Below are 227,435 nucleotides of genomic sequence, written 5' to 3'. Positions count from 1 at the left end.
GTCGGCGGGGGCGACGAGGTTCATCTTGTACTCGACGGTGAGCACGCTGGCATCGGCGGGCGTGAGGGTGTTGGCCGCGTAGCCGGCCGCCGAGTCGGCGATCATGCCCACCACCCCGCCGTGGATGAAGCCGTGTTGCTGGGTGATCTCGGGCTTGTGCGGCAGATGGATCTCGACGTAGCCGGGCTCGAGCAACGCGAGCTCCGCGCCGATGAGGCTCATCGCCTGCTGCAGGCCAAAACTCGCCCGCACGCGTTCGGCGTAGCCCGGGTCGCGGGGCTGGAACTGCGGCATCTCGGATCGCATCGTCGGACCTCCTCGTGGCACGGCTGGTGTTGATTTAACGTTTACGTCAACGTAAACTGAGCCCCGAAAAAAGGCAAGCCTCGCCGCGTCACCCCACGCTGGCGCGGTCGATGCGGCGGGCGAGTTCGGCCCGGGCTTCGGCGGCGCCTTCGGCGTTGTCGCCGAGCAGGGCCTGGCACTGGCGCTCGAGCATGTCGATCTCCTCGAGCACGGCCTGGATGTCGCGGCGTTGCTGCTCCATGGCAGCGCGCCGCACGGCGAGCACGTTGAGGAAGCGCTGCAGCTGCGGTGCGGAGTTGCGCACGCCGCCGTACATGTCGAGCAGCTCGCGGATCTCGGCGAGCGAGAGGCCCAGGCGCTTGCCGCGCAGCGTGAGCTTGAGTCGGGTGCGGTCGGCCTTGGTGTAGACGCGAGCGCGCCCGGCGCGAGCGGGGGTCAGCAAGCCCTGATCCTCGTAGAAGCGGATGGCGCGCGGGGTGATGTCGAATTCGCGAGCGAGTTCGGTAATGGTGTAGGTTTCTTCGTTGGACATGCTCGGTCGCCGCCCCCGGCCGCCGGCACAATGCCGTATCACCGGACGCAATTCATTGTTTTATTTACTGATAACTCGAAAATCGGACGGAAGTTAAGCAGATTCCCGGGTTTTGGGCAATGCGATCCTCGCCCCGCCCGCTCCGCCCCCGACTCAGGACAACACATGAGCGCACCCCCCAGCCCCTCGCACCCTGCCCTTCACTACCCCATCGAGGCCCTGCCCGAGCACGCGCACACCGTCGAGGTCGCGCCCGGCGTGCGCTGGGTGCGCATGCGCCTGCCCTTCGCGCTCGACCACATCAACCTCTGGCTGCTGGACGACGGCGACCGCGTCGTGGTCATCGACTGCGGCTACGCCACCGCCGACACGCGCGCCGCCTGGGAGGCCGTGCTCGCCGCCGACGGCCGCCCGCTGTCGCGCATCATCGTCACCCACCACCATCCCGACCACATCGGCCTCGCCACCTGGCTGGCCGCCCGCGACGGCGCCCCGATCCACATGACGCAGGGCGAATTCTTCGCCGCGCAGGCGGTGTGGAATCAGCTTCCGGGCTACTGCATCCCCGACATGCTCGACCAGTTCCGCCGCCACGGCCTGGACGACAGCCGCCACGACGCCCTCGCCACCCGCGGCAACGCCTACCGCCTCGGCGCCCCCGAGGTACCCGCGCGCTACCACCGCCTGTTCGCCGGCGACGAGGTGCGCATCGGCACCCACGACTGGCGCATCATCGTCGGCTTCGGCCACGCGCCCGAGCACGCCAGCCTGTACTGCGCCGCGCTCGGCGTGCTCATCTCGGGCGACATGCTGCTGCCGCGCATCTCGACCAACGTCAGCGTTTACGCCGCAACGCCCAATGATGATCCACTGGGATGGTTTCTGCGCTCCTTGCGGGATTTGTGCAACATTCCCGACGACACGCTCGTGCTACCATCCCACGGCAAACCTTTCAAGGGTATTCGATCAAGAGTGGATCAATTGGTCGAGCATCATCGCGAGCGCTGCGAGGTGCTGCTGGCTGCCTGCCACACGCCGAGCACTGCGTCCGAGTTGTTGCCGACGCTTTTTCCACGCGCGCTCGATACCCACCAGGTCATGTTCGCAATGGGGGAGGCCATCGCCCACCTCAACCACCTCGAGAGTCAGGGAGCACTGTCGAGGCAGGTCGACGCGAACGGCCTGATCCGCTTCACCCCTTGCCGATAAGCCCGCCCCGATCCAAACAACAGGAGCCCTACCCACATGGCTGCACCCAGCAACGAAACGCCCAAGTGCGATCTGCCCGACCCGCAGGAAGTCGCCAAGACCTACGCCGAAGTCGCCCGCCGCGCCTCGCACCTGATCAGCGACCACGTCCATCGCCAGCTCAAGAAGGGCGTTTCCACCCCCGCCGACGAGCTCGGCATCGCCCAGGCTTTCATGGACATGATGGCCAAGCTGCTGGCCAACCCGTACAAGCTCGCCCAGGCGCAGATGAACCTGGTGTGGGACTACTTCTCGCTGTGGCAGCACTCGATGATGCGCGTCGCCGGCCTCAGCGCCGCCCCGGTCGCCGCTCCCGAGAAGACCGACAAGCGCTTCAAGGACGAGGAATGGGAAGAGCACTTCCTGTTCGACTTCATCAAGCAGTCCTACCTCATCGCCGCCCGTCACATCCATGACACCGTCAGCGGCGTCGACGGTCTCGACGAGCAGACGCAGAAGAAGGTCACCTTCTACACCCGCCAGTACATCGACGCCCTGTCGCCGTCCAACTTCGCGATCACCAACCCCGAAGTCTTCCGCGAGACGGTCAAGAGCCACGGCCAGAACCTGCTCAAGGGCCTCAACAACCTGCTGCGCGACGTCGAGGAAGGCGGCGGCAACCTGCGCGTCAAGATGACCGACACCACGGCCTTCGAGCTGGGCAAGAACGTCGCCACCACGCCGGGCAAGGTCGTGTTCCAGACCGAGATGATGCAGCTTCTGCAATACACCCCCAGCACCGACAAGGTGCTGAAGAAGCCGCTGCTGATCGTGCCGCCCTGGATCAACAAGTTCTACATCCTCGACCTGCGCGAGAAGAACTCGTACATCAAGTGGTGCGTGGACCAGGGCCACACCGTGTTCGTGATCTCCTGGGTCAACCCGGACGAGCACCTGGCTGCCAAGAGCTTCGACGCCTACGTCAAGGAAGGCGTGATCGCCGCGCTCGACGCCATCGAACAGCAGACCGGCGAGAAGGAAGTCAACGCCGCCGGCTACTGCCTGGGCGGCACGCTGCTCGCCACCACGCTCGCCTACCTCGCCGCCAAGCGCCAGAAGCGCATCGCCTCGGCCACCTTCTTCACCACCATGACCGACTTCACCGAACCCGGCGAGCTCGGCGTGTTCATCGACGAAGGCCAGGTCTCCAGCCTCGAGAAGAAGATGTTCGAGCGCGGTTACCTGGAAGGCTCGGAAATGGCCGGCACCTTCAGCATGCTGCGCTCGAACGACCTGATCTGGTCGTTCGTGGTCAGCAACTACCTGATGGGCAAGGACCCGTTCCCGTTCGACCTGCTGTACTGGAACTCGGACTCCACCCGCATGCCGGCCGCGATGCACAGCTTCTACCTGCGCAGCATGTACATGGAAAACCGCCTGGTCGAGCCGGGCGGCATCGAGATCGACGGCACCCCGATCGACCTCACCAAGATCAAGGTGCCGTGCTACTTCATCTCGGCCATCGAAGACCACATCGCGCCGTGGAAGAGCACCTACATGGGCGCCCGCCGCTTCACCGCCCCGGTGCGCTTCGTGCTGGGTGGTTCCGGCCACATCGCCGGCATCGTCAACCCGCCGGCGGCCAACAAGTACGGCTACTGGGTCAACCCGGCCGCCAAGCTGCCCGAAACCGGCGAAGCCTGGCTCGAGGGCGCCCAGCAGAACCCGGGCTCGTGGTGGACCGACTGGCAGGCCTGGGTCACCGGGCACGACGCCGCGCAGGTCGACCCGCGCGACCCCGCCAAGGGCAAGCTGAAGGCGCTGGAAGACGCGCCGGGCAGCTTCGTCAAGGCGCGTGTTGACGTCAAGGCTGCGGCTTAAGCGTTGATGGGTAGGAGCGGGGAGGGGTGACCCTCCCCGTTTTTTGCGTTAACGGGGTACTCAATGGATTGAACGGTGGGATAGTGTCGGAAATTCTTACGCCCCAGAACGGGGATGACTCAAGGGACGACCGCCCTCGCCTCGTGCTCGACACCAATACGGTGCTGGCGCTGTGGATGTTTCGCGATCCGAAGCTGGAGGCGTTGCGGGAGTGGATCGAGGCGGGAAACTGCCGGCTTTGCAGCCGCCCCGACGCCCTGGATGAGCTGCGAAGCGTGCTTGCCTACCGGCAATTCGCTCTGAATGAAGCGTCGCAACAACACATACATGCACACTTCGAGTCCCTACTGCCCCGACCGGACGACCGTCTTGAGTGGATCGCGTCAGAAAAGCTCATCTCGCTACCTCGTTGTCAGGACGCAGATGACCAGAAGTTTCTCGAGATCGCACTTTTGGACCAAGCCACCCATCTGCTAACACGCGACAAGGCCCTGCTGAAACTGGCACGTCACCGCGCGATACGAGACCGCTTCATGATCCTGACACCCGAGCGTTTCGTGTCACCACCGCCATGGAGCCGGTCGTAGCGCCTGCGCCCAAGCTGACCGGAATGCAGGGTGCAGCCACCCTCCCCATCTCGACGGTCAGACCTCCCCCCCTATCTCGAGGCTAGCGTTCAGCAAGCTGCATGACTTTCCGGCGCGCTTGTTCTCGGCACTGCGCACACGTCGATGCCGCGAGCCGAGCTTACTGCACGCGAATGACCCGGCTCCAACCCAATGTCGGATTTCTTTACACTCAATTAAGAAACGAGCGAAGTCACAAAATTTACTAACGATAAATCAGTTACTTAAAGAAATGGCACGGGAAGTGCTTGGTTGAAATCAAGCTTGGCCCGTTTCGACCAGGCCACTACACTCTCGCGGGAGACGCCATCATGAAAACTTCGTATTTGACACTCGCTGCAGCGGTCAGCCTTGCCTTCTCAACTGCAGCGCACGCCGTCCCGCAGCTGCAGCTAGATATTTTTAACGGTGAGTACAACACTACGACCGAGACGGTTGTAGCGACCACCAATCCATTCACTCTCTACACATATCTGCAAGAAAGTACCCAGAATGCCGCAGGGGACACATACGCCCTCTCCATGGCCATTACCCCGAAAACCACGATCGGCGGCGACTTTGGTTTCTTCACCTTCAAATATAACGGTGGCGCTGCAGTCACTGTTGATGTGACCGACGATATGGTGTTTGGCGTGCCGCCTCTCGAATCAGCAGCGACGCAACTCGCTGATCCGGGTGATTTACCCGATCACGACATCTTTGACACATACTTTTTTGAGTACGCCTTTAACTTCACGGGCGCAGCAACCTCCGGCGAGTACGACACGGCCGATGTCGATGACACTGGTCAGGGGCCAATTTCTCCAGCGGCCAAGAACATGCTCTACCGGGCGTTCGAGATCGACATTTCGGGACTTGATGAAACCTTGGCTCTGCACTTCGATCTCTACAACAGAAAGATCTGCACTGAGGATGATAAAGGACAATGCAAAATAGTGGACGACGTTGATGTGGCCTGGTCCGCGCCCTTCTCCCACGACGCAGAAAGCGGCGGTGATGGCGACGGTGACGATGAGACCGTTCCGGAACCGGGTAGCCTGCTGCTCATTGGCGGCGGTCTTCTTGGACTGTGGGCCTCGCGCCGCAAGTGGAACGCCGCCTGAAGGCTTTCGTCAGACGAGTCCAAATCTGATTCGAGGTTCAAACAAGCCCCCGAGATGGGGCTTGTTTCTTTTGTCGAACCATCAATCACATCGAAGTGCGCTGCAAAGCCTTGCCACCAGCCGAGCAGGGACTAAGCGGAACGCAATACGAGCAACAAATCCGTATCAACGCACGCTGACGCGACCAAGAAGTTACGCTTATCTCATCGCGCCACCGAGACCATCTTCGTACCCTTCAGCCCTGCGGAATCAAGGGCTTCGGCACGGATTTCGTGGGTACCCGCCGCAAGCTTGCGGATATTCCAGCTGTAGCTCAGAACACCGCCTGTTGCCGTGCTGACCAGTTTCCCGTCGATATAGAGTGAAAGCGTCTTGACGGAAATGTTGTCGATCGCATCGACTTTTACAGACACGCTTGTCAGCCCGGACAGCGAGGTGCCGTCAACGGGGTTTGCAATCGTCACGGACGGGGGAAGCGTGTCAGCCGTGTTCGCCACAGTGACGCTCAGCGACTTGGTCGTGAAATTGCCAGCCGCGTCGTAGGCGCGCGCCGTGAGCGTTGCAGTTCCGTCCGGCGTCTTGGTGGAGTCCCAACTGAATCCGTAGGGCGAGGAAATATCGGTCGCGAGCAGGCTGCCGTTGACCAGGAGCTCGACTCGACTCACGCCGACGTTGTCGGTGGCGCTGACGCCGACGGCCACTAGACCCGATACCGTCGCCCCGGCAGCCAGCCCGCTCACGCTGACCGTGGGCGCACTCGTATCAGAGACGGTGGCCGTTGCGGCCGCTTGTACTGCAGCGGCCGCGTTGACCCGTCCGTGACCAAAGTACTTGTCGTACCCAGCCGTTCCCAGATCGACCGCGGTCGAGAACAGCAGCTTCGTCAGATCATCGGGCCCCAGCTTCGGGTTCGCTTCCATCATCAGCGCCAGAACACCCGCGGTCGCAGGACTGGCGATGGAAGTTCCGGAAATGGACCCGTAGCCGCCCCCCCTGTTCGTCGTCCAGATCCCCGCACCCGGTGCCGCCACATCAATGTAGCTGCCGAAGCTGGACCAGCTCGCCTTCGCATCGGTGCTCGTCGTACCAGAAACCGCAATCAGCGCATCGCTGGCCGCAATGATTTCCTCCGCGCCGCTGTTACCGCCCGACACCACCAGCAGCCCACCCTTGCTCTTGAGATACTGCCCGGCGCTTTGCACCGTCGACGAACTCCGCGCACCGCCGTAGCTAATGTTCGCCAGGCGCGCGCCCTGATCGGCTGCCCAGGTCACCCCTTTCGCCATCGTGCTGAACGATGCGCTACCGGTCGTGCTCGCAATGCGACCGGGAAGAATCATCGCCCCCCCGGCAATCGACGCGACACCGGTTGCGTTATTGCTTGCCGCGGCCGCCGTACCCGCTACCTGCGTGCCGTGGCCGGTCACGTCGGTCAGATCCGAGTTCCCATCATAGAAATTCCAGCCCGGAAGGACCTTCCCGGCCAAGTCGGGATGCTTGCTGTCAATCCCCGAATCGAGGATCGCAATCGTGACACCGGCACCGGTTCCCGTAGCCCAGGCTGTCGGCGCTCCAATCTTCGGAAGATGCCACGCGTTGCCAAAGTACGGGTCGTTCGTCGTGTCCTGCGGCACGATCATGTCCCGCTCGGCAAACTTCAGATGCTTGTTGTTCTTCAGCAGCGCCTCCACCGCCTTCTCCGAGGCCTGCGGCGGGAGTTGGATCACACGCACGTTGATCCCTTCGATCTTCCCGACCTGTTTGCCGCCGTGCGGCTTGATGATCTTGTCGAACTCCGCTTCCGACAGGCCCGCACGCGGTTGCACCAGCAAGCGGCCGGGGACCCATTGCGCTTCTTCAGCGGCAACGGCTTGAGCAGGAACGAGGGCCGCACCGAGGGCGACAACCAGGGAAGCAAGTACAGGCTTGCGAAGGGAAGCGGACGTGTTCATCTGTGACTCCATGCGTTTTCCGGTTCCCGGCCCTTGGGCTCGACCTCGAGATCGCGTGGAGACACAGCAGCGCTTGTCCCTGACAGGGCAGCGTCACTTTCCTGGCAATCCCGCTGTCATGAGGCGCTAGCCTTGTAGACCGGTGATTTTGCGTCCCCGTCTTTCGACGGGTTTGCCTTTTTCAGGCCGCGGCGACTCGCACCTTGGTGACGGGCGTCGACGCGAATACTGCTTATTGGAAGACATCAAGCCAGCACGATCTGACCGATGCCTTCGCCATTCAGGATCTCAGCGTTTTCTGCGGACGACTGTTCTACCGCATTGGAGACTTGCTAGTGCACAGCCCTGAGTTGCGATAGAGACCTTTGCCCAACTGAAGATGGAAGCCCTTGCCGCATGGTGCAGGATGACCGCCTAATTTACCGTGTGACCGTGATGCTGCGCGTACCTCGATTCCCTGCCGCATCGAACGCATCGAGCGTAATCGTATGCGTTCCCGCCGCAACCTTCTTGGTGTTCCAGCGGTAGCTGAGGCTATTCCCAGTGACCGTGCTCACCAATTTGGCATCGATGTACAGGCGCATCTGAGTTACACGGACATCATCACTGGCAGACCCATTCACGCTCACCGTGCCATTTACCCGACCTCCGCCGACCGGATTGGTAATCGCGGCCACTGGTGCAACCGTATCCGCAGCCGTAGTCTTGGCACTGCTGTTGGCGACTGTGACGCTCAGCGACTTCGCCGTGAAGTTTCCAGCCGCGTCGTAGGCGCGCGCCGTGAGCGTTGCAGTTCCGTCCGGCGTCTTGGTGGAGTCCCAACTGAATCCGTAGGGCGAGGAAATATCGGTCGCGAGCAGGCTGCCGTTGACCAGGAGCTCGACTCGACTCACGCCGACGTTGTCGGTGGCGCTGACGCCGACGGCCACTAGACCCGATACCGTCGCCCCGGCAGCCAGCCCGCTCACGCTGACCGTGGGCGCACTCGTATCAGAGACGGTGGCCGTTGCGGCCGCTTGTACTGCAGCGGCCGCGTTGACCCGTCCGTGACCAAAGTACTTGTCGTACCCAGCCGTTCCCAGATCGACCGCGGTCGAGAACAGCAGCTTCGTCAGATCATCGGGCCCCAGCTTCGGGTTCGCTTCCATCATCAGCGCCAGAACACCCGCGGTCGCAGGACTGGCGATGGAAGTTCCGGAAATGGACCCGTAGCCGCCCCCCCTGTTCGTCGTCCAGATCCCCGCACCCGGTGCCGCCACATCAATGTAGCTGCCGAAGCTGGACCAGCTCGCCTTCGCATCGGTGCTCGTCGTACCAGAAACCGCAATCAGCGCATCGCTGGCCGCAATGATTTCCTCCGCGCCGCTGTTACCGCCCGACACCACCAGCAGCCCACCCTTGCTCTTGAGATACTGCCCGGCGCTTTGCACCGTCGACGAACTCCGCGCACCGCCGTAACTGATGTTCGCCAAGCGTGCCCCCTGGTCGGCCGCCCAAGTCACCCCTTTCGCCATCGTGCTGAACGATGCGCTACCGGTCGTGCTCGCAATGCGACCGGGAAGAATCATTGCCCCCCCGGCAATCGAAGCGACACCGGTTGCGTTATTGCTCGCCGCAGCCGCCGTACCGGCGACCTGTGTGCCGTGACCGGTCACGTCGGTCAGATCCGAGTTCCCATCGTAGAAATTCCAGCCCGGAAGGACCTTCCCGGCCAAGTCGGGATGCTTGCTGTCAATCCCCGAATCGAGGATCGCAATCGTGACACCGGCACCGGTACCCGTAGCCCAGGCTGTCGGCGCTCCAATCTTCGGAAGATGCCACGCGTTGCCAAAGTACGGGTCGTTGGTCGTGTCCTGCGGCACGATCCTGTCCCGTTCGGCAAACTTCAGATGCTTGTTGTTCTTCAGCAGCGCCTCCACCGCCTTCTCCGAGGCCTGCGGCGGGAGTTGGATCACACGCACGTTGATCCCTTCGATCTTCCCGACCTGCTTGCCGCCGTGCGGCTTGATGATCTTGTCGAACTCCGCTTCCGACAGGCCCGCACGCGGTTGCACCAGCAGGCGACCAGGGACCCATTGCGCTTCTTCAGCAGCAACGGCTTGAGCAGGAATGAAGGCCGCACCGAGGGCGACAACCAGGGAAGCAAGTACAGGCTTGCGAAGGGAAGCGGACGTGTTCATCTGTGACTCCATGCGTTTTCCGGTTCCCGGCCCTTGGGCTCGACCTCGAGATCGCGTGGAGACACAGCAGCGCTTGTCCCTGACAGGGCAGCGTCACTTTCCTGGCAATCCCGCTGTCATGAGGCGCTAGCCTTGTAGACCGGTGATTTTGCGTCCCCGACTTTCGACGGGTTTGCCTTTTTCAGGCCGCGGCGGTGATTCAAATCCGGCGCGGATGGTACTTGTTCAGTGCAGCAAATTTGGCGGCTGTTAATGGCTGTTACGATTCCATAGCCGCTTGGTGGGGTCAACGGCCGGCCCCCGTAAACCTTTAGGGGTTTCGTGATCTTTTTCTCGTTGCAACAGTGATTTACGCGCAAACGACGGCATGGCGCGGGTTTCAGGCGGTGCGCCAGAACAGCGTCATCGGCGCATCCTGCCGGCCGGGCCGGGAGGCGTGCCGGGCATCGACGGGACGGCTTGAACTGCGCCAAATCGCGCATCAGGATTGGCGCAATTTTCAGAACTGCGCCAGAATTGCGCCACAATGATTTCGAACCGCGCCAGCATCATGACGTCCTCCACCTCGACCCTGCTGAACAGCATCCAGTCTTCCGACGAAGGACTGACACTGGCAGAACTGCTCACGCGACACCCCGACATTGCGCGACGCACGGCACAGCGCCTGACCGCGAAGCTGATCGACGAGGGCAAGGTCAGCGCTCAAGGCGAAGGCAGGGCCCGCCGCTATTTCGTGGGCGACCGCTACCACGGGCGCACAGGCGACCAGCCCGGCGGCGCAGTCGGAGCCGACACTTTTCCGCGCTTCATCCCGCTGTCGGCGGACAGCCAGGACATCCTCGACTACATCAACCAGCCCCCGGAGGCGCGCAGGCCCGTGGGCTATCAGCGAGACTTCCTGGACGCCTACCGCCCGAACGAGACCTGGTATCTGCCCGAGTCGCTGCGTCGCCAGTTGCACAGCATGGGGCGGACTGCAGCGCTCGATGCGCCTGCAGGCACCTACAGCCGCGGCATCCTCAACCGGCTGCTGATCGATCTGTCCTGGGCGTCGAGCCGCCTCGAAGGCAACACCTACTCGCGCCTCGACACGCGCGAGCTCATCGAGCACGGCAAGGCCGCACGCGGCAAGGCGGCGATCGAAACGCAGATGATCCTGAACCACAAGGCGGCGATCGAGCTGCTGGTCGAGAACGTCGACAGCGCCGAATTCAACCGCTACCTGCTGATGAACCTGCATGGCGTGCTGGCCGAGAACCTGCTGCCCAACCCTGCCGATGAAGGTCGGATTCGTCAGCACGCGGTGGATATCGGCCAGAGCGTGTACCGGCCGCTGACGACGCCGAAGCAGATCGAGGACGCGCTGGACACGCTGCTCGCCAAGGCCAACAGCATCATCGACCCCTTCGAGCAGTCCTTCTTCATGATGGTGCACCTGCCGTATCTGCAGCCCTTTGCCGACATCAACAAGCGCAGCTCCCGGCTCGCAGCGAACCTGCCGCTGTTCCGCGCCAACCTGTGTCCGCTGACCTTTCTGGACGTGCCGGAGCAGGCGTACAGCCGCGCAACGCTTGGCGTGTATGAAATGACGCGCGTCGAGCTGCTGCGCGATCTTTACGTGTGGGCCTATGAGCGCTCGACGCAGGAATACCTGGCCATCAAGCAGGACCTGGCAGAGCCCGACCCCCTGCGCCTGGCGTGGCGCGACGTCATCAAGGTGACCCTGCGTGAGGTCGTCACGCATCCGGAACTTGACCCGCTCGACACCATCCGGCAAGCCGTGGCGCGGCAGGTTCCGGCGCACGCGCAGCCCGAGGTTCAGGCACTGATCATCGAAGAGCTGCGGCGGCTACACGAAGGCGTGCTGGCACGCTACGGCCTGCGTCCGTCCGAGTTCGAAGCGTGGAAGGCGGCTCACCGCCAGTGAGTCAGAGGCTGCGCCGCAACGCGCACAGCCAGCGCAGCCCCATCGCCGCCCGGCTGCCGTACCACGACACCATCTCGCCATCGACCAGCAGCGCCGGACGCGCGGCGAGGCCCTCGACCTCGTCCACATGGGACGCGCGGAAGCGGTAGGGTTCGGTCGACAGCAGCACGCGCTCGACGCTTCCGATCCACGGCGCATCCCAGTCGAATGCGGGATAGCGCGCCGCGCCGGTCTCGCCGCCCTCCACCGCAGGCAGGGTGTGCCAGCCGACGGCGGCGAGCGTGGCGGCGATGTAGGTGTCGCGGGCGATGGTCATCCACGGCTCGCGCCAGATGAGGTAGAGCACGCGCTCGTCGGGCAGCGTCTTGCGCAGCGTGGCGGCCTCGGCGAGGGCTGCGCGCAGGTCTTCGGCCAGCCGGGCCGCGGCAGCCTCGGCGCCGAAGATGCCGCCGAGCAGCGCGAACAGGCCGAGGTTGTCCTGCGGCGTGTTGGGGTGGGTGACGACGATGTGCGGCACGAAGGCGGCGAGTTCATCCACCGTCTCGCGCCGGTTCTCGTCCATGTTGACCAGCACGTGGGTGGGCGCGAGCTCGCGCACCCGCTCGAGCTTCACGTCCTTGGTGCCGCCGACCTTGGGCACGGTGCGCAGGGCTTCGCGCGGATGCACGCAAAAGCCGGTGCGCCCGACCACGTGCTCACCCAAGCCGAGGTCGAAGAGGAGTTCGGTGAGGGACGGCACCAGCGAGACGATGCGCGCCTCATTGCCTGCGCGCCGGTGCCGCTGTCCTGCGGCATCGACCAGCGGGTCGGCTGCACCCTGCGGTTCGTGCGATTCCATATGCTTGAGGTCGGTGAGGAAGCTTGCGATTGTAGCGCGCCCCTGCACCGCACTCGCGGCTCGCCTGCCCCACCCAGCACAAGCACGCAGTGGCGCGCCCTCGGGGAAATCCCGGGTGCCGCCATGCCGAATTTTGTGCAAAGCTCTGCCACTGGTTTGAACGAGGTCCGCGCAGGGATGGTCATCGCCCCCTTCGTGCTGCAACGCGCACTGCGCGAGCATTCACGCCACCCTCACTCGTGTCGATTCACTCACAGGAGAACTCCATGAAGAAACTGACCGCTCTGGCCGCTGCATTCGCACTCGTCGGCACCCTGGGCGCTGCGCCCGCGCAGGCCCAGCAGAAGTTCGTCACCATCGGCACCGGCGGCGTGACCGGCGTCTACTACGCGGCCGGCGGCGCGATCTGCCGCCTGATCAACAAGGACCGCGCCCAGCATGGCCTGCGCTGCTCGGTCGAGAGCACCGGCGGCTCGGTGTACAACGTGAACACGATCAAGGCGGGCGAGCTCGACTTCGGCGTGGCGCAGTCCGATGTCCAGTACAACGCGATCAAGGGCGAGGCCCAGTTCAAGGACGGCGGACCGGTGACCGACCTGCGCGCGGTGTTCGCGCTGCATCCCGAGCCGCTGACCGTGCTGTCGCGCAAGGAAGCCAACATCACCAAGATGGAGGACTTCAAGGGCAAGCGCTTCAACGTCGGCAACCCGGGTTCGGGCCAGCGCGCGACGATGGCGATGCTGCTGCCGGCGATGGGCATGGCGGAGAGCGACTTCTCGCTGGTGTCCGAGCTCAAGCCCGACGAGCACAGCGCCGCGCTGTGCGACAACAAGATCGACGGCTTCGCCTACGTCGTCGGCCACCCGGCTGCCAACATCCAGGACCCGACCACGACCTGCGGCGCCAAGCTGGTGCCGATCACCGGCGCGGCGGTCGACAAGCTGGTCGCCGAGCACCCCTACTTCGCCAAGGTGCAGATCCCGGGCGGCCTTTACGCCAACAACCCGGACGCGACCGACACCTTCGGCGTGGTGGCGAGCTTCGTGACCTCCTCCAAGGTGCCGGCCGACACCGTCTATACGCTGGTGAAGGCGGTGTTCGAGAACTTCGAGGACTTCAAGAAGCTGCACCCGGCCTTCGCCAACCTCGATCCCAAGCACATGATCAAGGACGGCCTGTCGGCGCCGCTGCATGAGGGCGCGGTCAAGTACTACAAGGAAAAGGGCTGGATGTAATCCCGCCGCCCGGCGTCTGTCCGCGGACGCCGGTTACTGCTGCACAGACGGCGGCGACCCCTGGTCCCCGCCGTTTTTTGTCTCCGTCACGAACCTGAGAGGGGCTGCTCATGACCCGCCCGGACGAAAACAAGGACAAGGCCAGCTTCGAGCTGTCCGACGAAGAGCTCAAGAAGATCGTCGCCGAGGCCGACACCGGCGGCCGCAAGCCCACCGGACTGACCGCGCAGCTGCTGCTCGTGGTGGCGCTGGCGTGGTCGCTGTTCCAGCTCTGGATCGCCTCGCCCCTGCCCTTCTCGCTGGGCGTGTTCGTGTTCAACGACACCGAGTCGCGCGCCATCCATCTGGGCTTCGCGATCTTCCTCGCCTTTGCCGCGTACCCGGCGCTCAAGCGCTCGCCACGCGACTACGTGCCGATCCAGGACTGGGTGTTCGCCGCCGTGGGCGCCTTCTGTGCGGCCTATCTGTTCCTGTTCTACAAGGAGCTTGCCGAACGTCCCGGCACGCCGACCGACATGGACCTGGTGGCGGCGGTGATCGGCATGATCCTGCTGCTCGAGGCGGCGCGCCGCGCGCTCGGCCTGCCGATGGTGATCCTGGCCGCGGTGTTCCTCGTCTACATCTTCTTCGGCCCCTACATGCCCGACGTGATTGCCCACCGCGGCGCGTCCTTGTCAAAGGGCATGAGCCACATGTGGCTGACCACCGAGGGCGTGTTCGGCGTGGCGGTCGGGGTGTCGACCAGCTTCATCTTCCTCTTCGTGCTGTTCGGCGCGCTGCTCGAGACCGCCGGCGCCGGCGCCTACTTCATCAAGTCGGCGATCGCGCTGCTCGGCCACATGCGCGGCGGCCCGGCGAAGGCGGCGGTGGTGGCCTCGGCCAGCACCGGTCTCATCTCGGGCTCGTCGATCGCCAACGTGGTCACCACCGGCACCTTCACCATCCCGCTCATGAAGAGTGTCGGCTACCGCGCCGACAAGGCGGCCTCGGTCGAGGTGGCGTCGTCGGTCAACGGCCAGCTCATGCCGCCGGTGATGGGCGCCGCGGCCTTCCTGATGGTCGAGTACGTCGGCATCAGCTACGTGCAGGTGATGAAGCACGCCATCCTGCCGGCGCTGATCTCCTACATCGCGCTCTACTACATCGTGCACCTCGAGGCGCTGAAGATGGACCTTCAGGGCCTGCCGCGGCGCGAGCCGCTGCCCTGGCAGCGCACGCTGATCACCACGCTGATGACGGTGTCCGGGCTGGTGATCCTGTCGGCGATCATCTACTGGGGCTTCGGCTGGATGAAGACCGCCTTCGGCGAGGGCGCCTTCATCGTCGTCGGCCTGCTCATGCTCGGCGCCTATGTCGCGCTCGTCCGTTTCGCGGCGCAGTACCCCGAGCTGCACATGGAGAAGCCCGACGAGAAGATGGAATACCTGCCCGAGATCGGCCCCACGCTCAAGTCCGGCCTGCACTTCCTGCTGCCGGTGGCGGCGCTGATCTGGAACCTGATGGTCGAGCAGCTCTCGCCGGCGCTGTCGGCATTCTGGGCAACCCTCTTCCTGATGTTCATCCTCGTCACCCAGCGTCCGCTGTTCGCCCTCTTCCGCCGCACGGGCAACCTGGGCGAGGCGGCCCGGCAAGGCTTCTCCGACCTCTTCACCGGCCTGATCACCGGTGCACGCAACATGATCGGCATCGCGATCGCGACCGCGACCGCGGGCGTGATCGTCGGCACCGTGACGCTGACCGGCATCGGCCTGGCGATGACCGAGCTGGTCGAGCTACTCTCGGGCGGCAACCTGATGATCATGCTGATCCTGGTCGCGGTGATCTGCCTGATCCTGGGCATGGGTCTGCCGACCACCGCGAACTACATCGTGGTGTCGACGCTGATGGCGCCGGTGATCGTCGAACTGGGCGCGCAGTCCGGCCTGCTGGTGCCGCTGATCGCGGTGCACCTGTTCGTGTTCTATTTCGGCCTGATGGCCGACGTGACGCCGCCGGTCGGCCTGGCCTCGTATGCGGCGGCGGGCATCGCCAAGAGCGAGCCGATGCGCACCGGCCTCACCGCCTTCGGCTACAGCGCGCGGACGGCGATCCTGCCCTTCATGTTCATTTTCAACACGCAGATCCTGCTGATCGGCATCAGCGACACCTTCCACCTGGTGATGACCATCGTCAGCGCGACGGTGGCAAGCATGATGTTCGCCGCCGCCACGCAGGGCTTCTTCATTGCGAAGAACCGCATCCACGAGACCCTGATCCTGCTGCTGGTGACCTTCACGCTGTTCCGACCGGGCTTCTGGATGGACATGCTCTACCCGCCCTTCGAGGAGGTGCCGCCGACCGAGCTCACCCGCCTGGTCGAGGAGGCACCGCGCAACGGCAACCTGCGCGTGTGGGTGGAGGGCATGAGCCTGGAAGGCGAGGACATCGCCAAGGGCGTGCTGCTGCCCTTGGGCGAGAAGGCCGCGAGCGCGCGCGAACGCCTGGGCGCGATGGGCCTCACCGTGATGGCGCTCGGCGACCAGGTGCAGGTGGCGGCGGTGCGCTTCGGCAGCCCGGCGGAAAAGCTCGGCCTCGAGCAGGGCTTCAACATCGTCAATATCGAGCTGCCCTCGGGCGAGCGTCCCGACAAGGAGTGGATGTATCTCCCCGCCTTCGCCCTGCTGGCGCTGGTGTGGGCAATGCAGAAGCCGCGGCAGCGGCGCAGGGAAGCGGAGCGCGTCCGGAGCTGATCCGGGCCGCGCGGCACGCCGGCGCGGGGGCGGGCTGCGCCCCTGCGCCGGGATGGACGATCAGATCAGCGAGGGACCGGCGACGATCGCCGCCGCGTCCTTCTCGCTGATGCGCACGCTGGCGTTCATGATCACGAGCGCAATCAGCCAGTCGCGCAGGCGCTCGGCACCATCACCCTCGAGCGTCAGGAAGCGGCAACCCGCCTGCGCGGACGCCGCGATGAAGTTCACCGACTGCGCGCGGCCACGGATCTGGTCGGGCACGCCCTCGCGCTGGAGCACGAAGTCGAAGGGCTCGCCCGCCGCCGGCGGAGCCTCGGCGGTGATCGCGAATCCATCGACCGACACGTCGCGCAGCGGGATGCGTTCGCCGTCGATGACGACCCAGAACCAGGGCTCGCCGCGACGCAGCGCCAGGAAGCGCTGGATGCGCCGGCGCTCGGCGCTGTCCGCCGCTGCCTCCTCCGACGCTGCGTGGCGGGCGTCCTGCGGGCTCATTTGACCGCGCGCTCCTTGCGCGCGCGCTCGATCAGCTCTTCGGCCACCTTGAGGGTGTTCTCGTGACTGCCGCTCATCGACGCCGAGGTCAGGTACTTGCCATCGACGACCACGGAGGGCACGCCCTGGATCTTCATCGCGCGCGCGAGCTGGTCGGCGCGCTGCACCAGCGAGCCGACGCCGAAGGATTTGTAGGTCTCGATGAACTTGGCCGGATCGGCGACCTTGCCGGTCACCCACTCGCGCACCTGCTCCTCGTTGAACAGCGGGCGCTTCTCGTCCTGCACGGCGGCGAAGATCGCCGACTGCAGCTTGTCGCGCTCGCCGGAGATCTCGGCCGCGTAGTAGAGGCGCGCCAGCCCGGCGAGCTGGGGGTTGTTCCACACCGCCGGCACCGGGCGGAAAACGACGTCGGCCGGCAGCAGCTTCTTCCATGCGCTGACCAGCGGGTCGAAGTCGCGGCAATGTGGGCAGCCATAGTGGAAGAACTCGATCACCTCGATCTTCGAGGGATCGTCGCCCTTGTGCGCGGGGTTGAGCACCTGGTAGGTGCCGCTGTTCGCCCACGCGGCGCCGGAAGCCGGCAGGACGAGGGCCAGGCCGGCCAGCTTGAGGGCATCACGACGGTTCATGCAGTACTCCGTTGGCTAGGTGTTGCGATGTTACGGGCTTGCTGTGACGCGGCCGGCGCGCCGGCGTTCCCATCCAGAACGGCACGGGCCATCAGGCTCAGGGGTTGCGGCTCACCGAGGCGGCAAAGCCTGCCTCCGCCAGCCGCGAGCGCATCGGGTTCATGTCCTCGGGCTTGGCGAAGGGCCCCACGCGCACGCGGTGCACCACCCGCCCGTCCGGCAGCTGCGTGCGTTGCGCGCTCGCCTGGATGCCGGAGAGCGCCAGACGCGCCTTCAAGTTGTCGGCCTCGCTCGGGTTCTCGAACGAGCCCACCTGCAGGTAGAGCCGCTCGGAGCCGCGCTGCACCGGCTGCGGCGACACCTCGGCCACTGGCGCGGGCGGCTGCTGCTGCGGAACCTGCGCGGACGGGGCCGCCGATGCGCCCTGTTGCGCCGCCGGAGAGGGCACGTTGTCGCCCTGCGGCAGAATCTTGTAGAACTCGAAGTCCTGCTTGACCACCGGCCGATCGCCCGGCTTGCCCGGCAGGGCCGCGGGGCCCTGGTCGGCCGGAGCCTGCACGCGCGGCGCGACCGGCGCCGGCTGGAAGGGGTTGGCGCGGGTGAAATACCACGCCGCACCGGCCGCGATCAGCGCACCGAACACGAGACCGATGAAGATGCCGATGAGCGTGCCGCCGGCGCTTTTCGCGGGCGCGCGCGCAGGCTTGCGGGCGGGCTTGCGGTCTCGACTCACGATTGCACTCCCTGCATCACATCGACTCGGGCGCGGACACGCCCAGCATCTTCAGGCCGGTGACCAGCACCTGGCGCACCGCCGCAGCGAGCGCGAGACGGGCGAGCTTGACCGCCTCGTCCTCGACCAGCATGCGCTCGGCGTTGTACCAGCTGTGGAAATCGGCGGCGAGGTCCTTCAGGTAGAAGGCGATCTGGTGCGGCGCATAGTCGGCGGCGGCGTTCTGCACCAGCTCGGGGAAGGTGGCGAGGCGCGCGCACAACGCGAGTTCGCGCTCGTTCTGCAGCAGGCCGAGATCGGCCCCCGCCAGCTCGGCCGCCTCGCCGCCCCACTGGTTGAGCACCGAACACACGCGGGCATGGGCGTACTGCACGTAATACACCGGGTTCTCGTTGCTCTGGCTCTTGGCGAGGTCGAGGTCGAAGTCGAGGTGCTGGTCGGACTTGCGCAGCACATAGAAGAAGCGGCAGGCGTCGTTGCCGACCTCGCGGCGCAGCTCGCGCAGGGTGACGAACTCGCCCGAGCGGGTGGACATCGAGGTCTTCTGGCCATCGCGATAGAGCACCGCGAACTGCACCAGCGCGACCTCGAGCTTTTCCGGCGCCAGGCCGAGCGCGGCGATGGCGCCCTTCACGCGCGGGATGTAGCCGTGGTGGTCGGCACCCCAGATGTCGATGATGCGGTCGAAGCCGCGCTCGTACTTGTTGAGGTGGTAGGCGATGTCGGAGGCGAAGTAGGTGTACAGCCCGTTCTCGCGCTGCACGACGCGGTCCTTCTCGTCGCCGAAGGCGGTGGAGCGGAACCACTTCGCGCCGTCCTGAACGTAGATGTGGCCGGCCTTCTCGAGCTGGGTCACCGCACGCTCGACGAGGCCGGTGTCGAACAGGCTCTGCTCCGAGAACCACTTGTCGAAGCGCACGCCGAACTCCTGCAGATCCTCGCGGCCATCGCCGAGCTGTTCGTTGAGCGCGAAGCCATGCACCCACGGGTAGTCCTCGCCGAGCAGGCGCTTGGCGTTGGCGATCAGCGCGTCGAGGTGCAGCTCGCGCTGCTGCTTGGCCTCGTCGTCCTTGCGCTCGGCAGGCGGCAGGCCGGGGGTGCCGGCGAGGATCTGCTCGACCGTGACCTGGGCGAAGCGGTCCTGGTGGGCGTCGCGCATCCCGCGCCCCATGTCGATCACGTAGTCGCCCTGGTAGGCGTTGGGCGGGAAGGGGATCTCGATGCCGAAGAACGCGAGGTAGCGCAGCCAGGTCGACAGCGCCAGGATGTCCATCTGGCGTCCGGCGTCATTGACGTAGTACTCGCGCGTCACATCGTAGCCGGCGAAGGCGAGCACGTCCGCCAGCGAAGCGCCGTAGGCCGCACCGCGACCGTGGCCGACGTGCAGCGGGCCGGTCGGGTTGGCCGACACGAACTCCACCTGGACCTTTACACCCTTGGCCGCGCCGCGGCCGAAGTCCGCGCCCTTGGCCATCACCTCGCCCACCACCGCGGTCTTGGCGTCGGCGGCGAGGGTGAAGTTGATGAAGCCCGCGCCGGCGACTTCGGCCTTGGCGACCAGCTTCGAGGCTGGCAGCTCGGCGAGCAGCAGGTTGGCGAGGTCGCGCGGGTTGCGCTTGAGCGGCTTGGCCAGCTGCAGCGCGAGGTTGGTGGCGAAATCGCCGTGGCTCGCCTGCTTCGGGCGCTCCAGCAGGATCGGAGTGTCGGCCAGGTCAGGCGCCACGCTCTTCAGGGCGGACTTCAGCAGGTCGGACAACAGGACTTTGGGATCGGCGCTCATGGCACTCGGAATGAATTCGAAACGCGCGATTATAGCGGAACGCACGGTCGCGCCCCGGCGAGGATGTGAGCGCGCTTTTCGCGGCAAGCCCGTGCGCGCAAGGAGCCTGGCCCCGCCGCGAGCGCCAGCCCCGTGGGAGCGGGCTTGCCCGCGAATGCTGCGCATGAGACGCCCCGTTCGCGGGCAAGCCCGCTCCCCCATCGACACCAGCCGCACGGGCGCGCGTTCCATCGGCGCCGCTTTCGGGCTAAAGTCCGCGCTTTGCTTCATCCGGCCGTCCACCGTGCGCCTCTTCCGCCTCGCCAAGATCGTCTCCGTCAGCCTGCGCTTCGGCCTCGACCGCATGGTGCTCGACGCCGACAGCAGCGGCCGGCTGGCGCACATCTGGCACAAGGTCTTCTTCTGGCGCACCTTCTCCGAGTCGCGCGGCGCGCGCCTGCGCCAGGCGCTCGAGTCGCTCGGGCCGATCTTCGTCAAGTTCGGCCAGATGCTGTCGACCCGGCGCGACCTGCTGCCGCCCGACCTCGCCGACGAGCTCGCCCTGCTCCAGGACCGCGTGCCGCCCTTCCCCACCGAGCAGGCGCTGGCGGTGCTGGAAGGCTTCTACGGCAAGCCGATCGACACGGTGTTCGACGATTTCGAGCGCACCCCGGTGGCTTCGGCCTCGGTGGCGCAGGTGCATTTCGCCCGCCTGCCCGATGGCACCGAGGTCGCCGTCAAGGTGCTGCGCCCGGGCATCGAGCGCGTGATCGAGCACGACCTCGCGCTGCTCGAGGTCGCCGCGGTGCTGCTGGAGAAGATCTGGCCGGAAGGCCGGCGGCTCAAGCCGCGCGAGGTGGTGGCCGAGTTCAGCAAGTACCTGCACGACGAGCTCGACCTCATGCGCGAAGCCGCCAACTGCTCGCAGCTGCGGCGCAATTTCAAGGACTCGTCGCTCTTGATCGTGCCCGAGGTTTACTGGGACTGGTGCGGCAGCAAGGTCATGGTGATGGAGCGCATGCGCGGCGTGCCGATCTCGCAGACGCCGGCGCTGCTCGCTCAGGGCACCGACCTCTCGGCGCTGTCGCGCGCCGGCGTGGAGATCTTCTTCACCCAGGTGTTCCGCGACGGCTTCTTCCACGCCGACATGCACCCGGGCAACATCTTCGTGCACCAGGACGGGCGCTACATCGCGCTCGACTTCGGCATCATGGGCACGCTCAACGAGGTGGACAAGAACTACCTCGCGCAGAACTTCCTCGCCTTCTTCAAGCGCGACTACCGCCGCGTGGCGCTCGCCCACATCGAGGCCGGCTGGGTGCCGGCGAAGACGCGCGTCGACGAGTTCGAGGCCGCCATCCGCACCGTGTGCGAGCCGATCTTCGACAAGCCGCTCAAGGACATCTCCTTCGGCAAGACCCTGCTGCGCCTGTTCCAGACCGCGCGCCGCTTCGAGATGGAAGTGCAGCCCCAGCTCGTGCTGCTGCAGAAGACCCTGCTCAACATCGAGGGCCTGGGCCGCCAGCTCGACCCCGAGCTCGACCTGTGGAAGACCGCCAAGCCCTTCCTCGAGCGCTGGATGGACGAGCGCATGGGCGTGCGCGCGCTGGTGCGCGGCGTCAAGGAAGAAGCCCCGGCCTGGGCCGGCACGCTGCCGCAGCTGCCGCGCCTGGTGCATCACGCGCTGACCGAGTCCACCCGTCACCAGAGCGCGCAGCAGCAGCGCCTTGACGAGCTCGCCGCCAGCCAGCGCACGCAGGGACGCCTGCTGCTGCTGATCGGCGCGGTGGCGATGACGCTGCTCGGGCTGGAACTCTACCGCCTGCTCGGCTGACCCTCGCCCGGCCGGCGCGCTCCGGCAGCGCCACCGCGGCGGCCGCCGCCGTCGACGTCTGAACGATTCAACCGTCGCCCCGTCGAACCCTTCACCAGCGGCGGCACGACGAGAGCCGCGGACGGGAGGTGTGCGATGACGACGACACTCGGCGCCCTGCGGGCACCCCACACACAGATTCGGATCATCGGCGCCGCATCGGCACTCGGCGCGCCGCACGCGGGTTCGGCCGCTGCGCCGGCCGCCCTGCAGCGCGGCGGCCTCGTCCACCGCCTGGCGGCGATCGGCCCGACGGTGGAATGGACGGCAACGTTGCAGCCGAGCGCGGCCGAGCGCGCCACCGGCCCCGCCGCGGGCACGGCCGGCGCAGCGCCCCCCGCGGGCGACATGCGCGTGCGGATGACCGCCAACGCCGACTTCGCCCACCGGCTCGCCGACCAGGTCGCGGCGCTGCCAGGCGACAGCTTCCCGCTCGTCATCGGCGGCGACCATGCGATCGCCGCCGGCACCTGGCGCGGCATCGGCCGCCGACGCGGGCGCGCGCCCGGGCTGATCTGGATAGACGCCCACCTCGACAGCCACACCGACGCCACCACCCATTCGGGCAACATCCACGGCATGCCGCTCGCAGCGCTGCTCGGCCTGGGTCACGCCGCACTGACCGGGATCCCCGGCCCTCAGCTCGATCCGGCGCGCACCTGCATCATCGGCGCACGCGCCTGGGAGCCCGAGGAGCAGGCCCTGGTCGAACGCCTCGGGCTGCGGGTGTTCACGATGGACGAGGTGCGCGCACGCGGTCTGCCGGCGGTGTTCTGCGACGCGATGACGATCGCGCGCGCCGACCCCGATGCCGGTTTCGGCCTCAGCCTCGACCTCGACGCGCTCGACCCCCAGGCCTTGCCGGCCGTCACCTGCCCGGAGCCCGGCGGTCTCGACCCGCGCGTGCTGGCGGACACGCTGCTGAGCCTGCGCGCCTGCGCGGACTTCATCGCGCTCGAGATCGTCGAGTACCGCCCCGATCTCGACCCCGACCAGCGCAGCGCGGACTGGATCGCCGAGTTCGCCTGCGCCGCGCTCGGCCCCGGCACCGCCTGGCTGCGCGCGAAGGAGCATCGCTTCGGCGCCGCGAACTACGCGCCGCTGCCTGCGGTGTTCCAGCGCGGTGAGGGCGTGTGGCTGTGGGACACCGACGGCCGGCGCTACCTCGACATGATGAGCGCCTACTCGGCGGTGAGCTTCGGCCACAGCCATCCGCGCCTGGTCGACGCGCTGGTGACGCAGGCGCAGCGCTTGGCGCTGACCTCGCGCGCCTTCTCCAGCGACCGCCTGCCGATCTTCCTCGAGCGCCTGTGCGCCACCTTCGGCTACGAGCGCGCGCTGCCGGTCAACACCGGACTGGAGGCCGTCGAGACCGCGCTCAAGGCCGCGCGCAAGTGGGGCTACAAGGTCAAGGGCATCGCCCCCGAGCGCGCGCGCATCCTCGCCTGCGACGGCAACTTCCACGGTCGCTCGATCGCGATCGTCGGGCTGTCGGCCAACGACCACTACCGCGACGGCTTCGGCCCCTTCCCGCCCGGGCTCGAGCGCGTGCCCTTCGGTGACGCCGACGCCCTCGAGGCCGCGATCACCCCCGACACCGCCGCCTTCCTGGTCGAGCCGATCCAGGGCGAGGGCGGCATCGTCGTCCCGCCGCCCGGCTACCTGTCGCGCTGCGCCGAGCTCTGCCGCCGCCACGACGTGCTGCTGATTGCCGACGAGGTGCAGACCGGGCTCGGCCGCAGCGGCCGGCTGCTCGCCTGCGACCATGAGGGCGTGCGCCCGGACGGGCTGATCCTGGGCAAGGCGCTCGGCGGCGGCCTGCTGCCGGTGTCGGCCTTCCTCGCCGACCGCCGGGTGATGGACGTGTTCGGCCCCGGCGACCACGGTTCGACCTTCGGTGGCAACCCGCTCGCCGCCGCGGTGGGCACCGAGGTGCTCGCGCTGCTCACCGAGACCCGCCCCTGGGAGCGCGCCGAGCGCCTCGGCGAGCGCCTGATCGCACGCCTGCGCACCGCCGCCCTGCCCTGCGTGCGCGAGGTGCGCGGCCGCGGCCTGCTCATCGGCCTGGCCCTCGACCCCGCGCTGGCCGACGCCGGCGAGGTCGCCGAACGCCTGCTGGCACGCGGCATCGCCACCCGCGACACCAACGACAACGTCATCCGCCTGGCGCCGCCGCTGGTGATCGACGAGGCCACGCTCGACGAGGCGGCGAGCCGCATCGTCGACACGCTGCGCGCGCTCGTGCCCGCCGACGCCGCCGCGACCGTTGCGCACATGCAATAAATCGCGAGCGATCAAGCCCTTGGCGTGCGATTCGCGCCCCCGGCGACGCCCTTCTGTTGTTAAACTCGCGCCCTCTTTTTTCGCTCACCGCGCGCGGATGCGCCATCACGAAGGGCCTAATCATGCTGCTCTGGCTTGTCGTCGCCTATCTCGTCGTCTCCATCGGCATCGGCCTGTATGCCGCCACCCGGGTGCACAACGCGCGTGACTACATCACCGCCGGCCGCAACCTGCCGATGATCATCGTGCTGGCCATGGTGTTCGCCACCTGGTTCGGCGCCGAGACCGTGCTCGGGATCTCCGCCACCTTCATCGAGGAAGGCTTCCGCGGCCTGATCTCCGACCCGCTCGGGGCCTCGGCCTGCCTGATCCTCTTCGGCCTCATCTTCGCCCGCCCGCTGTACCGCATGAACCTGCTCACGCTGGGCGACTTCTTCCGCATGCGCTACAACCGCACGACCGAGCTGGTGCTGTCGATCTGCATCGTGCTGTCCTACCTCGGCTGGGTGGCGGCGCAGGTGACCGCGCTCGGCCTGGTGTTCAACGTGCTGTCGGGCGACCTGGTGAGCATGAACCAGGGCATGCTGATCGGCGCCGGCGTGGTGCTGGTCTACACCCTGTTCGGCGGCATGTGGTCGGTGGCGATGACCACCTTCGTGCAGATGATCGTGATCGTGATCGGCCTGGTCTGGGTGAGCTGGATCGCCGGCGACATGGCGGGCGGCTTCGAGAACGTGATCAGCAAGGCCGCCGCGGAAGGCAAGTTCGAGTTCCTGCCCACGCTCGACCTGGTGGACATGGTCGCCTGGTTCGCCGCCTTCGCCACCATGGCGCTCGGCTCGATCCCGCAGCAGGACGTGTTCCAGCGCGTCAATTCGTCGAAGAACGAGACGGTCGCGGTGTGGGGCACCACGCTCGGCGGCGTGAGCTACTTCTTCTTCGCCGCGGTGCCGCTGTTCCTCGCCTACACCGCCAACATCATCGACCCCGCCATGGTCGCGCGCCTGATGGAGCAGGACTCGCAGCTCATCCTGCCCACCCTGATCCTGCAGTACATGCCCTTCTATGCCCAGGTGATCTTCTTCGGCGCGCTGCTGTCGGTGATCATGTCTACCGCGTCGGGCACGCTGCTGGCGCCCTCGGTGACCTTCTCCGAGAACGTGCTGCGCGGCTTCATTCCCGGGATGAGCGACCGCGCCTTCCTGCTCAGCACGCGCGTGACCGTGGTGATCTTCACGATCTTCGTCACCTGGTACGCCACCACCACCGAGGCCAGCATCCACCACATGGTCGAGAACGCCTACCGCGTGACGCTCGCCGGTGCCTTCGTACCGCTCGCCGCCGGACTGTTCTGGAAGCGCGCCAACAACCTGGGCGCGGCGCTCGCGATCATCCTTGGCCTCTCCACCTGGATCCTGTTCGAGCTCTTCGTCCCCGAAGGCGACATCGAACCCCAGCTCTACGGCCTGGCGGCAAGCACGCTCGGCATGCTGGTCGGCGGCCTGCTCGGCCCGAAGCCGCACCATCGCCCGCATATGGGCGGGCACCACGCCGCGGCGGGCACCTACCACACGCATCGCTGACCCCGAGCCCTGTGGGAGGCCCCGGGCTCTGTGGGAGCGGGCTTGCCCGCGAATAAGGGCGTCGAGCGCACTGTTCGCGGGCAAGCCCGCTCCCACGAAAACCAGCGGCACCTTGAAGTGGGCGCCTGCGTTTGATGACGATCAACGCGGGCGCCGCCGGCCTCGTTTATGGTTGCGGCGTTTTTTGCCCCGGATTCCGTCCGCCATGACCGTGCCTCACCCGATCGAGCTCGTCTGCCCCGCCGGCAGCCTGCCGGCCCTCAAGACCGCCGTCGATCACGGCGCCGACTGCGTCTACCTCGGCTTCAAGGACGCCACCAACGCGCGCAACTTCACCGGCCTCAACTTCGATCCGCCGCAGATGCGCGAGGGCATCGCCTACGCCCACACCCGCGGCAGGAAGGTGCTGCTCGCGCTCAACACCTACCCACAGACCGCCAACTGGTCGAGCTGGACGCAGGCCATCGACCGCGCCGCCGAGTTCGGCGTCGACGCGCTGATCCTCGCCGACCCCGGCCTCATGGCCTACGCCGCGAAGACGCACCCGCAGCTGCGCCTGCACCTTTCGGTGCAGGGCTCCGCCACCAGCTACGAAGCGATCAACTACTACCATGAGCGTTTCGGCATCCAGCGCGCGGTGCTGCCGCGCGTGCTGTCGATGGCACAGGTCGAGAGCGTGATCGCCCACACCCCGGTCGAGATCGAGGTCTTCGGCTTCGGCGGCCTGTGCGTGATGGTGGAAGGCCGCTGCGCACTGTCGGCCTACGCCACCGGCGCATCGCCCAACTGCAACGGCGCCTGCTCGCCAGGCAAGCACGTGCGCTGGGAAGACACCCCGCGCGGCATGGAGACGCGGCTGAACGGCATCCTCATCGACCGCTTCGCCGACGGCGAGCGCGCTGGCTACCCGACGCTGTGCAAGGGCCGCTTCGAGGTCAACGACGAGACCTACTACGCGCTCGAGGAACCCACCAGCCTCAACACCCTCGAGCTGCTCCCCGAGCTCGCCCGCATCGGCATCCGCGCGATCAAGATCGAGGGCCGCCAGCGCAGCCCGGCCTACGTCGCCCAGGTCACCAAGGTGTGGCGCGCCGCGCTCGACAAGCTCAAGGCCGGCGGCGCCGAAGGCTTTGCCGTGCTGCCGGCGTGGATGGCCGAGCTCAACAAGGTCTCCGAAGGCCAGAGCCACACGCTGGGCGCCTACTACCGGCCGTGGAAGTGAGCGACTGCTCGATCACGCCCCAGCCTGCCGTGCACAACCCGATCGCCGCGCCCGCTCGACGCGCCCCCGATGCGCGCAGCGGCACCGTGGCGACATGCCATTGAGATGAGAACCGCCCCCATGAAAATCGCCCTCGGCCCCCTGCTCTACTACTGGCCCCACCAGAGCGTGCTCGACTTCTACGCCGACATGGCCGACGCGCCGCTCGACACCGTCTATCTCGGCGAGACGGTGTGCTCGCGCCGCCACGAACTGCGCCTCGAGGACTGGCTCGAGGTCGGCGAGGTGCTCGCCGCCGCCGGCAAGGAAGTGGTGATCAGCACCCAGGGCCTGATCGAATCCGAATCCGACCTCAAGGTGATGCGCCGCATCGTGCGCCAGAGCGCCGAGGGCGAGCCCGGCTTCCGCGTCGAGGCCAACGACATGGGTGCCGTGCGCCTGCTCGCCGAGGCCGGCGTCAGGAACTGGGTCGCCGGCCCGACGCTGAACCTCTTCAACCCGAGCACGCTGCAGCTGATGATCGACGCTGGCGCCACGCGCTGGGCGGTCGCCCCCGAGCTCGCGGGCGCGGCACTGGCCGAGGTGCGCGCCGCGCTGCCGGCGCCGGTCGAGACCGAGGTCTTCGCCTACGGCCGCCTGCCGCTGGCGCACTCGGCGCGCTGCTTCACCGCCCGCCATTTCAACCTGCAGAAGGACACCTGCGAGTTCCGCTGCCTGTCGATCATGGACGGCATCACGCTGCGCACCCGCGAGGGCGAGCCCTTCCTGACCCTGAACGGCGTGCAGACCCAGTCGGCGCGGGTGCACAACCTGCTCGGCGACCTGCCCGCGGTACAGAAGAGCGCGGAGGTGCTGCGCATCAGCCCGCAGGGCGCGCACACCCGCGCCATCATCGAGCTCTTCCGCGCTGCGCTCGACGGCCATCAGGCACCGGCTGCCGCACTCGCCGCCAGCCGCCCGCTGATGGTCGAGGCGCCGTGCAACGGCTTCTGGCACGGTCGTGCCGGCGTCGAGCAGTACATCGCCGCCTGAACCGTGGGAGCGGACCTGGCCGCGAATGGCGCGCGGGGTCGTCGCCAGTTCGCGGGCAAGCCCGCTCCCACACCGGCATCGCGCCACCCCGCCGCGTGGGAGCGGCCTTGGCCGCGAAAGCGGCGCTTGATCTTGCGACATTCGCCGGCAAGCCCGCTCCCGCAGAGAGTTGCTCCCACATAAGGGATCTCGCTGCCCTCCCTGCCCCGCTTTCGGAGACCGAACATGCCCGCCCTGCCCTCGCTCCCCCGTCCGCCCCTGCCCGCCGCGCTGCTCCCCGGCAGCCTGCGCCAGCGCATCGGCGAACGCCTGGAGGCCTTCCGCGTTCCCGACTTCACCGTGCCCGCGGCGCTGGCCAGGCTCGTCGCCCGCCTGCCGCAGCAGCCGCCCACCCATGCCCTGACGCTCGCGCTCAACCTCGCGCTGGGCCGCATCCTGCCGCGCGACACCCTCGAGCCGCTGAGCGGACGCCACCTGCAGATGCGCGTGCTCGATGCCGGACTGACGCTCGACTTCAGCCTCACCGAGACGGGCTTCCGCCGCGCCAGCCCGCCCACGGGCACGAAGCCCGACCTCGTCATCTCCGCCACCACCCGCGACTTCATCGCGCTGGCGCTGCGCGAGGAGGACCCCGACACACTGTTCTTCAGCCGCCGCCTGCGCATGGAAGGCGACACCGAGCTCGGACTGCTGGTGAAGAACACGCTCGACGCGGTCGACTGGGACGCGCTCAAGAACAGGCTCGCCGGGCGGCGCTGAGCCGCGTCTGCGCAAGAGCTGCCTACGGATGACGTGGGCGGACCTGCTCGCGCATGGAGCCCCCTGAACCGCTTCAGGCAGGCTTTGCAGGAGGGGCCTGCCCGCGAATGGTGCATCCTGAACCGCTGCGGGCAGGTTCCTTGTGGGAGCGGGCTTGTCCGCGAATGCAGACCGGAGCCAGCACTTTCGCGGGCCAGCCCGCTGCCATGCGGTGCGGCGCCGCTCGCCGCGATCGCCCCGCTACGCGTGCATGGACGATCCGTGCGCTGCCGCGTGTGCGGTAAGCTAGGCGCCCGTCCCCACTCCGGCCCCCGCTCCCGGCGCCGCACCTCGCAATGCCCTCCGAGTTCGACCTGATCCGGCGCCACTTCACCCGCGCCCCCCGCCACACCGACCTCGCCGTCGGCGACGACGCCGCGCTGCTGCGCGCCCAGCCCGGCTCGCAGCTCGCGGTGACGACCGACATGCTGGTGGCCGGCACCCATTTCTTCGCCGACACCGACCCCGAGGACCTCGGCTGGAAGACGCTCGCCGTCAACGTCTCCGACCTCGCTGCGATGGGCGCACGTCCGCGCTGGGCCTTCCTCGCGCTCGCGCTCCCGGTCGCGGACGAAGCCTGGATCGCCGCCTTCGCGCGCGGCTTCTTCGCCTGCGCCGGCGCGCACGACATCGACCTCGCCGGCGGTGACACCACGCGCGGGCCGCTCACGCTGTCGGTGACCCTGCTCGGCGAAGTTCCGCAGGGCGCAGCGATCACGCGTGCGGGCGGGCGCCCCGGCGACGACCTGTGGGTATCGGGGCAACCCGGCCGGGCCGCGCTCGGCCTCGCCGCGCTCCGGGGCGAGACCGCCTTGTCGCCAGCGGGTCACGCGACCTGCATCGCCGCGCTGCAGCGCCCGCAGCCGCGTGTCGCGCTGGGCCTGGCGCTGCGCGGGCTGGCCTCCGCGATGCTGGACGTCTCCGACGGCCTGCTCGGCGATCTCGGCCACATCCTGGAGGCCTCGGGCACGGGCGCCCGCATCGACGTGGCCGCGCTACCACTGCCTGCGCTGGTCGCCACCGGAGCCGACCCTGCGCTCGCCCGGCGCAGCCTGCTCGGCGGCGGTGACGACTACGAACTGCTGTTCACCGCGCCGGCCGCATGCCGCGCCGAGGTGGAGGCGCTCGCCCTGCGCCTCGGGCTGGCACTGCACCGCATCGGCGAGCTGACCGCCGAGGCGGGTGAGCTCCGGCTGCACGAGGCCGACGGCACGCTCGTACGCAGCGCCCGCACGGGCTACGATCACTTCTGCTGACACGCACACGCTCGGCACCCCGCCTGGGCGGCGACCGCCTCCCGCATACGACCCCCGATACCACCATGCGCCCCACCCTCCGCCTGATGATGAGTCACCCCGCCCACTTCATCTCGCTCGGCTTCGGGTCCGGGCTGTCGCCATGGGCGCCGGGCACGATGGGCACGCTGCTGGCATGGGCGCTGTACCCGCTGATCCGCACGCCGCTGTCGGAGTTCGTGTTCCTCGCCCTGCTCGTCAGCCTCTTCGTCGCCGGTGTGCTCGCCGCCGAGCGCACCGGCCGCGCGCTCGGCGTGCCCGACCATGGCGGCATCGTCTGGGACGAGATGGTCGCAACCTGGCTGGTGCTCCTGTTCGCCCCCAAGACCGTGCTCTGGCAGGCGACGGCAGTGGCGCTGTTCCGCTTCTTCGACATCGTCAAGCCGCCGCCGGTGCGCTGGGCCGACCGCAGCTTCAAGGGCGGCTTCGGCGTGATGTTCGACGACCTCGTCGCGGCCGGCTATACCCTGCTCGCGCTCGCCATCCTGGTCAGTCTGATCGGAGTCTGAACCGATGACCGACACCGAACTCGACATCCTCGCCGCCCGGGTCGGCACCGCCCTGGCAACACGTGGCTGGCGGCTCGCCACCGCCGAGTCGTGCACCGGCGGCTGGATCGCCGAAGCGATCACCGCGGTAAGCGGCAGCTCGGCCTGGTTCGACCGCGGCTTCGTCACCTACTCCAACGAGGCCAAGGCGGACATGCTCGGGGTGGCGACCGCGACGCTCGCCACCCATGGCGCGGTCAGCGAGGCGACCGTGCGCGAGATGGCCGAGGGCGCCCTGGCCCGCAGCCTCGCGCAGTGCGCCGTGGCGGTCTCGGGCGTCGCCGGCCCGAGCGGCGGCACCGCGACCAAGCCGGTCGGCATGGTCTGCATCGGCTGGGCCGTCCACGGCCAGCCTACCCGGACCATCACCGCACGGTTTCCCGGCGACCGCGCCGCGGTGCGTCGGCAGACGGTCATCCGCGCGCTCGACGGCATCCTCCAGCTGGCCGCGCAGCAGCGCTGACGGCGCTCCCGCGCTTGCGCGGCAGCTATTCTTTTGGCATAACCACGCGGCACTGGCGCGCGCCCGCGGAAGCGCGGCGCGAAAAATCTTTGCCTGTTCTTTCATACAGGCCTTAGACTGGCGCCATGCACGAGGCAGGCCCGCACGCCTGCAATCTTTGTGCCATAATCGGCTCAACTTACAGGACGCATTTCCATGGACGACAACAAGGCCAAGGCCCTCGCCGCTGCGCTCTCGCAGATCGAAAAGCAGTTCGGCAAGGGTTCGATCATGCGCATGGGCGACGGCAACGTCGAGCGCGACATCCAGACCGTCTCCACCGGCTCGCTCGGGCTCGACATCGCGCTCGGCCTCGGCGGCCTGCCGCGCGGTCGCGTGGTCGAGATCTACGGCCCGGAATCCTCCGGCAAGACCACGCTCACCCTGCAGGTCATCGCCGAGATGCAGAAGATGGGCGGCACCGCGGCCTTCATCGACGCCGAGCACGCGCTCGACGTCGGCTACGCCGAAAAGCTCGGGGTGGACATCGAGGACCTGCTGATCTCGCAGCCCGACACCGGCGAACAGGCGCTCGAGATCGCCGACATGCTGGTGCGCTCGGGCGGGGTGGACATCGTGGTGGTCGACTCGGTCGCCGCGCTCACGCCCAAGGCCGAAATCGAAGGCGAGATGGGCGACCAGCTCCCCGGCCTGCAGGCGCGCCTGATGTCGCAGGCACTGCGCAAGCTCACCGCGAACATCAAGCGCACCAACACGCTGGTCATCTTCATCAACCAGATCCGCATGAAGATCGGCGTGATGTTCGGCAGCCCCGAGACGACCACCGGCGGCAACGCGCTCAAGTTCTACGCCTCGGTGCGCATGGACATCCGCCGCACCGGCACGATCAAGAAGGGCGACGAGGTGGTCGGCTCCGAGACCCGCGTCAAGGTGGTCAAGAACAAGGTGTCGCCGCCGTTCAAGGAGGCGCACTTCGACATCCTCTACGGCGAGGGCATCTCGCGCGAGGGCGAGATCATCGACCTCGGCGTCGAGCACAAGATCGTCGACAAGTCCGGAGCCTGGTACGCCTACCAGGGCGACAAGATCGGCCAGGGCAAGGACAACTCGCGCGAGTTCCTGCGCAACAATCCGGCACTGGCGCGCGAGATCGAGAACAAGGTCCGCGTTGCCGTCGGCCTGCCCGAAATGCCCCCGGCCACGCCGGCTGCGCCGGCGCCGGCCGAGGCCTGACTGCCGCGCGTCGAGCATGGGCGAGCCCAGCCTGCGCGAACGCGCCCTCCGCCACCTCGCCCGGCGTGACCACTCGCGGGCCGAGCTGGCGAGGAAGCTCGCCGCCCATGGCGACGCCGACGAGATAGAGGCGGTCATCGAACGCATGGGCGAACTCGGCCTGCAGTCCGACAGCCGCTATGCCGAGGCCTTCGTGCGCGGCAAGGCGGCGCGCTTCGGCACCAGCCGGCTGCGCAGCGAGCTCGCCCGGCGCGGCATCGAGCGTGACCTGATCGACGCGGCGCTCGCTGGCGAGTGCGTAGAATCGGAAGCGGAGCGTGCCCGCACCGTGTTGCGCAGCCGCTTCACCGAACCGCCCGCCGACGCCCGCGAATGGGCTCGCCAGGCGCGCTTCCTGCAAACCCGCGGCTTCGCGCCCGACCTGATCCGCAAGCTGCTGAAAGAGCCCTACGATGAGTCTGCTTAAGGTCGCCGGCCTGCAAAAGCGCTACAAGGCGCGCACCGTCGTGCACGACGTCGGCTTCGAGGTCGGCTCCGGCGAGGTGGTCGGCCTGCTCGGTCCCAACGGTGCCGGCAAGACCACCTGCTTCTACATGATCGTCGGCCTGGTGCGCGCCGACGGCGGCCAGATCACCCTCGACGGCAAGGACCTCACCCACCTGCCGATCCACGCTCGCGCGCGACTCGGCCTGTCCTACCTGCCGCAGGAAATGAGCGTGTTCCGCAAGCTGACGGTGGCCGAGAACATCCAGGCCGTGCTCGAGCTGCAGAACCTGGAGAAGCGCCAGGTGGGCGAGCGCCTCGACGAACTGCTGCACGAACTCGGCATCCACCACCTGCGCAACAACACCGCGATCTCGCTCTCCGGCGGTGAACGCCGGCGCTGCGAGATCGCGCGCGCGCTGGCCACCGACCCGCGCCTGATCCTGCTCGACGAGCCCTTCGCCGGCGTGGATCCGATCGCGGTGATCGACATCCAGAAGATCATCCGCTTCCTCAAGGAGCGCGGCATCGGCGTGCTGATCACCGACCACAACGTGCGCGAGACGCTCGGCATCTGCGATCGCGCCTACATCATCAGCGAAGGCCGCGTGCTCGCCAGCGGCCAGCCCACCGAGATCATCGACAACGAGCGCGTGCGCCAGGTCTATCTCGGCGAGCACTTCCGCCTGTGAGCGCACGCAGCGGACCGACGCGATGAAGCCCAGTCTCCAGCTCAAGCTCTCCCAGCACCTCACGCTGACCCCGCAGCTGCAGCAGTCGATCAAGCTGCTGCAGCTGTCGACGATCGAGCTCAACCAGGAGATCGAGCGCATCCTGCTCGAGAACCCGATGCTCGAACGCGAGGACGGCGACGGCGCGGACTTCGCTCCGAGCCCGCCCCCCACACCCTCGTCCGAACGCGAGTCGAGCAGCGAGAGCGCCGCCGAATCGCCCCCGGCCGACAGCGCGTCGCGCGAGGGCGGCGAGGGCAGCAGCGAGGACGAAGGCATCGACTGGTCCAACGTCGGCACCGGCGCATCCAGCCGCAGCGAGAGCGACGACGACGATGTCGACTACCAGGATCTGCAGGCCGCGAGCACATCCCTGCGCGAACACCTCGACCAGCAGGTGGCGCTGTCGCCGCTCAGCGACCGCGACCGCGCCCTGGTGCGCTTCCTGATCGAGGCACTCGATGACGACGGCTACCTGCACCAGCCGCTCGAGGACCTGCTCCAACTGCTGCCGCCCGAGTCCGAGGTCGATCTCGACGAGCTCACCATCGCCCTCCACCACGTGCACAACCTCGAGCCCGCCGGCATCGGCGCCCGCAGCCCGCAGGAATGCCTGGCGCTGCAGCTGCGCACGCTGCCCGACTCGCCGATCCGCGCGCTCGCCCTCGACATCGCCACGCGGCACCTCGAGCTTCTCGCCGACCGCAACTTCGCCCGCATCAAGAAGCTCACCGGCTGCGACGACGACGCCCTGCGTGCCGCGCAGGCGCTGATCTGCAGCCTCGACCCCCACCCCGGCTCGCGCTACTCGAACACCGAGACGCGCTACGTGCTGCCCGACGTCGTCGTGCGCAAGCTGCGCGGGCGGTGGACGGTCACGCTCAACCACGACGCCATGCCGCGCCTGCGCATCAACCGCCTGTACGCCAGCCTGCTGCAGCAGAACCGCGGCCAGGGCGGCGGACTCGGCGGCCAGCTGCAGGAGGCACGCTGGCTGATCAAGAACGTGCAGCAGCGTTTCGACACCATCCTGCGCGTATCCCAGGCCATCGTTGACCAGCAACGGCAGTTCTTCGATCATGGGGACGTGGCGATGCGGCCACTCACCCTCCGGGAGATCGCGGACCAGCTCGAGCTGCATGAATCCACCGTCTCGCGCGTCACCACGCAGAAGTACATGGCGACCCCGCGTGGCGTGTTCGAACTCAAGTATTTCTTCGGCAGTCATGTCGCCACCGACACCGGTGGAGCTGCATCCTCGACGGCGATTCGGGCGCTGATCCGCCAGCTGGTGGATGCCGAAGACAGCAAGAAGCCGCTGTCCGACGCCAAGATTGCGGAAGTTTTGGGCCAGCAGGGTATCGTGGTCGCGCGGCGGACGATCGCCAAATACCGCGAGTCCCTCAATATCCCGCCGGTCAGTCTGCGCAAATCCATCTGACAACAACAGGAGTTACCATGAATCTCAACATCACCGGGCGCCACGTGGAAGTCACCCCCGCCATCCGCGACTACGTGACCACCAAGCTCGACCGCGTCATTCGTCACTTCGACAACGTCACCAGCGTCTCCGTGATCCTCTCGGTCGAGAAGCTCAAGCAGAAGGCCGAAGTCACCCTCCACGTGCGCGGCAAGGACCTCTTCGTCGAGAGCGACGACGCCGATCTCTATGCCGCCATCGACGCGATGACGGACAAGCTCGACCGCCAGGTGCAGAAGTACAAGCAGAAGCAGTCCGACCACAACCACGAGACGCTGAAGCACCAGACCCCCGAAGCCTGACGCCTGCGTTGCAGCCCCACGTCCGGGGTGTGGTTATAATGCGCGCGTTTTCACGACGCGATCTCCACTCGCCCCGGACCGTCTGCCCGCCCTGCGCGGCAGTCCCGAAATCCCGGGCGTTGCGCGAGCCAACCTGCGAATGAGCCTCATATCCCAACTCCTGCCACTGTCCAATGTGGTGGTCGATCTCGACGCGAGCAGCAAGAAGCGCGTCTTCGAGCAGGCTGGCCTGCTGTTCGAGAACAACCAGGGCATCGCCCGCAGCACCGTGTTCGACAGCCTGTTCACCCGCGAGCGGCTTGGCTCGACCGGTCTGGGCCAGGGCATCGCGATCCCGCACGGGCGGATCAAGGGCCTGAAGGAGGCCGCCGGTGCGTTCCTGCGCCTGGCGACCCCGGTGCAGTTCGACGCCCCCGACGGGCGGCCGGTGAGCATGCTCTTCGTACTCCTCGTCCCCGAGCAGGCCAACGAGACGCATCTGCAGCTCCTGTCGGAGCTGGCACAGATGTTCAGTGATCGCGAGTTCCGCGAAGCCCTGCAGAGCGCACCCGACAGCGCCCACATCCACCAGATGTTCCTCAAGTGGGACGCCGATGCGGCAAACCAGCGTAGCGCGGCTGTATGAGGCGCACCGCGACAGCCTGAGCCTCAGCCACGTCAGCGGCCGCCTCGACGCGCGGCTGTCGGTCGGCGAGGAGCGCATCTGGCCGGCCGACCTCGTCGGCCACCTCAACCTGATTCACCCCACCCGCCTGCAGGTGCTCGGCACCGCAGAGCTGGCGTGGGCGCAACGTCAGTCCAACGAGAAGGTGGCACGCCACCTCAACGAGATCCTCTCCGCCCGCCCGCCCGCGATCATCGTCGCCGATGGCTGCGAGGTGCCAAACATCATCCACGGCATCTGCGAGGCGCACGACGTGGCGCTGTTCACCGCCCGCCACCCTTCGGCCAGCGTCATCGACCAGCTGCGCCTGTACGTGTCGCGCGAACTCGCCGAGAAGGTGTCCCTGCACGGCGTGTTCATGGACGTGCTCGGCGTCGGCGTGCTGATAACCGGTGACTCGGGTGCAGGCAAGTCCGAGCTCGGCCTGGAGCTCATCTCGCGCGGCCATGGACTGGTCGCCGACGACGTCGTGGAGTTTTCGCGCGTCGCCCCCACCGTGCTCGAAGGGCGCTGCCCCGAGATGCTGCAGGACTTCATCGAGGTGCGCGGCCTCGGCCTGCTCAACATCCGCACCATCTTCGGCGAGACCGCATGCAGGAGGAAGATGCGCCTGCGCCTGATCTGCCATCTGGACCGCCGCCAGCCCGGCCCGGACGATCCCTGCCGGCTGCCACTGCAGCAGGAGACGCAGGACATCCTCGGCGTGAGCATCGCGCGCGTGGTGCTGCCGGTCGCCGCCGGACGCAACCTGGCGGTCCTGCTCGAGGCCGCGGTACGGTCGACCATCCTGCAACTGCGCGGCATCGACTCCACGCAGGAGTTCATCGAGCGCCAGATGCGCGCGCTGCGCAAGGCCGAGGACGACAGCGCCGCCTGAACGCGCCGCGTCCGCGGGGCTGTTACCGAGCGGCAGCGCACTTGCGGCTCGCCGGCCGCGGCTGTTACCGTCGACCGCTTTACAGCAGCGCACTGGCCGGCCATGATCTCCCCCACGGATTACCTGGAACGCATCCTCAACGCACAGGTGTACGACGTCGCGATCGAGACGCCGCTCGACTTCGCGGCCAATCTCTCGGCCCGTGCCCACAACCGCATCTTCCTCAAGCGCGAGGACATGCAGCCGGTGTTCAGCTTCAAGATCCGCGGCGCCTACAACAAGATGGCCAAGCTCTCGCCCCAGGCGCTCAAGCGCGGCGTGATCTGCGCCTCGGCCGGCAATCACGCCCAGGGTGTGGCGCTGTCGGCGGCCAAGCTGGGCGTGCGTGCGGTGATCGTGATGCCGAGCACCACGCCGGCAATCAAGATCGACGCCGTGAAGGCGCGCGGCGGCGAGGTCGTGCTCGCCGGCGAGTCCTATTCGGACGCCTACGCCCACGCGCTCGAGCTGGAGAAGGCCGAGAAGCTCACCTTCGTCCACCCCTTCGACGACCCCGACGTGATCGCCGGCCAGGGCACCGTGGGCATGGAGATCCTGCGCGCGCATCCCAAGCCGATCCATGCCGTGTTCTGCTGCGTCGGCGGCGGCGGGCTGATCGCGGGCGTGGCGGCCTACATCAAGCGCCTGCGACCGGAGACGAAGATCATCGGCGTCGAGGCGGTCGACGCCGACGCCATGACCCAGTCGCTCGCCCAGGGCCGGCGGGTCAGCCTGGATCAGGTGGGAATCTTCGCCGACGGCGCGGCGGTGAAGGAGGTCGGCGCCGAAACCTTCCGCCTCTGCCAGCAGTATGTCGACGAGATGATCGTGGTCGACAACGACGCCATCTGTGCGGCGATCAAGGACGTGTTCGAGGACACGCGCTCCATCCTCGAGCCCGCCGGCGCGCTCGCCGTGGCCGGCGCCAAGGAGTACGTGCGCCGCAACAAGCTGCGCGACAAGAACCTGGTGGCGGTGGCCTCGGGCGCGAACATGAACTTCGACCGCCTGCGCTTCGTCGCCGAGCGCGCCGAGCTCGGCGAGCAGCGCGAGGCCGTGCTGGCGGTCACCATCCCGGAGAAGCCGGGCTCGTTCAAGAAGTTCATCAGCGTACTCGGCAACCGCAACATCACCGAGTTCAATTACCGCTACGCCGACCCGCATCAGGCCCACATCTTCGTCGGCGTGACCGTCCACAACCGCAACGAGGTCGCCCGCCTGGTCGAGATGCTCGAGCGCCACGAACTGCCCGCCCTCGACCTCACCGACGACGAGCTCGCCAAGACCCACGTGCGCTACATGGTGGGCGGGCGCGCGCCGCAGGCGGAGAACGAGGTGGTGTATCGCTTCGTGTTCCCGGAGCGCCCCGGCGCGCTGATGAATTTCCTCTCCAACCTGCGCTCGGACTGGAACATCTCGCTGTTCCATTACCGCAACCACGGTTCGGACTTCGGCCGCGTGCTGGTGGGCATGCAGGTACCGCCCGCTGACAAGGTGGCATTCGACGATTTCCTGCAGCGCCTCGGCTACGAATACGTCGCCGAGGGCGACAACCCCGCCTATCGCCTGTTCCTGTCCGGCAGCTGATTCACGCGTGGCGCGCAGTCACGCGCGCGGCTGCATCACGCCGGCTTCCGTGACCACCCACTGCATCGGGCGGTCGTACCGCTGCGGGTGGGTGTCCGGCACCCGCCCGATCTCGAAGCCCACCCCCACCGCGATCGTCTGCATGCACGCCAGCGTGCGGTCGAAGTAGCCACCGCCATAGCCGATGCGATAGCCGCGCGGATCGAAGGCGTTGAGCGGGATCAGCAGCACCTCGGGACTGACCGGCTCGCCTTCGGCCGGATGCGGGATGCCGTGGCGGTCGAGCGGCATCGGCACGCCGGGCCGCCAGCGCCGGAACACCATCGGCGCGTGTCGCTCCAAGACGACCGGCAGGGCAGCCACGCGCCCGCCGTCGGCAGCGAGCCAGTCCGCCACCCATGCGCGCAGGTCCGGCTCGGCGCGATAGGGCCAGCAGAACCCGATCGAGCGCGGTGCGAGCGTCTCGACGAGACCGTCGAGATGCGCGACGAGGCGCTCGGTCAGCGCCTCGCGACGCTGGGCAGGGACGGCCTGGCGAAGCTTGAGGGCGTGCTCGCGGAGTTGTTTGCGCTTTGCAGCATAGTCGGGCTCGGGTGGGGAAAATGCGGTCATGGCTTGTGGTATGGTAGGCCCGCAATGGAGGCGTCATCAGGCATGAGAAAGGCATTCGGGGCAGCATTGTTCGCTGCAACATTACTGCTTCCCGCGGGCGTATCCGCACAGCTCGGCAGCGAAACCGGCGCCGACCGTATCGTCACCGCCCGCGAGGCCCTGCGCAAGGGCGACCGCGCCACGCTCGAGCGCCTCGCCGCGGTGCGCGAGGACCACGTTCTCGATCCGTATCCGCGCTACTGGCTGCTCGTCAACCTGCTCGCCCGCCCCGAGCCCGTTCCGGTCGCCGCGCTCGAAGCCTTTCTTGCCGAGGAAGCCGGCAGCAATCTCGCCGAGCGCCTGCGCGCCGACTGGCTGCGCCGCATGGCCGAGGATGGCGACTGGCCCGGTTTCCTGCGCCTCTACCCCGCCCTGCGGAACCCCGACGGCGAGCTGCGCTGCTCCGCGTGGACGGCGCGCATCCTCAGCGGCGACCGCAGCGCGCTCGACGAGGTCGCCCAACAGTGGGCCGGCCTCACCGAGGCCCACGCCGCCTGCGACCTCGCACTGCGCAGCGCGGTGAGCAGCGGGCAGGTCAGCGAGGACCAGGTGTGGCAGCGCATCCGCCGTCAGGTCGATACGCGCAGCCCCGCCGCCGCGCTCGCCAGCCTGTCCATGCTCCCGGCGGGGAGCGCGCCCAGCCAGGCCGATCTCGATCAGGCGATCCGCTCCCCGGCCCCCTGGCTCGACCGCCTGCCGCCCAATTTCGCCGTGACCCGCGCCGGCCGCGAGCTCGCCCTCGTCGCCCTGGCCCGCCTCGCACGCGAGGACATCCCGGCTGCGCGCCTGCGCCTGCTGCGCATCCAGGACCGCCTGACTGCCGACGAGCGCAGCTACGCCAATCTGGTGATGGCGATGCATGCGGCCATCGACCGCCTGCCCGAGGCGGGCGCCCTCTATGCGGCCGCCGGCGACATCGAGATGACCGCGCAGCAGCGCGCCTGGCGGGTGCGCGCGGCACTGCGCGCACGGGACTGGCGCGAGGTGCGCAACGCGATCGCGGCCCTGCCCGCCGACGAGCGCGAGCAGCCGGAGTGGATCTACTGGCTTGGCCGCGCCGATGCCGCCGCCGGCAATCGCGACGCCGCCGATTCCCTGTTCGTGCGCATCGCCGGCGAGGCGCATTTCTACGGCATGCTCGCCGCCGAGGAGCTCGGCCAGCCCTTCATGCCGCCGCCGGCCACCCCGCCGCTGCCGCGCGCCAAGCTCGACGAAGCCGAGCGCGATCCCAGCCTGCGCCGTGCGCTCGCGCTCTACCAGCTCGACCTGCGCACCGAGGCGCTGCGCGAATGGGTGTGGGGCGTACGCGAGCGCGACGAACAGTTCCGCATCGGTGCCGCCCACCTCGCGCTGCGCCACGAGCTCTACGACCGCGCCATCAATACGGCCGAGCTCGCCAACCCGCGCAGCAACTTCGAGCTGCGCTTCCTGACCCCCTACCGCGATCGCATCGAACCCCAGGTGCGCGCGCAAGGGCTGGACCTGGGCTGGGTGTATGGCCTGATGCGTCAGGAGAGCCGCTTCGTGATCCCCGCGCGTTCGAGCGTGGGCGCGCGCGGCCTGATGCAGGTGATGCCGGCCACCGGCAAGTGGGTGGCCAACAGGATCGGCCTGTCCGGCTACCACGACGGCCTGCTGAACGACCCCGATACCAACGTGCTGCTCGGCACCAGCTACATGCGCATCATTATGGAAGACCTCGACGCGCACCCGGTGCTGGCAAGCGCCGGCTACAACGCCGGACCCGGACGCGCCAAGCGCTGGCGCGACCTGCAGCCGCTCGAAGGGGCGATCTACACCGAGACCATCCCTTTCGACGAAACCCGCGACTACGTCAAGAAGGTGCTCGCCAACGCGGTCATCTACTCGGCGATGCTGGAAAAGCGGCCGCAGTCGCTCAAGGCGCGGCTCGGCACGATCGCGCCGACGCCTGCCAGCGAGTAAGCTCACGGGCTGGACGCTTCACAAAACCATCAATCACCCGCCAAGAGTCCATACATGAATCCGAAACGCGTCGTCATCGTCGGCGGCTCCGGCTTTATCGGCAGCGCCATCGCCAACCGCCTGTGCGAAGCAGGCGTCAAGGTGCTCATCCCGACCCGCCGCCGCAGCCGCGCCGGCCACGTGCTGCTGCTCCCGAACGTCGACGTCGTGGAGACCGACGTGCATGATCCGTCGGCGCTCACCCGGCTGTTCGAGGACGCGGACGCGGTCATCAACACCGTCGGCGTGCTGCACTCGCGCCCGGGTTCGCCCTTCGGTCCGGACTTCGCCCGCGCCCACGTCGAGCTGCCGCAGAAGATCGTCGCCGCCTGCCGGACGGCCGGCGTGGCGCGCCTGGTGCACATCAGCGCCCTCGGCGCCGGTGCCGACGCCCCCTCCGAATATCAGCGCTCCAAGGCCGCCGGCGAGGTCGCGATCCGCGCCGCCGGCCCGGAGATCGACTGGACCATCCTGCGCCCCTCGGTCGTCTTCGGTCGCGGGGACAGCTTCCTGAATCTGTTCGCCGACCTCGCGCGCCTGTTCCCGGTGCTGCCGCTCGCCGGCGCCAGCTGCCGTTTTCAGCCGGTGTATGTGGAAGACGTCGCCGAGGCGGCGTGGCAGAGCCTGATCCGCAGCGAGGCGGCCGGTCAGACCTTCGAGCTTGCCGGCCCCACGGTCTACACGCTGCGCCAGCTCGTGGAGTACGTCTCGTCCCTGGTCGGCAAGCCGCGCCCGGTGATCGCCCTGCCCGAGGGCATCGGCATGCTGCAGGCCCGCCTGATGGAGCTTGCCCCGCAGCCCCTGATGAGCCGTGACAACGTGCGCTCGATGCGCGTGGACAATGTCGCCAGCGGCACGCCCCTGCCCTTCGGCATGCCCCCCACCGCGCTCGAGGCGGTCGCCCCCGCCTGGCTCGGCGAGGCCGGCCCGCGCGCCTTCTACTACCCCTTCCGCCGCCAGGCGCGGCGCTGAACCTCCCAACCACGTGACCCGGAGCACACGATGAAGCTCATCATCGGCAACAAGAACTACTCGTCCTGGTCCCTGCGCGCCTGGCTGGCTGCGCGCGAGGGCGGCTTCCACTTCGAGGAAATCCGCATTCCGCTGTTCATCCCCGGCAGCCGCGAGCGCATCCTGTCGCACTCGCCCTCGGGCAAGGTGCCCTGCCTCATCGACCACGGCCTCGCGGTATGGGATTCGCTCGCCATCGGCGAGTACCTCGCCGAGAAGAACCCCGCCCTGCTGCCCGCCGACGCCGCGGCCCGCGCCGTCGCCCGCGCGGTGACCGCCGAGATGCACTCGGGCTTCCAGAACCTGCGCAGCCGCATGCCGATGAACATCCGCAAGGACTACACCGGCTTCGGCCACAGCCCCGAGGTGGATGCCGACATCGCGCGCGTCGTGGCGATCTGGGAAGACTGCCGCACCCGCTTCGCCAAGGAAGGCCCCTACCTGTTCGGGCGCTTCAGCCTCGCCGATGCCGCCTTCGCCCCGGTCGCCTTCCGCTTCCAGACCTATGGTGTCAAGCCCGCGGGCGCTGCCGGCGAATACCTCGCCACGCTGCTCGCGAATCCGCACATGCAGGACTGGACCGCCGCGGCGCGCGCCGAGACCGAATCGATCCCGGAAGAGGACCTCTACGGCTGATGCAGGCCTACATCGTCGGCGGGGCGGTGCGCGACGCCCTGCTCGGGCTGCCGGTCAAGGACCGCGACTGGGTCGTCGTCGGCAGCACCCCGGAAGAGATGCGCGCGCGCGGCTTCCGCCCGGTCGGGCGCGACTTCCCGGTGTTCCTGCATCCGGACAGCAACGAGGAGTACGCGCTCGCGCGCACCGAGCGCAAGTCCGGCCACGGCTACACCGGCTTCGTCTGCCACGCCGCGCCCGAGGTGACGCTGGAAGAGGATCTGCTGCGCCGCGACCTCACCATCAACGCGATCGCGCGCGCCGAGGACGGCACGCTGATCGATCCCTACGGTGGCCAGCGCGACCTCGCCGCGCGCGTGTTCCGCCATGTGTCGCCGGCCTTCGCCGAGGACCCGCTGCGCGTCCTGCGCGTGGCCCGCTTCGCTGCCCGCTTCACGGATTTCACCGTGGCGCCCGAGACCCTGGCGCTGATGCGACAGATGGTCGCCGCCGGCGAGATCGACCACCTGGTCGCCGAGCGCGTGTGGCAGGAGCTGGCGCGCGGACTGATGGAGGCGCGCCCCTCGCGCATGATCCGCGCGCTGCGAGACTGTGGCGCGCTCGCTCGCCTGCTGCCCGAACTCGACCGCCTGTTCGGCGTGCCCCAGCCGGAGAAACACCACCCCGAGATCGACACCGGTGAGCACGTGCTGCAGGTGATTGACGCCGCGGCCGCCAGCGCACAACCGCTCGCGGTACGCTGGGCCTGCCTGCTGCACGATCTCGGCAAGGCCGACACCCCCGCGCACCTGCTGCCCCACCACTACGGCCACGAGGCGGCCAGCGCACGGCGTGCGCGCGAGGTGTCGGAGCGCCTCAAGGCGCCCACCGACTGCCGCGACCTCGCCGAGATGGTGGCGCGCGAGCACGGCATCCTCGCCCGCGCCGCGGAGCTGCGCCCGGAGACCATGGTCAGGCTGATCGAGCGCTGCGACGGCCTGCGCCGCCCGGAACGCTTCCTGCTCATGCTCGAGGCCGCCGCCTGCGACCAGGCGGGGCGCATCGGCGCGATCGCCGCGGCGACGAGACCTTTGACACGCTGGCCGGCCGCGCTGGCGGCAGTGCGTGCGGTCGATGCGGGTACAATTGCACGCAACTGCACGGAAAAATCGCAGATCCCGCAGGCTTTGCACGCCGCCCGCGTGGCCGCGGTCAAGGCCCTGGACAAGGACATCAAATGAATGCAACCCGCTTCGGCGAGCTCGAGGTGCTGTGTCACGCCCCCGAGCACGCCGCCCATGAACGTCCGCTGCTCTTCATCCATGGGGCCTACGTCTCGGCGTGGTGCTGGGAAGAGCACTTCCTGCCCTGGTTCGCGCGTCGCGGCTGGGCCGCCTACGCGGTGTCGCTCTCAGGTCACGGCAGGAGCCGGCGGCGCGAGCTGCTCGACGCCTATTCGCTCGACGACTACGTGCGCGACGTCGCCGAGGTCGCCGCCAAGCTCCCCGCACCACCGGTGCTGATCGGCCACTCGATGGGCGGCATGGTGGTGCAGAAATATCTCGAGCAGTACGACGCCCCGGCCACCGTGCTGATGTCGGCGGTGCCGCCGCAGGGGCTGATGGGCTCGGCCTTCGGCCTCATGCTCAAGCGCCCGAACCTGCTCGCCGACCTCAACAACATCATGTCGGGCAACGATGTGAACATCGACAGCCTGCGCGAGGCGCTCTTCCACCAGCCGGTGTCGCCGAGCGACCTGCTGCGCTACTACCGCCTCAGCCAGCCCGAGTCGCACCGTGCGATCTGGGACATGTCGCTGTTCAACCTGCCGCAGCCCGCGCGCATGCATCGCTCGCCGATGCTGATCCTCGGCGCGGAACACGACGCCCTCATCCCGCCCGACCAGGTGCACATGACCGCGCTCACCTATGGCCGCCAGGCCGAGATCTTCCCCGGCCTGGGCCACGGCATGATGCTCGAGCGCGACTGGGAAAAGGTGGCGATCCGCATCGCCGACTGGCTCGGCGAGCGCAACCTCTGAGCGGAGGGCGGGCGCGCCTCAGAGCGCGTGCAGGCGGTCGCCGCGCACGAAACCGAGCAGCGGCGCGTCGAGGCCGCGCGTGAGCGCCAGCACCTTGAACAGCTCGCCCATCTCCTGCGGCGCGGTGAGCCTTTGCACCGCGCGCGCCGCGCGGATGTAGTCCGCGCTCTCCTGCGGGCCCCGCCGGGCCAGGCAGTCGAGGACGCCGCAGTTGAACAGGAACTGCGCCTGCGTGGTGTAGCCCGCCACCGTCAGCCCCGCCTCATGGCCGGCTTCGGCTACCGTGGTGAAGTCGACGAAGGCGGTGATGTCGTTGAGCCCCGGCCACAGGAAGGGGTCGCCGTGGGCATGGTGGCGGTAGTAGCACAGCAGGGTGCCGCCCGAACGCGAGGGCAGATAGTACTCGGCACGCGGATACCCGTAATCGATCAGCAGCAGGGCGCCCGCCTGCAGCCGATCTGCCCAGGCCGCCACCCAGGCGGCGCCGGCAAGGTTGAGCTCGGTCACGTACTCGCCGCCGGCGGGGGCGGGCAGATTCAGCGCCAACCCGGCCTCGCGCACCGCGCCCGCCGCCGGCACATCGGCCCAGCACAGCCGGCGCACGCCCGCCGTGTCAGCTTCGAAGGCCACGCCGCGCTCGGCCAGGCCGTCGGCGGTCGACACCAGCAGGTGCACCGGCATCACGTCGAGCACCTCGTTGGCCACCACCGCACCGGAAAAGCGCTCGGGCAGGGCGTCGAGCCAGCGCACCCGTCCCGCCAGGTGCGGCACCTTCTCCGCCAGCGTGTCGAACTGGCGTGCGCGCAGCTCACCGGAGACCTCGAGGATCCCGTAGCTGTCCGGCACGCAGCCGCGACGTTCAAGCTCGAGCAGCAGATCCGCGGCCAGCAGGCCGGTGCCGGCGCCGACCTCGATCAGCGCCGGCGCGCTGGCGTGCATGACCTGCTCGACCTGGACGGCCAGCGCCTGACCGAAAAGCGGGGTAAGCTCGGGCGCGGTGATGAAATCGCCGCCCGGACCGAACTTTCGGGCGCCGCCGCTGTAATAGCCTAGTCCCGGCGCATAGAGCGCGAGCTCCATGTAGCGGGCAAACGAAATCCAGCCGCCCGCGGCCGCGATCTCCGTCTCGATGCGTTCGAGCAGGCGTGCGCTCTGGGCGAGCGCTTCGGCGGACGGCTGAGGCAATGAAGACATGAACGTTCAACCCGACATGGAGAAGAGTTCGCGATTGTAACGGCAGGCTCGGCCCAACACCCGATCGAGCGCCGGAGCGTCGTGGAGAAACCGATGCCCCCTCCCCTTCCCGCCACGCTTGCCGACGAAGCCCCCCTGATCCTCGTCACCGGTGCCGCACGCCGCGTCGGCGCAGAGATTGCGCGCCAGCTGCACGCCCGCGGCGCGCGCATCGCGCTGCATTACCGCCACAGCGCCGACGCCGCGCTGACGCTGGCGGCCGCGCTCGACGCCGAACGTCCAGGCTCGGCCTTCACCGTCGGCGGCGACCTCGCGCGCTTCGGCGCCGCCGACGAGATCGCCGCCCAGGTCCTCGAGCGCAGCGGTGGCCGGCTCGACGGCCTGGTCAACAACGCCTCGAGTTTCTTCCCCACACCGGTGGGGCGGATCGACCGCGCAGCGTGGGACGAGCTCATCGGCTCGAACCTGATGGGGCCGCTGTTCCTGTCGCAGGCGCTCGCCCCCGCGCTCGGGTCGAGCGGCCGCGGCGCGATCGTCAATATCGTCGACATCCACGCCGAACGGCCGCTCGAACGCTATCCGGTTTACAGCGCCGCCAAGGGCGGACTCGCCGCGCTCACGCGCGCGCTGGCGATCGAGCTCGCACCCGCGGTGCGGGTGAACGGCGTCTCCCCGGGTCCGATCGACTGGCCGGAGGACGGGCAATTCCCGCCCGCCGAGCGCGAGCGCATCATCGCCCACACCCTGCTCAAGCGCGTCGGCAGCGCCGCCGACATCGCGCGCACGGTGAGCTTCCTCATGTTCGATGCGCCCTACATAACCGGCCAGATCATCGCCGTGGACGGCGGGCGCAGCGCGCACCTGTGACCTGCGGGCGCCCCGGCACACCCGGACAACGCACAACGCGCCTGCACGCCCGGCGCGCGCAAACCGATCGCGTGCCAATCGAGACGCTCGTTTCTGGGATAATCCGCGCGTGATCCTTGCCGACGAGCCCCGACCGTGACTGCCGTGCCCGCCCCCGCCGAAACCCTTGCGCCCGCCGCGGCCGGCGCCGACGCCCGCTTTTCCAACACCTTCCTGCGCCTGAAGAAGAAGCTCGAGCGCGGCGTCGGCGAGGCCATCGGCGACTACAACATGATCGGCGACGGCGACACCGTGATGGTGTGCGTCTCCGGCGGCAAGGACTCCTACACCCTGCTGTCCTGCCTGCTCGCGCTGCGCGAGCGCGCGCCGGTGGACTTCCGGATCGTGGCGATGAACCTCGACCAGAAGCAGCCCGGCTTCCCCGACCACGTGCTGCCGGCCTACTTCGAATCCATCGGCGTCGAGTACCGCATCGTCACCGAGGACACCTACTCGATCGTCAAGGACAAGATCCCCGAGGGCAAGACCACCTGCTCGCTGTGCTCGCGCCTGCGCCGCGGCATCATCTACCGCACCGCGAAGGAGATCGGCGCCACCCGCATCGCGCTCGGTCACCACCGCGACGACATGCTCGAGACGCTGTTCCTGAACATGTTCTTCGGCGGCAAGATCAAGGCCATGCCGCCAAAGCTGGTCAGCGACGACGGCAACCACGTGGTGATCCGCCCGCTCGCCTACTGTACCGAGGCCGACATCGCCCGCTTCGCGCGCACGATGGATTTCCCGATCATCCCGTGCAACCTGTGCGGCTCGCAGGAGAACGCCCAGCGCAAGCAGATCAAGGCCATGCTGCAGGGCTGGGCGCGCGACTACCCCGGGCGCATCGAGTCGCTCGCCACCTCCCTGAAGAACGTCGTGCCCTCGCACCTGGCCGATGCGCGCCTGTTCGACTTCGTCGGCCTCACGCAGCAGACCGTGGTGGAGGAAGGCGACACCGCCTTCGATCCGATCGAGTTGCCGACCGCCGCGCGCGCCGAGACGGTGCGCCTGTTCCGCCCCGGCGAAGCAGCGGACTGATTCGACGCCCCCAGGGCGCGAGCGCAGGTACGCGCTGCGGATGAACGTCCTTGCGGCACGCGCATCGCCTGACCATCATTGAACAAGCGCACCATTCGCTGCGACCAACCGGAACCGTCATCGATGTCCGAGCGAAAGAACCTCTGTGTCCTCGTCGCCCTGCACCACTGGGACGGCGCCCTTGCCGACCGGCTGGGCGAGGAGGAAGCGCGCCATGCCGCCGAACGTTGCGCGAACCGCATCGAGCGCGCGATCGCGGCGCAAGGCGGACGGATCCTGACATCGGAGCCTGCGCAGACGGTGGCGGTCTTCGACCGCAGCGACGCCGGCATCCAGGCCGCCAGCGACGCGCAGCAGCGCATCCGCAACCTGCCTCCGCTGCGCGGCGCCCACCAACCGGTGCGCCTCGGCCTGCACTACGGGATCGTCGAGGGCGAGGCGAACGGCGTGGGTGCCGAGCGCGTCGAGCCCGGAGGCGACGGCGTGCAACGCGCGCGCCAGCTCGCCGGCCTGTGCGAACCGGAGCAGGGCCTGGTTTCGGGGACGGCGGTGATGGTGGCGAGCAGCGCCACGCGCGCGCTGGTCGGCGCGCAGCCGCTGAGCGGCCCGCAATGGGCCAGCCTGGAGTGGCCGGTCTATGCGCTCGGCCATCGCAGCGGCCTGGTGACCTCGATTCCCGGCGCTGCCCGCTTGAGCACCCGGCTTCGCCTGCGCCACCAGGCGGACGTGCTGTTCGTGGAGGAGTTGCGCCCGGTGCTGCTGCTCGGCCGCGAGCTCGCCAACGACGTGAGCATCATGGACCCGCGCGCGTCGCGCCAGCATGCGCGCATCGAACGCCGTCGAGAAGGGTTCGTGCTGTTCGATCACAGCACCAACGGCACCTACGTCGCGATCGAAGGCCAGCCCGAACGCCACATCAAACAGGACCACATCGTGCTCAATCGCCCCGGCCGCCTCGGCTGCGGCTTTTCTGCGGACGAGGTCGAGCGCGACCTGGTGTTCTTCGACATCGTGTGAGCGTGCGCGCTCGGCGCACGCGACAGCCGAGCGGCACCGCGGCGAGGCCGCGACGCGCGCTCGATCTCGACCCGGCGGCTGCTCAGCCCTTGAGGCATTCGGCGATGAAGGCCTTGCGCTTGGCGCCGCGCAGCGACTGCTCGGTCGCCGACTGGTTGCAGGCCTTGGTGCGCGCCGTGTCATCGACGGAAGGCGCATCCGCGGCGGCAAGCGCGGGCGCTGCGGCGCCGCCAACGCCAGCCGAAGCCGCGAGCGGGGACGCCGCAGCCGAGACGGCCGCCGCGGACGCCTCCGGACCGGCGCCCGTGGCCGGCGCTAGCGCGGGCTGGGCTGCAGCCGGCGCTGCGGGTGCCGCTGCGTCGTGCTTCCCGCGCAGGCAGGTGCTCATGAACGCCTTGCGCGCGTCCCCCTTCAGTACCTGTTCCCGCGCCTCGGCGTTGCAGCGCTTCATGCGCTCGTGCTGCGGATTGGCCCAGGCTTGCGAGGGGGTCAGCGCCAGCACGGCAAGGGTGGCGCACACGGCGCCGACGATGCTCTTCATCGATTCTCTCCCTGATCACGTTTTACGCGGAATGCGTATCCGGATTTTGCATATGGCATTATTTCCCGTCAATCCATTCGTCATTTCGCGAAAGACCCCTGCACCCCGAGTCCGATCCGAGCAGGCCGCATCATGGTGAGCAGCGACCTGGCGACGCTCGGCGGCCTCGCGCTCTCCGCCTTTCTCGCCGCGACCCTGCTCCCCGGCGGCTCCGAGGCGGTGTTCGCCGGCGTGGTCGTGCTGCGTCCCGAGCTTTCGCTCGCGGCCCTCGTCACTGCCACCACCGCCAACACGGCCGGCGGCATGAGCACCTACCTGCTCGGCCGGCTGGTGCCGCGCAAGGAGCTCACGCCACGGCTTGCGATCGTGAAGCGCTGGGGCAGCCTCGCGCTCGTGCTGTCATGGGTACCGCTGATCGGCGACGCGTTGTGCGCCGCTGCCGGCGTGCTGCGCCTGAACTGGTTCGCCTGCCTGGCGTGGATGGCGCTCGGCAAGGGCTTGCGCTACGCCGCGCTCGCCTGGGCGCTGAGCTGACCGCCTCCGCGCTGGCCTATACTCGCGCGCTTCCAGAACCCTCACCGGAGCCCCCTCATGTCAGACATCGAACGTCACGGCGTCACCGCCCGCTACGCCGACGCCGTCATCCACGCCGGCGTCATCCACCTCGTCGAGGTCCCCGCGACCAGCGCCACCGACATCGCCACCCAGACGCGCGAGGTGCTCGACAGCATCGACCGCCAGCTCCAGCGGCTGGGGAGCGACCGCTCGCGCATCCTGATGGCCACGATCTACCTGACCGACCTGGCCGACTGCGCGGCAATGAACGCGGTGTGGGACGCCTGGATCCCGCCGGGGAGCGCGCCCTCGCGCGCGTGCGTGCAGGTCGCCGGCCTGGTCGACCCGGGCTGGCGCATAGAGATCGCCCTCACGGCCGCGCGCTGAGCCCGCGCCCCGCGACCGCGGCGCAGCCCGGCCCTCACGTGTCGGAAGCGGCGCGCCGCGCACTGCGGCGCGCCGTGCATGAGCCCGCGAAAAGCGCGCCAGGCCTTAATCCACGCCCTTGTTAAGGTCTTGATTTTTGCTGCATGGTGCACTGCGGTTCGCTAGAATGGTCCATTCCCCAGCAGCCGCTTACCGGTAGTCCCATGAGCCAACGCCTGCGCGAAATCCCGTACAACTACACCTCGTTCTCCGACCGCGAGATCATCATCCGCCTGCTCGGCACGGAAGCCTGGTCGGTGCTCGACGAGTTGCGCACCGAACGCGTGACCGGCCGCTCGGCGCGGATGCTGTACGAGGTGCTCGGCGACATCTGGGTCGTGCGCCGCAACCCCTACCTCGAGGACGACCTGCTCACCAGCCGGGAACGCCGCGAGGCCCTGATCGGTGCGCTCGATCACCGCCTCAACGAGGTCGACAAGCGCCGCCAGGGCAACGACCGCGTGGCGCTGCTGATCGCCCGCGCGCGCGAGGCGGTGTCCAACTTCGAGCGCTGGTTCGACGACACCGCGCGCCGCCGCAAGGCGGTACTCAAGGCGCTGACGAAGCACACCCGCCGCGACAACATCTGCTTCGACGGCCACGCCCGCGTCTCGCACGTCACCGACGCCACCGACTGGCGCGTCGAGTACCCCTTCGTGGTGCTCTACCCCGACACCGAGGAAGAGATGGCGCCGCTGGTGCGCGAGTGCATCGCGCTCGGCCTGACCATCATCCCGCGCGGCGGCGGCACCGGCTACACCGGCGGCGCGGTGCCGCTCGACGCCAGCTCGGTGGTGATCAACACCGAGAAGCTGCTCGCCATGAGCGCGGTGGAGCCCACCGTGCTGCCGGGCATCGACGGCCCGATGGCCGACCCCTACCCCACGATCCGCACCGGCGCCGGCGTGGTCACCGAGCGCGTGTCGGAAGCCGCCGCGCTCGCCGGGCGCGTGTTCGCGGTCGACCCGACCTCGGCGAGCGCGTCCTGCATCGGCGGCAACATCGCCATGAACGCCGGTGGCAAGAAGGCCGTGCTGTGGGGCACGGCGCTCGACAACCTGGCGTGGTGGAAGATGGTCACGCCCGACGGCAACTGGCTGGAGGTCGAACGCCTCGATCACAACTTCGGCAAGATCCACGAGCAGGAGACCGTACGCTTCCGCCTGCGCCGCTCCGACGGCCTCACCAACGCCCCGCTCGGCGAGGAGATCCTCGCCATGCCCGGCGCAGCCTGCCGCAAGGTCGGCCTGGGCAAGGACGTCACCGACAAGTTCCTCGGCGGCGTGCCGGGCGTGCAGAAGGAAGGCACCGACGGCCTCATCGTCGCCGCGCGCTGGGTGCTGCACAAGATGCCGCCGGTGACGCGCACGGTGTGCCTGGAGTTCTTCGGCCAGGTGCGCGAGGCGGTACCGGCGATCGTCGAGATCACCGATTTCTTCAAGCCCGGCGGCGGCGGGCACGCCGCGGGCGTGCAGCTCGCCGGCCTCGAGCACCTGGACGAGCGCTACGTGAAGGCGGTGGGCTACGCCACCAAGGCCAAACGCCACGGCCGCCCGAAGATGGTGCTGATCGGCGACGTCGTCGGCCATGACGAGGACGCGGTGATGCGGGCCGCCTCCGAGGTGGTGCGCATGACCAACGCGCGCGGCTCGGAAGGCTTCATCGCCGTGAGCCCCGAGCAACGCAAGCGCTTCTGGCTCGAGCGCAGCCGCACCGCGGCGATCTCGCGCCACACCAACGCGTTCAAGATCAACGAGGACGTGGTCATCCCGCTGCCGCGCATGGGCGAATACTGCGACGGCATCGAGCGCATCAACATCGAGCTGTCGACGCAGAACAAGATCGCGCTCTGCGATGCGCTCACCGAGTTCCTGCAGGGCGAACTGCCGCTCAACGCGGGCGACGCCGATGTTGCCAGCGAGGAGCTGCTCGGCGACCGCCGCCAGGCCGCGCTCGACCAGATCGCCGCCGTGCGCGGGCGCTGGCAGTGGCTGCTCGACAACCTCGACCTGCCGCTCGCCGAAGCCGAAGCGCAGTTCGGCGAATACGGCATCGTGGCGGGCGAGCTGTCCAACCGCGCCGACGCCCCCCGCCTCTTCCACCGCCTGCAGGACTACTCGATCCGCGTGTCCTGGAAGCAGGAGCTGCGCCCGCAGCTGCGCAACATCTTCGACGGCAACGTGTTCGCGCCGGTGCTCGCGCGCATTCAGGAGATCCACAAGGAGATCCTGCGCGGCCGCGTCTTCGTCGCCCTGCACATGCACGCCGGCGACGGCAACGTGCACACCAACCTGCCGGTCAACTCCGACCACTACGAGATGCTGCAGACCGCCAACCGCGCGGTCGACCGCATCATGGCGCTGGCGCGCAGCCTCGATGGCGTGATCTCCGGCGAGCACGGCATCGGCATCACCAAGATCGACTATCTCACCGACGAGGAGATGGCGAACTTCTGGGCGTACAAGGAGAAGGTCGACCCGGAGGGCCGCTTCAACCGCGGCAAGCTGATGCGCAAGGGGCCGATCCGCGGCAACCTCGACAACGCCTACACCCCCAGCTTCAACCTCATGGGCCATGAGTCCATCATCATGGAGCAGACCGACGTCGGCGACATCGCCCACGACATCAAGGACTGCCTGCGCTGCGGCAAGTGCAAGCCGGTGTGCTCCACCCACGTGCCGCGCGCCAACCTGCTCTATTCGCCGCGCAACAAGATCCTGTCCACCTCGCTGCTGATCGAGGCCTTCCTGTACGAGGAGCAGACCCGTCGCGGCGTGTCGCTGGCGCACTGGGCCGAGTTCGAGGACGTGGCCGACCACTGCACGATCTGCCACAAGTGCGAGAAGCCCTGTCCGGTGGACATCGACTTCGGCGACGTGTCGATCAAGATGCGCAACCTGCTCAGGAAGCAGGGCAAGAAGTCGTTCAACCCGGGCAAGGCAGCGGCCATGGCCTTCCTGACCATCAAGGATCCGACCACGATCAAGGCGATGCGCGTCGGCATGATGGACTGGGGCTACAAGGCGCAGCGCTGGGCGCACGACCTCGGCAAGCGGTTCGGCCTCGTCCAGCCGCAGGTGAAGACGCCGCCGGCCACGCTCGGCAAGGCGCCGATCAAGGCGCAGGTGATCCACTTCATCAACAAGCCGATGCCCGGCAACCTGCCCAAGAAGACCAGCCGTGCGCTGCTCGACATCGAGGACGACAAGGTCATCCCGGTGATCCGCGACCCGCAGAAGGCCAACGGCGACTCCGAGGCGGTGTTCTACTTCCCGGGCTGCGGCTCGGAGCGCCTGTTCAGCCAGGTCGGCCTGGCCACCCAGGCCATGCTCTATCACGTCGGCACGCAGACCGTTCTGCCGCCGGGCTACCTGTGCTGCGGCTATCCGCAGACCGCTGCCGGCGAGGAAGACAAGGGCCAGAAGATCACCACCGACAACCGCGTGCTCTTCCACCGCGTCGCCAACACGCTGAACTACCTCGACATCAAGACCGTGATCGTGTCCTGCGGCACCTGCATGGACCAGCTGCAGAAGTACGAATTCGAGAAGATCTTCCCCGGCTGCCGCCTGCTCGACATCCACGAGTACCTGATGGAGAAGGGCGTCCGGCTCGAGGGCGTCAGCGGCGTGAAGTACATGTACCACGAGCCCTGCCACACGCCGATGAAGGTCCATTCGGGCATCAAGGTGGCCAACGAGCTGATGGGAACGCGCGTCGATCTCTCGGACCGCTGCTGCGGCGAGTCGGGCACGCTCGCGGTCGCGCGCCCCGACATCTCGACCCAGGCGCGCTTCCGCAAGCAGGAAGAGATCGAGAAAGGCGCAGCCGCCCTGCGCGAGGGCGACCCGAACGCAAAGGTCAAGATGCTCACCTCCTGCCCGAGCTGCCTGCAGGGCATGCACCGCTACGCCAACGACGCCGGCGGCATCGAGCCCGACTACATCGTGGTCGAACTGGCCAAGCACTTGCTGGGCGACAACTGGCTGCCGGACTACGTCGCCAAGGCCAACAACGGCGGCATCGAGCGCGTGCTGCTGTAGCGGCGGCGCCGCCGTTCGCAAACGGGCCGGTGGACGTGAGTCCCCGGCCCGTTCTTCGTCAACCCGCAGCCCACGCCGTCGGGCATGGCGTCCGGCCGCCCGGGCTCAATCCTCGGCCGGGTCGCACGGATGCATGCGCCGCCACAGTTCCGGCAAGGCCTCGGCGGCACGCATGCGCAGGCGGTGGTCGACGATCCTGCTCACCGCGGTATCGCCCGGATTGATCTCGATCGTGGGGACGCCGCGGCGCGCCGCCCACACCACCGGCCCGGCGATGTAGGGAAACACGCTGGTGGTGCCGATCGACACCACGGCGTCCACGCCATCCGCGAGCACATGCTCGAGGCGATCGATCGCCGCGTCCGGCAGCGCCTCGCCGAAGAGCACCACCCCGGGGCGCATGAGCCCCCCGCAATGCGGGCACTCGGGCGGAATCTGCAGTCCGGCGTAGTCGGGCACCCTGCGCCCGTGGTGACAATCCATGCAGTGCAGGCGATGCACCGTGCCGTGGATCTCGATGAGCGTGCGCGTGCCGGCCGCGCGATGCAGGCCGTCGACGTTCTGCGTGAGCACGCACACCATGTCGCGCTCCTCCTCGAGGGCGGCGATCAGGCGGTGGGCAGCGTTGGGGCGAGCGCCCCGGCAGCTTTCCTCGATCTGCGCGATGTAGCGCCAGGCGATGTCCGGCCGGGTCGCCATCATCTCGCCGGAGAGCGCCTCCTCGATGGTCAGACCTTCCGCAGTGAGACGGTCGTGGTAAAGCCCGCCGATGCCGCGATAGGTGGGCAACCCGGAGTCGGCGGAGATGCCCGCCCCGGTGACGAACAGGATGCGGCGCGCCCCCCCGAGGATGGCGGCAGCGGCGTCGAGGGCTGCAGCCGGCGTCGTCATGCACCGACCTCGACCAGACAGTCGTAGAAGACCGGTCCGTCGCCCATGTCGGTGCGAGCCGACGAGGTCACCGCATTGGCGTTTGTACCGCCCGGAGACAGCTTGGGCCACCACACCGAAGGCGCACATACGACGCCCGGCCGCACGTCGGTGCTGAGCACGGCGCGCGCCCGGAAGGCGCCGCGGTCGTTGTGGATGCGCACGTTCTGGCCATCGACGATGGCACGCACCACCGCGTCGTCGGGGTGGATGAGCACCCTCGGCTCGCCTTCGCTGTCGAGAAAGCGCGGCAGGTTGGCGAAGCTGGAGTTGAGGAAGTTACGCGCCGGCGGCGTGATCAGCGCCAGCGGGTAGCGCGCGGCAAGGCCCGGGTTGCTGACCACCGACTCCGCCGGCGGATGCCAGGCGGGCAAGGGATCGAGCCCCTCGCCGGCGAGCGCGGCGGAGAAGAACTCGCACTTGCCCGAGGGCGTGCGGAAACCGCCGTCGGCGAAGGGCGCGAAGGGCTGCGGCAGGGCGAGGCGTGCCCAGCCCTTCGCCTGCATGCCTTCGGCCAGCCCGGCCGCGCGCGCGTCGCCCGCGCGGAAGGCCGCGGCGGCGATCGTCTCGTCGGACTCGTACAGCGCCGCATGCCCGAAGCCGAGCCGGCGCGCGAGCGCGCGGAAGACCTCGGTGTTGGAGCGCGCATCGCCGAGCGGCGCGATCGCCGGCCGGTTGTCCACCGCGTAGACATGGCCGTAGGTCGAATGCACGTCACGATGCTCGAGCTGGGTGGTCGCCGGCAGCAGGATATCGGCGTAGTCTGCGGTATCGGTCTGGAACTGCTCGTGCACGACGCAGAACAGGTCCTCGCGCGCAAAGCCGGCGCGCACGCGGTTGCTGTCGGGCGCCACCGCCACCGGGTTCGAGTTATAGACGTGGATCGCCCGCACCGGCGGATCGCGTGTCTCGAGCAGCACCTCGCCGATGAAGGACATGTTGAGCGTGCGCGGCGGATAACGCCCGGCGTCCGGGTAGAGATCAGGCCGCTGCAGCGCCGCGTGATCCACCGGGAAGTTGCCCGATGTCGACAGCAGCGCGCCGCAGCCGGCGTGGCGCCAGGCGCCGGTCAGCGCGGGCAGGCAGGCGACGTTGCGCACCGCCATGCCGCCGCCCGCACAGCGGTTGAGGCCGTAGTTCAGGCGGATGAGGCTGCGCGGGGTCGCACCATACTCGAGCGCCAGAGTGCGGATCTGCGCCGCATCCAGGCCGGTGAGCGGCGCCGCCCACTCGGGCGTGAAGGCGCGCACGCGGTCGGCGAGGGCGTCGAAACCCAGGGTGTGACGGGCAACGTAGTCATGGTCGAGCAGGCCGCGCTCGATCAGCACCTGCATCATCGCCAGCGCCAGCGCGCCGTCGGTGCCGGGCAGCGGCGCGAGATGCTGATCGCACTTCGCCGCGGTCTCGGAGCGCCGCGGGTCGATGCACACCAGCTTCGCGCCGCGCCGCCTGGCTTCCTGCAGGTAGCGCCAGCCGTGCACGTTTGACACCACGGGGTTGCCGCCCCAGATCAGGATCAGCCGGGCCTCGGCGACCGCCTCCGGATCGGCGCCGATCATCGCCCCCACCGTCGCCTTCCAGCCGTGCGCCCCGGCCGCGGCGCAGATCGTTCGATCGAGCAAGGACGCGCCCAGCCGGTGGAAGAAGCGCCGGTCCAGGCTCTCGCCCTGCACCAGGCCCATGGTGCCGGCGTAGCTGTAGGGCAGGATCGCGCGCGGGTCGTCGGCGGCGATCTCCCGGTACCTGGCGGCGATGATGTCGAGCGCCTCGTCCCACGAGATGCGCGCGAAACGGCCCTCGCCCTTGCGGCCGACGCGCTTCATCGGGTGCAGCAGGCGCTGGTCGGAATACACGCGCTCGAGGTAGTGCGCGACCTTGGTGCACAGCGCGCCGTTGGTGAAGGGCATGTCGGCGGCGCCGCGGATCTTCACCGCGCGTCCGTCGGCGACGGTGACCTCCATGGCGCAGGTGTCGGGGCAGTCGTGCGGGCAGGCCGCACGCACCTTCACCCCCGTGCGCTCCCTGTCCGTCAGGCGGTCCGGATTCGGCATCCTCGGCAGCCGTGCAGAGCCCGGGCAGCCCGGCTCAGCGACGCTCCAGCACCGCGCGGCGGGCTTCGGGGTTATCGCCGGCGGTGAGCTCGAGGTAGCGCCCGCGATCCTCCTCGAAGCGCTCGACCACGGCGTTGCGCTCGCGCAGCTTGGCCGAGATGATCGAGGACTGGGTGACGATCTCGCTGTCGAGCACGCGGATGTCGGCCTCGAGGCTGGCGGCGACCTCGCTCTTCTCGGTGTGCGTGGCCTCGGAGATCAGCGCGCGCTGGCGCTCGATGAGCTCGCTCTCGCGCGCGCGCAGCTGGCTGATGCTGCGGTCCAGGTCGCGCAGCTCGCGGTCACGGCGGCGATCGAGGTCCTCGAGGTTGCGGTAGGTCTCGAGCAGGGCCTGGTCGAGGCGCAGCCGGCGCAGACGATCGGCCTCCTCGGCTCGGCGTTCGCGCTCGAGCGCTGCCCGCGCGGCGATCTCGTCGGCGGTCAGCGGCGCGGCCACATGCCGCCGGACGACGCCGGAGGGGCTCATCTCGCGATAGGCCCGCCCATAGCAGGCGGCCGGCAGGATATCGCCGCACACGGGCTGGCCCCCGACATCGCAGCAGTAGATGGTCTTCTGCCTGGCCTGCTGGGCGGCCACCGGCATGGCCTGAACGGCCAGCAGCAGGCAGGCGGCGAAGCCGAGCAACCCAAGGTCAGCGCGCGGAAATCCCATACTGCTCCCGATAGGCCCTGACCGCGTCGAGATTGGCGGCGAGCTCGGGGCTGTCCGCCAGGTAGGCGATCAGGTCCTCGAGCGTGGCCACCGCCACCACCGGGATGCCGAAGGTCTCCCTCACCTCCTGCACCGCCGACAGCGCGCTCTTGCCGCGCTCCATGCGATCGAGCGCGATCACCACACCGGCCGGCGTCGCGCCCGCGGCCCGGATCAGCTCGACCGACTCGCGCACCGAGGTACCGGCAGAAATGACGTCATCCAGGATCAGCACGCGGCCCTTGAGCGGCGCCCCGATCAGCGTGCCGCCCTCGCCGTGGTCCTTGGCCTCCTTGCGATTGAAGGCGAAGGGCAGGTCAAGGCCGTCCTCGGCGAGGCGGATCGCGGTGCCGGCAACGAGCGGGATGCCCTTGTAGGCCGGCCCGAACAGCATGTCGCAGGCCACGCCCGAGGCGCGGATCGTGCGCGCGTAGTAGCCGCACAGCTCACGGAACGAGGCGCCGTCGTCGAACAGCCCGGCGTTGAAGAAGTACGGCGAGTTGCGTCCCGCCTTGGTCACGAAAGCGCCGAAGCGCAGCACACCCTTGCGACAGGCGAGGGCGATGAAATCCCGGCTAAAATCCACGGCTTTTTGGGCTGCCAAGCAGCTGATACTGGAGGCCGTCCATGTTACGCATCATCTCCCTCAACCTCAACGGCATCCGCTCGGCCTGCCGCAAGGGTCTGCTCGACTGGCTGCCCGCACAGAACGCCGATTTCGTCTGCGTGCAGGAGCTCAAGGCGCAGGCCGGCGACCTCGACGATGCGATGCGCGCGCCCGCCGGGCTGCGGGGCTGGTTCCACCATGCCGAGAAGAAGGGCTACAGCGGGGTCGGCATCTACAGCCGACACGCACCCGACCGCGTGGTCGAAGGCCTGGGCATCGCCGACATCGACGCCGAGGGCCGCTTCCTGCAGCTGGATTTCGGCAAGCTGTCGGTGGTGTCGCTGTACCTGCCCTCCGGCTCCAGTTCGGAAGAGCGTCAGCAGGTGAAGTTCGACTTCATGGACCGCTTCCTGCCGCACATGGACCAGCTCTTCCAGAGCGGCCAGGAGGTCGTGGTGTGCGGCGACTGGAACATCGCCCACCGCGAGGCCGACCTCAGGAACTGGAAGTCGAACCAGAAGAACTCGGGCTTCCTGCCCGAGGAGCGTGCCTGGCTGAGCCGGCTCTTCGACGAGCAGGGCTGGATCGACGTCTATCGCCGCCTGCACCCGGAGGCCACCGACGCCTGCTACACGTGGTGGTCGAACCGAGGCCAGGCGTGGGCGAAGAACGTCGGATGGCGGCTGGATTACCAGGTCGCCACCCCGGGGCTCGCGGCGAGCGCGCGCAGCGCGGCGGTCTACAAGGCGGAGCGCTTCTCAGACCACGCCCCGCTGACGGTGGATTACGACTGGACGATCTGAGCGCGGACGAAGCGTGCGGCGCGCGGCCACGGCGGCCCGTAGCCACACGCACCGACGCTCAGCGTGCGAGCAGGCGCTGCGCCGCAGCCTCGAGTTCGGCACGGCGCAGGAGCCCGAGCTTGCTGCCCGCGGGCTTGCCGTCGCGCCCGATGTAGACCGTGAACGGGAGTCCCGCCTGGGGATTGCCGAGCGCCTTCATCAGGGACATCCCCTCCCGCCCGGCGAGCACGACCGGGTAGTTGATCGCGTAGGTCGCGGCGAACGCCTTCACGGCCTCGCGCTTGCCGACCTCCTCGATCGCCACGCCGATCACCTCGATACCGTCCGCCGCCTGCTCGGCACGCAGCTTCGCAAGCTCCGGGATCTCCTCGCGGCACGGCGCGCACCAGCGCGCCCAGAAATTGACCACCAGCGGTCGCCCACGGAACTGCTCCATCGCCACCTTCTCTCCGTCGAGGCCGGTGAAGCCCGCCGCGAAGAAGGCCTCGGTGTCGATACCCTCGGCGGCATGGGCAGTGGCGGCGGCGAAACCGAGGCAGAGGATCGAGGCGAGTGTGCGGATCATGAGGCAACCTTTTCGGCAAGCGTGGTGTCCGTCAACGGTCCGCGCCGCAACCTCGACCGAGGCAGCAGGCGCAACCGCATGCGAGGCCCCGATTCTGCCAAGCCTTGGCGCCCCGCGCACCCCCTGTGCCGACGCGCGAGGAGAACAGCATCCCCTTACGCATCGTTCATTGCGATCGCCGACGACGAGGATTAGGCTTGAAGCAGGCCTGGATACAGTCCCCCCTTTGAACCACCGACAGGAGAACCACCATGGCAACGACCCAGCACCCCTCCAAGGACAAGCTCGTGGACGACCTCAAGTCGCTGATCTCGGACGCCGAGGAACTCCTCAAGCTCACCGCCGACCAGCAAGGCGGCAAGCTCGACGACCTGCGCGCGCGCATCAACAGCCGCGTGGCGATCGCCAAGGACCGACTCGCCGACGCCGAAGCCGCGATCGTCGCTTCCGGCCAGAAGGCGGCGCGCGCCACCGACGACTACGTGCACGACCACCCCTGGCAGTCGGTCGGCGTCGCCGCGGGCGTCGCCTTCCTGCTCGGCCTCCTGGTCAGCCGCCGCTGAGTCGATGAGCGCCGACCCCAGGGCGCCCAGACCGCGTCTGGCCGAAAGCCTGCACGGCATCGTCGATGCCGGCCTGCAGACGGTGCAGACGCGGCTCGAACTGCTCGCAGTCGAGCTTCAGGAGGAGAAGCTCCGCCTCGCCGGCCTCGCGCTCAACACCGTGCTGGCCGGGCTGCTGCTCGGCTTCGGGCTGGTGTTCCTGATGATCTTCCTGACCGTGCTGTTCTGGGAAGAGCACCGCCTGCTCGCGCTCGGTCTCGCGACCGCGATCTGCCTGGGCGGCGGGCTGCTCGCCGCGCGCAACGCGGCGCGCGCCTTCCGCAGCGGCACGAAGCTGTTCTCGGCCAGCCTCGCCGAGCTCGCGCGCGATCGCGACGCCCTGAAAAAGCCCGACTGAAGGCACCCCGCGCATGGACGCCCGCCACGTCGAACTCGCATTGCGCAAGCAGAGGCTGCAACTTCGGGCAGAGACCCAGCGCGCCGACATCGGCCGCCGGCTGGCGGGTATAGACGGCGCACTCGATCGCGTCGACTCCCTGCGCGATCAGCTCGCCTGGGCGAAGGACAAGGTGCCGGTGCTGTCGGTCGCGCTGCTCGTCGTGCTCGCCGCAAAACCGCGGCTGACGCTGCGCCTCGCCAAGCGTGCCTGGGTGGGCTGGCTGGTCGTGCGCCAGATGCGCGGCGGCAAGCTTTCGGCGCTGCTCCCCACCGCGGTGCCGCTGCTGCGGGGACTGCTCGCGCTGCTCAGGCGCCGCCTCGAGGCTTCGGAAGGATCAGGTTCAGCAGCACCGCGACGACGCCGCACAGGCTGACGCCCTGCAGGGTGAGGCCGTCGAAGTTCAGCGCCAGCCCGCCGATCCCCATCACGAGCACCGCGGACACGATGACGAGGTTGCGCGGTTCCTCGAGGTCGACCCGCGCCTTGATCAGGGTGTTGAGGCCCACTGCCGCCACCGAGCCGAACATCAGCATCATGATGCCGCCCATCACCGGCACCGGGATCGAGGCCAGCAGCGCATTGAACTTGCCGAAGAAGGCGAGGATCACCGCCAGCACCGCCGCCCACGTCATGATCGCCGGGTTGTAGTTCTTGGTCAGCGTGACCGCGCCGGTGACCTCGGAATAGGTGGTGATCGGCGGCCCGCCGATCAGGCCGGCGAACAGCACGCCGGCGCCGTCGCCGGCCAGGGTGCGGTGCAGGCCGGGCTTCTCGGTGTAGTCCTTGCCGGTCACGCCGCCGATCGCGAGCACGTCGCCGACGTGCTCGATCGCAGGCGCCAGCGCCACCGGCAGCATGAAGAGGATGGCCGCGAGTTCGAAGCTCGGGGTGACGAACTGCGGCAGCACGAACCAGGGCGCCGCACCCACCGCGGCGAAATCCACCAGCCCGAACAGGATCGCCGCCAAGTAGCCCGCGCCCACCCCGCACAGGATGGGCACCAGCTTCAGGAAGCCACGCGCGAACACCGCCACCAGCACCGTCGTACCGAAGGAAATCCCCGCCACGGTGAGCGCGGTCGCATAGGGCACGAGCTCGATCTTGCCGTCGCCGCTGCGCCCCATCGCCATGTTGACGCCCACCGCGGCGAGCGACAGGCCGATGATCATGATGATCGGCCCCACCACCACCGGCGGCATGTAGCGGTGCACGATCTCGGCGCCATGCTTCCACACCAGGCCGGCGAAGACGAAATACATCAGCGACACGCAGGCGAGCGCCCCCATGGTCGCCGGAATGCCCCAGGTCTGGATGCTGAAGATGATCGGCGCGATGAAGGCGAAGCTCGAGCCGAGGAAAATCGGCACCTGGCGCCCGGTGATGAGCTGGAACAGCAGCGTGCCGACCCCGGCGCCGAGCAGCGCGAGAGAGGGATTCAGCCCGGTGAGCAATGGCACCAGCACCAGCGCGCCGAAGGCGACGAAGAGGATCTGGGCGCCCGAGATCGCCTGCCGCCACACCGGCTCGGACGACTGGATGGGGATTTCACGCATGGGTCGTTCTCCGCCAGGCTGTGCCGCGGGAGTGCGGCGACACCCGGCATGGTTGTCGTTATGGATGAAACGCGGATGAAGGGCGGCCGCAGCCGGCCGCGGAGATCAGTTGTGCCGGGTGCCGAAGATCTTGTCTCCGGCATCGCCCAGGCCTGGGATGATGTAGCCGTGCTCGTTGAGGTGGCTGTCGACGCTCGCGGTGTAGATGTCGACGTCGGGGTGCTTCTCGCCCATCAGCGCGATGCCCTCGGGCGCCGCCACCAGCACCAGCGCGCGCACTTGGCTGCAGCCCTTGCGCTTGAGCATGTCGACGGTGGCGACCATCGAGCCGCCGGTGGCCAGCATCGGATCGATGATCAGCGCCATGCGTTCGTTCAGCTGGCCGACGAACTTCTCGAAATAGGGCACCGGCTGCAGCGTCTCCTCGTCGCGCGCGATGCCGACCACGCTGACCTTGGCGCTCGGCACCATGTCGAGCACGCCGTCGAGCATGCCCAGGCCGGCGCGCAGGATCGGTACGACGGTGACCTTCTTGCCCTTGATCTGCTCGATCTCGACCGGCCCCGCCCAGCCCTGGATCTCGACCGTCTCGAGCGGGAAGTCCTTGCACGCCTCGTAGGCGAGCAGGCGCGCGATCTCGGCGGTGAGCTCGCGGAACTTCTTGGTGCTGATGTCGCCCTCGCGCATCAGGCCGATCTTGTGGCGCACGAGCGGGTGGCGGATTTCGTGGATGGGCATGGCGGATTCCGGGCGGCAGGAGGAAGACCCGCACCTTTTACCGCGCCGCCCGTCCGCGCACAAGCGCACAAACCACAGCGCGCGCGCCGCGCCATCCGTCAGCCCGGCGCACGCCCCCGGAGCCGCCGCCGGCGCGGGATCGGCGCTAGAATGACGCGTCCGAAAACGCCCCGGGCAAGCGCCCGCAGTCCATCGACATGTCCCTCAATATGGAAGAAGTCCGCCGCGCCCGCGAGGAGGCCGACTGCCTCGCCGACGCCGCCACCGTGGAAGCGGCCCTGGACCGCATGGCGGCCGAGATCACCGCCCGCCTCGCCGACGCCAACCCGCTCGTCTATGCGGTGATGAACGGCGGCCTGATCCTCGCCGGCCGCATCCTGCCGCGCCTGCCCTTCCCGCTCGAGGTCGCCTACCTGCACGCCAGCCGCTACGGCCACGCGATCCAGGGCACCCTGCTCGACTGGCGCGTGCGTCCGACCCAGGACCTGCGCGGACGCACGGTGCTGGTGCTGGACGACATCCTCGACGAGGGCCACACGCTCAAGGCGATCATCGAGCACCTCAAGGAAGAGGGCGCTGCCGAGGTGCTGTCCGCAGTGCTGGTGCACAAGCTGCACGATCGCAAGGCCACGCCGGGCATGCGCGCCGACTTCTCCGGCCTCGACATCCCCGACCGCTTCCTGTTCGGCTGCGGGATGGACTACAAGGGCTACTGGCGCAACGCGCCCGGCATCTACGCCGTCAAGGGTCTGTAACCAGGAGGCCAGGAAATGCTCGTCACCTTCAAGTCCCACGCCAGTGCCGACGTCATCATGCTCGGCGATTCCGCGAAGAAGCTGATCGCCATCCTCGGCAAGGATCCGCACAACGCGCAGGGCATCATCACCGCCCAGCAACTCCCCGAAGCGATCGCCCGCCTCAAGGCCGCGATCGAGGAAGACCGCGCCCGCCAGGCCGAGCTCGAGCGCCAGCGCACCGAAGCCGACGAGGCTGCCGACAAGGAAGCCGGCCGCACCGGCATGGCGGCGCCGGTCGGCCTCGCCCAGCGCGCCTGGCCGCTGCTGAGCATGATGGAAGAGTCGCTGCGCGAGGAAACGCCGGTCGTCTGGGGCGTCTGAACCCGCCGTACGCTCAGCTGCGCAGGCGGCGCGCGCTGTCGACCAGCGCGGCGGCAAGCTTGTCGAGCATGTCCTGCTGCGCGGCGTCGCGCAGGCGCGCATCGTCCCCCACCGCCTCGCCCGCCTTCGCCACCGCGAGCTGCTGCGGGATGACCTGCATGCCCAGGTAGCCGAGAATGTCGCGCACATGGAACAGCACCCGCATGCCGCCGAGCGCGCCCGGCGAGCTTCCCACCACCGCCGCGGCGCGCCCGGCATACACCTTGCCGCCGGAGCGCTCGGGGTCGGCGGGGTTGGGCCGCGAGCACCAGTCGAGCGTGTTCTTGAGCAGGGGCGTGATCGAGCCGTTGTACTCGGGATTGACCACCAGCAGGCCGTCGCTCGCATGCAGCAGGCGCTGCAGGCGCACGACGGGCTCGGGCAGGCCGGAGTCGGCCTCGAGGTCGCCGTCGTAGAGCGGTGCCGGGTAGTCGTCGAGGTCGATCGATTCCACCTCCGCACCGGCATTGCGCACGGCCAGCGCACAGGCCTGCGCCACCCGTCTGGACAAGGCCTCGCGCCGGCGGCTGCCGGCCACCACCACGATTCGGGGCTGGTTCATTGACGCTGCTCCTTTGGTCTGGAAACCCCGCCATTATCCGCCCGACCGCGCGATGTCGCAGGCCATCGTGACGCAGCAGTCCCGATACCGGCGCCGATCCCGACCATGCGGGCACGCCACGCAGGACCGCATGGAGGCCTTGAAACCCTCGTCCGCGCCGCAATATCAGGAAAATCCGAAATTACCGGAGCCTGCCATGCCCGACGCCCTGCACCTGGTCTGCCCGCACTGCAACGCGGTCAATCGCGTCCCCACCGCCCGCCTCGCCGACGCACCGAATTGCGGTCAGTGCGGCCAGGCGCTGTTCACCGCCCACCCGGTCGAGCTCGACGCCGCGAGCTTCGAGCGCCACATCGGCCGTAGCGACATCCCGGTGCTGGTCGACTTCTGGGCGCCCTGGTGCGGCCCCTGCCGGATGATGGCGCCCGCCTTCGCCCAGGCTGCCGGCATGCTCGAGCCGCAGGTACGGCTCGCCAAGCTCGACACCGAGGCCCACCCGGCGCTGGCCGGGCGCTTCGGCATCCGCAGCATCCCGACCCTGGCGCTGTTCCGCGGCGGCCGCGAGCTCGCGCGCCAGGCCGGCGCGATGGGCGCGGCAGACATCGTGCGCTGGGTGCGCACCCAGCTCGGCTGAGCGGCGGAGGCTGCGTCGTTCAAGCGCTGGCAGCCGGCCTTCCAGGGCTCGTGCTCATGCGCCAGCCGGCGGCCGCGCCAGCTTGCGCTGCAAGGTGCGTCGGTGCATCTGCAGCGCGCGCGCGGTCGCCGAGATGTTGCCGTCGTGCTCGGCGAGCACGCGCTGGATGTGCTCCCACTCGAGCCGGTCCACCGACATCGGCGCATCGGGCACGCGGTCCTCGAGCACGACCTCATCGGCACGCAGCGCGCGCACGATGCTGTCGACGTCGGCCGGCTTGGCGAGGTACTGGATCGCGCCGAGCTTCACCGCATCGACTGCGGTGGCGATGCTGGCGTAGCCGGTCAGCACCAGGATGCGCGCACCGGGACTGGCGTCGAGCAGCGGCCGTATCAGCTTCAGTCCCGACTCGCCGCCGATGTTGAGGTCGAGCACGACGAACTCGGGTTCGTGGTCGCGCGCCAGCTCCAGCGCAGCTTCGCCGTCGGTGGCGCCGTAGGTGTCGAAGCCGCGCTGGCCGAGCGCGCGCGCCAGCACCTTGTTGAACGCCGGGTCGTCATCGACGACCAGCAGGCAGGGGGCGTTGTCGACGGTCATCGGGCGTCCTGTCGGGGAATCAGCATGCGCGCAATCGTGCCACCGCCGGACCGGGAACGGAACTCCAGGCGGCCGCCGTGGTGCTCGATCGCGGCGTGCGCCAGCATCAGCCCTACCCCCATGCCCTGGGCGTGGGCGCCGAGGGGCGCGTGGCGGGCAGCCTCGGCGCGCGCAGGCTCGAGCCCCGGCCCCCGATCGCTCACCGCGATCACGATCATCCCTGCCTCCGCGCCGGCCCCCGCTTCCACATCCAGCTCGACCGCAGCGTCCTGCCGCCCGCTGCGCGCGTTGGCATTGGCGGCGTTGTCGATCAGGTTGTGCAGGGCCTCGCCGAGCGAGGCATCGGCGACGATGACCGCGCCGAGGGCGGCCGCCGCGTCCGGAATCTCCAACCTCGCCCCCGGCCGCAGGCGCCGCCAGCGCTCGGCGACCGCGCGCGCCCACGCCGGCGCATCGACCGCCCCGCCACCCTCGGCCCGCTGCTGGCCAGCCTCGCGCGCGAGACCGTTGAGGATGTCGCGGCACTGCTCGACCTGCGCACGCATCAGGGCCAGGTCCTCGTGGACGTCGGCAGGCAGTTCGGCGCGGGAGGCGAGCTCGTCCGTCAGGATGCGCAGGGTGCCGAGCGGGGTGCCGAGGCGGTGCGCGGCCCCGGCGGCGAGCTTGCCCAAGCCCACCACGTAGGCGTCCCGCGCACGCGCGGCATTGAGCGCAGCCAGCTCTTCGTCGCGGCGCGCCAGTTCGCTGTTGAGCCGCACGATGAACCACACCACCGTCGTCGCCGCAAAGGCGAAACTGATCCACATGCCCGCAAGGTGCCAGTAGTTGGCCTGCTCGCCGTCGGCCAGATGCACCGGCAGATGGAAGCGCCACAGCAGCGAATAGGCGATCACGGCAAGCCCCGCCAGCAGCCAGGCCTGCGCCGCCGGAAGGATCGACGCCCCCACCGCGACCACCGGCAGCAGCAGCGAGATCGCCGGGTTGGTGACGCCGCCGGCGAAGTAGAGGAAGGCGGCCCATGCCGTCAGGTCGACCACGAGCTGCAGGAAGGCGCCCCAGCGCCCGACCAGCCAGCGCGCCACGCCGCCGAGCAGGGCCAGGTTCACCGCGAGCAGGCACAGCGTCACCCCGGCGAGCGGCGCCACCGGCTGCGATGGCGCCAGCCACGGGAACACCACCAGGCTCATCAGCGCCATGGCGCCGAGCGAAACCCAGCGCAGCTGCAACAGCCGGCTGCGATCGGTACGCACCGCGCTCAGTGCGGCCGTGGGCATCGCCGCCGCCGGCGGGCTGTCGGAAAGGGATGCCTCGGCATCCGCTGCGCGCTGCTTGGAGTTCATGACGGACCGGAGTGGGGGTGATTCGGCAAGCTTGCAACTTTGCCTTATGTCAAGGTTTTGCGGACGCCCGCTTCCTAGAATCCAGGTGCGACAAAACGTCACAGGACACATTGTCACAGGTCGCCGGCACGCATCGACAGCCAGCGCGAGGGGCGCCCAGGCGCGCAGCCGGTCCTGTGGGAATCGATCACACCAGCCTACGGGAGCAAGCACCATGAATGACGCAAAAATGAATCCGGTCGACGCCATGCCCGACCCGAGCCGCCGCAAGTTCTTCAATACCGCGGCGCTGGCCGGCCTGGCTGGTGCCGGCCTGTCCGTCGGCCTGTCGGCGTGCAACAAGGAAACCCCCGCGCCCGCCGCCGCGCCTGCGGCGGCCCCCGCGCCCGCCGTGGCGGCGAGCGCAGAGCACAGCTCGGTGCACCTGAAGCCGGGCGAACTCGACACCTACTATGGCTTCTGGAGCGGCGGCCACACCGGCGACTTCCGCGTCCTCGGCCTGCCCTCCGGCCGCGAGCTGCACCGCGTGCCCTGCTTCGTCCCCGACGCGCTGGTCGGCTGGGGCGTCACCAATGAGTCGAAGGCGGTCATGGGCACCAAGCCCGACGGCAGCCTGCGCTATACGGTGGGCGACACCCACCACACCCATGCCTCCTACAAGGATGGCAACTACGACGGCCGCTACGCCTGGATCAACGACAAGATCAACAGCCGCATCGCCCGCATCCGCCTCGACTACCTGGTGTGCGACAAGATCACCGAGCTGCCCAACGTGCAGGGCTTTCACGGCATCTTCCCGGACAAGCGCGACCCGGTCGATCCCGCGATCAACTACACCACCCGCGTGTTCTGCGGCGCCGAGTTCCACACCCCGCTGCCCAACGACGGCCGCGACATCGACTCGCCGGAGAAATACCGCGCGCTCTTCAGCTGCGTCGACGCCGAGACCATGGAAGTGCGCTGGCAGGTGCTGATCGACGGCAACTGCGACCTCGTCGCCACCTCGTACGATGGCAAGCTCGCGGCTTCGAACCAGTACAACACCGAGGGCGGCTACCACTACGAAGGCATGATGTCGGCCGAACGCGACGCCTGCATCTTCTTCAACATCGCCCGCATCGAGCAGGCGGTGAAGGACGGCAAGTTCACCACCTTCGGCGCCTCCAAGGTGCCGGTGGTCGATGGCACCAAGGCCTCGAACGCCGACCCGAAGACCGCGCTGGTGGCCTACGTGACCGTGCCGAAGAACCCGCATGGCGTGAACGCCAGCCCCGACGGCAAGTACTTCATCTGCGCCGGCAAGCTGTCGCCCACCGCCACCGTGATCGAGCTCGCGAAGGTGCTCGAATGGTTCGACGGCAAGCTCGACGACCTCGACAAGGCCATCGTCGCCGAGGTCGAGATCGGCCTCGGCCCGCTGCACACCGCCTTCGACGGTCGCGGCAACGCCTACACCACGCTGTTCCTCGACAGCCAGATCGTTAAATGGAATGTGGACGCCGCAATCAAGTTCCACGCCGGCGACAAGAACGCGCAATACGTGGTCGACCGCCTCGACGTGCATTACCAGCCGGGCCACATCAACGCCTCGCAGTCGGAGACCATGTTCGCCGACGGCAAGTGGCTGTGCGTGGGCTGCAAGTTCTCGAAGGACCGCTTCCTGCCGGTCGGCCCGCTGCACGCCGAAACCGAGCAGTTCGTCGACATCTCGGGCGAGAAGATGGTGCTGGTCGCGGATCACCCGGTTCGCCCCGAGCCGCACGACTTCATCATCTTCAAGCGCGAGCTGCTGCAGCCCAAGCAGGTGTACAACATCGACGAATTCCCGCTCGCGGTGAAGGACTCGAAGGAAGCCGGCGTGTTCCGCGACGGCAACAAGGTCACCGTGAAGATCACCTCGCTGGCGCCCGCCTTCGAGCCGCGCGAGTTCAAGCTCAAGCTCGGCGACGAGGTCACCATCATTCTGACCAACCTCGACAAGATCGAGGACCTGACGCACGGCTTCGCCATTCCGAAGTACAACGTCAACTTCATCTGCAACCCGCAGGAGACCAAGTCGGTCACCTTCAAGGCCGACAAGCCGGGGGTGTTCTGGTGCTACTGCACCCACTTCTGCCATGCGCTGCACCTCGAGATGCGCAGCCGCATGATCGTCGAAGCATGACCTCGACATAGCATGAGGAACGACAGGGGGCTGCGGCCCCCTGTCGCTTTTACGGGCTCGTCATTCAGCGTCCGCCAGCAACAATTGATACGAAACAAATACATCGCTGCCGGGCCCTTCTAGACTCCATCACAATCCCCTTATGGAGTGCGCCATGAAGTTGTCGTCCGCATTGCGCGGCGCCCTGTCCTCGCTGATTCTCGTCGCCGCCGCCGTCCTCGCCACGACGGCCGCTCCGGCCCGCGCCCAGTCCGCCTACGAGGCCGCACTGCCGGCGGAGCTGAGCACCTCGCCCGCCCTCTGCGCCTACGTACCCTGCGCCGAGGTGCTGCCGGGCGCGACCAGCTTCTCCGAACGCAAGGGCCAGCCCCCGTACGTCGAGGCCTATGCCGAAGAGAACGGCCAACGCAAGCTGGTGGGCTACGTCATGCTGTCCACGGACATCACCGACACCCCGGCCTACTCCGGTAAGCCGGTGGTCACGCTGATCGGCATGGACACCGCGGGCCGCTTCGTCGGCGTCAAGATCCTCAAGCACTCCGAGCCCATCCTGCTGCTGGGCATTCCGGAAAGCGCACTGATCGGCTTCAACAAGCAGTACCTGGGCAAATTCGTTGGCGACAACATCGAGATCGGCCGCTCCCGCCCCGACGAGGACATCATCGGCCTCGACGCCATCTCCGGCGCCACGGTGACGGTGATCGCGCAGAATCAGGTCATGATGACCTCGGGCGCCGCGGTCGCGCGCCAGGTCGGCATCCTCGAGCCGACGATCCGGCCTCAGGCACGCTTCGCCGATGGCGGGCGCACCCTCGACTGGGCGACGCTGGTCGCCGAGGGCGCGGTCCGCAACCTGAAGGTGATGCCCGAGCAGGTCGGTCTGCAGCGCGGCGCGACGCCCTTCATCGATCTCTGGTTCGGCTACCTGAACCACCCGGAGATCGGCCGCTCGGTCCTCGGCGAAGCCGGCTGGCGTTCGCTGATGGCCCGGCTGCGCGAGGGCGAGCACGCCCTGTTCGTGATCCGCACCGGCGGCAACGAGTCGTTCAAGGGCTCGGGCTTCGTGCGCGGCGGCATCTACGATCGCGTACAGATCCGCCAGGGCCAGGATGCCTTCACCTTCCGCGACCTCGACTACCTGAACCTCTACGGCGTCAGCGCCGCCGGCGCGCCCGCGTTCAACGAGTCGGCGATCTTCATCGTGCGCTCGCCCGCGTTCTCGGGCGCCTTCCCGTGGAAGTTCATCTTCCTCGGCAACCGGGTCGACCGCGAGACCGGCGCCCGGACCTTCGCGAACTTCGACACCGAGTACTGGCTGGCGGACCGCCACCTCGAGGGCGGCCGGCCGGAGGTGATCAAGCCCGATGCACCGTGGGTGAAGGTGTGGAAGTCGCGCGCGCTCGAGATCGGCCTGTTCGCCGCCCTGCTGGTGGCCGTGACGATCGTCTACGCCAGGCGCGACGTCCTCACCCGGCGCTCGACGCGCAAGAACAAGTGGCCGGTCAATGCCTTCAAGTACGCCTTCTGGGTGATCAGCATCGGCTTCGTCGGCTTCGGCCTGCTCGCCCAGCCCTCGATCACCCAGGTGCTGACCTGGTTCCACTCGCTGCTGTTCAAGTGGGAGTGGGAGCTCTTCCTCACCGACCCCTTCATCTTCCTGTTCTGGATCTTCATCATCCTCACCACCTTCGTGTGGGGGCGCGGCCTGTTCTGCGGCTGGATGTGCCCGTTCGGCTCGCTCTCCGAGCTGATCTACAAGGTCGCGGGCGCGATCGGCCTCAAGCGTTTCCAGTTCGCCCTGCCGATGAAGTGGCACAACCGCCTGAAGTGGATCAAGTACTTCGTGTTCTTCGCCCTGCTCGCGGTGTCGGTGTTCTCGATGGGGCTGGCGGAGATGCTCGCCGAGGTGGAGCCGTTCAAGACCACCTTCCTCGTCGGCGTGTTCAACCGCGCCTGGCCCTACACCCTGTTCGTGGCGGTCCTGCTCGGCCTGTCCATCTTCATGGAGCGGCCGTTCTGCAAGTATCTGTGCCCGCTCGGCGCCTCGCTCGCGATGCCCTCGACCTTCCGCTGGTTCGGGCTCAAGCGCAAGCAGGAGTGCAACAGCTGCAAGGCCTGCGCGGTGGGTTGCGGTTCGCTCGCGATCGACGAGCACGGCCGCATCGACCATCGCGAGTGCATGCACTGCCTCGACTGCATGATCCTGTACACCGACGAGCATGCCTGCCCGCCGCTGGCGCAGGAGCGCAAGCGCCGCACCAAGGCCGGCCTGCCGCTGACGCCGATCGGCAGCGACGGCTACTACATCCCGATCAAGCCGGTGCCGGCCGCCAAGGCCTGAGCGCCGCCCATCGACGAGGACCGCATCATGATCGACCCCCGCAGCATGACCGAACCGGTGACCCCGCCCTACAGCGGCGGCAGCGCCCTGGCGCGCATCGGCGCCGAGATCTGGGACCACCTGTGGCCCTGGAGCCGAAACGGCTTTCAGCGCCAGCGCGCGATCCAGGCCGCGGGCCTGGCGCTCGCGCTTGCCGCCACCCTGGTCTGGGTGCTGGCCGCGATGGGCAACAATCTCGCACCTGGCGTGATCATCGGCTGGTGGTTCGGCTGGAGCGTATTCGAGGTTGTGGTGCGCCTCGGCGCCAAGCCCTACGTGAAGGAGGGCCCGTGGTGGGGCCGGCGCTACCGCAAGGCGAGCGTGATGGACATGACCTGCTATGTCGGCTTCAAGAACCTGCTGATCGGCGCCGCCCTGTTCCTGACCCTGAAGAGCCTGGGGCTGATCCAGATCTGAGCACGCGCCGCCCCCGCTCACCCGCGCCGCCCCCGGGCGGCGCCGTTCTTTGCGCACCCCGCGCCGCAGCCGGGACCGCTTCACCTAGATCAAGTACCGCTGCGACATTGGGCCGCATACTCTGACCCAACCTGGATCGTCTGCCGAGCAATGCCCCATCTCCTTCACCTCCTTCGCGCCCTCGTCGTCGCAAGCCTGTTTGCCGCGCTGGCCGCTCCGGCCGCAGCGGAGGTGTGGCGGGTCAAGGCGGGGGAATCGATCCAGGCCGCGATCGACCGCGCCGCGCCGGGCGACACCATCGAGGTCGAACGCGCGCGCTACGTCGAGAACCTGCTCATCACCAAGGCGCTGACCCTGCGCGGCATCGACCGCCCCACCCTCTCCGGCGGCCTGCGCGGCGACACCATCCGCATCAAGGCCGAACGGGTCACGATCGAAGGCCTGATCATCGCCGACTCGGGCGCCAGCCTGCGCGACCAGAACGCGGGGATCTACGTGTGGCCGGGCTCGCACCACACCGTGGTGCGCAACTGCGACTTCTCCTACACCCTCTTCGGGCTGTGGATCGAGCAGTCGAACGACGTCCTGATCGAGGGCAACCTGATCACCGGCAAGCGCGAGCTGCAGTCCTCGCAGCGCGGCAACGGCATCCAGCTCTACAACACCCGGCGCGCGCAGATCATCGGCAACAGAATCAGCTTCGTGCGCGACGCGCTCTACGTCGATGTCTCGCACGATGCCGTGTTCCGCGACAACCGCCTGCACCACAGCCGCTACGGCACGCACTACATGAACGCCTACGACAACCTGTGGGAAGGCAACCACAGCTGGCTGAACCGCGGCGGGCTGGCGCTGATGGAGGTGCGCCGGCTCACCGTGCGCAACAACCGCGCGTGGGCCAACTCCGACCACGGCATCATGCTGCGCACCATCCAGGATTCGGTGATCGAGAACAACGTGGTCGCGGGCAACCAGCGCGGCTTCTTCATCTACGACGCCGAATACAACGTGCTGCGCGGCAACCAGGTCATCGACAACGTGGTCGGCGTGCATCTGTGGGCGGGCTCGAAGAACAACGAGGTCGAGGGCAACGACTTCATCGCCAACCGCGAGCAGGTGCGCTACGTCGGCGCCCGCGACCTGCCCTGGGGCGTCAAGGAAGGCAACTACTGGAGCAACTATCTCGGCTGGGACCGCAACGGCGACGGCGCCGGCGACGTGCAGTACGAGGCCAACGACATGGTGGACCGCCTGACCTGGCGCCACCCGATGATGAAGCTGCTGCTGGCGAGCCCGGCGGTGCAGACCTTGCGGCTGGTGGGGCAGCAGTTCCCGCTGCTGCGCGCACCGAGCATCGTCGACCCCAAGCCGCGCATGCAGCCGCACAACCCCGACTGGAGCCAATGGCGTGGCCGACATTTCCCCCGCCCCAACTGAGCCGTCGCAGCCCGGCGCCCTGCCGGTGATCGTCGCCCGCGGCGTGCGCAAGCACTATGGCAGCATCCACGCGGTCGACGGCGTCGACCTCGACGTGCACGAAGGCGAGCTGTTCGGCCTCATCGGCCACAACGGCGCCGGCAAGAGCACGATGTTCAAGATGATGCTCGGCCTCATCCCGGCGAGCGCCGGCGAGATCCGCATCGACGGCGCACGGGTCGAAGGCGGCGACTTCCGCGCCGTGCGGCGCAAGATCGGCTACCTGCCCGAGAACGTCGTGCTCTACGACAACCTCACCGGCGCCGAGACCCTGGACTTCTTCGCTCGCCTCAAGGGCGTGTCGCCGGCCGGCAACGGCGCCCTGCTCGAGCGCGTGGGCCTCATGCATGCCGCCCGGCGGCGCGTGCGCGAGTACTCCAAGGGCATGCGCCAGCGCCTCGGCTTCGCCCAGGCATTGCTCGGCAAGCCGCGCATCCTGTTCCTCGACGAGCCCACCACCGGCCTCGACCCGGAGGCGATCCGCGGCTTCTACGCCATCCTGCGGCAGCTGAAGAGCGAAGGCGTGACCACGGTGATCACCTCCCACATCCTGGCCGAGATCCAGGAGCGGGTGGACCGGCTGGCCATCATGGCCGCCGGCGCGGTGCAGGCCACCGGCACGGTGCAGGCGCTGCGCGAGCAGATGGACCTGCCGCTGTGGTTCAAGGTGCGTGTCGCCGCAGAAGACTTCGAGGCCGTGCGTGCCGCGCTCGGCCACCTGCCGGTGGGGGCGATCGAGGCCCGCGACGACCACGTCGCCGTGCAGTGCAGGCGCGACACCAAGATGGCGGTGATCGCCGCCCTCGCCGCGCTCGACGGCAAGGTTCGCGACCTGACGGTGCGCGAACCCTCGCTCGAAGACGTGTTCTTCGGCTTTTCGGACTGAGGGGCGGACCATGGAGTTTTCGCAGATCGCCACGATCGCCGGCAAGGAGTTCTGGGACCGCATCCGCAACCGCTGGGTGCTCGCGGTGGCCCTGGTGTTCACCGTGTTCGCGCTGTCGATCGCCTATTTCGGCGCGGCACAGCAGGGCGCAGTGGGGTTCCGTTCGATCGAGGTCACCATCGCCAGCCTGGTCAGCCTGGTCATCTACCTGATCCCGCTGATCGCCCTCGTGCTGGGCTTCGACGCCATCGTCGGCGAGCGCGAACGCGGCTCGCTCGACCTGCTGCTGTCGATGCCGATCACCCGCCTCGAACTGCTGCTCGGCAAGTACCTGGGCCTGGCCGGCGCGCTCGCCTTCTCGACCATCGCCGGTTTCGGCCTGGTGGGGGTGGTGCTGGCGTCCCAGCTCGACCTCAACGCACTGTTCCACTACTTCGGCTTCATGCTCAGCTCGGTGCTGCTCGGCTGCGCCTTCCTGAGCCTGGCGGTGATGCTGTCGGTGTTCGCCGCCGACCGCACGCGCGCCTCCGGCCTGGCAATCGCGATGTGGTTCTTCTTCGTGCTGATCTTCGACCTGCTGGTGCTCGGCGTGCTCGTGGTCACCGCCGGCCAGTGGGGCGGCGAGGCCCTGCCCTACGCGCTGCTGCTCAATCCGGCCGACGTCTTCCGCATCCTCAACATCTTCTCGATGGACGATGTCCGCACCCTGTACGGCCTGTCGACCGTGTTCCCGCCCGCACTCGCCCAGCCCTGGCTGCTCGGTCTCGTGATGGCGGCCTGGATCGCCGGCCCGCTGGCGATCGCGGCGTGGCGCTTCCGCCGCTGATCGCACCTCAACCCGAACCGGATGGAGTGAATTCCCCATGTGCACACATCACGCCTGCCAGAGCCGGCGGCGCTTCCTGATCGCCACTGCCGCCGCCGGCCTGCTCGCCGCCTGCGGTGGCGGTGAAGGCGGCGGCCGCGGCGCCGTCGCCCCGGTCGAGATCGATGGCAGCAGCAGCTGCGCGCTCGACGGCATGCTGCTCGCCGACTACCCCGGCCCGAAGGTGCAGATGCACTACGCCGGGGTGGCGCAGCCCGACTGGTTCTGCGACACCATCGAGATGTTCAACGTCTATCTGAACCCGGAGCAGGCGCGCGCGGTCAGTGCGCTCTACGTCCAGGACATGGCCAAGGCCGAGTGGAACGCACCGCGCGGCCACTGGATCGACGCCAAGTCGGCCTTCTACGTGTTCGGCTCGAAGCGCCTGGGCTCCATGGGGCCGACCGCCGCCTCCTTCGCCCGCGAGCAGGATGCGAAGGCCTTCGCCGCCGAGCACGGCGGCCAGGTGCTGCGCTTCGACGAGGTCAAGCCCGACATGGTCGCGCTCGACGGCGGCGCCCTCCACGACCAATCGATGTGATCCGAACGAGAACCGCGATGGACCCGATTTTCGATGCCCTGCCTCCCGACGACGCCCTCGACCTGCAGCGCGTCACCCGTCTGATCTACGAAGCACGCGAGAACCGGCGCGCGGTGCTCGCCGCGATGGGCGCGACCGACGAGGCCGAGCTCCTCGCCCGCATCGCCGCCGGCAGCATCGACGCGCATCCGGCCTACGAGCATTACCTCGCCGCCCGCATCCTGGCCGACACCCACGCCAGCGCGCGCGAGCTGGTCGCCACCCGCCTCCAGGAGATCAACCGCTGATGAGCCTGCACACCCGACTGCTCGACCACGTCGCGCGCGAACACGCCGGTGCGCTGCGCGCGCCGGCGCAACTGACCCAGGACGCGCTGACCCTGACGCTGAACAACGGCGTCGTCCTCACCGTGCGCTACGCCGCCGCCGATGCATACTCCCTGCGCTGGCGCACCGGCAGCGAGGCAGACGCCAGCGAGCTCGGCATCGACACCGCGCCCACCCATCCGCAGCTCGACACCGCACCCAACCACCTGCACCGCGCCGACGGGCGTGTCGTGGCCGATCCGCTCACGCGCACCGACAACAGCCCGGAACAGAACCTCGCCCGTGTCATCGACGCGCTCGGCAGGGACCCCCTGCTGGCCGACTGCGCATGATGAAGGGGGCGGCGCTGCGCCGGGGCTTGCTGCTTGCCGGCGCGGCCGGGGCGCTGGCCACCGCCAGCGGGCTGTTCATCGACTACGGCCTGCGCGCGGGCACGAGCTTCGTGCCGCCCGCCGAGGACGTCTGCGTCGTCGCACCCAGCCGCGTCGTTGCGCCCCACCCCTACGATCCGGCCAGCGGCCTGGGCGTCCACGACCCCCGCCCGATCCCCGCCGATGCGCGCTGCCCGGTGTGCGGCATGTATCCCGCGCGTTTTCCGCGCTGGGCCGCCCAGGTCATCTTCAACGACGGCGCCGCACACTTCTTCGACTCGCCGGTGGACCTCTTCATGTTCCTGGATGCGCCGGAGCGCTTCGGCACGACACGCGCCGCCGCCGATGCGGTTGCACTCTACGTCGCCGACTTCGACAGCGGCGACTGGCTGTCCGCGCGCGAGGCGGTCTTCGTGCGCGGCTCGGCCGCGCGCGGACCGATGCGCGGCCCCGATCTGCCCGCCTTCGCCGACGCGACCGCCGCCCAGGCCCATATCGCGCAGCAAGGCGGCCAGGCACTGCGCTTCGGGCAGATCGACCGCGGCGTGGTAGCGGGCTTGCGCGATGCGACCCACGCCCAGCACCTGCACTGACCCGAGCTCGCCTCATGCGCGCGCGGCGCACATGCAAACGGGGCCCGCAGGCCCCGTCCTCGCTTGCTGCCCCCGCCGCAGCGGGGTTGCCGCACTTACTTTGACTTGGCGACCATGTAGTCGACCGCCGCCTTGACCTCGTCGTCGGTCAGCGAGGCACCACCCCCGCGCGGCGGCATCATGCCCTTGGCACCGGTGAAGCCCTCGATCGCGTGCTTGTACAGGGTCTCGTTGCCCTGCGCGATGCGCGGCTCCCACTCGGCCTTGTCGCCCGGCTTCGGCGCACCCGCCACGCCCGCTGCATGGCACAGCGCGCAGGTCTTCTTGTAGACGCTCTCGCCCGCTGCATTCGCGGGCGCCGCGGCGGGGGCAGGCGCGGGCGCTGCGGCGGGCGCGGCCGCAGGCGCGGCGGCGACAGGCGCCGGGGCCGGGGCGGCCGCAGGCGCGGCCGGCGTGCCGCTGTCGGAGCCGCCACAGGCCGCCAGCAGGACGGATGCCGCAGCGGCGATCAGGAAGGGGAACTTGTTCATGTGAAATCTCCGTTAGGTCGTGGTCCGTCGCAGGAGGGCTCTGCGAATGCCTCGCACACTAACGGCAAAATCTCACGTCGTGATTGATAGCCATCAATTCCGCGGACGGCGGCCGAACAATGCGACCGCCCCGACCCGCGCGCCGCGCCCGGTCAGCCCGGAGCGATCTGCCGCTTGGCGCGAAACTCATCGACCGCCACGTAGGTCAGCTTGGCCTCGGTCACCTTCACCACCACCGGGTTCTCGGGATTGCGCTCGGCGAACACCTCGACGTCCACGGTCACCGAGGTCTTGCCGACGTGCACGATCTCGGCGTGGAAGCTGACGATGTCGCCGACCGATACCGGCTGCTTGAAGACGAAGGAGTCCACCGCCACCGTGGCCACCCGGGAGCGCGCGACGCGCACCGCCGGAACCGCCCCGGCGACGTCGACCATCGCCATGATCCAGCCGCCGAAGACGTCGCCGGCCGGGTTGAGGTCGGCCGGCATCGGCACCACCCGCAACACCAGCTCCTTGCTCGAGGGCGGCTCGGCGCGCGGCGGCACGACCGCTCCGAGCAGGCGCTTCTCGCCCTGCGCGCTCATCGCGACATAGGTCAGGCGCGCCTCGGTGACCTTCACCACCACCGGGCTGGCCGGGTTGCGCTCGGCGAACACATGCACATCGACCGTGATCGACGACCGCCCCGTCGCCACCACGTCCGCATGAAAGCTGACGATGTCGCCGACCGACACCGGCTGCTTGAAGGTGAAGGAATTCACCGCCACCGTCACCACGCGCGAGCGCGCGCGGCGGATCGCCGGCAGCGCGCCGGCGACGTCCACCATCGCCATGATCCAGCCGCCGAAGACGTCGCCGGCCGGGTTGAGATCAGCCGGCATCGGCATCACGCGCAATGCGGGCAGCGCTTGGGGGGCAACATCTACGGCAGGACCTGTAGCTCCGACCATGAGCATCTCCAGCGGACGGGGCCGCGCGCAGCGGCGGAAAGGAAGGCCCGATCATGCCAAGAAACGCGCGCGCCGGGTTGGGCGCCGAGGTTCCGCCGCCTGCACGCCCCCCCGGACACATTCATGCGGCTGCTACGCAGGGCGCGTGATACTCTCCATTGTGCAATGCAACATTCCATCCGGCGTACTTACTGACTGCGAGGCATACCGATGGTCTCCCTGCGATGGCCGCGCCGCCGGCCCGACGCCCAACCGCCGCTGCTGAGCCTGGCCCTGCAGGGCGGCGGCGCCCACGGCGCCTACACCTGGGGCGTGCTCGACCGCCTGCTCGAGGCTGGCATCCGCATCGAGGGCATCAGCGGCACCAGCGCCGGCGCGATGAACGCGGTGGCGCTCGCGCACGGCTGGACCTCCGGCGGCGCCGAGGGCGCGCGCGCCGCGCTTGCCGGGTTCTGGCAGGCGGTGGGCGACAGCGTGCCCTTTCACATGGAGCTGCTGCACAGCCTGAACCCCGCTGCCGACGGTGCGCTGCCGACGCCGATGAGCGTGATGATGGGCTTCATGCGGCTGTTCTCGCCCTACCAGCTCAACCCCTTCGAGCTCAACCCGCTGCGCGACGTGGTGCGCGCCCAGTTCGACTTCGAGCGCCTGCGCCGCGAGTGCCCGCTCAAGCTCTTCATCGCCGCGACGACGGTGCGCACCGGCAAGGTGCGGCTGTTCCACACCGCAGAACTGAGCGAGGCCGCCCTGCTCGCCTCGGCCTGCCTGCCGACCCTGCACCATGCGGTGGAGATCGACGGCGAGCACTACTGGGACGGCGGCTTCACGGCCAACCCGGCGATCTACCCGCTGCTGTACGAGTGCGGTACGCCCGACATCCTGATGGTGCTGCTCAACCCGCTGCAACGCGACGACGCGCCGCGCAGCGCCGAGGACATCTCGGCGCGCAGCATGGAGCTGGGCTTTTCCACCACCTTCCTGCGCGAGATGCGGATGATCGCCCACGCGCGCCAGCACATCGCCGAAACCGCAGGCTGGATGCCGCTGGGGCGGCTGGAGCGCAAGCTCGTCGGTCAGCGTTTCCACCTGATCGAGGCGCGCGAACTGGCCGAGGCCGGCAGTGCCAGCAAGCTCAACGCGGCCAGCAGCTTCCTGACCGAACTCCACCGGCTTGGCCGCGCGCGCGCGGATGACTGGCTCCGCACGCATCACCGCCAGGTGGGCCGCAAGGAGACGGCGGACGTAGCCGGGCTATTCCTGTAGTCGCACAGCCTCGCCCGCTGCCCGCTCAGTCGGGCATCGCGTCGAGGCGGACGAGCCAGGGCGCACGCAGCGACTCGGGCACGAAGCTCGCCTCCAGGCTGTTGCGCGCCACGCGCTTGAGCTCGGCGCGGGTGAGGCCGAGCGCCTGCGCGGTCTGCAGGTAGTTGTGCGCGACGTAGCCACCGAAATACGCCGGGTCGTCGGAGTTGATCGTGAGCTTGAGCCCGGCGGCGAGCAGACGCCTGAAGTTGTGCTGCGCCAGCGTCGGAAACACGCACAGCTTCACGTTCGACAGCGGGCACACGGTGAGCGCGACCTGCTCGCGCGCCAGGCGCTCGACCAGCGCCGGGTCTTCCTCGCAGCGCACGCCGTGGTCGATGCGCTCGACCTTCAGCACCTCGAGCGCCTCGACGATGTAGGCCGGCGGTCCCTCCTCGCCGGCGTGGGCGACGACGTGCAGACCGAGTTCGCGGCAGCGCGCGAACAGGCGGGCGAACTTGCCGGGCGGGTGGCCCTTCTCGGACGAATCCAGCCCCACGCCGTGGATGCGCGCCAGGTGCGGCAGCGCCTCGTGCAGGGTGGCGAAGCCCTCGTCTTCGCTCAGGTGGCGCAGGAAGCACAGGATCAGCCGCGAGCTGATGCCCCAGCGCGCTTGGGCCTCGGCGCAGGCGCGCTCCAGCCCGTCGAGCACGGTCTCGAAGGCGATGCCGCGCGCGGTGTGGGTCTGCGGGTCGAAGAAGAGCTCGGCATGCACGACGCCGTCGGCGTGCGCGCGCTCGAAATAGGCGACGGCGAGATCGAAGAAGTCCTGCTCGTGGATCAGCGCCGCCGCCCCGGCGTAATAGAGGTCGAGAAAGCTCTGCAGGTCGGTGAAGGCGTAGGCGGCGCGGGTCGCCTCCACGCTGTCCCAGGGCAGCGCCACGCCATTGCGGCGCGCGAGCGCGAACATCATCTCGGGCTCCAGCGTGCCCTCGATGTGCAGGTGCAGCTCGGCTTTGGGCAGGGTGCGGACGTAGGTCTCGAGGTCCATCGCGATCTCCTTGGGGACGGTCGGCACGACTGGCATGCGCGCAGTGTACGCCGACGGAGGAGGACATGGGCAGGCCGCCGCGGCCCATCCGCGCGCGCTGCGGGCCAGCCCTTCCTTGTCGCGGATCCACGGCCGGCGCTAGCATGGCCGCCCCCGCCCCCTCGCCGGATGCTGCCGATGCCCCACCCCGTCCCGCTGCTGTCCGCCGGACAGACCGCCGCCGCCCTGCCCTATCCCGCACTCGCCGACGAGATCGCCGCCCTGCTCGCCGAGCCCGGGGTCGAGGTCCCGCCGCGCATGGTGATGCCGCTCGCCGGCCAGGGCTCGCTGTTCGTGATGCCATCGACCGACGGCAGGCTGGCGGTGACCAAGCTGATCACCTTCACGCCGGCCAACGTCGGCAGCGCGCGTCCGACCATCCAGGGCGACGTGGTGGTGTTCGAGGTCGCCAGCGGCGAGCGCCGGCTGATCATCGACGGTCCCACGGTCACCGCGCGCCGCACCGCGGCGGTGTCCCTGCTCGCCGCCCGCAGGCTGGCGCCGAAACCGGACGGCCCGCTGCTGATCATCGGCGCCGGCGTGCAGGGTCGTGCCCACCTCGACGCCTTCGTCGACGGCCTCGGCACCGGACAGGTCCGCATTGCCTCGCGCAGCCCGGCGAGCGCGCGCGCGCTGATCGACCATGCGCGCAGCCGCGGCCTGGATGCCCAGCCCGCGTTCGACCTGCGCCGCGCGCTCGACGAGTGCCCGCTGGTGGTCACCGCGACGCCGGCGAGCGGCGTGGTGCTCGACGGCACGCCGCGCGCGGACGCCTTCATCGCCGCGGTGGGCGCGTTCACGCCGCAGATGGTGGAGCTGTCGCCGGCGCTCTGCCACGACATCGCCGCGCGCGGCGCCATCGTGGTCGACACCCGCGACGCCGACCACGAGGCCGGCGACCTGCTGCAGGCCGGCATGGACGTGAAGGCGATTCCCGAACTCGCGCGGGTGATCCGCGAGGACTGGCCGCGTCCGCAGGGGCCAGTGCTGTTCAAGAGCTGCGGCTGGGCCGGCTGGGATCTGGCCGCAGCCCGCCTCGCGCTGCACGCCGCGGGCTGAGTTTCACCCGCGCAAGGAGCGGGCGCTGCGCCGACTATTCCGGACGCCGCAGCGCCCGCCACGCCAGATACGCTCCGACCGCGATCAGCGGCAGCACCACGCCGGGCTCGGTGAAGGCGTGGATGAGGGCGTTGAGGAATCCGTCGGTGCCATGGGTGTGGCCGGGATGGGCGAGGGCGGTGCCGGAGGCGGCCAGCGCCAGCGCGGAGGCGGTCAGCGTGCGGAGCGTGTTCATGGTCGATGTCCCTGTGGTCTGGATGATGCGGTGATCTGCGCGCTCAGGCCGCCGCGGCGACGAGCAGGCCCTGGCGCTCGATGAAGTCGATGATCTCGGCAAGCCCCTGACCCGTCTTCTGGTTGGAGAACACGAAGGGCCGCGTGCCGCGCATCTTGCGCGCGTCGCGGTCCATGACCTCGAGTGAGGCGCCGACCAGCGGCGCGAGGTCGATCTTGTTGATCACCAGCAGGTCGCTGCGGGTGATGCCGGGGCCGCCCTTGCGCGGGATCTTGTCGCCGGCCGAGACGTCGATGACGTAGAGCGTGAGGTCGGAGAGCTCGGGCGAGAAGGTGGCCGCCAGGTTGTCGCCGCCGGACTCGACGAAGACGATGTCCAGCCCCGGAAAGCGCGCGTTCAGGCGGTCGACCGCCTCGAGGTTGATCGAGGCGTCCTCGCGGATCGCGGTGTGCGGGCAGCCGCCGGTCTCGACGCCGATGATGCGCTCGGGGGCGAGCGCCTGGTTGCGCACCAGGAACTGGGCGTCCTCGGCGGTGTAGATGTCGTTGGTGACTACCGCGATGTTGTAGCGGTCGCGCAGCGCCAGACACAGCGCCAGGGTGAGCGCGGTCTTGCCCGAGCCGACCGGACCGCCGATGCCCACGCGCAGCGGGCCGCGCGCCGAGGCGGGGAGCGCGCCGGCCGGGGCGCCAGAGGGGGCGGAATGCGTCGTCATGATCTGAACAACCTCGTGTATTGGGTTTCGTGCCGGCTGCTGGCGATTGCCAGGCCAGGGGTGTAGTTGCTCCAGCGCGCCTCGGGCAGCTGCAGCGCGGACTCGACCAGCGCCGGGATGCGCGCGCCGAGCCCGGCGAGCAGGCGCTGCCCGGCGCTCTGACCGAGCGGCACCGCCTTCACCGCCGCCATCACCTGGTTCTCGGCCCAGGCCCACAGGTAGGCGGCCAGCGCCTGCTCGGCGGCCACCTGCCAGGCTGCGGCGGCGGCCGACCAGGCGGTGGGAAAGCACGGCGTGTCGATCGCCAGCAGGCGGGGGCGCCAGCCGGGCAAGGCGGCGAAGGCCTCGAGCTCGGCGAGCAGCTTCACCAGCGACCAGCCCATCTGCACCGTCTCGGCGCGCAGCTCGGCGGTCTCGCGGCTGGCGAGGAAGTCCGCGTTGAGGCGCGCGACCTCGCCGTCGTCGCCTGCACGCCAGGCCGCGAGCTGGCGCGCCAGCAGCGGCGCCTCGAAGCGCGCCAGGCTCCACGTCAGCACGTCGCCGATCCACGCCGCGGCGTCGGCTTCGCCCCGCACCGCGCCGCTCTCCACCACCCACTCCAGGCCCTGCGAGTAGGTGTAGGCGCCCACCGGCAGCGCCGGACTGGCCAGCTGCAGCAGGCGCAGCAGAGGAAGCAGGCCGGAGACCGTGGGCGCGGGCCCCGTGGGAGCGGGCTTGCCCGCGAATGCGGCGCGCGAGCACGCAACGTTCGCGGGCAAGCCCGCTCCCACAGCGCGGCGCTCGATGACAGTCGCCTCGCTCGCTCCGGCGCTGCCTGGTGCCGGCGGCGACCAGGAGATGGCGGCGGCGCTCACTGCCCGGCCATCAGGTGAATGCGCGCGCCGCTGCCGTCGCCCGGGTGCTGGTGGCCGGGCGCGTAGGCGCCGGCCTCGGGCTCGAAGGGCGCGCGCAGCGAACTCACCAGCGCGCCCAGGCCCACCAGCATGCCTTCCAGCACGTGGTCGGCCTGCAGGCGCAGCCAGTCGCCGCCGGCATCGCGCCCGACCTGCACGGCGACGTGACGGTTGCCGAGATGGAAGGCGGCGCGCGCAAGCTCGGTGGCCGTCGCGCAGCGCGCCTCGAGCAGATCCTCGGCGGCGGCGCGTACGACGACGATGCGGCCGTCGCTCGCGCGCAGCTTCTGCCCGCCGCGCAGGATGGTGCCGCGCGGCAGGAACAGGCCGATCTCCACGCCCGACGCGAGCCGGGTGCGCAGGCGGCTCTTGGTACGGGCGTTGAAGTCGAGTTCGAGCGTGTCGGCTGGCGGCAGCTCGCCGTGGTAGAGGGCTTCGATCAGCAGCACCGCGGGCGCCGGCGCGGACGTCGGGGTGGGCGTCGACATCACGAGGTCGGCGCGGCTGTCATGGGTCATCTGCATGGTCGGGGAACTCCGGTGGGTCGGGTGCGGGGCGTGTCGCGCAGGCGGTGGCCGCGCCCTAGAACAGGAAATAGCGCTGCGCCATCGGCAGCAGCTCGGCAGGCTCGCAGGTCAGGTGCTCGCCGTCGGCGCGCACGATGTAGGTCTCGGCATCGACCTCGATCTGCGGCGTGGCGTCGTTGAGCACCATGTCGGCCTTGCTCACCTTGCGGCAGCCCTGCACCGCCACCAGCGGCTTGTGCAGCCCGAGCGCGGCGACCTCGGCGTTGTGCAGCGCGGCCTGCGACACGAAGGTCACCGCGGTCTTCACCGCCTTGCCAAAGCTGCCGAACATCGGCCGGTAATGCACCGGCTGCGGCGTGGGGATGGACGCGTTGGGGTCACCCATCGCCGCCGCGGCGATCATGCCGCCCTTGACGATCAGGCTCGGCTTGACGCCGAAGAAGGCCGGCCGCCACAGCACCAGGTCGGCGAGCTTGCCGGGCTCGATCGAGCCCACCTCGTGCGCGATGCCGTGGGTGATCGCCGGGTTGATCGTGTACTTGGCGATGTAGCGCTTGACGCGGAAGTTGTCGTTGGCGGTGCTGCCCTCGATCACCGCGACCGCATCGGGCACCGCCGCCGCGGCGCTGCGTTTCGGCGCCAGCCAGCCGCGCTGCAGCTTCATCTTGTGCGCGGTCTGCCAGGTGCGGATCACCACCTCGCCCACCCGGCCCATCGCCTGCGAGTCCGACGACATCATCGAGAACGCGCCGGTGTCGTGCAGGATGTCCTCGGCGGCGATGGTCTCGCGCCGGATGCGCGACTCGGCGAAGGCCACGTCCTCGGCGATCGCGGGGTCGAGGTGGTGGCACACCATCAGCATGTCGAGGTGCTCGTCGATGGTGTTGATGGTGTAGGGCCGCGTCGGGTTGGTCGAGGACGGCAGCACGTTGGGCCGGCTGATCGCCTTGATGATGTCCGGCGCGTGACCGCCGCCCGCGCCCTCGGTGTGGAAGGTGTGGATGGTGCGGCCCTTGAACGCCGCCAGCGTGGTCTCGACGAAGCCGGACTCGTTGAGCGTGTCGGTGTGGATCGCGACCTGGATGTCCATCTCGTCGGCCACCGTCAGGCAGTTGTCGATCGCCGCCGGCGTCGTGCCCCAGTCCTCATGCAGCTTGAGCCCGATCACCCCGGCCTGCACCTGCTCCTTCAGCGGCGCGGGCAGGCTCGCGTTGCCCTTGCCGAAGAAGCCGAGGTTCATCGGAAAGGCCTCGGCCGCCTCCAGCATGCGGTGGATGTGCCACGGCCCCGGCGTGCAGGTGGTGGCGAAGGTGCCGGTCGCCGGCCCGGTGCCGCCGCCGAGCATGGTGGTGACGCCCGACATCAGCGCCTCCTCGATCTGCTGCGGGCAGATCCAGTGGATGTGGCTGTCGATGCCGCCGGCGGTCAGGATCATCCCTTCGCCGGCGATCACCTCGGTGCCGGCGCCGACCGGGATGGTGACGCCGGGCTGGATGTCCGGGTTGCCGCCCTTGCCGATGCGCCAGATGCGGCCGTCCTTCAAGCCGACGTCGGCCTTCACGATGCCCGTCACCGCGTCGACGATCAGCGCGTTGGTGATGAGGGTGTCGGCCACATCGGCCGACACGCACTGGCTCTGGCCCATGCCGTCGCGGATCACCTTGCCGCCGCCGAACTTCACCTCCTCGCCGTAGATCGTGAAGTCGTGCTCGACCTCGATCACCAGCTCGGTGTCGGCCAGCCGCAGCCGATCGCCCACCGTGGGGCCGAACATCTCCGCATAGGCGCGGCGCGAAATTTCCGCCATCACAGTGCTCCCATCACGAGTCCGTTGAAGCCATAGACCTCGCGCTCGCCGTCGAGCGCCACCAGCTCGACGGTGCGCGACTGCCCGGGCTCGAAGCGCACCGCGGTGCCCGCGGCGATGTTGAGCCGGAAGCCGCGCGCCGCGGCGCGGTCGAAGTCCAGCGCGGTGTTGGTCTCGGCAAAGTGGTAGTGCGAGCCGACCTGGATCGGGCGGTCGCCGGTGTTGGTCACCACCACCGTCAGCGTGGCGCGGCCGACGTTGAGCTCGATGTCGCCATCGGCGACGAAATATTCTCCTGGGATCATCTGTTCCTTCCCTCAGCGTCATGACGCCTGAATCAGGCGCGACAAGGTAGCGATCGTCATGTCGGGTGTTTGCGGCGCAGGCGAGGACTGTCCGAGCCCGCAGGGCGAGTTCCGCAGCCTGCAGAGCAAATGCCCGGCGTGGCGGTCGCGGGCAGCACGCACGAACTCAGCCCGCCCCGAACTCAAACGATCGGGTTGTGCACCGTGACCAGCTTCGTCCCGTCCGGAAACGTCGCCTCCACCTGGATGTCCGGGATCATCTCCGCCACCCCCTCCATCACCTCCTCGCGCGTCAGCAGCGTCGCGCCGTAGCTCATCAGCTCGGCCACCGTGCGCCCGTCGCGCGCGCCCTCGAGGATCGCGCAGGTGATCAGCGCCACCGCCTCCGGGTAGTTCAGCTTCAGCCCGCGCGCGCGCCGGCGCTCGGCCAGCAGGCCGGCGGTGAAGATCAGCAGCTTGTCCTTCTCGCGTGGTGTCAGTTCCATCTCCGTCCCTTGTCAAGCGCAGCGCCCGGCGCTGCGGCACAGCTCATGCAGCCCCTCAGGTACTCCAGATGCGCGGCCGCTGCATCGACCGCCCCGCCACCACCGGCCGCGCCGCAGCCCACAGCTGCGTCAGCCACGCCCGCCCGGGCTCGCAGGCCGGTCCCAGCCAGCGCGCTACCAGCAGGCCGGGCAGCAAGGTCACCGCGCCGCTGCCGGCCGGCGGCGCAATCGCGCGCCAGGCCTCGAGCAGCGCAGCATCGCAGGCCGGCGCCGCAACCAGCAGGCTCGCGCTCACCGGCTGGCCCTGCAGGCCCGGCGCGGCCTCGAGCAGCGCACTGCCGCCGCCCAGCACGCCACGCTCCAGCCACAGCGGGCGGCCATCGCGCGTGATCCGCGTGCGCAGGGCGAGCTCTCCGCGCGCGAAACGCTCGCCCGCGCCGGTGCGGCCGAGACAGATCATCTCGGCACCGACGAAGACCGCCGATCCGGCGAGCGCGACCTCGGTGTCGAGTTCGCCGAGCGCGGCGTCATGGACGATGCTCTCCTGCGGCAGGAACTCGCACACCGCCCCATCTGCCAGCCGCAGTTGCTGAGTGAGGCGGCCATGCGCGCCTGCGCTGCGGTACCACTTTCCCGCACCCGGGGTGGTGAGCAGCACGTGGGCGCACGGGCCGAGCTCGAGCGTCAGCGCCAGGCGGTCGCCACCGGCGATCCCCGCAGGCGGATGCACCAGGATCACGTGGCAGACCGCGTCACCCTCGGGATACAGCGGCTTCTGCACCACCAGCGGACCGCGGTGCGCACGCTCGACGAGCACGCTGCGTCCGCCGCGGCGCTCGAAGCGCAGGCGCAGCTCGGCCGGCCAGCCGGTGCGGGCGGCGGAATCAAGATCGGGGATGAGGGGCTCGGTGACCGCGTTCATGCGACAGCGCAAAGCAAGGCTCGGGCCAGCCCTTGCGCCGGCGAACTCATCCGGCTGATTCGCCGACGCTTTCCAGTGGCGCGGGCGCGCCCGCGGCACGCTGCGGCAGGCGCGCGGCGCGCGGAAGCGATCGCACGCGCGCACGCGCCGCACCATCGCGGTGCGCACGCGCAGGCCCGCACCAGGGCGGTGCATGTACCCTCGGACGCCCTGCATGATCAGCGCGCGCGCAAGCGCTGATCGTGGCCCGCCGCGGGCGCCGGCGCGTCAGCGCAACAGTGCGGGCGGCGGGGCCGCGGGCGCGTCGGGCGGGGTGCCGACACGCAAGGCCGCAGCGCCCTCGGCGGGCGGCGCCGGCATGGGCTCCCACAGCGCGCGATAGGTGGCGCTGTAGTCGAGCAGCTTCTCGGCCATGCGGTCCACGTGGTCGGGCGCCCGTGGCGCGCGCACCGGGCCGATCGCCGAATAGCCCAGCCCCGCCCGCCCGTCCTTCACGTGCAGGCCGATGAGGTCGAGGAGGGTGGGCAGCATGTCGAAGTGCGTGATCTCGCGCGTGTTGGCCTTGAGCTTGGGATCGTCGTTGATGAGCAGGTTGAACACCCGGCGCTCGGGGTTGGTCACCAGCTTGTCGTAGGAGGTGTTGCCCATGGCGAGGTGATCGCCCTGCACCACGATCGCGACGCGGTCGAGCCAGCCGCGGGCGATGATGTACTCGACGAACTCGGCCACCAAGTCGGCCGTGCACTCGACGATGCCCTCGAAATCCTGATGACCGCGGCGCGCGCACTCGGGCGAGAGATGCCCGTAAGGGTGATGGGTGTCGACGGTGAGCACGGTGAGGTTGAAGGGCTTGCGCGTCTTCATGAGCTGATCGAGCTCGACGCGCGCGCGGCGGAACAGGTCGTCGTCGCGCAGGCCCCAACCGCTCATGCCTGCCGGCGGCTCGCCCGCGGCGATCCACTCCTCGCGCCCCATCACCCGGCTGTAGCGATGGTCGCGGAAGAACTTGCCGACACCGGCGAAGGCGAGACTCGAGCCGTTGAGGAAGACGTTGCGATAGCCGTGGTCGGCGAGGATGTCGCCGAGGCAGCGCGCGCCCGGCAGGTAGCGTTCGACCTTCTCGCCGACGTCGTTGCCACTGAACATCGCCACCGACTTCAGCGGCAGCCCGCACTGGGTGGACACCAGGCTGGCAATGGTGAAGTGCGCCCCCATGAGCTCACGATAGCTGTCGAAGGACACCACGCCCGGCAAGGCCTTGAACGCGTTGAGCCGCTGAAGCAGGTCGCGACCGAAGAGTGCCGGATCGGAATAGGTGTTCTCCAGGCTCTCGACGTAGATCAGCACCAGGTTCTTCGGCGGCTTGCGTCCCCGCTCGAGGGTGATGCCCGCAGGGTCCACATAGGCGTCGGCGAAGTAGTCCTCGCCGAAATAGCCGCGCACATAGCGCGCAACCGAAAAGCTATCGACGAAGAAGGCGACGCCGGCGCCCAGAACCACCAGCGGTACGATGCGCGGCAGGGTGTGGTGTGCGGCGTGGCGCAGCATCGACAGCAAGCGCTGCCAGGCGAGACGCAGCCATGGCCGCGGCCAGGCCTCGGGGTGGCCGCGCAGGTAGCGCACCCAGGCGTCCAGCCCCCACAGGCACAGCGCCAGCACGAGCGGCAACGCCAGCCCGCGCCAGAGGAAGCGGTCGATGATCTCGGGGTCGCTGGTCAGCACCCCTTCGGCGCCGAAGCGCAGGTGGTAGAGCACCTGGTCGATGCTGACCCGGCCGAACTCTTCGTGCAGCCAGCGGGGAATCGCGTACAGCAGACAGCCGGCCAGGATGGCCAGGAATCTGAGCAGTTTTCCGACGCCCATGCAGTCCCCGCAGAAACAAACCCCGGAGCGATCCACGACCGGACGCTCTCACGGGGTGCGCAATGGTACTGCAACGCCTCTGCAACAAAAGCGGCATTTGTCACCACGTGTAGCGAAACGCTGCCGCCGGCGCGCCTGCCGCAAGGAACCCGTCCGAACCGTGACGATCGGGACGGGCGTCGTGAAGCGCGCGCTTATTGCTGCGTCGAGCGCGCGATCAGCACGGCCATCTTCGGGTTCTGCCGCGCCACCTCCTGCGCGAGCTCGGCCTTGGCACGCTGACCGCCCTCCTCGGTATTGAGGATGATCAGATCGCAGCGCAGCTGCTCGGCGAGATCGACCACCGCCCGGCCGCGGCCGAACAGCGTCGCGGTCAGGATCTGACCCTCGGCCGGGACGCCCTGCGCGTTGACCTCGTTTACGTACTCTTGCAGGTTCGCCACGTGCTTCGGATCGATCGCCTTGTCGGTCTGGCCGACTTCGGCGGACAGGACGTGCTCCGGCGCCAGATACACCAGATGGACCTTGGAGCCGGTCAGCGACACGAACTCGGACACGCGGGCGCGGGTCAGCGTGTTTCCGGTGTGATCGACCACCGCCATGATGGTGCCGTAGAGGCGGGACTTGCCTGCGGCCACGGCAGCGGCCGGCGCGGTGGTCGGCGCCACCGCCTGGGCGACCGTCGCGGCCTTGCTCTTCGGAATGATCAGGGTGAGGACCAGGCCGATGAGGCTGATGCCACCCAGCACGTAGAAGATGCTGTGCAGTTCGCCGGCGAACTTGACCGCCAGGAAGGCGCCGAAGATCGGGCCGAAGATGCCGCCGATGCGGCCGAAGGCAGCCGTCCAGGCGACCCCCGCGCCACGAACGTTGGTGCGGTAGTAGTTGGCGGCGAGGCCGTAGATCAGGGTCTGCGTGCCCGAGGTGCCCAGGCCGGTGATCGCGATCGTGAGCAGCAGCAGGGCCACGACGACCCCGCTGACCTCTGCGAGCTGCTGCACTTCGCCGGCCTTGGCGACCGCCGGCACGTCGATGGTGGCGGCGAGCAGGCCGATGGCACCCATGGCGAGCGCGCCGACCAGGAAGCCGAGCGCGACGATGCGCTGCGGGCTGTGCTTGTCGGCGAGGGTTGAGCCGTACAGGGTACCCACCATCGCGCCGGCGTTGAGCACCAGCAGCAGTGCCAGCGAGCCGTTCTGGCCCATGATCGGCAGCATGATCTTCGGCAGCCAGGTGTTCAGCGAATAGACCAGCAGCAGGCAGAAGGCCGAGACGAAGCCGATGACGATGGCCGGCACGAGATACACGGTGAACAGACCGGCCCAGCCCGCACGCGCATCCGAGGCATGGGCGGCCGCGCTCTGCTGCGGCTTGATCTCGGCCTCGGGAATGGGCACGCCGGTGCGCTCGGACACCTTGCGGGCTTCGTCCAGGCGGCCGCGCGCGGCCAGCCAGGCCACCGACTCGGGCAGCTTCCAGATCGCCAGCGGCAGCAGGGTCACCAGCGGCAGCGCGCCGAGCAGGAACATGCCGCGCCAGCCGATGATCGGCAGCAGGAAGATCGCCAGCAGGGCCGACAGCAGCGAACCCAGCGGAATGCCCGCATAGGTGAAGGCGGTGGCCAGGTTCTTCTTGCCCGGGGGGGCGAACTCGGCCGCCATCGCACCCGTGGTGCCGGCCAGCGCGCCGACACCCAGGCCAGTGATGAAGCGCCAGATGCCGAAGGCGGTGACCGTCTCGGTCATGGCCGACACCGCCATGCCGATCGAGAACCAGGCGATGGAGGCGATCATCACCTTGCGGCGGCCGATGAGGTCGCCCAGGGTACCGGCGACGAGCGCGCCGAGCATCATGCCGATCATCGCGTAGGAGCCCAGCATCCCGGCCTCCTGCGGCGTCAGCGCGCGGTCGCCGATCCACTTGGCGGCGTCCGGCCCCATGAAGCCGGGGAGGACGGCGCCGTAGACGACGAGGTCGTAGCCATCGAAAACCAGGCCGACAAAGGCCAGGGCGATCACCCAGAAAACGGTGCTGCGCCGCTTGCGCGTCATTTCCGGGCTTTCCATCGGAATGTTCGAACTCAAGGTTGTGCCTCTCTACTGGAAGAGTTGGTGAATGAAGGGATCTGGGAGACTGAAAGGGAAATTCGAGATTTCCCTCTTCAGCGGAAGACGGGCCTGGAGGTTCGCGGTCAGTCCGCGGGCATGCAACAGGGCTTGCAGTGATGCGCTGCGGGAACGACAAGGCGCGCCGGCGCGACGTGGTCGGCGCGACCGCCCAGCTCAGGACGTCCGCGTATCCGTGAGGGGCATGAGTGGCGCACTGCGGCCCGCGCCGCTACGACGGACCGCAGGTTATGGCGCGATCAGCGGCGCCAATATCCAGCTACTGCACCATCGATATCCGTTTTCTGCACACCCCGTTTTGAAGCCGGAAATCTCGGCTAACCTGAATCTGGGGCAATGCTCCGGGACTGCGCTCGATCGGGCTCCAGGCATGCCGGGTCGTCACCGACAGGTCACGTTTCCCGCCAGGCGAGCGCAGTGAAGAATCTTGAAAAATAAATCTCGAGATTCTTTACAAATCTCATCCTTGAAGCCAAGATTGCGTCAGATGCGAGAAAGGCAGCAGCAGGCATCGGCACGATACGGCGGCACACGTACCGCACCCGGCATCCAGATCCACCACCTGAGGACACATCGAGCATGAAAGAGATCAAGAACTTCATTAACGGCGAGTACGTCACCAACGTCAGCGGCAAGACCTACGAGAACCGCAACCCGGTCGACAACTCCCTGATCGGCATGGTGTACGAAGCCGGCAAGCCCGAAGTCGACGCCGCCGTCGCCGCCGCCAAGGCCGCGCTCAAGGGCCCCTGGGGCAAGCTCTCGGTGGTCGAGCGCTGCAACATGCTCGACGCCGTGGTCGATGAGATCAACCGCCGCTTCGACGACTTCCTGCAGGCCGAGATCGCCGACACCGGCAAGCCGGCCCACCTCGCCTCGCACATCGACATCCCGCGCGGCGCGGCCAACTTCAAGATCTTCACCGACACCATCAAGAACGTGTCGACCGAGTCCTTCGAGATGCGCACCCCCGACGGCAAGACCGCGCGCAGCTACGGCGTGCGCACCCCGCGTGGCGTGATCGCGATCGTCTGCCCATGGAACCTGCCGCTGCTGCTGATGACCTGGAAGGCCGGCCCGGCGCTCGCCTGCGGCAACACCGTGGTCGTGAAGCCCTCCGAAGCCACGCCGCTCACCGCCACCCTGCTCGGCGAGGTGATGAACAAGGTCGGCCTGCCCAAGGGCGTGTACAACGTGGTGAACGGCTTCGGCGTCGATTCGGCCGGCGCCTTCCTGACCGCCCACCCGGATGTCAACGGCATCACCTTCACCGGCGAAACCAAGACCGGCACCGCGATCATGAAGGCCGGCGCCGACGGCATCCGCCCGGTGTCGCTGGAGCTCGGTGGCAAGAACGCCGCCGTGGTGTTCGCCGACTGCGACTTCGACAACACCATCGCCACCCTCACCCGCTCGTGTTTCGAGAACGCCGGCCAGGTCTGCCTGGGCACCGAGCGCGTGTATGTCGAGCGCCCGATCTTCGACAAGGTCGTCGCCGCAATGAAGGAACAGGCCGAGAAGATGAAGCCGGGCCGCCCCTTCGACCCCGACACCAAGATCGGCCCGCTGGTGAGCAAGATTCACCAGAAGAAGGTGCTCGGCATGTACGCCAAGGCCAAGGAAGAAGGCGCCAACATCGTCTTCGGCGGCGGCATCCCCGACATGCCGGACGAGCTGAAGGACGGCTGCTGGGTGCAGCCCACGATCTGGACCGGTCTCCCCGAGACCGCGACCGTGGTGACCGAGGAAATCTTCGGGCCCTGCTGCCACATCCAGCCCTTCGACAGCGAAGAGGAAGTGCTGAACATGGTCAACGCCAACCGCTACGGCCTGGCGACCTCGGTGCACACTCAGGACATCAGCCGCGCCATGCGCATGGCCAACGCGATCGAAGTCGGCCTGTGCTGGATCAACAGCTGGTTCCTGCGCGACCTGCGCACCCCGTTCGGCGGCTCCAAGCAGTCGGGCATCGGCCGTGAGGGCGGTGTGCACTCGCTCGAGTTCTACACCGAGCTGCGCAACGTGATGATCAAGTACTGATACCGGACACGGCCGCGGCGGACGGGGTGCAGCAACGCCCTCCCCCGCGGCGCCGGCAGGCTCCCATCCATCGAACACATCATCGAGAACACGATATGGACCAGAACAAGATCAACCACTACGGCGACGAGCTCTACACCGCGCTCAAGACCCTGACCCCGGTCGCGCCGCTCACCGACCGCGAGAGCGACATCACCATCGAGGATGCCTACGCCATCCAGCTGCGCATGATCCAGCGCCAGCTCGACGACGGCCACACCGTGGTCGGCAAGAAGATCGGCGTGACCAGCAAGGTCGTCATGGACATGCTGAAGGTGAACCAGCCCGACTTCGGTCAGCTGCTGTCGAACATGGTCTACAACGAAGGCGAGCCGATCGTCGCCTCGTCGATGATCGCCCCCAAGGCCGAGGCCGAAGTGGCCTTCATCCTCAAGAACGACCTCATGGGCCCGGGCGTGACCGCGGCCGACGTGCTGCGCGCCACCGACTGCGTGGTGCCCTGCTTCGAGATCGTCGATTCGCGCATCAAGGACTGGAAGATCAAGATCCAGGACACCGTGGCCGACAACGCCTCCTGCGGCGTGCTCGTGCTCGGCGGCGTGCGCAAGAGCCCGCGCCAGCTCGACCTCGCGCTCGCCGGCATGGTGCTCGCCAAGAACGGCGACATCATCAGCACCTCCACCGGCGCCGCCGTGCAGGGCTCGCCGGTCAACGCCATCGCCTGGCTGGCCAACACCCTGGGGCGCCTCGGCATCGGCCTCAAGGCCGGCGAGATCATCCTCTCCGGTTCGCAATCCCCGCTCGTCCCGGTCGTCGCCGGCGACAGCCTCACCTGCAACGTCGGCGGCCTCGGTGGCACGTCGGTCCGCTTCATCTGACAAGGAAACCGCACACATGGCACTCACCCTCGACCAGGCCACCATCGCCAAGCTCGCCGAGCATCTCGAAAACGCCGAGCTGCAGGCCTTTGATGTCACCAAGATCACCGACGACTACCCAAACATGGACTGGGATGACGCCTACGCCATCCAGGACGAGATCAAGCGCCGCAAGCTCGCCCGCGGCAACAAGGTCGCCGGCCTCAAGGCGGGCCTGACCTCGCGCGCCAAGATGAAGCAGATGGGCGTCGAGACCCCGGTGTTCGGCTTCATCGCCGACTACATGTCGGTGCCGGACGGCGGCGAAATCAAGTTCGACGAACTCATCCACCCCAAGGTCGAAGCCGAGATCTGCGTCGTCACCAAGGCCCCGCTGCGCGGCCCCGGCTGCCACATCGGCAACGTCATGGCGGCGATCGATTTCGTGCTGCCGGCGGTTGAAGTGATCGACTCGCGCTATCGCGACTTCAAGTTCGACCTCAAGAGCGTGATCGCCGACAACACCTCGTCGGCCCGCTTCGTGATCGGCGGCAACATGCGTGACCTCGGCGAGCTCGACCTGCCGACGCTGGGCGTGGTCCTCGAGATCAACGGCGAGGTCGTGTCGATGGCCGCCGGCGCTGCCGTGCTCGGCAACCCGCTGGTCGCGATCGCGATGATGGCGAACGAGCTCGGCAAGCGCGGCCAGGAAATCCCGGCCGGCACCTTCATCATGACCGGCGGCGTCACCGAGGCAATCCCGGTCAAGAAGGGCGACAACGTCAACGTCCGCTTCCAGGATCTGGGCAGCGTTTCGTTCCGCTTCGTCTGAGCGAAACTCGCGCCACAGCCGCGCCCCGACGCCCGCAGCCCCGCGGGCGCCGGGGCGTTCTTCATTGGCGGCTCGACGCCCCGGGACCGCAGCCCGGCGAGAGGAAGACGCCTCACTCCGCCGGCTCGTTCAGCGCCGCTTCCAGCTGGCGCCCGGCCTCGACCAGCGCCGGCAGGTAGCGGGTGGCCGCCTCCGCATGCGAGACCGCGCGCACGAGGTAGATCACGTTGATGCTCGCGATCACCTTGCCGCCCTGGAACACGGGCACCGCGATCGCGCCGATCTTGCGCTCCGCGCTCCAGTCGCCCTCGTTCGAGCTGTAGCCCCGGCTGCGCGTCTGCTCGAGCAGGTTGGTGATGAACTTTTCGTCATTGGCCAGCGCCGCCTGCACCGGGTCGCGGCGCAGCAGCACCAGGAGCGCCTCGCGCTCGGCATCGGCGCAGTAGCAGAAATAGGCGCGCCCGGCCGCAGTCATCAGCATCGGCAGGCGCTCCCCCACCATCGCACGGTTGAAGGACAGCGAGCTGAAGCGGTGCGTCGACTCGCGGATCAGCATCGAGCCGCCATCAGGCGTGCACAGGTCGGACGGCCAGCGCGCCTGCTGCAGCAACTGGGCGAGCACCGGCCCGGACACCATCGAGATACGCTCCTCGTCCTTGAAGCCCTCCGACAGCGCGCGGACGTTCAAGGTCAGCACATAGCGGTCGTCCGAAACGCTGCGCTTCACATAGCCCTCTTCGATCAGCGTCTCCAGCAGCCGGCGCACCGTCGTCCTGTGCAGCCTCGTGCCGGCGGCGATCTGCGCAAGCGAGGCGCGCCCCTTGTCGTGCCGGTTCAGCACGCGCAGGAGTTCGAGCCCGCGGGCAAGGCTGCGTACCGTGCCGTAGTCGGCACCCGAATCAGGCCTCATTAAAAAACTCCTTTCTAAACATAGTTGTGCGCTATGTGGACAGGGGTTGAAGTGTTTTTGTTGAGTCGCTCGTGAATTCCTAGACTCCGTCCAACTGATCGCGACATAAACAACGCTTCTTCAACGAATTGTCCGCACCGCCTCCCTCCGCCACAAGGCGATCCGGCGCCGCCCCACAACAAGGAGTCCGCAAGATGAAAGAACAAAACCGCTTCGATGCCGACGTCGTCGTCGTGGGCGCCGGCCCGGTCGGCCTCGCCCTCACCAGCATGCTCGGTCTGCACGGCATCAAGGCCATCCTGCTCGAGCGCGGCGACGAGCTGATCGACTACCCGCGCGCCGTCGGCATGGACGACGAATGCCTGCGCACGCTGCAGGGCATCGGCATGGCCGAGGCGGTGTTGCCGCACCTGACGCCTTACCACTGGATGCGCTTCGTCACCAGGAGCGGGCGCTGCTTCGCATCGATCGAGCCGCGCACCGACGAGTTCGGCTGGTCGCGCCGCAACGCCTTCAACCAGCCGCTGGTCGACCGCGTGCTGCTCGACGGCCTCGCGCGCTTCGACAACGTCGATGTGCGCCTGGGCAGCGACGTGCTGCGCTTCGATCAGGATGCCGAGGGCGTCAGCCTCGACGTCAAGCGCAGCGACGGCACGGTCTACACCCTGCGCACGCGCTGGCTGGTGGGCAGCGATGGCGGTCGCAGCCCGATCCGCACCGCGCTCAACGTCGGCTTCGGCGGCTTCACCGACACCTCCAAGTGGCTGGTGGTGGACGTGCGCAACGACCCGCTCGGCGTGCCCAACATCTACATGCACTGCGATCCCTCGCGTCCCTACGTGTCGGTCGCGCTGCCCGACTCGATCCGTCGCTTCGAGTTCATGATCTTCGAGAACGAGAGCGAGGAAGAGATGACCCAGCCGCACAACATGGCCATGCTGATGGCCAAGGTGCTGCCCCCGGGCGTCGATGCCACCAGCCTGGACTACATCCGCAAGCGCGTCTATACCCACAACGCGCGCATCGCCGACCGCTGGAAGGTGGGCCGCGTGATGCTCGCCGGCGACGCGGCGCACATCATGCCGGTGTGGCAGGGCCAGGGCTACAACACCGGCATGCGCGACGCTGCCAACCTGGGCTGGAAGCTCGCCTACGTGGTCAAGGGCATCGCCTCCGAGAAGCTGCTCGACACCTACCAGCTCGAGCGTCCACCGCACGCCAAGGCGATGATCGACCTGTCGGTGACCGCCGGCCGCATCTTCTCGCCGCGCAACCCGGCGGTGGTCGCTGCCCGCGACTTCGCCACCTGGGCGCTCAACCTGGTGCCGCCGGCCAAGCGCTACTTCACCGAGATGCGCTTCAAGCCCATGCCCAGGTACGAGACCGGCCTGGTCGTGTCCGAGGCCGAGGTCAACACCGAACCCGGCTTCAAGCAGCTGCTCTGCCAGCTCGCACGCAAGACCCCGCTGCTCGGCCGGGTGATGCCGACCAGGCGCGTGGGCAAGAACTCGCCGGTCGGCAAGCTCTTCATCCAGCCCAGGGTGCGCACCCGCGACGGCGAGGTCAAGCTGCTCGACGACGTCATGGGGAGCGGCTTCGCGCTGGTGTGCTGGGGCGTCGATCCCAGTTTCTGGCTCAACCAGAAGAGCCGCGACATCCTCGCCGCCCTCGGCGGGCGCATCATCACGGTGAAGCCGGTGGTGCAGATCCAGCGCGACCGCGACATCGGCCCCGACGCCATCGTCGTCGGCGACGAGCAGATGCGCCTCAAGGAGTGGTTCGGCAGCTACCCCGGCGCGGTCGCGGTGATCCGGCCCGACCGCTTCGTCGCCGGCCTCGCCTACCCGGTCAAGATCAACGAACTGCTGTCGCAGCTCGCCGACAAGATGGGCCTGAACCTGGGCAAGGGGGCCGCCTGATGCACGCTCGGCTCCAATGCCTGTCGCACACGCCGCTGAAGGGCTACTTCGACCCCGAGGCTGCCGTCGTCAGGGAGGTGGCCGGGTTGGTCGCCACTCTGCGCGCCGAGGTCGAGGCCTTCGATCCGGAGGTGATCTACCTGTTCTGGCCGGATCACCTCAACGGCTTCTTCCTCGAGCTGATGCCGCAGTTCTGCATCGGCATGGCGGCCGAGTCGGTGGGTGACTATCAGACCTCGGCCGGGCCGCTGAACGTGCCGCGCACGCTGGCCGAAGCCTGCGCCCAGGCGGTGGTCGATGCCGGCATCGACCTCGGCTTCTCGTATCGCATGCAGGTCGACCACGGCTGCGCCCAGCCGCTCGAAGAGCTCACCGGCGCGCTCGACCGCTACCCGGTGGTGCCGATCTTCATCAACTCGGTGGCCCCGCCGGTGGTGAGCTGCCAGCGCGCCCGCCTGCTCGGCGAGGCCGTCGGCCGCTTCGCCCGCGCGCAGGGCCAGCGCGCGCTGTTCATCGGCTCCGGCGGCCTGTCGCACAACCCGCCGGTGCCGCAACTGGCGACCGCGACCGACCCGGAGGTCATCGCCCGCCTGATCGACAACCGCAACCCCTCGCCGGAAGCCCGCGCCGCTCGCCAGGCGCGCACGATCGCCGCCGCCGAGGCCTTCACCGCCGGCACCAGCACGCTGCATCCGCTCAACGCCGAGTGGGACCGCAGGCTGATGGAGCAGCTCGCCGCGCGCGACTGGGCCTCGATCGACGCCTACCGCAACGCCGACATCACCGCCGACGCCGGCGGCTCGGCGCACGAGGCCAAGACCTGGGTCGCGGCCGTGGCGGCGATGGACGCCGCCTGCGCGGGCGCCTGGCAGGCGGAGCAACGCTACTACCGCGAGATCCCGGAGTGGATCGCCGGCTTCGGTGCCCTCAGCGGCAGCGCAAACTGACCTGCAACACCGCATCACCCCGACGTAGCACCGACTCACGACGCACCATCCTGAACACCAGAGAGACCAGGAGATGAACATGAAGCTTCGCATCAAGACGCAACTCGCCGCCCTCGCCCTCGCCCTGTCCGCCGGTCCCGCGCTGGCCGACATCAACGTCGGCGTCGTGTTCTCGCTCACCGGCCCGGCCGCCTCGCTCGGCGCGGAGACGAAGAAGGCGATCGAGTTCCTGCCCGCCAGCCTCGGCGGCGAGAAGATCAACTACATCGTGCTGGACGACGCCACCGATCCGACCAACGCGGTCAAGAACGCCCGCAAGCTGGTCGGCGAGGACAAGGTCGACGCCATCATCGGCCCCAACCTGATCACCAACGGCATGGCGATGGTCGACGTCGCCAACGAGGCCAAGGTGCCGATGCTGTCGATCGCCCCGATCGACCCCGCCGCCGACAAGCGCGCCTGGGCCTTCCGCATCGAGCCCACCGCCGACATCATGGTCGGCCGCGTGGTCGAGGACATGAAGGCCAAGGGCGTCAAGACCGTCGGCTTCATCGGCTTCTCCGACTCCTGGGGCGAGCTGCTGCTGAAGGCGCTGATCCAGACCACCCAGGCCGCCGGCATCAAGATCGTCGCCACCGAGCGCTACGCCCGCACCGACACGTCGGTGACCGGCCAGTCGCTGAAGGTGCTGTCGGCGCGTCCGGACGCGGTCTTCGTCGGCGGCTCGGGCACGCCGGCCGCCCTGCCGCAGACCACGCTGCGCGAGCGCGGCTACAAGGGCCCGATCTACCAGTCGCACGCGGTCGCCAACAAGGAGTTCCTGCGTCTGGGCGGCAAGAACGTCGAAGGCGCGCGCCTGCCGGTCGCACCGGTGCTGGTCGCCGAGCAGTTGCCCGACGGCCACCCCAACAAGACCGCCGGCGTGGCCTTCCTGCAGCAGCTCGAAGGCAAGCTCGGCGCCGATTCGCGCTCGACCTTCGCCGGCGCGGCCTACGACGCCGGCCTGCTGCTCGAGAACGCCATGAAGGAAGCCATCAAGACGGCCAAGCCCGGCACCCCGGAGTTCCGCGAAGGCATCCGCAAGGCGCTCGAGAGCACCAAGGGTCTGGTCGGCGTCAACGGCACCTACACCCTGAGCGCCGAGGATCACGGCGGCTACGACCCGAAGGCGGTCGTGCTGATCGAGGTCGTCAACGGCAAGTGGTCGCTCGTCAAGTAAGCACGCCAACGCATGCGCGCTGCCTGCCGGCGGAGGCAGGGGCGCGCATTTCCCATGCACTCCCCCTGCACACGCCGCAGACCGCTCCCGTCACGGGTGCGCTTGCGGGGCAGCCTCACGCTGCGTGCGGGGTGGAGCGAAGGAGGACGAGATGGATTCAACTGTTGCACTGATCCTGGGCCAGGACGGCATCACCAACGGTGCGATCTACGCGCTCTTGGCGCTGGCGCTGGTGCTGGTGTTCGCGGTCACGCGGGTGATCTTCATCCAGCAGGGCGAGTTCGTGGCCTACGGGGCGCTGACGCTGGCGATGATGCAGTCGGGCACGGTACCGGCCACGGTGTGGCTGCTGGTGGTGATGGGGGTGCTGGTGAGCGCGCTCGACGGCGCCAAGGCCCTCAAGGCCGGGCAGCTGCAGCGTGCCGCGGGCGTGGCGGGCTGGAACCTGGCCTACCCGCTGGCGCTCGCCGGGCTGCTCTGGGCGCTGCCGGCCAACGAGCTGCCGCTGGCGCTGCAGGTGATCCTGACGCTGGCGATCGTGGTGCCGATGGGGCCGATGATGTATCGCCTGATGTACCAGCCGATCGCCTCCGCCCCGGTGCTGATCCTGTTGATCGTCTCGGTGGCGGTGCATATCGCCATGGTCGGCCTCGGGCTGCTCTTCTTCGGGGCCGAAGGCCAGAGGACGCCGTCCTTCAGCGACGCCAGCCTCGAGCTCGGTCCGCTGATGGTCTCCGGGCAGACGATCTGGGTGCTGGTGGTGTCGGTGCTGCTGATCGTGGCGCTCTACCAGTTCTTCGAGCGCACGCTCTACGGCAAGGCGCTGCGCGCGACCGCGATCAACCGCGTCGGCGCGCAGCTGATGGGGATCTCGCCCGCGCTCGCCGGCAAGCTCACGTTCTTCCTGGCCGCCTTCATCGGCGCGCTCTCGGGCGTGCTGATCGCCCCGATCACCACGATCTACTACGACACCGGCTTTCTGATCGGCCTGAAGGGCTTCGTCGCCGCGATCATCGGCGGCCTGGCGAGCTACCCGCTGGCCGCGGCCGGCGCGCTCGTGGTCGGGCTGCTCGAGGCCTTCGCCTCGTTCTGGGCCAGCGCCTACAAGGAAGTCATCGTGTTCACCCTGATCATTCCCGTGCTGCTGTGGCGCTCGCTGCGTAGCCACCACGTGGAGGAAGAAGAATGAGAACCGACCGTCTGGTGCTCGGCGCCTTCCTCGCGCTGCTGCTGGCGGTGCCGGCGATCCTGTCGCCGTACTACGTCACCCTGTTGAACTACATCGGCCTGTATGCGATGGTCGCCCTGGGCCTGGTGCTGCTGACCGGCGTGGGGGGCCTCACCAGCTTCGGCCAGGCCGCCTTCGTGGGCCTGGGGGCGTACACCACCGCCGCGCTCACCACCGCCACCGATCTGCCGGCGTGGATCGCCTGGGTGGGGGCCTCGCCCTGGCTCACGCTGGTGGCGGGGCTGATCCTCACCGCGGTGGTCGCGGTGCTGATCGGCTCGCTCACACTCAAGCTCTCGGGCCACTTCCTGCCGCTGGGCACGATCGCCTGGGGCATCAGCCTGTATTTCCTCTTCGGCACCATGGCGAGCCTGGGCGGGCACACCGGCATCACCGGCATCCCGGCGATCAGCCTCTTCGGCTGGACGCTGGACGACGGCGGCGAGATCTACTACCTGATCTGGGCCTTCCTGCTCGTGGCCATGCTCACCACCCACAACCTGCTCGACTCGCGCGAGGGTCGTGCGATCCGCGCCTTGAAGGGCGGCCGGGTGATGGCCGAGGCGATGGGCGTCGATACCGGCCGCGCGCGCATGATCATCTTCGTGATCGCGGCGCTGCTCGCCTGTGCCTCGGGCTGGCTGTACGCGCACATGCAGCGCTTCGTGAACCCGACCCCGTTCGGCGTGCATATCGGCATCGAGTACCTCTTCATGGCGGTGGTCGGCGGGGCCGGCTACGTGTGGGGGGCGATCGTCGGCGCCGGCGTCATCACCGTGCTCAAGCAGTGGCTGCAGGACTGGCTGCCCACCTTGCTGGGGGCGAGCGGCAACTTCGAGATGATCGTGTTCGGCTTCCTGATGGTGCTGGTGCTGCACCGGGCGCGCGAGGGCCTGTGGCCGATCCTCAAGAAACTGGTGCCGATGCGCGCCATCCACAAGACGATCGATGCGAACGCCGAGACCCTGCCGCGGCGCACGCTGCCCAAGGCGGGCGAGCTGATCCTCGAGGCGAAGAACGTCACCCGCAAGTTCGGCGGTCTGGTCGCCAACAACGACATGAGCCTGGAGGTGCGCGCGGGCGAGATCCTCGCGCTCATCGGCCCCAACGGCGCGGGCAAGAGCACGATGTTCAACCAGATCTCGGGCGTGGACACCCCGACCTCGGGCGAGGTGCTGTTCCTGGGCAAGCCGGTGGCGGGCCACGACTCGCGCGAGATCGCCCGCATGGGCATGAGCCGCACCTTCCAGCACGTGAAGCTCTTGCCCACGATGACCGTGCTCGAGAACGTGGCCATCGGCGCGCACCTCAGAAGCGGCAAGGGCGTACTGAGCTCGGCCTGGCGCCTGGACCGCGCGGAAGAGGCGCGCATCCTGAAGGAAGCCGCGTACCAGATCGAGCGCGTGGGCCTGAAGGAGCACATGTATGAGGAAGCCGGCAGCCTGGCGCTGGGCCAGCAGCGCATCCTCGAGATCGCGCGCGCGCTGTGCGCCGACCCGTGCCTCTTGCTGCTCGACGAGCCGGCGGCCGGCCTGCGCTTCAAGGAGAAGCAGGCGCTGGGCGATCTGCTCAGGAAGCTGCGTGCCGAGGGCATGGCCACGCTGATCGTCGAGCACGACATGGACTTCGTGATGAACCTCGTGGATCGGGTGGTGGTGATGGAGTTCGGCCAGAAGATCGCCGAGGGGCTGCCCGACGAGATCCAGAAGAACCCGGCGGTGCTCGAGGCCTATCTGGGCGGCGTGGAGTGAGCGAGGAGAACGCGATGACACAGCAGCAAACGCAAGCCAGCGCCGCGGCCTCGAATGCGGCCGCAAAGAACCCGGTGCTCGAGGTCAAGGACCTGTGCGTGTCCTACGGCAAGGTCGAGGCGCTCACCAACGCCAGCCTCACCGTGGGCGAGGGCCAGATCGTGACCGTGATCGGCCCCAACGGCGCGGGCAAGACGACGATGCTCTCGGCGATCATGGGCGTGCTCGGCTCCAAGGGGCGGGTCGCCTTTGACGGCACGCTCGAAGTGGTGCCCGAGGTCGAGCGCATGGTGGCGCGCGGCATGAACCTGGTGCCCGAGAAGCGCGAGCTCTTCGGCGAGATGAGCGTCGAGGACAACCTGATCCTGGGCGCCTTCCAGCGCTACCGCTCGGGCAAGCGCGACCACGGCCAGACGCTCGAAGAGGTCTATGCGCTGTTCCCGCGCCTGAAGGAGCGCCGCGACCAGCAGGCGGGCACGATGTCCGGCGGCGAGCGCCAGATGCTGGCCGTGGGCCGCGCGCTGATGGCCAAGCCGAAGCTCCTGATGCTGGACGAGCCCAGCCTGGGCCTGGCGCCGCTGATCGTGCGCGAGATCTTCCGCATCATCAGCGAGCTGCGCCGGCGTGGCGTCTCCATCCTGCTCGTCGAGCAGAACGCGCGCGCCGCGCTGCAGGTGGCCGACTACGCCTACGTGCTCGAGACCGGCCAGATCGCGATGCAGGGCCCGGCGCACGAACTGGCCGACGATCCGCGCGTGATCGAGGCCTATCTGGGCTTTGGCGGCAAGCACCAGGCGATGCTGTCGACCTGAGCCCGACCCAACAGAAAAGGACACCCCCATGGACGCGATGCGCATCCTGATGGACGAACACCAGTCGCTGGCGGCGATCATCCACGCCATCCGCCACATGATCGGCGAGATCGGCGCGGGCCGCCTGCAGCCGGACCACAAGCTGCTCGAGGCGATGGTGCACTACCTGGACGCCTACCCCGAGAAGCGCCACCACCCCAAGGAGGATGAATTCCTCTTCGGCCCGCTGCGCGCGCGCACCCACGACGCCGACGCCGCGCTCGACCGCCTCGAAGCCGAGCACGCGCAAGCCGACGCCCGCATCGCGGTGCTCGCGGCCGCGGTCAAGGGCTACGCCCAGGACCCGGCCCACTTCGAGGCCTTCAAGGCCGCCTTCAACGACTACGCCGCCTTCTACCGCACCCACATGATGACCGAGGAGCGCGAGGTGCTGCCGCTCATCCGCAAGCACTTCACCGCCGAGGACTGGGCGCGCGCCAACGCCGGCTTCATCGCCGACGACCCGCTCTCCGGCACCCGCGCCTCCGCGCGCGCCGGCGAGGAAGACTTCGCGCACATCTTCTCCAGGCTCGTGGCCGCCGCTCCGGCACCGATCGGGCTCGGCGCAGGACCGTACAAGGGCTGAGCGCCCACCATCCACGGCAGACACATGCCGCTCCTCCAACACCAACAGGACCTACAACGATGAGCACTCAGACCGCCCCCCTGACCGAAGCCGCCACCAGCCACCTCGTCCGCCTCAAGGTGAATGAGCTCGACGTGCAGGTGCACTACAACGACTGCGGCAGCGGCGCCGAAACCGTCGTCATGCTGCACGGCTCCGGCCCCGGCGCCACCGGCTGGGCCAACTTCCACCGCAACGTCGACGCCTTCGTCGGTGCCGGCTACCGCGTGGTGCTGATGGACTGCCTGGGCTGGGGCAAGAGCGACCCGATCGTGTGCACCGGCTCGCGCTCGGACCTCAATGCCCAGACCCTCAAGGCCCTGCTCGATGCCCTGCAACTCGACACGGTGCACATCGTCGGCAACTCGATGGGCGGCCATAGCGCGGTCGCCTTCGCGCTGTCGAATCCGACCCGCGTCGGCAGGCTGATCCTGATGGGCGGCGGCACCGGCGGCCCGAGCCAGTTCGTGCCCATGCCCACCGAAGGCATCAAGCTGCTGCAGGGCCTGTACCGCGAGCCGACGATCGAGAACCTGAAGAAGATGATGAACGTCTTCGTCTTCGACCCGAGCAGCATGACCGAGGAGCTGTTCCAGGCACGACTGGACAACATGCTGGCGCGCAAGGACCACCTCGAGAACTTCGTCAAGAGCCTGGCCGCCAACCCGAAGCAGTTCCCCGACCAGGGCCCGCGCCTGGGCGAGATCGCTGCGCCGACGCTGGTGATCTGGGGCCGCGACGACCGCTTCGTGCCGATGGACGTCGGCCTGCGCCTGATCTGGGGCATGCCCAATGCCGAGTTGCACATCTTCAACCGCTGCGGCCACTGGGCGCAGTGGGAGCATGCGGACAAGTTCAACCGCATGGTGCTCGACTTCCTGGCGCACTGAGCCAGCCTGGCCGAACTCCGAGAAACCGTCCGACGAGAGCCCTACATGGACGAAAGCACGATCCAGCGCTGCGGCGACGAACTCTACGCGGCACTGCAGGACCGCAGCCCGATTGCGCCGCTCACCGACCGCCATCCCGGAATCGGCATCGACGATGCCTATCGCATTCAGCAGCGCATGATCGCCCGTCGCATCGAGGCGGGCGAGCGCATCGTCGGCAAGAAGATCGGCGTCACCAGCAGGGCGGTGATGAACATGCTCAGCGTCGACCAGCCCGACTTCGGCATGCTCACCGACGCGATGGTCTACGGCGCAGGCGAGCCGATCCCGACCTCGTCGCTGATTCAACCCAAGGCCGAGGGCGAGATCGCCTTCGTGCTCAAGCACGACCTGACCGGGCCGGGCGTGACCGCGGCCGATGTGTTGCGGGCGACCGAGGGCGTGATGGCCTGCATCGAGATCGTCGATTCACGTATCCGCGACTGGAAGATCCGCATCCAGGACACCGTGGCCGACAATGCGTCCTGCGGTGCCCTCGTACTCGGCTCCAGACTGATCGACGTGCGCGACCTCGATCTCGTCACCTGTGGCATGGTGCTGGAGAAGAACGGCGAGGTCGTCGTCACGGGTGCCGGTGCGGCGACGATGAATTCGCCCGTCAATGCCGTCGTGTGGCTGGCGAACACCCTCGGCCGCCTGAAGATCGGCCTCAAGGCCGGCGAGATCGTGCTGTCGGGCGCGCTCGGCGCCATGGTACCGATCAGCGCCGGTGACAACCTCCACATGAGCGTCGCCGGCATCGGCGACTGCTCGGTACGCTTCGTCTGAACACGAGGACAGGTTGCAGAACCGGGCCGGCGGCGCACGAGGACGTCACCGCCGGCCCATGCCCCAAGACCGGCGCCACGCCGACAGAGACACAGAGGAACCCACGATGTCGTCCAAACAGGACCTGACCCGGCAATTCACCGCGGAAGAGGGCATCATCCACATCGGCGGCATCGAGGCGCTGGTGCGCCTGACGATGGACCAGATCCGCCTCGACCGTCGTCGCGGCCTCAACAACGCGATGTTCGTCTCCGGCTACCGCGGCTCGCCCCTGGGCATGCTGGACGCCAACTTCATCAAGCAGCAGAAGCTGCTGATGCAGCACAACATCCAGTTCGTCGATGGCCTCAATGAGGACCTCGCCGCCACCGCCGTCTGGGGCACCCAGATGATGCACACGGTGGGCAAGCAGAAGTTCGATGGCGTCGTCGGCACCTGGTACGGCAAGGCACCCGGCGTGGACCGCTCGGGCGACGTGCTCAAGCACGCCAACTACACCGGCACCCTGCGCAACGGCGGCGTGCTCGCCATCTTCGGCGACGACCCGAGCTGCAAGTCGTCCTCGCTGCCCAGCCAGTCGGAGGCCATGTTCTACCACGTCGGCATCCCCTCGCTGTACCCGGCCAACGTGCAGGACATCCTCGACTTCGGCCTGCACGGCTACTACCTGTCGCGCATCTCCGGCCTATGGGCGGGCCTCAAGATCGTCACCAACGTCGCCGACGGCAGCGGCAGCGCGATCGTCGATGCGGACCGCCTGAAGTTCGTCACTCCGGTGGTCGAGCTCGACGGCCGCCCCTACACCCCCGAGGTCAACCTCGGCATGAACGTGCGCAAGGACGCGCTCGACATGGAGCGCACGCTGTACTACGCGCGCCAGGAGCTCGCCCGCCAGTACGCACGCGAGAACGGCCTCAACAAGCTCACGCTCCCCAACGCCGACGCCTGGCTGGGCATCATCACCGCCGGCAAGACCTACCACGACCTGCGCCAGGCCTTCATGGAGATGGGCCTGGACGACGAGGCCCTGCGTCGCGCCGGCGTGCGCATCCTCAAGATCGGCATGCTCAACCCGCTGCAGCCGGACGACATCCGCGACTTCGCGCGCGGCCTCGAGGAGATCCTCGTCGTCGAGGAGAAGCGCCCCTTCATCGAGCTGTTCGCCAAGGAGATCCTCTACGGCACGGCCAACGCACCGCGCATCGTCGGCAAGCGCGACGAGGAAGGCCGCGACCTGCTGCCCTTCCATGGCGAGTTCGAGTCGGACGTCATCGCCCGCGCGGTGCACGCCCGCCTTTCGCGCAAGACCAGGCTCGAGTCGGCCGAGGCCTGGATCCGCCGCCTGGACGAGATCCACAGCCGCCACGCGCTGACCACGCTCACGCGCAGCGCCTGGTACTGCTCGGGCTGTCCGCACAGCACCTCGACCAAGGCCCCGGACGGCAGCATCGTGTCGGCGGGCATCGGCTGCCACACGATGGCGATGTGGATGAACCGCGGCGTGGTGATGGGCACCCACATGGGCGCCGAGGGTGCGCAGTGGATCGGCATGCAGCCCTTCACCGACACGCAGCACATCTTCCAGAACATGGGGGACGGCACCTACGCCCACTCGGGCAGCCTGGCGGTGCGCTACTGTGCGGCGACCAACACCAACATCACCTTCAAGATCCTGGTCAACAGCCACACCTCGATGACCGGCGGCCAGGAGATCATGGGCGCCGAGCCGGTGCGTGCGATGGTGGCCGAGCTGGTCGCCAACGGCGTCAAGCGCATCATCGTCACCACCGAGGACCTGTCGCGCTACAACGCGGTCAATCTCGAGGGCAACACCGAGGTCTGGCACCGCGACCGCATCATGGAAGCGCAGAAGCTGCTCGCCGAGACCGAGGGCACCACCGTACTGATCCACGACCAGGAGTGCGCCGCCGAGCTGCGCCGTCAGCGTGGCCGCGGCAAGGCCTGGGAGCCCGAGGCGGTGATGGTGATCAACGAGCGCGTATGCGAAGGCTGCGGCGACTGCGGCGAGAAGTCCAACTGCATGTCGGTCGAGCCGGTGCAGACCGAGTTCGGTCGCAAGACGCGCATCCACCAGCCGTCCTGCAACAAGGACTACTCGTGCGTGAAGGGCTTCTGCCCCTCCTTCCTCACCATCACGCCCAAGGCCGACCCCAAGGCCGGCGAGGCGAAGAAAAAGAAGAAGGGCCGCCTGCCCGCGCTCGAGCGCGCGCTGCCGGATCCGGTGTTCAAGGTCGATCCGGACAACTTCGGCGCCCACGTCATGGGCATCGGCGGCACCGGCTCGGTGACCGTGGCGGCGACAATCGCCAACGCCGCGCGCATCGACGGCAAGTGGGCGGTGGGTCTGGACCAGACCGGCCTGGCGCAGAAGGGCGGCGCGGTGATCTCGGACATCAAGATCACCGCCACCCCGTTCGACGGCGCGAACAAGATCTCGGACGGCAGCACCGACCTCTACCTGGGCTTCGACATCCTCAACGCCACCGACAACAAGAACCTGGACAAGTGTCACCCCGAGCGCACGATCGCGATCGTGTCGACCGGCCAGGCGCCCACCGGCTACATGGTGTCGGACAAGTCGGTGCAGTTCCCCAATGTCGACCGTCTGATCCAGGGCATCGACCGCGTCACCCGGCGCAACGACAACGTCTATCTCGACGCGCAGACGCTGGCCGAGGGCCTGTTCGCCGACAGCATGGCGACCAACATGTTCATGGTCGGCGTGGCCTACCAGGCCGGCGCGCTGCCGATCAGCGCCGCCGCCTTCGAGACCGCGATCAAGCAGGCCGGCGTCGGGGTGGACATGAGCCTGCTCGCCTTCAAGTGGGGCCGCATGGCGGTGATCGATCTCGACTACGTCCTCGCCGAGATCCACAAGTACGAAGCCAAGGCGCCCAAGCTGCCCGCGCTGACCGCCGAAGCGCGCCAGATCGTGGACTCGGTCGGCGCCACGGGTGAGCTCAAGCGCCTGCTCGAGATCCGCGTGCCCGACCTGATCGGCTACCAGGACGCCGCCTACGCCCGCCGCTACGCGGCCAAGGTGAAGCGCGTGATGGAAGCCGAGAAGCGCGTCGCGCCGGAGAGCTCGGCGCTGGCCGAAGCCACCGCCCGCCACTTCTACAAGTTGATGGCGTACAAGGACGAGTACGAGGTCGCCCGCCTGCACGCCGACCCGGCCGTCCTGGCCGAACTCGATGCGCAGTTCCCGCACGGCTACACCGTCGAGTACAACCTCGCCCCGCCCCTGCTCACCAAGCGCGACCCGGAGACCGGCGAGCCGATCAAGCAGAAGTACGGCCCCTGGGTACTGAAGGCCTTCCGGCACCTGGCGAAGATGAAGCACCTGCGCGGCGGCAAATGGGACATCTTCGGCAAGACCGAAGAGCGCCGCATGGAGCGCCAGGCGATCGAGGACTACGACCGCCTGCTCGACCAGCTGTGCGCCAAGCTCGATCGCGACAGGCTCGCGATCGCGGTCAAGCTTGCCAGCCTGCCGGACGAGGTCCGCGGCTACGGCCACGTCAAGGAGCGCCACGTCGCGCTCGCCAAGGCGAAGCAGGCCCAGCTGCTGGCCGAGTTCGAGAACCCGCAGGCCGCCAAGGCCCGCGGCGCGGCGCAGGTCGTGCAGTTCGTCTGATCGGTAACGGCGCCTGCGGGTGCCGAATTCCGGGGCCCGGGACCCCGGCCCCCGCCTCACGGCGGGCGCCGGGGTCTTTCGCGTGCTCGCTGACGCGATCGGGCCACCGCGCGATCGCCCCGCGGCTACCCAATCCGGGATCTCGGATGACAGGTGCACAGCATCGACTGCTATGCTTTCGCCGCCCTGCCCATCCACCCCTTCGCCGAGGCGGAACCTCTCCCGAAGCGCCGCATGCATCCGCCCACGCCCCGCCCGCCGCAGCACCTGCAGATCGCGAACGCGGTCCTGCTGTTCGCGTGCTACTGGATCGCCTGGCAGGTCTCGGCGCTCTTCGAGGTCCAGGCTCACGTGAGCGCCCTCTACCTGTCCGCCGGGCTGAGCACCGCGGCGGGAATGATCTGCGGCTGGCGCATCCTGCCCTGGGCCTTCCTCGCCATCCTGACGGTACGTCAACTCGGTGTGGGCGGCGGGCTCTCCCTGGCGCTGGACTGGGGCGGCGCGCTGCGCCAGGTGGTGTGCTACGGCGGCGCCGGCCTGCTGCTGCGCTCGCACTGGCTCGCCCATCCGACCCGGCTCACGCTGCCGACCGCGCTGCACTTCGTCACCATCAGCCTCGGCGCGGTGACGCTTTCCGCCGCGACCACCCTGTTCATCCCGCCCTTCCGTCACTTGCCGACCGACACGTTCGGCGAAGTCTTCCTCGCCTTCTGGGGTGGCGACTTCGCCGGAGTCCTGTTCGGTGTGCCGGCCTTCACGCTGGCCTGGAACCTGCGCCATGGCCGCCGCTACGCCGCCTCGCCGGACACGGGCGAAGTGCAGCTGCGCAACCAGGGCCTGCCGGCGCTGCCGGGCCTGCTCGGGCTCGCCGTACTGGTATCGCTCTTGGTCCTGAACCTGCCGCAGCTGCTCGGCGTCGCGCCCGAACTGTCGATCCTGGTGCTCTTCCCGGTGCTGCTGGCCGGACTGACCCGCGGCGTACTGTTCGCGTACCTCACCGCCGTCATCGTATGCGCGGTGCAGGTCGTCGGCGGCCGGCTGCTCGAGGTGCAGGCCGGCAGCGTCACCGAACTGCAGCTGCTGCTCGCGATGAGCGCGGCCACCGCGCTGCTCGCCGGTGCGGCACACGACGATCGTCACTTCGCCTGGCGGCTGGCGAGCCGCGATCCGCTCACCGGTCTCGCCAACCGTCACCGCTTCCAGGAGCAGCTCGACCATGAACTGCTGCGCGCCCCACGCACCGGCGGCGCGGTCGGGCTGATGTACATCGACCTCGACGGCTTCAAGGCGGTCAACGATCGCCTCGGCCACCACGCCGGCGACGCGCTGCTGCAGCAGGTCGCCAGCCGCCTGCGCGCATGCGTCCGCGCTACCGACACCGTGGCGCGGCTCGGCGGCGACGAGTTCGCGATCATCCTGCCCGTCCTGCACCAGGCCGAGGACGCAGCGCACATCGGGGAAAAGCTGCTCGCCCGCCTCGCGGAGCCCTACCAGCTCGACGCGGAAACGGCGCACATCTCGGCCAGCATCGGTTTCGCCCTGCACCCGCGCGACGGGCGCAGCGCCACCGAGCTGATCCACAGCGCCGACCGCGCGATGTACGAAGCCAAGCGCCTCGGCCGCAATCGCATCGTGCGCCACGGGACCGGCGGCGGCTGAGCGGGCTGCCCCGCCGCCGCCCCTGCCGCCTCAGCTGCTGGCCACCGCGCGGTTGGTGATGATGCGCGCATCCACCACGGCATACCCGTCCGGGTAGGCGATCACCGGATTGAGGTCGAGCTCGGAGAGCTGCGGGTAGGCGCTGACGATGCTCGACACCTTCAGCAGCAGGTCGACCAGCGCCGCCTTGTCCACCGGCAACTCGCCGCGCACGCCGGCGAGGATCTTGCGCCCCTTGAGCTGGCCGACCATGGCCTCGGCGTCGTGGCGGGACAGCGGGATGGCGCGGAAGGCGACGTCCTCCAGGATCTCGACGAAGATGCCGCCGAGGCCGAACATCAGCACCGGCCCGAAGATCGGATCGCGCACCACGCCGATGATGACCTCGGTGCCCTTCCGCGCCATCGGCGTCACCAGCACGCCGCGGATGTCGGCGTTGGCGTCGTAGGCACGGCAGCTCGTCATGATCTGATCGAACGCCGTGCGCAGCGCCGCCTCGCCCACCAGGTTGAGCTTGACCCCGCCGGCGTCCGACTTGTGCAGGATGTCCTTCGACACCACCTTCATCGCCAGCGGCTGCTCGCCGAACTTGGCCACCGCGGCGGCGAGCTCGTCGGCGCCGTGGGCGACGACCTCCTCGGCCACCGCGATGCCGTGCTCGCGCAGCAGGGTCTTGGCCTCGAACTCGTAGAGGTCGCGGCCCTCGTTCTGCGCGCGCGCGAACATGGCCTGCATGGTCTCGAGCGGGGTCACGCCCGACTGCAGCGGCTGGCCGTGCTGGTGCTGCAGGTAGATGCCGCGCTCGGCGAGCGCCTGCAGCACCTTCACCGCGTGCTCGATCGACGCATACACCGGCAGCCCGGCCTCGTGCAGGCGGCGCAGCGCGGGCGGCTTGACCGGCGCATACAGGCTGTAGATGACCAGCGGCTTGCCGCAGCGGCGAGCGAGCTCGATCATCGATTCGGCCGCGCGCATCTCGCCGCCGAGCAGCGATTCGGCGAAGCGGGTGTGATAGCCGCCGAACATGCCGACCAGGAACACCGCGTCCACGTTGTCGTCGTCGGCGACGATCTCCATGCAGCGCGCGAGCACTTCGGGGTCGGCGTCGGACGTGCCGGCGACGTCGATCGGGTTGGCGAGCGAGGCCTGGGCGAACAGGATGTCGGCCAGGCGCTTGCGCGTGGCCGCCGACAGTTCGGCGAGCTCCAGCCCGGCGTCCGACAGGCGGTCGGAGGTGATCGTGGCCTGGCCGCCGCCGTCGGCGATCACCGCCACCCGCCGCCCGCGCGCCTGCTGCATCAGCGCCAGGCCCTCGGCCACCGGCAGGATCTGGTCGGAGTGGCGCACCACGCTCACGCCCACCTGCTTGAGCAGGTCGACCGTCATCTCGTAGCTGCCGGCGAGCGCGCCGGTGTGCGAGCTGGCAGCCTTCTTGCCGAGCTCGGTGGCGCCGGACTTGTACACCACCACCGGCTTCACCGGCGTGATCTCGCGCGCCGCCTGCAGGAAGCGCTGGCCGTCGCGGAAGCCCTCGACGTACAGCGTGGCGACGCGGGTGTTCTCTTCCTCGCCGAGGTAGCGCAGGTAGTCGTTGAAGCCGATGTCGGTCTGGTTGCCCGGGCCGACATAGGTCGAGAAACCGACGTGGCCGTTGTTTTCCGCCTCCAGCACCAGCGCGAGCAGCATGTTGCCCGACTGCGAGATGAAGCCGATGTCGCCCGCCTTCACGTTGCGCAGGTCGAGCAGGTTCACGTTCTTGTGCAGGTTGAACATGCCCGAGGTGTTGGGGCCGATGATGCGCACGCCGCCCGCGCGCGCGGCGTCGAGCACCTGCTGCTCGAGCTTCGCGCCTTCGGGCCCGGTCTCGCGGAAACCGCTGGCGAGGATCACCGCGCCCTTGACGCCCTTGCGCCCGCATTCGGCCATCAGCCCGGGGAGGGTCGCGGCCGGGGTGCAGATCAGCGCCAGGTCGACCGGACCGGGGATGTCGTCGAGCGAGGCGTAGGTGGGCACGCCGAGGATCTCGGGCACCTTGGGGTTGAGCGGGTAGATCCTGCCGCGGTAGTTGCCCTTGATGAGGCCGACCATGGCCTTGTAGCCGCGCTTGGTGGGGTCGGCCGAGGCGCCGACGATGGCGATCGCATCGGGCGCGAGGAAGTCGTGCAGCGGGCTCTTGTGGGCGGGCGTGGAGGCGGACTGGGTCGGTGCCTGGGTCGCAATCTCGGTCATCGTGTCATTCCCCCTTGAAGACGGGTGCGCGTTTCTCGGCGAAGGCATCGACGCCTTCCTGCCAGTCCTTCGTCGTGCCGACGAACATCATGCCCTCGAGCTCGGCAGTGAGGCAGGCATCCAGCGTACGCTCGGCCGACAGGTTCAGCTGCTCCTTGGCGAGCTGCATCGAGAACGGCGCCTTGCTCGCCACCTTGAGCGCGAATTCGCGCGCCGCGGCGAGGAAGCCCTCGTCCGCGAACACGCGGTTGGCCAGGCCGATGCGCACCGCCTCCGCGCCACCGATGCGCTCGCCGAGGAACACCAGCTCGCGCGCCTTGGCCAGCCCCACCAGGCGCGGCAGCAGCCAGGTCACGCCGCCGCCGAGGAAGTTGCCGATCGAGATCTCGGGCAGACCGATCTGCGCGCTCTCGGCCATCAGCATGAAGTCGGAGGCGATCGCGATCTCGGCGCCGGCGCCGAGCGCATAGCCATTGACCGCGGCGATCACCGGCGTCTTCATGTGCAGCAGGCGGTGGCAGGCGTCCTGCTCGCCCTTGAGGTACTGGCGGCGGTCGAAGGCGGTGCGCCCGACCTTGTGTGCCTTGAGGTCGGCGCCGACGCAGAAGGCGCGGCCCTCGCCGGTGATCAGCACGACACGGGCGTCGCGGTCGGCTTCGGCGCGGGTGAGCGCGTCGTTGAGTTCGTCGTAGAGCTGCTGGGTGACGGCGTTGAGGCGCTGCGGGCGGTTGAGACGGATCTCGGCGATGCCGTCGGTGAGGTCGTAGAGAATGGTTTCGTAGCGCATGGGAGGCTCTCCGTTGCGGGGTGGGGGGAGAAGGCGATCTCGTGGCGGCCGGCGAAAGCGGCCGCAGGGCGCGGCTGGATCACGGACCGCGCGGCCGGCAGTCATGCGCATTGACGGGCTTGCGCATCAGCACCACGTCCTTGCGCGGCACCTCGCACAGCCAGCCAAAGCGCCGCGCGATGCAGCGAAAGGTGGCCTCGCGATAGAACACCACGTGCGTGGGGTCGCGCCGGTAGTGCCAGCTGGCAAAGCGCGCGTCGTCGGTCTGGAAGCAGGTCATCACCGCCAGCCAGCCGCCGGGGCGCAGCAGGCGGTCGAAGCGGGCGAACTCGGCGGCGGGGTCGTGGAAGTGCTCGGCGACCTCGGTGCAGGTGATGAAGTCGTAGGTCTGTGCCAGCGCGGCGGGGTCGGGCGCGAAGAAGGGGTCCCAGACGCACATCGTGTGGCCGGCGGCCTCGAGCATCATCGCCAGCGCAGGCGCCGGACCGCAGCCGTGGTCAAGGCCGGCGCTGCGCGGCGTCAGGCGCTGCAGCAGCGGCTCGGCGAGGCGCGACAGGAAGGCGCGGTAGGCGGGGTCGCCGGCCTCATTCCGGTGCAGCAGGTATTCCGCGCGCTCCTCGGCCACCTCCGGCCGCTGCGCAGGCGGCACGAAAGTGGCTTCACAGGCATCGCAACGCCAGTAGTCCCGTCCATCGACATGCATGAAGGGGCGCGGCGCGGCCTCGAGGCAGACCGGACAGGCGGCCGCCGATCCGGGAGCATGCATACTCATGCCCGCCATTATGCCGCGCTCGCCGCATCCTGCCGCCCCGGCTGCGAGTTTCCCGTCGCCGGACGTCCTCCGAGCCCAGCGCGACACCGCAGGCGCGCAGAGGAATTTTTATTCCCGCCTGTAAGAATCGGCGCGCGCCCGGCGACGAAGCGGTGTGGGACATCCCCACCAACCACCTCAGGAGACCGCAATGAAAAGCCTCAATTCCGCCGCCGCCCTCGCCCTCGCACTCGGTGTCGCGCTCGTTACGGCGACCGCGCCGGCCGCTGCCCAGGACATGGAGAAGGAGAAGTGCTTCGGTGTCGCCATGAAGGGCAAGAACGACTGCGCCGCCGGACCGGGCACCACCTGCGCCGGCACCGCCAAGAAGGACCACCAGGGCAACGCCTGGAAGTACGTGCCCAAGGGCACCTGCGAGAAGATGGCGTCACCGACCTCGCCCACCGGCATGGGGCAGCTGCAGGCCTTCATGGAGAAGAAGTCCTGATCGGCTGAAGCGGAATCGGAGCGCTCGCGATGACCACCGCCACTTCTCTCGGACACCCCGCCGGGTTGCATCTGGATGGCGGCCATCGTGACGCACCAACGCGGGCGGCGCAGGGCAGCCTGCCGCCGCGTGCCGGCATCGGCCTGAAACCGCAACATTTCGAGGACATCGTCACCACGCGTCCCGCGCTCGGCTTCTTCGAGATCCATGCCGAGAACTACATGGTCGCCGGCGGGCCGATGCACCACTGGCTGGAGCGCATCCGCGCGCACCATGCGCTGTCGGTTCATGGCGTCGGCCTCTCGATCGGTTCGGAGGGCCCGCTCGACGGCGCCCACCTCGACCGTCTCGCCGCCTTGCTGGCGCGCTACCAGCCGCAAGCGTTCTCCGAGCATCTGGCGTGGTCATCTCACGGCGGCGCCTTCCTAGACGATCTGTTGCCCCTGCCCTACGACCGCGCGACGCTGGCGCGGGTGTGCGACCACATCGACCAGGTGCAGACGCGCCTCGGGCGCCGCATGCTGCTCGAGAACCCGGCCACCTACGTCGAATTCGACCGGTCGACGATGACGGAGGCGGACTTCATCACCGAGGTCGTACGCCGCACCGGCTGCGGTCTGCTGCTGGACGTGAATAACGCCTACGTGTCGGCGATCAACCACGCCCGCGACGTCGAGGCCTACGTCGACGCACTGCCACTGCAGGCGGTCGGCGAGATTCATCTGGCCGGCTTCGCGGTCGATCGCGATGCGATCGGCGCAGCGTTGCTGATCGACAGCCATGGCTCGCCCGTCGCCGAGGCGGTGTGGAATCTGTATGAATTCGCGCTGGCGCGGGTGGGCGCAGTGGCCACGCTGATCGAGCGCGACAACGACGTCCCCGGACTCTCCGAGCTGATGTCCGAGGCGGCACGCGCCGATGCGCTGTTGCGCAGGTCGGCCGGCGCAGCCCAGGAGGTCGGCGCATGACGACCCACGCGGACTTTGCCGCGGCATTGCTGGATCCCGAGGCCGCGCTTCCCGCGGGCCTGGTGGTCTGGAACGGCTCCGATCCCGCGCACCGCTTTGCCGTGTATCGCAACAACGTCACCAGCGCACTGAGCGACGTGCTCGCCGACAGCTTCCCGGTCACGCAGCAACTGGTGGGCGAGGAATTCTTCCGCGCCATGGCGCGCGTTTTCCTGCGCCGCTCGCCGCCGTCCTCACCGATGCTGAGCGCTTACGGCGAGGGCTTCCCGGCCTTCGTCGAGGATTTCGCGCCGGCGCGCGCGGTGCCCTATCTCGCCGACGTGGCCCGGCTGGAATGGCTGCGTCTGCGGGCGCTGCATGCGGCCGATGCGGCACCGCCGAAGCCGGACGAGATCGCGCGCGCGCTCGCCGACCCCGACCGGCTGCCGGGGCTGCGCCTTCGTCTCCACCCGGCTGCCGGCGTGATCCGCTCGCCCCATGCGGTGATGTCGCTGTGGGCCGCGCATCACGGTGTGGGCGCGCTGGACGACATCGATCCGTTCCGCCCCGAAGCCGCGCTCGTCGTGCGGCCGGCGATGGAGGTCGAGGTCGTCGGCCTGCCACCGTCCGGAGGGCGTTTCGTCGCCGCGCTCGCCGACGGGCGTGCGCTCGGCGAGGCCGCCGATGCCGCCGGCGCCGACCCCGCCTTCGATCTCGCCGCGACGCTGGCCGTGCTCATTCGACATGGCGCGCTGGGCGCACTGCAATTCGCCGACAGGAGCTGGCCATGAACACGGACCTGCATACGACACGCGAGGCCGGACGCCGCCCCGGCATCGCACTCGACGACGCATCGACCGTCGACCGGATCCGGCGCGCGATCGCCCTGTGCGGCCGCATCCCGCACACCTTCATCGCGCTCCTCGCACGCTTCTCGATTGCCGCGGTGTTCTGGAAGTCGGGGCAGACGAAGGTGGAGGGGCTCGCGATCGACCTCATCGACGGCAGCTTCGCGCTCGGTATCCCGCGCCTGTCGGACTCCGTCGTCGCGCTCTTCGCCGACGAGTATCGCCTGCCGCTCATCCCGCCCGAGATCGCCGCACCGATGGCCGCATTCGCCGAGCACCTGTTCCCCATCCTGCTGCTGGTGGGCCTCGCCACGCGCTTTTCGGCGCTGGCGCTGCTCGGGATGACGCTGGTGATCCAGGTCTTCGTCTATCCAGGCGCCTATCCGACGCATGGCGTATGGGCGGCGGTGCTGCTGTACCTGATCGCGCAGGGACCGGGTGCGCTGTCGCTCGACCGCTGGATCGCGACCCGATGCGCTCGCGGCGCGCGATAGCCGTGCCCCTTCACTGCGCTCCCTGATTGACCGAGAATGCGCGCCGGACAAAGCGTCGATCCTCTGCATCGGCCGTCCTTCGTGCGCGGCCCTGCCCGCACCGGCGCCCGCGCCGTCACCGGCCGGCGACACCCTTAAGCCCCGGCGGCACCCCGCACCGGGGCGGCTCAACTCGATCGGGAGATCCCACGTGAATCGCCGCAACTTCCTCCGCACCGGCACGCTCGCCGCCGGCCTCGCACTGCCCGCGCTCGCGCGCGCCACGGCCGCCTCTGCCACGCCCGCCGCCGGCGCCGCCTTCGCCCCCACGCCGGAAACCGGCTGGCGCCGCTTCGAGCTGACGACGCGCATCGAGCCGCTCGCCGCGGACGGCGCCACCCGCGTCTGGGTGCCGCTGCCGGCGATGAACGAGGCCGACTGGCAGCGCCCGATGGGCAGCCTGTGGCAGGGCAACGCCGACTACATGACCCTGGTGCGCGACGCCTCGGGCACGGAGATGCTCTACGCCGAATGGGCGCCGGGCAGCGCCGTTCCCCAGCTCGAGGTGGTGAGCCGCTTCGCCACCCGCGACCGCGCCGTCGACTTCTCGCACCCGCATGCCGAGCCCCTGCGCCTGCCGCCCGCCCAGCACGCGCACTACACCCGCGCCACTGCCCTGCTGCCCACCGACGGCATCGTCGGCGACACCGCGCGCGACATCGTGCGCGGCGCGAAGACCGACGAGGACAAGGCGCGCGCGATATACGACTGGATCGTGGACAACACCTTCCGCGATCCCAAGGTGCGCGGCTGCGGCACCGGCGACATCCGCACCATGCTCGAGACCGGCGACCTCGCCGGCAAGTGCGCCGATCTCAACGCGCTCTTCGTCGGCCTGGCGCGCGCCGCCGGCCTGCCGGCGCGCGACGTGTATGGGCTGCGCGTCGCCGATTCGCGCTTCGGCTACAAGAGCCTGGGCAAGAGCGGCAACGTGTCGAAGGGCCAGCATTGCCGCGCCGAGGTCTTCCTCGAGCGCTTCGGCTGGGTGCCGGTCGACCCGGCGGACGTGCGCAAGGTGGTGCTCGAGGAGCCGCCCGGCCAGCTGTCGATCGTCGATCCCAAGGTGATCGTCGTGCGCAAGCGCCTGTTCGGCGCGTGGGAGATGAACTGGCTCGCCTACAACGACGCCCATGACCTCAAACTGCCCCACAGCACCGGAGACGAGGTCCCCTTCCTGATGTACCCGCAGGGCGAGGCGAACGGCGAGCGCTTCGACAGCCTCGACCCCGACGCCTTCCGCTACACGCTGACCGCGACCGAGCTCGGCTGAACGCCCCTCCGCTGCGGGCAGGCCGGGCGCGGCGCGCAGCCGCGCCCGGCGAGGATCGTCGGCGCGCGGTGGACATCGTGCGCCCGGATGGCCAAGAATCGGGGCCCCTCCCCTTTTCCCCGCCCCGAGCTGGAGACGACAAGATGAGCTACCCCGACACCCAGTTGCTGATCGACGGCCAGTGGCGCGACGCCCTCGACGGCCGCACGCTGCCTGTTCTCAATCCCGCCACCGACGCCGAGATCGGCCGCGTCGCCCACGCCGGCATCGCCGACCTCGACCTCGCGCTCGCCGCCGCGCAGAAGGGCTTCGAGACCTGGCGCAAGACCTCCGCGATCGAGCGCGCCAAGGTCATGCGCCGCGCCGCCGCGCTGATGCGCGAGCGCGCCGCCGACATCGCGCCGCTGCTCACCCAGGAGCAGGGCAAGCCGCTGGCCGAGGCGAAGGTCGAGACCCTGGCCGCCGCCGACATCATCGAGTGGTTCGCCGACGAGGGCCTGCGCGTGTATGGCCGCATCGTGCCCGGGCGCAACCTCGCCGCCACGCAGATGGTGCTGAAGGACCCGGTGGGCCCGGTGGCGGCGTTCACGCCGTGGAACTTCCCGATCAACCAGGTGGTGCGCAAGGCCGCGGCGGCGCTCGCCACCGGCTGCTCGATCCTGATCAAGGCCGCGGAAGAAACGCCGGCTGCGCCCGCCGCGCTGGTGCGCGCCTTCGTGGACGCCGGCGTGCCGGCGGGCGTGATCGGCCTGGTGTATGGCACCCCGGCCGAGATCTCGAGCTACCTGATCGCGCACCCGGTGATCCGCAAGATCACCTTCACCGGCTCCACCCCGGTGGGCAAGCAGCTCGCCGCGCTCGCCGGCCAGCACATGAAGCGGGTGACGATGGAGCTCGGCGGCCACGCCCCGGTGATCGTGTGCGAAGACGCCGACCTCGACCTCGCGGTCAAGGTGTCGGCCGCCTCCAAGTTCCGCAACGCCGGCCAGGTCTGCATCTCGCCCACCCGCTTCCTGGTGCACGAGAGCGTGCGCGCCGAGTTCGCGGCGGCCATGGCGCGCCACGCCGCCGGCATGAAGGTCGGCGACGGCCTCGCCCAGGGCACGCAGATGGGTCCGCTCGCCAACCCGCGCCGGGTGGCGGCGATGAGCGACTTCCTCGCCGACGCCGTCGCGCGCGGCGCCACGGTGGCGGCCGGTGGCGAACGCATCGGCGGCAGCGGCAACTTCTTCGCCCCCACCGTGCTCACCGACGTGCCGCTCGACGCCAAGGTGTTCAACGAGGAGCCCTTCGGCCCGGTGGCGGCGATCCGCGGCTTCGACACCCTGGACGAGGCGATCGCCGAGGCCAACCGCCTGTCCTTCGGTCTCGCCGGCTACGCCTTCACGCGCTCGTTGAAGCACGCCCACCTGCTCGCCCACGAGCTCCAGGTCGGCATGCTGTACATCAACCAGCCGGCGACGCCGAGCGCCGAGGTGCCCTTCGGCGGCATCAAGGATTCGGGCTACGGATCCGAGGGCGGACCCGAGGCGCTCGAGGCCTATCTCAACACGCGCGCGGTGACGGTACTGAACGTGTGAGCCCGAAGCCACGCTGAAAAAGCAGCGGGCGGATGCGCATCTCGCGCATCCGCCCGCTTCGCTTCAGCTCAGCCGCAGACGCGGCCTTCGCTCAGCAGTGGCTCAGAAGTGCCATTCCATCTGGAAGGTCGGGGCGCTGGTGTCGATGCCCGGCTTCTCGACGCCATTGGCGAAGGCGTGGTTGCCGAACTTGTTGCGCCAGTACTCGTAGCCCACGCCCATCAGGAAGGTGTTCTTCTTGCCCCAGGCCATCTGGCCCACGTCGACCATCAGCGAGGTGCGCATCAGGGTCTCGGTGTGGGTCTTCACCCCTGCGTAGTCCTTGCCCTTCTCGCCGTTGATGTTGATGAAGCCCTGGAACTTCAGCGGCACCGAGCCGGCATTGAAGGGGATGCCCCAGGCCGCGCTGAGGATCCACTGCGGATCGAAGCTGACCTCGGTCTTCGGACACGGGTCGAAGCCCCCCGGAGTGGAGGGATTCAGGCCGCAGCGGTTCCACTCCTTGCCGAGCAGCAGGCTCACGTCGAGAAAGCCGGGCACGTCGAACTTGAAGGTCGGACCGAGCACCACCAGGCGCTTGCGCGGGGCGAACGCGGTGTTCTTGGTGTTGAGGTCGAAGCCGGCGGTGACGGCCACCTCCTTGACCGGTCCGAAGGCCAGGCTCTTGTCGAACACCTTGCCCAGATGGACCTGGTGACGATAGGTCAGGTAGAACTCGGTCGCCCCGCTCTCCCCACCGCTGGCCGGATCGGCCTTGTCCGACTGCAGCACGTCCAGATTCACGAAGTTCTGACCGACCGAGTAGCCGCTGGCGTGGGTGAACTGCAGGACGTGCTTCTGGACGTCCTTGGTGTTGGTCGGCTCGCGGAAGTCGGTGCCGTAGCGGTAGCCGACGAAGGTGTCGCTCCAGGTCGCGGCCTGGCTCACTGCGGGTACGGCCAACAACGCGCCTGCGAGGGCAAGCGGCTTGATGCGGGTGCTGAGTCTTGTCATTTTGTGTCTCCGGAGGGTCCCAAGGTGTCAGGAAGAAGGCGCACACGCCATTCCGGTGGGCAAATTACCTGCATCGCCCCGATCCGATGACTGCGAAACGCTTATAGTCCCCATAAGGAATCCGGATAATCCACAGACTGCCCCGGCGCGTGTGCACGTCGCTCACCCAGTCCGCGTTTTGGCGTGTATGGTGACCGGACAGACCCTTCCGGCGGCACCCGCCCTCCGGATCTCGGTACGCAGCCTCACGCTGAGGAGAGCAGCATGAATGACACGCTCATTGCCCAGGCCCCACTTCCCACCGAAGCCGAGATGCTGGCCGCGCCATCCGACCAGTACATGTCCGCGCGCCAGCTGGCCTTCTTTCGTGCGCGGCTGATCGCCGAGCGCGACGCGCTGCTCGACTCCGCGCACCGCACCACCCTGCACCTGCAGGAGTTCGAGAGCACCCCCGACCCTTCGGACCGTGCCTCGCTCGAGGAGGACCATACGCTCGAGCTGCGCGTGCGCGACCGCGAACGCAAGATGCTGCACAAGATCGACGAGGCCCTGGCGCGCATCGACAACGGCACGTACGGCTGGTGCGAGTCGAGCGGCGAGCCCATCGGCATTGCCCGCCTGCTCGCGCGACCGACGGCCACGCTCAGCGTGGAGGCGCAGGAGATCCACGAGGCCCGGCGCCGGATGCGGGGCGGCTGAGTGGCCGCGCCCGGCCGCCGCGCGGCTGCCCCCCCGCCGGCCCCGATCGAGTCCATCCTGCTGACCGCCGCGCGCGTGCGCACCTTCGAGGGCCAGCGCGGGCTGACGAATGCGAGCGGCTTCTTCTTCGCGCGCGATGGCCGCCTGTATCTGGTGACCAGTCGCCACGTGCTGCACGACGAGGCGAGCAAGCACTTCCCGGACCGCATCGAGATCGAGCTCCACGACGATGCGCTCAACCTCGCCCACTCCACCGGCTTCTCGATTCCGCTCTATCGTGACGGACTCAGCATCTGGCGCCAGGGCGAGGATTCGGCCGGCGACATCGACGTCGCCGTGATCGAACTCGAACGCGCCGCCTTACCGGCGCAGACCGACCTGCGCGCGTTCACGCCGGACCACCTCCCCGGTCCGGCCGACCGCATCGAGGTCGGCACCTCGCTGCTGGTGGTGGGTTTTCCGCTCGGTTTCCACGACACCCTGCACCACATGCCGGTGGTGCGCCAGGCGGCCATCGCCTCGTCCTTCGGGCTGCGCTTCCAGGGCGAGGGCTACTTCCTGACCGACGCCCGCACCCACCGCGGCACCAGCGGCGCCCCGGTGGTGATGCGCTGCACCCGTACCGAGCCGCCCGCGGGCGATCTGCCGTGGCTGCTGCTGGGCGTGCATTCGGCAAGGCTCGACGTCGGCACCCGCGACCTGAAGCTGGACGAGGCGCTCGGCCTGAACTGCGCATGGTATGCGGACATCCTGATGACGCTGACGGCGGACTGAAGAACACCCTCGGGCGGCCGCTCAGGGGCGGGCGAGCCGTCCGAACTGGGCCACCGCCGCGGTGCGCGTCTCCACGCCGAGCTTCTCGTAGATGTGCTCGAGGTGCTTGTTCACCGTGCGCGGGCTCATGCCGAGGATCTCGGCCACGTCGCGGTTGGTCTTGCCCCGCGCGACCCACTCCAGCACGTCCATCTCGCGCTGCGTCAGCGGATTGGGCAGCTGCGCCACGGCGGGCTCTGCCTCCTCGCCGCGCGCGCGCATCGCCGCGTTCATGTCTCGCGCCACCCGCAGGTGCGCCCGCAGCCGCGCCACCAGCTCGTCGGGGACGACCGGCTTGACCAGGTAGTCGATGCCCCCAGCGGACAGGCCCTCGACCAGGCGCTCGGTCTCCGCCAGCCCGGTCATGAAGATCACCGGCACGGTGTGCATGCCCGGCGCCTGCTTGAGCCGGCGGCAGGTCTCGAAGCCATCCATGCCCGGCATGCAGGCGTCGAGCAGCACGGCGTCCGGGGTGATGCGCTCCAGACGCTTGAGCGCGGTGGCGCCGTCGGTGGCGACCAGCACGGTGTAGCCGGCCGCGTCGAGGGCCTCGGCGATCATGCGCACCGTGTCCGGCGCGTCGTCGATCAGCAGGATGACTTCGCGCTCACGAGGCGACGGTGTGTGGACAGTCATCGGCGACTCCATCGAGCGTGTGGATGAGGGTGTCGAAGCGCAGCTCCAGGGTCAGCGCGCGCAGGGTTTCCAGCACGGCGCGGCGTTCGGGGTGGAGGGCTTCGAGTTCGTCGAGACGACGCAACAGGCCCTGCAGGTGACCGAGATCGGCGAACTCGCGCAGCTCGGCGCGGATGGTTGCGGGCAGGGCGGAAAGCGCCGCCGGCGCGGGCGACATGAGGCTGGGCGGCATGGGGCGGGGCGACGAAGGGTCGTCGGCGCCCCGGGTCTGCGGCAACGCGGTCGGTGCAAGCTCGCGCACGCCCCTCGCCTCACCCACTGGCGCGTCGGCGGGCGCCGCTTCGTCGTTCTCCGCATAGATCCACGCCAGCCCCAGCCAGGTGCTGAGGCGCGCGAAGAGCTCGGTCTCCAGCACCGGCTTGACGATGAAGTCGTTGCAGCCGGCCGCCTTGCGCCGGCCCGGCAGGTTCTCGTAGGCGTTGGCCGAGACCATGACGATCGGTCCGCCATAGCCGGCGTCGCGCAGCTGGCGGCTCAGCGTCCAGCCGTCGGTCACCGGCATCGACACGTCGAGGAACACGATGTCGGGCGCAAACGCCTCGACCTGCCGCAGCGCCTCGTCCGGACGCTCGCACTCCTCGACCAGGAAGCCGCGCGGACGCAGCATGTCGGCGATCAGGTGGCTCTGCGCCGGCTGGTCGTCGACGACCAGCAGCTTGCGGCGTGGGCCGAAGTAGCCGCGGATCTCGCGTTCCGGCCGCGTCGCCACCCGCGGATGCGCCACCCGCGGCAGATGCAGCTTGACGCGGAACACGCTGCCGCGCCCCGGCGTGCTGTTGACGGTGAGCTGGCCGCCGGCAAGCTGGATCAGCAGGCGCGTGATGGTGAGCCCCAGTCCGGTGCCGGGCGCGCTCGGCGGCTGGTTGCCGGTGCCGCGCTCGAAGGGCTCGAAGATGCGCTCCAGGTCGGCCTCCGGGATGCCGCAGCCGGTGTCGCGGATCTCGAACACCGCGATCTCGCTCTGGTAGGTGATCTTCAGCACCACCTCGCCGCGCTCGGTGTAGCGCACCGCGTTGGCGAGCAGGTTGATCAGGATCTGGCGCAGCCGGCTGGTGTCGCCCTGCACCACCTCGGGCATGCGCCCGGCGAACTCGGTGCGGAAATCGAGCCCCTTCCGCCCGGCCTCGAGCCGGATCATCTTCTCGACGTGGGCGAGGAATTCGCCGAAGCGGAACTCCTGGCGGTTGAACTGCAGGCGCCCGGCCTCGATGCTGGCGATGTCGAGCAGGCCGTCGATGAGCGCCAGCAGGTGTTCGCCGCTGCGCTGGATGGTGGAGATCGCCTCGCGCCGGCGCCGCGGCAGGTCGGTGTCGCGCAGCATGATCTGCGAATAGCCGAGGATGGTGTTGAGCGGCGTGCGCAGCTCGTGGCTGATGCCGCGCACGTAGCGGCTCTTGGCTGCGTTGGCGGCCTCGGCGTCCTCCTTGGCCTGCTGCAGCTTGGCGTCGGTGTCGCGGTGGGCCTCGATCTCGCGCAGCAGCAGCTGGTTCTGGCGCTCGGACTCCTCCTGCGCCACCCGCCGGCTCTCGTTGGCGAGCACCAGCCACCACACCCCCACCGCCGCCAGCAGCGCGAGCACGGCGAAGATGCGCAGGAAGGCCAGCCCCAGATTCGTCTCGCCCGCCTGCGCCGCCAGCAGTTCCTGCTGGTACACCAGGCCCACGACCGAGGCGATCACCACGCTGCTCACCAGGAACACGGTGACGAACTGGCTGACGCGGCGCGCCACCCGCGCCGACATCGATGACGGCATCCAGCCCGCCAGCAGGGGGGCGAGGCGGGCGAGCAGACCGGCGTCGGGCTTGCAGCGGTCGCGGCAGCGCGCCTCCAGCGTGCAGCACAGCGAGCAGATCGCACCGCCGTAGGCCGGACACTGCGCCATGTCCTCGGCCTCGAAGTGGTTCTCGCACACCACGCAGCGCAGCGGCTCGGCCACGCGCCACTGCGTCTCGCGCGGCCGCGCCAGATAGAAGCGGCCACGCGTGCCCCACGCGATCAGCGGCGCCAGCGCAAAGGCGGTGAGCAGCGAGATGAAGGGCGCGAAGGCCTGCGCCGCCGGCCCGAGGTGGCCGCCGAAGGCGACGATGCCCAGCACCGAGCCCGCCAGCATCGCCCCCACCCCCACCGGATTGACGTCGTAGAGGTAGGCGCGCTTGAACTCGATGTGGCGCGGCGACAGGCCGAGCGGCTTGTTCACCACCAGGTCGGCCACCACCGCGCCGATCCACGCCACCGCCACGTTGGCATACACGCTGAGCACGTGCTCCAGCGCCTCGAACACGCCGAGCAGCATCAGCATGAGCGCGATGAGCACATTGAAGATCAACCACACCACCCGCCCCGGATGGCTGTGGGTGAGGCGCGAGAAGAAGTTGGACCACGCCAGCGAGCCGGCGTAGGCGTTGGTCACGTTGATCTTCACCTGGCAGATGATGACGAAGATGCAGGCCAGCGCGATCGCCGCGCGCGGATCGTCGACCACGTGCTGGAAGCCGGCGAGGTACATCTGCGTGGGCTGCAAGGCCTTCTCCGGCGGCACCATCGCCTGCAGCGCGAGGAAGGCGAGGAAGGCGCCGCCCACCATCTTGAGCGCGCCGGGGATGATCCACCCCGGCCCCGCCGCCACCACCGAGGCCCACCAGCGCCCGCGGTTGCGCTTGCCCGCCGGCGGCAGGAAGCGCAGGAAGTCCACCTGCTCGCCGATCTGCGCGATCAGCGCGAAGGCCACCGTGCACCCCGCCCCCACCGCCAGCCAGTCGAACTCGTTGCCGTGGCGGCCACCGAACTCGGTGAAGGCGGCGTAGAGCTCCGGCTCGCGCAGCAGCACGACGAGGAAGGGCGTCAGCAGCAGCACCACGAACACCGGCTGGGTCCACGCCTGCAGGCGGCTGATCCAGGTGATGCCGTGGGTCACCAGCGGGATCACCGCAAGCGAACTGAGCAGGTAGCCCCACTGCAGCGGCAGCCCGAACCAGAGCTCGAGCGCGAGCGCCATGATCGCCGCCTCGATGGCGAAGAAGATGAAGGTGAAGGAGGCGTAGATCAGCGAAGTGATGGTCGAACCGATATAGCCGAAGCCGGCGCCGCGCGTGAGCAGGTCCATGTCCACCGCCTCGCGCGCGGCGTAGTAGCTGATCGGCAGGCCGGTGAGGAAGATCACCAGCGCGACCAGGCCGATCGCCCACACCGCGTTGGTGAAGCCCCAGTTCAGCGCGATGGTGCCGCCGATCGCCTCCATCGCCAGGAAGGACACCGCGCCGAGCGCGGTGTGGGCGATGCGCGAGAACGACCACTTGCGGAAGCTGCGCGGCGCGTAGCGCAGCGCGTAGTCCTCCAGCGTCTCGTCGGCGACCCAGCTGTTGTACTCGCGGCGGATGTGAATGATGCGCTGGGTGGCGGGGGCGGTCACGGCAGGGGGCGTTGAAGGACGGTCAGGATCGATCCTGGTGCTTCAGCAAGAAGCGTTCCCACCCATCGCGGTGCATTCGCGGCCCGTGCCTGCCCCATCCGCGCGCCGCCCGCTGCCGAGTGCGCACCGTTTCGGGGCGCGCGCGCGCCCTCATGCACCACGGCCGACAACGGGCGTGCCTTTCCACGGCGCATCTTGTGCGCCGCACAAGACGATAAGCAAACCCCCTGCGCATCCCCATACGTCGTTTGACGTATTCGCGGTTTCGCCGCTGATGGATAGCTTGTGCACCGCAACGAGACGACAGCGAATTCAGCCCGACCGGCCCGCCGCCTCGCCAGATCCGTGTTGCAGCCCACTCATCAAGGAGCGATCCATGTCCGACAAGCACCTGCCTTCGTCCTCGCGCCGCACGTTCATGCTCGGCGCCGCCGCCCTCCCGCTCGCGCTGGCGATGTCCCGCATGGGCCACGCCGCCGCGCTGCCCACCGCCCAGGTCAACACCACCGGCCTCGCCGTCACCGACACCGAGGTCGTGGTCGGCCAGCTGCACTCGGCCACCGGCACCATGGCCATCTCCGAGACCGGCTCGATCCAGGCCGAACAGCTCGCCATCGACCAGATCAACGCCATGGGCGGCATCCTCGGCCGCAAGATCCGCGTCATCAAGGAAGACGGCGCCTCCGACTGGCCGACCTTCGCCGAGAAGTCGCGCAAGCTGCTGGTCAATGACAAGGTCGCCACCGTGTTCGGCTGCTGGACCTCGGCCTCGCGCAAGGCGGTGCTGCCGATCTTCGAGAAGGAAAACGGCCTGCTCTACTACCCGACCTTCTACGAAGGCCTGGAGCAGTCGAAGAACGTCATCTACACCGGCCAGGAAGCCACCCAGCAGATCCTCTACGGCCTGGACTGGGCGAAGAAGGAGAAGGGCGCGCAGAAGGTCTTCCTGGTGGGCTCGGACTACATCTGGCCGCGCACCTCGATGAAGATCGCGCGCAAGCACATCGAGAACTTCCAGGGCGGCAAGGTCGTCGGCGAGGAGTACTACCCGCTCGGCAACACCAACTTCAACTCGCTGATCAACAAGATCAAGATCGCCAAGCCCGACTGCATCTTCGCGGCCGTGGTCGGCGGCTCGAACGTGGCCTTCTACAAGCAGTTGAAGGCCGCCGGCATCACCGGCGCCAAGCAGTTCCTGCTCACGCTGTCGGTGACCGAGGACGAGATGCTGGGCATCGGCGGCGAGAACTTCGAGGGCTTCTACTCCTCGATGAAGTACTTCCAGACCCTCGACAACCCCAACAACAAGGCCTTCGTCGAAGCCTTCAAGGCGGCCTACGGACCCAAGTCGGTCATCGGCGACGTCACCCAGGCGGCCTACCTCGGCCCCTGGCTGTGGAAGGCGGCGGTCGAGAAGGCGGGCAGCTTCGATGTGGACAAGGTGGTCGCCGCCTCGCCGGGCATCGAGCTGCCGACCGCGCCCGAGGGCTACGTGAAGATCCACGCGAACCACCACCTCTACAGCAAGGCCCGCATCGCCCAGGGCCAGGCCGACGGCACCTTCAAGGTGGTGGCCGAGTCGCCCGAGCTGATCGAGCCGGATCCCTTCCCCAAGGGCTACCAGTAAGCCAAGCGGCCGCCGCGGCGCAGGCCGCGGCGGTTTCCGGCTGTTCACAGCCGCCTTCCGCCCACCCCTCCGGAGGTCCGTCATGTCGTTCGAGGAAATCTACAACATCACCCTGATGCAGGGTTTTGCCGGCCTGAGCCTGTTCGCGGTGCTGCTGCTGATGGGGCTCGGCCTGGCGATCATCTTCGGCCAGATGGGCGTCATCAACATGGCGCATGGCGAGTTCATGACCATCGGCGCCTACACCATCTTCCTGCTCTCGAGCCTAACCGAGAGCTACGCCCCGGGCCTGCTCCAGGCCTACTTCCCGTTCGCCATCGTGTGCGCCTTCCTCGTCGCCTTCGCCTTCGGCTGGCTGGCGGAATGGGCGCTGATCCGGCACCTGTACAAGCGCCCGCTCGACACCCTGCTCGCCACCTGGGGGCTGTCGCTGGCCATGCAGCAGGCCTTCCGCACCATCATCGGGCCGAAGGAAGTCAGCCCCACCCTGCCCGACTGGCTGATGGGCTCGTGGTCGCCGGCCGAGGGCCTCGACATCCCGATCAACGGCATGTTCGTGCTCGGGCTGACCATCGTCGTCACCGGCGGCGTGCTGCTCGCGCTCTACAAGTCGCGCTGGGGCCTGCGCGTTCGCGCCACGGTCGCCAACCGCAGCATGGCCAACGCCATCGGCATCAACACCACGCGCACCGACCGCGTCACCTTCGCCATCGGCTGCGGCATCGCCGGCGTGGCCGGGGCGGCCTTCACCACCATCGGCTCGACCGGCCCGACCAGCGGCTCGCTCTACATCGTCGACGCCTTCCTGGTGGTGACCTTCGGCGGCGCGGCCAGCCTGTGGGGCACGGTGGTCTCGGCCTTCGGCATCGCGCAGACGCAGTCGATCTCCGAGTTCTTCCTGTCCGGCTCGATGGCCAAGGTGCTCACCCTGCTGCTGATCGTGACCATCCTGATGCTGCGCCCGCAAGGCCTGTTCGCCTCCAAGGTGCGTCGCTGAACGCCGCCCGATGGTAGGCCCACACCCGACCGAACCCCGAATCCAAGACCGGAGATTGATCATGGATGCACTCAAATCCTGGCTGGGACGCAGCGGCCTCGCCAGCGTCGCGATCCTCGCCGTCCTGCTGCTGGTGGTGTTCCCGCTGGCGATGGACACCTTCCGCCTGAACCTGGTGGGCAAGTACCTCACCTACGGATTCGTCGCCATCGGCCTCGTCATGCTGTGGGGCTACGGCGGCGTGCTGAGCCTGGGCCAGGGCGTGTTCTTCGGCCTCGGCGGCTACGCCATGGCCATGTTCCTGAAGCTCGAGGCCTCCGACCCCGAGAGCACGAAGATCCAATCCACCCCGGGCATCCCCGACTTCATGGACTGGAACCAGCTCACCGCGCTGCCGTGGTGGTGGGAGCCGTTCAACTCCTTCGGCTTCACGCTGTTCGCGGTGGTCGCGGTGCCGGTGCTGCTGGCCTTCGTCATCAGCTACGCGATGTTCAAGCGCCGCGTCGGCGGGGTGTATTTCGCCATCATCACCCAGGCGGTGGCGCTGATCCTGACCGTGCTCATCATCGGCCAGCAGGGCTACACCGGCGGCGTCAACGGCATGACCGATCTCAAGACGCTGATGGGCTGGGACATCCGCACCGACGAAGCCAAGACGCTGCTGTACTTCCTCACCGCCGCCCTGCTGCTCGGCGCCATCCTGCTGTGCCGCTGGATCCAGCTCAGCAAGCTCGGCACCCTGCTGCTGGCCATGCGCGACAAGGAAGACCGCGTGCGCTTCTCGGGCTACGACGTGTCGATGTTCAAGGTCTTCGCCTTCTGCCTGGCGGCCGCGCTGTCGGCCATCGGCGGCGCGATGTTCACGCTGCAGGTCGGCTTCATGTCGCCGTCCTTCGTCGGCATCGTGCCCTCGATCGAGATGGTGATCTTCGCCGCGGTGGGCGGGCGCATGAGCCTGGTGGGCGCGGTGTATGGCGCGCTGCTGGTCAATTTCGGCAAGACCTACTTCTCCGAGACCTTCCCCGACCTGTGGCTGTTCCTGATGGCGGCGCTCTTCATCGGCGTGGTCATGGCCTTCCCCAACGGCCTGGCCGGCCTCTACGAGAGCCACGTCAAGCCCTGGCTGGCGCGCCGCAAGCAGGCGCCCGCGCCGGCCGGCACCGGCGGCGAGCCGCCGGCCCCGACGGCCGAACCCGCGCCCGCCCACAAGCCGGCCGCGGTCGCCACCGCCACGCCCGCCGCCCCGGCCAGCGGTCCCGGCCTCGGCGCCAAGGTCAGCAGCCAGTCGGCCTGACGGAACAGGGAGACCCACATCATGAGCAACACCGACTTCGTCCTCGCCGTGGAAGACCTGACGGTCTCCTTCGACGGCTTCAAGGCCATCGACAGCCTCAACCTCTACGTCGATCGCGGCGAGTTGCGCGTGGTCATCGGCCCCAACGGCGCCGGCAAGACCACCCTGCTCGACCTCATCTGCGGCAAGACCAAGGCCTCGGCCGGCAGCATCAAGTTCAAGAACCAGGAGATGACCCGGCTGCCCGAGCACATGATCGTGCGCGCCGGCATCGGGCGGAAGTTCCAGACCCCGTCCATCTACGAAAACCTCAGCGTGTTCAAGAACCTGGAGGTGTCCTTCCCGCGCGGTCGCGGCGTCTTCGGCGCGCTCGGCTTCAAGTGCGACGACGCCGTGCAGGGCAAGGTCGATGAGGTCGCCGGAATGATCGGCCTCGCCGACCGCCTCGACCTCGAGGCCGGCCTGCTGTCGCACGGCCAGAAGCAGTGGCTGGAGATCGGCATGCTGCTGATGCAGGACCCCGAGCTGCTGATGCTCGACGAGCCCATCGCCGGCATGAGCGCACGCGAGCGCGAACTGACCGCCGACCTGCTCAAGCGCATCTGCCAGAACCGGTCGGTGATCGTCATCGAGCACGACATGGATTTCGTCGCCCGCATCGCCCACAAGGTCACGGTGATGCACCAGGGAAAGATCCTCGCCGAAGGCTCGATGGACAAGGTCCAGTCCGATCCCAAGGTCATCGACGTCTATCTAGGCCACTGAGCCCAGGCAACTGAACCTCCTCGGAGAACACCATGCTCAAGGTATCCAACCTCGTCGTGAACTACGGCCAGAGCGAGGCGCTGCACGGCATCTCGTTCGCCGCCGAACGCAATGAAGCCGTCGCCATCATGGGCCGCAACGGCATGGGCAAGACCACGCTGTTCAAGTCGCTGATGGGCGTGCTGCCGCTCAAGTCCGGCAGCGTCGAGGTCGACGGCCAGGAAGTCGGCAAGGACGAGAGCTTTCGCCGCGTGGCAAAGGGCATCGCCTACGTGCCGCAGGGGCGGATGATCTTCCCCACCCTCACCGTCGAGGAGAACATCCACACCGGCCTGGAGAACGCCAAGGTCAAGAAGGTGCCCGACGAGATCTATGCGCTGTTCCCGGTGCTGTGGGACATGCGCCGGCGCAAGGGCGGCAACCTCTCCGGCGGCCAGCAGCAGCAGCTGGCGATCGCCCGCGCGCTCGTCACCGACCCCAAGGTGCTGCTGCTCGACGAACCCACCGAGGGCATCCAGCCCTCGATCATCAAGGACATCGCGAAGGCGCTCAACGAGATCCGCAAGATCCGCAAGATCACCATCGTCGTGTCCGAACAGGTCCTTTCCTTCGCGATGGACGTGGCCGACCGCCTGTTCGTCATCGAAGGCGGACGCCTCGTCCATGAAAGCGCGCGCGCCGACACCGACGAAGCCCACATCAAGCAGTTCCTCTCCGTGTAACCCACCAAAAAGAGGTGTGCCATGCCTGAAACGCTGATCAAGGTCGACCTGAAGCAGTCCCCGTACGAGAACGAGATGGTGCACAACCGCTGGCACCCGGACATCCCGATGGCGTGCTGGGTGAAGCCCGGCGACGACTTCGTCCTCGAGACCTACGACTGGACCGGCGGCGCCATCAAGAACGACGACGACGCCTCCGACGTGCGCGACGTGGACCTGTCCACCGTGCACTTCCTGTCCGGCCCGGTCGGCGTCGAAGGCGCCGAGCCCGGCGACCTGCTGGTGGTCGACCTGCTCGACATCGGCGCCAAGGACGACAGCCTGTGGGGCTTCAACGGCTTCTTCTCGAAGAACAACGGCGGCGGCTTCCTCACCGAGCACTTCCCGCATGCGCAGAAGTCGATCTGGGACTTCGAGGGCATGTTCACCAAGAGCCGCCACATCCCCGGCGTGCGCTTCCCCGGCCTCATCCACCCCGGCCTGATCGGCTGCCTGCCCGACCAGAAGATGCTCGACATGTGGAACGAGCGCGAGGTGGACTTCATCGCCACCCAGCCCGACCGCGTACCGCCGCTGGCCAACCCGCCCTGCGCCCCCACCGCCCACCTCGGCAAGCTGCAGGGCGAAGCGCGCGACAAGGCCGCCGCCGAAGGCGCCCGCACCGTGCCGCCGCGCGAACACGGCGGCAACTGCGACATCAAGGACTTGTCGCGCGGCTCGCGCGTGTTCTTCCCGGTGTATGTGAAGGGCGCCGGCCTGTCCGTGGGCGACCTGCACTTCTCCCAGGGCGACGGCGAAATCACCTTCTGCGGCGCCATCGAGATGGCCGGCTGGGTGCACATGAAGGTCAGCCTGATCAAGGGCGGCATGGCCAAGTACGGCATCAAGAACCCGATCTTCAAGCCCAGCCCGATCACCCCGCAGTTCAAGGACTACGTGATCTTCGAAGGCATCTCGGTCGACGAGCAGGGCAAGCAGCACTACCTGGACGTGCACGTCGCCTACCGCCAGGCCTGCCTCAACGCCATCGAGTACCTGAAGAAGTTCGGCTACTCCGGCGCCCAGGCCTACTCCATCCTCGGCACCGCGCCGGTGCAGGGTCATATCAGCGGCGTGGTCGACATCCCCAACGCCTGCGCCACGCTGTGGCTGCCCACCGAGATCTTCGACTTCGACATCAACCCCACCGCCGAAGGGCCGACCAAGTTCATCACCGGCGCGGTCGATATGCCGATCGCCTACGACAAGACCTGAGCCCGTTTCACCCCAGCCCCGCCCGCCGCCGCAGCCCGCGCGGCGGGCACCGCCACCGGGAGCCCACCATGCCGACCTACGAATACTTCTGCGAAGACTGCGGCGACTTCTCCGCCCTGCGCCCCATGAGCGCGCGCAACGAACCCTGCGCCTGCCCCCACTGCGGCGCGGAGGCCTACCGCGTCATGCTCAGCGCGCCGACGCTGGCCACGATGGACGGCGCCACCCGCAGCGCGCATGCCACCAACGAACGCGCGGCCCATGCGCCGATGACCAGCGCGGAATATGCGACGCGGCACAAGCATGGACCGGGGTGCGGGTGTTGTAGTGGGAAGCCGTCGACGTCGACGGTGAGGGCGGCGGATGGGTCGAAGGCGTTTCCGACGAAAAGGCCGTGGATGATTAGTCATTGAGGGGGACGCAAGGGCGGAATCTAAGCCGAGTTGCCTCGCGCACCAGCTCGCCAGACTAGTAGATGTTTTTCAGGTGTTCATCGACGGTGCGGACATCCAGGGCACATAGCTCGGCCATCAGCTTCTGCGGCAACCAAACGCTTTCATCCTCAGGCCGAGCCTCGACGCCCTGCCCGCTGGCCTGACCGGTGAAGATCAGGAACTCAGCGGCGGTGTTTCGGATGAGTTTCTTCCCGTCCCCAGCCATCAGCCCCTCCTCGGCCTGAACGGTCGCCTAGGGCGACCTCCGCCTGATCGCCAACGACAGCTCTGGGGCACTCAGCCCGACCTCACACATTCGGCCATCACCGGCCGTTGGAGATCCGCCCAGGATTTCCCTCGCTGGATCGTCTTGGGTGACCGGTTTGCGGCGGCCAACTTGAACCCCGCCTTGGCTCGACCCGGCCAGTTGCTGTCCTTCGCGGCGGGCTCCAAACTCTTGCCCGATCGCGGCGGCGAGCGGCAGCTTTATGGCGACGAATCGGAGTGCCTCGTCGTCGCGCCTCGGCCATAAGGCGTCCTCCCCGACACGGGCGAAGATCTTGGCTCAGGGCGCCGATGAACGGCGGGTTTGCGGCAGCGAGATCGTGACAAGTCCGGCTCGACACACGATCAATCCCGCTGCCTGATTGGCAGCTTTGCCTGAACCAGCTTCACTGCCTCACTCAAGCGGCGCACCTCCGCGTCGATCTGCGAGATCGTCAAGCTGGCGTAGCCCAAGACCAGGCCTGCGCCATCACGAGCCGCTCGCGGCTGAGCAGGGGCTGTTGAAGCTTTACCGTCGAGTTCAGGCTCGGCGCGTGGACGGCGCAACGGCCTCTGCCAGATGCTGCACAAAAGCACGCACCCGGGCCGACAGGTGCCGGTTCTGCGGGTAGAGCACATGAAACGGCCGGGATCGGCCACCGTGGCCCTGCATCACCTCGACCAGATGACCGGCCTTCACAGCCTCGCGGGCGACGAAGTGGTAGATCTGGAACAGCCCGCCGCCTGCGGCCGCCCAGCCCACGCCGGCCAGCACGTCTTCGTGCACCCGCTGGCGGCTCTTGAAGCTGAAGTCGAGCTCCTCGCCCTCGGGAGTGCGCAGGATCCAGGGCATCGGCCGGCCCGTGCTGGGCACCACGAACTGGATCAAGTCGTGCTGGCGCAACTCGTCCAGAGTCTTGGGTTTGCCCCGCCGGCGCAGGTAGGCCGGTGAGCCGAAGATGCCGACGGTGGCCTCCTCCAACTTGCGAGACACCAGCCGCGAGTCCTTGGGCTCGCCCAGGCGGATGGCCAGGTCGTACCCGTCCTCGACGAAGTCGACGTTGCGGTTGGAGACGTTGAGCTCGACTTCCACACCCGGGTAGGCCGACATGAAACCGGGCAGCACCGGCACCACGCGGTGGTGACCGTACACGGTGCCCACGCTCACGCGCACCAGTCCCTTGGGCTCTGCCTGCTGTCCGGTCAGCGCGCGTTCGGCCTCGGCGATCTGCTCCAGCGCTTGCTGGCACTGGGCGTGGTAGAGCTCGCCACCCGGCGTGAGCCGCACGCTGCGCGTGGTTCGGTTGAACAGACGCACCCCCAGGCGCGTTTCCAGGCGGCTGATGGAGCGGCTCACCGACGCTGGCGTCAGGCCCAGCGACTCGGCCGCACCGGTGAAGCTGCCCAGCTCGGCGGCCTTGCAGAACAACTCGATGCTGCCCAGTTGCACGGGCTCGAAGGTGCGCGTCATTTGTTCAAGACTGTAATGAATGAAGTTCTACTGGTTCAGTTTATGAGATGCGACCGAATCAATACAGTCCTTCCCATCGCGCCACGGTGGCGCGGCAACTCCCAAAGGAAACCCCATGACTTCGCGCATCCTGATGATCGTCACCTCCAACGCCCGCATGGGCGACACCGGCAAGCCCACGGGCCTGTGGGCTGAAGAGTTGGCGGTGCCGTACTACGCGCTGGCCGATGCCGGCGTCGAGGTGACGCTGGCTTCGCCGGCCGGCGGCCCCGCACCCATTGACCCGGGCAGCGTCAAGCCGGTTGGCCAGAACGACCCGGTGGTCGAGCGCTTCCTGGCCGATACCGCCCTGCAGGCGCGCATTGCCGCGACGCCCAAGGCTTCGGCCTTCGACGGCGCCGAGTTCGATGCCCTGTTCTTCCCGGGTGGCCATGGCACGATGTGGGACCTGCCCGTCGACGCTGGCGTGACCCGTGCCGTCGAGCGCGCCTTTGCGGCCAAGAAGCTGATCGCTTCGGTCTGCCATGGTGCGGCGGGCCTTGTCACGGCCAAGCGTCCCGATGGGCAATCCATCGTGAAGGACCTGCGCGTCAACTCGTTCACCGACGCCGAGGAAGTGGCCGTGGGCCTGGAGAAGGTGGTGCCCTTCATGCTGGAGACGCGCCTCCGCGAACTGGGTGGGCGCTTCGAGGGCACGGGCAACTGGCAAGCCTTTGCGATCCGCGACGGCCAGTTGATCACCGGGCAGAACCCGCAGTCGTCGCACCTGGTGGCGCAAGAGCTGCTGGTGGCGCTGTCGGGCCGCTGAAGCCTGCCGATCTCAACCGCACCTGGAGAGCAACCGTGGCAGCCCTGTTCCAACAGCTGAAGCTCAAGGGGTTGACCTTGCGCAACCGCATCGGCGTGCCGCCCATGTGCCAGTACATGGCCCAGGACGGCCTGGCCAACGACTGGCACCACACGCACTACGCCACGCTGGCGCGTGGCGGCGCCGGGCTGGTGACCGTCGAGGCAACCGCCGTGTCACCCGAGGGTCGGATCACACCGGCCTGCCTGGGCCTGTGGAACGACACCCAAGCCGAGCCCCTGGCTGCCATCGCGCAGTCGATCCGGCGCGCCGGTGCGGTTCCCGGCATCCAGATCGGACACGCTGGGCGCAAGGCCAGCGCCCATCGCCCATGGGAGGGCGACGACCACATCCCAGAGGGTGATGCCACCGCCTGGCAGCCGATCTCGCCGTCGGCGATTGCATTCGGTGGCCATCTGGACCGCGTACCGCGCGCCATGGATCTCGATGACATCCAGCGTGTGCAGTTGGACTTCGTGGCCGCCGCACGCCGTGCGCGCGATGCTGGCTTCGAGTGGCTGGAGTTGCACTTCGCCCATGGCTACCTGGGACAGAGCTTCTTTTCCACCCATGCCAACGCGCGTGACGATGCCTACGGCGGCAGCCTCGAGAACCGCAGCCGCTTCCTGCTCGACACGCTGCGTGCGGTGCGCGGCATCTGGCCTGAGCGGCTGCCGTTGACGGCAAGGCTTGGCGTCATCGAGTACGACGGTGACGACGAGCGCACCTTGGCTGAGTCGATCTCGCTGTCGCGCCAGTTCAAGGCGGGAGGTCTGGACCTGCTCAGTGTCAGCGTTGGCTTCTCCACGCCAAAGGCGCAGGTGCCCTGGGGTCCCGGCTTCCTGGGGCCGGTCGCGGCACGGGTCCGCCGCGAGGCGGGCCTGCCGGTTTCCTCGGCCTGGGGCTTCGAGGACCCGGCGGTGGCGGAAGCCGCCATCGCGCAAGGCCAACTCGATCTCGCCCTCATGGGGCGGGCGCACCTCGCCAATCCGCATTGGCCCTATGCCGCCGCGCAGGCGCTGGGTCAGGCCCAGGCGGCCTGGGTGCTGCCGCCGCCCTACGCCCATTGGCTGGATCGCTACCGGGCCAGCCACGCGCGCTGAATCTTCATCACGGACGCCGCCATCCACGGATCGCGGTGATTGGAATCGACATGAACCTGAAACAACTCATCTCGTCGGCCGCCGCCTCGTTGGCGTGGACGACCGTCAGTGCTTTGTCTTTGCTGAGCGCATCCGCCCAAGTGCTGGCGGCGCCTGCCGGGGCAGCGCAATCCGGCGTGGAAGTGCGCCATGCCTGGGCCCGCACGAAGTGGGACTTCCCCACGTCGGCGCAGCGGGAGGCCTTTGAGGCCGAGCGGCTTTACACCAAAGCGCCGCTCTACGGCATCAAGGTCGATCGTCAGGGCCGCGTGTTCGCGAGCGTGGCCCGCATCCTGGATCCCCGTGTGCCGGCCACACTCAATCTCGTGGTGTCGAAGAACGGCCAATCGGTGCTGCAGCCTTACCCGACCTGGGAGGCCAACGACGCCACACGGCCCGAAGGCTTGCGCAGCGTGCTCGGCTTCACCATCGACAGCCACAACCGCCTGTGGGCGCTGGACATGGGCTACACCGGTGGCGAGACTCGTGCCGCGGCAGGGGGCCAAAAGCTGGTGGTCTTCGACCTCGACAGCGGCCGCGAACTGCGGCGCATCGCCTTGCCCGATGCCGTGGCTGATCCCGCCACGAGCTTCCTGAACGACATTGCCCTGGATGAGCGCCGGCAGGTGGCTTACATCAGCGACAGCGGCAGCCGCGCCGAAGGCGGCGCCGCTGGAGGCATCATCGTGCTGGATCTGAAGACCGGCACGGCCCGCCGCGTGCTCGACCGCTCGCCACTTACCGGTGACGACCCAGATCGCCCACTGCAGGTCAATGGCGAACCGGCGCTTCCCGGCGTGGCGCTCAAGGTCGGCATCAATGGCATCGCGCTCAGCCCGGACGGCCAACACCTGTACTGGTCGATCACCACGGGTGATGCGGTCTACCGTGTCGAGACTCGGCACTTGCGCGATGGCGCACTGCGCGACGCAGACATCGCGCGGCAGGTCACGGGTCCGATCCGGATCGGCGGTGGTTCAGATGGCATCGCAGTGGGCCGTGACGGCGCCGTTTACGCCACCAACGTCACCCTCAACCGCGTGCAGCGGATCGACCCCCGCAGCCTGACCGTGACGACCGTGGCCGAAGGCCCCGAATGGATCTGGCCCGATACGATGGCGTTTGACCATGAAGGCAGTCTGTGGGTCTCGACCAACCACCTCAACCATGCCTTCTCGGGCCGCATGGACTTCGACAAGGCCGAGCCCAACTTCCGCATCATGCGCATCCGCCTGGGCAGCCCACCGGCCGCCGGTGGCCGGTCGCACCCTGCTGTGAACTGACTGAACGCCATGCTCCAGCTGCGCCGGATCCACCACGTCGCCATCATCTGCTCGGATTTCGCGCGGTCGAAGGACTTCTACGTGAACCTGCTGGGCTTGCGCGTGGTGGCGGAGCACTTTCGCGTGGAACGCCAATCACACAAGCTCGATCTGGCCCTGCCCGATGGCAGCCAGATCGAACTGTTCTCGTTCCCGTCGCCACCGCCGCGCCCATCGCGACCCGAGGCACAGGGGCTCCGGCACCTGGCGTTTGCCGTCGATGACGTGGCGCAGGCCAAGGCTTGGCTCGAGTCGCGAGGCGTTGCGGTGGAACCCGTGCGGGTCGATGAGTACACCGGCCGGTGCTTCACGTTCTTTGCCGATCCTGATGGACTGCCGCTCGAACTCTACGAGTCGCACGTCCGGTCAGAACAAGCCTCCACACCTTGACGCCCGTGCGCTGGACGGCTTGTTCAGCGTCGGCCAACACCCGGTCATTCAAGCGGGATGCACGCCCCGCCGTTCATGGCCGCGTCCCGGGGGCCACGAACGTCTGCTTCCCGGAAGCTAAGCGAGTGACATCGAGATCCGCGCGTCCGACGGCTTCCGGGAGCATCGAACGGCAGCAGTGGGTCGACAACACTCGATGGCGAGCGACCGCTTATCGGACGTGAAATCTCACTGACCGCTTTACGGCAGCAAACATGAAGAGTCGTCGGCCGCGTCGCGACCCAATCCGGCCGTTCGCGGCAACCAGGGGTACTGGCTGCTTCGCGTTGATAACGGACCGCCCTTGGTTTCTATCGCACCTCCATCGCAGCCAACATCGACGGACAAACCTGCTCAGCCCTTAATCCGTCAATGACGCCCTGGCGGTCGGCAGGCAAACGGTTCTGACTCACCTTCCACTTCCCCTCGATTGAACTGATGGGAATCTCGATTCCCACAATGGCTTTGAGTTGTGCCGCGATAAAGTCTTGCGGGGCATCGGAGACCTTCCAGGGATGTTCGCGTTGACGCTCATGGTTGTTGGTCATTTCGTCGATTTGCGCCCGAACCCAGGTCGCATCATCAAAGACCACCGGTTTGCCGCGAACCTGGACCATCGCAAAGTTCCAAGTTGGCACGACTTTGCCGTTTTCAGCTTTGGACGGATACCACGAGGGTGTCACATAGCATTCGGGGCCTTGGAAAACCACCAATGCCTCGGCTCCCTCACGAAGAGCGTCCAGTTGCTTGTTTCCCCGCGCCAGATGTGCACGCAGTATCCCGTGTTCCCCTCCGACGTGAAGCGTGAAGGGAATCAGGTTTGCCATCAGGCCATTGCTCCCGGCGGTAATCAGCGTAGCTAAGGGGTGTGCGGAAACCAGGTCATGGAGAACATCAAGACGCTCTTCTCTAAACATAGATGGGCAGTGCATTTCGGTTCCTTTCATCAGTCAATTCGTGGGTGCATTTTTCCGGCAAACCGGACTATTATTAAGAGCCAGTTACCCATGAATTAAATGGTCCAGTTTTCTGCACAAGGGGAGCCTGCTTATGCCGCGTCGTCAGTTGTTGATAGAGATTCCTGCCCTTGGAGCGATTGACCGCACCCGAGGCGGAATTGGCCGGCAACTGGCCGAAGCGCTGCGCAACGCTATCTCCAGAGGGGAGTTGGCTGCTGGCGAGCGGCTGCCATCCACCAGGGCTTTGGCCGAGTCCTTGGGCGTTTCACGGGGTACCGTGACGGAAGCCTACGAGCAGTTGATGGCCGAAGGGTGTCTGGATGCACAGCCCGGTGCCAGCACACGGGTAGCGGCTACGCTTCATGAGCCGAATGCAGCCGTTCATCGCAGTTCAGTGGAACATACGGATTCCATACCGTCTCCGCCCAAGGCCGCAGCACGCTATGCAGCCATTGTCGAGCGCTTGGCGCCACTGCCCTCAATACCATTTTCCGTTGCCGTGCCAGAGGGGGCCGTGGCGATGGATGACCATTGGCGGCGGCTCAGTAACCGAGTGCGGGCATCGCAAGTCGCGGCGCCGTCAGGTTACAGTGACCCCAGTGGCCTGCTGACCTTGCGAGAAGCGATTGCGGACTATCTCCGGAAAGCACGCGCTGTTCGCTGTGGCCCAAAGAACATCATCATCACCGAAGGTACGCAGCAGGGACTCTATCTGGCTGCCCGGGTGTTGCTGTCACCGGGAGATGCTGCTTGGGCTGAGGACCCCGCCTACCCGGGACTGACTTCGGTACTCGAAGAGCGCGGCATCGAAGTGCAGCGAATCGCGGTAGATAGCCAAGGTTTCGATGTGGCCCGAGCCCTGGAGATGTGCCCCGCGGCCAAGGCTGCCTTTGTAACCCCTTCGCACCAGTACCCGATGGGAATGCCACTGAGCATGCCTAGACGCCTGGCACTCATCGAATGGGCAAGAAAGTCTGGTGGATGGATAGTCGAAGACGACTACGACAGTGAGTTGCGCTATGCCGGCCAACCGTTTCCTGCCATGCAAGGCTTGGATAACAACCGGGTCATCTATCTGGGGACATTCAGCAAGGTCTTGGCGCCGTCGCTTCGGCTAGGGTACGTCGTGGTGCCTGATTACTTGGCGAATGCCTTTGTCGGGGCGCGAGCTTTGATGGGTCGAGGTTCGCCATTGACAGAACAACATGTCATCGCGGCCTATATGAAAGAAGGCTACTTCGAGACTCATATCCGGCGGATTCGCGCCATCTACGGCGAGCGACGCCGGGCGCTGATTGATGCATTGCAAGTTGAACTGCCCGAGCTGTGTATCCAGCCGGCTGACCAAGGAATGCATATCGTTGCCTGGCTTCCCAATGGGCTAGACGATGTGGCCGTAGCGAAGGCTGCCAACAAAGCAGGGGTTGCGTTACGAGCCTTGTCGGCGATGTGCTCCAGCAATCTACCGCTATCCGGTTTGATGCTTGGCTTTGGTGGCTTCTCGAATGAGCAGCTGAGGGATGCGGCACGAAGCCTACGCCGAGTGCTTGAAGACGCGTTCCAAGAGACTCCCCCCGGCTGCTCGCTAATTGCCGAATAGCGTCTTTGCCAACTGACTGCTCAGCGATTCATAAGCAGGCGTTGCATGCCCAATTGACCAAGGTCAGCTCCTGGCCGGGTTGAGCCAAGGCGGGGTTCAAGTTGGCCGCCGTAAACCGGTCACCCAAGACGATCCAGCGAGGGAAATCCTGGCCGGATCTCCAACGGCAGGTGATGGCCGATTGGGTGAGGTCACCAACGGCCGCTTTGTAGAGTTCCAGTTCGCAGAGACGGGATTTGGCCGAGCGGCCGCTCAGGAGCGAGCTGACTGGCCGGATTGGGTCGCTCACGGAAGTCGGGGAACCGCGGAAACGGTCATTCCATATCGGTAATGGTGCTGCGGGCCGGATGACCGCACCGGCCGACAACCCGCCGCCTGCGCCCCAGAGCATCACTCTACAAACGACGCCGCCGCAGACAGCGCCCCGACGGCGGGCGATTCAACGACCCGGACACCATCTGCAAGGGTCCGGAGGCACTCACCTCCTAGATCGTGGGCACGCTTGAGGAAGATGCTGGAGCCGCTCTACTGGGGCCATGCCGGGAAAGCGCCTGCGTCGCGACTTGAGTGTTGACCGGACCGCCACTAAAATCTGACCATACTAGTCAGAAAAAGGAGAAACACAATGCAGACTTGGCAGATGCAGGAAGCTAAGGCGCGCATGTCGGAGTTGGTCAAGCGCGCCCAGACCCAGCCCCAGGACATCACCCTGCACGGCAAGTCAGTCGCAGTGGTGATCTCGCGCGAAACTTTTGATCGGTTGTCACAGGCGCAGGACTCGCTGGTGGACTTCATGCGACGCTCACCCTTGTTCGGAACAGACGACATAGCCCTCGAACGCGAGCAGAGCCTGACGCGCGAGGTCTTGTTTTGAGCTACCTGATCGACACCAACGTGTTGTCCGAACTGCGGCGCAAGTCTCCAGACCCCGGCGTGGTCGCCTGGTTTTCGCAGCGGCCGCCCACCACCCTGCATCTCTCTGTGCTGACGCTCGGCGAGATCCGCAAGAGCATTGAAGGCGTGGGTGACGAAGTTCGAAAGCAGACGCTGATCGATTGGCTCGAAACGGATCTCCCCACCTTCTTCACCGGGCGCATCCTCGACATCAATGGCGCAGTGGCCGATCGCTGGGGGCGTCTGGTCGCTGCAGCCGGACGACCGCTGCCCACGATCGACAGCCTGCTCGCAGCGACCGCCCTGGAACACGATCTGGTACTGGTGACACGCAACACCAAGGATTTCGCCGGTCTGCCCGTCGAGGTCTTCAACCCCTGGAATCAGTGACGCTCAACAGGGGGCTACGCTCGACCCCGCGCTCAAGGCTCAGCCTTGGCTGATCGCAGAGATGAGCGGAAACTTCTCAGGACACCGGATCGACTCGACGGACAGATCGACATCCAGCATCGGCCAATACAGATGATCCGCGCTTGGCCATTCGATCGTGGTCAGCTGCTCGATCGTGGCCTGCCGAAACCACGGAAAGTCGGAAAACGGCAACAGAAGCTCCTCGTCATCGAGCAGAAGCCAGAATCCGTTCTTCGAGATGTGGGTGACCTCAGCCACCGAAGTGTTCGCGCCAGGCATCGATGACCTCCTGAAGGTGACGAGCGACGATTCGCTCAGCTTCGACAAGTTCGCGCTCTGAAAGTCCGGTATGCGTCGCAAGCATCAGTGTCGGAGACAGCCAGAACTTGGCTTCGCCATGCGGATGAGCGACATGGACATGCATCCTCGACTCTTCCCTCGAGAAAAAGAAAAGCCGAAAAGGGCCATCACGGACAACGGTCGGCGCCACGGACTCTCCCAATAGCGGTTAAGCATCTGAAGCTTAGCGCACTCCCCACCCCGATACGTCAAACAACGTATTTGTGCAGCGCACCACCCTCCCGACAATGAGGCCACACCCTTTGCAACCCGCCTCACCGGGAGACCTAATCCATGAGACACGGAGATATTTCGAGCAGCGCCGATTGCGTGGGCGTTGCGGTGGTCAACTACAAGATGCCGCGCCTGCACACCAAGGCCGAGGTGCTGGACAACGCGCGCAAGATTGCCGACATGGTGGTGGGTATGAAGCAGGGCCTGCCGGGCATGGATCTGGTGATCTTTCCCGAGTATTCGACCCACGGGATCATGTACGACCCCGAGGAGATGTACGACACCGCCGCCACCGTGCCGGGCGAGGAGACCGAGATCTTCGCCGCCGCCTGCCGCAAGGCCAGGGTGTGGGGCGTGTTCTCGCTGACCGGCGAGCGCCATGAGCAGCACCCCAACAAGGCGCCCTACAACACGCTGATCCTGATGAACGACCAGGGCGAGATCGTGCAGAAGTACCGCAAGATCATGCCCTGGGTGCCGATCGAGGGCTGGTATCCGGGCGACTGCACCTACGTGTCCGACGGCCCGAAGGGCATGAAGATCAGCCTCATCATCTGCGACGACGGCAACTACCCCGAGATCTGGCGCGACTGCGCGATGAAGGGCGCCGAGCTGATCGTGCGCTGCCAGGGCTACATGTACCCGGCCAAGGACCAGCAGGTGATGGTGGCCAAGGCGATGGCGTGGATGAACAACTGCTACGTCGCCGTGGCCAACGCCACCGGCTTCGACGGCGTGTATTCCTACTTCGGCCATTCGGCCATCGTCGGCTTCGACGGCCGCACGCTGGGCGAATGCGGCGAGGAGGAGATGGGCATCCAGTACGCCGAGCTCTCCACCAGCCTGATCCGCGATTTCCGCAAGAACGCACAGTCGCAGAACCACCTCTTCAAGCTGCTGCACCGCGGCTACACCGGCAAGATCAACTCCGGCGAGGAACCCACCGGCGTCGCCGCCTGCCCCTACAGCTTCTACGGCGAGTGGATCAACGACCCGGAAGGCACGCGCAAGAAGGTGGAGGCGATCACCCGCTCCACCGTGGGCACGCCGGAATGCCCAATCGAGGGCATCCCCAACCAGCCGCCAGCCCATCGCTGATTGCCGCTTCGGCCGCCCGATGCCCTGCGGGGTGTCGGGCGCGCCCACCCGGACGAACGCCATGGACCTCACCCCCTACCGCCTCACCGCCGAGCCCTACTACCATCCCACCGGCCACGAGATCGCCCTCTACGAGCACGCCTACGCCCACCGCCTGCCGCTGGTGCTCAAGGGCCCGACCGGCTGCGGCAAGACGCGCTTCGTCGAATACATGGCCTGGCGCCTCGGCAAGCCGCTGATCACCCTGGCCTGCAACGAGGACATGAGCGCCGCCGATCTCGTCGGCCGCTACCTGCTCGACGCCGACGGCACGCGCTGGCACGACGGCCCGCTCACCACCGCCGTGCGCCACGGCGCCATCTGCTATCTGGACGAAGTGGTCGAGGCGCGCCAGGACACCACCGTGGTGATCCACCCGCTCACCGACAGCCGCCGCATCCTGCCGCTGGACAAGAAGGGCGAGATCGTCGCCGCGCATCCCGACTTCCAGCTCGTCGTGTCCTACAACCCCGGCTACCAGAGCCACAGCAAGAGCCTCAAGCAATCCACCCGCCAGCGCTTTGCCGCGCTCGAGTTCGACTACCCGGCAGCGGAGGCCGAGGCCGACATCGTCGCCCACGAGGCCGGCATCGACCGCGCGCTGGCCGCAAGGCTGGTCGACATCGCCCGCCAGTCGCGCCGCCTGCGCGAGCGCGGGCTGGACGAGGGCATCTCCACCCGCATGCTGATCTACGCCGGGGTGCTGATCCGCGACGGCCTGCCGCCGGTCGACAGCTGCCGCATGGCGATGACCGCCCCGATCACCGACGACCCCGACATGCAGCGTGCGCTGGGGGCGATCCTTGAATCGGCCTTCTGAGCTGCCCGCGACCTGGTGGCCGGTGACGGGCATCGACCGCCTCACCCCGCGCCTGGCCGCGCTCGGCCACGTGATACACGCCTTCGGCATCGACGACGGCGACGTGCAGGCGCTGGACCGCCCGCCGCAGGACGGCCCCGCGCCGCGCCCGGTGCTGCACGGCGCCACCCTGCTGCTGCCCGAGGCGCCGACGGCGTGGGCCGCGAGTGGGGCCACGCATGGGGCGGCCCCCGGGGAAACGCTGCTGCACGACCTCCACCTCGCCGCCACGCTGCACGCCATCGGCCACCTGCGCCATTCGCCACGCCGCCAACCGGCCGGGAAGCGAAAGCCGATGAGCCTGGCGCTGGCCGGCGCCATCGAGGACGTGCGCGTCGACCGCCTGCTGATGCAGCGCCACCCCGGCCTCGGTCGCCTGTTCCACCGCCTGCTGCGCAGCCAGCCCGAGCCGCCGCAACTGGGCTTCGAGGCCCTGGTCGCCCGCCTGCAACGCATGCTGCTGGACCCGCAGGCCGACGACGACAACGCCTGGGTGCGCAAGGGCCGCGCACTGTTCGAGGCGCAGGCCGGGCGGCTGGAGGATGCCGAGTCCTTCCGCGACGTGGTGTCGGTGCTTGCCAACGACCTCGGCCAGCTGCGCGTGCGCATGAACCTGCAGACCTACGCCCCGCCCCTGCCCTGGCACGACGACAACAGCCACCTGTGGGCGCACGGCGCCGACGCCGAGCAGGCCGAAGCCACGCTGCGCCGCCCGCCACCGCAGGGCGAACTGCAGTCCGCGCCGCCGCAGGCACCCGAAGCAGCCTCGGACCCGACGCCCCTGCCCGAACTCGCCCGCCACGACTACCCGGAATGGCACTACCGCCTGGAGCGCGCCCGCGACAACTGGTGCACCGTGATCGAGCACGCCGTGCCGCCCGCCCCGGCCTCGGCTCCGACGTCCCCCGCCCGCGCGCCGCTGCGGCTGGCGCGCAGCCGCCGCCCCGACCGCAACCAGCGCATCCGCCGCCAGTGGGAAGGCGACGAGCTGGACCTGGACGCCGCCACCGAGGTCTTCATCGACCGCCGGCTGGGGCTGGCGCCGGACCCGCGCCTGTTTCGCCGCAACGGCCGCACGGCGCTGCGCACCAGCCTGCTGCTGTTGCTCGACCTGTCCGCCTCCACGGCGGACCTGCAGCCCTGCGGGCGCAGCGTGCTGGATCTGGAACGCGAGGCCGCCGCGCTGCTGATGAATGCGCTGCGCGAGCGCGAGGACCGGCTGGAAGTCGCCGGCTTCGATTCGGATGGAAGGCAGGCGGTAAATTACCTGCGCCTGCTCGATTTCGGCCAGCCCGTGCCAGCGGACCCGGCGACGGTGCTGGGCGCCGCCCGGCCGGGCCTGTCCACCCGCCTGGGCGCGGCCTTGCGCCACGCCACGGCGCGGCTGGCGAAGGAGCGCAGCGCGCAGCGCACGCTGCTGGTGCTGTCCGATGGCGCACCGTCCGACATCGACGTATTCGACGCCCGCCATCTGGTCGAGGACGCCGCGCGCGCGGTGGTCGAGGCGCGGCGCAAGGGCGTGCGCTGCTTCTGCCTCAGCATGGAACGCGCCTCCGAAGCCGAGGTGCGCCGCATCTTCGGACACCGCGGCTACCGCATCGTCGACGACCCCGCCCGGCTCGCCGCCGCGCTGGCACGCAGCTACGCCGAGCTGTCCGGCCAGGACTAGGCCGGCCGCGGCGACCGCCGGGCCATCCGCCCGCGGCCACGGCAAAAGTGGCGCCGCACCCGCGCCAATGCGCGCCCTGCGTGGCAAATGACCTTGTCCACGTGTGGTCTTCCCGATTCAATGGCACTCGAGATCCGGCTTCCGACCGCCCCCAAAAGCCCTGGAGGGCCCGGATCCGGTTGAGGCCGCTGGCCCTGCGCACGCGTGCGGGGCGGCAAGACGGACGATGACGATGAGCGAGACGACGAGCACCCCAGCACAGGACGAGGACAGCACGTTCGAAGCACCGAGCGAGCATCGCGGCTTCAGCTTCGCAGACATGCAACTGGCCGTCGGCGACCGCCTGCAGATCGAATGCCCCTCCGGCACCGGGGCGGGGCGCGCATTCTCGCGCGTGGTCGGCTACCTGGAGAACCGCAGCCTGCTGATCACGGCCCCGGTCGCCGGCCGCCAACGCATCGACCTGGTCGACAACGACATGGTGGTGGTGCGCGTGTTCTCCCGCCAGAACGCCTTCGCCTTTCGCGCCTCGGTGCTGCGCGCGTGCAGGCTGCCCTTCCATTACGTCCACCTCAGCTTTCCCCAGACCATCCAGGGCAGCGTGATCCGCAAGGCAACGCGGGTGCGCACCGAGCTCGCGGCCACTGCGACGGTGGTGGGCGACGACGGCCGCAGCGCGCCCGGTACCGTGCTCAACATCAGCGCCACCGGCGTGCTGCTGCGCACGCGCGCCGCGCTCGGCGAGCGTGACGGCCAGCTGCGGCTCAGATTCGAGCTGCCGCTGCACGAGGTCGACACGCCGCTCGACGTCGAAGCCGACATCCGCAACGTGCGCGAGGATGTCGACGACGAGGGTATCGAATACCACTACGGGCTGGACTTCCGCGACCTCGAGGCAAACGACCGCATGCTGGTGAAGAGCTTCGTCTACCAGACCATCATCGAGCAGCCGCGCCAGGTGCTCTGACGCGCTGCGGCAGGTGCCGCCCCGGAGCGCGCGCGCTAAGCTTCGCGCTCGCTCATCCCGGAGGCGCCTGCCATGCCCAGACCCCGCATCCTCGTCACCCGCCGCTGGCCCGACGCCGTCGAGCGCCGGCTATGCGCGTTGTTCGACACCACGCTCAACGCCGACGACCACCGCCTGTCCGCGGACGAACTGCGCGCCGCGCTGCGCGCCCACGACGCCGTGCTGCCGACCGTGTCCGACCGCCTCGACGCCGGCGTGCTCGCGGTCGAGGCGCCGCGCGCGCGCATCCTCGCCAACTACGGCGTCGGCTACAGCCACATCGACGTGGACGCGGCGCGCGAACGCGGCCTGGTCGTCACCAACACCCCGGGCGTGCTCACCGACTGCACCGCCGACCTCGCGCTGACCCTGATGCTGATGGTGGCGCGCCGCGCCGGCGAGGGCGAGCGCGAGCTGCGCGCCGGGCGCTGGACCGGCTGGCGGCCGACCCACCTCGTCGGCACCCGGCTGAGCGGCAAGACGCTGGGCATCATCGGCATGGGCCGCATCGGCATCGCGGTGGCGCGCCGCGCGCAGCACGGCTTCGGCATGCAGGTCGTGTTCTTCAACCGCAGCCCGGTCGCCGCGGAGGCCCTCGCCGGGCTGCAGGCGACGCAGCTCGAGCACATCGAGGACGTGCTGGCGCAGGCCGATTTCGTCTCGCTGCACTGCCCGGGCGGCGGCGCCAACCGCCACCTGATCGACGCCGCGCGCCTGGCGGCGATGAAGCCGCACGCCTTCCTGATCAATACCGCGCGCGGCGACGTGGTGGACGAGGCGGCGCTCGCCGCGGCCCTGCAGCACGGGCGCCTGGCCGGCGCCGGCCTGGACGTGTTCGAGGCCGAGCCGCAGGTGCACCCCGGCCTGCTCGCGCTGGAGAACGTCGTGCTGCTGCCCCACCTCGGCAGCGCCACGCGCGAGACACGCGAGGCGATGGGCATGCGCGTGGTGGACAACCTGGTCGCCTTCTTCGACGGCCGGCGGCCGCCCGACCAGGTCAGCTGATCACAGCATCTTGCCCGGGTTGAGGATGCCGCGCGGGTCGAGCGACTGCTTGAGCGTGCGCATCAGCGCGAGCTCGGCCGCGCTGCGCGAGTAGTGCAGCCAGTCGCGCTTGAGCAGGCCGATGCCGTGCTCGGCCGAGATCGAGCCGCCCTCGTCGCGCACCACGCTGTACACCGCGTCCTCGATCGCATGCACGCTGGCGGCGTCCTCGGGCACCTTGCATACGACCACGTGCAGGTTGCCGTCGCCGACGTGGCCGAAGAACAGCGCCTTCAGCTGCGGCCAGTCGCGCTCGAGCTTGGCGCGCACGCGCGCCGCGCACTCGCCGATCTTCGCCACCGGCACCGAGACGTCGAAGTTCAGCGTCGGCGCGTACTCGCGCAGCACCTCGGCGACGCCGTCGCGGATCGCCCACAGCGCCTCGGCGTCGGCCACCGACTGCGCCACCGCCGCATCCAGGATCCAGCCCGCCTCGATCGCCGCCTCCAGCATGGCCTCGAAGCGCTGCGCGTCGGTCTCCGGCTGGCCGCAGTGCATGTCGGTGAGCACATACACCGGATAGTCGGTGGCGAAGGGCTTGCGCAGGCGGTTGGCGGCGATCGCGGTGTCGAGGTAGTCGCGCCACATGATCTCGAAGGCGCTCACCTGGCCCGACAGGCTCTGCTGCGCATGGCGCAGGAAGCGCAGCGCGCAGCCGAAGTCCGCCACCGCGACCAGCGCGGTGCTGGTGCCCTGCGGCAGCGGCTGCAGCTTGAGCACCACGCGGCTGACGATGCCGAGCACACCCTCGCTGCCGATGAACAGATGCTTGAGGTCCATGCCGGCGTTGTTCTTGACCATGCGGTTCATCATCGGCAGCACGGTGCCGTCGGCCAGCACCACCTCCAGGCCGAGCACCGAGTCGCGCGTATTGCCGTAGCGGATCACGCGGTTGCCGCCGGCGTTGGTCGATACGTTGCCGCCGACCTGGCACGAGCCGCGGGCGCCGAGGTCGACCGCGAGCAGCGCGCCGGCGTCGCGGCAGGCCTCCTGCACCGTCTGCAGGATCGCGCCCGCCTGCACGGTGACGGTGCCGGAGTCGAGGTCGATGTCCTCGATCGCGTTCATGCGCTCGAGCGACACCAGCACCTCGCCGCCCACGGGCACCGCGCCGCCGACCAGGCCCGACAACCCGCCCTGCGGCACCACCGCCTGGCCGTGGGCATGGCAGATCGCCAGCATGCGCGACAGCTCGTCGGTACTGCGCGGGCGCAGGATGGCGAGCGGCACGCCGCCGCTCGCGGTGCTCCAGTCCTTGAGGTGGCGCGGGCTGGCATCGCCGGCGAGGACCTCGTCGGTGCCAAAGGCGGTGCGCAGCGCGGCAAGGACGGCGCGGGAGTCGGGGGTGCGGGACATGGTGCGGATCCTTCGGACAGGGATGCGGCGCGCGGCGACCGCAGGCTCAGACGAAAACCGGCTCGGGCTCCAGGCGCACGCCGAAGCGCGCCTCGACCTCGGCCACGATGGCCGCGGCGATGCGCTGCACGTCGGCGCCGGTGGCGCCGCCGCGATTGACCAGCACCAGCGCCTGGTGCTCGTAGCAGCCGACCGGCCCCAGGTCACGCCCCTTCCAGCCGGCCTGCTCGATCAGCCAGCCGGCGGCGAGCTTCTCGCGGCCGTCGGGCTGCGGGTAGTGCGGCAGCGCCGGGTGCGCGGCGAGCAGGCGGGCGCAGGCCGCAGCCTCGACCACGGGGTTCTTGAAGAAGCTGCCGGCGTTGCCGATCTCCGCCGGGTCGGGCAGCTTGCGGCGGCGGATCGCGATCACCGCGTCGGAGATGTCGAGTGCGCTGGGCGCCTCGATGCCGCGCGCCTCGAGTTCGCGCGCCACGTCGGCATAGCGTGTGACCGGCTGCCACGGCCGCGGCAGGCGGAAACGCACCGCGGTGATCAGCCAGCGGCCCGGGCTGCGCTTGAACACGCTGTCGCGGTAGCCGAAATCGCAGTCCGCCAGGCCGAAGCTGCGGACGGCGCCGCTGTCGAGGTCGACCGCATCGAGCGAGTCGAAGCGCTCGGCGAGCTCCAGCCCGTAGGCGCCGATGTTCTGGATCGGCGCCGCGCCCACCGTGCCGGGGATCAGCGACAGGTTCTCCAGCCCGGGCCAGCCCTGCGCCAGGGTCCAGCGCACGAAGTCGTGCCAGTTCTCGCCGGCGCCGGCCTCGACGATCCACGCTGTCGGCTCGGCGCGCAGCAGGCGCCGCCCGCCGATCTCGACCTTGAGCACGGTGCCGGGGAAGTCGCCGGTCAGCACCAGGTTGCTGCCACCGCCGAGCACCAGCCGCGGCCCTTGCTGCGGCGCGGTCGCGAGCGCAGCCGCCAGCGCCTCGGCCGAGCGCAGGCGCAGCAGGCGGGCGGCGCGCGCGCGCAGGCCGAAGGTGTTGAGCGTGCTCAGGTCGGCGTCACGCTCGCCCGCCACACCCGTATCGACCGCCATCCGCGCCTGCCCGTCAGCCTGCATCTCAGCGCTCCGTGGCGAGCGGGCCGGCGTCCGTGGTCGCGGGCGCTGCGGCCGGCGCGATCGGGAACAGGCGGTCGTAGCCCAGGTTGAAGAGAAAGGCGTAGATCGTGTACGTGATCGCCAGGCCGATGTCGGCGATCAGCGCCTCGATCCAGCCCAGGTCGGTCCACCACACGATGACCGGCAGCGTCATCAGCAGCAGGCCGCTCTCGAAGCCGACCGCGTGCAGGGCGCGCAGCCGGAACGGACGACGGTCGGCGGTGCGCCCGGTGAGACGGCCTTCGACCCAGTCGAAGCAGGTGTTGTAGCAGCCGTTCCAGATCGCGGCGATGAGCGCGAGCAGGGCGAGCAGGCCGATCGATTCGGTGATCGGCACGCCGCTCGCCCATGCGAACGGCGGCGTGATCAGCAGCAGACCGCCGACCTCGAACAGCGCGATCTGGCGCAGGCGGTCGGGGAAGGAACGCAGTTTGGGGGCGGACACGGAGAACTCCTCGGGGCGACGATGCCGGCCACGCGACCTGGCATCAGTGTCACGCGGGTCGTCCCGCTGAAAAACCGACGGTCGCTGCGCCCGGGGCGCATGGCGGGCGGGGTCGTCCCCGCGTCGGCGTGAAGAAGGCATCGATCGACGCCCGGACGGTTTTTAGCAAGTCGGGCGAGGCTTGGCAAGCCGCCGGGGCTGATAGGGCGCATCGGGTTTCGTCCGCCGCGGCCCATGCCCGGCCGGCAGCCTGAGGGGGCGGCAAGCAGGCGGCAGCGAGAAACGGGTAAAATGTTTGCACAAAAATTCAACGCGCCACCGGTCCGCAGCCTACCCGGCCGCGGGCGACGGTCGCGAACTGCCCATGCTACCCACCCTCCTCCCCATCGGCGCCCTCCTCTCCGGCATCGCCCTGCTCCTGCTCGGCTCCGGCCTGCTCAACACCGTGGTCTCGCTGCGCGGCAGCCTCGAGGGCTTCTCCGACACCACGCTCGGCCTCATCGGCTCGACCTACTTCCTCGGCTTCTTCCTCGGCACCTTCGTCGCTCCGCCGCTGATCCGGCGCATGGGCCACATCCGCGCCTTCGCCTTCTTCGGCGCCATCGTGGCCGCCTGCATCCTGCTCCATGCGGTGGTGGTGAATGCCTGGTTCTGGATGGGCTTGCGGGTGCTCACCGGCATGGGCCTGGTGGGCTTCTACGCGGTGATCGAGAGCTGGCTCAACGACCAGACCGCGCCCGAGCGCCGCGGCCAGGTGTTCGCCGTCTACATGGTGGTGAACCTCGCCGCGCTCGCCGGGGCGCAGCAACTGCTGCGCCTGGACACGCCGATGAACTTCACCCTGTTCGCGGTGGCGGCGATCTTCGTCTGCGTGTCGCTGCTGCCGGTGACGATGACGCGCTTTCCGCAGCCGCAGATCGCCACCCGCGCACGGCCGCGGCTGGGCATGATCTGGCGCGCGGCGCCGGCGGCCTTCGTCGGCGCGCTGTCATCGGGGCTGTCGATGGGTGCGTTCTGGAGCCTGACCCCGGTCTATGGCGAGCGCATCGGCCTCGACGCCGCGGGCATCGGCCTGCTGATGACGGCGGCCATCGTCGGCGGCGCCCTGCTGCAATGGCCGATGGGGCGCTTCTCGGATGCGGGCGACCGCCGCCTGGCCCTGGGCGTGGCCGCGGGCGGCGCGGCAGTCGCCGGGGTCGTCGTCGCCCTCCTCGGCCACCTGCCCCATGTGCCGCTCGCGGGACTCTTCCTCTACGGCGGCATGGCGTTCGCGATCTATCCGATCGTGGTCGCCCACCTGGTGGATCACCTGCACCACGACCAGATCCTGTCGGGCAACACCGGCGTGCTGTTCCTGCATGGCCTGGGTGCCGCCGCCGGTCCGTCGATCGCCGGCGCGCTGATGGGCTGGATCGGCGCCCTCGCGCTGCCGCTGCACCTCGGGCTCGCCTTCGTGCCGCTCGCGCTGTTCTGCATCCTGCTCTTCCGCCGCACCCAGGACGAGATCGTCGATGAACCGGCGCATTTCACACCGATGATGCGCACCTCGGCCACGGTGCTGGAGATGGTGTCGCCGGACGTCACGGACGCGGACGCCTCGCCCAAGCCTGGATCACCCGCCGACGCTGGCGAGGCGCCGCCCGAGGCTGCTTCCGCCAGCGAACCGCAAGACGAAGCGGCCGACGAGTCGTCGGCCGCCATCACCGAGCCGACCCCGCCTCGCGACGCGGCCGACCCCGGCGTCCTGCTCAGACCCCCGCCATCGTCCTCGCCCACCACAGGTACAGCGGAATCCCGAGCAGCAGGTTGAAGGGGAAGGTCACCGCCAGCGCCGCCGCCACCCCGAGCGCCGGGTTGGCCTCGGGCACCGCGATCCGCATCGCGGTCGGCGCGGCGATGTAGGAGGCGCTGCCGGCGAGCGTCATCATCAGCACCGTGCCGCCCACGCCCAGCCCCATCAGCTGCGCCACGCCCCAGCCGGCGAGCGCCAGCACCGGCGGCAGGGCGAGCGCGCTGGCGACCAGGAACACCCCGGCCTTCTTGAGGTCGGGCAGGCGGTCGGCGGCGATCAGGCCCATCTCGAGCAGGAACAGGCACAGCGCGCCCTTGAACAGATCGACGAACAGCGGCGACAGCGGCTCCAGGCCCTGCGGCCCGGCGACCCAGCCGATCAGGATGCCGCCGCCGAGCAGCACCACGCTCTTGTTCGCGAACACCTCGTGCACCAGCGCGCCGGCGGTGGAGCTGCCGTCGGCCGACTTCACGCCCCAGCGCGCGATCAGCGTGGCGACGATCAGCGCCGGCGCCTCCATCAGCGCGGCGAGCAGGGCGAGGTGGCCCTCGACCTCGATGCCGCGCCCGGCCAGCACCGCCGCGCCCACCGCGAAGGTGACGATGGAGACCGAGCCGTAGTGCGCCGACAGCGAGGCCGCGTCGGGGCGCGAGAAGCGCAGGCGGAAGAGCGGGAACACCAGCAGCGGGATGAGCGCGCCCAGGCCGATCGCCAGCAGCGCATCGACCCACAGCGTGGCGCTCTCGGAGCGCGCGATCTCCACCCCGCCCTTGAGGCCGATGGCCAGCAGCAGGTAGATCGACAGGGTCTCGAACACGGCTGCGGGCAGGCGCAGCCCGGAGCGGGCGAGCGAGGCCACCGCGCCGAGGGCGAAGAAGAAGGGAACGGCATCGATCATGTGTTGTTTTCCTGTGAGTGCTTGACGGCCGCGAGGCCCGGACGAAGGGCATTTTGCCGCAGTGCACACATGCAAAAAAATCATTTGTTATTTCAGTTAACATAGACTTTCATCTATATATTGACCCCATCCCCGAGCACAGCCAGAGGCCATCGCGCAAACGCCATCGCGCGCAAGGCCCCGTGGGAGCGGGCTTGCCCGCGAATTGAGTTTCGAAAGCGCAGCATTCGCGGGCAAGCCCGCTCCCACGGAATACGTCACCACTTCAGCCACTTGCCGCGGACCACCGATGCGCCTCACCTTCCACCAGCTCCGCCTGCTGCTCGCCGTCTCGCGCCTGGGCAGCGTCACCCGCGCCGCCCAGCGCCTGCACCTGACCCAGCCCACGCTGTCGGCGCAGCTGCGCCAGCTCGCCGAACAGGTCGGGCTGCCGCTGTTCGAACGCGTCGGCCGCAAGCTGCACCTCACCGCCGCCGGCCATGCGGTGCTCGACACCGCGCAGCGCGTGGAGCAGGAGCTCGAGAGCCTGGACGAGACGCTCGCCGAGCTGCGCGGCGACGTCGTCGGCCGCCTGCAGCTGGCGGTGGTGAGCACCGCCGAGACCTTCATCCCGCGCCTGCTCGGCGACTTCCGCCGCGAGCGTCCGGCGGTCGAGGTGTCGCTGGTGGTGCTCAACCGCGACGCGGTGATCCGGCGGCTGGCCGACAACCGCGACGACCTCTACATCATGAGCCGGCCGCCGCAGGCGCCGCCGGTGGTCGCGACGCCCTTCCTGTCCAACCCGCTGGTGGTGGTGGCCGCCGCCGACCATCCGCTCGCCGGCCACGAGAGCCTGCCGATCGAGGCCCTCGCCGACGAGGAGTTCGTGCTGCGCGAACCGGGCTCCGGCACCCGCCAGGCCGCCGAGCAGTTCTTCGCCGCCCACGGCCTCGCCCTGCGCCCGCGCCTGGAGCTCGGCAGCAACGAGGCGGTGAAGCAGGCGGTGGCGGGCGGCCTGGGGCTGTCGTTGCTGTCGGCACATGCGCTCGCCCACGCGGTGGACGAAGGCATCGCCGTGCTGCGGGTGGAAGGGACGCCGCTGCCGAACCAGTGGCAGGTGGTGTATCCGGCGGGCAAGCGCCTCAGCCCGCTCGCCGGCGCCTTCCTGGCGTTCCTGCGCGAGCGCGCGGCCGAGCTCGACCGCGCGGCGCAGGCGCGGCTGGACGCCGCACGGCGCTGAACATCGGCACACTCACGCGGCCTCAGCCAATGAACCAGGAGGAATAAGCTCGGCGCCATTCGGTCTTTGCGATGCATAAGGCGGGCGATAAGCTGCGCCGTCCCTCAATCTCGCCGCCTCGTGATGCCGCTCCCCGAGCTCCACGCCCCGCTCCTCGTCGGCCTCGTGCTGATCGCCCTGTTCGCCACCTTCGTGCGCGAATGGCTCAAGCCCGACGTCGCGGTGATGGTGGCGGTGGGCGTGCTGCTGGCGACCGGCATGCTGAGCGCCAAGGAAGTGCTCGGCGTGTTCGGCAACAGCGCGCCGATCACCATCGCCTGCCTGTTCATCATCAGCGCCGCGCTGTCGCGCACCGGCTGCGTGGACCAGCTCGGCGAGTGGCTCGCCGCCGCGGCCGGCGCCGGCGAGCGCCGCCTGCTGCTGGCGCTGATCGCCGCCTGCGTGCTGGTGTCGCCCTTCATCAACAACACCCCGGTGGTGATGGTGATGATCCCGGCGGTGATCGCGGTAGCGGCCCGCCAAGGCCTGGCGCCCTCGCGCCTGCTGATCCCGCTCTCCTACGCCACGATCCTCGGCGGGCTGATCACCATGGTCGGCACCTCGACCAACATCCTGGTCGACGGCGTCGCGCGCGAGCAGGGGCTGGCGCCGTTCACGATGTTCGAGATCAGCCTGCCGGCGATCCTGATCGCGATCGTCGGCAGCACCTTCATGCTGGTGTTCGCGCCCCGCCTGCTGCCGGTGCGCGAGACCCTGAGCCAGCAGTTCGGCGCCAGCGAGCGCTGGTTCATGACCGAACTCTTCGTGCCCGAGGGCTCCCACCTCGCCGGCAAGACGCTGCGCGAGGCACGCCTGTCGAACGGCATCGTCAAGGTGCTCAACCTGGTGCGCGGCGACAGCGCGCTCGCCGACCCGGCGCCCGAAACCCGGCTGGAAGTGGGCGACCGCGTGGTGGTGCACAGCCGCAGCGACGCCATGATCGCGCTGCGCGGCACCGACGGCGTCGGCCTGCAGGCCCCGGCGGGCAACGGCGCGCACGACCTCGAGACCCTGCGCCGGCGCGACCTGGTGATGGTGGAGGCGATCGTCGGCCAGACCTCGCGCTACATCCTGCGCCCGATCCGCGACCTCGACCTGCTTGCGCGCTACGGCATCCACCTCGTCGCGGTGCACCGGCGCAACGCCTCGTTCGCGCAGATCGGCGAGGACTTCGAGCTGCAGGCGGGCGATGTGCTGCTGGTCGAGGGCACGCCGGCGCAGATCCAGCGCTTCTGCGACAACGGCGACCTGTTCGCGCTCACCGAAGCCCGCCACATGACGAGCCGCCGCCACAAGGCGCCGATCGCGCTCGCGACCATCGTCGGCGTGATGCTGCTCGCCGCTCTCGACGTGATGCCGATCGAGGGCCTGGCGCTGATCGGTGCGGCGGTGGTGATCGCCACCGGCTGCGTCACCCGCGACGAGGCCTACAAGGCGATCGAGTGGCCGATCCTGGTGCTGATCTTCGGGATGCTCGCGATCAGCATCGCGATGCGCAACTCCGGTCTCGACCAGATGCTCGCCGCCCAGCTCGCCGCGCTCGGCGACGGCATGTCGCCGTGGCTGATGCTGTCGCTGGTGATCCTGATCACCTCGGTCGCCACCGAGGCGCTGAGCAACAACGCGATCGCGGTGCTGTTCACCCCGGTCGCGATCGGGCTGGCGCAGCAGATGGGGGTGGATCCGCGCCCCTTCGTGGTCGGCGTGATGTTCGCCGCCAGCTGCAGCTTCGCCACCCCGATCGGCTACCAGACCAACACGCTGGTCTATAGCGCCGGCAACTACCGCTTCGCCGACTTCGCCCGCCTCGGCATCCCGATGAACATCCTCACCTGGCTGCTGTGCAGCGCGCTGATTCCGCTGTTCTGGCCCTTCCAGCCCTGAGCCGAACCGCCCGGCCCGCTTACTCGGCCACCGCCCCGGTGATCCTGCCCTCGCGCAGCCGGCTCGGCGCGACCTCGCCTTCGGGAACACCGCCTTCCTCGCCCGCCCCCACAGCCGCGGGGGCGCCCGACAGCGGCGGCGGCAGGCAGGCGTCCGCGCTCGCCGGTTCCAGGTGCGGGATCAGCAAGGGGCCCATCGACTTCAGGATCTGCACCGGCAGGCCCGAGGTGAAGCGGTAGCTCGCCGCCTCGGGGCCGATCACGTAGGCGGTGAGCGTGCCGAAGTGGCGCGGCCCGAGGTAGAAGACGAAGGTGGCGGTGCGGTTGAGCGCGAGGCCGGCGCGGCCCTTGACCACGATGCGGTTGTCGCCGGTGCCGGTCTTGCCGCCGAGCGCGAGCTCGCTGCCGTCGGCCAGCCTGAAGGCGCCCGCCAGCCGGCGCGCGGTGCCGCCCTCGACCACGTCCGACAGCGCCCCGCGCAGCGCGCGCGCGACCTCGGGCGCCATCACCGGGTCGCCGTCCACCGGGCGGATGGCGAAGGCGGTCTCGTAGGGCGTATCGCGCGCGAAGCGCACCGTGTCGATGCGCTGCGTGGGCAGGCGCAGGCCGTCGTTGACGATGATGCCCATCAGCTCGGCGAGCGCCGCCGGACGGTCGCCCGAGCTGCCGAGCGCGGTCGCGAGCGAAGGCACGAGGTGACCGAAGGGATAGCCCAGTCGTGCCCAGCGGCGGTGGATCTCGAGGAAGGCCTCGACCTCGAGCAGGGTGAAGATGCGCGAGTCCTGGGCGCCCTTGGCGCGGGTGCGGAACAGCCAGCGATACACCTGCTGGCGCTCGTCCGCGCTCGCCGCCACGGCGTCGGCCAGCGTGGCCTCGGGATGCTGCAGGCGGAAGGCGACCAGCCACAGCTCGAGCGGATGCACGCGCGCGACGTAGCCGCGGTCGGGCAGGTCGAAGGCCTCGGGCGCGTGGCGGGCGTAGAGCTGGGCGACGCGCGCCGGGCCGAGCTGCGCCTCGGCGAGGCGGCGGGCGAGGAAGTCGGCGAGCGCCGCCGGCGGCGCCTCGGGTTCGAGGTAGCGGAACACCGCGGCCAGGCGGTCGGCGGTCGGGCGCAGGCCGTCGAGCAGCGTGGAGCGGATCTCCTCCGGCGTGCTGTCCTGGTACTTGCGCCAGAAGCGGCGCAGGAAAAGCTGGCCCTCACGGTCGGCGAAGCGGGCGAGGTACGCGACGCGGCGCGGGTCGTCGTTGTCCTCGAGCAGGCGCGCGGTGCTGCCCGGCACCTGGTACATGGCGTGGCGCACGAGCTCGCGCATCAGACGCACGAAGGGCAGGTTGATCGAGGCCTGCAGCGCCTCGCGCAGCGTGGGCTCGCGCTCGTTGTCGCTGGCGTTGAAGTTACCGAAGGTGTGGCGCCCGCCGCCGGTGAAGAAGCCCTCGCCCGGATGGGCCGAGAAGCGGCGCTCGAGGGCGGCCTCGAGCATCGCCGGCAGGCCGCGGTCGGCGGCGGTGGCCAGATGGTCGATGGCCCAGCGCGTGAGGCGGTCCTCGGCGTCCACCTCGACCCGGCGCAGCGCCGGCGGGTCGAGCTCGGCCAGCCGGTGGTGGAGTTCGGCGACCAGCTCGAGATAGGTGGCGAGTACGCGCAGCTTGGCGGTGGAGCCGAGCTCGAGCTTGCTGCCCTCGTTGATGTCGAGCGGCTGGTCGGTGGTGTCGGTCTGCACGCGGACGCGGTTGCCGCCCGCGGTGCGCTCGACCAGGGTGAAGCTGTAGCGCACCGCGCCGAGCGTGGCCGGGTTGAGCATGCGGTCGCCGATCAGCCCCTGGCTGCGCGCGAACGCGGGGTCGGAGAGCTGGCCAAGGTAGTCGCTCACCGCCTGCTGCAGACCGCCGTGCAGCGTGGTGCCGAGCTCGGCATCCAGGCGGTCGAGGCTGTACAGCGAGGTGCCGAGCAGGCCGGCGAGACGGGTGCGCACCGCGGTCGTGCCCTTGCCCGGATTGGCGGGCAGCCAGGCCGGATCGGTGGCGAGGTTGCGGTAGGCGAGCGGCTGGCCGAGCGCGGCGTCGCGCAGCGTGGGGCTGATCAGCCCGGCCTCCGCGAGCAGGCGCAGGTAGGCGTCGGTGGTGCGCGTGAGCTCGGCGCGTCCGCCGGCCAGATACCAGGACGGCCGGCGGTGGGCGATCATCAGCGCCACCACCTGGCGCAGGGCCTGGCCCTGGGCGATGCGTTCCGCGCCCTCGCCCTCGGGCGCGCCGAGCAGCGCATTGACGCGCTCGAAGTCGGCACCGAACCACACCCACAGCCCGTCGCCGAGGCCGTTGACCTCGCCATGGCCGGGCGCAGCCGAAAGCGGCACGGTGTTGAGGTAGTCGAGCACCAGGCGGCGGCGCACCGGCAGCGTCTGCTCGCCTTCGCGGTAGGCGCGCACCGAGGCCGACACCATCTGGCGCAGCTTCTCGCGCGCATCGAGGGTGATGCCGTCGGGCGAGTGGCGGTACTTCTCGATCTGGGTGGCGAGCGTGCTGCCGCCCGGGGCGTCGAGGTCGGCGTTCACCATGCGGCCGAGCTGGCCGAGCGCCGCACGCGTGAAGCGCACCCAGTCCACCGCCGGGTTCAGCGTCGGACGCGCCTCGTCGAGCAGGTCGCGGTTCTCGATGAAGAGCAGCGCCTGGGCGACGATCGCCGGCACGTCCTCGAAGCGCGCATAGCCGCGATAGGGGTAGCGGAATGCGTACAGCGGCTGGGCGCGGCAGTCGAACACGTCGAGCCCGGCGCGCGCCTTCTCGGCATAGGGCGGAAACAGGCCGCGGTCGACGTGTTCGATCAGCGCGGCGTTGAAGCGTACCTGCTCGGTGAGCGCGAATCCGCGCGCCTGCAGGCGCTCGGCAAAGCGCGGCAGCTCGGTGTAGCCGAGGCGCTGGTCGAAGGGACCATGCGGCGGAAAGCGGATCGCCTCGCTCGGGCCGGCGATGCGCGTGTAGTCGAGCCCGGCGGCGTAGCGCGCGATCTCGCGCGCCTGCAGGCGCGAGGTCCTCACCTCGTCCCACGCCAGCAACCCGCCGGCCACGGCGGCCACCAGCAGTGCGAGGACGATCAGGGCGGCGAGCAGGCGCCAGGGACGCAAGGGCCGGCGCGCGGGCGGCGGCGGGGGATTTTCTGCGGCGCGATTCACGGACATGAGGGAGATATTGCGGTGCGGCAATTATCCCCATAATGCAGCGTGGAAATGACGCTGTTACATGCCCGCCACAGTGGAGTCGGCGCGGCGCGACCGTGATCGCCCGCCGCACATCGGCGCCCGCACCGCCGGCGCCGCCGGAAGCGACGCGCCGGCGGTGGTCCTGCTCAGCGGTTGTAGCTGCCCGCCCGACCAGCAGGCCGTCGACGACGCGGAAGAAGGTGTGCTTGCTCTCGAACTTCAGCGTCATCGGATTGCGCCACAGATAGTCGAGCTCGCCCTTGCCCGCGCGCAGGCCGACGTCGGCCATCTCGCGCACGATCAGGCGGCCACGCGGATCCTTGAGCGTGAAGGCGTCCGTGCCCACCAGGGACGGCGTGGCGCCGTGCGCGAGGAAGCGTCCCGACCCGAGTTCGACGACGAAGACGTAGAGGTCGTTGCGGATGAAGCTGTCGTTCAGGTCCTGGAAGCGCCGCAGGCTCGCCTGGCGATCCTTGTCGAGCGCCTTGACCGCCTCTTCGAGCAGCGCGCGGGCCTGGGTGCTGGTGGCGCGCGGCGGGTAATAGCCGACGGCCACGATGACCTCTCCAACCTTGCGGAAGAAGGTCAACTTGGGGTCGCCGCGGCTGTCTGCGGGGTTGAACCAGTGGTACTCGACCGCGCCTTCGCCGTCACGCTTGGCGATCTCGATCATCTCGCGGAAGAAGGCCCTGCCCTCGCTGTCGCGATAGTCGAGCACGTTGTCCCCGACCAGCGCGGCCGACGCCCCCCCGCTGGCGAGGAAGCGGCCGTCGGTGCGCACCGCATAGGCGTAGAGGTCGCGATCGACGAAGGTGGACTGGCGCGCGAAATCCTCTACCCCGGCCTCGCCGCGCTCCTCGATGTGTCGCACCGCGATCGCGAGCAGGTCCTTGGCACGCATCTCCAGCACGTTCTTGACGACGATCTCGCCGCCCTGCGCCGCAGCGGAGTGAGGGCTGAGCGCAGCGCCCAGCGCCAGGACGGCGGCGAGCGAACATACGAGGGTTCTCATTGGATGGCTCCCGAATCAGTGTGGTCGGAGTGCAGCGGATCGGAACGGACGGCGCGCATGCTCAATACCCCAGCAGCCGCGGCAGCCACAGGCTCAGCACCGGGAAGAAGGCGATCACGAACAGCGCGGTGAGCTGGGCGAGCACGAAGGGATGGACGCGGGCGACGATTTCCTCGACGGTCGAACCACCGATGCCCGAGGCGACGAACAGGTTCTCGCCGAGCGGCGGGGTCATGAAACCGATCGACAGCGCGCAGATCAGGACGATGCCGACGTGGGTGGGATCGGCGCCGAGCATGTACATCACCGGCAGCAGCACCGGCACCAGGATCATGATCGCCGCCAGCGTCTCCATGAACATGCCGACGAAGAGCAGGAACACGATCATGATCGTCCAGATCAGGTACATGTTGTCCGTGATGCTGAGCAGCGAGGCCGCCACCGAGGCCGGAATCTGCTGCTCGACCAGCAGGCGCCCGAACACGGTCGCTGCGAACAGGATCAGCAGCACGCGCCCGGTGATCCAGGTCGTCGTGCGCAGCGAGTTCAGCAGCGCGGCGAACTTGAGCTCGCGGTGCAGGAAGATGCCCACGAACAAGGTGTAGAAGATCGCCACGATCGCCGACTCGGTCGGGGTGAACAGGCCGGTGTAGATGCCGCCGAGGATGATCACCGGCGCCAGCAGCGACCACACGCCGCGACGCAGGGCCGTGCCGATGTCGCCGAAGGACCAGTTCTCGGTGAGGCCGCGGTAGCCGCGCTTCTTCGAGATCACGTAGTTCATCGTCATCAGGCTGACGGCCATGATCAGGCCCGGCACCACGCCGGCGACGAAGAGCTTGGGGATCGACAGCGACTCGAACTCGCCGAACTTGGCGATCGCCTCGGCCGGCGGCTGCAGGCCCAGCGCGGAGATGCCGAAGATCACCATCGGGATCGAGGGCGGGATGATGATGCCCAGGCCGCCCGCCGAAGCGGTGACCGCGGAGGCGTAGCTCTTCTCGTAGTTGCGCTTGGTCATGGCCGGGATCATCAGCATGCCGACCGCAGCCGTGGTGGCGGGGCCGGAGCCCGAGATGGCGCCGAAGAACAGGCAGGCCAGCACGGTGGCGGCGCCCAGGCCGCCGGTGATCGGGCCGGCCATGGTTTCGGCGACGTCCACCAGGCGTTTAGAGATCCCCGCCGCCTCCATCAGCGCACCGGCCAGCACGAAGGCCGGCAAGGCCATGAGCGGGAAGCTGCCCACCGAGGTGAAGGCGATCTGCACGAAGGCGATCGGGTTCTTGTCCAGGGCGATGAACGCCAGCATCGCCGAGCCCGCCAGCGACACCGTGATCGGCGCCCCCAACAGCAGCAGCGCGAAGAAGCTGCCGAACAATATTGCTACCAGGTACTCTTCCATCGTTGTCTCTCCTGTGCGCGGCGGCGGTCAGCTCTTTGCCGCGGAGGCGGCAGCGCGCTTGATGTTTTCGATTTCTTCCGCCTCGGGATCGAGGATCTCGACGCCCTTGAACAGGGTGAGGTAGTTGTTCCACAGGATGCGGATCGACATCAGCAGGAAGGCGACCGGCAGGATCATGTAGAAGTACTTCATCGGGATCCCGGTGGTCTGCGACTTCCAGAACAGGTTCATGCGGTTGAACACGAAGTCGTAGCTCAGCCACACGAAATAGAGGTTGAAGCCGACCCAAAGCAGGTCGGCGAGCGCCTCGCTGACCTTCTTGACGATGGGCGGGAAGAAGCGGAACTGGAAGGCGACCCGGTTGTGCGCGGACATCTTGGCCGCCACCACCGCGCCGAGATAGGCGAACCACACGAACATGTAGGTCGCCACCTCCTCGCCCCAGGGGATCGAGTACTGGAAGAACTGGCGCAGCAGGATCTGGGCAAAGAGCAGCACGACGAACAACGCCAGCAGCGCTTCGCAGAAATACTCCTCTGCGTTGGAGATGAACTTGAGGATGGCGCGTTTGGCCGACATGGCGATCTCTCCCGGACGGAGCTGCGCGGCCCCGGGGCCTGAGCCGCGCTACGCCGGAGCGGCGTGGCGGGCGGGGCGGACCCGCGCATGTTGGGGTTTTGAAGGAGAACTCTGGGCCTGGCAGGCCGGGCCGCGCTCCGGGACGGGAGCGCGGCCCTCCGGGGCTCAGCGGCCGAGCGACTTGAGCGCGGCGTCGAGCTTGTCCTTGCCGCCGATGCTCTTGTAGAACTTCGGCCACACGGTCGTGGTCGCCTTCTCGATCCACTCCTTCTCGCCGTTGGCCGGGTCGGAGATCTCCATGCCCTTGGCCGTCAGCTCGGCGCGGATCTTCTCCTCGGTCTCGAGCAGGTACTTGTAGCTATGCTCGGAGGCCTCGCGACCGGCCTCGAGGATCGCCTTCTGCACATCGGGCTTCTGCGCCTGGAACACCTGCTCGCTGATGATCAGCGGCTCGAGCGAGAAGATGTAGCGGATGTTGGTGATGTACTTCTGCACCTCGTTGAACTTCATCGCCGACACCGTGATGTACGGGTTGTCCTGGCCATCGACGACGCGCTGCTGCAGGGCGGTGAAGGTCTCGGCCCACGACATCGGGGTCGGGTTGACGCCCCAGGCCTGGTAGGTCGCGATCATGATCTCGTTCTTGGGCACACGGATCACCAGGCCCTTGAGGTCGTCCAGCGTCGTCACCGGCTTCTTGGAGTTGGTCAGCACGCGGAAGCCCGAGTACGCCCAGCCCACGATGCGCACGCCGGCGTCGCGGATGGTGTTCTCGGTGAGCTCCTTGCCGATCTCGCCCTGAGTCAGCTTCTTCGCATCCTCGGCGCTCTGGATCACGTAGGGCAGGGTCAGTACGCCCACCGTCGGCGAGAACGGGGTGACGTTGTTGATGGCGAGGATGGAGAAGTCCAGCAGGCCCATCGAGGCGTTGTTGACGGTGTCCTGCTCGTCGCCGAGCTGGCCGTTCGGGAACAGGTCGACCTTGTGCTTGCCGCCGGTCTTCTCGCTGAAGGCCTTGGCGAAGCTGGTACCGAGCTCCCACTGCGTGCCGCCGGCGGCATCGCCGATCGCCATCTTGAAGGTGTCGGCCAGCGCCGCCGGGGCGGTGAACGCCAGGCTGGCTGCGGCGAACATCGATACGAGTACGTTCTTCCTGAATTTCATGGTCGTCTCCTCTATCGCTCGAAAGCTATTGGGATTGTGCTTCGGGTGGGATCGGCTGGTGTGCAAGCGGCACCCCGGGCGCCGAACCGGGATGCCGTCGAAGAATCAGAGCACCTCGTCCTTGAGGTTGTACCAGCGGTAGAGCCACCACTGGCCGAAGCGACGGAAGGGCGCGAAAGCCTGCGACTCCACCATCTCGCGGACGTTGGGGAACGGCAGCTTGGACTTGAAGATCGGCAGATCGAGCTCCTTGCCCTTGCCGGCGATCCATTGCGCCAGCCGGCGACCGGCCTGCGCGGAATACATGACGCCGTTGCCGCCGTAGCCGAGGGCGTAGTAGATCGTCTGCGCGGGGTCCGGCTGGAAGATGCGCGGCATCATGTCGTGGCTCACGTCCACCCAACCCCACCACGAGTAGTCGATCTTGATGCCTTCGAGCGCCGGGAACTTGCGGTGCAGGTCGCGGATGAGGAAGTCCTCGTACTTCTTCTGCGGCGCATCCTGACCGGTGATCGCGCTGCGGCTGCCGATCTGGACACGGTTGTCCGGCATCAGGCGGTAGTAGTGGCGCAGGATCCGGGTGTCGGTGATGACCTGGGTCGTGCGGAAGTTGCAGGCATCGATCTCCGCCTGGGTCAGCGGCCGGGTGACGATCGAGTTCGAGAGGATCGGCAGCAGGCGGTTCTTCAGCTCGGGATGCAGGCTGTTGGAAGTGTAGCCACCGGTGGCCACGCCGACCGCACGCGCGCGCACGATGCCGCCGGGCGTGCGCAGGTAATGCACGCCGTTGCGCGTCTCCCAGCCCTGCACCGGGCTGGCCGGGTGCACCTTGGCGCCGAGCGCGCGCGCCTTCTTCAGGTAGCCGAAGGCGAGCTTGCCGGCGTGGATGCCGATACCCTCGGGCTCGTGCATCGCGCCGCAGGCTTCCTTGTCGTCGACGTACTCGCGACGTACGGTCGCGGCGTCGAGGATGCGGGCGTTGTACTTGAAGGTCTCGCGCAGCAGCTTGGCTTCCTTCTCGAGCGCCGGCATGACCTTGTCGCGGTGCGCGATGTAGAGGTGACCGCCGGGCTGCGGATCGCAGTCGATGTCCTTGATCAGCTCCTTGAAGTTCTCCATGCCGTCGATGCATTCCTGATGCATCTTCAGGGCGGTGTCCAGGCCCCAGCGCTCGATCCACTGCGAGCGCTTGAGCCGGCCGGAGGCGCACTGCGCCTGCCCGCCGTTGCGCACGCTGCAGCCCCAGGCGGTGCGGTTGGCCTCGAGCACGGTGGCCTTGATGCCGTACTCCTGCGCCAGGAAGATCGCCGTGGTCAGCCCGGTGAAGCCCGAACCGATGATGGCCACATCCACGTCGATGTCGTGGGTGATCGGGCCGTCGTCCTCGGGCGGCTCGCCGGCGGTGCCGATCCAGTAGGTCGGCGCGTACTGACGACCGTGGCCGGGCGTGGCCGATACCAGCGGATCGTAGGCCGGATCGTAGGGCGCGGTGGGCTCGGTGGCCCCACCGCCGGCAAAGGACTGCTTCAAGGTTGCGGCTTCCATGGTCAGGCTCCTCGACGTGCGTGCGCGGGATCAGGCGCCGGAAACCGGCGGACGATCCTTGCGGAAGGCGTTCTTGATGGCGATCTTGCCGTTGCGGAAGGTGAAGACATCCACCATGCGCGCCTCGATGCGGGTACCGTCGGCCTTGGTGCCGCAGAAGGTGGTCTCGGAGACGCCACGGTCGCCGACGACGAAATGATCGCCATCCAGCCAGGCGGCGTCAGGGAAGGTCTTCCAGGCAAGTTCGAAACCGGCGCGAACCTCGTCGCGACCGACGAAGCTCTTGCCCATCAGGTCGGGACCGGCAACCGCATGGAAGACGCAGTCGTCGTCCATCATGCTCATCAGGGCCTCGATATCGTGACGGTTCCAGGCGTCGCCAAAGGCCTGCAGGAACGCTACTGTGGGTTGACTCATGCGGGTCTCCTCAAAGGGTTGGAGGTCGGTGCTCGCCGCCAGCCGGCGAACCTCGCTAATTCATGATCCTTATCATAGACATCGCTGGATTAATGGCTTAGATCCACTTGGCTAGAATCGTTTGGTCCAGCGGGAACGGGGCTGGTCCAGACCGCGCGGCCGTGCCGGCGATGCCTGCGGACTCGTTGCAGGGCGCTCTCCGTGGGACTGCCGCACTTGCGGCGGCAAGCGCGTAGCAATCGGCCCGACGCCGACCCTCAGCCCCGGGGCGCGAGCTCGCGCAAGGCGGCAGCCAGGCGCTCGACCCCCTCGCCGATGCGCTCGGTGGCAATTGCGGAAAAGCCCAGACGCAGGCAGTTCCGGGTCGGGGTGGAGGCGCTGAAGAAGACGCTGCCAGGCTCGATCAGTACGCCATGGGACTCGGCCGCCAGCGCGAGCGCCTCGGCGTCGAGCCAGGCCGGCCCTTCGACCCAGCACGACGAGCCGCCCGAAATCGGCACCGGGCGCAGCTCCGGCAGGCGTGCCTCGAGTTCCGCGGCCAGGACCCGCGCGCGCTCCTGATGGGCGTGGGAGAGCCGGCGCAGGAGCGCGTCGTAGTGCCCAAGCGAGAGAAAGAGCGCGAACACGCGCTGCATGTAGGCGGTGGGATGGCGCAGGTTGAGGCGACGGACGCCACGCAGCTCGCGGATGACCTCCGCGGGGCCAACCACGTAGCCCAGCCGCACCCCCGGCGCCAGCGTCTTCGACAGGCTGCCGATGTAGATCACGCGGCCGCTGCGGTCCAGGCTCTTGAGCGCGGGGATCGCCTCGCCCTCGGCCCGGTTCTCGCTCTCGTAGTCGTCCTCGATGAGGATGAAGTCGGCCTCGTCGGCCATGCGCAGCAGGGCTTCCCGCCGCTCGAGCGGCATCGTCACGGTGGTGGGGCACTGGTGACTGGGCGTCACATACACGTAGTCGCAACCGCCCAGCGCGGCGTCGACGACGAGGCCGCCTTCATCGACCTTGAGGTCGACGATGCGCTCGCTGCGGCTGCTGAAGATGTTGCGCGCGTCCGGGTAGCCGGGGTTCTCCATGCCCACCGGGGTGTCGGCGCTGACCAGCAGGTCGGCCAGCAGGTAGAGCGCCTGCTGGGTGCCGACCGTGATCACGATCTCGTCGTCGTTGGCCCACACGCCGCGCCGCGGCAGCACCCGCGTGCGGATCTGCTGCACCAGCGAGTCGTCGTCGCGCAGGATCATGTCCTGGGCCCACTCGCTGATCTCGAGCACGCTCAGGGTCTTCATGCAGCACTCGCGCCAGTCCGCGGTCGGAAACAGGCCGGCATCGAACTGCCCGTACACGAACGGATAGGGAAAGCGCTGCCAGTCCGCGCGCTTGCGGATGTTGCGCTGGAGCGTCGGCCGGAAGCGGAATCGGCGCGACCACTCCGGAGAATGCCCGACCGCCTCCGCCTGCGTCTCGGGGGGCGCCACCCGGCCGGCGAGGATGTTCGGATTGACGAAGTAGCCCTTGCGCTCGCGCGATACGAGGTAGCCCTCGTCCACCAGTTGCTGGTAGGCGATCACCACGGTGTTGCGCGCGACGTCGAGCTGCGTCGCCATCTCCCGGCTCGACGGGATCGGGAGCTCGAGCGGCAACTGGCCGTCGAGGATGGCCGACACCAGCATCTGGCGGATCTGCCCCTGCAGGCTGAGGCCGTTCCCGGCCCAGCGCTGAAAGAACTGTTTCCACATCGTCCCGCTCATCTTGCTGCTCATGATCGTCCTTTGCCAGCCGACGCCGCCGCGGCCCGGCCGCGAACCCTCACGCGGCAAGCGCCGTCAGCAAGCCCTCGGTCGGAGAGGAAGGTTCGGCCATGTATAGCTTGCGCGGCATGCGCCCGGCAAGATGGGCCTCGCGCCCGGCCTGCACGGCCTTCTTCATCGCGCTGGCCATCAACACCGGATTGCGCGCATGGGAGATCGCCGAGTTCATCAGCACCGCGTCGCAGCCGAGCTCCATCGCGATCGCCGCATCCGAGGCGGTGCCGACGCCGGCATCGACCAGCACCGGCACCCGTGCCTTGTCGATGATCAGCCTCAGGTTCCACGGGTTGAGGATGCCCATGCCCGAGCCGATGATCGAGGCCAGCGGCATCACCGCGACGCAGCCGATGTCCTCGAGCATGCGCGCCTGGATCGGGTCGTCCGAGCAATACACCATGACCTCGAAGCCTTCGCGCACCAGGGTCTCGGCCGCCTTCAAGGTCTCGGGCATGTTGGGGTACAGGTTCTGCGGGTCGCCCAGCACCTCGAGCTTGACCAGCGCGTGCCCATCCAGCAGCTCGCGCGCCAGCCGCAGGGTGCGCACCGCGTCCTCGGCCGTGTAGCAGCCCGCCGTGTTGGGCAGGTAGGTGTAGCGCGAGGGCGGAAGGTAGTCGAGCAGGCTGGGCTCGCCGGCGTGCTGGCCGATGTTCGTGCGGCGGATGGCCACGGTGACGATCTCGGCCCCGCTTTCCTCGACCGCGGCGCGCGTTTCCTCGAAGTCCCGGTACTTGCCGGTGCCCACGAGCAGGCGCGAGGCATAGCGCTTCCCGGCGATTATCAATGGATCGTTCATTGCTGTCTCCTGGTTGGTCTCAAGCTTTCGCGCCCGCGCCTCAGCCGCCGCCGACCGCGGCGATCACTTCCAGCCGATCGCCGTCGAACAGCAGGATGTCGCCGTGCTCGGCGCGCGGCACCACGCGGCCGTTGCGCTCCACCGCCACGCGCTTGCCGGCGAGCCCCATGCGCTCGAGCATGTCGCGCACCGTCATGCGGTGCTGCAGGGTCTGGGTTTCCCCGTTGAACGTCACTGTCGTCGTCATCGTCGTCACACCGTCCGGTAAAGATCCGCGCCACTCTTGACGAATTCCACCGCCTTCACCTCCATGCCCTTCTTGAGCGCGTCGGCTTCGTCGATGCCCTGGCTCGCGGCGAAGTCGCGCACGTCCTGGGTGATCTTCATCGAGCAGAAGTGCGGGCCGCACATCGAGCAGAAGTGCGCCACCTTGGCGGAATCCTTGGGCAGGGTCTCGTCGTGGAATTCCTTCGCCTTGTCCGGGTCGAGGCCGAGGTTGAACTGGTCTTCCCAGCGAAACTCGAAGCGCGCCTTCGAGAGCGCGTTGTCGCGGATCTGCGCGCCCGGGTGACCCTTGGCGAGGTCGGCGGCGTGGGCGGCGAGCTTGTAGGTGATGATGCCTTCCTTGACGTCCTGCTTGTTGGGCAGGCCCAGGTGCTCCTTGGGCGTCACGTAGCACAGCATCGCGGTGCCGTACCAGCCGATGGTGGCCGCGCCGATGCCGCTGGTGATGTGGTCGTAGCCCGGGGCGATGTCGGTGGTGAGCGGGCCCAGGGTGTAGAAGGGCGCTTCCTTGCACCACTCGAGCTGCAGGTCCATGTTCTCCTTGATCAGGTGCAGCGGCACGTGGCCGGGGCCCTCGATCATGACCTGCACGTCGTGGCGCCAGGCGATGTCGGTGAGCTCGCCCAGGGTTTTCAATTCACCCAGCTGCGCCTCGTCGTTGGCGTCGTAGATCGAGCCCGGGCGCAGGCCGTCACCGAGGCTGAAGGCCACGTCGTAGGCCTTCATGATTTCGCAGATGTCCTCGAAATGGGTGTAGAGGAAGCTCTCCTTGTGGTGCGCCAGGCACCACTTGGCCATGATCGAGCCGCCGCGCGAGACGATGCCGGTCATGCGGTTGGCGGTCAGCGGCACGTAGCGCAGCAGCACGCCGGCGTGGATGGTGAAGTAGTCCACGCCCTGCTCGGCCTGCTCGATCAGGGTGTCGCGGAAGATCTCCCAGGTGAGGTCCTCGGCCTTGCCATTGACCTTTTCCAGAGCCTGGTAGATCGGCACCGTGCCGATCGGCACCGGCGAGTTGCGGATGATCCACTCGCGGGTCTCGTGGATGTTCTTGCCGGTGGACAGATCCATCACCGTGTCGCCGCCCCAGCGGATCGCCCAGGTCATCTTGTCGACTTCCTCGGCGATGCTGGAGGTGACGGCCGAGTTGCCGATGTTGGCGTTGATCTTGGTGAGGAAGTTGCGGCCGATGATCATCGGCTCGCTCTCGGGGTGGTTGATGTTGTTGGGGATGATGGCGCGGCCACGGGCGATCTCGTCACGCACGAACTCGGGCGTGATCGTCGCCGGCAGGCTGGCGCCGAAGCTCTGGCCCGGGTGCTGGCGCAGCATCATGTCGGCCATCTTCTGGCCCTTGGGGCCGGTGGCACGCAGCGATTCGATGTAGCGCTCGCGGTTCAGGTTCTCGCGGATGGCGATGTATTCCATCTCGGGGGTGATGATGCCGCGCCGGGCGTAGTGCATCTGCGTGACATTGGCGCCCGCCTTGGCGCGGCGCGGGGCGCGGTGCAGGCCAGGGAAGCGCAGCTCGTCGAGCGCTGTGTCGGCGGCGCGGGCGCGGCCGTACTCGGAGGACAGGCCGGGCAGCACCTCGGTGTCGCCGCGCGCCTCGATCCATTGCTGGCGCAGCGCGGGGAGGCCCGAGCGGATGTCGATCTTCGCCGCCGGGTCGGTGTAGGGGCCGGAGCAGTCGTAGACGAAGATCGGCGGGTTGGGCTCGGCGCCGAAGGAGGCCGGGGTGTCGGCCTGGGTGATCTCGCGCATCGGCACGCGGATGTCCGGGCGCGAGCCCTCGACGTAGATCTTGCGCGAGTTGGGCAGCGGGGCGATCGCGGCCGCGTCCACATGGGCCGTGGCGGCGATGAATTTTTCGTTGGCGTTCATGGGCTCTCCTTGGAGCGAAGGTCAGGCGGACAGCAGGCGCGTCAGGAACACGATCGCAAGCATGTAGAAGGCGATGAACAGCGTCTCGCTCGACAGCAGCACGATCGGCTTCCAGCCCAGCGCAGCCAGCTTTTCGAACGAGGTCTTCACCCCGAGCGCTGCAATCGAGATCACCAGGCACCAGCGCGACACGTCCGAGCTCACCTCGACCACCTGCGCCGGAATCCAGCCCAGGCTGTTGATCACCACCAGCCCGGCGAAGGCGACCAGGAAGAAGGGCAGCAGCGGCGCCTTCTTGCCGCCGGCGCCGCCGACCTTCGCGGCCTCGGCGCGGAAGCTCAGCGCGAGCACCATCACCACCGGCACCAGCATGGCGACGCGGAACATCTTGGCCAGCGTGGCCGCATCGCCGACCGCGGGCGAGATCATGAAGGCGGCGCCCACCACCTGGGCGACGTCATGGATCGAGCCGCCGAGGAACATCCCGGCCTCGCCCACCGATAGCCCGCCGGCGGTCACCACCAGCGGGTAGAGGATCATGGCCGCGGTCGAGAAGGTCGCCACACCGATCGCGGTGAGCAGGGTGTAGTGCTCGTTCTCCTTGGTCTGCGGCAGCGTGGCCGAGATCGCCATCGCCGCGGAGATGCCGCAGATCCCGGTGGCGCCGCCCGAGAGCAGGCCGAGCATGGACGGCAGGCCGAGGATGCGCGCCATCAGCAGGCCGAAGCCGATCGTCAGCACCACGGCACCGGCCAGCGCGCCGACACCGGCCAGGCCGAGGTCGGACACGTCGCTGAAGGCGATCCGCGCCCCCAGCAGGGCGACACCGAGGCGGACGAGCTTCTTCGCCGAGAACTCGATGCCCGGAATGCACTTGTCGTTGTCGGAGAGAAAATGGAAGGCGATGCCGATCAGCAGCGCATAGAGGAATTTGGGGCCGCCGTAGTGCTCGGACACGAAGGCGGCGGTGATGCCGATCACGCTGCACAGCATGAATCCGGGCAGCAGCCTGCGGACTTCGGCAAGCATCGGCACGGGCAGGGATTTGGTCTGGGCGTTCATGGGCGGCGCGATCCGGTTCTGGTTGTCAGGGACTGCAGGTACGAGGAAGAAACCCGCCGCGCCCGGGCCGAAGCCGGGCGCGGCGGGGGTTCGGAACCCCGGAGCGCTCAGACGTAGTCCTTGTACTTCTCCAGGAAGCGCACCGGCTTGGAGAGCGCGTCACGACGGAACGGGTCGCCCAGCTCGCGCGTGCACATGATCTCGATGATCGTCGTCTTGCCGTGGTTCATCTGCAGGTCGATCGCCTTCTTCAGCGCCGGACCCACGTCCTCCAGACGATCCACCGTGATGCCCTCGGCGCCCATCGCACGCGCGATCTCGGCAAAGCTCTGGTTGTCCAGCTCACCGGCCACGAAGCGGCGGTTGTAGAAGTCCACCTGGTTCTTCTTCTCCGCGCCCCACTGACGGTTGTGGAACACCACCGCGGTCACCGGAATGTTGTGGCGCACGCAGGTCATCGTCTCCATCAGGCTCATGCCCCACGCGCCGTCACCGGCGTACGACACCGCCGGACGGTGCGGCGCGGCCACCTTGGCGCCGATGATGGTCGGGAACGCGTAGCCGCAGTTGCCGAAGCTCATCGCCGCGAAGAAGCTGCGCGGCTTCTCGAAGCGCAGGTAGCTGTTGGCCACCGAGTTGATGTTGCCGATGTCGGTCGACACCATCACGTCTTCGGGCATCGCCTTCTCGAGCTCGCGCAGCACCTGGCGCGGGTGCAGGTACTCGCCGCCCGAGAACGGCTTCTCCTTGGCGTTCTCCTCGATCATGTCCAGGCTGAACGGGTCGCGCTCGTGCGTCCACTCGTCGAGCTCCTTCTCCCACGCGGCCTTCTCGGCGGCGATCTTCGCCGCACGCTCGCCCTTGGTCGCGTCGCAGTCGAGCGCACGATTGGCCAGACGCGCCGTCAGCGCCACCGCCGCCGCCTTGGCGTCGCCGCAGATGCCCACCGAGATCTTCTTCACCAGACCCAGCATCTTGTTGTCCGCGTCGATCTGGATGATCTTCGCGGTCTTCGGCCAGTAGTCCATGCCGTGCTGCGGCAGCGTGCCGAAGGGCCCCAGGCGCGAACCCAGCGCCACCACCACGTCGGCCTGGCTGATCAGCTTCATCGCCGCCTTCGAGCCCTGGTAGCCCAGCGGGCCGCACCACAGCGGGTGGCTCGCCGGGAACGAGTCGTTGTGCAGGTAGCTGTTGACCACCGGCGCGCCCAGGCGCTCGGCCAGCGCCTTGCACTCCTCGACCGCGTCGGCCATCACCACGCCGCCGCCCGAGATGATCACCGGGAACTTGGCCTTGGCCAGCAGCTCGGCCGCTTCATTGAGGCTTTGCTCGCCGCCCGCGCCGCGCTCCAGGCGCTGGGGCTTGGGGATCTCGCAGGTGATCTCGCCGTAGAAGTAGTCGCGCGGAATGTTCAGCTGCGTCGGGCCCATCTCGCTCAGCGCGCGGTCGAAGCAGCGGCCGGTGTACTCGGCCATGCGCGCCGGGTGGGTGACGTGGCCCTGGTACTTGGTGAACTCCTGGAACATCGGCAGCTGGTTGCATTCCTGGAAGCCGCCCAGGCCCATGCCCATCGTGCCCGTCTCCGGGGTGATGATCACCACCGGGCTGTGCGCCCAGTACGCCGCCGCGATCGAGGTCACGCAGTTCGAGATGCCCGGGCCGTTCTGCCCGATCACCACGCCGTGGCGACCCGACACCCGCGAGTAGCCGTCGGCCATGTGGCCCGCGCCCTGCTCGTGCACCACCGGAATCAGCCGGATGCCGGCCGGCGCGAAGATGTCCATCGCGTCCATGAAGGCCGAGCCCATGATGCCGAACATGTCGGTGACACCATTGGACACCAGGGTTTCGACGAAGGCTTCGGAGGGGGTCATCTTGGTCGGGCCGCTCGGAATCGTGCGGCCGTCGGTCAGCGTCTGGGTCTGGCTCATGGAATGTCTCCAGGTTGTGATCGTTCTAATCGGGACGAAATGTTCCGATATCCGAGATACTCGAACGAACTCTAGGCGCCAACGTCCAAAAGGTCAAGCTCAAATTTTAAAAAACGGTACGTATTGAATGTTTTTTTGAAACTCGTCTATGATGCAGCACCGGTTGCAATCGGCACCCGGCGATACCGCAGCTGCGCACAACGCGAGCGCGTATCAGGCAAGGGAATGACGAGGAGACTGGCATGACGGAAAGTGTGTCGAGCCGCCCCGACCGGATGGTGTCGGTGCGCGAAGTGTTCGGGATCGACAGCGATCTCAAGGTGCCGGCCTTCGCCGAGCGCGACGACCACGTGCCGGACGTCGATGATGCCTACCGCTTCAACCCGGACGTCACCCTGGCCATCCTCGCCGGCTTCAGCCGCAACCGCCGGGTGATGGTGCAGGGCCTGCACGGCACCGGCAAATCCACCCACATCGAACAGGTTGCCGCGCGTCTGAACTGGCCATGCGTGCGGGTGAACCTGGACGGCCACATCAGCCGCCTCGACCTCGTCGGCAAGGACGCCATCGTCGTGCGCGACGGCCTGCAGGTGACGGAATTCCAGGAAGGCATCGTGCCCTGGGCGCTGCAGCGCCCGGTCGCGCTGATCTTCGACGAGTACGACGCCGGCCGCCCCGACGTGATGTTCGTGATCCAGCGCATCCTCGAGCGCGACGGCAAGTTCACCCTGCTCGACCAGAACCGCGTGATCCACCCCCACCCCTGGTTCCGCCTGTTCGCCACCGCCAACACCGTCGGCCTGGGCAACCTGTCCGGCCTGTACCACGGCACCCAGGTGCTGAACCACGCCCAGATGGACCGCTGGAACATCGTCGCCACGCTCAACTACCTGCCGCGCGACGAGGAAGTCGCGATCGTGCTCGCGCGCGTGCCGGGCAAGAACTACGACAAGGGCCGCAAGCTGATCGCCTCGATGGTGGCGGTCGCCGACCTCACCCGCAAGGGCTTCGCCGCCGGCGACATCTCCACCCTGATGTCGCCGCGCACGGTCATCACCTGGGCCGAGAACTGCGAGATCTTCCGCAACCCGGCGCTCGCCTTCCGCCTGTCCTTCCTCAACAAGTGCGACGAGGTCGAGCGCCCGATCGTCGCCGAGTACTACCAGCGCTGCTTCGGCGAGGAACTGGACGAATCCTGGATGCGCACGTCGGAAGCGCAATGATGGCGACGGCGCAGCAGAACGCGAAGCGGCAGCAGAAGGTCGAGGAACTGTGCGCCGCCACCCTGCGTGCGCTGACCGGTGACGCCGCGCTGCACTACCGCGGCCGGCGCCTGCACCGCGGGGAGCGGCCGCTGCCGATGCATGCGCCGCACCTGCGCATCGACCCCGACCACGACGACTTCGCCGACTGTCGCGCCGCCGCCGACGGCATGGCGCTGCGCCTGCTGCATTCGGACGCCGCGCTGCACCGCAGCCTGTGCCCCGCCGACCCGATCGAGCGCCTGCTGTTCGAGCTGCTCGAGCAACTGCGCGTCGAGACCCTCGCGCCGGCCGACATGCCGGGCATGACCGCCAACCTCCACCACCGCTTCGAGAACTGGTCGCGCGCCTTCTACCGTTCCGGCCTCACCGAGGGCCGGCTCGGCATCCTGCTGTACACCGTGGCGCAGATCTGCTGGTCGCGGCTGACCACCAAACCGGTGCTGGAGGAAACCGAGGACTACATCGAGAGCACCCGCTTCTCGCTCGTCTCCCAGCTCGGCAGCGCGCTCGCCGGCATCCGCCGCAATCGCCACGACCAGCGCCGCTTCGCACCTCATGCGCTGGAGATCGCGCGCATCGTGGCCGAGACGATCCGGGCCGAGACCGCCGCCTCGGCCGGCGACGAGGAGGCCGAGGCGAAGGACGAGGAGGTCCGGCGCGGCTTCGCCCTGCTGCTCGACTTCGACCGCGACGAAGGCGGCGACGACGGCATCGCCGCCGCCCTCACCGGCCACAGCAAGGCCTTCGAGGACGCCGAACAGGCCTACCGCGTATTCACCACCCGCTACGACACCGAGGTGCAGGCCGGCACCCTGGTGCGCAAGGCCCTGCTGCGCGAATACCGCGAGCGCCTGGACAAGCGCATCGCCGCCCAGGGCATCAACCTGCCGCGGCTGGCGCGCATGTTCGCCGCCATCCTCGCCGAGCCGCAGCGCGACGGCTGGCTGTTCGGCGAGGAAGAAGGCCACATCGACGGCCGCCGCCTGAGCCAGCTCGTGAGCTCGCCGACCGAGCGCCGCCTGTTCCGCCAGGAGCAGTACAAGCCGGCGGCCGACTGCGTGGTGAGCTTCCTGCTCGATTGCTCGGGCTCGATGAAGGCGCACATCGAGCCGGTGGCGATGATGGTCGACATCATGATCCGCGCGCTCGAAATGGTGGGCGTGCGCACCGAGCTGCTCGGCTTCACCACCGGCGCCTGGAACGGCGGCCGCGCCCACCGCGAATGGCTGGCCCGCGGCCGCCCGCCCCGTCCGGGTCGCCTGAACGAGGTCTGCCACATGGTGTTCAAGGACGCCGATCGCAGCTGGCGGCGCGCACGCACCGACATCGCCGCGCTGTTCAAGGCCGACCTGTTCCGCGAGGGCATCGACGGCGAGGCGGTGGACTGGGCGTGCAACCGCATGCTGGCGCGCGGCGAGGCGCGGCGCATCCTGGTCGTGATCTCGGACGGCTGCCCGGCCGACGGCGCGACCGGGCTGGCCAACGACCCCTTCTACCTCGACAACCACCTCAAGGACGTGGTCGCGCGCCGCGAGCAGCAGGGCGCCGTGGAGATCCTCGGCCTCGGCGTCGGCCTCGACCTCAGCCCCTTCTATCGCCGTTGCCTGGCCACCGACATGACGCGCGGGCTGGACAACGAACTGTTCTTCGACATCGTGCAGCTGTTCGGTGGCCGCCACCGGCGCTGAAGCGCACGCCGAAAAGGAACACCCGGACACTGCCCTGCATCGACCGACGAGGCCCCACCACAATGACGATCAAGGTCATCGATTTCAGCCAGGACGACGGACAGCGCGAGCGCAGACGGCTCGCCGACCTGCCCGGTCGCGTCGTCGACGGCGACCCGCAGCATCAGAGCACCACCTTCTTCGAGAACCCGGCCGGGGATTTCATCGCCGGCACCTGGACCAGCACGCCCGGGCGATGGCATGCCTTCACCGACCGCGACGAGTTCTGCTACATCATCAGCGGCCATGTCCGCCTGATCGCGGCCGACGGCAGCGCGCAGACCTTCCGCACCGGCGATGCGTTCCTGATCCCGGACGGTTTCCGCGGCTACTGGGAGGTGATCGAAACCACGACCAAGCATTTCGTCATCCGGAGCTACACACCCGGCTGACCGCACCGGACGGCGGCCGCCCCGTCGCCCGGAAACACCCGACCAAGGAGCACGACAATGGCCAAGACTCGCATGGTCACGCAGTTCGGCATGGGGACTTCGATCCGCAGCCAGGACTACACCCAGGCCGCGGCGCGCGCGATCCGCGACGCGCTGTGGCACAACTCGCTCAACGTGGCGACCGCCTTCGGCTTTCCGCGCGAGGCGATGCTGATCGACGTGGAGATCGGCGTACAGAAGCCCGAGGCGGTCGACACCGCCGTCCTGCTCGACATCTTCCCCTATGGCCAGCCCACGATCCGCGTCGTGCGCGGCGGCCTCGACGTCTGCAAGCCCGATGGTAGCGATCCGACCGTGATCGCCAACGCTGCCCTCGTGGTGTCCTTCGACATGGAGCGCAGCGATGACTGAGAAACGCATCATCCTCGAGATGGGGACCGGCAACGATCTCTACGGCGGCGACTACACCAAGGCCGCCTGCCGCGCGGTGCAGGACGCCCTGCACCACTCCTCCATCGTGCTGTTCAAGTCGCTCGGCTACGACCACCGCGACATGCGCGTCCAGGTGACGATCGGCGTACAGCAGCCGGACAAGGTCGATGCCGCGGTGGTCGCGGCCACACTGCCGCGCGGACGCGCCGAGGTGACGATGGTGTTCGGCGGGCTGGACGTCCACGACCCGGTGCAGGAGACCACGCACGTGATCGCCACCGCAGCCGTCGCCGCGCTGCTGCCGATCGAGCCGGGGGCCTGGCGCCTGAGCGCGCCCGCGCAGGGCTGAACGCCGCAGCCGCGATTCAGGCGCTGGCGCGCATCGGTGCGCCGGCCGCCGTCCGGCCGCGGTTGCCTGCAGGCTGACGTGTGCGCACCACCGAAGCCTCGGCCGCTGCCAGCAGGGCCCGGTCCGCTTCGTCGAGATGGAGCCCCCGGGCTTCGAGCCGGCCGAGCGTGTCATCGAGCTCCCAGGGCGCGGCGAGCACGCGCTTGCGGCCATTGCGGAACTGCACATGGAGCCAGTAGGCATCCGTTTCCGGCGAATGCCGCAGGTAGAGGCGCGCGACCTCATCCGGCGAGGACAGCGCCGTCTCCAGCGCGCCCTCCTTCTTGGTGCGTCCCCTGAAGTAGGAGATCGCCAGAAAGGCGGCCAGGGCCACGATCTGACAACAATTCGCTCTCCGACCTTCCCGGGCTGCAGTTCCGAACGGCCAAAATTGCTATCTCGGAACGGTAAGACTAGTTTTCGCTGGCCGGCGCGTAGGCCCCCGCAACAGATCAAGGTGCGAACAGAGGGCAGCACGGCACCAAACCGCCGCCCTCCAATCCGAACTGGACTGAGAGGTTTTCATGAAAATTGGTAACCTTCAACTTAACTGGCTCCGAACCTTCGAAGCGGCCGCTCGGCTTCTGAGTTTCTCGCTTGCAGGCGAAGAACTGCACCTGAGCCAGTCAGCCGTCAGCCAGCAGATAAAGCTGCTGGAACACAAGCTCGGCAAGGACCTGTTCCTGCGCCAGACGCGCTCAGTTCAACTGACCACCGAGGGGCGCGCCCTTCTTGATGTCGTCAGGGAAGGGCTACAGCGGCTGAATTCCGGCATGAACAGCATCTTCAGCTCCTCGGCCGACGGGGTGCTAGAGCTGCATGTGAACAACACCTTCGGCGAACTGTGGCTGGCGCCGCGCATCGGACGCTTCATCGCTCACCGCCCGCAGCTGTCGGTGCGCATGCTGCAGACAAACTGGGATCTGGAATACCAGGCGGCCAATACCGAGTTGGAGATCCGCTACGGCAATGGCAGCTGGCCCGGTTTCGAGACCCGCAACCTGCTGCCGCATACCTTGCGGCCGTACTGTTCGATCGCCCACGCCAACCGGCTGCACCGCGCAGAGGGCTTCGCGCATATGCCGCTGATCGATGTGCTGGGCACACCGAATGGCTGGCTCGACTGGAAGCGTGTGTACCACCCCGAGGCGGCCGAGCGTCCGGCACGCATCCATGTCGACAGCTACGCCATCGCGGCCAGCATGGCCATCGAGGGCATCGGCGCCTGCCTCCTCTACGACGACTTCGTGAGCGGCTCGCGGCTGGAGCCCTTCCTGGTGTGTCCGTTTGACGCGCCGATCAGCTGCGACGCCGGTTACTACCTGACCTGGCGCAGCGACAAGCCGCTGTCGGCCGCGGCGGCGGAGTTCTGCGCCTGGCTCGACCTCGAGCCGCCTTTCGGCCCCGGTTAACGGCCGACCGCCACGCCGCACGCAATGGCGGGGTGGCGGTCGGGGTGATCCGCGCGGCGGTGCGCCGTTTACATCGTCGGTGGCCAGACGAAGTCCGGGCGCAGGCCGGCGTGGGCTGGCAGGCCGTCGTCCGGCGCCGGAGCGGCCGGGTCTCGGTTGGCGTGGTAGGTCGGCGCCGGGAAGCCCGGCGCGTAGCCCATCAGCGTGGGAATGACGCCGCGGATGCGGCCGAGCTGGTCGCCGATCATGATCGGTGCGCCGCAGCTTCGGCAGGTGGCGAAGACCAGCGGATTGGACGAGTCCTCGACATCGAAGGGCTGGCGTTCGACCAGCTCGATGTTCTCGACCACCAGCTCGTCATGGTTGAAATAAGCCACCTGCGCTGCGGCCTGGCCGGTGCGGTGCTGCGTGGCGGCGCCATGGCAGATGTGGTTGTCGATGGGGGCATGATCGGAATGGGTGCGGATGTGCGCGCATCCGCCTTCGAATGTGTATGACATGGTCTTTCCGTGGGTGGGTGGATCGGTGCGGACGCCCGGCGGCTTACACCGGGTCGAGCAGCGGGCGTTGCTTGCGGAAGGCCTGCTTGCGGATGATCTTTCCGTCACGCAGGGTGAACAGGTCCACGCTGTCGGCGTGATGGCGGTAACCGTCGGGCTGTGTGGCCACAAAGGTCGACTCCGACACGATGCGATCCTGTGCGAAGTAGTGCTTGCCATTGATCCATTGCACATCGGGCATCGTGCCCCAGGTGGCTTCGAACTGCGCCATGACGGCTTGCTTGCCGACGATCCGGGTGCCATGGGCTTCCGGCCCGGCCACGGTGTCGAACACCACGTCGTCATGGAAGTAGGTTTGCACGGCGTCGATGTCGTGCCGGTTGAAGGCATCGAACATGGCGTCCAGTTCTGCTTCGGTCATCTGAGTTTTCCTTGAATTGGGGGAGAAGGGCGGTGCCGGGGCGCCGCCTGGGGGATAGGGCGTCGGTGTGGTGCCGCGCTTACATCTGCCCGGCCTTGGCCGAACGGAGCATGCGATTGACCGACACGATGTAGGCGATGCCCACAACGAAGAAGGGCGCGCCGACCACGATGGCCAGTGACTTGATCGCCGTGAATCCGCCGGTGAGCTGGAACACGATGCCGGTCAGGCCGATCACCACGCCCCACAGCAGGCGCATCGACACGCGGGGGTTTTCCTCGCCGTTGGACACCTGCATGGCGACGAAGAACGAGGCCGAGTCGGAGGTGGTGACGGCGAACACGATGGTGCAGAACAGCACGGCCAGGCTCAGCCACCAGCCGTAGGGCATGGAGTTGAGCAGCATGTACACACCGGACTCGGGGTTTGCCTGGACGCCTTCCCACAGCGGTGCGATGCCATTGACCTCGGTGTAGCCGGCCGAACCGCCCCACACGCTGAACCACACGATCGCCAGCACCATCGGCACGAGCGTGGTGCCGAACACGAACTCGCGCAGCGTGCGCCCTTTCGAGATGCGCGCGATGAAGCCGCCGCAGAACGGGATGTAGGACACATACCAGAGCCAGTAGAACACCACCCACCAGCCCAGCCACTCGCGCTGAGTCACGTTGCCCGCATCGCTCCAGAACGACATCGTCAGCATTGAGCCGAAATAGTCGCCAAACTGCTGGGTGGTCAGGTTGAGCAGGTAGTGAACCGGTGCGTTGCCGAACACGATCAGCGCCAGCACGATCAGCCCGGCGATGACCATGTTGGCCACGCTCAGGAACTTGATGCCCTTCTCGACGCCGGTGGCGGCCGAGATCACGTAGGCGATGATCACGCCCATCATCACCATCACCTTGCCGAAGGTGCCCAGCTCGATCTCGAACAGCATCGAGATGCCGTAGCTGATCGAGGCCACGCCCAGGCCGATCATGGTGGCGTTGCCGCCGATGGTGCCCAGAATGCCCAGGCCATTGGCCAGGCGGCCCCAAAGGCTGCTGTTGCAGCGATCGCCGAGGATGCCGTACAGGCCGGTTGCCACGGTCAGCGGCTTGCCCAGCCGGTAGGCCGGGAAGGCAATCGCCCAGGCGGCCACCGCGTACAGCGCCCAGCCATGCATGCCCCAGTCGAGCAGGGTGATCTGCACCGCCTTGGCAATGCCGGCTTCCTTGCCGGCCGCGCCCATGTCGATCACGTGCGGCGATTCATGCAGGTGGGTGAGTGGTTCGGCCACGCTGAAAAACACGAAGCCAATGCCCAGGCCGCAGCAGAACAGCATCGACACCCACGAGGCGAACGAGAACTCGGGCACGGCATCTTCCTTGCCCAGCTTCAGGTCGCCATACGGGCTGATCGCTAGGTAAAGGCAGAAGAACAGCGTGACGCCGACGCCGAGCAGGAAGGCCCAGCCGAAGTTGAAGATCAGAAAATTGCGCACGCCCACCAGCCAGGCGCCGGTGCCCTCCGGCACCAGCAAGGCGCAGGCCATGATGGCGATGTATACCGTCAGGACCGGCCAGAACAAGGTGTGGTCATAGTCGCCGAACAGCGATGTCGCCGACCCGCTGCGGGGCGGGCTGTGTCTGAGTACATGTTCCATTCTTTTGTCTCCTCGTGTGGATGCTCTCCTGCACTTGGTACGGGCCCGTGTTAGCGGCGCCTTATGGTGTGTCGTGCAGGTCGTACGGTGCTGCTGTTATGTGTCGTTGGAAACTCTCGCAAGAACCGGCGCCGTGTGTGCGCCAAGTTTGAATTTCATCCTTCGCAAATCGGTGGCCGTCGACAAACCTTGAAATGTCGGTCGATGCGATCAGTAAGGCGCATGCCTCAATCGCCGCGGTCGATTTATTGGACGAGTGGATGTACCAGATTGGGCGCCCCATCCCGCCTGATCAGAGGAACCGGTCGCACAAGGAGAAATAGGTATAGAGCGCGTGCTGCCCCAACCGCCGAATCGGCCGCAGCGGGTGGCTCGGCAGCGGCGAGCTGAAGATCGGCAGATCCGCATCTGCCAAGCGTTTGCCGGCAATCAACGTTGCCAACTGCTTCGACGCGTAGGCGGAAAACGATACTCCGTTGCCCGAGTAGCCCTGCGAATAGAACACCTGCTGCTTCGGATCGGGCTGCACCACGCGAGGCATCATGTCGTGCGAGATATCCATCCAGCCATGCCAGAAGAATGGCGTCTCGATACCCGCCAGCGCAGGGAACTTGCGCGCAATCGCCTCCTGCACCACGCGCAAATGTTTCGGGTTCTCGGCATCGCCACCGCTGATCGCGCTGCGCGTCCCGATCTGCAAGCGCTTCTCGGGTAGGTAGCGGTAGTAATAGCGCAGCTTACGGGTGTCGGTGGTCAACAGCGTCGAACGAAAGCCGCAGGCCGCTACCTCGTCATCGGTCAACTCGCGCGTCACTACCGAGTTGGCCATGATCGGCATCACCTTGTAGGCGGTCAGCTTGTGCAGGCTTGGACTGGTGTAGCCCGCCGTGCAGACGCCCACCGCTTTCGCCCGTACCGTGCCGCCCGGCGTGCGTAAGTGATGCACCCCGTTTACCGTCGTCCAGTTCTGAACCGTACTGCCGGTGTGAATGCGCGCCCCCAACCGGCGCGCCAGGCGCGCATAGCCATAGGCCAGCTTCAGCGGCTGCACCGCAATGCCCACCGGCTCCAGCATGGCGCCCTGGCACTCCTGGTCGCCAATGTACTCCTTGAGTACCGTGTCGCGGGTCAGCACTCGGGTCTTGTAGCCCAATACCTCATTGCACAGGCGCGACTCGGCCTCCAGCCCGGCCATCGCCTTGGCACTATGGGCGATCAGCAAATTACCTTCGCCATGCGGCTCGCAGTCGATCTCCGCGTCTTCGGTCATCGCCCGGAACACCTCATAGCCCTCCAAGCTGTTCTTGTGCAGGCGGCGGGCCACATCGGCGCCCCACTTCTTCACCCACTGGCTGCGGCTCAGCCGCCCCCAGGCCAGGTGTCCCTGGCCGCCATTGCGGCTGGTGCAGCCCCAGCCAATCTGGTTGGCCTCGATCACCACCGCCTTGATGCCATGTTCGCGCGCCAGGAACAGCGCAGTCGCCAGACCGGTAAAGCCGCCGCCGATAAGGGCGACATCGACGTCCATGTCGCCGCTGACCGGACCATCGTCTTCCGGCGGCTCGCCCGCGTGATAGCGCCAGTAAGTGGGTGGGTAATCCACCGCCGTGCCGGGCGATTCGGCATACAGGGGGTCATAGTTCGGATCGTAAGTTTGCGGAGACCGCATGAGCGTTTTCCCTTTTTTGAGTGAGATCGCGCAGCCGCGCGTACTCTGCCGTGAATGTTCTAGCGACGCTCCGACGCTGAGGATCCGCACCGCTTACCTCACCCGATGCAGCCCCCTCACACATCTGAACAGCCCTTAGAGGCGAGTTTTCCGTTGAGTCCGTAAGCGGGCACCATGCGCCGCGTTTCCGGATGGCCCAACCCACAAGCCGGAATCGTGCTGCCTCGATGCGTATTCTTGAGGAGCCGATTACGGACCACAAACGGTCAATTTCCGGCCAATGCATCACCCAGGCTTATGCATCAATAACTCGTGCAAATATCGAAGACTCTTACAACCTCGGCATGCCAGCCCCGTGAACTGTCAAATTACGCGCATAGCACAAGGCACCAAGGCCCCGCCGGGAACCGTTCTAAAGATCTTGCGGGACGTTGTCTCGTCATTAATGTCGAGCGACTCCACGCCCGCCGTCCTACTCGGAGCCTGCGTACCAACACCCCATATCGACCGTAGAAAGTTCTTCGGGGCGACGTTGAGGGTGGCTGGCTAGGCTAGCCTGAACTGCCTAGGTACAAAGCCGCAGAGTAAGAAACCCGTTATCAAAGCCACGTGATCGAGGAGGGCTTCGCTGGCGAAGACGGCCGAGTACTCGAAGGCACCTCCCAGCGCATGGGCTTCTGTGGTGAAGTGGTGTGCCGCGCTGCGCAGAGGGCCAGCGCGGTCTCCAGAGGCGCCGCCCTCATCACGTTGTGCAAGCGCATGCCAGAACGGGACGGATCATGCGTTGTGGATATCAGCCACCCCAGCAGTCCCCATGCGGATATGCCATCGAGCGAGGGTCGCACCGTCACCGATGTTGGTCATGCGCGAACCGATGGCCAGGTTGCGGCTCACTGGCACGGGTACGTTAGGTTCGGTGTCAGCGGCGCTGCGCGCCTTGGGGCGCTCCAGCTTGGCAAGGCCGCCGCAAACCAGCCACTGGGTTGAGGTGCGGCCGTACATCCGGCGAATTTGGGCATGCATCGACGCCATTTTCTGCATGTCGATGCCGGCATTGGGGAGCTCGATTGCAGGGATGATCTGCTTATCGGCATCGACTGCGAATTGCACGTTTTGGGGCACGGCGAAAGCGGCAGCCAGCCATCTTCATCGCGCGCGCTTCGCGGTCGGCGGTGCTCACGCGCAGCCACGCACGTGCTTGGCCGCGCTCCCCTTCTTCTTGGAGACCTTGTCGAACTCGCAGAGGGACGCCAACGCCCAGGGCAGGCGCGCACAGCGCTCGCGTGCGGCACGTTCCTGGGCGGCCTGCTGGCGGCGGTGCGTCGCGGCCGGATCGGAGTAAAGTTTCGGCTTGAGTCGCTCGATCTGCTCGCTCGCCTTGGTCAGCAAGCGGGTGAGTCGGTCGCGGCGTTGGAAGCTGACTGCCTTCGCATGCGCGCGCACCCGCGCCCCATCCTGGATGACGCGGTTGAACTGAACCACCCCACGATCAAACAGTTCGTCCACGATGCGCGGAACTGCGTATCAAGCTAGGCGCGTTCTCGGTGCGAGAGTCGGCCAAGCTGTGTAATTGACCCTGACACCCCCACACAGCCAGCCGTAGCCATCGTCGCGCCCACACAACCGATCGCGCGACGAGCCCGCTCCATCGATCGTCGCGTATGGCCACAGCCCAACCAGAATCATCGGATCGCTACTCGGACCACGCGACACGCCAAGGCCTTGAAGCGTGCGTAAAGCGGCGCGAGATCGCGCAACCATACGAAGGTCCACACGGTGTGTGTTGCATGCTCGGGGGGTGAGCAACAAACCAAAGTCGCAGGCACTCGACTCGATCTGGTTGCGCTGAGGCGCCTGCACACGTGGGCGCCCTCTGGGTGCATGGGCAGGAGCCGCTGGTCCTTCGGCTGGGACCGGCAATCTGTCAAACAATGCAACATAACGCAGCAAATCAGTCTGCGGGTTTAGCCCCCGCCTCATGACCCGAACGACACCCTGTTTCAGCCTAGATGAATTCACGCGTTCTGCGCGCCCACGCAGGCCTGAACGTCAGCCTCAGGCGCTGGCGCGCATCGGTGCGCCGGCCGCCGTCCGACCGCGGTTGCCCGCGAGCTGACGTGTGCGCACCACCGAAGCCTCGGCCGCTGCCAGCAGGGCCCGGTCCGCTTCGTCCAGACGGAGCCCCCGGGCTTCGAGCCGGCCGAGCGTGTCATCGAGCTCCCAGGGCGCGGCGAGCACGCGCTTGCGGCCATTGCGGAACTGCACGTGGAGCCAGTAGGCATCCGTTTCCGGCGAATGCCGCAGGTAGAGGCGCGCGACCTGATCCGGCGAGGACAGCGCCGTGTCCAGCGCGCCCTCCTTCTTGGTGCGTCCCCTGAAGTAGGAGATCGCCAGAAAGGCGGCCAGGGCCACGAAACCGATCAGCAACTCGAGCATGGATGACTCCCCCGATGGACGACATGCAAGGAGAGCCCGCACCCGAACGGCTCGGGATGGCCTCCCTGACAAAGATCATGTGTCGGGAGAATAAGACGAGCAGAGTTCTGAATCACCCCTATCTATAAAACCAATTGCTATAAGAACCCCGACCGCCTTCCGTGCGCCGCAGGATGAAGAATCCGCAGCCGACCGCTCGGGCGGTCGGCTGCGGATCGTGGGCGCCTGACGAAGCGCGGGGCCGGGCTCAGCCGGGCTGCGGGATCAAGCCGAGCGACAGCCAGGGCACGAAGGCGATGATGAGCCAGGAGATGGTGAGGCCCATCATGTACATCAGCGCGAAGCGCACGAGCTTCGAATACGGGATGCCCGTCACGCCGCTGGCGACGAAGAGGTTGAGACCGAAGGGCGGCGTGATGAACCCGATCGCGGCCCCTACCAGGAAGATCACCGAGAAATGCACCGGATCGACCCCCGCCGCGACCGCGATCGGCGCGAGGATGGGAGCGAAGATCACCGTCACGGGCAGGCTCTCGAGGATCGTGCCGGCGGCGAGCACGATGCCCATGCACACCAGCAGCACGACGATGTCGCCGCTGCCGAACCAGGCGATGAAGGACTGCACCGTCTCGGCGGCGCCGAGCAGGGCGAAGACCTGCTGCATCACGATCGAGATGGCGATCATCGGCGCCAGCATGCCGGTGAGCTGGCCGGAGCGCAGCAGGATGTCGGGCAAGGCGCGCCATCTGATCTCGCGGGTGACGATCAGGCCGGCGATCAGGCAGAAGCCCACGGTGATGGCCGCCGCCTCGGTGGGCGAGAAAATCCCCGAGTAGATCCCGAAGATGACGATGAAGATGGCGAAGAAGCCCAGATAGGCACTGCCCGCCGAGCGCACCACGCGCCCCACGTCGAGCGGCGAGACGGAGCCCCAGCCATGCTTGCGGCACATCCACCAGCACACCGCCTGCATCGCGACCACCATCAGCATGCCCGGCAGGATCCCGGCGACGAACAGGTCGGAGATCGACAGGTTCATCAGGAAGCCATACACGATGAAGATGATCGAGGGCGGAATGATGATGCCGACCGTGCCACCGGCCGCAGCCGTGGCGGCCGCGAAGCGGCTGTCGTAGCCATCCTTCACCAGCAGCGGGTGCATGATGCCGCCGATGGTCGCGGTGGTCGCCGAATTGGAACCCGAGATGGCCGCGAACAGCCCGCAGGAGCCGATCGTGGCCAGGCCGAGGCCGCCGCGCATCCAGCTCAGGCAGGCGTGGGCGAACTCGGCCAGGCGCTTGGCGATGCCCGCCGCGGCGATGAGGTCACCGGTGAGGATGAACAAGGGCAGCGAAAGCAGGCCGAAGAAGTTCAGGCCCTCGAACAGCGTCACGCCGATGTTGGCGAGCGTGAAGTCGATGACCAGCGACGCGCCGGTGACCCACAGGCCGATGACCAGGAAGATGGGCACGCCGAGCAGGAACAGCACGACGACGCCCAGCGAGACCAGGGTGATGAGAATCGAATTGTCCATGATGTCTCCTCAGTCCCCACCGATGGCCTGGATGTCGACCAGGAAGGGTTCGCGACGGCGGTAGCGGCCGATGTCTTCGACGAGGTTCTGCAGGGCGCGGAACATCAGCAGGCACCAGCCGACCGGGGTGGCAAGGTAGAACCACCACTGCATGACGTTGTCGGTGCCCTGCACGATGGCGAAGTTGTCGTAGGCGAGCTGTGTCTGCTCGATGGTGAACCAGGCCACCATGGAGCCGAAGCCGACCCACAGGATGGCGTCGAGCCACATGCAGGCGAACTGGGCCCCGTAGGGCATGCGCAGGCGGAGATCGTTGAACACCAGATGAGTGCGCTTGCGCACGTTGTAGGCGCAGCCGATCCACGTCACCCACAGGAACAGGTAGATCGGGATCGACGAGCTCCAGGGGATCTGGGTGCTGAAGACGTAGCGTTCGAACACCGCGTAGACGATGATCAGCGCCATGCTGGAGTAGGCGATCAGGATCAGGGTGCGTTCGGCGTTGCGGTCGAGCCACCGGACGAGAGCCAGGAGATAGGCCATTGGGAGTGCTCCGAAGTGGGTGGGGCGTCCCTGCGCCGGCCGGCTGGCGGGCCGGCGCAGGGCCTGCGGCAGATCGGGCTGCCTGTCGGCCGTCAGGCGGACTGCCACCAGCGCCGCGGCTTGACGTCGGCGACGGCGGTGTCCCGCGGGATCTCGCGCGCGATGGTGAAGATCTCCTTGTAGACGTCCTGCCCGCCGGACATCTTGTTGAGACGCTCGCGCCACTCCGCCCAGGGCTCGGGGTTGTACTCGGGCGAGCACATCTTCTCGGCCTTCAGGATCTCGGCGTCGGAGAGCGTGGCCACGCGCACGCCGTTCTTGGCGAAAACGGTGTCCGGCCCCGGATTCGGCACCGCGCCGACGACCTCGACCAGGGCGCGCTCCTGCTCGCGCTGGGTGTATTGCTGCGCGTCATAGGCCACCTCCAGCACGATGTCCTGGATGGCCGCAGGCAGCTTCTCGAAGGTGGCGTTGTTCATCGCGGTGTGCTCGGTGCCGCAGAAGAACTTCAGGTCAACCGCCTGCGCGAGCACCGGCGCCATGTTGGCGTAGGCCGCCGCCCCCATCCAGGTCTCGGCGCCGTCGATGAGGCCCTGCTTGAGGCCGTCGAGCGTCTCTTCCCAGGCGATCGGCACCGGGTTCAGGTTCATCAGCTGCATCGCGATGCGGCCGAGCTGGGTGCCGGTGACGCGGTTCTTGGTGCCGGCCAGTTCCTCGATGGTGGTCACCGTCGGCCGGTCGGCGAATTTCTTGCCGAGCATCAGGCCACGCAGTTCGCAGTGGGTGTACAGGAACTGGATGTTGTGGCGCTTGCGCATCGGCTCGCGGAACAGCTGCTCGCTCTTCGGGTGGTAGAAGAAGTAGTGCTGGGCCGCACGGGAGGGGAACATGTAGGCGAAGTCGAGCACGTTGTAGTACGGCGCCGAGCCAGCCGAGTTCTGGGTACTGGCCGAGAAGATGTCGACGATGCCCTGCTGGGCCTTCTTCACGCAGTCGAGCTGGTTGCAGATCTGGTTGCTGCCGATGAACTCGATCTTCAGCGCGCCATTGGTGCGCTTCTCCAGCTCCTGGGCGAACCACAGCTGGCCCGACTCCTGGATCTTCAGGTTGCTCTCGTTGAAGCCCGAGGCCCCGAACTTGAGCGTCATCAGCGGCGTCGAGGCATTGCGCGCGTCCGCGGTCTGCGAGGCAGCGCGGGCGAGCCCCTCGAAGCTCAGCGGGCCGACCATGCCCGCAGCCGCGAGTGCGGTGGAGGTCAGCCCGTAGCGGCCGGCGATGCGCAGAAAGCCGCGGCGATCCAGCTTGGTCTCGTTGCTCATGGTGTGTCTCCTCTTGGATGGGTGGGCTCGATGGCCCTGTTTGAAAGCGCTCTTGTGATAAGTGGTTGCGGTCGCGGCGTCAGCTGCGGTCGGCGAGCATCATGTCGGCGGCCTTCTCTCCGATCATGATGGCAGGGGCGTTGGTGTTGCCCGAGACGAGCTCGGGCATGATCGAGGCGTCTGCCACGCGCAGGCCGATGAGGCCACGCACCCTGAGGCGGGCGTCCACGACCGCCTCCTCGTCCGTGCCCATCTTGCAGGTGCCAGCCGGGTGGTAGATCGACTGGCTGTAGCGGCGCGCGGCGTCGAGCAGCTCGGCGTCGCTCTGGTACTGCGCGCCCGGCACGAACTCGGAGATGATGTGGGGCTTGAGCGCAGGCGCCTCGGCGATGCGGCGCGCGACCTTGACGCCACCGATCACCACCGCATGGTCACGCTCGTCGCCGAGGTAGTTGGCGTGGATCGCGGGATAGGCGAGCGGATCGGCCGAGCGTATCTCGATATGACCACGACTCCACGGCCGCAGCTGGCACACCGAGGACGTGAAGGCCGAGAACGGATGCGCGCCCTCGCCCGGCTTGTCGGCGGACAGCGGCTGCATGTGGAACTGGATGTCGGGGCGCTCGACCTCGGGCGAGGAGCGCGTGAAGATCGCCACCTGGCTGGCTGCAAGGGTCAGCGGTCCGGTACGCGAGAGCATGTATTGCAGTCCGATCCAGAGCTTCTGGATCGGACTGTTCACCTCGTCGTTCAGGGTGCGCTCGCGGGTCTTGAAGACCAGCCTCACCTGCAGGTGGTCCTGCAGGTTGCGGCCCACGCCAGGCAGCGCGTGGAGCACCGGCACCCCGGCCCGCTGCAGCACCTCGACCGGGCCGACGCCCGAATTCTGCAGGATCTGGGGCGAGCCGATGGCGCCCGCGGCGAGCACGATCTCGCAGCGCGCCCGGGCGACGCGGCGTTCGCCGCCCTGGAGGTACTCCACGCCGACCGCGCGCTTGCCCTCGAAGAGGATGCGCAAGGTCTGGGCATGGGTCTCGACGCGCAGGTTGGAGCGCCGCATGGCTGGCCGCAGGAAGCCCTTCGCGGTACTCCAGCGGAAACCCTTGTGGGCGGTCTGCTGGAAGTAGCCGACGCCTTCCTGGCTCGCACCGTTGTAGTCGTCGTTGTAGGGGATGCCGATCTCCTGCGCCGCCTTGATGAAGTGGTCGGCGATCGGCCGGCGCAGGCGCAGGTCCGAAACCTTCAGCGGTCCGCCCACGCCGTGGTAGGCGCTGGCGCCACGCTCCTGGTCCTCGGACTTCTTGAAGTACGGAAGCACCTCGTCGAAGCTCCAGCCCTCGTTGCCCAGCTCCGCCCAGCGGTCGTAGTCCTCGCGCTGGCCGCGTACGTAGAGCAGGCCGTTGAGCGAGCTCGAACCGCCCAGCACCTTGCCGCGCGGCCACTGGATCTCGCGGCCGGCGACCTTCTCGTCGGGCTCGGTCCGGTAGCACCAGTCCAGCTTGGGGTTGTGCAGGGTCTTGAAGTAGCCGACGGGGATATGGATCCAGGGGTTGCTGTCGCGGCCGCCGGCCTCGAGCAAGAGCACCTGGTTGCGCTCGTCCGCGCTCAGGCGGTTGGCCAGCACACAACCGGCCGAGCCGGCGCCGACGACGATGTAATCAGCTTCAATGGACATCGAGAAGGTCTCCTGACTGCACCGCTGAGGACACGATGCTGCTGTTCTTGGTATGGCTTTATGCGATCTTTATGAAACGCTGCGTTTCAATAGAACGCATACGAACTATTGATGCAGCCATACACGGAACCAACAAAAATCAGGAGTTGAGGCTCGAACTGAAACGCGATGACGCGAAAGTGAACCAGAATCGCACCAAAACACCCGTTTATTGGCCTCGACCGTTTTCCAGATACATCGCGCACACCTGCGGCGCAGGCGTCGTAAACGCGACAGGCGCCCATCGGGGCGCCTGTCACGACTGCACAAGCCTGCACGACCATCCGGACGCGCGGGCGTGCTGGACTCAGCCGTCCGCGCAGGCAGGCCGCAGCGCCGCCCCGACACGCTTACGGCGCCCGATCCAGCGTGCAGACAATGCGCTCACGACGGCCGCGAAGCCGACGTAGGCGCAGATCAGCCAGGGTTCCCCGTGGCCCTTCTGCAGCAGGTAGGTGGCGATGATCGGCGTGATGCCGCTCGCGAAGATGCCCGAGAACTGATACACGAAGGAGATTCCCGAGTAGCGCACCCTTGCGTCGAAGAGCTCGGCGAAGAGCGCCGCCTCGGGGCCATAGACCGCCGCGTAGAACACGCCGAAGGGAATGATGATGGCGAACCACACGGTGGTGAGGCTGCCGCCCGAGTGCTTCATGAGCCAGAAGCCCGCGAAGGCCGACAGCCCGGTGAGCAGCGAGCCCCAGAAATAGATCCGGGTGCGCCCGATGCGATCCGACAGGCCGCCGAAGAAGGGAATCGTCACCACCATCACCAGCGCCGCCGCCATCACCCCGAGCAGCGCGTCGGTGCGCGGGATGTCGAGTGTCTGCGTGAGGTAGGCGATCGAGAACACCCCGAAGACGTTGAAGAAGACGCCGTCGATGTAGCGCGCCCCCATGCCTGCAAGCACGTTCCCCGGATACTTGGTGATCACCTCCTTGATCGGCAGCTTGATCTCCTCCCCGGCGTCCTTGACCTTGGCGAACTCGGGCGTCTCCATCACGTTGAGGCGGATGTACATGCCCACCACGACGAGCAGGAAGGAAAGCAGGAAGGCCACGCGCCAGCCCCAGGCCAGGAACTGCGCATCGCTGAGCAGCCACGACAGCAGCGCCACCACGCCCGAGGCCATGCACAGCCCGAGCGCGAGGCCGATCTGCGGGATGCTCGCGTAGAAGCCGCGCCTTTCCTTCGGCGCGTACTCGAAGGCCATCAGCACCGCCCCGCCCCACTCGCCGCCCAGGCCGATGCCCTGCGCCACGCGCAGCACCAACAGCAGGATCGGCGCCCAGATGCCGATCTGCTCGTAGGTCGGCACGAGGCCGATCAGCACGGTGGCGATGCCCATGATCATGAGCGTCATCACGAGCATGCTCTTGCGCCCCAGCTTGTCGCCGAAGTGACCGAAGATCACCCCGCCGAGCGGGCGGCTGACGAAACCCACGGCGAAGGTGCCGTAGGCCAGCATGGTCGCCACGAGCGGATCGTCGGCCGGAAAGAAGAGCTTGTTGAAGACGATGCCCGCGACCACCCCGTAGAGGAAGAAGTCGTACCACTCGATCGTTGCGCCGATGAGGCTCGCCGTGACGACGCGCCGCACCTCGGCCGGATCCCTTGCCTGCGCCTGGCTCATGTTTGTCTCCCCTGTTGTTTTGACCTTGCCTGCCAACTTGTTAATGGAATGCCACGTTTCAAAAACAAGATATAGTGACTATTAATCCACCAATAGAACAGGCAAAGAAAAAGCCGCGCGGAGAACGGAATTGAAACGCGAATCACGAAACGTGGACCAGAACGCCGCCGCACCGCGTCCGGACGACGCGGCCGGCGTGCACGACGAGGGCAGCGAGGACGTGCGCCGCCTGCGCCCGCTCACCATCCTCGAACATCTCACCGAGTCCACTCAGCCGCTCACGCTGGCCCAGCTCGCGAGCCTCATGCGGGTACCGAAAAGCACCCTCATGAGGCTGCTGCGTGCCATGGAAGACCAGGGCTACGTTCTCCATCTGCCTGCCGAGCGCGGTTTCGTCGCGGGGACGCGCGCCACCACGCTGGCGCTGCGCACGCTGCGTGGTTCCAACATGCGCCGGGAGTGCCGCGCCGTGCTGCGCGCGCTGGTCGACAAGCTCGGCGAATCCTGCAACCTCACCGCACCCGACGCCGGTCGCGTGCTCTACGTCGAGCGCGTCGAGACCACCGAACCCCTGCGCATGCATCTGCAGCCAGGCACCTTCGTGCCGATGCACTGCACCGCGAGCGGCAAGCTCTTCCTCTCGTCGATGTCGCTGCTCGAACGCCGGCGCATGCTCGCCAACCTCACGCTGACGCGCTATTCGCCCCACACCCTGGTGGACATGACCGCCCTCGAGGCCGAGCTCGCACGCAATGCCAGGCTCGGCCTCGGTATCGACAACGAGGAGTTCGTCCGCGGCATGATCGCAGTCGCGGTTCCGGTGCTCGGCGAGGGCGGCAAGGCGGTGGCCGCGATTGCCTGCCATGCACCGACGGCGCGCGTCTCGCTCGACGACATGATGGCCAAGGTGCCCAGCATGCGTGTCGCGGCGGAGATGATGCGTACCATCCTGTTCCCGACGCCGGGCGCCTGAGCGCGCCACGGATGATCGGCGGCGCTAGCGATAGAGGGTATTGAACACCAGCCCGCCGCCGATCACGATCAGCACGCCGAACGCGATGCGGCGCATCGTGATCTGCGAGAACGGCGGCGGAAAGCGCCGGCCCGCCAGGGTGGCGAGCGCCACCAGCGGGACGGTGAAACCGATCAGGGCCCACACCTGCGGCGTGAAGGTGCCCTGCGTGCCGGCGAAGATAGTGCGCGTGCCGGCGGTGAACGCGAAGGTGAGCAGCAGCATGTTGCGCACGGTCGCGAGGTCGAAGGGCTGGCGGTAGAAGTGGAAGATGACCGGCGGACCGGCCATGCCGAACAGCCCGCCGAAGAGCCCGGACAGGAAACCGCTGACGAAGAAGCTGCCGTTCGAGGAGCGTTCGGCCAGCGGGGCCGGCCGCAACATGAACACGATGCCGCTGTAGATGATGGTGAGACCCAGCAGCAGCTGCAGCAGGGTCGACGCGGTGGCGCTCATGTACTCGAGCAGCAGCACGCCCGCCACCGTAGACGGCAGCACCCCGGCGAGCACGTAGCGCGCTGCCGGCCAGTCGATGTGATGCAGCTTGCCGGGCAGCGCCACGGCGCTGTTCATCAGCGTCACCAAGCTGATGATGGCGGCCACCAGCGAGATCGGCGCGAGGCCGAAGCCGCTGGTCACGCCGATCACGATCATGCCCAGTCCGAAGCCGGTGACGGTCTGGAAGTAGGTCCCGATCGCGATCACCGCGAGCAGGGCTGCAGCCGTTTCGATGCTCATCTCGCCACCCCTTGCGCCTGGGCACGCACCGTGCCGTTGCGGGTCGGCTCCTGACGGAGCCCTTGCTGACTCAGTGCCCGGCCCGGGCCGCCGCCTCGTGCGCCTGCACCACCGTCACCGCGATGACGTGGAAGACGTCCTCGGCGCTGCAGCCGCGCGACAGGTCGTTGGCCGGCTTGGCCAGGCCCTGCAGCAGCGGTCCGATCGCCACCGCGCCGCCGACGCGCTCGGCCAGCTTGTAGCCGATGTTGCCGGCCTCGAGGTTGGGGAAGATGAGCACGTTGGCGCGCCCCTTCACCTGCGACTCCGGCAGCTTGCGGTTGGCGATCTCGGCGACGATCGCGGCGTCGAGCTGGACGTCACCGTCGATCGCCAGCCCCGGACGCAGCGCCTTGACGCGCTCGGCCGCGGCAACGACCTTGTCCACCGCGGCATGCTTGGCGCTGCGGCTCGTGGAGAAGGACAGCATGGCCACCCGCGGCTCCTCGCCGAGCAGGTTGCGCGCGCTGTCGGCCGCCGCCATCGCGATCTCGGACAGCTCCTCGGCATTGGGGTCGACGACCAGGCCGCAGTCCGAGAAGATCAGCCCGCCCTTGAGGCTGTGGAAAGGTTCGCACAGCATCATCAGGAAGAAGCTCGACACCAGCTTGAAGGACGGATCGGTGCCGATCACCTGGATCGCGGTCCGCACCACGTCGGCGGTGGTGTGCACCGCCCCGGCCACCGAGCCCTCGGCGTCGCCCATGCGCACCATGAGGTTGGCGAACACGAGCGGCTTGCGGACCTCGTCCGCGGCTGCCGCGCGCGTCAGGCCCTTCTTCTCGCGCAGCCGGAACAGCTCCTCGGCATAGCCCTCTGCGAGGGGCGAATCGGCCGGGTCGATCAGGGTCATGCCGCTCAGGTCGATGGCCTCGTTCTCCGCCACCTGGGTGATGCGGGCACGATCGCCGACCAGCAGGATGCGCGCCGTACCCTCGCGCGTCGCGCGCAGCCCGGCCTGCAGCACGCGCGGATCGTCGCCCTCGCACAGCACGATGCGACCCGGATTAGCGCGGGCACGATCGATGATTCGATTGATAGCCTTCATGATTCAGGATCCTCGTGATCCCGTCCTGCACGCGCCGGAACGGGAAAAGATGCCGGCCGCCAGGGCGGAATGCCCTGGCGCCGGCCAAGCTCAATCCCAGGGGGAGGGAGGAGTGGATTGAGCGGAGGAGTCCGCCGCACCCGGGCCGAAGCCGGGCGCGGCGGGGGTTCGGAACCCCGGAGCGCTCAGACGTAGTCCTTGTACTTCTCCAGGAAGCGCACCGGCTTGGAGAGCGCGTCACGACGGAACGGGTCGCCCAGCTCGCGCGTGCACATGATCTCGATGATCGTCGTCTTGCCGTGGTTCATCTGCAGGTCGATCGCCTTCTTCAGCGCCGGACCCACGTCCTCCAGACGATCCACCGTGATGCCCTCGGCGCCCATCGCACGCGCGATCTCGGCAAAGCTCTGGTTGTCCAGCTCACCGGCCACGAAGCGGCGGTTGTAGAAGTCCACCTGGTTCTTCTTCTCCGCGCCCCACTGACGGTTGTGGAACACCACCGCGGTCACCGGAATGTTGTGGCGCACGCAGGTCATCGTCTCCATCAGGCTCATGCCCCACGCGCCGTCACCGGCGTACGACACCGCCGGACGGTGCGGCGCGGCCACCTTGGCGCCGATGATGGTCGGGAACGCGTAGCCGCAGTTGCCGAAGCTCATCGCCGCGAAGAAGCTGCGCGGCTTCTCGAAGCGCAGGTAGCTGTTGGCCACCGAGTTGATGTTGCCGATGTCGGTCGACACCATCACGTCTTCGGGCATCGCCTTCTCGAGCTCGCGCAGCACCTGGCGCGGGTGCAGGTACTCGCCGCCCGAGAACGGCTTCTCCTTGGCGTTCTCCTCGATCATGTCCAGGCTGAACGGGTCGCGCTCGTGCGTCCACTCGTCGAGCTCCTTCTCCCACGCGGCCTTCTCGGCGGCGATCTTCGCCGCACGCTCGCCCTTGGTCGCGTCGCAGTCGAGCGCACGATTGGCCAGACGCGCCGTCAGCGCCACCGCCGCCGCCTTGGCGTCGCCGCAGATGCCCACCGAGATCTTCTTCACCAGACCCAGCATCTTGTTGTCCGCGTCGATCTGGATGATCTTCGCGGTCTTCGGCCAGTAGTCCATGCCGTGCTGCGGCAGCGTGCCGAAGGGCCCCAGGCGCGAACCCAGCGCCACCACCACGTCGGCCTGGCTGATCAGCTTCATCGCCGCCTTCGAGCCCTGGTAGCCCAGCGGGCCGCACCACAGCGGGTGGCTCGCCGGGAACGAGTCGTTGTGCAGGTAGCTGTTGACCACCGGCGCGCCCAGGCGCTCGGCCAGCGCCTTGCACTCCTCGACCGCGTCGGCCATCACCACGCCGCCGCCCGAGATGATCACCGGGAACTTGGCCTTGGCCAGCAGCTCGGCCGCTTCATTGAGGCTTTGCTCGCCGCCCGCGCCGCGCTCCAGGCGCTGGGGCTTGGGGATCTCGCAGGTGATCTCGCCGTAGAAGTAGTCGCGCGGAATGTTCAGCTGCGTCGGGCCCATCTCGCTCAGCGCGCGGTCGAAGCAGCGGCCGGTGTACTCGGCCATGCGCGCCGGGTGGGTGACGTGGCCCTGGTACTTGGTGAACTCCTGGAACATCGGCAGCTGGTTGCATTCCTGGAAGCCGCCCAGGCCCATGCCCATCGTGCCCGTCTCCGGGGTGATGATCACCACCGGGCTGTGCGCCCAGTACGCCGCCGCGATCGAGGTCACGCAGTTCGAGATGCCCGGGCCGTTCTGCCCGATCACCACGCCGTGGCGACCCGACACCCGCGAGTAGCCGTCGGCCATGTGGCCCGCGCCCTGCTCGTGCACCACCGGAATCAGCCGGATGCCGGCCGGCGCGAAGATGTCCATCGCGTCCATGAAGGCCGAGCCCATGATGCCGAACATGTCGGTGACACCATTGGACACCAGGGTTTCGACGAAGGCTTCGGAGGGGGTCATCTTGGTCGGGCCGCTCGGAATCGTGCGGCCGTCGGTCAGCGTCTGGGTCTGGCTCATGGAATGTCTCCAGGTTGTGATCGTTCTAATCGGGACGAAATGTTCCGATATCCGAGATACTCGAACGAACTCTAGGCGCCAACGTCCAAAAGGTCAACATGAAATTTTAAAAAACGGTACGATTCGTTCACTTTTTAGAAATCTGCATCGGAGACTCACGCATGGCCGAGAACCGGACCGACCGCTCGGAAGTGGTCAAGATCGATGGCGACACCCCCACGATGCGCCTGCTCGCCCTGCTCGAGGTGATTGCCGCCAAGGATCACCTCGTGACCCTGCAGGGCCTGGTCGAGGAGACCGGCCTGCCCAAGCCGACGCTGCACCGCATGCTGCAGCAGCTGGAGGCGGCCGGGATGCTCCAGCGCGACAGCGATGGCCGCCAGTACGGCACCGGCGCCCGCCTGCGCCGGCTCGCCGAGAACCTGCTGCTCAACGACACCATCCATGGCGCACGTCATGCGGTGCTGCGCCAGCTGGTCGAGGAGGTTGGCGAGAGCTGCAACATCACCGCGCTGTCGGGCAGCGAGGTGCTTTACCTCGATCGCGTGGAGACCGCTGCGCCGCTGCGCTTCTACCTCCACCCGGGGTCGCGGGTGCCCGCCCACTGCTCGGCGAGCGGGAAGCTGTTCCTCGCCGAGATGACGCCCGCGCAACGGCGCCGCCTGCTGGCGCATGCACCGCTGTCCAAGTACACCAACCGCACCCTGACCGAGCTCGACGCGCTCGAGGCCGAGATCGAGAAGGTGGGGCAGAACGGCTACGCCTTCGACAACGAGGAGTTCCTGCCCGGCCTGTTCTGCATTGCCGTGCTGGTGCCCTCGCCGGAGGGGCGCTCCAACATGGGCATCGCCATGCAGGCACCGATCATGCGCATGACCGAGCAAAAGGCGCTCGAGTCGCTGCCCGCGCTGCGCCGGGCCGCGGCCGCGCTGGCGGCAATCGAGGCCGAGAACGCCAGTCCGAGCGAGTCGGCATGCGCATGAGGGGCGCCACGCCAACGGACGCCGCGCGCCACCGCGGGAGAAGCGGGTGAATATCGCAGTCCTGGGCGGCGGTGTGATCGGCATCACCACTGCCTGGTACCTGCGCAGCAAAGGGCTGGGGGTGACCGTTTTCGAGCGCCAGCCCGGCCCCGCGCTCGAGACCAGCTTCGCCAACGGCGGCCAGATCTCGGTCTCGCACGCCGAACCCTGGGCGAACCCGGGGACGCCGCTCAAGGCCCTGCGCTGGCTGGCGCGCGAGGATGCGCCGCTGCTGTTCCGGCTGCGCGCGGACCGCGCCCTGCTGTCGTGGTCGGCGCGCTTCCTGCGCGAGTGCATGCCTTGGCGCACACGCGCGAACATCGGCCGAATCGTCGAGCTCGCGCGCTACAGCCGCGACGAACTGAAGCGCCTGCGCGCGCAGCTCGCCGGCGAAGGCGATGCCGCGCTCGACTACGACCACCTGGAACGCGGCATCCTCCACATCTACACCGACCGCAGGGAGTACGCGCGGGCCCTGCATGCGGCCGCGGTGATGCGCAGCTACGGCTGCGACCGTCGCGCGGTCGATGCGGACGAGTGCATCCATATCGAGCCTGCCCTTGCGGCCATCCGGGATCGACTGGTCGGGGGCGACTTCACGGCCGAGGACGAGTCCGGCGACGCCCACCTCTTCACCCGCCAGCTCGCCGAGCGCTGCCGCCAGGCCGGCGTGCGATTCCGCTTCGGGACCACCGTGACCGGACTCGACGAGGCGGACGGCCGGATCAGCGCGCTGACCACCCTGCAAGGGGAACGCATCGAGGCGGACGGATTCGTCATCGCCGCAGGCAGCTACAGCCCGGCCTTGCTCGCCCCGCTCGGCATGCGCCTGCCGGTCTATCCCGCCAAGGGCTACTCGGCCACGATCCCGCTGTCACCCGACAGCATCGCGCCCAGGACCAGCCTCACTGACGACGGGCACAAGCTGGTGTTCTCCCGCCTGGGCGATCACCTGCGCGTCGCCGGCACGGCCGAGTTCGACGGCTTCAACCTGCGCCCCAGCCCGATCCGCCAGGAGGCCCTGATGCGCCGTGTGAATGAGCTCTTCCCCGCCTTGAAGCCTGCGGGTCCGGCAAGGACCTGGTGCGGCTTACGCCCCGTCACCCCGGGCAGCGTTCCCTTCATCGGACCGACCCGGCACGAGAACCTGTGGCTCAACACCGGACACGGGACGCTGGGCTGGACCATGGCCTGCGGATCTGCCGCCGCATTGAGCGATCTGGTCGCCGGGCGCGCGCCCGCCATTGCGCTGCCGCGCATCCAGTGATGGCGAACCCTCGCCTGCAAGGATGCAGCGAGCGCAAGGCGGCCCCTGACCGGGAATAAGCAATCCATTTCTTCTTGGTTCGGTCTCACGCGCGTCAGGGCTAGATTTTCTCCATCGCACTTACCCGCATGGAGAAACGACAATGAAGTTCAGCCCCCTTCGCCGCACCCTGCTCGCCCTCGCGCTCGCCACCGGCCTCGCTGGCGTCGCCCACGCGCAGACCACCCTGCTCAACGTCTCCTACGACCCCACGCGCGAGCTCTACCAGGACTTCAACCCCGAGTTCGCCAGACACTGGAAAGCCCAGACCGGCGAGACCGTCACCATCAGGCAGTCCCATGGCGGCGCTGGCAAGCAGGCGCGCGCGGTGATCGACGGTCTGGAGGCAGACGTGGTCACGCTGGCGCTGGCCTACGACATCGACGCCATCGCCGAGCAGACCGGCAAGATCCCAGGCGACTGGCAGAAGCGGCTCGCCCACAACAGCGCGCCCTACACCTCGACCATCGTCTTCCTGGTGCGCAAGGGCAACCCCAAGGGCATCAAGGACTGGAGCGACCTGGTCAAGCCCGGGGTCGAGGTCATCACCCCCAACCCGAAGACCTCCGGTGGCGCGCGCTGGAACTACCTCGCCGCCTGGGGCTATGCGCTCAAGCAGCCGGGCGGCAGCGAGCAAACCGCGCAGGCCTTCGTCACCGCGCTGCTCAAGCACGTGCCGGTGCTCGACTCGGGCGCCCGCGGCTCGACCAACACCTTCGTCCAGCGCGGCATCGGCGACGTGCTGCTGGCGTGGGAGAACGAGGCCTTCCTGTCGATCAACGAGCTCGGCCCGGACAAGTTCGAGATCGTCGTGCCCTCGATCTCGATCCTCGCCGAACCGCCGGTGACCGTCGTCGATGGCGTGGCCAACAAGCGCGGCACCGCCAAGGTGGCGCAGGCCTACCTCGAGTACCTGTACTCGCCGGTCGGCCAGAAGATCGCCGCCAAGCACTACTACCGCCCGGTCAAGCCGGAACACGCCGACCCGGCCGACGTCGCCCGCTTCCCGAAAGTCGAGCTGATCACCATCGAGGACCTCGGCGGCTGGCAGGCGGCGCAGCAGAAGCACTTCGCCGACGGCGGAGTGTTCGACCAGATCTACGCGGGTCGGTGAGGCGCGGGCGCACGCACCCCGGAGAACACGCGACGCGCAGCGCGGCCTGATGGCAGGCTCAGACCTCCGAGCCGCGCCGCCGCCAGCGCGCGACCGACCACAGCAGCAAGGCACCCAGCAGTGCGCCGCTGACGAGGCCCGCCCAACTGCTCACCGGCACCGGGTTGCGCACCACGATGTAGAGCAGCCCGGCGGGCAGGGCGATGGCGAAGGCGATGTTGCCGCCGTCGCCGGTACGCACCAGCAGCGCGCAGACGGCATAGAGCACGCGCAGCAACACGACCAGCAGCAAGGCCAGCACGAAATTCCCCACGAAGTCCGTCATGCGTCCGCCTCCACGATTGCGGGCGCCATTGTAATCGGCGCGCCGAATCGGCCGGCGGAATCCGGCCGGGCGAATAGCAGGAAATCGCATAAGCACCGCGTTTTTTATTGGTTCGAGCTCATGAAGCCCGTCTCTAGACTCGAAGCCATTCGCGTATCACGGCATCGATCATGCACACCGCAACCCTGGCTGCATCCCTCCCCCGCCTGAGCGCACCGCCACGCTTTCACGTGCTGCCCGGCTTCGGGCCCACGCTCGGCTACACCCTCGCCTACCTGTCGCTGCTGGTGCTGATTCCGCTCGCAGCGGTGTTCCTGAAGACCGCCGAACTGACGTTCGCCGACTTCTTGGACGTGGTCACCGCGCCGCGGGTGGTCGCCTCGTACAAGCTGTCCTTCGGCATGTCGCTGCTCGCCGCCGCGATCAACGCCGTGTTCGGGCTGATGCTGGCGTGGGCGCTGGTGCGCTACTCCTTTCCGGGCAAGAAGCTGATCGACGCCCTGGTCGACCTGCCCTTCGCGCTGCCTACCGCGGTGGCGGGCATTTCGCTCACCGCGCTCTACGCCGGTAACGGCTGGATCGGCCAGTTCCTCGAGCCGCTCGGGATCCAGGTGGCATTCCAGCCGCTCGGCGTGCTGGTGGCGCTGGTGTTCATCGGCCTGCCCTTCGTGGTGCGCACGGTGCAGCCGATCCTCGAGGATCTCGACACCGAGCTGGAAGAAGCCGCCACCAGCCTCGGCGCGCAGCGCTGGCAGGCCTTCCGCCACGTGATCCTGCCGATCGTGTTCCCGGCGCTGCTGACCGGCTTCGCGCTCGCCTTCGCGCGTGCGGTGGGCGAATACGGCTCGGTGATCTTCATCGCCGGCAACATCCCGATGGTGTCCGAGATCACCCCGCTGATGATCATCACCAAGCTCGAGCAGTACGACTACGCCGGCGCCACGGCGATCGCGACCGTGATGCTGATCCTGTCCTTCACCCTGCTGCTGATCATCAACGGCCTGCAGGCCTGGACCGCCAAACGCACCGGAAGGGACCGCTGACATGGCTGCTGCAACCCCCCTCCGCCCCGTCGCCGCGACTGGCTTCGGCCAGACCCGCTTCGAGGCGCGCGCGGCGACCCGCGAGACGCCGCTGGTGAAGTGGCTGATCCTCGGCACCGCGCTGACCTTCTTCGCCGTGTTCCTGCTGATGCCGCTGATCGCGGTGTTCGTCGAGGCACTGCGCAAGGGCTGGGAGACCTACCTCACTGCGCTCATCGATCCCGACGCGCTGTCGGCGCTGCGCCTGACCCTGCTCGCCGCGGCGATCGCGCTGCCGCTGAACCTGGTGTTCGGCGTATGCGCGGCGTGGGCGATCGCCAAGTTCGAGTTCCGCGGCAAGCATTTCCTGATCACGCTGATCGACCTGCCGTTCTCGGTGTCGCCGGTGATCGCCGGCCTGGTCTACGTGCTGGTGTTCGGCGCCCAGGGCTGGCTCGGGCCGTGGCTGGCGGAGCACGACCTCAAGGTCATCTTCGCCGTGCCCGGCATCGTGCTCGCCACCGTGTTCGTCACCTTCCCCTTCGTCGCCCGCGAGCTGATCCCGCTGATGCAGGCGCAGGGCAAGGAGGAAGAGGAGGCCGCGGTGGTGCTCGGCGCCAACGGCCTGCAGACCTTCTGGCACGTCACCCTGCCGAACGTGAAGTGGGGCCTGCTGTACGGCGTCATCCTCACCAACGCGCGCGCGATGGGCGAGTTCGGCGCGGTGTCGGTGGTGTCCGGCCACATCCGCGGCGAGACCAACACGCTGCCGCTGCACGTCGAGATCCTCTACAACGAGTACCAGTTCGCCGCCGCCTTCGCGGTGGCCTCGCTGCTGGCGCTGCTGGCGCTGGTGACCCTGGTCATCAAGACCTGGGTCGAGCACCGCGCCGCGCATGCACAACACGACCTTCACGAAGGACAGCCATGAGCATCCAGGTTCGCAACATCCACAAGCGCTTCGGCAACTTCATCGCCCTCGACGACGTGTCGCTCGACTTTCCTACCGGCGAGCTGGTGGCGCTGCTCGGCCCCTCGGGCTGCGGCAAGACCACGCTGCTGCGCGTGATCGCTGGGCTCGAGGCGGCCGACGCCGGCCAGGTCCTGCTCGACGGCGAGGACGCCTCCGGCACCCATGTGCGCGATCGCCAGGTCGGCTTCGTGTTCCAGCACTACGCGCTGTTTCGCCACATGAGCGTGTTCGACAACGTCGCCTTCGGCCTGCGCATGAAGCCACGCGGCCAGCGGCCGTCCGAGAAGCAGATCGCCGAGAAGGTGCATGCGCTGCTGAACCTGGTGCAGCTCGACTGGCTCGCCGACCGCTTTCCGGCCCAGCTCTCCGGCGGCCAGCGCCAGCGCATCGCGCTCGCCCGCGCGCTGGCGGTGGAGCCGCGCGTGTTGCTGCTCGACGAGCCCTTCGGCGCGCTCGACGCCAAGGTGCGCAAGGAGCTGCGGCGCTGGCTGCGCAAGCTGCACGACGAACTGCACATCACCTCGATCTTCGTCACCCACGACCAGGAGGAGGCGCTCGAGGTGGCCGACCGCGTCGTGCTGATGAACAAGGGCGCGGTCGAGCAGATCGGCACCCCCGAGGAGGTCTACCGCCGCCCGGCAACGCCCTTCGTGTATGGCTTCCTCGGCGCGGTGAACCTGTTCCACGGCCGTGTCGACGGCGAGGGCCTGCGCGTCGGCGACGACCGCCTGCCGCACCACGCCGGGGGCTTCGGCCAGGGTGCCGAAGTGATGGCCTTTGCCCGCCCGCACGAGCTCGACATCGTCGTCGGCGCCGGCGCCGGTGCAGGCATCGCGGCGCAGGTGAGCCGCATCCTGGCTTTCGGCGTCACCGCGCGGGTCGAGCTCGATGGCGTAAACGGCGCCCGCGGCCAGCATTTCGAGGTGGAACTCACGCGCGAGCGCGTCGCCGCGCTCGGCCTGGCGGAAGGCCAGGCCGTCCGCCTGCTACCCTCGCACCTGAGCCTGTTCGAATCGCGACCAGCCACCCCGACGGCCGGAGCCGCCCGATGAACTTCCAGCAGTTGCGCATCATCCGCGAGACCGCACGCCGCGGCTTCAATCTCACCGAGGTCGCCAACGCGCTGTTCACCTCGCAGTCCGGGGTGTCCAAGCACATCAAGGACCTCGAGGACGAGCTCGGCATCGCGCTCTTCGTGCGCAAGGGCAAGCGCCTGCTCGGCCTCACCCCGCCCGGCGAGGAGCTGGTGGTGATGGTCGAGCGCATGCTGCTCGACGCCGCCAACATCAAGCGCCTGGCCGACCAGTACCGCGGACGCGACCAGGGCCAGCTGACGGTAGTCACCACCCACACCCAGGCGCGCTACGCGCTGCCCGGGGTGGTGGCGGCGTTCAAGCGCGCCTACCCGCGCGTGCTGCTCAAGCTGCACCAGGGCAGCCCGGGCGAGATCGTGCAGATGCTGCTCGACGGCGAGGCCGACATCGGGGTCGCCACCGAGGCGCTGGCCGAGGTGCCGGAGCTGGCCTCCTTCCCCTACTACGGCTGGCAGCACGCGGTCGTCGTGCCCGCCGGCCACCCGCTCGAGGCGGTGCAGCCGCTGACCCTGGAGGCGATCGTCGCGCACCCGGTGATCACCTACCACGAGGGTTTCACCGGCCGCACCCGCATCGACCAGACCTTTGCCCGCGCCGGGCTGACGCCCGACGTGGTGATGTCGGCGCTCGACGCCGACGTGATCAAGACCTATGTGGAGCTCGGGCTGGGGGTGGGCATCCTGGCCTCGATGGCCTTCAACCCGACGCGCGACCCCGGCCTGCGCAAGCTCGACAGCGACCACCTGTTCGCCGGGAACGTCACCCGCATCGCGGTGCGCCGCGGCCACTACCTGCGCGGCTTCGCCTACCGCTTCATCGAACTGTGCGCGCCCGAGCTGACCGAAGTGGTGGTGGCCGACGCGGTCGGCGGCACGGCCGGCTGAGTACGCCGTACCGCCGGACGGGCGCCTGCCGCTACAGACCGCCCGCAGGCTCAGTCGGCAAACGCGCCCAGCGCCGCACGCAGCGCAGCCTCGTCGACGCCGTCGCCAAGCGTCGCCACCTCGGCGCCCTCGAGCCACAGCGCCAGGCCCTGCATCTCGAACGCGGCGCCCTGCTTCAGCGCCGCCACCACCGCGCCCGCCTCGCGCGGCGAGGCGAAGCCCGAGCCCTGCAGCAGCAGGCGGCCGTCGGCGTCGAGCAGCTTGAAGTGGAAGCGGCCGTCGGCCTCGCGGTACTGCTTGAACTGTGGCAGCGCGGTCTTCGCCTTCTCGACCTTGGCCGCGCGCGGCACGCTGGCCAGATTGCGCAGGCCGACCGCGTGGCGCAGCTCGGCCAGGAAAGGCGTGGCGATCGCGCGCGCCTTGGCGGCGCCTTCATGCAGATGCTTCTCGATGCGCGCCGGTTCGGCGATCAGCGCCTCGTAGTGTTCGCGCATCGGCGCCACCGCGGCCTCGATGCGCTCGAACAGCGCCTGCTTGGCCTCGCCCCAGGCGATGCCCTCGTCGAAGGCGGCGCGCATCGCGCGCGTCTCCTCGGCGGAGGAAAACGCCTGGTAGAGCTGGAACAGCGCCGAGCCGTCGGCATCCTTGGGCTCGCCCGGCGCCTTCGAGTCGGTGACGATCGAGAAGATCAGCTTGCGCAGCTCGGCGGTGGGCGCGAACAGCGGGATGGTGTTGTCGTAGCTCTTGCTCATCTTGCGGCCGTCCAGCCCGGGCAGGGTGGCGACCGAGGCGTCGATGGCGGCCTCGGGCAGCACGAAGTGCTCACCGTAGAGGTGGTTGAAACTGCCGGCGATGTCGCGCGCCATCTCAATGTGCTGGATCTGGTCGCGGCCGACCGGCACCGAGTTGGCCTTGAACATCAGGATGTCGGCCGCCATCAGCACCGGGTACATGTAGAGCCCCATGTTGACCCCGGCGTCCGGATCGACGCCCTCGGCAGTGTTCTTGTCCACCGCCGCCTTGTAGGCGTGGGCGCGGTTGAGCAGGCCCTTGCCGGCGACGCAGGTGATCAGCCAGGTGAGCTCGGGGATCTCGGGGATGTCGGACTGGCGGTAGAACCACACGCGGTCGGTGTCGAGCCCGGCGGCGAGCCAGGTGGCGGCGATCTCCAGCGTCGAGCGCTGCACGCGCAGCGGGTCGGTGGTCTTGATCAGCGCGTGATAGTCGGCCAGGAAGTAGAAGCTTTCCACGCCGGGCTGGCGGCTGGCGGCGACCGCCGGACGGATGGCGCCGGCATAGTTGCCGAGGTGGGGCGTGCCCGAGGTGGTGATCCCGGTAAGGACGCGCTGGACAGTCATGGATCGCTCCGGCTCAAACTGGACAAAGACCGCGAGTTTAACGGCTTCGGCGCGCAGGGATAAGGCGGATCGCGGCGGAGCGGCTTATTCCTGCCAGCGCAGGGCCAGACGCGCGCCGCCGCCCGGGCTCAGGTCGATCCAGTGCTCCTGCGTCTGCCCGGCGTAGGTCGCGGTGATGCGGTAGCGCCCCGCCTCGGGCACGTCGAGCTGGCCGATCGGCCCGCAGGAGGCCTCCACCCGGCGGTCGCCGAGCGGATCGTCCACCCGCGTCGCCACATCGGTGACGAAACCGCCCTCGGTCGTCGAGAAGAACAGCGTCAGCGCATGCATCGCCACCTCCGCGCGCATGCGCTGCGACGACTCGAGGCCGATGCCGCCACATTCCAGGCGCAGCGCCGGGCCGCCAGCCGCCGCATCCGGCGACGCCCCCGGCTGCGCCGACGCCGGCAGCGCAGCGGCGCCCAACGCCAAAGCCACGAGCAGATGCTTGCCAACCTTGATCATGCTTGACCCTGTCCCTCAGTCACCCGGAGCGGGTGGCCGCATTGTTGCCACCTCCACCGTCGGCGACAAGTGCGCGCTTCAATCCGCGGCGGGCTGCAGCCACGCCGCGGGCCACTCGCCGATCGGCAGCGGCCGACCATACAGGTAACCCTGAAACCCGGTGCAGCCCTGCGCCTTGAGGAAGGCCGCCTGTTCGTCCGTCTCCACGCCCTCGGCGACCACATGCAGCCCGAGCGAGGCGCTCATGCCGAGGATGGCGCGGACGATGGTCGCGCTGCTCGCGTCGGCGAGCATGTCGCGGACGAAGGACTGGTCGATCTTGAGCTGGTCCAGCGGCATGCGCTTGAGGTAGGACAGCGACGAGTAGCCGGTCCCGAAATCGTCGAGCGCAAAGCGCAGGCCATGCGCGCGCAGGTTCGCCATGCGCGCGAAGGCCTCGTCGCGGTCGCCCAGGATCACGCTCTCGGTCAGCTCGAGCTTCAGCCCCGCCGGATCGATGCCGTGCCGCTCGACGCAGGCGAGCACCTGTCCGACGAAGTCGGGCTGGTGGAACTGGCGCGCACTGACATTCACCGCGACGCTGAGCCCACGTGTCGCCGGCGACGCCTGCCAGGCCGCAAGCTGCGCGCACGCGGTCTCGAGCACCCACTGGCCGATCGGCACGATCAGCCCGGTCTCCTCGGCAATCGGGATGAAGACCGCCGGCGAGACGAAGCGTCCGTCGCCGTCGATCCAGCGGATGAGGGCCTCGGCGCCCACGATCCGGCCCGCCGCGTCCACCTGGGGCTGGTAGAACAGGCGGAACGAGGCGTTCGCCAGGGCAGCGCGCAGGCCGTTCTCCATCGCGGCGTGCGCATCCACCAGCGACTGCATCTGCGGGCTGAAGAAGCGGATGGTGTTGCGCCCCTCCTCCTTCGCGGCGAACAGCGCCACCTCGGCCTGCTTGAACAGATTCTCGTGCGACCACTGGCGGCCGACGAACAGCGTGATGCCGATGCTGTGGGTGACGTAGCTCAGCGTGACCGAGCCCTCGAGCGCATAGGGCTCGTTGAGGGAGGCGTGAATCTCGCGGGCCAGCGCCTCGGCACGCAGCAGCGCCTCCTCCCGGCGTTTGCCCAGGCTCTCGACGATGACGCCGAAGTCGTCATCGCCCTGGCGCGCGATGGTCGCGGCCTCGTCCACCACGTGGCGCAGCCGCCGCGCGATCGCGCGCAGCAGCTCGTCGCCGACCGCATGACCGCGGGTGTCGTTGAGCTGCTTGAAGCGATCGATGTCGAGCAACAGCACCATGCCGAATTCGCCGCTGCCGGCGCTGGCCAGGATCGCGTGCTGCAGGCGGTCGCGCAGCATCGCGCGGTTGGGCAGCCCGGTCAGCGGGTCGTAGTAGGCGAGGCGGTGCACCAGCTCCTCGGAGCGCCGGCGCAGGGTGATGTCCTCCTTCACCGCCACATAGTGGGTGACGACCCCGCCGGCATCGCGGATCGGCGCCACGGTGGCGAGCTCGATGTAGCTCGAGCCGTCCTTGCGCGTGTTGTGGAACTCGCCCCGCCACACCTCGCCGCGTCCCAGCGTCGCCCACAGGTCCTGGTAGGTGGCGCTCGGCGTGGCGCCCTTGTTGAGGATGCGCGGATTGCGCCCGATCAGTTCCTCGCGGGCATAGCCGGTGTTGCGCACGAAGGCGTCATTGACGTACTCGATCGCCCCCGCGGTGTCGGTGATGACGATGCTCTCGGGACTCTGCTCGACCGCCATCGACAGGCGGCGAAGCTCGTGGTCGCGCGCAACCAGGGCTGCCTCGCGCTGCTCGAGCCCGGCCGCCATCAGGTTGATCCCCTGCTCCAGCGCGCGAAGCTCGCGTACCGAGGAGGCAACCTCCAGCCTCGCAGCGAGGCGTCCATTGCCGATCGCCTCGACCACCTCGCGCACCTGCCGCGCCCAGCGTCCGATCAGGCCATGGATGACCAGGTGCGCGAGCGCGGCCGACACCAGCGTGATGAGCGCGAGCAGCGCGACGCGACGATGAAAGGCGCGGTCGATCTCGCCGAGCGTGGCGCCAAGCGGCGCGCCGATGGCTACCAGGATGTCCTCGCTGGCAAAGCTGACGCTGCGCGCGCCATATAGGCGGACCTGGCCGCCCGCGTCGGCTAGCTCGACGGTGCGCCCCGCGGAGCGCGCAGTCGCGTTCAGCGCGGCGACCTGCTCGGGCGGCAGGGCCTGGCCCTGGGCCCCCATCGACGAGCCCGCCAGCAGCACGCCATCGCGGGAGATCAGGTTTGCACTCCAGCCCGCCGGGAGCCCGTAGCCGATGATCATGCGATCGAACCAGCGAAAGCCGATCGCCGCGAACACCACGGTACGCAGCGCGCCGTCGGTTTCGCGCACCGGGTAGCCGAACACCAGGCCCGGCTGGCCGGAGATGCGGCCGAGGACGAACTCGCCCCGGCCCAGGCCTTGCCCCTTGCTCGCCTCGATGAACCACCGACGATCCTGGACCGTGGTCGCACCTGCACCGCTGCGGCCACTGCAGAACACGCGGCCGTCGGGCAGGGCCGCGCCCAGGTTGTTGTAGTCGGCCAGCGTGTCCAGCATCCGCTGCACGAGCCCGGTGCACTCCAGGGGGTCGAGCGTATCCAGATCATCGGCGCGCGCCATCACCTTCAGCGTGCCCTGCACCGACTCCAGCGCGAGGCGTTCCTGCTGCTCGGCGACCGACAGCATGCGCAGCACATCGTCCTCCAGCGCCCGTGCCAGCTCGCGGCGCTGGTCCTGATAGTCGAAGGCGACCATCGAGAAGATCGGCAGCACGGCGAGCAGCACGACGACCCACAGGCGGAAGTTGAGCGACATCGGAAGCCTGCTCTTCATGCGTGGCTCTGAGTGGTTGACCCGCACTCGCCCCCCATGGGCCGTGCGCGCCGTCGATGCTGCATGATCGACTCAATTTGGGCAATACGGATTAGCGCCGCTGCGTGAGAACACGCACGCGCAGGTGGGGAACGCCCTCAGGCAGCGTTCTCAGGCGCGCGCCAGAGCGGCCGCAGCGCGATCAGCCCCAGCACCGGCCCGGGCAGCAGCACCCACGCGACGCGGTCGCCGATCAGCGGCCACAGCCGGGTGGTGAGCTCGATCGACGCCATGGTGATCGCAAAGCCGATCGCGTTCTGGAAGGCGAGCGCGCTGCCCACGCTCTCCTGCGCACAGGCGCGCGCGGACAGCGCGGAGAAATGCGGCGAGTCGGCAACCACGCTCGCCCCCCACACCAGCATCAGCGCCGCCAGCAGCAAGGGCGGCCAGCCGGTGGCGAAGGGATACACCGCGCAGCACAGCGCCGACAGCGCGAGCGCAAGCGCCGCCACCCGCGCGCTGCCGATGCGCCGGCTCAGCATGCCGCCGAGCACGCAGCCCGCCGCGCCGATGCCGATCACCGCGAACGCCGGCCCGGCCGGCGACCCCGCCTCGGCCCCGCGCGCGGCCGTCACCAGCAGCGGCACCAGCGTCCAGAACGCATACAGCTCCCACTGATGGCCGAAATAGCCGAAGGCCGACGCCCGGAAGCGCGGCTCGCGCAGCGCATACAGGCCCTCGCCCAGGCGCAGGCGCGGCGCCCCCGGACGGCGCGCCAGATGCGGACCGTCGCCGAGACGGAAGATCATCGCCGCCGCGAGCAGGGCGAGCAGCGAGGACACCAGCAGCGTCGCCTGCCAGCCCCAGCCGGCGTCGAACATGCGCACCCCGTGGGGCAGCGCAGTTCCCAGCGTCAGCATGCCGACCAGCCAGGCCAGCGCCGCGCCCGCCTGCTCCGGCACCCAGCTCACCACCAGCTTCATGCCCAGCGGGTAGACCCCGGCGAGCGCCAGCCCGACCACGAAGCGCCACGCCAGCCCCGCCCCCAGATCCCCGGCGAGCAGCGCGAAGCCGGCATTGGCAGCGGCCCCGATCACCGCGCACACCGCGAAGATGCGGCTGGCGGCGAAGCGGTCGGCCAGCCCGCTGAGCGCGAAGCCGAGCGTGCCGAGGATGAAGCCGAGCTGGACCGCGATGGTGAGCCGCCCGATGTCGGCCGCCTGCAGCCCCCAGGCGCGCATGAGATCCTCTCCGGCGGCGTTGGCGGAGAACCACAGCGAGGTGCCGAAGAGCTGGGCGATGACGATGACGGCGAGCGGAGCGGAGCGCATGGCGGCAGAGTTTGGTACGTGGGACGCGGCCGCTCAAGCGGGGAAATCCCTCGCACCTGAACGCCTCGCGGGGGCGATGGCGTGGTCACGCCGCGCGCGCGCCCGGCCATGCAGCCCCGTTGCCCCATGCCCGTTGCCCCATGCCCATTGCCCCATGCCTGCGCCCCCATGCCTGTTGGCCCCGCCTTGGGCGCGCGCAGCCGAACCAGATAACATTGCGCCTTTCGTACCGCCCGCGCCGAAGCCCGTCGCCGAGCAGCCCGGGCGCCAACCATCGATCGCTCGAGCCCCAATCATCGTGACCTCGCCCCGCCCCGAACGCCCGCGCGTTCCCATCATCACCGTCGGCCTGCGCCCCCACCCCACCAGCCCCGACGCCTCTGCCCCCGGCAGCGGCCCCGTCGGCCGCCTGCTGGCGACGATGTTCTCGCCGCCCGGAGGCGGCGCGGTGTTCGAGTTCCGGCTGGAGGACAGCCGCCTCGGCAGGCTGGCCATCCCGGAGCCCCTGCCTGCCGCGGCGCGGACGGGCCCGGTGGACGGGCTGTGGCAGCACACCTGCTTCGAGGTCTTCCTCGGCGTGCCGGGCGAGGCGCAGTACCGCGAATACAACTTCTCGCCGTCCGGGCAGTGGGCGGTGTACGCCTTCCGCGCCTGGCGCGAACGCGTGGAGGATTTCGCCCCCGCTGCAGCGCCGGAGATCCACATCACTCAGGAGGACGGCGTGCTGGTCGTCGAGGCCCATGTCCCGGCCGAGCTGCTGCCCACGGTGCCCGCCGGCAGCGACCTGCAGGTGAACCTGGCCGCGGTCGTCGAGCGCAAGGACGGCCAGCTCGAATACTGGACGCTGCGCCACGTCGCCGCCCAGCCCGACTTCCATGCCCGCGAGACTTTCGTGCTGACGCTGGCGACCGCGGCGCGCCAGGCGGACTGACGGCATGGCCGCCGCCCTCCGCTTCGGTCTCGACCGCCTGCTCGCCGAGCCCGCGCTGCGCCGCCCGCTCGCCGGCCGCCGCGTCGCCCTGCTCGCCCACCCGGCCTCGGTCACCCGCGAGCTCACCCATTCGCTCGACGCCCTCGCCGCCCTGCCCGACCTCACCCTGTCGGCCGCCTTCGGTCCCCAGCACGGCCTGCGCGGCGACAAGCAGGACAACATGGTGGAGTCGCCCGACTACGTCGACCCGCTGCTCGGCATCCCGGTGTTCAGCCTCTACGGCGAGGTCCGCCGCCCGAGCGCGGCGATGATGGACAGCTTCGACGTGCTGCTGGTGGACCTGCAGGACCTCGGCTGCCGCATCTACACCTTCATCACCACGCTGCGCTATGTGCTGGAAGAAGCGGCGAAGCACGGCAAGTCGGTGTGGGTGCTCGACCGCCCCAACCCGGCCGGCCGCCCGGTCGAGGGCACGCTGCTGCGCCCCGGCTGGGAGAGCTTCGTCGGCGCCGGCGCGCTGCCGATGCGCCACGGGCTGACCATGGGCGAGCTCGCACACTGGTTCGTCGCCACGCTGAAGCTGGATGTAGACCTGCAGGTGATCGACATGCAGGGCTGGCAGCCCGACGCGGCGCCCGGCTACGGTTGGCCGCTCGGCGAGCGCAGCTGGATCAACCCCAGCCCCAACGCCCCCAACCTGTGGATGGCACGCGCCTACGCCGGCACCGTGATGCTCGAGGGCACGACGCTGTCCGAGGGCCGCGGCACCACCCGGCCGCTGGAGCTGTTCGGCGCGCCAGACCTGGATGCACGCGCACTCATTGCCGAAATGCGCGCGCTGGCCCCCGACTGGCTCGCCGGCTGCGTGCTGCGCGAGTGCTGGTTCGAGCCCACCTTCCACAAGCACGTGGGCAGGCTGTGCAACGGCGTGCACATCCACGTCGAGGACCCGGCGCACTACGATCATGCCGCCTTTCGCCCGTGGCGGGTGCAGGCGCTCGCCTTCAAGGCGATCCGCCGGCTGCAGCCGGACTACCCGTTGTGGCGCGACTTCCCCTACGAGTACGAGCACGAGCGCCTGGCGATCGACCTCATCAACGGCTCGCCGCTGCTGCGCGAATGGGTCGACGACCCGGCTGCGGCGCCCGCAGATCTCGACGCCCTGGCGAGCGCGGACGAGGCCGTCTGGCTCGAAACCCGCCGCACCTTCCTGCGCCACCCGGGCTGAGCACGACAGCCCCGGTCTCGGCACGCGCGGGCGGCCTTGCCGCGGCGGCGCTGGTGTCGGCCTCGAGGTCGACGCAGGAACGGAACGGGCAAGGCGCTGAGCCTGGCCTAGAATGAATTTCAGGCTCCCGCTCCGCACGCTGCTCCTGTGGCGGACGGGCCGCGCGGCCTGGTCCTCTCGTCCATCATCCGGGGTGATCGCCATGCGCAAGCGTCCTGCCGCCCGAAAACTGGCCTCCGTCCTCGCCGCCGCGCTCGTGCTGGCCTCGGCGAGCGCGTGCGAGAACATGCAGAAGCGCGACTGGGGAACCGCGATCGGCGGCCTGCTGGGCGGGGTCGCGGGGTACAAGCTCGGCGGCGACAGCGGCAAGGGCGCGGTCATCGGCGCGCTGCTCGGCGGCGTGGTAGGGCGGATGATCGGCCAGTACATGGACGAGGCCGACCGCAAACGCCTCGCCGAGACGATCGAGAGCACGCCACGCGGGCAGACCGTGGCCTGGCGCAACGAGGACACCGGTCGCGAGTTCGCGGTGACCCCGACCTCGGATTTCTACGCCGACGCGGGCAAGACATGCCGCCGCTTCGACCAGGTCGTGTACGTGGATGGCCGGCGCGAGGTCATGGAGGGCGTCGCCTGTCGCAGCGCGGGCAGCGACGCCTTCGACTTCAGCGGCCAATCGGCCTGAACGCGCGCGCCGGCACAGGAGGTGAAGCACGTGAACGCAAACCACGCCACCCTGCAGCGCGGGCTCTGCCTCGCGCTTGCGCTCGCGCTCGCGGCGCTGCCGTCGGCGGCGTCCGCGAGGGACGACGGGCGCGCGCCCCAGCCGGCGCACGCCACGCCCGCGCTCGTCGCGGTCAACCTGATCCCCGACGCGGGCAACGAGGGCCCGCGCGACGGTGCCGGGGCCCGCGCCCCGGTCGATGAACGATACCCGGCCGATGGCGGCAACGGCGGGCCGAACTGGGCAATCCCGGCGCTCATCGTCGGCGCGGCGGCGCTGTTCGCGATCGGCAAGTCGCTCGCCGAGGAGAAGACCGAGCAGCGCGACGAGGACGAGGGCACGCGCGCCCTGCTGCGCGACGGCCCCCAGCTCGCCGCGCAGTACAACGGCAGCGCCTTCGGCGTGCGCGGCCTGGTGCGCGGCGGCTGGCCGGTGGTCGTGGACTACGCGCAGCACCGTCCGGGCCAGGTACTGCTGCGGATCGCGCTGCCGGGCGCCGAGACGGTGAGCTACCGCCTGGACAAGTTCGGCCTCGGCCGCCACCTGCTGCGCTTCGACCTGCCGCCCTTCCTCGGCGACCGCCTCAAGCCCGCGGTGATCGCGCTCACCGCCGCCGACCCCGACACCGGGCGCGAGACGATCGACGGCTTCAGCGTGCACGGCCTGGGCATCGGCCCGCGCGCCGTCGGCTCGGTGGCGGTGGACCGGCTCGAGTTCGACCCCGGCATGATGCACCCGGCGCGCGGCGAGACCGCCGGCTACGCCTTCCACACGCGCTCGGACTTCGACCATGCCGCCGTCGAGTTCATGCAGGTGTCGCAGAGCCCCGACGGCATGCGCAAGCGCTATGTGAAGGGCCAGCGCATCGGCCCCGTGGCGCGCGATCGCCGTGTCGAGAGCGCGCCGGCGCAGCGCTGGGACGGCCGCGACGAACACGCCCGCCTGTCCGCCGGCCGCCACCAGCTCCAGGTCAGGGTGTGGGACGAGGGTGGCGACTGGGTCGGTGCGTGGTCGGAATCGCTCGTGCTGGTGCAGTGAGGCTTCACGCGGGCTGAGCCGCAATCGCGGCATCCCCCTCATGGCGGCGGGCAGCCCACCGCCGGACGCTGGGCCGCGCGCATGCGCCGGCACCACTCCACGTATCCGAGCGTGCGGATCGCGCCCTGCTCGTCCATCGCCGTGGCGTTGCCGAGCGCGAGCCAGTCCGCGACCTGCGCCGTACCGGCCGCCGGCAGGGGCCAGCGCCATTGCCGTGCGCGCAGGCCATCGGAGACCAGCAGCCCGCCATCCACCCCGCCCCGCTCGGGAACCAGCACGTCCGAGCGCAGCACGGCACTGAGCGGCCGGCCGCTGGCAGCGTCCCACAGTCGCACGCTGCTGTTGCCCCACAGCACGACCCGATCGCCCGCGAGCAGGGCGCCGCCGCGCACCCCCTCATCGAGCGTGAGCGGCGGCGACAGGCGCTCGCCCGCGCCGAGCCGGCGCGCGAGCGGACCGGCAGCGATCAGGCGAGCGTCGCCCTCGGTGTGCAGCACCGCGTAGTCGTGGAGGCCGAGGGCGTCCAGCCGTGCCTTGAGCGCGCCATCCGCCGCCTGCGGTCGGGGCAGATCCGCGCGGGCGGCGGCGGTCGATGCCGCCGCGGTGAGCTCGAGCGCGGGCTGCCGCCGCCACCAGCGCACGCTGCCGTCGTCGGCCCAGCTCAGGACCGTGGTGCCGGCGTCGTCCATGGCTGCGCCGACCACCCGCCCGGGATGGCGCAGGGGCAGGCTCAGCGGCGTGAGCGTGCCGGCATCCCACAGCCGTGCGCCCGCCGCCCCGCTCCAGGCCAGCACGCGCTCGCCGCGCGCGTCGACGGCGGCCAGCACCGGCGTCTCTGCACGATGGTGGCGGGCCTGTGCGGCCGGCGCGCCGAAGGCCAGGTCCCAGAGCACCAGCCAGCCATCGGCGCCCGAGGTGAGCAGCCGGTTCGCATCCGGCAGCAGCGCCACCCGCGCCAGGCTGCCCTCGCCATCGAGCGGACGCTCCAGCCGCGGCGTACCGTCGCTCGCCCGCCACACGCGCAGCCGGCCGCGACCGGCACTCCACGACACCGCGAGGTCCGCACCGCCATCGATGCGGACGCCATCGACGCGTTCGGGTGCGTCCCAGCGCGCCTCGACCCGGCCGCTACGCAGGGCGTGGCGCAGCAGCGTGGTGTCGCAGAAGCTCACGGCGGCGTCCCCAGCGCCCGACAGCGCCACGCCGCGAGGAGCGCAGCCGCTCTCCCAGGCGCGCACCACGCCCGTGCCGTCCACGCGCCAGAAGCGGCCCGCCGCCGACCACGCCAGCACGCCGCCATCCCCCTCGCCGCCCTCGTCGACAAAGGCGACGCCGGCGATCGCGTTGCCCGCAAGGATGTGCGCGCCGGGCTCGCCGCCCGGCAGCGCCCACACCCGGACGCCATCGTCGCCGCCGGCGGCGATGCGGCGCCCCGCGCGGTCGACGGCGATGTGCGCGGCCCCCTCCTGCGCGAGTGCGCGCGGCGCGCGCACGTCGTCCCACAGCCACAGGCCGCCGCCGGCGTCGCGGCTGAGCACCACCCCGGCGGCCGCGAACCACGCCTCGGCGACCGCGTCCGGATGCTCGAAACGCGCCCGCAGGCCGCCGTCCGCGAGCGCGTGAAGCCAGGCTTCGCGCCCGCGCCAGGCCAGCAGCAGGCGCCCGTCGCCACTCAGTCGCACGCCATCCGCCGGGCCTGGCAGCGCGAACTCGCCGGCCAGCTCGACGCCGCCGGCGAGCAGCCCGATCGCGATCAGGGCGTTGTCGTGCGCACTGCCGGCGCCACCGAGATCGGCTGCCCGCGCGAGATAGTGGGCGGCGCGCAGGGCGTCGCCGCCGGCATCGCGCGCGGCGAGCGCGCCGCTCCAGTAGCTGTCGATGCGCTGGAGGACGAGGGTGCGCTGTTGTTCCCACAGCCCGCCGCCGAGCGCAGCCGCGGCGAGCACCAGCGTGGCGAGGCCCGCGCGCGCGCCCAGCCGGCGCCGGCGCAGCCGCGCCTGGGCGGCGACGCCGGCGTCGATGTAGGCGAGCAAGGTCTCGCCCAGCTCGTCGGTCCGCTCCGCGCGCCAGCGCCGGGCCTCGGCGAGCGGGCCCCCGCTCGGCAGCAGGCCGGCATCGTCGGGCGCGCGCTGCCAGGCCTCGGCCGCGGGCAGGGCGTGCTGGCGCCAGAGCAGGAACACGCGGTCCTCGTCGAGCCAGCGGCGCAGCTGCTCCCAGGCGCGGAACAGGGCCTCGTGCGCCACCTCCAGCGTGCGCGCACCCTCTCCGTCGTCCTCACGCCCGGACACCAGCAGGCGGGCGGCGACGAAGGCCTCCAGCAGGGGATGCGCCGCCGCCGGCAGCGCATCCCAGCGCGCGCTGCGCCGGGTATAGGCGCCCTCGGGCTCGACCCGCACCAGATGGCGGAACGCCTGCCGCAGCGCGCGCAGGGTGTCGGGAGCGGGCGCACGCGCGGCGAGCACCGCCTCGGCCTCGCGGCGGATGGCGCCCTCGAGGCCGCCGAGGCGGGCGCGGTACTCGTCGAGCGTGATGCGCCGGTCGTCGCCGAAGTCGCGCCACAGCCGGTTGAGGGTGAAGGCGAGCAGCGGCAGCGCGTCGGGGTGGCCGGTATCCTGCGCCAGCGCTTCGACCAGGCCCTCCTCCAGCTCGAGCCCGGCAACCTGCGCCGGGCCACGGATGATCTCGGCGAAGTGACCGGCGTCCATCGTCGCCAGCGGGAGCTGGCGGAAAGGCAGCCCCGCCCACGCCGGAGCCGCCTGCAGGGCGGCGAGGTGGTCCGCACGCAGCGTCGCCAGGCAGTAGCACTCGCCCGCCTCGGGCGCGAGCGCCGCGCGCAGCGCCTGCACGAAGCGCGCGGCGGCCTCGGGCGCGCTGGTGGTGACGAGTTCCTCGAGCTGGTCGACGACGAGCAGCACCGCCGGCTGCCCAGGCTCGGCGGCGCACGCCGACGCCAAGGCCGCGCCCAGCGCCGCCGGCGCGACGGCGGCCGCGTCCTGCACGGCTGGCAGCACGCGCACGAGCTCCTGGTCGGGCCGGCGTTGTGGCCGGAGCGGCCCCAGCACCCGCCAGTCGGGCATGCGCGCGACGCGCGGCAGCACCCCGGCGCGCACCAGCGACGATTTGCCGCTGCCCGAGGCGCCGACCACGACCAGCAGGCGCTCGCCGCCGTAACGGCGCATCTGCGCCAGGGTGTCGAGGCAGCGGCGCTGCTCCGCCTCGCGGCCGAAATACACCGCGGCGTCGGCAGCCTGGAAGGGGGCGAGCCCGGGATACGGCGGACGCCCGCTCTCCCACGCGAAGCTGTCCGCCGGGTCGAGCCCGGCGCTGCGCAGCCCGCGCCACAGGCGCGCGTAGCCTTCCTCGGGGTCCGTGCACAGGTCGACGAGCTGGGTGTCGAGCAACAGCGTGCGCACGCTGCAGGCGTCGATCCGCACCGGAAACAGGCGCTTGCCGAGCGCGCGCGCATAGACGATCTCGGCAAAGCACCAGTCCGATGCCATCGCCTCCGCGCTGCACAGCACCACCACGGCGTCGCAGCCGCGCAGGCGGGCGTAGATCTCGCGCTCCCAGTCGCGTCCGGCGGGAATGCCGTCGGCGGGGTCGAAATCCAGGAACAGCGACGCGTAGCCCCGGTCGCGCAGGCGCGCCGCCATCGCCGCGGCCGCCTGCCGGTCCCGACTGCTGTGGCTGATGAAGATCCCCGCCATCGCCCACCTCCTGCGCCCTGCCGTCCCGCGGCCAGAATGCGCCCGTCGGCGCACGCCGCCAAGCCCCGCGGCGCGATCGCCGCCGGATCAGACGGACAGCTCGACCAGCTTGCGGGCCTCGGCGAGCGTCGTGCCCAGATCCTCGCGCAGGATCTCGACCGGCAGCTGCGGCGCCCGCAGGCTCAGCAGCTGGGCGTGGATGGCCGGCGGCACCACCACCCGCACCACGATCGACAGCGCGTTCAGGCGCTCGATCATCTCCTCGAGCGCGAACTGCGCCGAGAGATCCATGAAGGGCACGCGGCTGCAGTCGAACACCGCCACGCGGGTGCCGATCACCTGATCGACGCGGTCGAGCAGCTGGCTCGCCGAGCCGAAGAAGAAGGCGCCGTCGATCTCGATCACGCGGATGCCGCTCTCGAGGTCGGCGGCGGCGCTCGCCCCCGCCGCACGCGGCAGCGCGCGCACGCGAAAGCGCGACTGACGCGCGAGCTGGTGGATGATCAGCATCATCGACAGCACCACCCCGGCGCCCACGGCCACGATGAGGTCCACCAGCACGGTCAGCACGAACACCGCCGTCATCACCGCGACGTCGGCGCGCGGCGCGGTGCGCACCAGGCGCAGCATGCGGTAGTCGAGGATATCGACGCCGACCTTGATCAGGATGCCCGCCAGCACGGCGAGCGGGATGCGCTCGGCGAGCGGGCCGAGGCCGAGGAGCAGGGCGACGAGGAACAGCGAGTGCACCACGCCCGACATGCGCCCGCGCCCGCCCGACTTGATGTTGACCACGGTGCGCATGGTGGCGCCCGCCCCCGGGAGGCCACCGACGAAGGCGCAGAGCATGTTGCCGATGCCCTGGCCGACGAGTTCGCGGTTCGAGTGATGGCGGGTGCCGGTGATGGAGTCGGCCACCAGCGAGGTGAGCAGGCTGTCGATGCTGCCGAGCAGACCGAGGGTGATGCCGAGCAGCAGCACCGTGGTCCAGGTCTCGAGGGTGAACGCGGGCAGCACGAGCGCGGGCAGGCCGCGCGGGATGTCGCCGATGACCGGCGCCGCGAAGCCCGCGCCCGCCGCGAGCCCGGTCATGGCGAGCAGCGCCACGAGCGGCGCCGGCACCACCCGGCTGATCGCCATCGGCGTGCGGAACACGATCACCAGGGTAAGAAAGCCGAGCAGCAGCGCCTGCCCGTTGAACTGCGCGAGCACGCCGGCCATGCCGAGCACCGCGGCGAGCGGCGAGGACAGCGGCGGGGCACCGAGCAGCGGCGCGCTCTGCAGCAGGATGATGATGACGCCGATGCCGCTCATGAAGCCCGACACCACCGGATACGGGATGAAGCGCACCAGCCCCCCGGCGCGCAGCACGCCGAGCCCGATCTGCACCAGCCCGCCGACCAGCACCGCGGCCATCGCCACGCCGAGGTCGCCGCCGACCACCGCCAGCACCGAGGCGAACACCACGGTCATCGGCCCGGTGGGACCGGAGATCTGCATGCGCGTGCCGCCGAGCACGGCGGCGATGAAGCCGAGCACGATCGCGCCATAGAGCCCGGCCGCGGCCCCGGCGCCGGAGGCCACGCCGAAGGCGAGCGCGAGCGGCAGGGCGACGATGCCGGCGGTGAGGCCACCGAAGAAATCCCCCCGCAAACGGCCGGGCATGGAGCCATGCTCGTGCATGCGCGCCTCGAATCAAGGATCTCGTCCGGGCGGTTCGGACGGGGTTCACGGGTGCTGTTCCCGGCCGCCTCGTTTCAGGCAACGATGTGACAAAAGGCGGCGCGCCGCAAGCCCCGCGAGCGCCTCCCCGACGCGCCTCGGCAAGGCCGCGCTCAAGGCGCCATTCAGCTTCCTGATTCGCCCCTCGCCGCCCTCTTCCCGTAGCATGGCGCGTGCGCCCGAAACGGCACCCCGCGCCTTCGATCCGATGCCGCGCGAACCCATCACAGGAGCTTCCCCCGATGATCAAGCACGGTCTGCAGATCTTCGCCTGCAACGCCAGCCGCGACCTTGCCTGCGACATCAGCCAGCGCCTGGGCATGCGCCCCGGACAGATCGAGATCGCGCGCTTTTCCAACGACAACCTGCGCGTGCAGATCCAGGAGAACGTGCGCGAGCGCGACGTCTTCGTCGTGCAGTCCTTCACCGAGCCGGTGAGCGAGCACATCATGGAACTGCTGATCACGCTCGACGCGCTGCGCAGCGCCTCGGCGCAGCGCATCACCGCGGTGATCCCGTACTACTCCTATGCGCGCTCGGACAAGAAGGACGCGCCGCGCATCTCGATCACCGGGCGGCTGATCGCCGACCTGCTGCAGACCGCCGGGGCGAACCGCGTCCTGACCATGGATCTGCACGCCGACCAGGTGCATGGTTTCTTCAGCGTGCCGGTCGACCATCTCACCGCGGTGTCGCTGATCGCCGAGCACTTCCGCAACCGCCACGAGCTTTCGAACATGGTCGCGGTGGCCACCGACGCCGGCGGCGCCAAGCGCACCGGGCGCTTCTCCGAGAAGCTCGGCATCCCGATGGCGATCATCGACAAGCGCCGGGTGTCGGACACCGCGGTCAAGCAGGGGGCCGTGGTCGGCGACGTCGCCGGGCGCGACGTGGTGATCTTCGAGGACGAGATCGCCACCGCCGGCACCCTGGTGTCGTCGGTGGCCACGCTCAAGGCCGCCGGTGCGCGCAGCATCCATGCGGCCGCGACTCACGGCGTGCTGTGCGGACCGGCGATCGAGCGCCTGCGCGAGGCGGCGATCGACTCGATCGTGGTCACCAACACGGTGACCCTGCCCGACGCGAAGCGCTTCGACAAGCTCACCGTGCTCAACGTCGCGCCGCTGTTCGCGGCTGCGATCGAGCGCATCCACAGCGGCCAGAGCGTGGGCGCGCTGTTCGAATGAGGCCGCGCCCGAACTGAACCGCGGACGCGGCCTTCAGTCTCCCGGCCGCGCCGACACCAGCCAGTAGGTCACACCGAGCGCGAGCACCACCACGCCGATGCCGAACAGATAGGTCGGCGCCAGCGTGGACAGGTCGAGGACGATCACCTTGCGCGCGATCGCCATCAGCGCGGTGGCGATCACCAGCTTGACGTGAATGACGTCGTCGCGCAGGTAGAGCGTGATGTTGACGAAGATCTCGATCGCGATCAGCACCGCGAGGAAGGCGGCGAAGACGACGAAGATGTCGTTGAGGTCGAGCAGCAGGAAGGGCGGATCGGACAGCTTCTCGTAGAGCACGAGCACGACGTCCGCCACCGTCCACAGGATCACCGCCACCATCAGGACCGCGAGCACGCGGATCGCCTGGCGGATGACCCAGTGCAGGCGGTCGATCAGGGGGTCGTCGACGCGTTCGCCGAGATGATTGTCGTGGCCCCGTTCGGGCTTGAGTCGGGTGAAGTCCATGTCGGCCTCCCGTGCCGCCGGCGCGGCGGCCGCCCGGGGGTCGGGGACGGCCGCCTGGCCTGCATCAGTTGAGCGCCCTGGCGTGCGGGCGCCTGCTCCATTTCTCCAGCGCGCGCGCCAGCACGTCCACCTCGGCCGTGGTCTCGACGCCGTCGGCGCTGACGATCTCCTGCATCGTGCGCAGCAGCGCCTGCTGCAGCGCCGGGTCGGTGATGTCCTCGAGCAGCAGGTCGAGCACCTCGTCGGCGACCTTCAGACGCATGCCGTCAAGGTAGTTCGCGCTTGCCAGCAGGTCGTCGCAGTACTCGCGCAGGATGCGCTCGAACTCGACGCTGCCGATGCCCAGGCGGCGGGCGAGGTCGGTGTGCATCATCGCGTCGACCTCGTTGCGATCCAGCCCGCCGTCGGCGAGCACGGTGAGGGCGAGCAGGCGGGCGGCTGCCGGGGTGCTGTCGGTTTCGTAGTGGCGCATGGCATGGTCTCCTGTCGTATGCGGTGTCGTGGATCGGCGTCCGGTCCCTGACCGGGTTCCGGGCTGGCCGACGGATGCAGACTAAGGCAGAAGCGTCTGCCGAAAAAGTCGATTACGATTAGTCGATTGATCGATTTTTTAGACGGAACCGGACGCCATGACCACCAGCGAACTCAACTACAAGCACCTGCGCTACTTCTGGACCGTGGCACGCGTGGGCACGATCGCCGAGGCCGCGCGGGTGCTCGGCCTGGCGCCGCATTCGATCAGCGCCCAGCTCGCCACCTTCGAGGGCGCGCTCGGCGTCACCCTGTTCCGCCGCAGCGGCCGCCGCCTGGCGTTGACCGAGGCGGGCGAGCGCATCCTCGGCCGGGCCGAGGAGATCTTCGCGCTCGGCGACCAGATCGTGGAAACACTGCGCGACGACAGCCTGCGCCGCAGCCTGCCGTTCCGCATCGGCATCCCGGACTCGATGCCGAAATCGATGGTGCACCGCCTGATCGAGCCTGCCCTGCGCCTCGAGCGCCCGGGCCGGCTGGTGTGCCGCGAGGCGCCGCTGGCCGAACTGCTCGCAGAGCTCGCGGTGCACCGCCTCGATCTGGTGATCGCCGACCGCCCGATCCCGCCCGAGGTGAGCGTGCGCGGCCACGAGCACCTGCTCGGCGAGAGCACGCTGAGCGTGTTCGCCGCACCGGTGCTGGCCGAGCGCCTGCAGGGCGGCTTTCC

The 227,435-nt window shown here is 68.5% G+C and carries 204 protein-coding genes, 3 pseudogenes and 2 riboswitches (2 of these 209 cut by a window edge); of the genes and pseudogenes, 118 read left to right on the top strand and 89 right to left on the bottom strand.

What is annotated here, in order from left to right:
* Together AAG895_RS02980 and AAG895_RS02975 are read right to left on the bottom strand one after the other, a co-directional pair.
* On the bottom strand, positions 1–306 hold the 5' portion of the coding sequence (locus tag AAG895_RS02980) for a PaaI family thioesterase (RefSeq protein ID WP_345794080.1). Its footprint begins 162 nt before the window's first position; only the first 306 of its 468 coding nucleotides appear in the window; the start codon lies at positions 304–306; the stop codon falls past the left edge of the window.
* 88 nt (positions 307–394) lie between these two features.
* Positions 395–838, bottom strand: coding sequence for a MerR family DNA-binding transcriptional regulator (locus AAG895_RS02975; RefSeq protein ID WP_345794079.1), 444 nt, complete (start codon positions 836–838; stop codon positions 395–397).
* A gap of 165 nt (positions 839–1,003) precedes the next feature.
* On the opposite strand from AAG895_RS02975, the gene AAG895_RS02970 reads away from it, so the two are divergent.
* The 4 genes from AAG895_RS02970 (at position 1,004) to AAG895_RS02955 (ending at position 5,636) form a co-directional block, all read left to right on the top strand.
* Complete coding sequence (locus tag AAG895_RS02970; RefSeq protein WP_345794078.1) at positions 1,004–2,047, top strand: MBL fold metallo-hydrolase; 1,044 nt, start codon at positions 1,004–1,006, stop codon at positions 2,045–2,047.
* Positions 2,048–2,083: 36 nt separating this feature from the next.
* Positions 2,084–3,907 (top strand): class I poly(R)-hydroxyalkanoic acid synthase, encoded by a 1,824-nt coding sequence (gene phaC, locus AAG895_RS02965; protein WP_345794077.1) that lies wholly within the window; start codon positions 2,084–2,086, stop codon positions 3,905–3,907.
* A 143-nt stretch (positions 3,908–4,050) separates the two neighbouring features.
* Positions 4,051–4,494 (top strand): PIN domain-containing protein, encoded by a 444-nt coding sequence (locus AAG895_RS02960; protein ID WP_345794076.1) that lies wholly within the window; start codon positions 4,051–4,053, stop codon positions 4,492–4,494.
* Between the two features lie 350 nt (positions 4,495–4,844).
* Positions 4,845–5,636 carry a choice-of-anchor N protein gene (locus tag AAG895_RS02955; protein ID WP_345794075.1) on the top strand — a complete coding sequence of 264 codons (792 nt, stop codon included), beginning with the start codon at positions 4,845–4,847 and terminating at the stop codon, positions 5,634–5,636.
* Positions 5,637–5,839: 203 nt separating this feature from the next.
* Here AAG895_RS02955 and AAG895_RS02950 read toward each other — a convergent pair whose 3' ends face one another.
* The gene (locus tag AAG895_RS02950; protein ID WP_345794074.1) at positions 5,840–7,588 is read right to left on the bottom strand and encodes a S8 family serine peptidase; all 1,749 of its coding nucleotides are present in this window, start codon (positions 7,586–7,588) and stop codon (positions 5,840–5,842) included.
* Between the two features lie 100 nt (positions 7,589–7,688).
* Positions 7,689–7,775: riboswitch (cyclic di-GMP riboswitch) on the bottom strand.
* Positions 7,776–8,007: 232 nt separating this feature from the next.
* Complete coding sequence (locus AAG895_RS02945) at positions 8,008–9,768, bottom strand: S8 family serine peptidase (protein ID WP_345794073.1); 1,761 nt, start codon at positions 9,766–9,768, stop codon at positions 8,008–8,010.
* A 100-nt stretch (positions 9,769–9,868) separates the two neighbouring features.
* A riboswitch (cyclic di-GMP riboswitch) is annotated at positions 9,869–9,955 on the bottom strand.
* Between the two features lie 339 nt (positions 9,956–10,294).
* Between AAG895_RS02945 and AAG895_RS02940 the strand changes: the two genes are divergently transcribed.
* Positions 10,295–11,695, top strand: coding sequence for a Fic family protein (locus AAG895_RS02940; protein ID WP_345794072.1), 1,401 nt, complete (start codon positions 10,295–10,297; stop codon positions 11,693–11,695).
* 1 nt (position 11,696) lies between these two features.
* Here AAG895_RS02940 and AAG895_RS02935 read toward each other — a convergent pair whose 3' ends face one another.
* The gene (locus AAG895_RS02935; RefSeq protein ID WP_345794071.1) at positions 11,697–12,533 is read right to left on the bottom strand and encodes a helical backbone metal receptor; all 837 of its coding nucleotides are present in this window, start codon (positions 12,531–12,533) and stop codon (positions 11,697–11,699) included.
* A gap of 266 nt (positions 12,534–12,799) precedes the next feature.
* Between AAG895_RS02935 and AAG895_RS02930 the strand changes: the two genes are divergently transcribed.
* Entirely contained in the window at positions 12,800–13,768 is a 969-nt protein-coding gene (locus AAG895_RS02930) for a TAXI family TRAP transporter solute-binding subunit (protein ID WP_345794070.1), read from the top strand.
* Between the two features lie 110 nt (positions 13,769–13,878).
* Positions 13,879–16,497, top strand: coding sequence for a TRAP transporter permease (locus tag AAG895_RS02925; RefSeq protein WP_345794069.1), 2,619 nt, complete (start codon positions 13,879–13,881; stop codon positions 16,495–16,497).
* 60 nt (positions 16,498–16,557) lie between these two features.
* Here AAG895_RS02925 and AAG895_RS02920 read toward each other — a convergent pair whose 3' ends face one another.
* The 4 genes from AAG895_RS02920 to argS all read right to left on the bottom strand — a co-directional run bounded on the left by AAG895_RS02920 (position 16,558) and on the right by argS (position 20,140).
* On the bottom strand, positions 16,558–16,995 hold the full coding sequence (locus tag AAG895_RS02920) for a PilZ domain-containing protein (RefSeq protein ID WP_345794068.1): 438 nt from the start codon (positions 16,993–16,995) through the stop codon (positions 16,558–16,560).
* Positions 16,992–17,627, bottom strand: a complete 636-nt coding sequence (locus AAG895_RS02915; RefSeq protein ID WP_345794067.1) for a thiol:disulfide interchange protein DsbA/DsbL — start codon at positions 17,625–17,627, stop codon at positions 16,992–16,994. Before AAG895_RS02915 ends, AAG895_RS02920 begins: the two co-directional genes overlap by 4 nt.
* 97 nt (positions 17,628–17,724) lie before the next feature.
* On the bottom strand, positions 17,725–18,360 hold the full coding sequence (locus AAG895_RS02910; RefSeq protein WP_345794066.1) for an SPOR domain-containing protein: 636 nt from the start codon (positions 18,358–18,360) through the stop codon (positions 17,725–17,727).
* A gap of 16 nt (positions 18,361–18,376) precedes the next feature.
* Positions 18,377–20,140, bottom strand: coding sequence for an arginine--tRNA ligase (gene argS, locus AAG895_RS02905; protein ID WP_345794065.1), 1,764 nt, complete (start codon positions 20,138–20,140; stop codon positions 18,377–18,379).
* 283 nt (positions 20,141–20,423) lie between these two features.
* Between argS and ubiB the strand changes: the two genes are divergently transcribed.
* The 17 genes from ubiB to ilvA all read left to right on the top strand — a co-directional run bounded on the left by ubiB (position 20,424) and on the right by ilvA (position 38,612).
* Positions 20,424–21,953, top strand: coding sequence for a ubiquinone biosynthesis regulatory protein kinase UbiB (ubiB, locus tag AAG895_RS02900; RefSeq protein ID WP_345795360.1), 1,530 nt, complete (start codon positions 20,424–20,426; stop codon positions 21,951–21,953).
* 135 nt (positions 21,954–22,088) lie between these two features.
* Positions 22,089–24,275 (top strand): ornithine--oxo-acid transaminase, encoded by a 2,187-nt coding sequence (gene rocD / locus AAG895_RS02895; RefSeq protein ID WP_345794064.1) that lies wholly within the window; start codon positions 22,089–22,091, stop codon positions 24,273–24,275.
* A gap of 122 nt (positions 24,276–24,397) precedes the next feature.
* Positions 24,398–25,858: a sodium:solute symporter family protein gene (locus tag AAG895_RS02890; protein ID WP_345794063.1), complete on the top strand. Its 1,461-nt coding sequence runs from the start codon at positions 24,398–24,400 to the stop codon at positions 25,856–25,858.
* A gap of 205 nt (positions 25,859–26,063) precedes the next feature.
* On the top strand, positions 26,064–27,080 hold the full coding sequence (locus AAG895_RS02885) for a peptidase U32 family protein (protein WP_345794062.1): 1,017 nt from the start codon (positions 26,064–26,066) through the stop codon (positions 27,078–27,080).
* A 120-nt stretch (positions 27,081–27,200) separates the two neighbouring features.
* Positions 27,201–28,112, top strand: a complete 912-nt coding sequence (locus AAG895_RS02880) for a U32 family peptidase (protein WP_345794061.1) — start codon at positions 27,201–27,203, stop codon at positions 28,110–28,112.
* Positions 28,113–28,337: 225 nt separating this feature from the next.
* Positions 28,338–28,871: an SCP2 sterol-binding domain-containing protein gene (locus AAG895_RS02875; RefSeq protein WP_345794060.1), complete on the top strand. Its 534-nt coding sequence runs from the start codon at positions 28,338–28,340 to the stop codon at positions 28,869–28,871.
* A gap of 335 nt (positions 28,872–29,206) precedes the next feature.
* Positions 29,207–30,166 carry a thiamine-phosphate kinase gene (gene thiL, locus AAG895_RS02870; RefSeq protein ID WP_345794059.1) on the top strand — a complete coding sequence of 320 codons (960 nt, stop codon included), beginning with the start codon at positions 29,207–29,209 and terminating at the stop codon, positions 30,164–30,166.
* Positions 30,167–30,231: 65 nt separating this feature from the next.
* Complete coding sequence (locus AAG895_RS02865) at positions 30,232–30,714, top strand: phosphatidylglycerophosphatase A (protein WP_345794058.1); 483 nt, start codon at positions 30,232–30,234, stop codon at positions 30,712–30,714.
* A gap of 4 nt (positions 30,715–30,718) precedes the next feature.
* Positions 30,719–31,216: a nicotinamide-nucleotide amidohydrolase family protein gene (locus AAG895_RS02860; RefSeq protein ID WP_345794057.1), complete on the top strand. Its 498-nt coding sequence runs from the start codon at positions 30,719–30,721 to the stop codon at positions 31,214–31,216.
* A 195-nt stretch (positions 31,217–31,411) separates the two neighbouring features.
* Positions 31,412–32,449 (top strand): recombinase RecA, encoded by a 1,038-nt coding sequence (gene recA, locus AAG895_RS02855; RefSeq protein ID WP_345794056.1) that lies wholly within the window; start codon positions 31,412–31,414, stop codon positions 32,447–32,449.
* Between the two features lie 16 nt (positions 32,450–32,465).
* The gene (gene recX, locus AAG895_RS02850; protein ID WP_345794055.1) at positions 32,466–32,915 is read left to right on the top strand and encodes a recombination regulator RecX; all 450 of its coding nucleotides are present in this window, start codon (positions 32,466–32,468) and stop codon (positions 32,913–32,915) included.
* Positions 32,902–33,624 (top strand): LPS export ABC transporter ATP-binding protein, encoded by a 723-nt coding sequence (lptB, locus tag AAG895_RS02845; protein WP_345794054.1) that lies wholly within the window; start codon positions 32,902–32,904, stop codon positions 33,622–33,624. The genes recX and lptB overlap by 14 nt, the downstream gene beginning before the upstream one ends.
* A 22-nt stretch (positions 33,625–33,646) precedes the next feature.
* Complete coding sequence (locus tag AAG895_RS02840) at positions 33,647–35,104, top strand: RNA polymerase factor sigma-54 (protein WP_345794053.1); 1,458 nt, start codon at positions 33,647–33,649, stop codon at positions 35,102–35,104.
* A gap of 17 nt (positions 35,105–35,121) precedes the next feature.
* Entirely contained in the window at positions 35,122–35,445 is a 324-nt protein-coding gene (gene raiA / locus AAG895_RS02835; RefSeq protein ID WP_345794052.1) for a ribosome-associated translation inhibitor RaiA, read from the top strand.
* Between the two features lie 139 nt (positions 35,446–35,584).
* Positions 35,585–36,070, top strand: a complete 486-nt coding sequence (gene ptsN, locus AAG895_RS02830; RefSeq protein WP_345794051.1) for a PTS IIA-like nitrogen regulatory protein PtsN — start codon at positions 35,585–35,587, stop codon at positions 36,068–36,070.
* Entirely contained in the window at positions 36,039–36,986 is a 948-nt protein-coding gene (hprK, locus tag AAG895_RS02825; RefSeq protein WP_345794050.1) for an HPr(Ser) kinase/phosphatase, read from the top strand. The genes ptsN and hprK overlap by 32 nt, the downstream gene beginning before the upstream one ends.
* A gap of 102 nt (positions 36,987–37,088) precedes the next feature.
* On the top strand, positions 37,089–38,612 hold the full coding sequence (gene ilvA, locus AAG895_RS02820) for a threonine ammonia-lyase, biosynthetic (RefSeq protein ID WP_345794049.1): 1,524 nt from the start codon (positions 37,089–37,091) through the stop codon (positions 38,610–38,612).
* Between the two features lie 18 nt (positions 38,613–38,630).
* Here the strand turns inward: ilvA and AAG895_RS02815 are convergent, their stop codons facing one another.
* A complete protein-coding gene (locus AAG895_RS02815; protein ID WP_345794048.1) occupies positions 38,631–39,224 on the bottom strand; it encodes a 5-formyltetrahydrofolate cyclo-ligase in 594 nt (197 codons plus the stop codon).
* 42 nt (positions 39,225–39,266) lie between these two features.
* On the opposite strand from AAG895_RS02815, the gene AAG895_RS02810 reads away from it, so the two are divergent.
* From AAG895_RS02810 to AAG895_RS02790, 5 genes are read left to right on the top strand one after another with little or no spacing between them, the layout of a single operon-like run.
* Positions 39,267–41,207, top strand: coding sequence for a transglycosylase SLT domain-containing protein (locus AAG895_RS02810; RefSeq protein ID WP_345794047.1), 1,941 nt, complete (start codon positions 39,267–39,269; stop codon positions 41,205–41,207).
* 54 nt (positions 41,208–41,261) lie between these two features.
* Positions 41,262–42,218: a complex I NDUFA9 subunit family protein gene (locus AAG895_RS02805; protein WP_345794046.1), complete on the top strand. Its 957-nt coding sequence runs from the start codon at positions 41,262–41,264 to the stop codon at positions 42,216–42,218.
* Between the two features lie 30 nt (positions 42,219–42,248).
* Positions 42,249–42,893 carry a glutathione S-transferase family protein gene (locus AAG895_RS02800; RefSeq protein WP_345794045.1) on the top strand — a complete coding sequence of 215 codons (645 nt, stop codon included), beginning with the start codon at positions 42,249–42,251 and terminating at the stop codon, positions 42,891–42,893.
* On the top strand, positions 42,893–44,113 hold the full coding sequence (locus AAG895_RS02795) for a multifunctional CCA addition/repair protein (RefSeq protein ID WP_345794044.1): 1,221 nt from the start codon (positions 42,893–42,895) through the stop codon (positions 44,111–44,113). The genes AAG895_RS02800 and AAG895_RS02795 overlap by 1 nt, the downstream gene beginning before the upstream one ends.
* Positions 44,110–44,913, top strand: a complete 804-nt coding sequence (locus AAG895_RS02790) for an alpha/beta fold hydrolase (protein WP_345794043.1) — start codon at positions 44,110–44,112, stop codon at positions 44,911–44,913. Before AAG895_RS02795 ends, AAG895_RS02790 begins: the two co-directional genes overlap by 4 nt.
* An 18-nt stretch (positions 44,914–44,931) precedes the next feature.
* On the opposite strand, the gene AAG895_RS02785 is transcribed toward AAG895_RS02790, so the two are convergent.
* Positions 44,932–46,107, bottom strand: a complete 1,176-nt coding sequence (locus AAG895_RS02785) for an SAM-dependent methyltransferase (protein ID WP_345794042.1) — start codon at positions 46,105–46,107, stop codon at positions 44,932–44,934.
* A gap of 93 nt (positions 46,108–46,200) precedes the next feature.
* Between AAG895_RS02785 and AAG895_RS02780 the strand changes: the two genes are divergently transcribed.
* The 3 genes from AAG895_RS02780 to AAG895_RS02770 all read left to right on the top strand — a co-directional run bounded on the left by AAG895_RS02780 (position 46,201) and on the right by AAG895_RS02770 (position 49,068).
* Positions 46,201–46,974, top strand: a complete 774-nt coding sequence (locus AAG895_RS02780) for a pteridine reductase (RefSeq protein WP_345794041.1) — start codon at positions 46,201–46,203, stop codon at positions 46,972–46,974.
* Positions 46,975–47,118: 144 nt separating this feature from the next.
* A complete protein-coding gene (gene ttcA, locus AAG895_RS02775) occupies positions 47,119–48,051 on the top strand; it encodes a tRNA 2-thiocytidine(32) synthetase TtcA (protein WP_345795359.1) in 933 nt (310 codons plus the stop codon).
* Positions 48,052–48,174: 123 nt separating this feature from the next.
* A complete protein-coding gene (locus AAG895_RS02770; protein WP_345794040.1) occupies positions 48,175–49,068 on the top strand; it encodes an FHA domain-containing protein in 894 nt (297 codons plus the stop codon).
* Between the two features lie 82 nt (positions 49,069–49,150).
* Here AAG895_RS02770 and AAG895_RS02765 read toward each other — a convergent pair whose 3' ends face one another.
* Positions 49,151–49,609, bottom strand: a complete 459-nt coding sequence (locus AAG895_RS02765; RefSeq protein ID WP_345794039.1) for a PsiF family protein — start codon at positions 49,607–49,609, stop codon at positions 49,151–49,153.
* A gap of 132 nt (positions 49,610–49,741) precedes the next feature.
* Between AAG895_RS02765 and AAG895_RS02760 the strand changes: the two genes are divergently transcribed.
* The 3 genes from AAG895_RS02760 to AAG895_RS02750 all read left to right on the top strand — a co-directional run bounded on the left by AAG895_RS02760 (position 49,742) and on the right by AAG895_RS02750 (position 54,633).
* Positions 49,742–50,143, top strand: a complete 402-nt coding sequence (locus AAG895_RS02760; protein ID WP_345794038.1) for a DedA family protein — start codon at positions 49,742–49,744, stop codon at positions 50,141–50,143.
* Positions 50,144–50,200: 57 nt separating this feature from the next.
* The gene (locus AAG895_RS02755) at positions 50,201–50,551 is read left to right on the top strand and encodes a RidA family protein (protein WP_345794037.1); all 351 of its coding nucleotides are present in this window, start codon (positions 50,201–50,203) and stop codon (positions 50,549–50,551) included.
* 203 nt (positions 50,552–50,754) lie between these two features.
* The gene (locus tag AAG895_RS02750; RefSeq protein WP_345794036.1) at positions 50,755–54,633 is read left to right on the top strand and encodes a DUF3683 domain-containing protein; all 3,879 of its coding nucleotides are present in this window, start codon (positions 50,755–50,757) and stop codon (positions 54,631–54,633) included.
* Between the two features lie 105 nt (positions 54,634–54,738).
* On the opposite strand, the gene AAG895_RS02745 is transcribed toward AAG895_RS02750, so the two are convergent.
* From AAG895_RS02745 to pyrE, 4 genes are all read right to left on the bottom strand, one after another.
* Entirely contained in the window at positions 54,739–55,524 is a 786-nt protein-coding gene (locus tag AAG895_RS02745) for an NAD-dependent deacylase (protein ID WP_345794035.1), read from the bottom strand.
* Entirely contained in the window at positions 55,521–57,524 is a 2,004-nt protein-coding gene (locus tag AAG895_RS02740; protein ID WP_345795358.1) for a molybdopterin oxidoreductase family protein, read from the bottom strand. Before AAG895_RS02740 ends, AAG895_RS02745 begins: the two co-directional genes overlap by 4 nt.
* 124 nt (positions 57,525–57,648) lie before the next feature.
* The gene (locus AAG895_RS02735) at positions 57,649–58,326 is read right to left on the bottom strand and encodes a hypothetical protein (RefSeq protein WP_345794034.1); all 678 of its coding nucleotides are present in this window, start codon (positions 58,324–58,326) and stop codon (positions 57,649–57,651) included.
* Complete coding sequence (pyrE, locus tag AAG895_RS02730) at positions 58,307–58,951, bottom strand: orotate phosphoribosyltransferase (RefSeq protein ID WP_345794033.1); 645 nt, start codon at positions 58,949–58,951, stop codon at positions 58,307–58,309. Before pyrE ends, AAG895_RS02735 begins: the two co-directional genes overlap by 20 nt.
* 41 nt (positions 58,952–58,992) lie before the next feature.
* Here pyrE and AAG895_RS02725 point away from each other — a divergent pair, with 41 nt between their 5' ends.
* Positions 58,993–59,775 carry an exodeoxyribonuclease III gene (locus AAG895_RS02725; protein ID WP_345794032.1) on the top strand — a complete coding sequence of 261 codons (783 nt, stop codon included), beginning with the start codon at positions 58,993–58,995 and terminating at the stop codon, positions 59,773–59,775.
* Between the two features lie 58 nt (positions 59,776–59,833).
* Here AAG895_RS02725 and AAG895_RS02720 read toward each other — a convergent pair whose 3' ends face one another.
* Entirely contained in the window at positions 59,834–60,340 is a 507-nt protein-coding gene (locus tag AAG895_RS02720) for a TlpA disulfide reductase family protein (protein ID WP_345794031.1), read from the bottom strand.
* Between the two features lie 251 nt (positions 60,341–60,591).
* Between AAG895_RS02720 and AAG895_RS02715 the strand changes: the two genes are divergently transcribed.
* From AAG895_RS02715 to AAG895_RS02705, 3 genes are read left to right on the top strand one after another with little or no spacing between them, the layout of a single operon-like run.
* Complete coding sequence (locus AAG895_RS02715) at positions 60,592–60,903, top strand: YqjD family protein (protein ID WP_345794030.1); 312 nt, start codon at positions 60,592–60,594, stop codon at positions 60,901–60,903.
* Between the two features lie 4 nt (positions 60,904–60,907).
* Positions 60,908–61,300 (top strand): phage holin family protein, encoded by a 393-nt coding sequence (locus AAG895_RS02710; RefSeq protein WP_345794029.1) that lies wholly within the window; start codon positions 60,908–60,910, stop codon positions 61,298–61,300.
* A gap of 13 nt (positions 61,301–61,313) precedes the next feature.
* Positions 61,314–61,715: a YqjK family protein gene (locus AAG895_RS02705; protein ID WP_345794028.1), complete on the top strand. Its 402-nt coding sequence runs from the start codon at positions 61,314–61,316 to the stop codon at positions 61,713–61,715.
* On the opposite strand, the gene AAG895_RS02700 is transcribed toward AAG895_RS02705, so the two are convergent.
* Entirely contained in the window at positions 61,648–62,895 is a 1,248-nt protein-coding gene (locus AAG895_RS02700; protein WP_345794027.1) for a uracil-xanthine permease family protein, read from the bottom strand. The genes AAG895_RS02705 and AAG895_RS02700 overlap by 68 nt on opposite strands.
* A 105-nt stretch (positions 62,896–63,000) precedes the next feature.
* A complete protein-coding gene (gene upp, locus AAG895_RS02695; protein WP_345794026.1) occupies positions 63,001–63,633 on the bottom strand; it encodes a uracil phosphoribosyltransferase in 633 nt (210 codons plus the stop codon).
* A gap of 197 nt (positions 63,634–63,830) precedes the next feature.
* Between upp and AAG895_RS02690 the strand changes: the two genes are divergently transcribed.
* Together AAG895_RS02690 and AAG895_RS02685 are read left to right on the top strand one after the other, a co-directional pair.
* The gene (locus AAG895_RS02690; protein ID WP_345794025.1) at positions 63,831–64,388 is read left to right on the top strand and encodes a hypoxanthine-guanine phosphoribosyltransferase; all 558 of its coding nucleotides are present in this window, start codon (positions 63,831–63,833) and stop codon (positions 64,386–64,388) included.
* Between the two features lie 15 nt (positions 64,389–64,403).
* Positions 64,404–64,751: a DUF1840 domain-containing protein gene (locus AAG895_RS02685; protein WP_345794024.1), complete on the top strand. Its 348-nt coding sequence runs from the start codon at positions 64,404–64,406 to the stop codon at positions 64,749–64,751.
* Positions 64,752–64,764: 13 nt separating this feature from the next.
* On the opposite strand, the gene AAG895_RS02680 is transcribed toward AAG895_RS02685, so the two are convergent.
* Positions 64,765–65,352 (bottom strand): NAD(P)H-dependent oxidoreductase, encoded by a 588-nt coding sequence (locus AAG895_RS02680; RefSeq protein ID WP_345794023.1) that lies wholly within the window; start codon positions 65,350–65,352, stop codon positions 64,765–64,767.
* A 196-nt stretch (positions 65,353–65,548) separates the two neighbouring features.
* Between AAG895_RS02680 and trxC the strand changes: the two genes are divergently transcribed.
* Positions 65,549–65,986, top strand: a complete 438-nt coding sequence (trxC, locus tag AAG895_RS02675) for a thioredoxin TrxC (protein ID WP_345794022.1) — start codon at positions 65,549–65,551, stop codon at positions 65,984–65,986.
* A gap of 54 nt (positions 65,987–66,040) precedes the next feature.
* On the opposite strand, the gene AAG895_RS02670 is transcribed toward trxC, so the two are convergent.
* Complete coding sequence (locus AAG895_RS02670) at positions 66,041–66,583, bottom strand: response regulator transcription factor (RefSeq protein ID WP_345794021.1); 543 nt, start codon at positions 66,581–66,583, stop codon at positions 66,041–66,043.
* Positions 66,580–67,923 carry an ATP-binding protein gene (locus AAG895_RS02665; RefSeq protein ID WP_345794020.1) on the bottom strand — a complete coding sequence of 448 codons (1,344 nt, stop codon included), beginning with the start codon at positions 67,921–67,923 and terminating at the stop codon, positions 66,580–66,582. Before AAG895_RS02665 ends, AAG895_RS02670 begins: the two co-directional genes overlap by 4 nt.
* A 214-nt stretch (positions 67,924–68,137) precedes the next feature.
* Here AAG895_RS02665 and nosZ point away from each other — a divergent pair, with 214 nt between their 5' ends.
* From nosZ to AAG895_RS02615, 10 genes are all read left to right on the top strand, one after another.
* Positions 68,138–70,087, top strand: coding sequence for a TAT-dependent nitrous-oxide reductase (gene nosZ / locus AAG895_RS02660; RefSeq protein WP_345794019.1), 1,950 nt, complete (start codon positions 68,138–68,140; stop codon positions 70,085–70,087).
* 154 nt (positions 70,088–70,241) lie between these two features.
* Entirely contained in the window at positions 70,242–72,428 is a 2,187-nt protein-coding gene (locus AAG895_RS02655) for a 4Fe-4S binding protein (RefSeq protein ID WP_345794018.1), read from the top strand.
* Positions 72,429–72,455: 27 nt separating this feature from the next.
* The gene (locus tag AAG895_RS02650; RefSeq protein WP_345794017.1) at positions 72,456–72,884 is read left to right on the top strand and encodes a transcription regulator; all 429 of its coding nucleotides are present in this window, start codon (positions 72,456–72,458) and stop codon (positions 72,882–72,884) included.
* Positions 72,885–73,034: 150 nt separating this feature from the next.
* Positions 73,035–74,321 carry a nitrous oxide reductase family maturation protein NosD gene (locus AAG895_RS02645; RefSeq protein ID WP_345794016.1) on the top strand — a complete coding sequence of 429 codons (1,287 nt, stop codon included), beginning with the start codon at positions 73,035–73,037 and terminating at the stop codon, positions 74,319–74,321.
* A complete protein-coding gene (locus tag AAG895_RS02640; protein ID WP_345794015.1) occupies positions 74,293–75,246 on the top strand; it encodes an ABC transporter ATP-binding protein in 954 nt (317 codons plus the stop codon). The genes AAG895_RS02645 and AAG895_RS02640 overlap by 29 nt, the downstream gene beginning before the upstream one ends.
* A 10-nt stretch (positions 75,247–75,256) precedes the next feature.
* The gene (locus AAG895_RS02635) at positions 75,257–76,072 is read left to right on the top strand and encodes an ABC transporter permease subunit (protein WP_345794014.1); all 816 of its coding nucleotides are present in this window, start codon (positions 75,257–75,259) and stop codon (positions 76,070–76,072) included.
* A gap of 37 nt (positions 76,073–76,109) precedes the next feature.
* On the top strand, positions 76,110–76,652 hold the full coding sequence (locus AAG895_RS02630; protein WP_345794013.1) for a nitrous oxide reductase accessory protein NosL: 543 nt from the start codon (positions 76,110–76,112) through the stop codon (positions 76,650–76,652).
* A gap of 17 nt (positions 76,653–76,669) precedes the next feature.
* Positions 76,670–76,939, top strand: a complete 270-nt coding sequence (locus AAG895_RS02625; RefSeq protein ID WP_345794012.1) for a hypothetical protein — start codon at positions 76,670–76,672, stop codon at positions 76,937–76,939.
* Positions 76,939–77,310, top strand: a complete 372-nt coding sequence (locus AAG895_RS02620; RefSeq protein WP_345794011.1) for a hypothetical protein — start codon at positions 76,939–76,941, stop codon at positions 77,308–77,310. The genes AAG895_RS02625 and AAG895_RS02620 overlap by 1 nt, the downstream gene beginning before the upstream one ends.
* Positions 77,307–77,942, top strand: coding sequence for a nitrous oxide reductase accessory protein NosL (locus tag AAG895_RS02615; RefSeq protein ID WP_345794010.1), 636 nt, complete (start codon positions 77,307–77,309; stop codon positions 77,940–77,942). The genes AAG895_RS02620 and AAG895_RS02615 overlap by 4 nt, the downstream gene beginning before the upstream one ends.
* A gap of 95 nt (positions 77,943–78,037) precedes the next feature.
* On the opposite strand, the gene AAG895_RS02610 is transcribed toward AAG895_RS02615, so the two are convergent.
* The 3 genes and pseudogenes from AAG895_RS02610 to AAG895_RS02600 form a co-directional block, all read right to left on the bottom strand.
* On the bottom strand, positions 78,038–78,472 hold the full coding sequence (locus AAG895_RS02610) for a c-type cytochrome (RefSeq protein ID WP_345794009.1): 435 nt from the start codon (positions 78,470–78,472) through the stop codon (positions 78,038–78,040).
* 152 nt (positions 78,473–78,624) lie between these two features.
* Positions 78,625–78,963 (bottom strand): hotdog domain-containing protein, encoded by a 339-nt coding sequence (locus AAG895_RS02605; RefSeq protein WP_345795357.1) that lies wholly within the window; start codon positions 78,961–78,963, stop codon positions 78,625–78,627.
* A gap of 72 nt (positions 78,964–79,035) precedes the next feature.
* Positions 79,036–79,362, bottom strand: a pseudogene (locus AAG895_RS02600) (acyl-CoA thioesterase); the annotation flags it as partial.
* Positions 79,363–79,635: 273 nt separating this feature from the next.
* Here AAG895_RS02600 and AAG895_RS02595 point away from each other — a divergent pair.
* Positions 79,636–80,688 carry a patatin-like phospholipase family protein gene (locus AAG895_RS02595; protein WP_345794008.1) on the top strand — a complete coding sequence of 351 codons (1,053 nt, stop codon included), beginning with the start codon at positions 79,636–79,638 and terminating at the stop codon, positions 80,686–80,688.
* Between the two features lie 25 nt (positions 80,689–80,713).
* Here the strand turns inward: AAG895_RS02595 and AAG895_RS02590 are convergent, their stop codons facing one another.
* The gene (locus tag AAG895_RS02590; protein WP_345794007.1) at positions 80,714–81,718 is read right to left on the bottom strand and encodes an adenosine deaminase; all 1,005 of its coding nucleotides are present in this window, start codon (positions 81,716–81,718) and stop codon (positions 80,714–80,716) included.
* Between the two features lie 177 nt (positions 81,719–81,895).
* Between AAG895_RS02590 and AAG895_RS02585 the strand changes: the two genes are divergently transcribed.
* Entirely contained in the window at positions 81,896–82,816 is a 921-nt protein-coding gene (locus AAG895_RS02585; protein WP_345794006.1) for a delta(1)-pyrroline-2-carboxylate reductase family protein, read from the top strand.
* 34 nt (positions 82,817–82,850) lie between these two features.
* Here the strand turns inward: AAG895_RS02585 and AAG895_RS02580 are convergent, their stop codons facing one another.
* From AAG895_RS02580 to AAG895_RS02535, 10 genes are all read right to left on the bottom strand, one after another.
* Positions 82,851–83,051 (bottom strand): HupE/UreJ family protein, encoded by a 201-nt coding sequence (locus AAG895_RS02580; RefSeq protein WP_345794005.1) that lies wholly within the window; start codon positions 83,049–83,051, stop codon positions 82,851–82,853.
* A 43-nt stretch (positions 83,052–83,094) separates the two neighbouring features.
* Positions 83,095–83,766 (bottom strand): urease accessory protein UreG, encoded by a 672-nt coding sequence (gene ureG / locus AAG895_RS02575; protein ID WP_345794004.1) that lies wholly within the window; start codon positions 83,764–83,766, stop codon positions 83,095–83,097.
* On the bottom strand, positions 83,763–84,443 hold the full coding sequence (locus AAG895_RS02570; RefSeq protein WP_345795356.1) for an urease accessory UreF family protein: 681 nt from the start codon (positions 84,441–84,443) through the stop codon (positions 83,763–83,765). The genes ureG and AAG895_RS02570 overlap by 4 nt, the downstream gene beginning before the upstream one ends.
* A 173-nt stretch (positions 84,444–84,616) precedes the next feature.
* Entirely contained in the window at positions 84,617–85,183 is a 567-nt protein-coding gene (gene ureE, locus AAG895_RS02565) for an urease accessory protein UreE (protein WP_345794003.1), read from the bottom strand.
* Between the two features lie 58 nt (positions 85,184–85,241).
* The gene (gene ureC / locus AAG895_RS02560) at positions 85,242–86,993 is read right to left on the bottom strand and encodes an urease subunit alpha (RefSeq protein WP_345794002.1); all 1,752 of its coding nucleotides are present in this window, start codon (positions 86,991–86,993) and stop codon (positions 85,242–85,244) included.
* Positions 86,993–87,298: an urease subunit beta gene (locus AAG895_RS02555; protein ID WP_345794001.1), complete on the bottom strand. Its 306-nt coding sequence runs from the start codon at positions 87,296–87,298 to the stop codon at positions 86,993–86,995. Before AAG895_RS02555 ends, ureC begins: the two co-directional genes overlap by 1 nt.
* Before the next feature lie 182 nt (positions 87,299–87,480).
* Positions 87,481–87,783 carry an urease subunit gamma gene (ureA, locus tag AAG895_RS02550; RefSeq protein WP_345794000.1) on the bottom strand — a complete coding sequence of 101 codons (303 nt, stop codon included), beginning with the start codon at positions 87,781–87,783 and terminating at the stop codon, positions 87,481–87,483.
* 55 nt (positions 87,784–87,838) lie between these two features.
* Positions 87,839–88,705: an urease accessory protein UreD gene (locus AAG895_RS02545; RefSeq protein ID WP_345793999.1), complete on the bottom strand. Its 867-nt coding sequence runs from the start codon at positions 88,703–88,705 to the stop codon at positions 87,839–87,841.
* Positions 88,706–88,972: 267 nt separating this feature from the next.
* Positions 88,973–90,568 carry a sulfatase-like hydrolase/transferase gene (locus AAG895_RS02540; protein ID WP_345793998.1) on the bottom strand — a complete coding sequence of 532 codons (1,596 nt, stop codon included), beginning with the start codon at positions 90,566–90,568 and terminating at the stop codon, positions 88,973–88,975.
* A 194-nt stretch (positions 90,569–90,762) separates the two neighbouring features.
* Positions 90,763–92,634: an MFS transporter gene (locus AAG895_RS02535; protein WP_345793997.1), complete on the bottom strand. Its 1,872-nt coding sequence runs from the start codon at positions 92,632–92,634 to the stop codon at positions 90,763–90,765.
* 639 nt (positions 92,635–93,273) lie between these two features.
* Here AAG895_RS02535 and AAG895_RS02530 point away from each other — a divergent pair.
* From AAG895_RS02530 to dmpH, 3 genes are all read left to right on the top strand, one after another.
* Positions 93,274–94,734 carry a 2-hydroxymuconic semialdehyde dehydrogenase gene (locus AAG895_RS02530; protein ID WP_345793996.1) on the top strand — a complete coding sequence of 487 codons (1,461 nt, stop codon included), beginning with the start codon at positions 93,274–93,276 and terminating at the stop codon, positions 94,732–94,734.
* A gap of 95 nt (positions 94,735–94,829) precedes the next feature.
* Positions 94,830–95,612, top strand: a complete 783-nt coding sequence (dmpE, locus tag AAG895_RS02525) for a 2-oxopent-4-enoate hydratase (RefSeq protein WP_345793995.1) — start codon at positions 94,830–94,832, stop codon at positions 95,610–95,612.
* 16 nt (positions 95,613–95,628) lie between these two features.
* Positions 95,629–96,423, top strand: coding sequence for a 2-oxo-3-hexenedioate decarboxylase (gene dmpH, locus AAG895_RS02520; protein ID WP_345793994.1), 795 nt, complete (start codon positions 95,629–95,631; stop codon positions 96,421–96,423).
* A gap of 112 nt (positions 96,424–96,535) precedes the next feature.
* Here the strand turns inward: dmpH and AAG895_RS02515 are convergent, their stop codons facing one another.
* Complete coding sequence (locus AAG895_RS02515) at positions 96,536–97,333, bottom strand: DNA-binding transcriptional regulator (protein WP_345793993.1); 798 nt, start codon at positions 97,331–97,333, stop codon at positions 96,536–96,538.
* Between the two features lie 194 nt (positions 97,334–97,527).
* Between AAG895_RS02515 and AAG895_RS02510 the strand changes: the two genes are divergently transcribed.
* From AAG895_RS02510 to AAG895_RS02460, 11 genes are all read left to right on the top strand, one after another.
* Positions 97,528–99,252 carry a bifunctional 3-(3-hydroxy-phenyl)propionate/3-hydroxycinnamic acid hydroxylase gene (locus AAG895_RS02510; RefSeq protein ID WP_345793992.1) on the top strand — a complete coding sequence of 575 codons (1,725 nt, stop codon included), beginning with the start codon at positions 97,528–97,530 and terminating at the stop codon, positions 99,250–99,252.
* A complete protein-coding gene (locus tag AAG895_RS02505) occupies positions 99,252–100,199 on the top strand; it encodes a 3-carboxyethylcatechol 2,3-dioxygenase (protein ID WP_345793991.1) in 948 nt (315 codons plus the stop codon). The genes AAG895_RS02510 and AAG895_RS02505 overlap by 1 nt, the downstream gene beginning before the upstream one ends.
* 79 nt (positions 100,200–100,278) lie before the next feature.
* Positions 100,279–101,418, top strand: a complete 1,140-nt coding sequence (locus AAG895_RS02500; protein ID WP_345793990.1) for an ABC transporter substrate-binding protein — start codon at positions 100,279–100,281, stop codon at positions 101,416–101,418.
* A 151-nt stretch (positions 101,419–101,569) separates the two neighbouring features.
* Complete coding sequence (locus tag AAG895_RS02495; RefSeq protein WP_345793989.1) at positions 101,570–102,607, top strand: branched-chain amino acid ABC transporter permease; 1,038 nt, start codon at positions 101,570–101,572, stop codon at positions 102,605–102,607.
* On the top strand, positions 102,604–104,397 hold the full coding sequence (locus AAG895_RS02490) for a branched-chain amino acid ABC transporter ATP-binding protein/permease (RefSeq protein ID WP_345793356.1): 1,794 nt from the start codon (positions 102,604–102,606) through the stop codon (positions 104,395–104,397). The genes AAG895_RS02495 and AAG895_RS02490 overlap by 4 nt, the downstream gene beginning before the upstream one ends.
* Before the next feature lie 14 nt (positions 104,398–104,411).
* A complete protein-coding gene (locus tag AAG895_RS02485; protein WP_345793357.1) occupies positions 104,412–105,209 on the top strand; it encodes an ABC transporter ATP-binding protein in 798 nt (265 codons plus the stop codon).
* Positions 105,210–105,237: 28 nt separating this feature from the next.
* The gene (locus AAG895_RS02480) at positions 105,238–105,834 is read left to right on the top strand and encodes a hemerythrin domain-containing protein (RefSeq protein ID WP_345793988.1); all 597 of its coding nucleotides are present in this window, start codon (positions 105,238–105,240) and stop codon (positions 105,832–105,834) included.
* Positions 105,835–105,893: 59 nt separating this feature from the next.
* Positions 105,894–106,763 (top strand): alpha/beta fold hydrolase, encoded by an 870-nt coding sequence (locus AAG895_RS02475; protein WP_345793987.1) that lies wholly within the window; start codon positions 105,894–105,896, stop codon positions 106,761–106,763.
* Between the two features lie 45 nt (positions 106,764–106,808).
* Positions 106,809–107,591, top strand: a complete 783-nt coding sequence (gene dmpE, locus AAG895_RS02470; RefSeq protein ID WP_345793986.1) for a 2-oxopent-4-enoate hydratase — start codon at positions 106,809–106,811, stop codon at positions 107,589–107,591.
* Between the two features lie 106 nt (positions 107,592–107,697).
* Complete coding sequence (locus AAG895_RS02465; protein WP_345793985.1) at positions 107,698–111,249, top strand: indolepyruvate ferredoxin oxidoreductase family protein; 3,552 nt, start codon at positions 107,698–107,700, stop codon at positions 111,247–111,249.
* Between the two features lie 153 nt (positions 111,250–111,402).
* A complete protein-coding gene (locus AAG895_RS02460) occupies positions 111,403–112,908 on the top strand; it encodes a diguanylate cyclase (RefSeq protein ID WP_345793984.1) in 1,506 nt (501 codons plus the stop codon).
* Between the two features lie 30 nt (positions 112,909–112,938).
* On the opposite strand, the gene AAG895_RS02455 is transcribed toward AAG895_RS02460, so the two are convergent.
* The 3 genes from AAG895_RS02455 to AAG895_RS02445 form a co-directional block, all read right to left on the bottom strand.
* Positions 112,939–115,137, bottom strand: coding sequence for an acetate--CoA ligase family protein (locus AAG895_RS02455; RefSeq protein ID WP_345793983.1), 2,199 nt, complete (start codon positions 115,135–115,137; stop codon positions 112,939–112,941).
* 4 nt (positions 115,138–115,141) lie between these two features.
* Positions 115,142–115,924 (bottom strand): enoyl-CoA hydratase/isomerase family protein, encoded by a 783-nt coding sequence (locus AAG895_RS02450; RefSeq protein WP_345793982.1) that lies wholly within the window; start codon positions 115,922–115,924, stop codon positions 115,142–115,144.
* Positions 115,925–116,003: 79 nt separating this feature from the next.
* A complete protein-coding gene (locus tag AAG895_RS02445; RefSeq protein WP_345793981.1) occupies positions 116,004–116,696 on the bottom strand; it encodes a class I SAM-dependent methyltransferase in 693 nt (230 codons plus the stop codon).
* Between the two features lie 190 nt (positions 116,697–116,886).
* Between AAG895_RS02445 and AAG895_RS02440 the strand changes: the two genes are divergently transcribed.
* The 6 genes from AAG895_RS02440 (at position 116,887) to AAG895_RS02415 (ending at position 122,361) form a co-directional block, all read left to right on the top strand.
* Positions 116,887–117,183: a DUF2282 domain-containing protein gene (locus AAG895_RS02440; RefSeq protein ID WP_345793980.1), complete on the top strand. Its 297-nt coding sequence runs from the start codon at positions 116,887–116,889 to the stop codon at positions 117,181–117,183.
* Between the two features lie 29 nt (positions 117,184–117,212).
* Positions 117,213–118,151, top strand: coding sequence for a DUF692 domain-containing protein (locus tag AAG895_RS02435; protein WP_345793979.1), 939 nt, complete (start codon positions 117,213–117,215; stop codon positions 118,149–118,151).
* On the top strand, positions 118,148–118,921 hold the full coding sequence (locus tag AAG895_RS02430) for a DNA-binding domain-containing protein (RefSeq protein WP_345793978.1): 774 nt from the start codon (positions 118,148–118,150) through the stop codon (positions 118,919–118,921). The genes AAG895_RS02435 and AAG895_RS02430 overlap by 4 nt, the downstream gene beginning before the upstream one ends.
* On the top strand, positions 118,918–119,472 hold the full coding sequence (locus tag AAG895_RS02425; RefSeq protein ID WP_345793977.1) for a DoxX family protein: 555 nt from the start codon (positions 118,918–118,920) through the stop codon (positions 119,470–119,472). The genes AAG895_RS02430 and AAG895_RS02425 overlap by 4 nt, the downstream gene beginning before the upstream one ends.
* Positions 119,473–119,662: 190 nt before the next feature.
* Positions 119,663–120,781, top strand: a complete 1,119-nt coding sequence (locus AAG895_RS02420) for a transglutaminase domain-containing protein (protein WP_345793976.1) — start codon at positions 119,663–119,665, stop codon at positions 120,779–120,781.
* A 143-nt stretch (positions 120,782–120,924) separates the two neighbouring features.
* Positions 120,925–122,361, top strand: coding sequence for an NAD-dependent succinate-semialdehyde dehydrogenase (locus AAG895_RS02415; RefSeq protein WP_345793975.1), 1,437 nt, complete (start codon positions 120,925–120,927; stop codon positions 122,359–122,361).
* A 102-nt stretch (positions 122,362–122,463) separates the two neighbouring features.
* On the opposite strand, the gene AAG895_RS02410 is transcribed toward AAG895_RS02415, so the two are convergent.
* The gene (locus AAG895_RS02410) at positions 122,464–123,354 is read right to left on the bottom strand and encodes a hypothetical protein (protein WP_345793974.1); all 891 of its coding nucleotides are present in this window, start codon (positions 123,352–123,354) and stop codon (positions 122,464–122,466) included.
* A gap of 264 nt (positions 123,355–123,618) precedes the next feature.
* Here AAG895_RS02410 and dksA point away from each other — a divergent pair, with 264 nt between their 5' ends.
* Positions 123,619–124,053 carry an RNA polymerase-binding protein DksA gene (dksA, locus tag AAG895_RS02405; RefSeq protein ID WP_345793973.1) on the top strand — a complete coding sequence of 145 codons (435 nt, stop codon included), beginning with the start codon at positions 123,619–123,621 and terminating at the stop codon, positions 124,051–124,053.
* Entirely contained in the window at positions 124,054–124,827 is a 774-nt protein-coding gene (locus tag AAG895_RS02400) for a serine protease (RefSeq protein ID WP_345793972.1), read from the top strand. It begins immediately after the preceding gene.
* A 21-nt stretch (positions 124,828–124,848) separates the two neighbouring features.
* On the opposite strand, the gene AAG895_RS02395 is transcribed toward AAG895_RS02400, so the two are convergent.
* On the bottom strand, positions 124,849–125,502 hold the full coding sequence (locus AAG895_RS02395) for a DNA-binding response regulator (protein WP_345793971.1): 654 nt from the start codon (positions 125,500–125,502) through the stop codon (positions 124,849–124,851).
* Positions 125,474–128,971 (bottom strand): ATP-binding protein, encoded by a 3,498-nt coding sequence (locus tag AAG895_RS02390; RefSeq protein ID WP_345793970.1) that lies wholly within the window; start codon positions 128,969–128,971, stop codon positions 125,474–125,476. The genes AAG895_RS02395 and AAG895_RS02390 overlap by 29 nt, the downstream gene beginning before the upstream one ends.
* Before the next feature lie 376 nt (positions 128,972–129,347).
* Here AAG895_RS02390 and urtA point away from each other — a divergent pair, with 376 nt between their 5' ends.
* From urtA to AAG895_RS02355, 7 genes are all read left to right on the top strand, one after another.
* Positions 129,348–130,598, top strand: coding sequence for an urea ABC transporter substrate-binding protein (urtA, locus tag AAG895_RS02385; RefSeq protein WP_345793969.1), 1,251 nt, complete (start codon positions 129,348–129,350; stop codon positions 130,596–130,598).
* Positions 130,599–130,680: 82 nt separating this feature from the next.
* Positions 130,681–131,595, top strand: a complete 915-nt coding sequence (urtB, locus tag AAG895_RS02380; protein WP_345793968.1) for an urea ABC transporter permease subunit UrtB — start codon at positions 130,681–130,683, stop codon at positions 131,593–131,595.
* 61 nt (positions 131,596–131,656) lie between these two features.
* Complete coding sequence (gene urtC / locus AAG895_RS02375; protein WP_345793967.1) at positions 131,657–132,889, top strand: urea ABC transporter permease subunit UrtC; 1,233 nt, start codon at positions 131,657–131,659, stop codon at positions 132,887–132,889.
* A 21-nt stretch (positions 132,890–132,910) separates the two neighbouring features.
* Positions 132,911–133,654, top strand: a complete 744-nt coding sequence (gene urtD / locus AAG895_RS02370) for an urea ABC transporter ATP-binding protein UrtD (RefSeq protein ID WP_345793966.1) — start codon at positions 132,911–132,913, stop codon at positions 133,652–133,654.
* A gap of 32 nt (positions 133,655–133,686) precedes the next feature.
* The gene (gene urtE, locus AAG895_RS02365) at positions 133,687–134,376 is read left to right on the top strand and encodes an urea ABC transporter ATP-binding subunit UrtE (RefSeq protein ID WP_345793965.1); all 690 of its coding nucleotides are present in this window, start codon (positions 133,687–133,689) and stop codon (positions 134,374–134,376) included.
* Between the two features lie 21 nt (positions 134,377–134,397).
* Positions 134,398–135,630 (top strand): formamidase, encoded by a 1,233-nt coding sequence (gene fmdA, locus AAG895_RS02360; protein ID WP_345793964.1) that lies wholly within the window; start codon positions 134,398–134,400, stop codon positions 135,628–135,630.
* A 68-nt stretch (positions 135,631–135,698) separates the two neighbouring features.
* Positions 135,699–136,043, top strand: a complete 345-nt coding sequence (locus AAG895_RS02355) for a zinc ribbon domain-containing protein (RefSeq protein WP_345793963.1) — start codon at positions 135,699–135,701, stop codon at positions 136,041–136,043.
* 55 nt (positions 136,044–136,098) lie between these two features.
* Here AAG895_RS02355 and AAG895_RS02350 read toward each other — a convergent pair whose 3' ends face one another.
* Together AAG895_RS02350 and AAG895_RS02345 are read right to left on the bottom strand one after the other, a co-directional pair.
* Positions 136,099–136,290 carry a hypothetical protein gene (locus tag AAG895_RS02350; RefSeq protein ID WP_345793962.1) on the bottom strand — a complete coding sequence of 64 codons (192 nt, stop codon included), beginning with the start codon at positions 136,288–136,290 and terminating at the stop codon, positions 136,099–136,101.
* A gap of 579 nt (positions 136,291–136,869) precedes the next feature.
* Positions 136,870–137,799, bottom strand: a complete 930-nt coding sequence (locus AAG895_RS02345) for a LysR family transcriptional regulator (RefSeq protein ID WP_345793961.1) — start codon at positions 137,797–137,799, stop codon at positions 136,870–136,872.
* 115 nt (positions 137,800–137,914) lie between these two features.
* Between AAG895_RS02345 and AAG895_RS02340 the strand changes: the two genes are divergently transcribed.
* Genes AAG895_RS02340 through AAG895_RS02325 form a run of 4 tightly spaced genes read left to right on the top strand, consistent with a single transcriptional unit; the run spans position 137,915 to position 141,500 of the window.
* Positions 137,915–138,607 carry a type 1 glutamine amidotransferase domain-containing protein gene (locus AAG895_RS02340; protein WP_345793960.1) on the top strand — a complete coding sequence of 231 codons (693 nt, stop codon included), beginning with the start codon at positions 137,915–137,917 and terminating at the stop codon, positions 138,605–138,607.
* 35 nt (positions 138,608–138,642) lie between these two features.
* Positions 138,643–139,749, top strand: coding sequence for an NADH:flavin oxidoreductase/NADH oxidase (locus tag AAG895_RS02335; RefSeq protein WP_345793959.1), 1,107 nt, complete (start codon positions 138,643–138,645; stop codon positions 139,747–139,749).
* Between the two features lie 50 nt (positions 139,750–139,799).
* A complete protein-coding gene (locus AAG895_RS02330) occupies positions 139,800–141,071 on the top strand; it encodes an L-dopachrome tautomerase-related protein (RefSeq protein ID WP_345793958.1) in 1,272 nt (423 codons plus the stop codon).
* Between the two features lie 9 nt (positions 141,072–141,080).
* Positions 141,081–141,500 (top strand): VOC family protein, encoded by a 420-nt coding sequence (locus AAG895_RS02325; protein WP_345793957.1) that lies wholly within the window; start codon positions 141,081–141,083, stop codon positions 141,498–141,500.
* Positions 141,501–141,850: 350 nt separating this feature from the next.
* Here the strand turns inward: AAG895_RS02325 and AAG895_RS02320 are convergent, their stop codons facing one another.
* Positions 141,851–142,486, bottom strand: a complete 636-nt coding sequence (locus AAG895_RS02320; protein ID WP_345793956.1) for an FMN-binding negative transcriptional regulator — start codon at positions 142,484–142,486, stop codon at positions 141,851–141,853.
* A 103-nt stretch (positions 142,487–142,589) separates the two neighbouring features.
* Between AAG895_RS02320 and AAG895_RS02315 the strand changes: the two genes are divergently transcribed.
* The 3 genes from AAG895_RS02315 to AAG895_RS02305 all read left to right on the top strand — a co-directional run bounded on the left by AAG895_RS02315 (position 142,590) and on the right by AAG895_RS02305 (position 145,382).
* The gene (locus tag AAG895_RS02315; protein WP_345793955.1) at positions 142,590–144,098 is read left to right on the top strand and encodes a PLP-dependent aminotransferase family protein; all 1,509 of its coding nucleotides are present in this window, start codon (positions 142,590–142,592) and stop codon (positions 144,096–144,098) included.
* Between the two features lie 625 nt (positions 144,099–144,723).
* Positions 144,724–144,972, top strand: coding sequence for a type II toxin-antitoxin system Phd/YefM family antitoxin (locus tag AAG895_RS02310; protein WP_277079918.1), 249 nt, complete (start codon positions 144,724–144,726; stop codon positions 144,970–144,972).
* Positions 144,969–145,382 (top strand): type II toxin-antitoxin system VapC family toxin, encoded by a 414-nt coding sequence (locus AAG895_RS02305; RefSeq protein ID WP_345793954.1) that lies wholly within the window; start codon positions 144,969–144,971, stop codon positions 145,380–145,382. The genes AAG895_RS02310 and AAG895_RS02305 overlap by 4 nt, the downstream gene beginning before the upstream one ends.
* A gap of 39 nt (positions 145,383–145,421) precedes the next feature.
* Here the strand turns inward: AAG895_RS02305 and AAG895_RS02300 are convergent, their stop codons facing one another.
* Positions 145,422–145,661 (bottom strand): DUF2442 domain-containing protein, encoded by a 240-nt coding sequence (locus tag AAG895_RS02300; RefSeq protein ID WP_345793953.1) that lies wholly within the window; start codon positions 145,659–145,661, stop codon positions 145,422–145,424.
* Positions 145,654–145,893 carry a DUF4160 domain-containing protein gene (locus AAG895_RS02295; RefSeq protein WP_345793952.1) on the bottom strand — a complete coding sequence of 80 codons (240 nt, stop codon included), beginning with the start codon at positions 145,891–145,893 and terminating at the stop codon, positions 145,654–145,656. Before AAG895_RS02295 ends, AAG895_RS02300 begins: the two co-directional genes overlap by 8 nt.
* A gap of 143 nt (positions 145,894–146,036) precedes the next feature.
* Here AAG895_RS02295 and AAG895_RS02290 point away from each other — a divergent pair, with 143 nt between their 5' ends.
* The 5 genes from AAG895_RS02290 to AAG895_RS02270 all read left to right on the top strand — a co-directional run bounded on the left by AAG895_RS02290 (position 146,037) and on the right by AAG895_RS02270 (position 151,652).
* Entirely contained in the window at positions 146,037–147,074 is a 1,038-nt protein-coding gene (locus tag AAG895_RS02290) for an aliphatic amidase (RefSeq protein WP_345793951.1), read from the top strand.
* Positions 147,075–147,135: 61 nt separating this feature from the next.
* Positions 147,136–147,933, top strand: coding sequence for a CbbQ/NirQ/NorQ/GpvN family protein (locus tag AAG895_RS02285; RefSeq protein ID WP_345793950.1), 798 nt, complete (start codon positions 147,136–147,138; stop codon positions 147,931–147,933).
* Positions 147,917–149,641 carry a VWA domain-containing protein gene (locus AAG895_RS02280; protein ID WP_345793949.1) on the top strand — a complete coding sequence of 575 codons (1,725 nt, stop codon included), beginning with the start codon at positions 147,917–147,919 and terminating at the stop codon, positions 149,639–149,641. The genes AAG895_RS02285 and AAG895_RS02280 overlap by 17 nt, the downstream gene beginning before the upstream one ends.
* A gap of 232 nt (positions 149,642–149,873) precedes the next feature.
* The gene (locus tag AAG895_RS02275; RefSeq protein ID WP_345793948.1) at positions 149,874–150,608 is read left to right on the top strand and encodes a flagellar brake protein; all 735 of its coding nucleotides are present in this window, start codon (positions 149,874–149,876) and stop codon (positions 150,606–150,608) included.
* Between the two features lie 72 nt (positions 150,609–150,680).
* Positions 150,681–151,652, top strand: a complete 972-nt coding sequence (locus AAG895_RS02270; protein WP_345793947.1) for a D-glycerate dehydrogenase — start codon at positions 150,681–150,683, stop codon at positions 151,650–151,652.
* Here the strand turns inward: AAG895_RS02270 and AAG895_RS02265 are convergent, their stop codons facing one another.
* Genes AAG895_RS02265 through AAG895_RS02255 form a run of 3 tightly spaced genes read right to left on the bottom strand, consistent with a single transcriptional unit; the run spans position 151,653 to position 154,630 of the window.
* Positions 151,653–153,047 carry an FAD-binding oxidoreductase gene (locus AAG895_RS02265; RefSeq protein ID WP_345793946.1) on the bottom strand — a complete coding sequence of 465 codons (1,395 nt, stop codon included), beginning with the start codon at positions 153,045–153,047 and terminating at the stop codon, positions 151,653–151,655.
* A gap of 46 nt (positions 153,048–153,093) precedes the next feature.
* On the bottom strand, positions 153,094–154,146 hold the full coding sequence (gene murB / locus AAG895_RS02260) for a UDP-N-acetylmuramate dehydrogenase (RefSeq protein ID WP_345793945.1): 1,053 nt from the start codon (positions 154,144–154,146) through the stop codon (positions 153,094–153,096).
* Position 154,147: 1 nt separating this feature from the next.
* A complete protein-coding gene (locus tag AAG895_RS02255; protein WP_345793944.1) occupies positions 154,148–154,630 on the bottom strand; it encodes a PACE efflux transporter in 483 nt (160 codons plus the stop codon).
* Between the two features lie 364 nt (positions 154,631–154,994).
* Here AAG895_RS02255 and AAG895_RS02250 point away from each other — a divergent pair, with 364 nt between their 5' ends.
* The gene (locus AAG895_RS02250; protein ID WP_345793943.1) at positions 154,995–156,440 is read left to right on the top strand and encodes an MFS transporter; all 1,446 of its coding nucleotides are present in this window, start codon (positions 154,995–154,997) and stop codon (positions 156,438–156,440) included.
* On the opposite strand, the gene AAG895_RS02245 is transcribed toward AAG895_RS02250, so the two are convergent.
* Complete coding sequence (locus AAG895_RS02245; protein WP_345793942.1) at positions 156,379–157,320, bottom strand: sodium-dependent bicarbonate transport family permease; 942 nt, start codon at positions 157,318–157,320, stop codon at positions 156,379–156,381. The genes AAG895_RS02250 and AAG895_RS02245 overlap by 62 nt on opposite strands.
* Positions 157,321–157,609: 289 nt before the next feature.
* On the opposite strand from AAG895_RS02245, the gene AAG895_RS02240 reads away from it, so the two are divergent.
* Together AAG895_RS02240 and AAG895_RS02235 are read left to right on the top strand one after the other, a co-directional pair.
* Positions 157,610–158,539, top strand: coding sequence for a LysR family transcriptional regulator (locus tag AAG895_RS02240; protein ID WP_345793941.1), 930 nt, complete (start codon positions 157,610–157,612; stop codon positions 158,537–158,539).
* Positions 158,540–158,662: 123 nt separating this feature from the next.
* Positions 158,663–160,462, top strand: coding sequence for an SLC13 family permease (locus AAG895_RS02235; protein ID WP_345793940.1), 1,800 nt, complete (start codon positions 158,663–158,665; stop codon positions 160,460–160,462).
* A 19-nt stretch (positions 160,463–160,481) separates the two neighbouring features.
* Here AAG895_RS02235 and AAG895_RS02230 read toward each other — a convergent pair whose 3' ends face one another.
* The 13 genes and pseudogenes from AAG895_RS02230 to xsc (AAG895_RS02170) all read right to left on the bottom strand — a co-directional run bounded on the left by AAG895_RS02230 (position 160,482) and on the right by xsc (AAG895_RS02170) (position 177,537).
* Positions 160,482–163,637 (bottom strand): transglycosylase domain-containing protein, encoded by a 3,156-nt coding sequence (locus AAG895_RS02230; RefSeq protein ID WP_345793939.1) that lies wholly within the window; start codon positions 163,635–163,637, stop codon positions 160,482–160,484.
* A gap of 271 nt (positions 163,638–163,908) precedes the next feature.
* A pseudogene (locus tag AAG895_RS02225) lies at positions 163,909–164,559 on the bottom strand (cache domain-containing protein); the annotation flags it as partial.
* Positions 164,560–164,731: 172 nt separating this feature from the next.
* On the bottom strand, positions 164,732–166,072 hold the full coding sequence (locus AAG895_RS02220; RefSeq protein ID WP_345793938.1) for a TRAP transporter large permease: 1,341 nt from the start codon (positions 166,070–166,072) through the stop codon (positions 164,732–164,734).
* Positions 166,073–166,099: 27 nt separating this feature from the next.
* The gene (locus AAG895_RS02215; protein ID WP_048707649.1) at positions 166,100–166,651 is read right to left on the bottom strand and encodes a TRAP transporter small permease; all 552 of its coding nucleotides are present in this window, start codon (positions 166,649–166,651) and stop codon (positions 166,100–166,102) included.
* A gap of 165 nt (positions 166,652–166,816) precedes the next feature.
* A complete protein-coding gene (locus tag AAG895_RS02210; protein WP_345793937.1) occupies positions 166,817–167,815 on the bottom strand; it encodes a TRAP transporter substrate-binding protein in 999 nt (332 codons plus the stop codon).
* 105 nt (positions 167,816–167,920) lie between these two features.
* Positions 167,921–169,360 carry an FAD-binding oxidoreductase gene (locus tag AAG895_RS02205; protein ID WP_345793936.1) on the bottom strand — a complete coding sequence of 480 codons (1,440 nt, stop codon included), beginning with the start codon at positions 169,358–169,360 and terminating at the stop codon, positions 167,921–167,923.
* Positions 169,361–169,390: 30 nt separating this feature from the next.
* Entirely contained in the window at positions 169,391–169,777 is a 387-nt protein-coding gene (locus AAG895_RS02200) for a nuclear transport factor 2 family protein (RefSeq protein WP_345793935.1), read from the bottom strand.
* Between the two features lie 257 nt (positions 169,778–170,034).
* Complete coding sequence (locus AAG895_RS02195) at positions 170,035–171,534, bottom strand: PLP-dependent aminotransferase family protein (protein ID WP_345793934.1); 1,500 nt, start codon at positions 171,532–171,534, stop codon at positions 170,035–170,037.
* A 46-nt stretch (positions 171,535–171,580) separates the two neighbouring features.
* A complete protein-coding gene (locus AAG895_RS02190; RefSeq protein ID WP_345793933.1) occupies positions 171,581–172,375 on the bottom strand; it encodes a thiazole synthase in 795 nt (264 codons plus the stop codon).
* Between the two features lie 40 nt (positions 172,376–172,415).
* Complete coding sequence (gene thiS / locus AAG895_RS02185) at positions 172,416–172,622, bottom strand: sulfur carrier protein ThiS (RefSeq protein WP_345793932.1); 207 nt, start codon at positions 172,620–172,622, stop codon at positions 172,416–172,418.
* A gap of 5 nt (positions 172,623–172,627) precedes the next feature.
* A complete protein-coding gene (thiC, locus tag AAG895_RS02180) occupies positions 172,628–174,544 on the bottom strand; it encodes a phosphomethylpyrimidine synthase ThiC (RefSeq protein WP_345793931.1) in 1,917 nt (638 codons plus the stop codon).
* Between the two features lie 21 nt (positions 174,545–174,565).
* The gene (locus AAG895_RS02175; protein ID WP_345793930.1) at positions 174,566–175,606 is read right to left on the bottom strand and encodes a putative sulfate exporter family transporter; all 1,041 of its coding nucleotides are present in this window, start codon (positions 175,604–175,606) and stop codon (positions 174,566–174,568) included.
* Positions 175,607–175,713: 107 nt separating this feature from the next.
* Positions 175,714–177,537 (bottom strand): sulfoacetaldehyde acetyltransferase, encoded by a 1,824-nt coding sequence (xsc, locus tag AAG895_RS02170; RefSeq protein ID WP_345793909.1) that lies wholly within the window; start codon positions 177,535–177,537, stop codon positions 175,714–175,716.
* 242 nt (positions 177,538–177,779) lie between these two features.
* Between xsc (AAG895_RS02170) and cobS the strand changes: the two genes are divergently transcribed.
* The 5 genes from cobS (at position 177,780) to AAG895_RS02145 (ending at position 181,702) form a co-directional block, all read left to right on the top strand.
* Positions 177,780–178,760 carry a cobaltochelatase subunit CobS gene (gene cobS, locus AAG895_RS02165; RefSeq protein ID WP_345793929.1) on the top strand — a complete coding sequence of 327 codons (981 nt, stop codon included), beginning with the start codon at positions 177,780–177,782 and terminating at the stop codon, positions 178,758–178,760.
* Positions 178,757–180,490, top strand: coding sequence for a cobalt chelatase (locus tag AAG895_RS02160; protein ID WP_345793928.1), 1,734 nt, complete (start codon positions 178,757–178,759; stop codon positions 180,488–180,490). The genes cobS and AAG895_RS02160 overlap by 4 nt, the downstream gene beginning before the upstream one ends.
* A 62-nt stretch (positions 180,491–180,552) precedes the next feature.
* Positions 180,553–180,921 carry a cupin domain-containing protein gene (locus AAG895_RS02155; RefSeq protein ID WP_345793927.1) on the top strand — a complete coding sequence of 123 codons (369 nt, stop codon included), beginning with the start codon at positions 180,553–180,555 and terminating at the stop codon, positions 180,919–180,921.
* 57 nt (positions 180,922–180,978) lie between these two features.
* A complete protein-coding gene (locus AAG895_RS02150; protein WP_345793926.1) occupies positions 180,979–181,332 on the top strand; it encodes a Lin0512 family protein in 354 nt (117 codons plus the stop codon).
* Positions 181,325–181,702, top strand: a complete 378-nt coding sequence (locus AAG895_RS02145) for a Lin0512 family protein (protein WP_345793925.1) — start codon at positions 181,325–181,327, stop codon at positions 181,700–181,702. Before AAG895_RS02150 ends, AAG895_RS02145 begins: the two co-directional genes overlap by 8 nt.
* 16 nt (positions 181,703–181,718) lie before the next feature.
* Here AAG895_RS02145 and AAG895_RS02140 read toward each other — a convergent pair whose 3' ends face one another.
* Positions 181,719–182,075 (bottom strand): hypothetical protein, encoded by a 357-nt coding sequence (locus AAG895_RS02140; RefSeq protein WP_345793924.1) that lies wholly within the window; start codon positions 182,073–182,075, stop codon positions 181,719–181,721.
* A 190-nt stretch (positions 182,076–182,265) separates the two neighbouring features.
* Here AAG895_RS02140 and AAG895_RS02135 point away from each other — a divergent pair, with 190 nt between their 5' ends.
* Positions 182,266–183,153: a LysR substrate-binding domain-containing protein gene (locus AAG895_RS02135; RefSeq protein WP_345793923.1), complete on the top strand. Its 888-nt coding sequence runs from the start codon at positions 182,266–182,268 to the stop codon at positions 183,151–183,153.
* A gap of 68 nt (positions 183,154–183,221) precedes the next feature.
* On the opposite strand, the gene AAG895_RS02130 is transcribed toward AAG895_RS02135, so the two are convergent.
* The 11 genes and pseudogenes from AAG895_RS02130 to AAG895_RS02080 form a co-directional block, all read right to left on the bottom strand.
* Complete coding sequence (locus tag AAG895_RS02130; protein ID WP_345793922.1) at positions 183,222–183,653, bottom strand: hypothetical protein; 432 nt, start codon at positions 183,651–183,653, stop codon at positions 183,222–183,224.
* Between the two features lie 43 nt (positions 183,654–183,696).
* Positions 183,697–184,074 carry a nuclear transport factor 2 family protein gene (locus AAG895_RS02125; RefSeq protein WP_345793921.1) on the bottom strand — a complete coding sequence of 126 codons (378 nt, stop codon included), beginning with the start codon at positions 184,072–184,074 and terminating at the stop codon, positions 183,697–183,699.
* 79 nt (positions 184,075–184,153) lie between these two features.
* Positions 184,154–185,722, bottom strand: a complete 1,569-nt coding sequence (locus AAG895_RS02120) for a BCCT family transporter (RefSeq protein ID WP_345793920.1) — start codon at positions 185,720–185,722, stop codon at positions 184,154–184,156.
* 292 nt (positions 185,723–186,014) lie between these two features.
* Positions 186,015–187,391: an FAD-binding oxidoreductase gene (locus AAG895_RS02115; RefSeq protein WP_345793919.1), complete on the bottom strand. Its 1,377-nt coding sequence runs from the start codon at positions 187,389–187,391 to the stop codon at positions 186,015–186,017.
* A gap of 710 nt (positions 187,392–188,101) precedes the next feature.
* Positions 188,102–189,251: pseudogene (locus AAG895_RS02110) on the bottom strand (IS5/IS1182 family transposase); the annotation flags it as partial.
* A 195-nt stretch (positions 189,252–189,446) separates the two neighbouring features.
* Entirely contained in the window at positions 189,447–189,827 is a 381-nt protein-coding gene (locus tag AAG895_RS02105) for a hypothetical protein (RefSeq protein ID WP_345793918.1), read from the bottom strand.
* A 247-nt stretch (positions 189,828–190,074) separates the two neighbouring features.
* On the bottom strand, positions 190,075–191,361 hold the full coding sequence (locus tag AAG895_RS02100) for a TRAP transporter large permease (RefSeq protein ID WP_345793917.1): 1,287 nt from the start codon (positions 191,359–191,361) through the stop codon (positions 190,075–190,077).
* 9 nt (positions 191,362–191,370) lie between these two features.
* On the bottom strand, positions 191,371–191,904 hold the full coding sequence (locus AAG895_RS02095; protein WP_345793916.1) for a TRAP transporter small permease: 534 nt from the start codon (positions 191,902–191,904) through the stop codon (positions 191,371–191,373).
* 92 nt (positions 191,905–191,996) lie between these two features.
* The gene (locus AAG895_RS02090) at positions 191,997–193,223 is read right to left on the bottom strand and encodes a TRAP transporter substrate-binding protein (RefSeq protein ID WP_345793915.1); all 1,227 of its coding nucleotides are present in this window, start codon (positions 193,221–193,223) and stop codon (positions 191,997–191,999) included.
* A 79-nt stretch (positions 193,224–193,302) separates the two neighbouring features.
* Positions 193,303–194,898 carry a choline dehydrogenase gene (locus AAG895_RS02085; RefSeq protein WP_345793914.1) on the bottom strand — a complete coding sequence of 532 codons (1,596 nt, stop codon included), beginning with the start codon at positions 194,896–194,898 and terminating at the stop codon, positions 193,303–193,305.
* A 346-nt stretch (positions 194,899–195,244) separates the two neighbouring features.
* Positions 195,245–196,570, bottom strand: coding sequence for an MFS transporter (locus AAG895_RS02080; RefSeq protein WP_345793913.1), 1,326 nt, complete (start codon positions 196,568–196,570; stop codon positions 195,245–195,247).
* Between the two features lie 151 nt (positions 196,571–196,721).
* On the opposite strand from AAG895_RS02080, the gene AAG895_RS02075 reads away from it, so the two are divergent.
* The gene (locus tag AAG895_RS02075; RefSeq protein ID WP_345793912.1) at positions 196,722–197,543 is read left to right on the top strand and encodes an IclR family transcriptional regulator; all 822 of its coding nucleotides are present in this window, start codon (positions 196,722–196,724) and stop codon (positions 197,541–197,543) included.
* A gap of 24 nt (positions 197,544–197,567) precedes the next feature.
* On the opposite strand, the gene AAG895_RS02070 is transcribed toward AAG895_RS02075, so the two are convergent.
* The 3 genes from AAG895_RS02070 to xsc (AAG895_RS02060) all read right to left on the bottom strand — a co-directional run bounded on the left by AAG895_RS02070 (position 197,568) and on the right by xsc (AAG895_RS02060) (position 201,416).
* A complete protein-coding gene (locus AAG895_RS02070) occupies positions 197,568–198,320 on the bottom strand; it encodes a sulfite exporter TauE/SafE family protein (RefSeq protein ID WP_345793911.1) in 753 nt (250 codons plus the stop codon).
* 70 nt (positions 198,321–198,390) lie between these two features.
* A complete protein-coding gene (gene pta, locus AAG895_RS02065) occupies positions 198,391–199,407 on the bottom strand; it encodes a phosphate acetyltransferase (protein ID WP_345793910.1) in 1,017 nt (338 codons plus the stop codon).
* A gap of 185 nt (positions 199,408–199,592) precedes the next feature.
* Positions 199,593–201,416 carry a sulfoacetaldehyde acetyltransferase gene (xsc, locus tag AAG895_RS02060; protein ID WP_345793909.1) on the bottom strand — a complete coding sequence of 608 codons (1,824 nt, stop codon included), beginning with the start codon at positions 201,414–201,416 and terminating at the stop codon, positions 199,593–199,595.
* Between the two features lie 161 nt (positions 201,417–201,577).
* On the opposite strand from xsc (AAG895_RS02060), the gene AAG895_RS02055 reads away from it, so the two are divergent.
* The 3 genes from AAG895_RS02055 to AAG895_RS02045 all read left to right on the top strand — a co-directional run bounded on the left by AAG895_RS02055 (position 201,578) and on the right by AAG895_RS02045 (position 204,858).
* Positions 201,578–202,399 carry an IclR family transcriptional regulator gene (locus AAG895_RS02055; RefSeq protein ID WP_345793908.1) on the top strand — a complete coding sequence of 274 codons (822 nt, stop codon included), beginning with the start codon at positions 201,578–201,580 and terminating at the stop codon, positions 202,397–202,399.
* 46 nt (positions 202,400–202,445) lie between these two features.
* Positions 202,446–203,705 carry a D-amino acid dehydrogenase gene (locus AAG895_RS02050; protein ID WP_345793907.1) on the top strand — a complete coding sequence of 420 codons (1,260 nt, stop codon included), beginning with the start codon at positions 202,446–202,448 and terminating at the stop codon, positions 203,703–203,705.
* A gap of 142 nt (positions 203,706–203,847) precedes the next feature.
* A complete protein-coding gene (locus AAG895_RS02045) occupies positions 203,848–204,858 on the top strand; it encodes a sulfate ABC transporter substrate-binding protein (protein ID WP_345793906.1) in 1,011 nt (336 codons plus the stop codon).
* A gap of 58 nt (positions 204,859–204,916) precedes the next feature.
* Here AAG895_RS02045 and AAG895_RS02040 read toward each other — a convergent pair whose 3' ends face one another.
* Positions 204,917–205,183, bottom strand: coding sequence for a hypothetical protein (locus tag AAG895_RS02040; RefSeq protein WP_345793905.1), 267 nt, complete (start codon positions 205,181–205,183; stop codon positions 204,917–204,919).
* 170 nt (positions 205,184–205,353) lie between these two features.
* Between AAG895_RS02040 and cysT the strand changes: the two genes are divergently transcribed.
* Genes cysT through AAG895_RS02020 form a run of 4 tightly spaced genes read left to right on the top strand, consistent with a single transcriptional unit; the run spans position 205,354 to position 209,156 of the window.
* A complete protein-coding gene (gene cysT / locus AAG895_RS02035; RefSeq protein WP_345793904.1) occupies positions 205,354–206,226 on the top strand; it encodes a sulfate ABC transporter permease subunit CysT in 873 nt (290 codons plus the stop codon).
* A 1-nt stretch (position 206,227) separates the two neighbouring features.
* Positions 206,228–207,136, top strand: coding sequence for a sulfate ABC transporter permease subunit CysW (cysW, locus tag AAG895_RS02030; RefSeq protein WP_345793903.1), 909 nt, complete (start codon positions 206,228–206,230; stop codon positions 207,134–207,136).
* Positions 207,133–208,230 carry a sulfate ABC transporter ATP-binding protein gene (locus tag AAG895_RS02025; protein WP_345793902.1) on the top strand — a complete coding sequence of 366 codons (1,098 nt, stop codon included), beginning with the start codon at positions 207,133–207,135 and terminating at the stop codon, positions 208,228–208,230. Before cysW ends, AAG895_RS02025 begins: the two co-directional genes overlap by 4 nt.
* A complete protein-coding gene (locus tag AAG895_RS02020; protein WP_345793901.1) occupies positions 208,227–209,156 on the top strand; it encodes a CysB family HTH-type transcriptional regulator in 930 nt (309 codons plus the stop codon). The genes AAG895_RS02025 and AAG895_RS02020 overlap by 4 nt, the downstream gene beginning before the upstream one ends.
* A 50-nt stretch (positions 209,157–209,206) precedes the next feature.
* Here the strand turns inward: AAG895_RS02020 and AAG895_RS02015 are convergent, their stop codons facing one another.
* From AAG895_RS02015 to AAG895_RS02000, 4 genes are all read right to left on the bottom strand, one after another.
* Positions 209,207–210,514: a tryptophan--tRNA ligase gene (locus AAG895_RS02015; RefSeq protein WP_345793900.1), complete on the bottom strand. Its 1,308-nt coding sequence runs from the start codon at positions 210,512–210,514 to the stop codon at positions 209,207–209,209.
* Between the two features lie 84 nt (positions 210,515–210,598).
* Complete coding sequence (locus AAG895_RS02010) at positions 210,599–211,018, bottom strand: hypothetical protein (protein ID WP_345793899.1); 420 nt, start codon at positions 211,016–211,018, stop codon at positions 210,599–210,601.
* 78 nt (positions 211,019–211,096) lie between these two features.
* Positions 211,097–213,883, bottom strand: coding sequence for an EAL domain-containing protein (locus AAG895_RS02005; protein ID WP_345793898.1), 2,787 nt, complete (start codon positions 213,881–213,883; stop codon positions 211,097–211,099).
* Between the two features lie 137 nt (positions 213,884–214,020).
* On the bottom strand, positions 214,021–215,193 hold the full coding sequence (locus AAG895_RS02000; RefSeq protein WP_345793897.1) for an MFS transporter: 1,173 nt from the start codon (positions 215,191–215,193) through the stop codon (positions 214,021–214,023).
* Positions 215,194–215,491: 298 nt separating this feature from the next.
* Here AAG895_RS02000 and AAG895_RS01995 point away from each other — a divergent pair, with 298 nt between their 5' ends.
* The 4 genes from AAG895_RS01995 to AAG895_RS01980 all read left to right on the top strand — a co-directional run bounded on the left by AAG895_RS01995 (position 215,492) and on the right by AAG895_RS01980 (position 219,114).
* Positions 215,492–216,124, top strand: a complete 633-nt coding sequence (locus AAG895_RS01995; RefSeq protein ID WP_345793896.1) for a DOMON-like domain-containing protein — start codon at positions 215,492–215,494, stop codon at positions 216,122–216,124.
* Between the two features lie 4 nt (positions 216,125–216,128).
* Positions 216,129–217,352, top strand: coding sequence for a DUF1343 domain-containing protein (locus AAG895_RS01990; protein WP_345793895.1), 1,224 nt, complete (start codon positions 216,129–216,131; stop codon positions 217,350–217,352).
* A 202-nt stretch (positions 217,353–217,554) separates the two neighbouring features.
* The gene (locus AAG895_RS01985; protein ID WP_345793894.1) at positions 217,555–218,037 is read left to right on the top strand and encodes a glycine zipper domain-containing protein; all 483 of its coding nucleotides are present in this window, start codon (positions 217,555–217,557) and stop codon (positions 218,035–218,037) included.
* 30 nt (positions 218,038–218,067) lie between these two features.
* The gene (locus tag AAG895_RS01980) at positions 218,068–219,114 is read left to right on the top strand and encodes a hypothetical protein (protein WP_345793893.1); all 1,047 of its coding nucleotides are present in this window, start codon (positions 218,068–218,070) and stop codon (positions 219,112–219,114) included.
* Positions 219,115–219,152: 38 nt separating this feature from the next.
* Here the strand turns inward: AAG895_RS01980 and AAG895_RS01975 are convergent, their stop codons facing one another.
* Together AAG895_RS01975 and AAG895_RS01970 are read right to left on the bottom strand one after the other, a co-directional pair.
* On the bottom strand, positions 219,153–222,821 hold the full coding sequence (locus AAG895_RS01975; RefSeq protein WP_345793892.1) for a TIR domain-containing protein: 3,669 nt from the start codon (positions 222,819–222,821) through the stop codon (positions 219,153–219,155).
* Positions 222,822–222,908: 87 nt separating this feature from the next.
* Positions 222,909–224,486, bottom strand: a complete 1,578-nt coding sequence (locus AAG895_RS01970; protein WP_345793891.1) for a SulP family inorganic anion transporter — start codon at positions 224,484–224,486, stop codon at positions 222,909–222,911.
* A gap of 299 nt (positions 224,487–224,785) precedes the next feature.
* Here AAG895_RS01970 and AAG895_RS01965 point away from each other — a divergent pair, with 299 nt between their 5' ends.
* Positions 224,786–225,730 carry a ribose-phosphate pyrophosphokinase gene (locus tag AAG895_RS01965; RefSeq protein WP_345793890.1) on the top strand — a complete coding sequence of 315 codons (945 nt, stop codon included), beginning with the start codon at positions 224,786–224,788 and terminating at the stop codon, positions 225,728–225,730.
* Between the two features lie 33 nt (positions 225,731–225,763).
* On the opposite strand, the gene AAG895_RS01960 is transcribed toward AAG895_RS01965, so the two are convergent.
* Together AAG895_RS01960 and AAG895_RS01955 are read right to left on the bottom strand one after the other, a co-directional pair.
* Entirely contained in the window at positions 225,764–226,237 is a 474-nt protein-coding gene (locus AAG895_RS01960; RefSeq protein WP_345793889.1) for a phosphate-starvation-inducible PsiE family protein, read from the bottom strand.
* 64 nt (positions 226,238–226,301) lie between these two features.
* Positions 226,302–226,709, bottom strand: a complete 408-nt coding sequence (locus tag AAG895_RS01955; RefSeq protein ID WP_345793888.1) for a TerB family tellurite resistance protein — start codon at positions 226,707–226,709, stop codon at positions 226,302–226,304.
* Between the two features lie 157 nt (positions 226,710–226,866).
* Between AAG895_RS01955 and AAG895_RS01950 the strand changes: the two genes are divergently transcribed.
* On the top strand, positions 226,867–227,435 hold the 5' portion of the coding sequence (locus AAG895_RS01950) for a LysR family transcriptional regulator (protein WP_345793887.1). 361 nt of this gene lie beyond the right edge of the window; the window shows 569 of its 930 coding nt (coding positions 1–569); its start codon is at positions 226,867–226,869; the stop codon falls past the right edge of the window.

Source organism: Thauera sp. JM12B12, assembly GCF_039614725.1.
Classification (GTDB): Bacteria; Pseudomonadota; Gammaproteobacteria; order Burkholderiales; family Rhodocyclaceae; genus Thauera.
Note: the sequence above shows the minus strand (reverse complement) of the source record. Positions and strands in the feature narration are given on the sequence as shown.

Bases quoted from the DNA above. Each gene is read 5' to 3' on its own strand.
- AAG895_RS02975 (WP_345794079.1), bottom strand. From the start codon at position 838: ATGTCCAACGAAGAAACCTACACCATTACCGAACTCGCTCGCGAATTC.
- AAG895_RS02970 (WP_345794078.1), top strand. From the start codon at position 1,004: ATGAGCGCACCCCCCAGCCCCTCGCACCCTGCCCTTCACTACCCCATC.
- phaC (WP_345794077.1), top strand. From the start codon at position 2,084: ATGGCTGCACCCAGCAACGAAACGCCCAAGTGCGATCTGCCCGACCCG.
- AAG895_RS02955 (WP_345794075.1), top strand. From the start codon at position 4,845: ATGAAAACTTCGTATTTGACACTCGCTGCAGCGGTCAGCCTTGCCTTC.
- AAG895_RS02950 (WP_345794074.1), bottom strand. From the start codon at position 7,588: ATGAACACGTCCGCTTCCCTTCGCAAGCCTGTACTTGCTTCCCTGGTT.
- AAG895_RS02945 (WP_345794073.1), bottom strand. From the start codon at position 9,768: ATGAACACGTCCGCTTCCCTTCGCAAGCCTGTACTTGCTTCCCTGGTT.
- AAG895_RS02940 (WP_345794072.1), top strand. From the start codon at position 10,295: ATGATTTCGAACCGCGCCAGCATCATGACGTCCTCCACCTCGACCCTG.
- AAG895_RS02935 (WP_345794071.1), bottom strand. From the start codon at position 12,533: ATGGAATCGCACGAACCGCAGGGTGCAGCCGACCCGCTGGTCGATGCC.
- AAG895_RS02930 (WP_345794070.1), top strand. From the start codon at position 12,800: ATGAAGAAACTGACCGCTCTGGCCGCTGCATTCGCACTCGTCGGCACC.
- AAG895_RS02925 (WP_345794069.1), top strand. From the start codon at position 13,879: ATGACCCGCCCGGACGAAAACAAGGACAAGGCCAGCTTCGAGCTGTCC.
- AAG895_RS02920 (WP_345794068.1), bottom strand. From the start codon at position 16,995: ATGAGCCCGCAGGACGCCCGCCACGCAGCGTCGGAGGAGGCAGCGGCG.
- AAG895_RS02915 (WP_345794067.1), bottom strand. From the start codon at position 17,627: ATGAACCGTCGTGATGCCCTCAAGCTGGCCGGCCTGGCCCTCGTCCTG.
- argS (WP_345794065.1), bottom strand. From the start codon at position 20,140: ATGAGCGCCGATCCCAAAGTCCTGTTGTCCGACCTGCTGAAGTCCGCC.
- rocD (WP_345794064.1), top strand. From the start codon at position 22,089: ATGACGACGACACTCGGCGCCCTGCGGGCACCCCACACACAGATTCGG.
- AAG895_RS02890 (WP_345794063.1), top strand. From the start codon at position 24,398: ATGCTGCTCTGGCTTGTCGTCGCCTATCTCGTCGTCTCCATCGGCATC.
- AAG895_RS02885 (WP_345794062.1), top strand. From the start codon at position 26,064: ATGACCGTGCCTCACCCGATCGAGCTCGTCTGCCCCGCCGGCAGCCTG.
- AAG895_RS02880 (WP_345794061.1), top strand. From the start codon at position 27,201: ATGAAAATCGCCCTCGGCCCCCTGCTCTACTACTGGCCCCACCAGAGC.
- AAG895_RS02875 (WP_345794060.1), top strand. From the start codon at position 28,338: ATGCCCGCCCTGCCCTCGCTCCCCCGTCCGCCCCTGCCCGCCGCGCTG.
- thiL (WP_345794059.1), top strand. From the start codon at position 29,207: ATGCCCTCCGAGTTCGACCTGATCCGGCGCCACTTCACCCGCGCCCCC.
- AAG895_RS02865 (WP_345794058.1), top strand. From the start codon at position 30,232: ATGCGCCCCACCCTCCGCCTGATGATGAGTCACCCCGCCCACTTCATC.
- AAG895_RS02860 (WP_345794057.1), top strand. From the start codon at position 30,719: ATGACCGACACCGAACTCGACATCCTCGCCGCCCGGGTCGGCACCGCC.
- recA (WP_345794056.1), top strand. From the start codon at position 31,412: ATGGACGACAACAAGGCCAAGGCCCTCGCCGCTGCGCTCTCGCAGATC.
- recX (WP_345794055.1), top strand. From the start codon at position 32,466: ATGGGCGAGCCCAGCCTGCGCGAACGCGCCCTCCGCCACCTCGCCCGG.
- lptB (WP_345794054.1), top strand. From the start codon at position 32,902: ATGAGTCTGCTTAAGGTCGCCGGCCTGCAAAAGCGCTACAAGGCGCGC.
- AAG895_RS02840 (WP_345794053.1), top strand. From the start codon at position 33,647: ATGAAGCCCAGTCTCCAGCTCAAGCTCTCCCAGCACCTCACGCTGACC.
- raiA (WP_345794052.1), top strand. From the start codon at position 35,122: ATGAATCTCAACATCACCGGGCGCCACGTGGAAGTCACCCCCGCCATC.
- ptsN (WP_345794051.1), top strand. From the start codon at position 35,585: ATGAGCCTCATATCCCAACTCCTGCCACTGTCCAATGTGGTGGTCGAT.
- hprK (WP_345794050.1), top strand. From the start codon at position 36,039: ATGCGGCAAACCAGCGTAGCGCGGCTGTATGAGGCGCACCGCGACAGC.
- ilvA (WP_345794049.1), top strand. From the start codon at position 37,089: ATGATCTCCCCCACGGATTACCTGGAACGCATCCTCAACGCACAGGTG.
- AAG895_RS02815 (WP_345794048.1), bottom strand. From the start codon at position 39,224: ATGACCGCATTTTCCCCACCCGAGCCCGACTATGCTGCAAAGCGCAAA.
- AAG895_RS02810 (WP_345794047.1), top strand. From the start codon at position 39,267: ATGAGAAAGGCATTCGGGGCAGCATTGTTCGCTGCAACATTACTGCTT.
- AAG895_RS02805 (WP_345794046.1), top strand. From the start codon at position 41,262: ATGAATCCGAAACGCGTCGTCATCGTCGGCGGCTCCGGCTTTATCGGC.
- AAG895_RS02800 (WP_345794045.1), top strand. From the start codon at position 42,249: ATGAAGCTCATCATCGGCAACAAGAACTACTCGTCCTGGTCCCTGCGC.
- AAG895_RS02795 (WP_345794044.1), top strand. From the start codon at position 42,893: ATGCAGGCCTACATCGTCGGCGGGGCGGTGCGCGACGCCCTGCTCGGG.
- AAG895_RS02790 (WP_345794043.1), top strand. From the start codon at position 44,110: ATGAATGCAACCCGCTTCGGCGAGCTCGAGGTGCTGTGTCACGCCCCC.
- AAG895_RS02785 (WP_345794042.1), bottom strand. From the start codon at position 46,107: ATGTCTTCATTGCCTCAGCCGTCCGCCGAAGCGCTCGCCCAGAGCGCA.
- AAG895_RS02780 (WP_345794041.1), top strand. From the start codon at position 46,201: ATGCCCCCTCCCCTTCCCGCCACGCTTGCCGACGAAGCCCCCCTGATC.
- AAG895_RS02770 (WP_345794040.1), top strand. From the start codon at position 48,175: ATGTCCGAGCGAAAGAACCTCTGTGTCCTCGTCGCCCTGCACCACTGG.
- AAG895_RS02765 (WP_345794039.1), bottom strand. From the start codon at position 49,609: ATGAAGAGCATCGTCGGCGCCGTGTGCGCCACCCTTGCCGTGCTGGCG.
- AAG895_RS02760 (WP_345794038.1), top strand. From the start codon at position 49,742: ATGGTGAGCAGCGACCTGGCGACGCTCGGCGGCCTCGCGCTCTCCGCC.
- AAG895_RS02755 (WP_345794037.1), top strand. From the start codon at position 50,201: ATGTCAGACATCGAACGTCACGGCGTCACCGCCCGCTACGCCGACGCC.
- AAG895_RS02750 (WP_345794036.1), top strand. From the start codon at position 50,755: ATGAGCCAACGCCTGCGCGAAATCCCGTACAACTACACCTCGTTCTCC.
- AAG895_RS02745 (WP_345794035.1), bottom strand. From the start codon at position 55,524: ATGACGACGCCGGCTGCAGCCCTCGACGCCGCTGCCGCCATCCTCGGG.
- AAG895_RS02740 (WP_345795358.1), bottom strand. From the start codon at position 57,524: ATGGAGGTCACCGTCGCCGACGGACGCGCGGTGAAGATCCGCGGCGCC.
- AAG895_RS02735 (WP_345794034.1), bottom strand. From the start codon at position 58,326: ATGGGATTTCCGCGCGCTGACCTTGGGTTGCTCGGCTTCGCCGCCTGC.
- AAG895_RS02725 (WP_345794032.1), top strand. From the start codon at position 58,993: ATGTTACGCATCATCTCCCTCAACCTCAACGGCATCCGCTCGGCCTGC.
- AAG895_RS02720 (WP_345794031.1), bottom strand. From the start codon at position 60,340: ATGATCCGCACACTCGCCTCGATCCTCTGCCTCGGTTTCGCCGCCGCC.
- AAG895_RS02715 (WP_345794030.1), top strand. From the start codon at position 60,592: ATGGCAACGACCCAGCACCCCTCCAAGGACAAGCTCGTGGACGACCTC.
- AAG895_RS02710 (WP_345794029.1), top strand. From the start codon at position 60,908: ATGAGCGCCGACCCCAGGGCGCCCAGACCGCGTCTGGCCGAAAGCCTG.
- AAG895_RS02705 (WP_345794028.1), top strand. From the start codon at position 61,314: ATGGACGCCCGCCACGTCGAACTCGCATTGCGCAAGCAGAGGCTGCAA.
- AAG895_RS02700 (WP_345794027.1), bottom strand. From the start codon at position 62,895: ATGCGTGAAATCCCCATCCAGTCGTCCGAGCCGGTGTGGCGGCAGGCG.
- upp (WP_345794026.1), bottom strand. From the start codon at position 63,633: ATGCCCATCCACGAAATCCGCCACCCGCTCGTGCGCCACAAGATCGGC.
- AAG895_RS02690 (WP_345794025.1), top strand. From the start codon at position 63,831: ATGTCCCTCAATATGGAAGAAGTCCGCCGCGCCCGCGAGGAGGCCGAC.
- AAG895_RS02685 (WP_345794024.1), top strand. From the start codon at position 64,404: ATGCTCGTCACCTTCAAGTCCCACGCCAGTGCCGACGTCATCATGCTC.
- AAG895_RS02680 (WP_345794023.1), bottom strand. From the start codon at position 65,352: ATGAACCAGCCCCGAATCGTGGTGGTGGCCGGCAGCCGCCGGCGCGAG.
- trxC (WP_345794022.1), top strand. From the start codon at position 65,549: ATGCCCGACGCCCTGCACCTGGTCTGCCCGCACTGCAACGCGGTCAAT.
- AAG895_RS02670 (WP_345794021.1), bottom strand. From the start codon at position 66,583: ATGACCGTCGACAACGCCCCCTGCCTGCTGGTCGTCGATGACGACCCG.
- AAG895_RS02665 (WP_345794020.1), bottom strand. From the start codon at position 67,923: ATGAACTCCAAGCAGCGCGCAGCGGATGCCGAGGCATCCCTTTCCGAC.
- nosZ (WP_345794019.1), top strand. From the start codon at position 68,138: ATGAATGACGCAAAAATGAATCCGGTCGACGCCATGCCCGACCCGAGC.
- AAG895_RS02655 (WP_345794018.1), top strand. From the start codon at position 70,242: ATGAAGTTGTCGTCCGCATTGCGCGGCGCCCTGTCCTCGCTGATTCTC.
- AAG895_RS02650 (WP_345794017.1), top strand. From the start codon at position 72,456: ATGATCGACCCCCGCAGCATGACCGAACCGGTGACCCCGCCCTACAGC.
- AAG895_RS02645 (WP_345794016.1), top strand. From the start codon at position 73,035: ATGCCCCATCTCCTTCACCTCCTTCGCGCCCTCGTCGTCGCAAGCCTG.
- AAG895_RS02635 (WP_345794014.1), top strand. From the start codon at position 75,257: ATGGAGTTTTCGCAGATCGCCACGATCGCCGGCAAGGAGTTCTGGGAC.
- AAG895_RS02630 (WP_345794013.1), top strand. From the start codon at position 76,110: ATGTGCACACATCACGCCTGCCAGAGCCGGCGGCGCTTCCTGATCGCC.
- AAG895_RS02625 (WP_345794012.1), top strand. From the start codon at position 76,670: ATGGACCCGATTTTCGATGCCCTGCCTCCCGACGACGCCCTCGACCTG.
- AAG895_RS02620 (WP_345794011.1), top strand. From the start codon at position 76,939: ATGAGCCTGCACACCCGACTGCTCGACCACGTCGCGCGCGAACACGCC.
- AAG895_RS02615 (WP_345794010.1), top strand. From the start codon at position 77,307: ATGATGAAGGGGGCGGCGCTGCGCCGGGGCTTGCTGCTTGCCGGCGCG.
- AAG895_RS02610 (WP_345794009.1), bottom strand. From the start codon at position 78,472: ATGAACAAGTTCCCCTTCCTGATCGCCGCTGCGGCATCCGTCCTGCTG.
- AAG895_RS02605 (WP_345795357.1), bottom strand. From the start codon at position 78,963: ATGCCGGCCGACCTCAACCCGGCCGGCGACGTCTTCGGCGGCTGGATC.
- AAG895_RS02595 (WP_345794008.1), top strand. From the start codon at position 79,636: ATGGTCTCCCTGCGATGGCCGCGCCGCCGGCCCGACGCCCAACCGCCG.
- AAG895_RS02590 (WP_345794007.1), bottom strand. From the start codon at position 81,718: ATGGACCTCGAGACCTACGTCCGCACCCTGCCCAAAGCCGAGCTGCAC.
- AAG895_RS02585 (WP_345794006.1), top strand. From the start codon at position 81,896: ATGCCCCACCCCGTCCCGCTGCTGTCCGCCGGACAGACCGCCGCCGCC.
- AAG895_RS02580 (WP_345794005.1), bottom strand. From the start codon at position 83,051: ATGAACACGCTCCGCACGCTGACCGCCTCCGCGCTGGCGCTGGCCGCC.
- ureG (WP_345794004.1), bottom strand. From the start codon at position 83,766: ATGACGACGCATTCCGCCCCCTCTGGCGCCCCGGCCGGCGCGCTCCCC.
- ureE (WP_345794003.1), bottom strand. From the start codon at position 85,183: ATGCAGATGACCCATGACAGCCGCGCCGACCTCGTGATGTCGACGCCC.
- ureC (WP_345794002.1), bottom strand. From the start codon at position 86,993: ATGGCGGAAATTTCGCGCCGCGCCTATGCGGAGATGTTCGGCCCCACG.
- AAG895_RS02555 (WP_345794001.1), bottom strand. From the start codon at position 87,298: ATGATCCCAGGAGAATATTTCGTCGCCGATGGCGACATCGAGCTCAAC.
- ureA (WP_345794000.1), bottom strand. From the start codon at position 87,783: ATGGAACTGACACCACGCGAGAAGGACAAGCTGCTGATCTTCACCGCC.
- AAG895_RS02545 (WP_345793999.1), bottom strand. From the start codon at position 88,705: ATGAACGCGGTCACCGAGCCCCTCATCCCCGATCTTGATTCCGCCGCC.
- AAG895_RS02540 (WP_345793998.1), bottom strand. From the start codon at position 90,568: ATGGGCGTCGGAAAACTGCTCAGATTCCTGGCCATCCTGGCCGGCTGT.
- AAG895_RS02535 (WP_345793997.1), bottom strand. From the start codon at position 92,634: ATGGAAAGCCCGGAAATGACGCGCAAGCGGCGCAGCACCGTTTTCTGG.
- AAG895_RS02530 (WP_345793996.1), top strand. From the start codon at position 93,274: ATGAAAGAGATCAAGAACTTCATTAACGGCGAGTACGTCACCAACGTC.
- dmpE (WP_345793995.1), top strand. From the start codon at position 94,830: ATGGACCAGAACAAGATCAACCACTACGGCGACGAGCTCTACACCGCG.
- dmpH (WP_345793994.1), top strand. From the start codon at position 95,629: ATGGCACTCACCCTCGACCAGGCCACCATCGCCAAGCTCGCCGAGCAT.
- AAG895_RS02515 (WP_345793993.1), bottom strand. From the start codon at position 97,333: ATGAGGCCTGATTCGGGTGCCGACTACGGCACGGTACGCAGCCTTGCC.
- AAG895_RS02510 (WP_345793992.1), top strand. From the start codon at position 97,528: ATGAAAGAACAAAACCGCTTCGATGCCGACGTCGTCGTCGTGGGCGCC.
- AAG895_RS02505 (WP_345793991.1), top strand. From the start codon at position 99,252: ATGCACGCTCGGCTCCAATGCCTGTCGCACACGCCGCTGAAGGGCTAC.
- AAG895_RS02500 (WP_345793990.1), top strand. From the start codon at position 100,279: ATGAAGCTTCGCATCAAGACGCAACTCGCCGCCCTCGCCCTCGCCCTG.
- AAG895_RS02495 (WP_345793989.1), top strand. From the start codon at position 101,570: ATGGATTCAACTGTTGCACTGATCCTGGGCCAGGACGGCATCACCAAC.
- AAG895_RS02490 (WP_345793356.1), top strand. From the start codon at position 102,604: ATGAGAACCGACCGTCTGGTGCTCGGCGCCTTCCTCGCGCTGCTGCTG.
- AAG895_RS02485 (WP_345793357.1), top strand. From the start codon at position 104,412: ATGACACAGCAGCAAACGCAAGCCAGCGCCGCGGCCTCGAATGCGGCC.
- AAG895_RS02480 (WP_345793988.1), top strand. From the start codon at position 105,238: ATGGACGCGATGCGCATCCTGATGGACGAACACCAGTCGCTGGCGGCG.
- AAG895_RS02475 (WP_345793987.1), top strand. From the start codon at position 105,894: ATGAGCACTCAGACCGCCCCCCTGACCGAAGCCGCCACCAGCCACCTC.
- dmpE (WP_345793986.1), top strand. From the start codon at position 106,809: ATGGACGAAAGCACGATCCAGCGCTGCGGCGACGAACTCTACGCGGCA.
- AAG895_RS02465 (WP_345793985.1), top strand. From the start codon at position 107,698: ATGTCGTCCAAACAGGACCTGACCCGGCAATTCACCGCGGAAGAGGGC.
- AAG895_RS02455 (WP_345793983.1), bottom strand. From the start codon at position 115,137: ATGACCGAGATTGCGACCCAGGCACCGACCCAGTCCGCCTCCACGCCC.
- AAG895_RS02450 (WP_345793982.1), bottom strand. From the start codon at position 115,924: ATGCGCTACGAAACCATTCTCTACGACCTCACCGACGGCATCGCCGAG.
- AAG895_RS02445 (WP_345793981.1), bottom strand. From the start codon at position 116,696: ATGAGTATGCATGCTCCCGGATCGGCGGCCGCCTGTCCGGTCTGCCTC.
- AAG895_RS02440 (WP_345793980.1), top strand. From the start codon at position 116,887: ATGAAAAGCCTCAATTCCGCCGCCGCCCTCGCCCTCGCACTCGGTGTC.
- AAG895_RS02435 (WP_345793979.1), top strand. From the start codon at position 117,213: ATGACCACCGCCACTTCTCTCGGACACCCCGCCGGGTTGCATCTGGAT.
- AAG895_RS02430 (WP_345793978.1), top strand. From the start codon at position 118,148: ATGACGACCCACGCGGACTTTGCCGCGGCATTGCTGGATCCCGAGGCC.
- AAG895_RS02425 (WP_345793977.1), top strand. From the start codon at position 118,918: ATGAACACGGACCTGCATACGACACGCGAGGCCGGACGCCGCCCCGGC.
- AAG895_RS02415 (WP_345793975.1), top strand. From the start codon at position 120,925: ATGAGCTACCCCGACACCCAGTTGCTGATCGACGGCCAGTGGCGCGAC.
- AAG895_RS02410 (WP_345793974.1), bottom strand. From the start codon at position 123,354: ATGACAAGACTCAGCACCCGCATCAAGCCGCTTGCCCTCGCAGGCGCG.
- dksA (WP_345793973.1), top strand. From the start codon at position 123,619: ATGAATGACACGCTCATTGCCCAGGCCCCACTTCCCACCGAAGCCGAG.
- AAG895_RS02395 (WP_345793971.1), bottom strand. From the start codon at position 125,502: ATGACTGTCCACACACCGTCGCCTCGTGAGCGCGAAGTCATCCTGCTG.
- urtA (WP_345793969.1), top strand. From the start codon at position 129,348: ATGTCCGACAAGCACCTGCCTTCGTCCTCGCGCCGCACGTTCATGCTC.
- urtB (WP_345793968.1), top strand. From the start codon at position 130,681: ATGTCGTTCGAGGAAATCTACAACATCACCCTGATGCAGGGTTTTGCC.
- urtC (WP_345793967.1), top strand. From the start codon at position 131,657: ATGGATGCACTCAAATCCTGGCTGGGACGCAGCGGCCTCGCCAGCGTC.
- urtD (WP_345793966.1), top strand. From the start codon at position 132,911: ATGAGCAACACCGACTTCGTCCTCGCCGTGGAAGACCTGACGGTCTCC.
- urtE (WP_345793965.1), top strand. From the start codon at position 133,687: ATGCTCAAGGTATCCAACCTCGTCGTGAACTACGGCCAGAGCGAGGCG.
- fmdA (WP_345793964.1), top strand. From the start codon at position 134,398: ATGCCTGAAACGCTGATCAAGGTCGACCTGAAGCAGTCCCCGTACGAG.
- AAG895_RS02355 (WP_345793963.1), top strand. From the start codon at position 135,699: ATGCCGACCTACGAATACTTCTGCGAAGACTGCGGCGACTTCTCCGCC.
- AAG895_RS02350 (WP_345793962.1), bottom strand. From the start codon at position 136,290: ATGGCTGGGGACGGGAAGAAACTCATCCGAAACACCGCCGCTGAGTTC.
- AAG895_RS02345 (WP_345793961.1), bottom strand. From the start codon at position 137,799: ATGACGCGCACCTTCGAGCCCGTGCAACTGGGCAGCATCGAGTTGTTC.
- AAG895_RS02340 (WP_345793960.1), top strand. From the start codon at position 137,915: ATGACTTCGCGCATCCTGATGATCGTCACCTCCAACGCCCGCATGGGC.
- AAG895_RS02330 (WP_345793958.1), top strand. From the start codon at position 139,800: ATGAACCTGAAACAACTCATCTCGTCGGCCGCCGCCTCGTTGGCGTGG.
- AAG895_RS02325 (WP_345793957.1), top strand. From the start codon at position 141,081: ATGCTCCAGCTGCGCCGGATCCACCACGTCGCCATCATCTGCTCGGAT.
- AAG895_RS02320 (WP_345793956.1), bottom strand. From the start codon at position 142,486: ATGAAAGGAACCGAAATGCACTGCCCATCTATGTTTAGAGAAGAGCGT.
- AAG895_RS02315 (WP_345793955.1), top strand. From the start codon at position 142,590: ATGCCGCGTCGTCAGTTGTTGATAGAGATTCCTGCCCTTGGAGCGATT.
- AAG895_RS02310 (WP_277079918.1), top strand. From the start codon at position 144,724: ATGCAGACTTGGCAGATGCAGGAAGCTAAGGCGCGCATGTCGGAGTTG.
- AAG895_RS02290 (WP_345793951.1), top strand. From the start codon at position 146,037: ATGAGACACGGAGATATTTCGAGCAGCGCCGATTGCGTGGGCGTTGCG.
- AAG895_RS02285 (WP_345793950.1), top strand. From the start codon at position 147,136: ATGGACCTCACCCCCTACCGCCTCACCGCCGAGCCCTACTACCATCCC.
- AAG895_RS02275 (WP_345793948.1), top strand. From the start codon at position 149,874: ATGAGCGAGACGACGAGCACCCCAGCACAGGACGAGGACAGCACGTTC.
- AAG895_RS02270 (WP_345793947.1), top strand. From the start codon at position 150,681: ATGCCCAGACCCCGCATCCTCGTCACCCGCCGCTGGCCCGACGCCGTC.
- AAG895_RS02265 (WP_345793946.1), bottom strand. From the start codon at position 153,047: ATGTCCCGCACCCCCGACTCCCGCGCCGTCCTTGCCGCGCTGCGCACC.
- murB (WP_345793945.1), bottom strand. From the start codon at position 154,146: ATGCAGGCTGACGGGCAGGCGCGGATGGCGGTCGATACGGGTGTGGCG.
- AAG895_RS02250 (WP_345793943.1), top strand. From the start codon at position 154,995: ATGCTACCCACCCTCCTCCCCATCGGCGCCCTCCTCTCCGGCATCGCC.
- AAG895_RS02245 (WP_345793942.1), bottom strand. From the start codon at position 157,320: ATGATCGATGCCGTTCCCTTCTTCTTCGCCCTCGGCGCGGTGGCCTCG.
- AAG895_RS02240 (WP_345793941.1), top strand. From the start codon at position 157,610: ATGCGCCTCACCTTCCACCAGCTCCGCCTGCTGCTCGCCGTCTCGCGC.
- AAG895_RS02235 (WP_345793940.1), top strand. From the start codon at position 158,663: ATGCCGCTCCCCGAGCTCCACGCCCCGCTCCTCGTCGGCCTCGTGCTG.
- AAG895_RS02230 (WP_345793939.1), bottom strand. From the start codon at position 163,637: ATGTCCGTGAATCGCGCCGCAGAAAATCCCCCGCCGCCGCCCGCGCGC.
- AAG895_RS02220 (WP_345793938.1), bottom strand. From the start codon at position 166,072: ATGGAAGAGTACCTGGTAGCAATATTGTTCGGCAGCTTCTTCGCGCTG.
- AAG895_RS02215 (WP_048707649.1), bottom strand. From the start codon at position 166,651: ATGTCGGCCAAACGCGCCATCCTCAAGTTCATCTCCAACGCAGAGGAG.
- AAG895_RS02210 (WP_345793937.1), bottom strand. From the start codon at position 167,815: ATGAAATTCAGGAAGAACGTACTCGTATCGATGTTCGCCGCAGCCAGC.
- AAG895_RS02205 (WP_345793936.1), bottom strand. From the start codon at position 169,360: ATGGAAGCCGCAACCTTGAAGCAGTCCTTTGCCGGCGGTGGGGCCACC.
- AAG895_RS02200 (WP_345793935.1), bottom strand. From the start codon at position 169,777: ATGAGTCAACCCACAGTAGCGTTCCTGCAGGCCTTTGGCGACGCCTGG.
- AAG895_RS02195 (WP_345793934.1), bottom strand. From the start codon at position 171,534: ATGAGCAGCAAGATGAGCGGGACGATGTGGAAACAGTTCTTTCAGCGC.
- AAG895_RS02190 (WP_345793933.1), bottom strand. From the start codon at position 172,375: ATGAACGATCCATTGATAATCGCCGGGAAGCGCTATGCCTCGCGCCTG.
- thiS (WP_345793932.1), bottom strand. From the start codon at position 172,622: ATGACGACGACAGTGACGTTCAACGGGGAAACCCAGACCCTGCAGCAC.
- thiC (WP_345793931.1), bottom strand. From the start codon at position 174,544: ATGAACGCCAACGAAAAATTCATCGCCGCCACGGCCCATGTGGACGCG.
- AAG895_RS02175 (WP_345793930.1), bottom strand. From the start codon at position 175,606: ATGAACGCCCAGACCAAATCCCTGCCCGTGCCGATGCTTGCCGAAGTC.
- xsc (WP_345793909.1), bottom strand. From the start codon at position 177,537: ATGAGCCAGACCCAGACGCTGACCGACGGCCGCACGATTCCGAGCGGC.
- cobS (WP_345793929.1), top strand. From the start codon at position 177,780: ATGACGGAAAGTGTGTCGAGCCGCCCCGACCGGATGGTGTCGGTGCGC.
- AAG895_RS02160 (WP_345793928.1), top strand. From the start codon at position 178,757: ATGATGGCGACGGCGCAGCAGAACGCGAAGCGGCAGCAGAAGGTCGAG.
- AAG895_RS02155 (WP_345793927.1), top strand. From the start codon at position 180,553: ATGACGATCAAGGTCATCGATTTCAGCCAGGACGACGGACAGCGCGAG.
- AAG895_RS02150 (WP_345793926.1), top strand. From the start codon at position 180,979: ATGGCCAAGACTCGCATGGTCACGCAGTTCGGCATGGGGACTTCGATC.
- AAG895_RS02145 (WP_345793925.1), top strand. From the start codon at position 181,325: ATGACTGAGAAACGCATCATCCTCGAGATGGGGACCGGCAACGATCTC.
- AAG895_RS02135 (WP_345793923.1), top strand. From the start codon at position 182,266: ATGAAAATTGGTAACCTTCAACTTAACTGGCTCCGAACCTTCGAAGCG.
- AAG895_RS02130 (WP_345793922.1), bottom strand. From the start codon at position 183,653: ATGTCATACACATTCGAAGGCGGATGCGCGCACATCCGCACCCATTCC.
- AAG895_RS02125 (WP_345793921.1), bottom strand. From the start codon at position 184,074: ATGACCGAAGCAGAACTGGACGCCATGTTCGATGCCTTCAACCGGCAC.
- AAG895_RS02120 (WP_345793920.1), bottom strand. From the start codon at position 185,722: ATGGAACATGTACTCAGACACAGCCCGCCCCGCAGCGGGTCGGCGACA.
- AAG895_RS02115 (WP_345793919.1), bottom strand. From the start codon at position 187,391: ATGCGGTCTCCGCAAACTTACGATCCGAACTATGACCCCCTGTATGCC.
- AAG895_RS02105 (WP_345793918.1), bottom strand. From the start codon at position 189,827: ATGCTCGAGTTGCTGATCGGTTTCGTGGCCCTGGCCGCCTTTCTGGCG.
- AAG895_RS02100 (WP_345793917.1), bottom strand. From the start codon at position 191,361: ATGGACAATTCGATTCTCATCACCCTGGTCTCGCTGGGCGTCGTCGTG.
- AAG895_RS02095 (WP_345793916.1), bottom strand. From the start codon at position 191,904: ATGGCCTATCTCCTGGCTCTCGTCCGGTGGCTCGACCGCAACGCCGAA.
- AAG895_RS02090 (WP_345793915.1), bottom strand. From the start codon at position 193,223: ATGAGCAACGAGACCAAGCTGGATCGCCGCGGCTTTCTGCGCATCGCC.
- AAG895_RS02085 (WP_345793914.1), bottom strand. From the start codon at position 194,898: ATGTCCATTGAAGCTGATTACATCGTCGTCGGCGCCGGCTCGGCCGGT.
- AAG895_RS02080 (WP_345793913.1), bottom strand. From the start codon at position 196,570: ATGAGCCAGGCGCAGGCAAGGGATCCGGCCGAGGTGCGGCGCGTCGTC.
- AAG895_RS02070 (WP_345793911.1), bottom strand. From the start codon at position 198,320: ATGAGCATCGAAACGGCTGCAGCCCTGCTCGCGGTGATCGCGATCGGG.
- pta (WP_345793910.1), bottom strand. From the start codon at position 199,407: ATGAAGGCTATCAATCGAATCATCGATCGTGCCCGCGCTAATCCGGGT.
- xsc (WP_345793909.1), bottom strand. From the start codon at position 201,416: ATGAGCCAGACCCAGACGCTGACCGACGGCCGCACGATTCCGAGCGGC.
- AAG895_RS02055 (WP_345793908.1), top strand. From the start codon at position 201,578: ATGGCCGAGAACCGGACCGACCGCTCGGAAGTGGTCAAGATCGATGGC.
- AAG895_RS02045 (WP_345793906.1), top strand. From the start codon at position 203,848: ATGAAGTTCAGCCCCCTTCGCCGCACCCTGCTCGCCCTCGCGCTCGCC.
- AAG895_RS02040 (WP_345793905.1), bottom strand. From the start codon at position 205,183: ATGACGGACTTCGTGGGGAATTTCGTGCTGGCCTTGCTGCTGGTCGTG.
- cysT (WP_345793904.1), top strand. From the start codon at position 205,354: ATGCACACCGCAACCCTGGCTGCATCCCTCCCCCGCCTGAGCGCACCG.
- cysW (WP_345793903.1), top strand. From the start codon at position 206,228: ATGGCTGCTGCAACCCCCCTCCGCCCCGTCGCCGCGACTGGCTTCGGC.
- AAG895_RS02025 (WP_345793902.1), top strand. From the start codon at position 207,133: ATGAGCATCCAGGTTCGCAACATCCACAAGCGCTTCGGCAACTTCATC.
- AAG895_RS02020 (WP_345793901.1), top strand. From the start codon at position 208,227: ATGAACTTCCAGCAGTTGCGCATCATCCGCGAGACCGCACGCCGCGGC.
- AAG895_RS02015 (WP_345793900.1), bottom strand. From the start codon at position 210,514: ATGACTGTCCAGCGCGTCCTTACCGGGATCACCACCTCGGGCACGCCC.
- AAG895_RS02010 (WP_345793899.1), bottom strand. From the start codon at position 211,018: ATGATCAAGGTTGGCAAGCATCTGCTCGTGGCTTTGGCGTTGGGCGCC.
- AAG895_RS02005 (WP_345793898.1), bottom strand. From the start codon at position 213,883: ATGAAGAGCAGGCTTCCGATGTCGCTCAACTTCCGCCTGTGGGTCGTC.
- AAG895_RS02000 (WP_345793897.1), bottom strand. From the start codon at position 215,193: ATGCGCTCCGCTCCGCTCGCCGTCATCGTCATCGCCCAGCTCTTCGGC.
- AAG895_RS01990 (WP_345793895.1), top strand. From the start codon at position 216,129: ATGGCCGCCGCCCTCCGCTTCGGTCTCGACCGCCTGCTCGCCGAGCCC.
- AAG895_RS01985 (WP_345793894.1), top strand. From the start codon at position 217,555: ATGCGCAAGCGTCCTGCCGCCCGAAAACTGGCCTCCGTCCTCGCCGCC.
- AAG895_RS01975 (WP_345793892.1), bottom strand. From the start codon at position 222,821: ATGGCGGGGATCTTCATCAGCCACAGCAGTCGGGACCGGCAGGCGGCC.
- AAG895_RS01970 (WP_345793891.1), bottom strand. From the start codon at position 224,486: ATGCCCGGCCGTTTGCGGGGGGATTTCTTCGGTGGCCTCACCGCCGGC.
- AAG895_RS01965 (WP_345793890.1), top strand. From the start codon at position 224,786: ATGATCAAGCACGGTCTGCAGATCTTCGCCTGCAACGCCAGCCGCGAC.
- AAG895_RS01960 (WP_345793889.1), bottom strand. From the start codon at position 226,237: ATGGACTTCACCCGACTCAAGCCCGAACGGGGCCACGACAATCATCTC.
- AAG895_RS01955 (WP_345793888.1), bottom strand. From the start codon at position 226,709: ATGCGCCACTACGAAACCGACAGCACCCCGGCAGCCGCCCGCCTGCTC.